General features: G+C 35.6%; 197 protein-coding genes and 5 tRNA genes (1 of these 202 cut by a window edge). 76 read left to right on the top strand and 126 right to left on the bottom strand.

Annotation, left to right across the window (positions count from 1 at the left end; all coding sequences use genetic code 11):
* A protein-coding gene (yidC, locus tag BXY58_RS05060; RefSeq protein WP_120212737.1) for a membrane protein insertase YidC crosses the window boundary here: on the bottom strand, positions 1 to 388 show its start. It extends 1,400 nt beyond the left edge of the window; only the first 388 of its 1,788 coding nucleotides appear in the window; it begins with the start codon at positions 386 to 388; the stop codon falls past the left edge of the window.
* Positions 389 to 559: 171 nt separating this feature from the next.
* Positions 560 to 910, bottom strand: coding sequence for a winged helix-turn-helix transcriptional regulator (locus BXY58_RS05055; RefSeq protein WP_120212736.1), 351 nt, complete (start codon positions 908 to 910; stop codon positions 560 to 562).
* Positions 911 to 1,012: 102 nt separating this feature from the next.
* Here BXY58_RS05055 and BXY58_RS05050 point away from each other — a divergent pair, with 102 nt between their 5' ends.
* A complete protein-coding gene (locus BXY58_RS05050; RefSeq protein WP_120212735.1) occupies positions 1,013 to 1,756 on the top strand; it encodes an SDR family oxidoreductase in 744 nt (247 codons plus the stop codon).
* A gap of 78 nt (positions 1,757 to 1,834) precedes the next feature.
* Here the strand turns inward: BXY58_RS05050 and BXY58_RS05045 are convergent, their stop codons facing one another.
* Positions 1,835 to 3,445, bottom strand: a complete 1,611-nt coding sequence (locus tag BXY58_RS05045; protein ID WP_120212734.1) for a CTP synthase — start codon at positions 3,443 to 3,445, stop codon at positions 1,835 to 1,837.
* A 312-nt stretch (positions 3,446 to 3,757) separates the two neighbouring features.
* Positions 3,758 to 5,755 (bottom strand): GEVED domain-containing protein, encoded by a 1,998-nt coding sequence (locus BXY58_RS05040; RefSeq protein WP_120212733.1) that lies wholly within the window; start codon positions 5,753 to 5,755, stop codon positions 3,758 to 3,760.
* Between the two features lie 253 nt (positions 5,756 to 6,008).
* On the opposite strand from BXY58_RS05040, the gene BXY58_RS05035 reads away from it, so the two are divergent.
* The 5 genes from BXY58_RS05035 (at position 6,009) to namA (ending at position 11,044) form a co-directional block, all read left to right on the top strand.
* Entirely contained in the window at positions 6,009 to 7,577 is a 1,569-nt protein-coding gene (locus tag BXY58_RS05035; protein WP_120212732.1) for a helix-turn-helix domain-containing protein, read from the top strand.
* Positions 7,574 to 8,695 carry a tetratricopeptide repeat protein gene (locus BXY58_RS05030; protein WP_120212731.1) on the top strand — a complete coding sequence of 374 codons (1,122 nt, stop codon included), beginning with the start codon at positions 7,574 to 7,576 and terminating at the stop codon, positions 8,693 to 8,695. Before BXY58_RS05035 ends, BXY58_RS05030 begins: the two co-directional genes overlap by 4 nt.
* A gap of 3 nt (positions 8,696 to 8,698) precedes the next feature.
* Positions 8,699 to 9,154: a DUF1569 domain-containing protein gene (locus tag BXY58_RS05025; protein ID WP_120212730.1), complete on the top strand. Its 456-nt coding sequence runs from the start codon at positions 8,699 to 8,701 to the stop codon at positions 9,152 to 9,154.
* Positions 9,155 to 9,433: 279 nt separating this feature from the next.
* Positions 9,434 to 9,880 (top strand): hypothetical protein, encoded by a 447-nt coding sequence (locus BXY58_RS05020; protein WP_147366809.1) that lies wholly within the window; start codon positions 9,434 to 9,436, stop codon positions 9,878 to 9,880.
* A 102-nt stretch (positions 9,881 to 9,982) separates the two neighbouring features.
* Positions 9,983 to 11,044, top strand: coding sequence for an NADPH dehydrogenase NamA (gene namA, locus BXY58_RS05015; RefSeq protein ID WP_120212728.1), 1,062 nt, complete (start codon positions 9,983 to 9,985; stop codon positions 11,042 to 11,044).
* 48 nt (positions 11,045 to 11,092) lie between these two features.
* On the opposite strand, the gene BXY58_RS05010 is transcribed toward namA, so the two are convergent.
* Positions 11,093 to 11,464, bottom strand: coding sequence for a winged helix-turn-helix transcriptional regulator (locus BXY58_RS05010; RefSeq protein WP_120212727.1), 372 nt, complete (start codon positions 11,462 to 11,464; stop codon positions 11,093 to 11,095).
* Positions 11,465 to 11,590: 126 nt separating this feature from the next.
* Between BXY58_RS05010 and BXY58_RS05005 the strand changes: the two genes are divergently transcribed.
* The 9 genes from BXY58_RS05005 (at position 11,591) to BXY58_RS04965 (ending at position 24,541) form a co-directional block, all read left to right on the top strand.
* Positions 11,591 to 12,388, top strand: coding sequence for an SDR family oxidoreductase (locus tag BXY58_RS05005; protein WP_120212726.1), 798 nt, complete (start codon positions 11,591 to 11,593; stop codon positions 12,386 to 12,388).
* Between the two features lie 19 nt (positions 12,389 to 12,407).
* Positions 12,408 to 12,722: a nuclear transport factor 2 family protein gene (locus BXY58_RS05000; RefSeq protein ID WP_120212725.1), complete on the top strand. Its 315-nt coding sequence runs from the start codon at positions 12,408 to 12,410 to the stop codon at positions 12,720 to 12,722.
* Positions 12,723 to 12,903: 181 nt separating this feature from the next.
* Positions 12,904 to 14,388 (top strand): T9SS type A sorting domain-containing protein, encoded by a 1,485-nt coding sequence (locus BXY58_RS04995; RefSeq protein ID WP_120212724.1) that lies wholly within the window; start codon positions 12,904 to 12,906, stop codon positions 14,386 to 14,388.
* Positions 14,389 to 14,559: 171 nt separating this feature from the next.
* Positions 14,560 to 16,188: a tetratricopeptide repeat protein gene (locus BXY58_RS04990; protein ID WP_120212723.1), complete on the top strand. Its 1,629-nt coding sequence runs from the start codon at positions 14,560 to 14,562 to the stop codon at positions 16,186 to 16,188.
* A gap of 108 nt (positions 16,189 to 16,296) precedes the next feature.
* Complete coding sequence (locus tag BXY58_RS04985) at positions 16,297 to 18,627, top strand: VPS10 domain-containing protein (RefSeq protein WP_120212722.1); 2,331 nt, start codon at positions 16,297 to 16,299, stop codon at positions 18,625 to 18,627.
* A 138-nt stretch (positions 18,628 to 18,765) separates the two neighbouring features.
* Entirely contained in the window at positions 18,766 to 21,327 is a 2,562-nt protein-coding gene (locus BXY58_RS04980; protein ID WP_120212721.1) for a DUF2339 domain-containing protein, read from the top strand.
* Positions 21,311 to 22,528, top strand: coding sequence for a hypothetical protein (locus tag BXY58_RS04975; protein WP_170144195.1), 1,218 nt, complete (start codon positions 21,311 to 21,313; stop codon positions 22,526 to 22,528). The genes BXY58_RS04980 and BXY58_RS04975 overlap by 17 nt, the downstream gene beginning before the upstream one ends.
* Before the next feature lie 65 nt (positions 22,529 to 22,593).
* On the top strand, positions 22,594 to 23,496 hold the full coding sequence (locus BXY58_RS04970; protein ID WP_120212719.1) for an Abi-alpha family protein: 903 nt from the start codon (positions 22,594 to 22,596) through the stop codon (positions 23,494 to 23,496).
* 256 nt (positions 23,497 to 23,752) lie between these two features.
* Positions 23,753 to 24,541: a GLPGLI family protein gene (locus tag BXY58_RS04965; RefSeq protein WP_120212718.1), complete on the top strand. Its 789-nt coding sequence runs from the start codon at positions 23,753 to 23,755 to the stop codon at positions 24,539 to 24,541.
* A 34-nt stretch (positions 24,542 to 24,575) separates the two neighbouring features.
* Here the strand turns inward: BXY58_RS04965 and hemL are convergent, their stop codons facing one another.
* The 8 genes from hemL to BXY58_RS04925 all read right to left on the bottom strand — a co-directional run bounded on the left by hemL (position 24,576) and on the right by BXY58_RS04925 (position 32,766).
* Positions 24,576 to 25,856, bottom strand: coding sequence for a glutamate-1-semialdehyde 2,1-aminomutase (hemL, locus tag BXY58_RS04960; RefSeq protein WP_120212717.1), 1,281 nt, complete (start codon positions 25,854 to 25,856; stop codon positions 24,576 to 24,578).
* 95 nt (positions 25,857 to 25,951) lie between these two features.
* Positions 25,952 to 27,016 carry a glucosaminidase domain-containing protein gene (locus BXY58_RS04955; RefSeq protein ID WP_120212716.1) on the bottom strand — a complete coding sequence of 355 codons (1,065 nt, stop codon included), beginning with the start codon at positions 27,014 to 27,016 and terminating at the stop codon, positions 25,952 to 25,954.
* A 237-nt stretch (positions 27,017 to 27,253) separates the two neighbouring features.
* On the bottom strand, positions 27,254 to 28,162 hold the full coding sequence (locus tag BXY58_RS04950; protein ID WP_120212715.1) for a 1-aminocyclopropane-1-carboxylate deaminase/D-cysteine desulfhydrase: 909 nt from the start codon (positions 28,160 to 28,162) through the stop codon (positions 27,254 to 27,256).
* A gap of 275 nt (positions 28,163 to 28,437) precedes the next feature.
* Positions 28,438 to 29,391 (bottom strand): transketolase family protein, encoded by a 954-nt coding sequence (locus BXY58_RS04945; RefSeq protein WP_120212714.1) that lies wholly within the window; start codon positions 29,389 to 29,391, stop codon positions 28,438 to 28,440.
* A gap of 119 nt (positions 29,392 to 29,510) precedes the next feature.
* Positions 29,511 to 30,362 (bottom strand): transketolase, encoded by an 852-nt coding sequence (locus tag BXY58_RS04940; RefSeq protein WP_120212713.1) that lies wholly within the window; start codon positions 30,360 to 30,362, stop codon positions 29,511 to 29,513.
* Between the two features lie 125 nt (positions 30,363 to 30,487).
* The gene (locus BXY58_RS04935; RefSeq protein WP_120212712.1) at positions 30,488 to 31,045 is read right to left on the bottom strand and encodes a porin family protein; all 558 of its coding nucleotides are present in this window, start codon (positions 31,043 to 31,045) and stop codon (positions 30,488 to 30,490) included.
* Positions 31,046 to 31,237: 192 nt separating this feature from the next.
* Positions 31,238 to 31,759, bottom strand: coding sequence for a hypothetical protein (locus BXY58_RS04930; protein ID WP_120212711.1), 522 nt, complete (start codon positions 31,757 to 31,759; stop codon positions 31,238 to 31,240).
* A gap of 59 nt (positions 31,760 to 31,818) precedes the next feature.
* Entirely contained in the window at positions 31,819 to 32,766 is a 948-nt protein-coding gene (locus BXY58_RS04925; RefSeq protein WP_120212710.1) for a PhoH family protein, read from the bottom strand.
* A 101-nt stretch (positions 32,767 to 32,867) separates the two neighbouring features.
* On the opposite strand from BXY58_RS04925, the gene BXY58_RS04920 reads away from it, so the two are divergent.
* Positions 32,868 to 33,695: an SAM hydrolase/SAM-dependent halogenase family protein gene (locus BXY58_RS04920; RefSeq protein WP_120212709.1), complete on the top strand. Its 828-nt coding sequence runs from the start codon at positions 32,868 to 32,870 to the stop codon at positions 33,693 to 33,695.
* Positions 33,696 to 33,740: 45 nt separating this feature from the next.
* Here BXY58_RS04920 and BXY58_RS04915 read toward each other — a convergent pair whose 3' ends face one another.
* Together BXY58_RS04915 and BXY58_RS04910 are read right to left on the bottom strand one after the other, a co-directional pair.
* A complete protein-coding gene (locus BXY58_RS04915) occupies positions 33,741 to 35,894 on the bottom strand; it encodes a M12 family metallo-peptidase (RefSeq protein WP_229728403.1) in 2,154 nt (717 codons plus the stop codon).
* A 227-nt stretch (positions 35,895 to 36,121) separates the two neighbouring features.
* Positions 36,122 to 38,284 (bottom strand): M12 family metallo-peptidase, encoded by a 2,163-nt coding sequence (locus BXY58_RS04910; RefSeq protein ID WP_120212708.1) that lies wholly within the window; start codon positions 38,282 to 38,284, stop codon positions 36,122 to 36,124.
* Positions 38,285 to 38,430: 146 nt separating this feature from the next.
* On the opposite strand from BXY58_RS04910, the gene BXY58_RS04905 reads away from it, so the two are divergent.
* The 5 genes from BXY58_RS04905 to lnt all read left to right on the top strand — a co-directional run bounded on the left by BXY58_RS04905 (position 38,431) and on the right by lnt (position 43,532).
* Complete coding sequence (locus tag BXY58_RS04905; protein ID WP_120212707.1) at positions 38,431 to 38,997, top strand: CopD family protein; 567 nt, start codon at positions 38,431 to 38,433, stop codon at positions 38,995 to 38,997.
* Positions 38,998 to 39,065: 68 nt separating this feature from the next.
* A complete protein-coding gene (locus BXY58_RS04900; RefSeq protein ID WP_120212706.1) occupies positions 39,066 to 39,794 on the top strand; it encodes an ABC transporter permease in 729 nt (242 codons plus the stop codon).
* Positions 39,795 to 39,836: 42 nt separating this feature from the next.
* Positions 39,837 to 40,037 carry a hypothetical protein gene (locus tag BXY58_RS04895; RefSeq protein ID WP_120212705.1) on the top strand — a complete coding sequence of 67 codons (201 nt, stop codon included), beginning with the start codon at positions 39,837 to 39,839 and terminating at the stop codon, positions 40,035 to 40,037.
* A gap of 13 nt (positions 40,038 to 40,050) precedes the next feature.
* A complete protein-coding gene (gene gldG, locus BXY58_RS04890) occupies positions 40,051 to 41,709 on the top strand; it encodes a gliding motility-associated ABC transporter substrate-binding protein GldG (RefSeq protein ID WP_170144194.1) in 1,659 nt (552 codons plus the stop codon).
* A 173-nt stretch (positions 41,710 to 41,882) separates the two neighbouring features.
* A complete protein-coding gene (gene lnt, locus BXY58_RS04885) occupies positions 41,883 to 43,532 on the top strand; it encodes an apolipoprotein N-acyltransferase (protein WP_120212703.1) in 1,650 nt (549 codons plus the stop codon).
* 4 nt (positions 43,533 to 43,536) lie between these two features.
* Here lnt and BXY58_RS04880 read toward each other — a convergent pair whose 3' ends face one another.
* The 6 genes from BXY58_RS04880 to BXY58_RS04855 form a co-directional block, all read right to left on the bottom strand.
* Complete coding sequence (locus tag BXY58_RS04880; protein WP_120212702.1) at positions 43,537 to 43,863, bottom strand: hypothetical protein; 327 nt, start codon at positions 43,861 to 43,863, stop codon at positions 43,537 to 43,539.
* Positions 43,863 to 44,366: a DinB family protein gene (locus tag BXY58_RS04875; RefSeq protein WP_120212701.1), complete on the bottom strand. Its 504-nt coding sequence runs from the start codon at positions 44,364 to 44,366 to the stop codon at positions 43,863 to 43,865. The genes BXY58_RS04880 and BXY58_RS04875 overlap by 1 nt, the downstream gene beginning before the upstream one ends.
* 26 nt (positions 44,367 to 44,392) lie before the next feature.
* Positions 44,393 to 45,427, bottom strand: a complete 1,035-nt coding sequence (locus BXY58_RS04870) for a T9SS type A sorting domain-containing protein (protein WP_120212700.1) — start codon at positions 45,425 to 45,427, stop codon at positions 44,393 to 44,395.
* 132 nt (positions 45,428 to 45,559) lie between these two features.
* Positions 45,560 to 46,012, bottom strand: a complete 453-nt coding sequence (locus tag BXY58_RS04865; RefSeq protein ID WP_120212699.1) for a GNAT family N-acetyltransferase — start codon at positions 46,010 to 46,012, stop codon at positions 45,560 to 45,562.
* A complete protein-coding gene (locus BXY58_RS04860) occupies positions 46,002 to 46,289 on the bottom strand; it encodes a barstar family protein (RefSeq protein WP_120212698.1) in 288 nt (95 codons plus the stop codon). Before BXY58_RS04860 ends, BXY58_RS04865 begins: the two co-directional genes overlap by 11 nt.
* Before the next feature lie 130 nt (positions 46,290 to 46,419).
* Positions 46,420 to 46,947, bottom strand: a complete 528-nt coding sequence (locus BXY58_RS04855) for a ribonuclease domain-containing protein (protein ID WP_120212697.1) — start codon at positions 46,945 to 46,947, stop codon at positions 46,420 to 46,422.
* A 119-nt stretch (positions 46,948 to 47,066) separates the two neighbouring features.
* On the opposite strand from BXY58_RS04855, the gene BXY58_RS04850 reads away from it, so the two are divergent.
* From BXY58_RS04850 to BXY58_RS04790, 13 genes are all read left to right on the top strand, one after another.
* A complete protein-coding gene (locus tag BXY58_RS04850) occupies positions 47,067 to 48,206 on the top strand; it encodes an acyl-CoA dehydrogenase family protein (RefSeq protein WP_229728404.1) in 1,140 nt (379 codons plus the stop codon).
* A gap of 137 nt (positions 48,207 to 48,343) precedes the next feature.
* Positions 48,344 to 48,811, top strand: coding sequence for a pyrophosphohydrolase domain-containing protein (locus BXY58_RS04845; protein ID WP_120212696.1), 468 nt, complete (start codon positions 48,344 to 48,346; stop codon positions 48,809 to 48,811).
* A gap of 21 nt (positions 48,812 to 48,832) precedes the next feature.
* Positions 48,833 to 49,378 (top strand): TlpA family protein disulfide reductase, encoded by a 546-nt coding sequence (locus BXY58_RS04840; protein WP_120212695.1) that lies wholly within the window; start codon positions 48,833 to 48,835, stop codon positions 49,376 to 49,378.
* Between the two features lie 113 nt (positions 49,379 to 49,491).
* A complete protein-coding gene (locus BXY58_RS04835; RefSeq protein ID WP_120212694.1) occupies positions 49,492 to 50,103 on the top strand; it encodes a DUF4230 domain-containing protein in 612 nt (203 codons plus the stop codon).
* Between the two features lie 11 nt (positions 50,104 to 50,114).
* Positions 50,115 to 50,294, top strand: coding sequence for a hypothetical protein (locus tag BXY58_RS04830; RefSeq protein WP_120212693.1), 180 nt, complete (start codon positions 50,115 to 50,117; stop codon positions 50,292 to 50,294).
* A 153-nt stretch (positions 50,295 to 50,447) separates the two neighbouring features.
* Entirely contained in the window at positions 50,448 to 50,951 is a 504-nt protein-coding gene (locus BXY58_RS04825) for a hypothetical protein (protein WP_147366808.1), read from the top strand.
* Between the two features lie 323 nt (positions 50,952 to 51,274).
* A complete protein-coding gene (locus BXY58_RS04820; protein WP_120212691.1) occupies positions 51,275 to 51,772 on the top strand; it encodes a hypothetical protein in 498 nt (165 codons plus the stop codon).
* Between the two features lie 153 nt (positions 51,773 to 51,925).
* Positions 51,926 to 53,869 carry a threonine--tRNA ligase gene (gene thrS, locus BXY58_RS04815; RefSeq protein ID WP_120212690.1) on the top strand — a complete coding sequence of 648 codons (1,944 nt, stop codon included), beginning with the start codon at positions 51,926 to 51,928 and terminating at the stop codon, positions 53,867 to 53,869.
* Positions 53,870 to 53,940: 71 nt separating this feature from the next.
* Entirely contained in the window at positions 53,941 to 54,471 is a 531-nt protein-coding gene (infC, locus tag BXY58_RS04810; protein WP_120212689.1) for a translation initiation factor IF-3, read from the top strand.
* Between the two features lie 160 nt (positions 54,472 to 54,631).
* Positions 54,632 to 54,829, top strand: coding sequence for a 50S ribosomal protein L35 (gene rpmI / locus BXY58_RS04805; RefSeq protein ID WP_027384637.1), 198 nt, complete (start codon positions 54,632 to 54,634; stop codon positions 54,827 to 54,829).
* 121 nt (positions 54,830 to 54,950) lie between these two features.
* A complete protein-coding gene (rplT, locus tag BXY58_RS04800; RefSeq protein ID WP_074233035.1) occupies positions 54,951 to 55,295 on the top strand; it encodes a 50S ribosomal protein L20 in 345 nt (114 codons plus the stop codon).
* Between the two features lie 77 nt (positions 55,296 to 55,372).
* The gene (locus tag BXY58_RS04795; RefSeq protein WP_120212688.1) at positions 55,373 to 56,554 is read left to right on the top strand and encodes a M28 family peptidase; all 1,182 of its coding nucleotides are present in this window, start codon (positions 55,373 to 55,375) and stop codon (positions 56,552 to 56,554) included.
* Between the two features lie 116 nt (positions 56,555 to 56,670).
* The gene (locus tag BXY58_RS04790; protein ID WP_120212687.1) at positions 56,671 to 57,933 is read left to right on the top strand and encodes a M20/M25/M40 family metallo-hydrolase; all 1,263 of its coding nucleotides are present in this window, start codon (positions 56,671 to 56,673) and stop codon (positions 57,931 to 57,933) included.
* Between the two features lie 51 nt (positions 57,934 to 57,984).
* Here the strand turns inward: BXY58_RS04790 and BXY58_RS04785 are convergent, their stop codons facing one another.
* The 3 genes from BXY58_RS04785 to BXY58_RS04775 form a co-directional block, all read right to left on the bottom strand.
* Entirely contained in the window at positions 57,985 to 59,829 is a 1,845-nt protein-coding gene (locus BXY58_RS04785) for a T9SS type A sorting domain-containing protein (RefSeq protein ID WP_120212686.1), read from the bottom strand.
* A 114-nt stretch (positions 59,830 to 59,943) separates the two neighbouring features.
* Complete coding sequence (locus BXY58_RS04780) at positions 59,944 to 60,552, bottom strand: alpha-ketoglutarate-dependent dioxygenase AlkB family protein (RefSeq protein ID WP_120212685.1); 609 nt, start codon at positions 60,550 to 60,552, stop codon at positions 59,944 to 59,946.
* A gap of 23 nt (positions 60,553 to 60,575) precedes the next feature.
* On the bottom strand, positions 60,576 to 61,352 hold the full coding sequence (locus BXY58_RS04775; RefSeq protein ID WP_120212684.1) for an XRE family transcriptional regulator: 777 nt from the start codon (positions 61,350 to 61,352) through the stop codon (positions 60,576 to 60,578).
* Positions 61,353 to 61,439: 87 nt separating this feature from the next.
* Between BXY58_RS04775 and BXY58_RS04770 the strand changes: the two genes are divergently transcribed.
* A complete protein-coding gene (locus tag BXY58_RS04770) occupies positions 61,440 to 62,720 on the top strand; it encodes a Y-family DNA polymerase (RefSeq protein WP_120212683.1) in 1,281 nt (426 codons plus the stop codon).
* Positions 62,721 to 62,759: 39 nt separating this feature from the next.
* Here the strand turns inward: BXY58_RS04770 and BXY58_RS04765 are convergent, their stop codons facing one another.
* From BXY58_RS04765 to BXY58_RS04720, 10 genes are all read right to left on the bottom strand, one after another.
* Positions 62,760 to 63,062 (bottom strand): ATP-dependent Clp protease adaptor ClpS, encoded by a 303-nt coding sequence (locus tag BXY58_RS04765; RefSeq protein ID WP_120212682.1) that lies wholly within the window; start codon positions 63,060 to 63,062, stop codon positions 62,760 to 62,762.
* A 2-nt stretch (positions 63,063 to 63,064) separates the two neighbouring features.
* Complete coding sequence (locus BXY58_RS04760) at positions 63,065 to 64,423, bottom strand: hemolysin family protein (protein WP_120212681.1); 1,359 nt, start codon at positions 64,421 to 64,423, stop codon at positions 63,065 to 63,067.
* Between the two features lie 291 nt (positions 64,424 to 64,714).
* Positions 64,715 to 65,581: an ATP synthase F1 subunit gamma gene (atpG, locus tag BXY58_RS04755; RefSeq protein WP_120212680.1), complete on the bottom strand. Its 867-nt coding sequence runs from the start codon at positions 65,579 to 65,581 to the stop codon at positions 64,715 to 64,717.
* 78 nt (positions 65,582 to 65,659) lie between these two features.
* Complete coding sequence (gene atpA / locus BXY58_RS04750; protein WP_120212679.1) at positions 65,660 to 67,237, bottom strand: F0F1 ATP synthase subunit alpha; 1,578 nt, start codon at positions 67,235 to 67,237, stop codon at positions 65,660 to 65,662.
* 17 nt (positions 67,238 to 67,254) lie between these two features.
* Positions 67,255 to 67,791: an ATP synthase F1 subunit delta gene (atpH, locus tag BXY58_RS04745; RefSeq protein WP_120212678.1), complete on the bottom strand. Its 537-nt coding sequence runs from the start codon at positions 67,789 to 67,791 to the stop codon at positions 67,255 to 67,257.
* 5 nt (positions 67,792 to 67,796) lie between these two features.
* Entirely contained in the window at positions 67,797 to 68,294 is a 498-nt protein-coding gene (locus tag BXY58_RS04740) for a F0F1 ATP synthase subunit B (RefSeq protein ID WP_120212677.1), read from the bottom strand.
* Positions 68,295 to 68,380: 86 nt separating this feature from the next.
* Positions 68,381 to 68,572 (bottom strand): ATP synthase F0 subunit C, encoded by a 192-nt coding sequence (atpE, locus tag BXY58_RS04735; RefSeq protein ID WP_027384648.1) that lies wholly within the window; start codon positions 68,570 to 68,572, stop codon positions 68,381 to 68,383.
* 38 nt (positions 68,573 to 68,610) lie between these two features.
* Positions 68,611 to 69,729: a F0F1 ATP synthase subunit A gene (gene atpB, locus BXY58_RS04730; protein WP_120212676.1), complete on the bottom strand. Its 1,119-nt coding sequence runs from the start codon at positions 69,727 to 69,729 to the stop codon at positions 68,611 to 68,613.
* Positions 69,730 to 69,789: 60 nt separating this feature from the next.
* Positions 69,790 to 70,161, bottom strand: a complete 372-nt coding sequence (locus BXY58_RS04725; protein ID WP_120212675.1) for a hypothetical protein — start codon at positions 70,159 to 70,161, stop codon at positions 69,790 to 69,792.
* On the bottom strand, positions 70,145 to 70,399 hold the full coding sequence (locus BXY58_RS04720; protein ID WP_147366807.1) for an AtpZ/AtpI family protein: 255 nt from the start codon (positions 70,397 to 70,399) through the stop codon (positions 70,145 to 70,147). The genes BXY58_RS04725 and BXY58_RS04720 overlap by 17 nt, the downstream gene beginning before the upstream one ends.
* Before the next feature lie 447 nt (positions 70,400 to 70,846).
* Here BXY58_RS04720 and ffh point away from each other — a divergent pair, with 447 nt between their 5' ends.
* Complete coding sequence (gene ffh / locus BXY58_RS04715) at positions 70,847 to 72,211, top strand: signal recognition particle protein (protein ID WP_120212673.1); 1,365 nt, start codon at positions 70,847 to 70,849, stop codon at positions 72,209 to 72,211.
* Between the two features lie 119 nt (positions 72,212 to 72,330).
* On the opposite strand, the gene BXY58_RS04710 is transcribed toward ffh, so the two are convergent.
* From BXY58_RS04710 to BXY58_RS04690, 5 genes are all read right to left on the bottom strand, one after another.
* The gene (locus BXY58_RS04710) at positions 72,331 to 73,758 is read right to left on the bottom strand and encodes a SusD/RagB family nutrient-binding outer membrane lipoprotein (protein ID WP_120212877.1); all 1,428 of its coding nucleotides are present in this window, start codon (positions 73,756 to 73,758) and stop codon (positions 72,331 to 72,333) included.
* 19 nt (positions 73,759 to 73,777) lie between these two features.
* Positions 73,778 to 76,810 carry a SusC/RagA family TonB-linked outer membrane protein gene (locus BXY58_RS04705; protein WP_120212672.1) on the bottom strand — a complete coding sequence of 1,011 codons (3,033 nt, stop codon included), beginning with the start codon at positions 76,808 to 76,810 and terminating at the stop codon, positions 73,778 to 73,780.
* Between the two features lie 226 nt (positions 76,811 to 77,036).
* The gene (locus tag BXY58_RS04700) at positions 77,037 to 78,659 is read right to left on the bottom strand and encodes a RagB/SusD family nutrient uptake outer membrane protein (RefSeq protein WP_120212671.1); all 1,623 of its coding nucleotides are present in this window, start codon (positions 78,657 to 78,659) and stop codon (positions 77,037 to 77,039) included.
* Positions 78,660 to 78,669: 10 nt separating this feature from the next.
* On the bottom strand, positions 78,670 to 81,558 hold the full coding sequence (locus BXY58_RS04695; RefSeq protein ID WP_120212670.1) for a SusC/RagA family TonB-linked outer membrane protein: 2,889 nt from the start codon (positions 81,556 to 81,558) through the stop codon (positions 78,670 to 78,672).
* 92 nt (positions 81,559 to 81,650) lie between these two features.
* Complete coding sequence (locus BXY58_RS04690; RefSeq protein WP_120212669.1) at positions 81,651 to 82,316, bottom strand: hypothetical protein; 666 nt, start codon at positions 82,314 to 82,316, stop codon at positions 81,651 to 81,653.
* Between the two features lie 90 nt (positions 82,317 to 82,406).
* Between BXY58_RS04690 and BXY58_RS04685 the strand changes: the two genes are divergently transcribed.
* The gene (locus tag BXY58_RS04685) at positions 82,407 to 83,000 is read left to right on the top strand and encodes a ribonuclease HII (protein WP_120212668.1); all 594 of its coding nucleotides are present in this window, start codon (positions 82,407 to 82,409) and stop codon (positions 82,998 to 83,000) included.
* A gap of 240 nt (positions 83,001 to 83,240) precedes the next feature.
* Entirely contained in the window at positions 83,241 to 86,390 is a 3,150-nt protein-coding gene (locus BXY58_RS04680; RefSeq protein ID WP_120212667.1) for a UvrD-helicase domain-containing protein, read from the top strand.
* Positions 86,391 to 86,756: 366 nt separating this feature from the next.
* On the opposite strand, the gene BXY58_RS04675 is transcribed toward BXY58_RS04680, so the two are convergent.
* The 11 genes from BXY58_RS04675 to folE form a co-directional block, all read right to left on the bottom strand.
* A complete protein-coding gene (locus BXY58_RS04675) occupies positions 86,757 to 88,718 on the bottom strand; it encodes a DUF3857 domain-containing protein (RefSeq protein ID WP_120212666.1) in 1,962 nt (653 codons plus the stop codon).
* Positions 88,715 to 90,595, bottom strand: a complete 1,881-nt coding sequence (locus BXY58_RS04670) for a DUF3857 domain-containing protein (protein ID WP_120212665.1) — start codon at positions 90,593 to 90,595, stop codon at positions 88,715 to 88,717. The genes BXY58_RS04675 and BXY58_RS04670 overlap by 4 nt, the downstream gene beginning before the upstream one ends.
* A 16-nt stretch (positions 90,596 to 90,611) precedes the next feature.
* Positions 90,612 to 91,121: a ferritin gene (locus tag BXY58_RS04665; RefSeq protein ID WP_120212664.1), complete on the bottom strand. Its 510-nt coding sequence runs from the start codon at positions 91,119 to 91,121 to the stop codon at positions 90,612 to 90,614.
* A gap of 81 nt (positions 91,122 to 91,202) precedes the next feature.
* Positions 91,203 to 91,577 carry a hypothetical protein gene (locus BXY58_RS04660; RefSeq protein WP_120212663.1) on the bottom strand — a complete coding sequence of 125 codons (375 nt, stop codon included), beginning with the start codon at positions 91,575 to 91,577 and terminating at the stop codon, positions 91,203 to 91,205.
* 101 nt (positions 91,578 to 91,678) lie between these two features.
* Positions 91,679 to 92,662 carry a hypothetical protein gene (locus tag BXY58_RS04655; protein WP_185140460.1) on the bottom strand — a complete coding sequence of 328 codons (984 nt, stop codon included), beginning with the start codon at positions 92,660 to 92,662 and terminating at the stop codon, positions 91,679 to 91,681.
* A 265-nt stretch (positions 92,663 to 92,927) separates the two neighbouring features.
* Complete coding sequence (locus tag BXY58_RS04650) at positions 92,928 to 95,579, bottom strand: 4-alpha-glucanotransferase (protein ID WP_120212662.1); 2,652 nt, start codon at positions 95,577 to 95,579, stop codon at positions 92,928 to 92,930.
* Between the two features lie 57 nt (positions 95,580 to 95,636).
* The gene (locus BXY58_RS04645) at positions 95,637 to 96,371 is read right to left on the bottom strand and encodes a hypothetical protein (protein WP_147366806.1); all 735 of its coding nucleotides are present in this window, start codon (positions 96,369 to 96,371) and stop codon (positions 95,637 to 95,639) included.
* Between the two features lie 99 nt (positions 96,372 to 96,470).
* Complete coding sequence (locus tag BXY58_RS04640; protein ID WP_120212660.1) at positions 96,471 to 97,622, bottom strand: T9SS type A sorting domain-containing protein; 1,152 nt, start codon at positions 97,620 to 97,622, stop codon at positions 96,471 to 96,473.
* Between the two features lie 117 nt (positions 97,623 to 97,739).
* The gene (gene cysS, locus BXY58_RS04635; protein WP_120212659.1) at positions 97,740 to 99,209 is read right to left on the bottom strand and encodes a cysteine--tRNA ligase; all 1,470 of its coding nucleotides are present in this window, start codon (positions 99,207 to 99,209) and stop codon (positions 97,740 to 97,742) included.
* Between the two features lie 106 nt (positions 99,210 to 99,315).
* Entirely contained in the window at positions 99,316 to 99,762 is a 447-nt protein-coding gene (locus BXY58_RS04630) for a DinB family protein (RefSeq protein ID WP_120212658.1), read from the bottom strand.
* A 1-nt stretch (position 99,763) separates the two neighbouring features.
* The gene (gene folE, locus BXY58_RS04625; protein WP_120212657.1) at positions 99,764 to 100,429 is read right to left on the bottom strand and encodes a GTP cyclohydrolase I FolE; all 666 of its coding nucleotides are present in this window, start codon (positions 100,427 to 100,429) and stop codon (positions 99,764 to 99,766) included.
* Positions 100,430 to 100,608: 179 nt separating this feature from the next.
* Between folE and BXY58_RS04620 the strand changes: the two genes are divergently transcribed.
* Genes BXY58_RS04620 through pyk form a run of 5 tightly spaced genes read left to right on the top strand, consistent with a single transcriptional unit; the run spans position 100,609 to position 104,787 of the window.
* Entirely contained in the window at positions 100,609 to 100,848 is a 240-nt protein-coding gene (locus BXY58_RS04620; RefSeq protein WP_002976354.1) for an acyl carrier protein, read from the top strand.
* Between the two features lie 22 nt (positions 100,849 to 100,870).
* Positions 100,871 to 102,118, top strand: coding sequence for a beta-ketoacyl-ACP synthase II (gene fabF, locus BXY58_RS04615; RefSeq protein ID WP_120212656.1), 1,248 nt, complete (start codon positions 100,871 to 100,873; stop codon positions 102,116 to 102,118).
* 12 nt (positions 102,119 to 102,130) lie between these two features.
* On the top strand, positions 102,131 to 102,901 hold the full coding sequence (gene rnc / locus BXY58_RS04610; protein WP_120212655.1) for a ribonuclease III: 771 nt from the start codon (positions 102,131 to 102,133) through the stop codon (positions 102,899 to 102,901).
* Positions 102,876 to 103,349: an IPExxxVDY family protein gene (locus BXY58_RS04605; RefSeq protein ID WP_120212654.1), complete on the top strand. Its 474-nt coding sequence runs from the start codon at positions 102,876 to 102,878 to the stop codon at positions 103,347 to 103,349. The genes rnc and BXY58_RS04605 overlap by 26 nt, the downstream gene beginning before the upstream one ends.
* Positions 103,342 to 104,787: a pyruvate kinase gene (pyk, locus tag BXY58_RS04600; RefSeq protein WP_120212653.1), complete on the top strand. Its 1,446-nt coding sequence runs from the start codon at positions 103,342 to 103,344 to the stop codon at positions 104,785 to 104,787. Before BXY58_RS04605 ends, pyk begins: the two co-directional genes overlap by 8 nt.
* A 70-nt stretch (positions 104,788 to 104,857) precedes the next feature.
* Here pyk and BXY58_RS04595 read toward each other — a convergent pair whose 3' ends face one another.
* Positions 104,858 to 106,933: a S8 family serine peptidase gene (locus BXY58_RS04595; RefSeq protein ID WP_120212652.1), complete on the bottom strand. Its 2,076-nt coding sequence runs from the start codon at positions 106,931 to 106,933 to the stop codon at positions 104,858 to 104,860.
* Between the two features lie 64 nt (positions 106,934 to 106,997).
* Positions 106,998 to 107,708 (bottom strand): hypothetical protein, encoded by a 711-nt coding sequence (locus BXY58_RS04590; protein ID WP_120212651.1) that lies wholly within the window; start codon positions 107,706 to 107,708, stop codon positions 106,998 to 107,000.
* Between the two features lie 153 nt (positions 107,709 to 107,861).
* On the opposite strand from BXY58_RS04590, the gene dnaE reads away from it, so the two are divergent.
* The 4 genes from dnaE to BXY58_RS04570 all read left to right on the top strand — a co-directional run bounded on the left by dnaE (position 107,862) and on the right by BXY58_RS04570 (position 118,165).
* Positions 107,862 to 112,520, top strand: a complete 4,659-nt coding sequence (gene dnaE, locus BXY58_RS04585; RefSeq protein ID WP_120212650.1) for a DNA polymerase III subunit alpha — start codon at positions 107,862 to 107,864, stop codon at positions 112,518 to 112,520.
* A gap of 201 nt (positions 112,521 to 112,721) precedes the next feature.
* Positions 112,722 to 114,632 (top strand): T9SS-dependent choice-of-anchor J family protein, encoded by a 1,911-nt coding sequence (locus BXY58_RS04580; RefSeq protein WP_120212649.1) that lies wholly within the window; start codon positions 112,722 to 112,724, stop codon positions 114,630 to 114,632.
* Positions 114,633 to 114,789: 157 nt separating this feature from the next.
* Positions 114,790 to 116,418: a T9SS type A sorting domain-containing protein gene (locus BXY58_RS04575; RefSeq protein WP_120212648.1), complete on the top strand. Its 1,629-nt coding sequence runs from the start codon at positions 114,790 to 114,792 to the stop codon at positions 116,416 to 116,418.
* A gap of 142 nt (positions 116,419 to 116,560) precedes the next feature.
* On the top strand, positions 116,561 to 118,165 hold the full coding sequence (locus BXY58_RS04570; RefSeq protein WP_120212647.1) for a T9SS type A sorting domain-containing protein: 1,605 nt from the start codon (positions 116,561 to 116,563) through the stop codon (positions 118,163 to 118,165).
* A 201-nt stretch (positions 118,166 to 118,366) separates the two neighbouring features.
* Here the strand turns inward: BXY58_RS04570 and BXY58_RS04565 are convergent, their stop codons facing one another.
* On the bottom strand, positions 118,367 to 120,391 hold the full coding sequence (locus BXY58_RS04565) for a M13 family metallopeptidase (protein ID WP_120212876.1): 2,025 nt from the start codon (positions 120,389 to 120,391) through the stop codon (positions 118,367 to 118,369).
* 238 nt (positions 120,392 to 120,629) lie between these two features.
* Between BXY58_RS04565 and BXY58_RS04560 the strand changes: the two genes are divergently transcribed.
* On the top strand, positions 120,630 to 122,237 hold the full coding sequence (locus tag BXY58_RS04560; RefSeq protein ID WP_120212646.1) for a Na+/H+ antiporter: 1,608 nt from the start codon (positions 120,630 to 120,632) through the stop codon (positions 122,235 to 122,237).
* A 50-nt stretch (positions 122,238 to 122,287) separates the two neighbouring features.
* On the opposite strand, the gene BXY58_RS04555 is transcribed toward BXY58_RS04560, so the two are convergent.
* The 26 genes from BXY58_RS04555 to BXY58_RS04430 all read right to left on the bottom strand — a co-directional run bounded on the left by BXY58_RS04555 (position 122,288) and on the right by BXY58_RS04430 (position 144,969).
* Positions 122,288 to 123,295 carry a bestrophin family protein gene (locus BXY58_RS04555; protein ID WP_120212644.1) on the bottom strand — a complete coding sequence of 336 codons (1,008 nt, stop codon included), beginning with the start codon at positions 123,293 to 123,295 and terminating at the stop codon, positions 122,288 to 122,290.
* Positions 123,296 to 123,547: 252 nt separating this feature from the next.
* Positions 123,548 to 123,790 carry a YcxB family protein gene (locus tag BXY58_RS17195; RefSeq protein ID WP_425321070.1) on the bottom strand — a complete coding sequence of 81 codons (243 nt, stop codon included), beginning with the start codon at positions 123,788 to 123,790 and terminating at the stop codon, positions 123,548 to 123,550.
* 440 nt (positions 123,791 to 124,230) lie between these two features.
* Positions 124,231 to 125,274 carry an SMI1/KNR4 family protein gene (locus BXY58_RS04545; RefSeq protein WP_170144193.1) on the bottom strand — a complete coding sequence of 348 codons (1,044 nt, stop codon included), beginning with the start codon at positions 125,272 to 125,274 and terminating at the stop codon, positions 124,231 to 124,233.
* 228 nt (positions 125,275 to 125,502) lie between these two features.
* Positions 125,503 to 125,961, bottom strand: coding sequence for a DUF6896 domain-containing protein (locus BXY58_RS04540; protein ID WP_120212640.1), 459 nt, complete (start codon positions 125,959 to 125,961; stop codon positions 125,503 to 125,505).
* Positions 125,962 to 126,449: 488 nt separating this feature from the next.
* Positions 126,450 to 126,704: an immunity 17 family protein gene (locus tag BXY58_RS04535; protein ID WP_120212638.1), complete on the bottom strand. Its 255-nt coding sequence runs from the start codon at positions 126,702 to 126,704 to the stop codon at positions 126,450 to 126,452.
* A 79-nt stretch (positions 126,705 to 126,783) separates the two neighbouring features.
* Positions 126,784 to 127,638 carry a WG repeat-containing protein gene (locus tag BXY58_RS04530; RefSeq protein ID WP_120212636.1) on the bottom strand — a complete coding sequence of 285 codons (855 nt, stop codon included), beginning with the start codon at positions 127,636 to 127,638 and terminating at the stop codon, positions 126,784 to 126,786.
* A gap of 415 nt (positions 127,639 to 128,053) precedes the next feature.
* Entirely contained in the window at positions 128,054 to 128,578 is a 525-nt protein-coding gene (locus BXY58_RS04525) for a hypothetical protein (RefSeq protein WP_120212635.1), read from the bottom strand.
* Positions 128,579 to 128,595: 17 nt separating this feature from the next.
* Positions 128,596 to 129,393, bottom strand: a complete 798-nt coding sequence (locus BXY58_RS04520) for a hypothetical protein (RefSeq protein ID WP_120212634.1) — start codon at positions 129,391 to 129,393, stop codon at positions 128,596 to 128,598.
* Positions 129,394 to 129,500: 107 nt separating this feature from the next.
* Positions 129,501 to 129,574: transfer RNA gene (locus BXY58_RS04515), tRNA-Asp, on the bottom strand.
* 31 nt (positions 129,575 to 129,605) lie between these two features.
* Positions 129,606 to 129,679: transfer RNA gene (locus tag BXY58_RS04510), tRNA-Asp, on the bottom strand.
* A gap of 136 nt (positions 129,680 to 129,815) precedes the next feature.
* On the bottom strand, positions 129,816 to 130,133 hold the full coding sequence (gene trxA, locus BXY58_RS04505; RefSeq protein WP_120212633.1) for a thioredoxin: 318 nt from the start codon (positions 130,131 to 130,133) through the stop codon (positions 129,816 to 129,818).
* Positions 130,134 to 130,199: 66 nt separating this feature from the next.
* On the bottom strand, positions 130,200 to 131,372 hold the full coding sequence (locus BXY58_RS04500) for a cysteine desulfurase family protein (protein WP_120212631.1): 1,173 nt from the start codon (positions 131,370 to 131,372) through the stop codon (positions 130,200 to 130,202).
* Between the two features lie 49 nt (positions 131,373 to 131,421).
* Complete coding sequence (locus BXY58_RS04495; RefSeq protein WP_120212630.1) at positions 131,422 to 132,009, bottom strand: HAD family hydrolase; 588 nt, start codon at positions 132,007 to 132,009, stop codon at positions 131,422 to 131,424.
* 84 nt (positions 132,010 to 132,093) lie between these two features.
* Positions 132,094 to 132,819 carry an SDR family NAD(P)-dependent oxidoreductase gene (locus BXY58_RS04490; protein ID WP_120212629.1) on the bottom strand — a complete coding sequence of 242 codons (726 nt, stop codon included), beginning with the start codon at positions 132,817 to 132,819 and terminating at the stop codon, positions 132,094 to 132,096.
* 29 nt (positions 132,820 to 132,848) lie between these two features.
* A complete protein-coding gene (locus BXY58_RS04485; RefSeq protein ID WP_120212627.1) occupies positions 132,849 to 134,165 on the bottom strand; it encodes an FAD-binding oxidoreductase in 1,317 nt (438 codons plus the stop codon).
* A gap of 56 nt (positions 134,166 to 134,221) precedes the next feature.
* Positions 134,222 to 135,109, bottom strand: a complete 888-nt coding sequence (locus BXY58_RS04480) for a decaprenyl-phosphate phosphoribosyltransferase (RefSeq protein WP_120212626.1) — start codon at positions 135,107 to 135,109, stop codon at positions 134,222 to 134,224.
* A gap of 89 nt (positions 135,110 to 135,198) precedes the next feature.
* On the bottom strand, positions 135,199 to 135,888 hold the full coding sequence (locus BXY58_RS04475; protein ID WP_120212625.1) for a YiaD family glycine zipper/OmpA-like lipoprotein: 690 nt from the start codon (positions 135,886 to 135,888) through the stop codon (positions 135,199 to 135,201).
* 17 nt (positions 135,889 to 135,905) lie between these two features.
* Positions 135,906 to 136,400, bottom strand: coding sequence for a lipocalin family protein (locus BXY58_RS04470; RefSeq protein ID WP_120212623.1), 495 nt, complete (start codon positions 136,398 to 136,400; stop codon positions 135,906 to 135,908).
* A gap of 106 nt (positions 136,401 to 136,506) precedes the next feature.
* Positions 136,507 to 138,195: a S8 family serine peptidase gene (locus tag BXY58_RS04465; RefSeq protein WP_120212622.1), complete on the bottom strand. Its 1,689-nt coding sequence runs from the start codon at positions 138,193 to 138,195 to the stop codon at positions 136,507 to 136,509.
* 32 nt (positions 138,196 to 138,227) lie between these two features.
* The gene (locus BXY58_RS04460; protein WP_120212620.1) at positions 138,228 to 138,842 is read right to left on the bottom strand and encodes a WbqC family protein; all 615 of its coding nucleotides are present in this window, start codon (positions 138,840 to 138,842) and stop codon (positions 138,228 to 138,230) included.
* Positions 138,843 to 139,144: 302 nt separating this feature from the next.
* On the bottom strand, positions 139,145 to 140,809 hold the full coding sequence (gene lepB, locus BXY58_RS04455) for a signal peptidase I (RefSeq protein ID WP_120212619.1): 1,665 nt from the start codon (positions 140,807 to 140,809) through the stop codon (positions 139,145 to 139,147).
* A gap of 80 nt (positions 140,810 to 140,889) precedes the next feature.
* Entirely contained in the window at positions 140,890 to 141,588 is a 699-nt protein-coding gene (gene dapB / locus BXY58_RS04450) for a 4-hydroxy-tetrahydrodipicolinate reductase (protein ID WP_120212618.1), read from the bottom strand.
* Positions 141,589 to 141,615: 27 nt separating this feature from the next.
* Entirely contained in the window at positions 141,616 to 142,245 is a 630-nt protein-coding gene (locus BXY58_RS04445) for a DUF5683 domain-containing protein (protein WP_120212616.1), read from the bottom strand.
* Entirely contained in the window at positions 142,246 to 143,130 is an 885-nt protein-coding gene (locus BXY58_RS04440; RefSeq protein WP_120212615.1) for a ParB/RepB/Spo0J family partition protein, read from the bottom strand.
* 49 nt (positions 143,131 to 143,179) lie between these two features.
* A complete protein-coding gene (locus tag BXY58_RS04435; protein ID WP_120212613.1) occupies positions 143,180 to 143,953 on the bottom strand; it encodes a ParA family protein in 774 nt (257 codons plus the stop codon).
* A gap of 188 nt (positions 143,954 to 144,141) precedes the next feature.
* On the bottom strand, positions 144,142 to 144,969 hold the full coding sequence (locus BXY58_RS04430) for an energy transducer TonB (protein WP_170144192.1): 828 nt from the start codon (positions 144,967 to 144,969) through the stop codon (positions 144,142 to 144,144).
* Positions 144,970 to 145,151: 182 nt separating this feature from the next.
* Here BXY58_RS04430 and BXY58_RS04425 point away from each other — a divergent pair, with 182 nt between their 5' ends.
* Both BXY58_RS04425 and BXY58_RS04420 read left to right on the top strand, forming a co-directional pair.
* Complete coding sequence (locus BXY58_RS04425) at positions 145,152 to 146,483, top strand: PDZ domain-containing protein (protein WP_120212609.1); 1,332 nt, start codon at positions 145,152 to 145,154, stop codon at positions 146,481 to 146,483.
* A gap of 29 nt (positions 146,484 to 146,512) precedes the next feature.
* Positions 146,513 to 147,028 carry a hypothetical protein gene (locus BXY58_RS04420; protein ID WP_120212607.1) on the top strand — a complete coding sequence of 172 codons (516 nt, stop codon included), beginning with the start codon at positions 146,513 to 146,515 and terminating at the stop codon, positions 147,026 to 147,028.
* On the opposite strand, the gene BXY58_RS04415 is transcribed toward BXY58_RS04420, so the two are convergent.
* Genes BXY58_RS04415 through BXY58_RS04405 form a run of 3 tightly spaced genes read right to left on the bottom strand, consistent with a single transcriptional unit; the run spans position 147,025 to position 149,007 of the window.
* Entirely contained in the window at positions 147,025 to 147,858 is an 834-nt protein-coding gene (locus BXY58_RS04415) for a glycosyltransferase family 2 protein (RefSeq protein WP_120212605.1), read from the bottom strand. The two genes, BXY58_RS04420 and BXY58_RS04415, sit on opposite strands and share 4 nt — an antisense overlap.
* Positions 147,858 to 148,469: a recombination mediator RecR gene (gene recR, locus BXY58_RS04410; protein WP_120212603.1), complete on the bottom strand. Its 612-nt coding sequence runs from the start codon at positions 148,467 to 148,469 to the stop codon at positions 147,858 to 147,860. Before recR ends, BXY58_RS04415 begins: the two co-directional genes overlap by 1 nt.
* A gap of 43 nt (positions 148,470 to 148,512) precedes the next feature.
* Positions 148,513 to 149,007 carry a dihydrofolate reductase gene (locus tag BXY58_RS04405; protein WP_120212601.1) on the bottom strand — a complete coding sequence of 165 codons (495 nt, stop codon included), beginning with the start codon at positions 149,005 to 149,007 and terminating at the stop codon, positions 148,513 to 148,515.
* Positions 149,008 to 149,325: 318 nt separating this feature from the next.
* Between BXY58_RS04405 and BXY58_RS04400 the strand changes: the two genes are divergently transcribed.
* Positions 149,326 to 150,348 carry a glutaminyl-peptide cyclotransferase gene (locus BXY58_RS04400; protein WP_120212599.1) on the top strand — a complete coding sequence of 341 codons (1,023 nt, stop codon included), beginning with the start codon at positions 149,326 to 149,328 and terminating at the stop codon, positions 150,346 to 150,348.
* A 51-nt stretch (positions 150,349 to 150,399) separates the two neighbouring features.
* On the opposite strand, the gene BXY58_RS04395 is transcribed toward BXY58_RS04400, so the two are convergent.
* The 6 genes from BXY58_RS04395 to tsf all read right to left on the bottom strand — a co-directional run bounded on the left by BXY58_RS04395 (position 150,400) and on the right by tsf (position 158,652).
* Complete coding sequence (locus BXY58_RS04395; RefSeq protein WP_120212598.1) at positions 150,400 to 150,867, bottom strand: DUF6759 domain-containing protein; 468 nt, start codon at positions 150,865 to 150,867, stop codon at positions 150,400 to 150,402.
* Complete coding sequence (gene trmB / locus BXY58_RS04390) at positions 150,860 to 151,540, bottom strand: tRNA (guanosine(46)-N7)-methyltransferase TrmB (protein ID WP_120212597.1); 681 nt, start codon at positions 151,538 to 151,540, stop codon at positions 150,860 to 150,862. The genes BXY58_RS04395 and trmB overlap by 8 nt, the downstream gene beginning before the upstream one ends.
* 102 nt (positions 151,541 to 151,642) lie before the next feature.
* Positions 151,643 to 152,446 (bottom strand): hypothetical protein, encoded by an 804-nt coding sequence (locus tag BXY58_RS04385; protein ID WP_120212596.1) that lies wholly within the window; start codon positions 152,444 to 152,446, stop codon positions 151,643 to 151,645.
* Positions 152,447 to 152,596: 150 nt separating this feature from the next.
* A complete protein-coding gene (locus BXY58_RS04380) occupies positions 152,597 to 155,278 on the bottom strand; it encodes a T9SS type B sorting domain-containing protein (RefSeq protein WP_170144191.1) in 2,682 nt (893 codons plus the stop codon).
* Between the two features lie 113 nt (positions 155,279 to 155,391).
* Positions 155,392 to 157,698, bottom strand: a complete 2,307-nt coding sequence (locus tag BXY58_RS04375) for a choice-of-anchor L domain-containing protein (protein ID WP_170144190.1) — start codon at positions 157,696 to 157,698, stop codon at positions 155,392 to 155,394.
* A 126-nt stretch (positions 157,699 to 157,824) separates the two neighbouring features.
* Positions 157,825 to 158,652 (bottom strand): translation elongation factor Ts, encoded by an 828-nt coding sequence (tsf, locus tag BXY58_RS04370; protein ID WP_120212593.1) that lies wholly within the window; start codon positions 158,650 to 158,652, stop codon positions 157,825 to 157,827.
* A 239-nt stretch (positions 158,653 to 158,891) separates the two neighbouring features.
* On the opposite strand from tsf, the gene BXY58_RS04365 reads away from it, so the two are divergent.
* The 10 genes from BXY58_RS04365 (at position 158,892) to BXY58_RS04320 (ending at position 166,471) form a co-directional block, all read left to right on the top strand.
* Entirely contained in the window at positions 158,892 to 159,452 is a 561-nt protein-coding gene (locus BXY58_RS04365; RefSeq protein WP_120212592.1) for a DUF6759 domain-containing protein, read from the top strand.
* Between the two features lie 16 nt (positions 159,453 to 159,468).
* Entirely contained in the window at positions 159,469 to 160,239 is a 771-nt protein-coding gene (locus BXY58_RS04360) for a hypothetical protein (RefSeq protein WP_120212591.1), read from the top strand.
* 77 nt (positions 160,240 to 160,316) lie between these two features.
* A complete protein-coding gene (locus BXY58_RS04355; RefSeq protein WP_120212590.1) occupies positions 160,317 to 160,931 on the top strand; it encodes a deoxynucleoside kinase in 615 nt (204 codons plus the stop codon).
* Between the two features lie 71 nt (positions 160,932 to 161,002).
* The gene (locus BXY58_RS04350; protein WP_120212589.1) at positions 161,003 to 161,353 is read left to right on the top strand and encodes an arsenate reductase family protein; all 351 of its coding nucleotides are present in this window, start codon (positions 161,003 to 161,005) and stop codon (positions 161,351 to 161,353) included.
* 155 nt (positions 161,354 to 161,508) lie between these two features.
* Entirely contained in the window at positions 161,509 to 161,757 is a 249-nt protein-coding gene (gene rpmB, locus BXY58_RS04345) for a 50S ribosomal protein L28 (protein ID WP_120212588.1), read from the top strand.
* Positions 161,757 to 161,939: a 50S ribosomal protein L33 gene (rpmG, locus tag BXY58_RS04340; protein WP_027384735.1), complete on the top strand. Its 183-nt coding sequence runs from the start codon at positions 161,757 to 161,759 to the stop codon at positions 161,937 to 161,939. The genes rpmB and rpmG overlap by 1 nt, the downstream gene beginning before the upstream one ends.
* 19 nt (positions 161,940 to 161,958) lie before the next feature.
* Positions 161,959 to 162,114 carry a DUF4295 domain-containing protein gene (locus BXY58_RS04335; protein WP_120212587.1) on the top strand — a complete coding sequence of 52 codons (156 nt, stop codon included), beginning with the start codon at positions 161,959 to 161,961 and terminating at the stop codon, positions 162,112 to 162,114.
* Positions 162,115 to 162,223: 109 nt separating this feature from the next.
* Complete coding sequence (ftsY, locus tag BXY58_RS04330) at positions 162,224 to 163,177, top strand: signal recognition particle-docking protein FtsY (RefSeq protein ID WP_120212586.1); 954 nt, start codon at positions 162,224 to 162,226, stop codon at positions 163,175 to 163,177.
* 37 nt (positions 163,178 to 163,214) lie between these two features.
* On the top strand, positions 163,215 to 163,466 hold the full coding sequence (locus BXY58_RS04325) for a GlsB/YeaQ/YmgE family stress response membrane protein (protein WP_120212585.1): 252 nt from the start codon (positions 163,215 to 163,217) through the stop codon (positions 163,464 to 163,466).
* A gap of 107 nt (positions 163,467 to 163,573) precedes the next feature.
* A complete protein-coding gene (locus tag BXY58_RS04320; RefSeq protein ID WP_120212584.1) occupies positions 163,574 to 166,471 on the top strand; it encodes a zinc-dependent metalloprotease in 2,898 nt (965 codons plus the stop codon).
* 75 nt (positions 166,472 to 166,546) lie between these two features.
* On the opposite strand, the gene coaE is transcribed toward BXY58_RS04320, so the two are convergent.
* The 7 genes from coaE to BXY58_RS04290 form a co-directional block, all read right to left on the bottom strand.
* The gene (gene coaE, locus BXY58_RS04315) at positions 166,547 to 167,128 is read right to left on the bottom strand and encodes a dephospho-CoA kinase (protein ID WP_120212875.1); all 582 of its coding nucleotides are present in this window, start codon (positions 167,126 to 167,128) and stop codon (positions 166,547 to 166,549) included.
* A 52-nt stretch (positions 167,129 to 167,180) separates the two neighbouring features.
* Entirely contained in the window at positions 167,181 to 168,047 is an 867-nt protein-coding gene (locus tag BXY58_RS04310) for an MBL fold metallo-hydrolase (protein WP_120212583.1), read from the bottom strand.
* A 69-nt stretch (positions 168,048 to 168,116) separates the two neighbouring features.
* Positions 168,117 to 168,260 (bottom strand): hypothetical protein, encoded by a 144-nt coding sequence (locus BXY58_RS16900; RefSeq protein ID WP_170144189.1) that lies wholly within the window; start codon positions 168,258 to 168,260, stop codon positions 168,117 to 168,119.
* Positions 168,260 to 168,550, bottom strand: coding sequence for a hypothetical protein (locus BXY58_RS04305; RefSeq protein ID WP_120212582.1), 291 nt, complete (start codon positions 168,548 to 168,550; stop codon positions 168,260 to 168,262). Before BXY58_RS04305 ends, BXY58_RS16900 begins: the two co-directional genes overlap by 1 nt.
* Before the next feature lie 9 nt (positions 168,551 to 168,559).
* On the bottom strand, positions 168,560 to 169,582 hold the full coding sequence (gene ruvB, locus BXY58_RS04300) for a Holliday junction branch migration DNA helicase RuvB (protein ID WP_120212581.1): 1,023 nt from the start codon (positions 169,580 to 169,582) through the stop codon (positions 168,560 to 168,562).
* A 69-nt stretch (positions 169,583 to 169,651) separates the two neighbouring features.
* Positions 169,652 to 171,274, bottom strand: coding sequence for an LIC_10190 family membrane protein (locus BXY58_RS04295; RefSeq protein ID WP_120212580.1), 1,623 nt, complete (start codon positions 171,272 to 171,274; stop codon positions 169,652 to 169,654).
* A gap of 61 nt (positions 171,275 to 171,335) precedes the next feature.
* On the bottom strand, positions 171,336 to 171,872 hold the full coding sequence (locus tag BXY58_RS04290; protein WP_120212579.1) for a YMGG-like glycine zipper-containing protein: 537 nt from the start codon (positions 171,870 to 171,872) through the stop codon (positions 171,336 to 171,338).
* A 226-nt stretch (positions 171,873 to 172,098) separates the two neighbouring features.
* On the opposite strand from BXY58_RS04290, the gene BXY58_RS04285 reads away from it, so the two are divergent.
* On the top strand, positions 172,099 to 173,028 hold the full coding sequence (locus BXY58_RS04285) for a helix-turn-helix transcriptional regulator (protein ID WP_120212578.1): 930 nt from the start codon (positions 172,099 to 172,101) through the stop codon (positions 173,026 to 173,028).
* 323 nt (positions 173,029 to 173,351) lie between these two features.
* On the opposite strand, the gene BXY58_RS04280 is transcribed toward BXY58_RS04285, so the two are convergent.
* A complete protein-coding gene (locus tag BXY58_RS04280) occupies positions 173,352 to 174,638 on the bottom strand; it encodes an adenylosuccinate synthase (RefSeq protein WP_120212577.1) in 1,287 nt (428 codons plus the stop codon).
* A gap of 505 nt (positions 174,639 to 175,143) precedes the next feature.
* Between BXY58_RS04280 and asnB the strand changes: the two genes are divergently transcribed.
* On the top strand, positions 175,144 to 176,805 hold the full coding sequence (asnB, locus tag BXY58_RS04275; RefSeq protein WP_120212576.1) for an asparagine synthase B: 1,662 nt from the start codon (positions 175,144 to 175,146) through the stop codon (positions 176,803 to 176,805).
* 155 nt (positions 176,806 to 176,960) lie between these two features.
* On the opposite strand, the gene BXY58_RS04270 is transcribed toward asnB, so the two are convergent.
* Positions 176,961 to 177,353 carry a hypothetical protein gene (locus BXY58_RS04270; protein ID WP_120212575.1) on the bottom strand — a complete coding sequence of 131 codons (393 nt, stop codon included), beginning with the start codon at positions 177,351 to 177,353 and terminating at the stop codon, positions 176,961 to 176,963.
* Between the two features lie 362 nt (positions 177,354 to 177,715).
* Between BXY58_RS04270 and BXY58_RS04265 the strand changes: the two genes are divergently transcribed.
* Positions 177,716 to 178,198, top strand: a complete 483-nt coding sequence (locus tag BXY58_RS04265; protein ID WP_120212574.1) for a hypothetical protein — start codon at positions 177,716 to 177,718, stop codon at positions 178,196 to 178,198.
* Between the two features lie 768 nt (positions 178,199 to 178,966).
* On the opposite strand, the gene BXY58_RS04260 is transcribed toward BXY58_RS04265, so the two are convergent.
* From BXY58_RS04260 to BXY58_RS04250, 3 genes are all read right to left on the bottom strand, one after another.
* Entirely contained in the window at positions 178,967 to 179,431 is a 465-nt protein-coding gene (locus tag BXY58_RS04260; RefSeq protein WP_120212573.1) for a hypothetical protein, read from the bottom strand.
* Entirely contained in the window at positions 179,432 to 179,812 is a 381-nt protein-coding gene (locus BXY58_RS04255) for a RidA family protein (protein WP_120212572.1), read from the bottom strand.
* Between the two features lie 117 nt (positions 179,813 to 179,929).
* Positions 179,930 to 182,551, bottom strand: coding sequence for a putative LPS assembly protein LptD (locus tag BXY58_RS04250; protein WP_120212571.1), 2,622 nt, complete (start codon positions 182,549 to 182,551; stop codon positions 179,930 to 179,932).
* A gap of 42 nt (positions 182,552 to 182,593) precedes the next feature.
* Between BXY58_RS04250 and BXY58_RS04245 the strand changes: the two genes are divergently transcribed.
* The 6 genes from BXY58_RS04245 to aroQ all read left to right on the top strand — a co-directional run bounded on the left by BXY58_RS04245 (position 182,594) and on the right by aroQ (position 185,254).
* A complete protein-coding gene (locus tag BXY58_RS04245) occupies positions 182,594 to 183,877 on the top strand; it encodes an N-acetylmuramoyl-L-alanine amidase family protein (RefSeq protein ID WP_120212570.1) in 1,284 nt (427 codons plus the stop codon).
* A gap of 58 nt (positions 183,878 to 183,935) precedes the next feature.
* A tRNA-Glu gene (locus BXY58_RS04240) sits at positions 183,936 to 184,007 on the top strand.
* Positions 184,008 to 184,268: 261 nt separating this feature from the next.
* Entirely contained in the window at positions 184,269 to 184,523 is a 255-nt protein-coding gene (rpsT, locus tag BXY58_RS04235) for a 30S ribosomal protein S20 (protein WP_120212569.1), read from the top strand.
* Between the two features lie 11 nt (positions 184,524 to 184,534).
* Positions 184,535 to 184,606, top strand: a tRNA-Glu gene (locus BXY58_RS04230).
* Between the two features lie 102 nt (positions 184,607 to 184,708).
* Positions 184,709 to 184,780: transfer RNA gene (locus BXY58_RS04225), tRNA-Glu, on the top strand.
* A 66-nt stretch (positions 184,781 to 184,846) separates the two neighbouring features.
* Positions 184,847 to 185,254, top strand: coding sequence for a type II 3-dehydroquinate dehydratase (gene aroQ, locus BXY58_RS04220; RefSeq protein WP_120212568.1), 408 nt, complete (start codon positions 184,847 to 184,849; stop codon positions 185,252 to 185,254).
* A gap of 31 nt (positions 185,255 to 185,285) precedes the next feature.
* Here the strand turns inward: aroQ and BXY58_RS04215 are convergent, their stop codons facing one another.
* The 12 genes from BXY58_RS04215 to BXY58_RS04160 form a co-directional block, all read right to left on the bottom strand.
* Positions 185,286 to 185,783 (bottom strand): hypothetical protein, encoded by a 498-nt coding sequence (locus tag BXY58_RS04215; RefSeq protein WP_120212567.1) that lies wholly within the window; start codon positions 185,781 to 185,783, stop codon positions 185,286 to 185,288.
* Positions 185,746 to 187,137 carry a DUF4153 domain-containing protein gene (locus tag BXY58_RS04210; protein ID WP_120212566.1) on the bottom strand — a complete coding sequence of 464 codons (1,392 nt, stop codon included), beginning with the start codon at positions 187,135 to 187,137 and terminating at the stop codon, positions 185,746 to 185,748. Before BXY58_RS04210 ends, BXY58_RS04215 begins: the two co-directional genes overlap by 38 nt.
* A gap of 146 nt (positions 187,138 to 187,283) precedes the next feature.
* On the bottom strand, positions 187,284 to 188,120 hold the full coding sequence (locus BXY58_RS04205; RefSeq protein ID WP_120212565.1) for a metallophosphoesterase: 837 nt from the start codon (positions 188,118 to 188,120) through the stop codon (positions 187,284 to 187,286).
* 187 nt (positions 188,121 to 188,307) lie between these two features.
* The gene (locus tag BXY58_RS04200; protein WP_120212564.1) at positions 188,308 to 188,598 is read right to left on the bottom strand and encodes a winged helix-turn-helix domain-containing protein; all 291 of its coding nucleotides are present in this window, start codon (positions 188,596 to 188,598) and stop codon (positions 188,308 to 188,310) included.
* Positions 188,599 to 188,603: 5 nt separating this feature from the next.
* Positions 188,604 to 189,197: a hypothetical protein gene (locus tag BXY58_RS04195; RefSeq protein WP_120212563.1), complete on the bottom strand. Its 594-nt coding sequence runs from the start codon at positions 189,195 to 189,197 to the stop codon at positions 188,604 to 188,606.
* 11 nt (positions 189,198 to 189,208) lie between these two features.
* Positions 189,209 to 189,826: a hypothetical protein gene (locus tag BXY58_RS04190; protein ID WP_120212562.1), complete on the bottom strand. Its 618-nt coding sequence runs from the start codon at positions 189,824 to 189,826 to the stop codon at positions 189,209 to 189,211.
* 107 nt (positions 189,827 to 189,933) lie between these two features.
* Entirely contained in the window at positions 189,934 to 196,080 is a 6,147-nt protein-coding gene (locus tag BXY58_RS04185; protein WP_120212561.1) for a fibronectin type III domain-containing protein, read from the bottom strand.
* Positions 196,081 to 196,213: 133 nt separating this feature from the next.
* The gene (locus BXY58_RS04180; RefSeq protein ID WP_120212560.1) at positions 196,214 to 196,627 is read right to left on the bottom strand and encodes a hotdog fold thioesterase; all 414 of its coding nucleotides are present in this window, start codon (positions 196,625 to 196,627) and stop codon (positions 196,214 to 196,216) included.
* 75 nt (positions 196,628 to 196,702) lie between these two features.
* Positions 196,703 to 197,494, bottom strand: coding sequence for an enoyl-CoA hydratase/isomerase family protein (locus BXY58_RS04175; RefSeq protein WP_120212559.1), 792 nt, complete (start codon positions 197,492 to 197,494; stop codon positions 196,703 to 196,705).
* 125 nt (positions 197,495 to 197,619) lie between these two features.
* Positions 197,620 to 200,292, bottom strand: coding sequence for a reprolysin-like metallopeptidase (locus BXY58_RS04170; RefSeq protein WP_120212558.1), 2,673 nt, complete (start codon positions 200,290 to 200,292; stop codon positions 197,620 to 197,622).
* A 209-nt stretch (positions 200,293 to 200,501) separates the two neighbouring features.
* Positions 200,502 to 201,449 (bottom strand): T9SS type A sorting domain-containing protein, encoded by a 948-nt coding sequence (locus BXY58_RS04165; RefSeq protein ID WP_120212557.1) that lies wholly within the window; start codon positions 201,447 to 201,449, stop codon positions 200,502 to 200,504.
* Between the two features lie 179 nt (positions 201,450 to 201,628).
* Positions 201,629 to 203,200: a helix-turn-helix domain-containing protein gene (locus BXY58_RS04160; protein WP_147366805.1), complete on the bottom strand. Its 1,572-nt coding sequence runs from the start codon at positions 203,198 to 203,200 to the stop codon at positions 201,629 to 201,631.
* Positions 203,201 to 203,579: 379 nt separating this feature from the next.
* Between BXY58_RS04160 and clpB the strand changes: the two genes are divergently transcribed.
* Both clpB and BXY58_RS04150 read left to right on the top strand, forming a co-directional pair.
* On the top strand, positions 203,580 to 206,171 hold the full coding sequence (gene clpB, locus BXY58_RS04155; RefSeq protein ID WP_120212874.1) for an ATP-dependent chaperone ClpB: 2,592 nt from the start codon (positions 203,580 to 203,582) through the stop codon (positions 206,169 to 206,171).
* Between the two features lie 139 nt (positions 206,172 to 206,310).
* Positions 206,311 to 208,389, top strand: coding sequence for an outer membrane beta-barrel protein (locus tag BXY58_RS04150; protein ID WP_120212873.1), 2,079 nt, complete (start codon positions 206,311 to 206,313; stop codon positions 208,387 to 208,389).
* A 161-nt stretch (positions 208,390 to 208,550) separates the two neighbouring features.
* On the opposite strand, the gene bamJ is transcribed toward BXY58_RS04150, so the two are convergent.
* The 3 genes from bamJ to BXY58_RS04135 all read right to left on the bottom strand — a co-directional run bounded on the left by bamJ (position 208,551) and on the right by BXY58_RS04135 (position 212,196).
* Positions 208,551 to 209,261, bottom strand: coding sequence for a BamJ family beta-barrel-assembly machinery protein (gene bamJ, locus BXY58_RS04145; RefSeq protein ID WP_120212555.1), 711 nt, complete (start codon positions 209,259 to 209,261; stop codon positions 208,551 to 208,553).
* A gap of 94 nt (positions 209,262 to 209,355) precedes the next feature.
* Complete coding sequence (locus BXY58_RS04140) at positions 209,356 to 210,309, bottom strand: hypothetical protein (protein WP_120212554.1); 954 nt, start codon at positions 210,307 to 210,309, stop codon at positions 209,356 to 209,358.
* Positions 210,310 to 210,336: 27 nt separating this feature from the next.
* Positions 210,337 to 212,196: a M1 family metallopeptidase gene (locus tag BXY58_RS04135; RefSeq protein WP_120212553.1), complete on the bottom strand. Its 1,860-nt coding sequence runs from the start codon at positions 212,194 to 212,196 to the stop codon at positions 210,337 to 210,339.
* 229 nt (positions 212,197 to 212,425) lie between these two features.
* Here BXY58_RS04135 and BXY58_RS04130 point away from each other — a divergent pair, with 229 nt between their 5' ends.
* The 3 genes from BXY58_RS04130 to BXY58_RS04120 all read left to right on the top strand — a co-directional run bounded on the left by BXY58_RS04130 (position 212,426) and on the right by BXY58_RS04120 (position 216,245).
* Positions 212,426 to 213,400 (top strand): zinc metalloprotease, encoded by a 975-nt coding sequence (locus BXY58_RS04130; protein WP_120212552.1) that lies wholly within the window; start codon positions 212,426 to 212,428, stop codon positions 213,398 to 213,400.
* 135 nt (positions 213,401 to 213,535) lie between these two features.
* The gene (gene bglX / locus BXY58_RS04125) at positions 213,536 to 215,758 is read left to right on the top strand and encodes a beta-glucosidase BglX (RefSeq protein WP_120212551.1); all 2,223 of its coding nucleotides are present in this window, start codon (positions 213,536 to 213,538) and stop codon (positions 215,756 to 215,758) included.
* A gap of 22 nt (positions 215,759 to 215,780) precedes the next feature.
* Positions 215,781 to 216,245, top strand: a complete 465-nt coding sequence (locus tag BXY58_RS04120) for a DUF4265 domain-containing protein (RefSeq protein WP_221408287.1) — start codon at positions 215,781 to 215,783, stop codon at positions 216,243 to 216,245.
* Between the two features lie 33 nt (positions 216,246 to 216,278).
* On the opposite strand, the gene BXY58_RS04115 is transcribed toward BXY58_RS04120, so the two are convergent.
* The 7 genes from BXY58_RS04115 to folK all read right to left on the bottom strand — a co-directional run bounded on the left by BXY58_RS04115 (position 216,279) and on the right by folK (position 224,131).
* Positions 216,279 to 217,109, bottom strand: a complete 831-nt coding sequence (locus BXY58_RS04115) for an endonuclease/exonuclease/phosphatase family protein (protein WP_120212549.1) — start codon at positions 217,107 to 217,109, stop codon at positions 216,279 to 216,281.
* Positions 217,110 to 217,143: 34 nt separating this feature from the next.
* Positions 217,144 to 217,725 (bottom strand): GDP-mannose pyrophosphatase NudK, encoded by a 582-nt coding sequence (nudK, locus tag BXY58_RS04110; protein WP_120212548.1) that lies wholly within the window; start codon positions 217,723 to 217,725, stop codon positions 217,144 to 217,146.
* Positions 217,726 to 217,731: 6 nt separating this feature from the next.
* Positions 217,732 to 218,682 carry a methionyl-tRNA formyltransferase gene (gene fmt / locus BXY58_RS04105; RefSeq protein WP_120212547.1) on the bottom strand — a complete coding sequence of 317 codons (951 nt, stop codon included), beginning with the start codon at positions 218,680 to 218,682 and terminating at the stop codon, positions 217,732 to 217,734.
* Between the two features lie 176 nt (positions 218,683 to 218,858).
* Positions 218,859 to 220,760 carry a RecQ family ATP-dependent DNA helicase gene (locus BXY58_RS04100; protein ID WP_120212546.1) on the bottom strand — a complete coding sequence of 634 codons (1,902 nt, stop codon included), beginning with the start codon at positions 220,758 to 220,760 and terminating at the stop codon, positions 218,859 to 218,861.
* A gap of 70 nt (positions 220,761 to 220,830) precedes the next feature.
* A complete protein-coding gene (locus BXY58_RS04095; protein ID WP_120212545.1) occupies positions 220,831 to 222,264 on the bottom strand; it encodes an OmpA family protein in 1,434 nt (477 codons plus the stop codon).
* A 28-nt stretch (positions 222,265 to 222,292) separates the two neighbouring features.
* Positions 222,293 to 223,714 (bottom strand): OmpA family protein, encoded by a 1,422-nt coding sequence (locus BXY58_RS04090; RefSeq protein WP_120212544.1) that lies wholly within the window; start codon positions 223,712 to 223,714, stop codon positions 222,293 to 222,295.
* Between the two features lie 21 nt (positions 223,715 to 223,735).
* Complete coding sequence (gene folK, locus BXY58_RS04085) at positions 223,736 to 224,131, bottom strand: 2-amino-4-hydroxy-6-hydroxymethyldihydropteridine diphosphokinase (RefSeq protein WP_308659103.1); 396 nt, start codon at positions 224,129 to 224,131, stop codon at positions 223,736 to 223,738.
* A gap of 42 nt (positions 224,132 to 224,173) precedes the next feature.
* Between folK and sppA the strand changes: the two genes are divergently transcribed.
* Positions 224,174 to 225,919, top strand: coding sequence for a signal peptide peptidase SppA (gene sppA, locus BXY58_RS04080; RefSeq protein ID WP_120212542.1), 1,746 nt, complete (start codon positions 224,174 to 224,176; stop codon positions 225,917 to 225,919).
* 192 nt (positions 225,920 to 226,111) lie between these two features.
* Here sppA and BXY58_RS04075 read toward each other — a convergent pair whose 3' ends face one another.
* The 4 genes from BXY58_RS04075 to BXY58_RS04060 are packed head-to-tail and all read right to left on the bottom strand — an operon-like array spanning position 226,112 to position 230,175.
* Positions 226,112 to 226,780, bottom strand: coding sequence for a DUF6048 family protein (locus BXY58_RS04075; RefSeq protein ID WP_120212541.1), 669 nt, complete (start codon positions 226,778 to 226,780; stop codon positions 226,112 to 226,114).
* Positions 226,746 to 227,231, bottom strand: coding sequence for a DUF6452 family protein (locus BXY58_RS04070; RefSeq protein WP_120212540.1), 486 nt, complete (start codon positions 227,229 to 227,231; stop codon positions 226,746 to 226,748). The genes BXY58_RS04075 and BXY58_RS04070 overlap by 35 nt, the downstream gene beginning before the upstream one ends.
* Before the next feature lie 34 nt (positions 227,232 to 227,265).
* Positions 227,266 to 228,675 carry a 23S rRNA (uracil(1939)-C(5))-methyltransferase RlmD gene (rlmD, locus tag BXY58_RS04065; RefSeq protein ID WP_120212539.1) on the bottom strand — a complete coding sequence of 470 codons (1,410 nt, stop codon included), beginning with the start codon at positions 228,673 to 228,675 and terminating at the stop codon, positions 227,266 to 227,268.
* Between the two features lie 3 nt (positions 228,676 to 228,678).
* Positions 228,679 to 230,175 (bottom strand): TlpA family protein disulfide reductase, encoded by a 1,497-nt coding sequence (locus BXY58_RS04060; protein WP_120212538.1) that lies wholly within the window; start codon positions 230,173 to 230,175, stop codon positions 228,679 to 228,681.
* Positions 230,176 to 230,686 lie beyond the last annotated feature (511 nt).

Raw genomic sequence — 230,686 nt, 5'->3', positions numbered from 1 at the left:
AAACTTTACCGGACTTATCCGTAAACTGGAAGCCATAGGTGGAATTGTTATTATTGAAAAGATACAATGGTTTTCCACCAAAAGCCTGAAATTTATTCAGTTTAACAGAGCTTAATTGTCCTCCAACACTGGAAAATTCCAAAGCCAATTCATCATTCTGAAGATTAACTTTCTGAACTGAAGTCGGTGTTACTGTATTCGCATTAAGATTAGTAACCTGAGCTTTTGCTTTTGTAGTCTGCTCAGTTTTTTTGGCTTGCGCAGCGAGTTGTTCCTGTTCAGCTTTTGCATTTCTGTTCTGGAAATAGAACATAAAACCGATAAGAATCATAGAAAAAACCGCGAAGCTAATCAGCTGATTTTTGTCTAATCCGTTATTCTGTTGCATTATAGAATTAAGTTTAAGGTTTAAGGCTTTTAATTTGAAGTCTTCAATAATCTCAGACAGACAGTTTAGAAACCTACATCATTTTGGTCTGCAAAAATAGGTTTTATTTTTCAGATTTTGTAATAAAGACGGTTAAGGATAGGAATTACTTTTTATTAATATAGCAATCGATTATTTGCCAATAATAACTTTTCTATGTTCTGCCCCCCATTCCGACAGGTTATTGATGATGTTTTTCAGTTTCAATCCATAATCTGTAAGTTGATACTGAACAGAAATTGGCTTTGTATGCAGAACGGTTCTTTCCAAAAGCTTATTCATTTCCAAGTCTTTTAATTCTTTGCTCAACATCCTGTTGGATATGCCTTCTACATCATTCAGAATATCAGAAAACCGTCTTTTGTTATAATAACAGATAGAGGAAATAATTGAAATCTTCCATTTGCCGCTCAGAACGTCCATTGCATCGTGAACCGCCATAATCTCTTTTTTGTGCTCGTCTTTAAAATCTTTACAATCCATAGTTACTTTGTTACTCAAATGTTACTGTTACTTTTAGTTACAAAGTTACTAAAATATATTCTTATGATATACCTTTGTATCTCAATATTAAAATTTATCAAAATGAATTTCACAAACAAAAACGTGATTATCACCGGCGGAAGTACCGGCATAGGTTTCGCAACCGCACAAGCATTCATCAACGCAGGAGCTAATGTCTGGATTACCGGAAGAAGCGCAGAAAATCTGGAAAAGGCTGCAGCAACAATTAACAGTTCCAACTTAAAAACATTAGTTTCTGACACATCAAATCTGGAAGGCATTACTTTATTAGAAAAAGCAGTTGCGGAAAGCGGAAATAAAATAGACGTTCTCTTTCTGAATGCAGGAATCGCTGTATTTGCACCCATTGGAGAATCAACGGAAGCTGATTTTGATGCACAGTTCAATACCAATGTGAAAGGGCCATATTTCACATTACAAAAACTATTGCCTTATCTACAAGACGGCGCTTCAGTCATTTTCACCTCATCTACCGTGGCTACGGCAGCCAATCTGGGTTCCAGCGTCTATTCTGCAACGAAAGGCGCATTAAACAAGATTGCTCAAATCGCAGCCAACGAATTGGCCGAGAGAAAAATCAGAGTCAATATTGTAAGTCCCGGAGCAACTAAAACTGAAGGCCTGGAAAAAGTAACAACAAGTGAAATCCGAGACCATTTTTCTGAAATAATTGCTTTGAAAAGATTGGGTGATCCAAGCGAAATTGCAAAAACTGTATTATTTTTAGCGTCAGACGATGCCAGTTACATTAGTGGAACCGAGCTATTGGTGGACGGCGGCTACACCACATTTTCAAGAAAGTAGATTTTTTGAAACCAATAGTTAAAAATAAAACAGCTGCGAACAAAATCGCAGCTGTTTTATTTTATTAATAAGTAAATCTTACTTTCCTTTTATTGCAGCATTAATGAACGCTTTAAAAAGTGGATGCGGCGTAGCAACCGTACTCTTGTATTCCGGGTGATACTGAACACCAATGTAGAACGGGTGATCTTTCAGTTCCAAAGTTTCTACCAAACCGGTTTCCGGATTTAGTCCCGTCGGAACGAGTCCTTTGTCTTCGAAGTCTTTTTTGTACTCACTGTTGAACTCATATCTGTGGCGGTGACGTTCCGAAATAGTTTTTGCGCCATAGATTTCTGACAATCTTGAGCCTGATTTCAAAGCACACTTCCAAGCACCAAGACGCATTGTTCCGCCTTTTTCCACCACATTTTTCTGCTCCTCCATTAGAGATATTACCGGATCTGGCGTAGAAGTATCGAATTCCATACTGTTGGCTTTAGCTAATCCTAATACATTTCTGGCAAATTCTATCGTCATAATCTGCATCCCCAAACAGATTCCCAGTAGTGGAACCTTGTTCTCTCTTGCATATTTCGCCGCTTGGATCTTTCCTTCTATACCTCTGTCGCCAAAACCTGGAGCGACAAGGATTCCGTCAACGCCTTTCAAAAGTTTTTCTGCACCTTCAGTTTCGATGTCACCACTGTAAACCCAACGCACCTTAACTTCCGTCTCCATATCCGCACCGGCGTGGATGAATGCCTCGGCAATGGATTTATAAGAATCTTGAAGCGACACATACTTTCCTACCAAAGCAATTTCTACGCTTCGTTTTGGGTTTTTATATTTTTTAAGAAATGATTTCCAGTCTTTCAGATTGATATCTTTGCCTGCAGGAAGATTAAGTTCCTTAAGAACAACTTCATCAAAATTCTGTTTCTGCAGATATAAAGGTACTTCGTAAATCGTGTCCATATCAATACATTCGATGACGTTTTCCAGTCCTACATTACAGAACTGCGCCAGCTTGGAACGCAAATCTTTCGGAATGGTGTGTTCCGTTCTGCAAACCAAAACATCCGCCTGAATCCCGCTTTCCATCAATTGACGAACAGAATGCTGGGAAGGTTTTGTCTTCAGTTCTCCACTTGACGATAAATAAGGCAACAATGTCAAATGGATGACCATAGAATTGTTCTTACCCAATTCCCATTGCAACTGGCGAACACTTTCTATATAAGGAAGCGACTCGATATCACCTACAGTTCCGCCGATTTCCGTAATGATGATGTCATAATCCTTTTTGGAAAGCATCTTGATTCTGCGTTTGATTTCGTTGGTAATATGTGGAATCACCTGCACAGTTTTCCCCAGGAAATCACCTTTACGCTCTTTCTCGATAACGGTCTGGTAGATTCTTCCGGTTGTGACATTGTTATTCTGTGATGTTGGAGAATCCAGGAATCGCTCATAATGTCCAAGGTCAAGGTCTGTTTCTGCGCCGTCTTCGGTCACATAACATTCGCCGTGTTCATAGGGATTAAGCGTTCCGGGGTCGATGTTGATATAAGGGTCAAGCTTTTGGATGGTAACTTTGAAACCGCGGGATTTAAGAAGAAGCCCCAAAGAAGCGGAAACAATACCTTTACCAAGTGACGATGTTACACCTCCTGTTACAAAGATGTATTTCGTTTCTTTTTTACTCATTAGATTAGGTTTGTGCAAAGTTAAAGTATCTGAACCTAAAAAACAATTTTAAGAAAAGAATTAGGTTTTTGTTAACGAATAAATAAATATGGCAAAGTCGCAAAAATTTAAAGTAAATCATTGTTGAAAAGTCACAAAGTCTGCATCATACAGAAAAGTTGAATCACTCGCAGCCAGGCTTGAGCGGGAATCCTTTTTACGCAACGAAGTGGAGTGAAAAGATTGGGAGCGGAAGACGGATTAAGCTGCCCCAATAAAAAGAAAACCCACATCAATATTGATGCGGGTTTTTCTCCTAATTATGATGAAGATTTATTTTTTGATCACCTTAAATGTTTTGGTTTTTCCATCTTTAGTTGTTGCTTTCACAACGTAAGTTCCTGTGATTAATGTTGACAGATCCAACTGAACTTTTGACTCATCCAGACTTGCGAAGTTTCTTACCAACTTACCTTCGATATTGTAAACTGAAACGTTGGTTACATTTTTATCGCTTACAAGAGTCAGGATGTCTTTTACCGGGTTTGGATAGTAGCTGATCGATTTTGAATTGATGTCATTCACGCCAAGAGATTCTTTCACATCTAATGTGTAATCTTCTGCCTGACCATAACCGTAGATTGAGTTATCGCAAGGCGTCGTGATAGATGCATCCCAGTTCAACATCACTCTCATTCTTGCTTTTCCTACTGTTGCATTAGCCGGAACTGCGATGTTACCTGTAATCTGTGCGCCATCCATTCCGTCAGAAGTCATTGCTCCAACTTCATAGATTTCTCCTGCGTCTGTGAAGATTCCGTTTTGGTTCCAGTCTACGAAAACTGTTGCATAATCATAACCAGTATTAGTGTTAGCTTCTATAGCAATTGGATATTCGCTGCCTTGGTAAACTTCGCCCACTTTGTCCAGATAATATTCGTTAGCCTGGCTAGAATATGGATCTGATGCATTATCGATTCCCGCAAACTGAACCTTAGTAATAGAATCTACTCCATATTGTGGCGTTGTAGAACAATAAACATCATTCACTGTAACCTGGAACGAACATACGTAAACGATTTTCCCGTCTGCATCTACCAAATTGTGAACGACATTGGTCACACCAATCGGGAACTGAGAACCAGATTCATAACCAGAAACTAAAACGGTCTGCAATCCTGACGAAGAAGATGAACCGCAAGTAACCGACAATGTATAAGTTACAACTGCTGATGTTTCTGAAGCACTTGCAAGAGTTGTTTCGATATTCTCAGGACAAGTGATTGAGCAATCGTTGTCGTTTAATAAAAGATTATTGAGATTAATGGCCCAACCTGCTGCGAAAAACGGCGGAATAGAATTATCAAATCCAGCAATGTAGTTTCCATTAGCAGAAATTCCCATTGCAGTTCCCAATTTTCCATCGAAAGTTGTAACCGCTACGTTTTGGCTCGTCAAAATATCTTTCAGGAAAACAGGATTCGAACTTAATGAAGGATGATAGATGATCACTTCTCTGCTGCCTGCATAACCTGCATATCCTACAGCAATACCGTTTTCTGAGATGGATGTAAATGTTGCAGTATCAAAACCTGCAGGAATATTGAACTCTTTATAAACATTGGTATTGATGTCATAGATGAAAGGCTTGTTATCTTTCACACCTACAACTTGCCCGGCGTCATTGATATCAGCAGCTTCTCCATATCCCAAGTCTCCGATATAATGCACCACGCCATCCGGTGTGTAATAAACCGGAATCCAATACGTACTTCCATTGATAGAATATTTGTTAACAAAACCAGCTACAATTCCCGAGCTGTTGATGCCTTCGCCTCTTCCATATTCAAAAGAACCATCGCCGTCCAGTTTTTTAATCGTTCCCGCTTCTGTATCGTAGATGTAGGCATAACTATTTTCAACACTTGTGGAGATTTGCCCTGTTACATATTTGCTGTTTCCGGAGATCGCATTAGCGCTGCTGAACCAGCTATTACTCGGAACATCGCCAGGGAAATAGCCAATTGCCGTCCAGGTTCCGTTTTTCTTATATGCTGCTTGTCCCAGTTCTTCGCCTTCAGAACTTGTATAAGCCATCAATCCCGCAACATCGCCGGCGTTGTTGATTCTGTTTGTAGCTTGTCCGCCTTCTGTGGGTGTTGTATCTCCGGTAGCAAAATCAAAATAGGCTCCGGAATGGATTCCTTTTCCATTGTCATTGATGTCATACAGACGTGACCCCATTCCGTCCAGAACTTTCAGTTCTATTTGCTGGGCATTAATTCCAGACATTGTCATTGCGCCTAGTAAAAGCAAGTAAACTTTTTTCATAATAATAAAAATATTAATAGTAATTTTTCTTCAGCAGTTATTGACTTCTTGTTTCAAAAACTTGTTTACAATGTTATGTCTTAAAACTAACAATTCCTAAAGTTTGCCTTTTTGAATTCGTGAATTTTTAAAATATTAATTCTAAAAACACCTGATTTTCAAATATTTAACAAAACAACAATAACCATGAATTTTTCACTAAAGAATTATTAAAAATCATACAATTCACAAATAAAAAAACTATTTTTGTAGTATGTTCAGGGTATTTTTTTTGTGGTTGATGGTTGTTTCCGGTGTCATTTTGACTTCGGCGCAAAGCAATCCAGAAACATTGAAGCTCCTTGACAAAGCTTATCAAAGTCTTTACGAAAACCCTGACAATGCTTTCCAGATTCTTCAGAATATTGATGTCAACAAAGAGCCGGAACTCATCAAACAGCGTGTTCAAATCATCCTGTCAAGAGCCTACAACTTCAAAGGTGATTATGCAAAATCCATTGATCAATCCATCGACAATCTGAATAAAAACAGGAATGAAAACAATTCCTTCTATTCGGATTTTGCTTTGGCTCAGCAATATCAGTCGCTCAGACTTTACAAGCAATCCATCAGAATTTCGCAGAACCTTGTTGACAAAGCTTCTAAAATCAAGTCTCAGCATTATCCGGAAAATCTCTCCGCTTACATTTATCAGCTGAATGCATCTAACCTAATGGTTCAGAAAAAATGGAAAGAAGCAGAAGAAAATCTGAATCAGAGTAATTCTCAGCTAAAAAATACGGATGAAGATTTTATCATTTCGATAGAAAATCAGATTTATCAGACATTCATTTATATTTCTCAAAATCAAATTGATAAAGCTGAAAAATTGGTTAATGAAATTCAGAAAAAGCTGGAGAAAACGCCTCAATATGTATTTCTAAGAGCTTTCAATCTTGATAATTTTGGTAGAATTAATTTCCTGAAAAAAGATTACGTCAAATCAACCGAAAACCTGAATCAGGCTTTGGAATTAATTCAAAATAAAGCTTATGATGCATTGAGATACAGAATTTATGAGGATTTGTCCAAAAATTATCTGGCGCTGAAAAACGAAGATTTGTATCAAAAATATTACTCTATATATAAGGAGCAAACCGATAAATTAGACAAAAATAAAAAAGACGCCATTCGAAACCTGGTAAAGCTGAATGAACAATACGAAGCCAAAAGAATAGAAAATGCTGACCGCAATTTTATAAACAATATTCTGATTATTGCGATCGTGTGTTTCGTTGGCATTTTAGCGATTGTTCTTATGAATCTTTTCGAAAAAAGAAAAGCAAAATCTATCCAGAAGCAAATCGATTTTTATTCAAAACAACAGGATTTCATTAAGAAAATTGATGAAAGTAAAACTGTTATCGAACCAAAATCCGAAAAAATAGAACCTGACATTTCCAAAAAAACACCGCTGATTTCCAAGGAAAAAGAAATGGATATTCTGGCGCGTTTGGAAGAATTTGAAAAATCGGAAATGTTCCTGAACCGCGATATGTCACTGGCAATGCTCGCCGGACAATTGGACACGAACACGAAATATCTGTCCGACGTCATCAACCGATACAAAGAAAAGAATTATAACAATTACATCAACGAACTAAGAATCAATTATATCGCTTATCTTTTGAAAACCGATTCTGCTTATCTTAATTATAAAGTAAGCTATCTGGCGGAGAAAGCAGGTTTCTCTTCCCACAGCGCATTTACTACAGTTTTCAAATCCGTAACCGGGATTTCGCCAAACACTTACATCCAGCAATTGACTCAGAATAAACAATGAAACGCTCCATTTTCATATTAATTATTTTCTCGTTTACCGGAATTTTCAAATCCCAGTACAATGAGCAATTGTATAAAAAAGCGTTGTCGGACATTTACCAAAATCCTGATAACTCTCAGAAAATCACGCAACAAATGCTGAAAAATGAGAAAAATCCGGACAATCTCATCAAGCTCTATAAACTGATGTCGCATTCCTACATTTCCAAAAGGGAATTCGACAAATCTCTGGATTGGGTTCTGAAGATGAAGGAACTGAGTAAAAATGTGACCAACCCGGAACAAAAAGTAAAAATCCTGAATGCAACGTCCATACAATATCAGCAGATGGGACTCAACAGCAAGACGTTGGAAATCCTGGACGAATCTTATCAGATTTGCAACCAGCTTCCGGACGGGAAATTCAAAACGTATTATCTCGGTCTCAACTCTGCTTTGCGAGGTTTGGTTTATAAATCTCAGGACAACAACGAGCTGGCATTGGAAAAGCTGCTCATCGGCTTGGAGTATGTAAAAAAAGTTGGAAATTATGATAATGCCATCGCCAACTCCAGTGTTTTCCTGTACAACATTGGCTATTGTTATTTTTATTTGAAGCGATACAATGAGGCAGAAAAATATTTCAAACAATCTGCTGAAGTTGCCAAATCTGTTCACGCAGAGAGTTTGGAGGCTTTTGCCTACAAAGGTTTGTCTGAGAATTTCACGGCTTTGGGAAAACATCAGGAAGCGATAGAGCTTTTGAAAAAATCGGTCAATCTGTCCAAAAAAGTCGGCGATTTGGTGTTGAGTGAAGGGATTTACAAAGGTTTTTCTGACAATTATCTCGCACTTCAAGATTGGAACAATTATGAAGTGTACAACAAACTGTACATCGAAACCAAATTTGCCAGAGAACAAAGTGAACTCGCTTCTCTCAACAAAAGCATCGATGTCCTGAATCAGGAAAACAACAAAAAAATCGAGGAACAAAAGAACAGGTTGAGAATCATAAGTACCCTAATTATCGTAATTTCTTCAATCTTATTTATTTGGTTTCTTCTTAAATTCATCAAGCACAAAAAGCGCAACCAATTATTATTAGAAAAGCTCAATCAAATTAATAAAATCACGACCTAAACTATGAAGAATATATTCGACCAGGCGGACACAAGCCATTTCATCAAGAGAATTAACGCACTCACGGAAGATTCTTTCCCGAAATGGGGCGTGATGTCCGTGGACAAAATGCTGGCACATTGCAATGTAACCTACGAATTGATTTACGAACAGGAGAAACACAAGAAACCCAATCGTTTGATAAAATGGGTTCTGACAAAATTTGTAAAGCCAAAAGTTGTAAACGAGACGCCGTATAAACACAACTCTCCCACCGCTGCAATGTTTGTCATTACAGATAATAAAAGCTTCGAGGAAGAGAAAAAAAGAATTATAGGTTTCATCCAGAAAACCCAGCAATTAGGTGCAGACGCTTTCGAGGGGAAAGAAAGTTTCAACTTCGGAAAACTCACTGCAACCGAATGGAACAATATGATGTCCAAACACCTTGATCATCACTTGACACAATTTGGAGTTTAATTAATTTTTCACGCTGATTGACTAAATTTTGCTGATTCATTTCCATCTGCTTGATCAAAACAATTTGCGAGACAGTAAATATTTTTTATTTGGGCAATTTAATCCGTCTGAAGTTTATCCTGAGCGAAGTCGAAGGGCTCCCAAACCTAACGAAGTGGTTCGACGTAGTCAATCTTTTTTGCAGACGATTTCATATTAAGATAGAATTTGGAGGTTGGCAAAAAAGGATTTCCGCTCAAGTCAGGTTGCGAGTGATTCAATAATTTAAAATTTATGGTTATGAAAAAAGTAATTTTTCTTTTAGTCTTTATTTTCGGATTTACAATTTTCAACGCACAAGAAGTTGAGAAATTAATCAAAAACAACAACGAATATTTCATCGGTAAAATCGATAATTCAGCCAATTTGAAAGTTCTTTTCGAAACTATTTCTAAAGAAAATCAGGAAAAAGACACTTACAAAGTTTTTGGCTTCTCGGATGTAGAAGGAACAAAAGCCTACTTCGAAGGAACTATAACTTTTGACACAGAAAAAACTCAAAATTCAAAAGACCAATCCAAAATCTACGATTTGAAACTGTCGGAAAAAGGAAACGGAAAACACAACGGAATTTTCTCCGGAGAATTATCTATCAAAGAATCATCAGACAAAAACCAATTGAAATTCGAAGGAACGTGGACGAATTACGGAAACACACTGAAATTCCCGTTCTATTTCAATAATTAAAATTATAAATAAAACACTTCGACAAACTCAATGTGACATCTAATTAATAAAAGTTGTCAGACTGAGGCTCTCGAAGCCATTCAAAATAATAAAATTCTAAAAATGAAACTTTTCACACCTATAACGTTTAGAAATGTAGAACTGAAAAACCGAATCGTAATGTCGCCAATGTGTATGTATTCTGCAGAAGAAGGCGTTGCGAATGATTTTCACTTTGTTCATTACGGGAGCCGTGCTCAAGGTGGCGCTGGTCTTATCGTCGTAGAAGCAACAGGTGTTGAACCACGCGGAAGAATCTCGGACAAATGTCTCGGAATCTGGAATGACGAACAAGCTTTGGCTTTGAAAAAAATCGTTGACTTTGTTCATCAGAATTCGGAAAGTAAAATCGGGATTCAGTTGGCTCACGCTGGGCGAAAAGGTTCTGTTTCCGCTGAAACCAACCGACAAATGAGTTTGGAAGAAGGTTGGGAAACCATTGCGCCAAGCCCGATTCCGTTTCATCATTCTGAAAGAATTCCCCACGAATTATCTGTTGACGAAATCAAAACATTGGTAGAAGATTTCAGAAAAGCAGCTAAAAGAGCGGTTGAAGCTGGATTTGATGTTTTGGAAATTCACGGTGCGCACGGTTATTTGATTCATCAATTTCTATCGCCACTTTCCAATACAAGAACCGATGAATATGGTGGAAGTTTTGAAAACAGAGCAAGATTCTTAATGGAAATTGTAGATGCAGTTAATTCCGAAATCACAGAAAACCAAGCGCTTTTCGTAAGAATCTCCGGAACCGAATATGCAGAAAATGGTTGGGAAATCTCCGACAGTGTAGAATTATCAAAAGCTTTGAAAGCTAAGAATGTAGATTTGGTAGATGTTTCCAGTGGTGGCAATATTAATGGTGTAACCATTCCTTTGAGACCAGGTTACCAGGTTCCTTTAGCAGAAGATGTGAAAAAGAATTCGGATGTCAAAACCGGAGCTGTTGGTCTTATCACGTCAGCAGAACAAGCGGAAGAAATTCTTCAAAACGGACAAGGTGATTTAATTTTCCTGGCTAGGGAAATCTTGAGAAATCCGTATTTCGCAGTTCAATCATCCTGGGAAAGCGGTGATGATTGTTTTTACCCGCATCAATATCTGAGAGCAAAGCCTGCTAAATAAACTAAATCCGTTTTTCTAACAATTGAATTACTTCAGAGAAAAACGAATTTAATTTTCATTCTCAACATTCAATCTTTTCAAAATCACTTCTCTCAGGTGCTTTTCATTCGCATCGCCCCATTCTCCAATCGCTGAAATTACAGGAATCAGCGTTTTCCCAAATTCCGTGAGGTTGTACTCTACTTTTGGAGGAACCACAGGATAGATGATTTTGCTCACGAGGTCGTGGTCTTCCAACTCCTTTAGCTGGATATTCAGAACCCGGCGGGACGCATCCGGTATTTTCCGCTGCAACTCACTAGGCCGTTGATGTCCCTGATGGATAAACCATAGCAGACGTATTTTCCATTTGCCATAAAGAACTTCACCTATCAAATCAAGGCCACAGTTCAGATTAGGAATAATTTTTCTTTCATACATATTACAAAACTAAACCTATGTTCCGATTTGTACAATAGGGGAAAAATTTATCCCTATATGAATCGTATTTCCGTACTTGCACCAACTGTTTTTATGCCCCAATTTTGTCCTATAAAATTTAAACAAATGGAACAACAATTTAATTTCAACAATGAGTTATCCGGCAAAATTGCTTTGGTAACAGGTGGTACAAAAGGCGCCGGAAGAGCCATTGCAGAGAGACTTTTACAAGCAGGCGCAACCGTTATCATTACAGCAAGAAATGCTCCGGAAGAAGGAAACAACAACCTGTATTTTATCGCCTCAGATTTGAGCAAAGCAGAAGACTCACAAAAAGTCATCAGCGAAGTGCTTTCGACTTATGGAAGACTGGATATTTTGGTTAACAATCTAGGTTCATCCGTAACGCCAGCCGGAGGTTTTGTGGCTTTAAGTGATGAAGATTGGGAATCAACTTTACAAGCAAACTTACTCGCTCCTGTGAGATTGGACAGAGGATTTTTACCCCAAATGATTGAGAGAAAATCCGGCGTCATCATCCACATCGCCTCTATCCAGGGTAAATTGCCTTTGTATGATTCGACTTTGCCTTATGCGGCGTCGAAAGCGGCCTTAATCAATTACAGTAAAAGCTTATCCAACGAAGTGACACCGAAAGGCGTTCGTGTATTGACTGTTTCTCCGGGTTGGATTAACACGACTGCATCAAAAGCGTGGTTAGGCGAAATTGCAAGAAATGCCAACAGCACCGTAGAAGAAGCGCAGCAAGGTGTGATGAACGCACTGGGCGGAATTCCTTTTGGCCGACCAGCAGAATCCGAAGAAGTTGCAGAATTAGTAGGCTTTTTGGTTTCACCAAGAGCTAATTACTTAACAGGAACCAATTTCGTCATTGATGGTGGCACAGTGCCAACCGTTTCATAACCTTTAAAAATTTAAAATTATGAACTTACCTAAAGTAGTACAAGAATTAATAAAAACACAAAACGCGTTTGACAGCAATGCTTATGCTCAATGTTTTACGGAAACAGCCGTAGTTTTTGATGAGGGCAAAACGCATACAGGCAGAAAAGAAATCGAACAATGGATAGACAAAGCCAACACGGATTACCGTGCGACAATGAAACCTTTGGAATATTCGGAAACCGAACAGACTTTGACCACTGAAGTTTCGGGAAATTTTCCGGGAAGTCCGATTATGATGAAATACCATTATGAGTTTGAAGACGGATTGATCCAATCTTTGAAAATTGTTTAAGATTGACTTCTAAATTAATTGAATTACTCTTGACGTGTTATCCTACTCTATTTTCAAACTTTCCATTTCGGAAAGTTTTTCGTTTTCACAGAAATGGACAATTGTTGTCACACAATGTCACGCCTTAAATTAAAGCTTTCGGGTTTATACTATATAACTTCACTCAACAAAAAAATTATATATGGAAAAGTATCTATTCTCGGGAATTTTAAACAGAGGAATTTTATCAATGCCTGTTTTCAGTTTGACATTGGCCTTTGGACAATATCAATCCAAAAAAATCACAGCTTCTACAAGGGAAAGCCGGGCAGAATTCGGGACGTCGGTTGCGATTAACAATCAATTTTTGGCGGTTGGCGCTTCCAGAGAAGACATTGCAAAAGGTGCTGTTTATATTCATCAAAAAAGCGGAAACAACTGGAATTTCAATCAAAAAATCACGGCTCCGGATAGTTTCGAAATGGCGGAATTTGGAGGAAGTATAAAGTTTGGAAATGATTTTCTTGTGATTTCTGCAGGAAGAGCGGATATCGAAAATATAATCCGAGCAGGTGCTTTGTATGTTTACAATTTAGATGCTAACAATCAATGGAATTTCACAAACAAACTGACAGCATCTGATTATGATAATGATGCGTTGTTGGGCGTTAATCCTACTTCTATTGCTGTTGACGGGAATACGATTGTTGCTGGCGCTCCAGGATTCAGCAGTTGGAATGGTGCTGTTTATATTTACGAAAAAAGTGGTAATGACTGGATAGAAGCACAGAAAATCACTTCGCCGGAAAGTGTAGATTTTGGAAATTTTGGGATTGGCGTCAGTCTTTACGGCGATTATCTTGTGATTGGCGCAAGTGGCGTTAATAACAATGCAGGGAAAATTTACATCTATAAAAAGAACAATTCCGGAGATTGGATTTTCCATCAAAGTTTAACTTCATCAGACAATTTCGAAAATTCTTATTTTGGAAATTCGGTGAGTGTTTCTGGTAATGAGTTAGTTGTTGGTGCTTACACCGAAGTTAACACAGGAAATCCGTCGATGGCTTATATTTTCAAATTAAATGATGATGGAAACTGGGAAGAAACTCAAAAAATCCCAAGTTATGAATCTTCTGAACACACTTATTTTGCCTGGATGTGCGAATTGAAAAACGATCAACTTCTCATCAGCAGTCCACATCTTTACGGCGCAGAAGCAGGAAGAACTTTGCTTTATAAAAAGAACAGCCAGAACCAATGGGAATTTGACCAGGAACTAAAGCCCGAAAACGATGTTGCAGAAGATTTCTACGGTTGGAGTTTGGCAATGAGTGATAATGAAATCCTAATTGGTGCAGCAAGAGACAATTGGGATAATAATGAAGAAAATGAACTCAATGATGCGGGTTCTGCTTATATTTTCACTTCGACAAATCTTGCAACTAATGAAAATAATCTTTCTAAAAACAATATAAAAATCTATCCCAATCCAGCTAAAGATTTCATCAATATTACAAGTCAGAAAGAAATTAATTCAGTTGAAATTCTGGACCAATCCGGAAAACGAATTTCGGAATCGAGAGAATTAAAAATCAATATTTCAAATCTTCCAAAAGGAATTTATATTCTGAAAATAAAATTCTCAGACAGAAATTCATCGATTCAGAAATTGATTAAACAATAACTATAAAGACACTTCGACTCCGCTCAGTGTGACAACTCTAATACTTAACATTATTTCAAACAAATGTCAGTGTGAGCGAAGTCGAAGACTTTAGCTTATATCATTCCTAATCTCATCTTTTTGTTTTTACGGTTAATTATATCTATATTTCGTTATCGATTTGACGAGAAGATGAAACTATTTCTGAAAATAATCCCAATAATTATATTTTTTATTCTGCCTACAACAATATCCGGGCAGTCCGAAAAAGAATGTGAAGTCATCATCGATTCAGCCATTCAGAAGATGTTTCGAAAGGAACATACCAAATCTCTGGAAATGTTGATTCGGGTAAAATCTGTCTCAGAACAAAAGAAATGGGACAAATCCAACTTTCGCGCAACCAACAACATTGGTCTCAATTATTATCTGATGACCGACTTTGGCGAAGCTTTGAAATATTATCTCGAAGCTTATGATATCGCAACCAATATGCCGGACAAGAAGCACGTGATGACGGTTGTCAACAATATTGCGATTCTTTACTTTCAGGAAAAGAATAATAAAAAAGCTTACGAATATTTCCTAAAAGCCTATCAAACTGCTAAAGAAAACAACCGAAATGAAAAAGCCGGCGCTTATGCAGTGAATCTCGGGTTGGTTTTGAATAAATTGAATAAAATCAATGAAGCCTATAAGTACATTCAGGAAGCGGAAATACTGACAAAAGATGATCCGAAAGTCAATGTAATGAACAAAATGGCTTTGGCAGAAAATCTTTATCTCAAGAAAAAATTTGAAGAATCTGAAGCTATCATCGATAATCTGATTCCTAAACTGGAAGCTGATAACCAAACCGAAAATCTGGTTTTTATTCTGCTGATAAAAGCGCAAATTAATGAGAAAAAAGGAGACTTTACTCAGGCAAAATCTTTGGCTTTACAGGCAAGAAAACTCTCTCCGAACATCAATAACAGAGAGGAAGTTTACAATTATCTTTCAAAAATCAATGCGGAAACCAAAAATTATGATGAGTCTCTCAAATACAAAGATTCTGTGATTATTGCGAATGATTCGATTTCAAGAATTAATAATTCTGCGCTGTTCAATAATGGAAAAATCAAGTTCGAAATGCAGAATTATCAGTTTGAGCTCAAAGAAAGCCATCAGCGTTTGAAAGATGAAAGAAAAATTTTCTACATTATTATCGCTTCTGCCGTTATCATTATTTTGTTGGTTCTGCTTTTCCTTTACAATAACTCGATAAAATACAGACAGCAGAAAAAAATCACGCAACTGGAATTTGAAAAAAAGCAAAGCGACAATCTGATTCTGACTCAACAACTGAAAGAACAGGAAACTTTATCTTTATTAGAAAAAGAACGTCTTAAAAACGAAATCGAACAACAAAACCGCCAGCTCACTTCACAAGCTTTAACCATCTCCAGCAGAAATGACGTGGTGGAAGAAATTATTGAAGCGATTGTCAATCAACCTGAGATTTCTAATAATACGAAACTGGTCAATTCTATCAAGGATTTAAAAATTCAGCTTAAGAATAATAATCAGTGGGACAGTTTTTTCAAACATTTTGAGGGCGTCAATCAGAATTTCATCACCACACTCAAAGAAAGACATCCGGATTTGAGTTCTTCCGAAATCAGATTCATCTGTTATGTTTATATGAATCTCAGTCATAAAGAAATTGCATCCATTCTCAACATCAGTCCGGAATCCTGCAGAAAAAGAAAGGAAAGAATCAGTAAAAAACTCAATCTTCCTGACAAAATTAACCTATACGACTACATTTCAGCGATATAGACAAACCTACGTCACGCAGAAATTAGATTGATGTCACGCAATGTCACGCCATTATTGATCCATTTTTTTTGATTTATCATCAATTTTACATCAATAAATTTTTGAAATATGAAGAAAATATTGACTTTATTTTTATTGGCAATTTGCTCCGGTCTTTCTACAATGTTGACGGCTCAGTTGTCATTTTTAACTTCGCCAAATTATGGGCAGGTCTTTGATGTGACTTATGACCCAATCAAGCCTGATGTTTTGTATGCTAATACGGTAACCAATCACATTGTGAAAAGTTCTGATAATGGAAAAAATTGGGAAGTGCTTTACTCTTTTCCAATTAATCTAAGTTTTGGAACAATAAAGGAATTAAGATGGACCGCTGACCAGAAATACCTGAGTTTTATTTTAACCTCGGAAGGGACAGCTTACAATCAGGTGATTATCATCGACCCGGAGAATGGCAATGTCATCAAAAAAGTCGATTCACCAAATGGAAATCAGTCTGGAAATCTGATAATGTCCTACTCGATTACCGGAAATAACTACGAAAATATTCTTTTACACACAACGTATATGTACAATTTTGGTCTTGTGACGGATGTTTTTTACAGCAAAAATGGCGGAGATGACTGGCAAAAAGTTTATACAAGTTCTACCAATGATGGCGTTCACGTGAATAATGTCGCAATCCACCCAAGAAATCCTGACAAATTGTTTTTAGCAAGAGGGTTTTCTCCTGGAGAAAAAAACGGTGGATTATTTGTATCAGACAATTCCGGAAATACCTGGACAGAAAAAATTGCAGGACAGAATTATTCTGCCATAACATTTGACCCGACAAACCCTCAAAAAATGTTTTTGGGAACGTTTTATCTTACAGAAACTCAGACCGAGAATCTTTACCGATCCACAGACGGCGGCGATAACTGGAGTATTGTGCCAATCACTTGGACTGGACTTTCTACGAACAGCATTCAGAAAATTGTTATCAATCCTAAAAATAATGATGAAATAATGATTCTTGAAGAAAATGAACTCGTGATTTCAAAAGATGGTGGAAACTCTTGGGCCAATTATGTTTATCCTAATAATGACCTAGAAAATAAATATTATTACGGACTGAATGCGACTTACAATCCTTCTAATAGCAATGAAGTAATCATCAGTTCCAATTTCTATCCTTTTCATTCTTTGGATGGCGGAATTACCTTATCAAGATTCAAAAATCCTTTTGGAAATAATACGGAGAAAGTCAGCTTTCATAAAAACACAGAAAAACATTTGTATTACGGTCTGAGAAGAGGATTTATTCATCAGGATTTCCAAACTGGTGAAGAAACAGGAATTAATCTTCAGGCTATCAACTTCTTTCCAAATTTCTCTAACAATGGCCTTTTTGCTGACCCATTGGTTGCTGGAAGAGTATATATCAGCAGCAGTGGTTTTATGGGTTCAACGTTTGCTGTAAGTAATAATCACGGTGCAGATTATTCTACAGGTTACAGCGATTATGGACTGAATATTATGAAAATTGCGACATCAAAATCGAATACCAATCATTCCTGGGTGGCTTTCAATGAGACGGTTAGGAAATTCGATTTTACCGATATGAGCGGAATTACCAGCGAGGAAGTGATGCTTCCTGCTTTCGGGACTGTTTTCGCAATCAGCATTGATGAAGTTAACGAAAATAATGTGATTCTATCCCAGAATAATGAGGTTTACAGAACCACAGACAGCGGACAAAACTGGACACCTTCGGAAAGCGGACTGAACGTTTTGGAAAAAGATGTAGACTTCATTTATGACATTAGCAAAAATCCTTTTAATAAAGACCAATTGCTATTGTCCACAACTCAGGGGATTTTCATCTCCAATGATGCCGGTGCAAAATGGACTCAAATCTACAGTGGCAATGTCATCAACAAAGCAGAATTTTCGCCGTACAAAGATGGGGTTATCGTAGCATCTTCCAATTTTATGAACGGAAGCGGCGAAGGTTATGCGTATCCGCCGTCACAGGTTAGAATTGTTTATTCAACTAATTTAGGACAAACTTGGAGCGAAATTTCGCCTGAAAGTCTGGGGCATCTTTTTTCAGAATCTTCAGCCATAGATTTTCTGGAAGACGAAAAAGCGGACATCTATTTCAGCACATCGGATTTAGGATTGGTGAAATATCAAATCAGTCTGGAAACTTTGGGAACTGGCAATAATTCTTTATCAAAAGCTGAATTTATCATCTATCCAAACCCAACCTCTGATTACATTACGATTTCTAATGACAACGTGAAAGAAGCTATGATTGTAGATTTTACAGGAAAAACTGTGTTGAAATCGACATTAAAAACACTTGATTTAACCAATCTTCCGAAAGGTGTTTACATCCTGAATGCAACATTGGAAAACGGAAAATCTATTTCGAAAAAAATCATCAAGAAGTAAAAATTTCTTCATATCAAAAAAGAGACTTAGCAAAAATTTGTTAAGTCTCTTTTTATTTTAATCAAAGATTGCTCTCATATTTCCTTATAATTCCAAAATCAAGCGTATTTTTTTATATTTGTTAACAGAAGCACATTTATGGAAATATTTTTATTACTAGTTGTTATAGTTTTTGTTATCATCATTCACAACAAAGTCAACTCTAATCATCAAGCCACTCAGGATTCAATCAGAAAACTTCAGGAGAAAATCGATTCTTTGAAATCAGGAATCCAACTTCCACCTGTAAAACAAGAAGGACCAGAGATTCCAATTATCAAGGAAGAAATAAAACCAGAAGAAATAACTCCAATTCCTATTGTTGAAACTCCTCCGATAATCGAAGAAGAAATCATCGAAGAAAAACAGCCGGAAACTATTGAAAATACAATTCCGCCGGTTGAAGACGAACTTCCAAAAGTGGAACAAAAAGTGGCTTTCTCATCAGAAAATACGATAAGAGAAGTTGTACCACCTAAAAAATCTTGGCTGGAAAACTTCAGAGAAAACAATCCTGACATCGAGAAATTCATCGGAGAAAACCTCATCAATAAAATTGGAATTCTGATTTTGGTTCTCGGCATCAGTTTCTTTGTCAAATATGCGATTGATAAAGATTGGATCAATGAACCGGCACGTGTCGGAATTGGGATTTTGGCTGGTGCGCTTGTGATGGGCGTTGCTCATCGATTGAGGAAAAATTACACCGCTTTCAGTTCTGTTTTTGTGGCTGGAGCAATTAGTATTTTTTACCTCACAATTGGAATTGCGTTCCACGATTATCATCTCTTCAGCCAGACTGTGGCGTTCATTATTATGGTCGTTATTACCATTTTCAGTGTGTTCGTTTCAGTTTCTTATAACCGGAAAGAATTGGCAGTTTTGTCTTTGATTGGCGGTTTTGCCGTTCCTTTTATGGTCAGCACGGGCGAAGGCAACTACAAAGTTCTGTTCACATATATTGCGATTCTGAATGTCGGAATGCTCTTAATCGCTTATTTTAAAAAATGGAATCTCGTTACTTTGCTGGCTTTCATTTTCAGTTGTCTGCTGTATTCTGCTTGGTTTGGCAAAGGCTTCTACGACGATAAATTACCGTATCGTGGTGCCTCGTTTTTTGCTACCATATTTTACATTATTTTCAGTGTGGCAACGGTTATCAACAACCTTAGAAACAAAGGTTCTTTTACGAAACTGGAATATTTCATAATGGTCGCTAATACGTTCTTCTATTTCGGAATGGGAATCAGTATTATCGAAAACTGGAAACCGGAATTCAAAGGTTTGTTTACCGTTGTTTTGGCTTTGTACAATTTGGTTTATGCGATATTTTTATATAGAAAATTTGGGTTGGACAAAAATGCGATTTATCTGTTGTTAGGACTGACTTTAACCTTCATGACATTAGCCATTCCGATTCAGTTTCAAGGCAATTACATCACTTTATTCTGGGCTGGAGAAGCCGTTTTATTGTTCTGGCTTTCTCAAAAATCAAAAATTGTAACCTTCAAATTAGGCGCAATCATCGTTCAGATTTTGATGTTCGGAAGTTTAATTATGGATTGGGAAAAATATTATTCCGGAAACCTGATGGAACTGAAACCTTTCCTCAACCGAATGTTCATCACAGGAATTGTATCACTCGCTTCATTGATTTTCACTTATATTTTATTGAGGAAAGAGAAAGAAAAAACTAATATTTTCGGTTTTGAATTCCATCCTTCTTCTTACAGGAATATTATTTTAGGCGTCAGTATTTTGGTCGGCTATTTTACCGGAATGCTGGAAATCAGTTATCAAGCTAACGAATACATCAGCAATTATTATTCGGCGTTGTCTTATTCGGTTTTGTATCATTTTCTGTTCAGCGTCGGATTGAGTTATTTTGTTTTGAAGCTAAAAGACAAAGGCTGGAACAGTTTCACGATTGTTTTGGCTACCGTTAACATCATCATTTACATTGCCTATTTCTACAAGCTGACTTACAATGAAATGACGGAAAATTTTGTTCTCAATCTATCTTCCAAATCAGCCTATTTCATTCATTATATTTTATTGATTTGCCTGGCTTATTTCGGACTTGTTTTAGTTAAATTCAGAAACGAAAGTCTTTTCTCCAAACTTTTGAATCATAAATCGGCATTATGGATTTTCGCATTTTGCATCGTCTATGTTTTGAGTAATGAAGTGATGATTCATGGATTGATGTTTACCAAAGACATTATTTCACCTACAGAATTAGCGAAATATCCTTTCAATAAAACGGGTTACAGCTATGAAAAAGAAATGTTCATCGATGACAAATTCGAAGCGATAAAACTTCAAATCATCAAAATCGGTTATCCGATTCTTTGGGGCGTTTTATCTTTTGTTTTTCTGATTATCGGTATCAAAAAACAAAACCAGCCATTGCGTATTATTGCGTTAGCTTTGCTCGGAATCACGATTATCAAGTTATTTGTTTACGATATCAAAAACGTTTCGGAAACAGGAAAAATCATCGCCTTTATTTTGTTAGGTGTATTGATTTTGATTATTTCGTTCGTTTATCAAAAGATTAAAAGACTGGTCGTAGATGAAACCAAAATCCCTTCGGATAAAATTGAAAACTTGGAAGACCAAACAGAAACTAAAAACCCAACCGATGAAGAAATTAATTAGTCTAATATCAATTCTGATAGCGAGTTTTTCCTTAGCTCAAAGCTATCAGGGAAAAATAAATAAAGTCTCTGAAAGCGGACTTCATCAGATTTTGCTAACTCCGGAAGTTCGATCTGCGTCTCAGAATAATATTGATTTTTTAAGAATTTTTGATTCTAAAAATAATGAAGTTCCTTATGTTTTTTATGAAGGTAAATCCAGCAATTCCAGTTCAAAGGATTTTACCATCATTTCAAAAACTGCTATTCCGAATGTAGCGACTTCCATCATCATCTCCAATGAAAATGCATTGAATATCGATCATCTTACCTTGAAAATCGCTAATACGGATGTCGAAAAAAAGTACAATATCAGCGGCAGCAACGACCAGAAAGAATGGTTTGGTTTGGTCGGTAATCAAAAAGTAATCGGACTGAATGACGCCGGGGAAAACTTTGTGGAACGTGATTTTGCTTTTCCTTTGAACAATTACAAGTTTCTGAGATTTGATTTCATCGATAAAAACTCTTTGCCTATCAATATTCTGGGTGCGAGTTTGGAAGAAAATCATTCTGTCCATCAATCGAAAATTGAATTACAAAATTTCACTCAAAAAATTGAAACTGATAAAAAATTAAAACAAACCAGAATCACGATTACTTTTCCAAATCCGCAAGTGATTGACGGAATCGGTTTCGAGATTTCTGCGCCAAGTTATTATCTGCGTGATGCAAGGATTTTGATTAATAAAAACAGAGTTTATAAAAAATCGACAGAGAATTATGTCGAAAACATTTCTGCGTTTCAACTCAACTCAAAAAGTAAAAACCAATTTGATGTACAAAGTTTTTTTGCCAAAGAATTCATCATAGAAATTGATAATCAAGACAATCCGGCTTTAGACATTACGAAAATAAACCTTTTCCAGAAGCCTGTCAGCATTCTGACGGATTTAAAAGCGAATGAAAACTATACCTTGAAAATTGATTCTACTTGGTCTGCGCCACAATACGATTTAATCAATTCCGGAATTGATGTTAATCAAAATTATCCTGTCACAGCCATTTCAAACTTAGAAAAACTAGAACAATCAAAATCTAAAGAAGAAGCAAAAACCTTTTGGCAGACACCTTTGTTTATGTGGATTTGTATTGTTCTGGCTGTTGCGATTATTGGTTATTTTGCTGTTGGGTTGGTTAAGGATATGAATAAGGAGAATTAATAATTCAAATCAAATTGTTTGAACGCAAACCGGACTAAGAATTAAAATCACAAAAAAGCTAAAAAATGAGCGATAACAAAATAAATATTACTTCAAGTTTATTAGAGAAAGGCGTTGACATTGCTAAAGATTTTGTTGATAAACTAATTATTCCTTCCGTTGAAGAAACAGGGCTTTTATTGAAAGACCAAATCTCACTTTGGAGATTTAAAAATCAAATAAAAACTTTAGTTAAAGCAAAAGAAATATGTGCTAAAAACAATATTTCTCCAAAACAAATATCACTAAAATTACTTTGCCCAATATTAGAGTATTCTAGTCTTGAAGAAGATGATTTCTTAACAGATAAATGGGCAATACTTCTCTCAAATCTTGTTGATTCAGAACAAAATATTCAAAACCACGTTTTCCCTTATATTTTAAGTCAAATTTCAACAAAAGAGTTTCAAATATTAGAAAATGTTTTTGACGAAAAAGATAATAGATTATCAAAAATAACAGAAGAATTAAATCATTATTATAAAAATAGAGAAAAAATCGAGCAAGAGCTTAAAAAAGAATTAAATGATATTGATAGAAAAATCATTATGTTCGACGATAATGATGGTTATATAAATTATGAATTAACAAAGCTATATCGAGAAAAATCTGCAATTAATAGTAGACTCAATGTATATAAGCACAAAGAAACACTTTTAAAATTTTCGCTAGACAAATTGGAAACTATTCCTACAGGAAGCGTTGAAAAATTTGAATTATCAAATTTATTAAGATTAGGTTTAATTAAAGAGGAGAAAGAGTTTTATGCTAATTCTCAAACTTTAAAAATTCCAAATGAAAGAGATGAGTATGAAACTCATACAACTGTTGATTTAGAAATTGACGTTCATTCTGACATTGATTATTATTTAACCGAATTTGGAGAGTTGTTCATAAAGTTATGCAAAGAGAAACTACAGGTGATATAATATTAGCAAAATATAGTTGAAAATAATCCACAAATAAAACCTTCCCAAAATCGGAAAGGTTTTTCTTTATCTAATACTGAAACTTCCTAAGCATCCAGCATTTTATTAATCTTTTCTCTGGCGTGCCCTATTTTTTAGAAATGATTACGAGCAAGATGCTCTTACCAAAAGGTTTTGTTTCACTTTTAAAAAATATAAATATTAAAACTTCGTTTATCATTTTATTAGCAGAAAATTTAAACATCCCCTTTCACAAATGAAATTTATAATTTTTTTTCTTGGAATTTCTACCTTTTGCTTCTCACAAAAATTGAGTTTTATTTACGAAACAAAATACAAACTGAATTCAGAAAATCCAGATGAAGTTAATTCCGATAAAATGATCTTGGATTTAAAAGATAATATTTCAATTTTTAGAGATTCAGTAGAAAAACAAGCAGATTCATCAAAGTTGAATAATGGAAAGGAAATATTTAAAATGGGCGTTGAAAACCAATTCTATGTCAAAAAGAATCTAAGTCAAAAAAGAGTTGAAAAAGTAATTACTTATTTGCGAACAGATTATCTTCTTCCCATTGAGGAAATTTTAGATTGGAAAATAACTTCCGAACAAAAAATGATTGGAAAATATCAATCTCAAAAAGCGGAAACCAATTATGGAGGAAGAAACTGGATTGCCTGGTTTACTACGGAATTACCTTTCAGTGATGGTCCATATATTTTCAACGGTTTACCAGGATTGATTGTTTCTATTCAAGATTCAAACAATGACTATTCATTTAATTTGATAGAAGTCAAAAAAGGCGGGAATCTATTTGATGCACGCACAAAAACAATAAAAATTGATTGGACAAAATATGAAGCACTTGCAAAATCATATTTTAATGACCCATTTAATTTAAATTCAAGAGGGTGGAAAACAGTTACATTCACCGACCCGACTGGTAAAACAGTGGATATTTCTGTGAAAAATAAAGAATTTCAAAATAATATTTTACAAGACAATAATCCAATTGAGTTAAATCATAAAGTAATTTATAAATAAAAAACCTCTCCAAATCGGAAAGGTTTTCATTTATCTAATACTGAAACTTCCTGAAGGCTTCCAGCGTTTTATCAATCTCTGTATCGCCAATCGCAGACGAAATAAACCAAGTTTCATAGCCACTTGGCGGAAGATAAATCCCCTGTTCCAAAACCTGATGAAACAGATTGTTGAACAAACCAATATTGGAATTATTCACTTCATTAAAATTACTTGCAGAAGTCACATCAAAGAAAATCGACATCATACTTCCTTTTCTATTGATTCTGTGTCGGATTCCTTTTTCATTCAGGATTTTTCCGATTTCGAAATCTAAGGTTTCGGTTGTTTTATCTAATTTTTTATAGAAATCAGCATCTTCTTTTATCAATTGTAAAGTTTTGAGTCCTGCTCTCATTGCGAGAGGATTTCCACTCAAAGTTCCGGCCTGGTAAACGCGCCCTCTTGGCGAAAGCCAGTTCATAATTTCGTTTGGTCCCGCAAAAGCTCCAACCGGCAAACCGCCACCAATCACTTTTCCGTAAGTTACCAAATCTGCCTTCACGCCCAAAGCTTCCTGTGCACCGCCAAAAGCCAAACGAAAACCTGTCATTACCTCATCAAAAATCAATAATGCACCATTCTCATCACAGATTCTTCTAAGGTTTTGAAGGAACTGATTTTCTGGTAGAATACAACCCATATTTCCGGCAATCGGTTCTACGATAATCGCCGCAATCTGTTCAGGGTTATTTCTGAAAAGTTCTTCTACCTGTTCGATATTATTGTATTCCGCAAGCAAAGTATCTTTTGCTGTGCCTTGTGTAACGCCTGGAGAATTCGGACTTCCAAAAGTCGCCATTCCACTTCCTGCCTGAATCAAAAACGAATCCGAATGTCCGTGATAACAACCTTCGAACTTGATGATTTTTTCTCTTTCTGTGTAACCTCTCGCCAGACGAATTGCGCTCATACAAGCTTCGGTTCCTGAAGAAACCATTCTGATTTGGTCAACGTTGGGAACATTTTCTATGATAAATTTTGCAATCTCCGTTTCCAATTTCGTCGGTGCACCGAAAGAAAAACCTTTCTCAGCCTGTAGCTTCAGAGCTTCCAAAACTTCGGGATGCGTGTGTCCTAAGATTGCCGGTCCCCACGAATTGATATAATCGATGTAAGTTCTATTATCTTCGTCTGTAAGGTATGCGCCTTTTGCAGATTTCATAAAAATAGGAACACCTCCCACAGATTTGAAGGCACGAACCGGCGAATTAACACCGCCCGGAATATATTGGTACGCTTCTTCAAAAAGCGCTGAACTTCTTTGGTATAACATTATTGTTGTTTATTTTGTCCGAAGTCCGATGACGGAAGCCGGATGTTTTAAATATTATGTTTTTTGTCTTCGGACCTCAGACTTCTATCTTCCAACTAAGACCTAGGTTTTTTACTTTGCAAATAAATTATTTGTCCTGCTCTTGGCTCTTCGCCAGCCTCCATTCTGTTTTTGGAGTACAGTTTCTTCAGTTTGATTCCGAATTTCTGAGCAATATCGTGCATTGTTTCGCCAATTCCAGCTTTGTAAGTAGCAATATTTCCGGATGAACTTTTACTTTCAAGGAAAATAATATCGTTCTTCTGAAGCTTAGAGCTTTGCAATTCGTTGTATTTCAACAGGCGCTTTTCACTAATCCAGAATTTTTTAGCAATATCTTCTGCATCAGCATCCACTGGCATTACAAAGAATTTCAGATTGTTGTTCGGATGATTTTTCACCAAGATATTCTTGAGAAGATTAGCCTTGGTTTTTGCATCTACAATTTCAGAAACTTCCGCTTGCTTTTTCGCATAAGAACCTTGTGTGTAATCTACTTTCACTGTTGGCGGAGCAACTTTTTCATTTTGTTTTTCCTGACTCAATTGCGCCATAAAAACCGCATCACTATTCAAGTTGGGATACAATTTCAAAATCGCATAATAAACCTCATCCTTTGTAGTATTATCAAATTCATACAATTTGTATCGCTCGATTTTATCAATCAGGATGTATGCATATCGAGGATTGGTTGCATATCCCGCTTTTTTTAGACCGTGAGCCCAAGCTCTGTAATCTTTTGGGTCTAGGTCAAACAACTTGGTGTAATATTTTCGAGTTGCCAGAAAAATCGAATGATCTTCATAAGACTGTTTCGGGTCTTCATAAACACGGAAACATTCATTCGGGGCATCGTCTGTGTGTTTCATTGTTTTCCCTGTCCATTCTTCTTTACACTTGATCCCAAAATGATTTTTCCCTTCCAGCGCCAATCGGCTTTGTCCGCCGCCGGTTTCCAAAAGTCCCTGAGCCAGTGTGATACTCGCTGGGATTTTGTATTTCTCCATTTCTTCCACCGCATAAGGTGCGAATTTCTGGATATATTGGTCTTCCGTTTTCCAGGTTTGTGTTTTTGCAAATCCTAAAACACAAACAAAACCAATCGCCAATAATTTTTTCATTTTCAATATTTTAAAATATTTATTCTTTATTTTTAAGGAGCTAATCCCGCTATCCGCTATATCTTTTTTGTCATTGCGAACGAAAGTGAAGGCAATCCTTAGAATTTTTCACCGCAATGCCAAAAAAGGATGCCGCTACTATCAGGGCTATGGGTTTCTAATTCTTTTCAACTTTTGTCATCAAAACAAAATTTGAAAACTTAATCAACCCCTTCAGTTTGAAACTCTGAAGAGGTTTTATTCCGCAATTAGTTCCCTTCCTTTACTTTTCAAAAACTGATTTGCTCCTTTGATTCCCTGTAATCCACCAGTATGAAACGCCAGAATCTTTGAACCTTTCGGAAAGAAACTTTTCTCTGCCAAATCAAAAATCTTCTGCATAATCTTTCCTGTATAGATTGGGTCAAGCGGAATATGGTATTCGTTATAAAACCAATTTATAAAACGAATATTCTCATCAGTTATTTTTCCGTATCGCTTTTCATCCGCATCAATCAATTCAAAATTGTTTCTTCTACTCCATTCTTGGATCATTTTCCCCAGCGAATCATCCTTTACAACCTTGATTCCAATTACTTTCTGATGTTCTTCTGCAAACCTGGAAATCCCAGCAATTGTTCCGCCAGTTCCAACAGCCGTGCAAAGATAATCAAAATCTTTGGTGTCATTTCCCAACATATATTGGACGCCTTCAACTGCCATTTCATTACTTCCACCTTCTGGAATAATCAATGAATTGGGATATTTCTCTGAAAATTTTTGAGTTAATTTTTCTTTATTTTGATAATCTTCTCTTGGTACAAAGAAGAACTGCATTCCGTTTTTGGAAGCTTCGGAAAGTGTTGGATTGTCTTGCCAGTTATTCTCCAATTCATTTCCTCGGATAATGCCAATTGTGGGAATATTAAATTGTTTTCCAAAAGCAGCAACCGACGCAATATGATTTGAAAATGCACCTCCGAAAGTAATCAATAAAGGATTCTCTGGTTTATTTTCTAAGTATTGATTGACATTGAAAAAGAGTTTCCAAAATTTGTTTCCGGAAATTTTCGGATGAATCAAGTCTTCTCTCTTGATAAAAATCTGAACATCAAAATCAGTTTTGATTTCAACAATGGGGATGTTATGTTCCGGAATCTGAAGCATTGTCAAAAATAAATATTTCCAGTGAAAGCTTCTATGACAAAACTTATTTTATAATAATATTAACCAACGAATCTCTTGCGCCCCGACCTGAGTGGAGCTCTTTTTCTGTTATTGCGACTTTACAAAATTTCTACAGATTGTTTCATGTTGTTCGCAATGACAGAAAAAAGCGGGAACGGAGAGCGGATAAAGGCGCCCAAACCTAACGAAGTCGACTTAGTCAAACAAAAAATCCACCAAAAATGGTGGATTTGCTATTTATAAATTGTGAAAATCTATTTTGTTCTTTCGATGATTCTTTTCACTGCTTTTACAACAGCTTCTGCATCGATTTGATATTTTTTCATCAATTCTGCAGGCGTTCCGGATTCCCCGAAAGTATCGTGTACCGCTACAAACTCCTGAGGCGTTGGTCTTCTTCTAGACAACATTCCAGCAACAGATTCTCCAAGTCCGCCAAGATAATTATGTTCTTCTGCAGAAACAATTCTACCTGTTTTCTCTACAGATTTCAAGATGATTTCTTCATCCAAAGGTTTGATGGTGTGGATGTTGATGATTTCAACTGAAATACCTTCTTTTTCCAACTCATCTGCCGCTAACAAAGACTCCCAAACTAAATGTCCGGTTGCAACAATCGTAACGTCTGTTCCTTCTTGCAAAAGAATTCCTTTTCCAATCTCGAAAGGCATATCTTCCGGAATGAAAACCGGTACCACAGGACGTCCGAATCTCAAATAAACGGGACCTTCGTGTGCAGCAGCAGCTAAAGTCGCCGCTTTTGTCTGGTTATAATCACAAGGATTGATTACCGTCATCCCAGGAAGCATTTTCATCATCCCGATATCTTCCAAAACCTGATGCGTTGCGCCATCTTCGCCCAAAGTAACTCCAGCGTGAGAAGCAGCAATTTTCACATTCTTTCCAGAATATGCAATCGACTGACGAATCTGATCGTAAACTCGAGAAGTTGCAAAGTTGGCGAAAGTCCCAGCAAAAGGAATTTTCCCATTGATTGTCAAACCTGCAGCCAAGCCCATCATATTAGCCTCAGCAATACCTGTCTGGAAAAATCTTTCCGGTGCTTTCTCTATGAATTTCTCCATTTTAAGCGATCCGATTAGGTCTGCGCAAAGTGCTACAACATTTGGATTAGTATCAGCTAACTCTGCCAATCCTGCTCCAAAACCGGAACGTGTATCTTTTTTTTCTGTATATGTATATTTCATTTTATTATAATTGATGGATGAATATTATAATTGATAAATAATAGTTGATAAATGATTTTTACTGTATTTTACTTTACGTGAAAAAGAATCATTAATCATTAATAATTTATCATTGATAATTAATAATCTGCTGGTGCTTCTAAATATAGTTGTTTGAAAGCTGTTGCCAACTGCTCATCATTAGGCGCTTTTCCGTGCCAAGCGTGACTTCCCACCATAAAATCTACTCCACTTCCCATCTCTGTATGAAGAAGAATCGCAACAGGTTTTCCGTTTCCGGTTTCTGCTTTTGCTTTGTTGAGAATAGCAATAACCGCCTCCAAATCGTTTCCGTTTTTCTCTTCAAGAACCAACCATCCGAAAGCTTCTAATTTTCTTCTCAAATCTCCCAAAGACAATACATCATCTGTATCTCCATCAATCTGTCTTCCGTTATAATCTATTGTTGCGATGATGTTATCCACTTTCTTGGCAGATGCATACATCAGTGCTTCCCAGTTTTGACCTTCCTGCAACTCACCATCACCATGAAGTGTGTAAACCAAAGAATTATCTCCGTCTAATTTTTTACCCTGAGCGGCTCCTAAAGCAACTGACAAACCTTGACCTAACGAACCTGAAGCCACTCTGATTCCCGGTAAACCTTCGTGTGTCGTTGGGTGGCCTTGTAATCTTGAGTTTAATTTTCTAAACGTTGCTAATTCTGCAACTGGAAAAAATCCAAATCTCGCCAGTGTGCTATAAAACACCGGAGAAATATGTCCGTTTGAAAGGAAAAATAAATCTTCGTTCTTACCTTCCATAGAAAAAGGTAATTTGTAGTTCATAACTTCCCCGTAAAGTGCTACAAAATATTCTGTACAACCAAGAGATCCTCCCGGGTGACCACTGTTTACAGCGTGAACCATTCTCAGAATATCTCTTCTGATCTGCGTTGAAAGGCTTTTCAGCTCTTCTATTGATTTGCTCATTATATTGGATTTGCTTTCTTGCGAAATTACGTTTTTTTGATGACCTCAAAAAATCTGCGGTTATAAAAATTCCATAAAAAAACCACTCAGATTTGAGTGGTTTGAATTATTTATTTTAAATAAAATTATTTTCCAAACTTGTAAGTTAAACCAAATTGGAAAACTCCGTTTCTAAGGGCGTCGTCTTCATTTTCTTTTGCAATATCTGTAACACCAGCAACATATCTGATATTAGCTCCAAAGTTTGGTGTAAAATCATATCCAGCTCCCAAACCAATCCCTAAATCAAATCCGTTTATAAAGTCTTTTGCATCTTCTGAACCACCATCCCACTTATCTTTTGCACTAATTAAAAAACTAAATTCCGGACCAGCTTCTAAATAAAACTGAGGCGTTGCTTTATACTGGAACATAACAGGTACTGAAATATAATCTAAATTAGTAGATCCATCACCAGGCCCATCATACTTCACACCTTTTCCATTGTAAAGTACCTCTGGCTGAAGACTAAAACTTTCCGCTAATGGAACATTAACAAAAGCACCAGCATAAAAGCCAAATTTAGCTTTACTATCATCAGAATTTGAAACACTTGAAACATTGGCACCAGCCTTTAAACCAAAAGTTTGTGCATTGGACAATCCAAAGATTGCAATTGCGGCTGTAAAAATTAATTTTTTCATAGTTGTAATTTTAAAAATGTTATTAATTGTTAATTTAACTTAAAACATTGCTAAATTAATATTTTTTTCCAAACTTCAAAATAAAATGTAAAAATTCTACAATTAACATAATTCAGCACTTTTTAAGATTCAGACAAATCAAAAACTCCAGCCTAAAAAGACTGGAGTTTTTAAATCTATTTTGTGAAATACTTATTTCAAATAAAAATTATATCCTACGATTACTGCACCGACAGATTCCTTCCCTACAACCGGGCGGTCATCATAATATCTTCTATTGTCTCCTGCAATACTTTGATAACCAATGTATAGTTCACCCGTCGGCATATTATACATAAATTTTGGAAGTGCATAGAAGCCGCCGTTCACATGCTCTGCAGTAGAGATTGCATATCCTAAATCAAGACCAACTCCAATAGGCGCTCCAGAAAATGAATATTTACCAGAAACTGCCACCGGAATAAAACCAAAATCATCTGCTTTTATCGATCCACCTGGATAATCATAACTTTTACCTATAAAGTGAGAATATCCTGTTGCAACGCCAAGATCAAAACCTTTTGCGATATTCCATCTGTAAGCCGCGTCAAGTCCTAAAGTGAAAGGAGAATTACCTGTAGTTGGAGCTCCAATGTGAGCACCTAATTTGAATCCTTCCTGGGCCTGTGTAAAACCAAATACAGCAATGGCTGCTGCTAAAAATAACTTTTTCATAGTTTCAAAAATTTAATTTCAGAAAAAACTTACCAAGTTTTGTACCAAATATTAAATCTTTACTTTTTTTCGCTGTTGTTATAAGCCACGATAATTTTTTTAACAACAGGATGTCTTACAACATCTTCTTCTGTAAGATACACAAAACCGATCTCATTGATATCCTTCAGGATGCTCATCGATTCTTTGAGGCCAGATTGTTGTTTAGGCGGGAGATCGATTTGGCTCGGGTCGCCTGTGATGATAAACTTAGCATTCATTCCCATTCTTGTCAGGAACATTTTCATTTGAGAATGTGTGGTGTTCTGCGCTTCATCCAGAATCACAAAAGCTTCGTCCAGGGTTCTACCTCTCATAAAAGCCAAAGGTGCAACCTCGATCACTTTCTTTTCCATATAACCTTCCAACTTCTCGTGTGGGATCATATCGCGAAGTGCATCATAGAGCGGCTGCAAATACGGATCAAGCTTCTCTTTCAGATCTCCGGGAAGGAATCCCAAACTTTCACCTGCTTCAACTGCAGGTCTGGTTAAAATGATTCTTTTAACTTCTTTATCACGGAGCGCTCTTACAGCCAAGGCAACACTCGTATAAGTCTTTCCTGTTCCAGCAGGACCAATCGCAAAAACCATATCCTTCTTCTCAGAAACTTTGACCAACTTCTTAAGATTTGTGGTTTTAGCTTTGATCGCTTTACCATTAACGCCTTTTACAATGATATCCTGATCGAATACCAATTGTTTTTCGGAATCGTCTTTTAATTTTAAAACCGATTCGAGCTGTTTGATTTCTATAGAATTATGCTTAGAGATGTAAGCTGTTATATCGTCCAGTTTTTGCTTGAAGAGATCCAGCGTTTCCCTGTTTCCCATTGCAAAGATGAAGTTGTCTCTGCCAGTGATCTTAAGGGTTGGAAAACTGGATTTTATCAGATTGAAATTCTGATTCTGAACACCGTAAAATGTCTTGGTGTTGATATCTTCTAGTTCATAATTGATTTCGAACATAAATAATATTAGTGGTTAGTCTAACAAATATATGAATAGATTTGACATCTTATGCGCCTTTAAAAATTGAATTATATTAAATTTGCAACAAATCTTATCAAATGTCAGTCATCACGCTTACTTCAGATTACGGACTTGTGGATCATCGGGTCGCAAGCATCAAAGGTAAAATACTCAGCTGGAGCGAGGATGTAAAAGTAGTTGATATCACTCATAACATAATGGCTTATAACCTTTTGCAAACTGCTTATATTGTAAGAAATGCCTATAAATTTTTTCCGGAAGAAAGCATCCATATCATTTCTGTGGACAGCTTTCATCATAAATCTAGGAAGAATATTATTACCAAAATAGATGGTCATTATTTCATTTGTGCGGATAATGGAATCATTAACCTGATGTTTTTTGACATTAAACCAGAAGCTATCTATGAAATAACTTTGAATAACAGATTTGATGACAAGGTTTCTTTTCCATCGACAGATATTTTTGTTCCTGCAGCAATGCATCTTTACAAAGGCGGATTACCGGAAGTGATTGGCAGAAAAATTAAAACAATAAAAGATATCTCTTTCCCAAAAGCGATCTATAACGAAGCTGAAAAAATGATTGTTGGTGAAGTGATGTATATTGATAACTTCGGGAATGTGGTTTCCAATATCAGCCGAAAATTTTTCGAAAAGCATGCAGCAATTAATGGGGAGTTCACGGTAAGATTCCGAAATATTGTATTGTCAAAAATTATGGAGCAATATACAGATGTCGTGACGGATTGGAACAGGGAACCGGAATTCCACGGGAAATCATCTGTTATTTTCAATGATGCTGACCTCTTGGAAATCACCATTTATAAAGGCAGTGTGCTGAATGGTGCTTCTACCCTATTCGGGATGAGTACCGGAGAGAAAATCTATGTAGAATTTGTATAAAAAAACCGGCAATATTTGCCGGTTTTATTTTTATTTGAAGATATATTATTCTTTGATTAATTTCTTAGTAAAGCTGTCGTTCTCAGTTTTAACCTTCACAACGTAATTACCAGTTTTCAATCTGGAAACGTCAAAGGTATTTTTTGACAAACTTTCTGTATCGAATTGTTTAAGTAATTTTCCAGAGATATCATACAATTCTACAGAAACCATTTTATTGATTCCTTTGAATGTGAATTGATTTTTAACCGGGTTAGGAGATAATACAATATCTTTAGAGTTTACCACATCATCTACAGCTAATGCCGTACAGTTAAAATTAGCTTTGAAACCTGCTCTGGTTCCAGCATCATCCGAAGTGAAGATAAGGGTGATAGCTCCCGAAGCATGAGTAGATTCAAAAGAGTCCGGAATTGTGGTTCCTGTTAATCTTGCTGCGCCTGAAAAGACTGGAGAATTGGCTAATCCATTTCTAATCATTAAGTAATCAGTCGTACTTTCAAGATCAAACTCTGTAAATGTTATTTTTAGCTTTTGCCCTTCTACATCCGGATAGAAAGTCTTTGTCCATTTTTCATTATTAGAATAATTTCCATTTTCGCCCCCTGTATCTGTAATTATTTTACCACACCATGAACCATCTGTAATGAAAATCTGACTTTGTTGGTAAGTTGAAGCGCAATCTGTTCCTACTTCAATTTTGTAAAAAGAGTTAGCTTCAAGATTTGTGAAGTTCAACACTTTGTTGGTTGTAGACCCAGATGCTATTACGCTTCCATCCGTCGTTTTAGTCAATCGATACTTCCAATTTGTTCCTGTAGCATCTACAATTGTTGCAGTAGCAGTGTTAGCTGCAAGATTACTAACTGTAACTCCAGTAACGGTAACATCACAAGAAGCAATACAGTCTGAACCAAGGCAAGGTTTCCCTGCAATAGTTTCTCTAATCAAGTCTCCTGGCTGCTGTCCAAAACCGTTAGCAAAGCTGATTCCTACTGAACCTACAAGATGACAGTAACTCATAATAGTACCTTTGGTTGTTGTAGGAAGTGGCCCATCACAACCTTCATCATTTCCTGACGCTGGTCCACAACCATCGATAGCTGTATTATTACCATTCCAAGCACAGGCGTGAGTATGAGGAGAACCAAGGTTATGTCCTAGCTCGTGTGTCATAGCTTCGATATTCCAAGAATATGTAGGAACAGCAATGTTTTGATTATTTACACCACAATAAGAATATTTATAAATACTACAAAGTGAATTAACATAAGCAACACTCGTCGTTGCAGGATTCCTAATCAACTGAGCAAGATCTCCATTAAAAGAAGTTCTCGTCGTTCTGAATTGATTAAGTATCACTCCTGGTTGGCCAGCATATGGATCTGTAGTTGTCCAAACATAAGTTTCACTCATTGCTACTTTTACGTTCTCATTATCATAGAGTGTTTTGATATTATTGAACAAAGCCGTGACCCAATTCACCGTAGAAGCTACATTAGAACCATTCTGTGTATATGGTCCATAACCAACTTCAAAATAAATTCTTACACAACTGTTAGCATCTTTGGACGCTTTTTTCTTGTTGGGATCAAATGATATTTTCTTAGTTTGATTTTCCGGAAGTTCATCCGCGCTACAAGAGAACGGATTTTGAGATTTCAACTTGTAATCACTGTAAGACACAAAATCTTGAGAACTTTTAGTTTTCCCCACAACGATATTTCCAAATTGATTTGTAGAAGCTACACCAACAACATCATTATCAAAAAAACTGAAGGCAACAACAGACGTATTATCCCCTTTGATGATACCTTGATAATAAACCCCAGGTGTATAATTAGCATCTCCTTTATCAGTTCCTACTTTAAAACCTCCGGCGAAAATTTCATTTTTAACCAATTCTACTGTAACCTCTCCATCTTCAAACGGAAAATCCATTTCCATAGTTTCTGGTTTTTCGTTTACAATTCTCTGTAATTCTGTCGGTTTCAACTGCATTACCGTCACACCTTCCGCTTCATTTTTGTAAGTTGCAGCATTTTTTGATGCAACATCTTTTGTAAAAGGACTAAATTTTGCGAAAGTTTTTTTCGCTGATTTTTGTGCTGCCACTTTCTGCGCAATCGGTTTGAGACTTTGAGAAAACCCAAAAACCGTAATACATACAGAAAATAGCAGTTGTAAAATTCTCTTCATAATTAGAATAATTAAATTTATCCTACAAAAAAAAGGTTTTTTTTTCAGAATCAACTCCTCAAATTACATTTTAACAGTTTTATATTAATTTAAAATTTATAATCAAATTTGATTTATTTTCATATAACAATAAAAATAGCTTAGAGTAACAAATCATAAATTGATTAAAAATCAAAAAAAATAGCCAAAAACTTATTTTCGGCTATTTAATTACTAATGCAAAACAATTATTCTTTTACTATTTTCTTACTGATAGTCTCTTTATCGGTTTTTATTTTCACTATATAATAGCCTGATTTTAATTTGGAAACATCAAATGATTTTTTTGCCAAACTTTTCTGATCAAATTTTTTCAATAATTTTCCAGATAAATCATAAACTTCAACATTGACAATATTTGGTATTCCTTTCAAAATAAATTGATTTTTAACAGGATTTGGAGAAAGCATTGGTTCCTTAGAATCTGTAAGTTCATCAATACCCAATGTTGAGCAACCCAATAAAGCTTTGAATCCTTTTGCCGTAACTTCGGAATCTGAACGAAACGTAATAGTGATAGCCCCTGTTGAATGCGTGGATTGATATGAAGCTGGAAGTGATGTTCCGCTTAAATTAGCCGCTCCAGAAAAAGTTGGAGAAGTTGCAGTTCCATTTCTGATCATTAGAAAATCATAACCTTGTTCCAAATCAAATTCCTGAAAAGTAATTTTAAGTTTTTGATTAGAATTATCTGGATAAAAAGTCTTGGTCCAAATTTCACCATTGGTATAATTTCCATCTACACCACCAGAATCCGTAATGGTTTTGCCACACCAGTCATCATCCGTTAAGATAATTTGACTTAGTTGATAAGCTCCTGAACAATCTGTTCCAACCTCCAATTTATAAAAAGTTGCGGGTAAAAGATCAGTGATAGTGATTGTTTTCACATTGGTATTTTCAGATTTCAAAACTGTACCATCCATTTTTGACACCTTGTATTTCCATTGCGTTGAGGTTATATCGGAGATAGTAGCAGTAAAGGTTGTTTTTGTTGTATTACTAATTCCTAAACCGGTAATCGTAACACCGCAAACATTGATACAATCTGTCCCTAAACAAGCTTTGGAATCAACTGTCTGTCTTATCAAAGCGCCTGGCTGCTCCCCAAAACCTAGAGAAAAATTAACGCCTACAGGCATCAGATGGCAGTAGCTCATTATTGTTCCACCATTTTCAGGTATTACATCGGATGAGCAATTTAACCCCTCACTATCAATAATTGCAGGTCTGGCAGTTGGACCGCACCAATCAATAGGTGTATTATTACCGTTCCAGAAACAGGCATGCGTATGTGGAGACCCTAGCGAGTGTCCCATCTCGTGTGTCATTGCCATTATAGTCCAGGAATAAGTTGGAACATTACTATAAGTCATATTGATCCCAGAATAAGCATATTTATTGGAACTGCATAACGAATTAAGATAAGCAACACTGGTTGTCGCGGGGTAGTTGACAAGATGTGCCAAGTCTCCGTCAAAAGTTGGTGTATTAGCTCTGAATGCAGTAAGATTCTGATTATATGTTCCTGTGTAAGGATCTGCGGTTTCCCAAACCTTAACAGTTTTAAGAGACATTTTTACACCATCATTGACATACAGCGTATTGATATTATTATGCACAGCTGAGATCCAGTTAACCGTATTGACTACACTGGAACCATTTTGCTGAAAAGGCTGGTTGCATATTTCATAGTAAACTCTTACACAATTATTAGTCACTTGTGGTGCTTTTGAAGTTTTTGGATCAAAACTAGCTTTCTGCTTTTCATTTTCCATCAACTCATCTACTGCACAAATAAAAGGATTGCTTCCCGTTAATTTTTGATCATTATAAACCACAAAATCGTCAGAATTTTTAGCCTTTCCTAATATCACATTTCCTATTTGAGGCGCAGATGCAATCCCAACAATATCATTATCAAAAAAACTAAAAGCAACTACCGATTTGTTATCTCCTTTAATAATTCCTCTGTAGAAAACGCCCTTTTTATAATTATTAATTTTCCTTTTATTAGTTTCAACTTGAAATTCTGGGGAATAAATATCTACTTTTACCATTTCAAGTACCAATTCTTTATTCTCAAAAGGAAAAGTGAATTCTATAGCTTCTGGTCGTTCTAGCAGAATATTTGACAGTTTATTTCCATCCAGATTCAAAACCTTCAGATCTCTGGCTGCTTGCTGATAAGCTGTTTGTTTTCCTGAATTATCAAGATCAAAAAGTTTAACTGATTGAAAATTGATTCTTTTCGAATGATAATCATTGACTTCTTTAGCAATTGGTCTTAATTGAGCGAAACCCAAAATACCGAAAACTAAAAAGACAAACAATTGTAATTTTGTTTTCATAGAATTATTATTTTGGCACAATATAAAGATTTTAAATCAAAATATGATTATAAAAATCTAAACTTAATATCAATAACCTAATACAGATGATTTAATTCAAATTTTATCTTCAAGCAAATAAAAGTATCTTTGCAAAAAATCCGTAGATGCTTTACACGATTATCAAGGCAATTCATATTATTTTTATGGTAAGTTATTTTGCCGGGATTTTCTATCTCGTGAGATTATTTGTCTATTATAAGGATACTGATGAGTTTGATGAAGTGAAACAGCAGATTCTCAGAAATCAATACAGCTTTATGGCAGTCAGACTTTGGAATATAATCACTGTTCCCGCCGGAATTCTGATGTTGTTAAGTGGACTCACTATGATTTTTCTTAATTCCGGATTACTTAAAACACCTTGGTTTCATTTGAAACTGACATTTCTTATTGGACTTGGAGTTTACCATTTCTGGTGCTGGAAACGAGTGAAAGAACTGAAAAACCTCAACGGAAACACACTCTCGATTCCGAATATCAAGCTTCGACAATTCAATGAGATTGCAACATTTATTTTATTCGCAGTTGTTTTTACAGTAATTCTCAAATATTCCGTTATACAATATTGGTGGCAGTTATTACTCGGGTTTTTTGGAATCATTATTCTGATAACTTCGATTGTAAAACTGGTGAATAAAAATAAAGATAAAAGAACAAAGAGTAAAGACTGAAGAATTCAAAAGCATCGGTCTAACAATAAAACCTAAAACTCTAATACACTCAAACTCTACAACCATTTATGATAGCTATATTCAAAAAGGAACTTTGGAATTTTTTCGGAAACTGGAATGCGTGGCTTATCATCGCTGCTTTCAGTATTATTTCCGCATTATTCCTGTTCTTCTTCGAGAACAATTTTAATCTTTTCGAGATTGGAAGTGCGACACTGCAAAGTTTCTTTGTGCTCTCTCCTTGGCTTTTTATGTTCATCATTCCCGCAATCAGTATGAGAACTTTGGCTGAGGAAGAACAATCCGGAACCTTATTTTGGCTGTTTTCTCAACCGGTGAAAATTACCGAAATCGTTGGCGGGAAATTTCTTTCCGTTTGGCTGGTTGGCATTTTATGTTTGTTGCCATCGTTGGTTTATTATTATACTGTTTACGTTTTGGGCGTTCCGGAAGGCAATATAGACGGAAGTATGACTTTCGGAAGTTATATCGGTTTGATTATTCTGATTGCCGCTTTTTCCGCAGTCGGGATTTTAGCTTCGTCGCTGTCATCGAACCAAATTATGGCTTATCTGTTGGGCGTTTTCCTTTGTTTCATTCTTTATTTTGGGATTGAGCAATTGGCAAGTTATAAATTAATGGGAGGAGCAGATTATATTTTGCAGAATATAGGGTTTTACCAGCATTTTTTGGTATTTACAAGAGGCCAAATTGACACAAGAGACGTCTGCTATTTTCTTTTCGTCATATTCTTAGGATTAGGATTGGCAAGCTGGTTTGTTTGGAAAAAGAAATAAGGAAAGAATCAAGAAAAAAGTATTAAGAACCAGCCAAAAAGGGTGGAAATCCAGCCAAAAGGGCTCGATAAAGACACAAAAAGGGTGGAAAACCAGCCTATTTGGTTCAAAAACCACTCTAAAAGGATAGAAAACGAGCCTTATAGGCTCAACTTAAAGCCTAAAAGCTTCGACGAAGAGGCAAAAAGGATGGAAGTTGATGCAAAAAGGGTGGAAGATCAAAATAAAAAATCCTTCAACTGACAACTAAATAAAGATGAATAAAAAAAATAAAATCACTTTGATTATCATAGCTGTTCTCCTGATTATCGGGATGAGCGGACTTGTCTATAAACGTTTTGATTTGACGGCTGAAAAACGCTACACACTTTCGGAATCAACAATCAAAGTTTTGGAAAATGTAAAAAAACCGATGACGATTGAGGTCTATCTGGAAGGCGATTTTCCGGCTTCTTTCAAACAGCTTTCGAACGAAACTAAATTTATGCTGGACGAGTTCCGAAAAATCAATCCGAAAATCGATTATAAATTCCGTGATCCGATTGCTGAGAAAATCCCGCAGGATACATTGAAAGGAATGGGAATGCAGCCTTCGATTCTTCCTGATATGAAAGACGGGAAGATCTCCGAAATCGTGATGTTTCCTTATGCTGCTATTAAATACAATGGTTATGGAACTTCTGTTCCATTGATTGTTCAGCAATCCGGAATTGACGCAGCGACACAACTGAACAAATCCATTGAGAACTTAGAATATAACTTCGCTTCCACTATCAAAGGAATGACGGAAGAAACGGCGAAGAATATTGGTTTCTTGGTGAACCAGCAAGAATTGAGTCCGGATGAATTCCGTGGATTTTTGGATTTGGCAATGGAGAATTACAATATTGGTCCCATCATTCCGGAAAACAAAACTGAATTGTCTTTGGCAGATGTTTCTAAACTAAAACAAATGGACGCTCTGGTTATTGCAAAACCAAGAAAGGCTTTTACTGATAATGAAAAGGTGATTCTTGACCAATACATTATGAATGGCGGAAAAACACTTTGGATGATTGATGCAGTCAATGCTGAAATGGACACCCTTTTCCAGGCCAAGAAAATAATGGCTTATCCGATTGACCTTAATCTGACTGATTTTATGTTTAATTATGGATTGAGAATTAATCCGGCGTTGGTAAAGGATATGAAAAAATCGGCGTTGGTAAGAATTGTTTCGGGTGAAGTTGCCGGTAATCCACAGTATAGCAGTTTCCTTTGGCCTTATTTCCCGTTAGGAATCGCTGAAACCAAAAATCCGATTACCAAAAACATCAATCCTGTAAAATTCGAATTTCCGACTTCGATTGATACACTGGGAAGACCAAATATCAAAACCAAAGTTCTTTTCGAATCCAGCGAAAGAACCACTAGCAAAACTGTTCCGAATTACATTGCACTTTCTGAAATCGTAAGAACAGACAGCATCGGAGAAATGGAACGCCCAACTCCACCGAAGATTTTTGCGGTGGCTTTGGAAGGGAAATTCAAATCTGCTTATGCGACAAGAAGCGAGAAGAATTCTTATCCTGGATTCAAAGCTCAAAGTCCTGAGAATAAAATGCTCGTGATTGCCGATGGTGATATTGCCAGAAATCAAATCTGGAAAGGACAACCACTTCCTTTGGGAGAAGATTTGCTGACCAAAGAACATTACGGCAACGCACAATTTTTGAGAAATGCTTTGGATTACCTGTTAGACGACAGCAATATAATGGAACTAAGAGACAGAACAATTGAAGTGAGATTGCTCGACAGACAAAGAATTGATTCAGAAAAATCCGATTGGCAATGGTTTAATCTGCTTTTACCGTTAGGAATTCTAGGGGCTTTAGGAGCCGGATTTTATTTCTTGAGAAAGAAAATGTTTTCTTAATATATGTTTAAAATTAATAATTGAACCACAAAAGTCACAAAAGAAAATCAAGTACAGAAAATTTGTAAAAGAGCAAAAAAGATAATTTAAATAATATGTTCTTTTTTGAACATTTGAAAAATTTAAAAAGATGATAGCTTTTGTGACTTTTGTGGTTTGAAAATATTAAAACAATGAAAAACCTTTTACTTGCTTTAATTTCGGGCGTTTTGTTAGCCATTTCGTGGCCGACATACGGGATTCCGTTTTTTATATTTTTTGCTTGGGTTCCGCTTTTGATGATGGAACACAACATTGCAAAATTCAGCGATATCAAAAAGAAAAGATTGGCAGTTTTTTGTTTTTCATACCTCACATTTTTGATTTGGAATTGGGTTACGACGGGCTGGCTTTACAATTCGCAATTGCCTGACGGAAGCAAATCTCTTTTGGCAGTTTTGTTTCCAGTTTTGACCAATTCATTTTTTATGGCGTTGGTTTTTGTGTTTTATCATATTTATAAAAAAAGTCAGGGAACTTATTTCGGATTGGTCTTTTTTGTAGCGATTTGGATGTGTTTTGAAAAGCTTCATCTCATTTGGGAATTTACCTGGCCTTGGCTGAATCTCGGAAATGTCTTTGCAGAATATCATCAGTTTGTTCAGTGGTATGACACTTTAGGTGCCACCGGCGGCAGTTTCTGGATTTTGATTTGTAATGTTCTGGTATTTTATACGATAAGAATTTGGGAAGCTGGAAGAATCAGAAAATCTTTGATTAAAAATGTTTTGATGACAGCAGGTTTTATCATTCTTCCAATGGTCATTTCTTTAGTTAAATATTATAATTATTCTGTAAAACCAATCGGAACAATTAATGTGACGATGCTTCAACCAGCTTTGGATCCATATACCGAAAAATATCAGAAAGACAGTTTGACAATTGAAAGTGATTTGCTAAAATTGGCTACAGAAAATTCGGTTTTACAAAGCGATAAAAAATCAAAAATCGATTTATATCTTGCACCGGAAACTTCACTCCCGGGAATTGGAGGTTTCAGCGAAAGAGGTTTTAATAATAGTTTGTTGATTAATAATATCAAAGGATTCCTTTCCCAACATCCGAAATCTGTTTTCTCTGGCGGAATTTCCAGCTATTATGTTTATAGAGAAGACGAAGAAAAACCATCAACAGCGAGTTTTCTTGACAGACAAGGCATTTGGCTGGACGAGTATAATTCTGCAATCCAAATTATCCCGAATCAACAACCCGAAGTTTACCATAAAGCAATGCTCGTTCCCGGCGTTGAGATTTTTCCTTACATCAAAGTTTTTAAGCCAATTTTAGGCGATGCAATGTTGGATTTAGGCGGAACAACGCGCTCTCTTGGAATTTCCAACGAACGAAAAGTTTTTGCCAATCCTTACAACAAATCTGTAATTGCGCCAATCATTTGCTACGAAAGTATTTATGGAGAATTCGTGACTGGTTATGTCAAGAAAGGAGCCAATCTTTTAACCATTATAACCAACGATTCTTGGTGGGGCTATTCGCAAGGTCATAAGCAATTGCTGGTTTATGCAAAGCTTCGTGCGATAGAAACCAGACGAGAAATTGCAAGAGCAGCGAATAGTGGAACAAGTGCGCACATCAATTCCCGAGGCGATATTGTAGACGAATTACCTTACGGTGCAAAAGGCGCATTAACCGCAAAAGTCAATCTGATTGACAAAGAAACGTTTTATACCAAAAGCGGCGATTTTCTTTCCAGAATTTGTCTTTTCGTAATTGGTGCGTTGCTACTTTTTATTCCCGGGAGAAAGTATTTGAGTAGGAAAAAATAGGAAATCATTTTCTTGCGTAATAACAACTTTGACTGTATAAATAGCTCAAGTTATTTTCTGATATCCAACTGTATTTTAACAAAATATCTTTTTTGAATTGATTAAAATTTACAAATTCGATTTCTCCATTGATAACCGAACCGCCTTTGTAAATATAATTATTGGCAAATTGATTAACCTTTTTGCAAATAGAATTTAATTTATCCAAATCCTCAGAAGAAATATCAGGATACTTTTTATGAATTCTTTCGTGAATAGGCCTCAACCAATTCTCACCGAATTCCATTGACATCTCCAATGCAGTATTTAATATTTCTTCTGAGAAATTCATTATAAATTTGGCAAATACCTTTCCTTAATAATATTCAAATGATGAATGTTGTGACCAACTGTTAATTTCCCGATGGTTTCCACTTTGATGTCATTTCCATTCACAATTCCAATCAATTGCAGGGCTTCTTCCGGAAGATTTTTAAAGAACTTGATTGATAATTTTCTGGTTAATTTGAATTCTTTTATCAAACTTTTTAAAGTTCTTCTATCTGCATAAGAATGATCTGCCCAAGCTTCTTCATCAAATCCCGAAACCAAAGATTGGTCTTTTCTGGAAAATCTGAGTGCACGATAAGCAAATACTTTTTCTGTATCGATAAGATGTTGCAACAATGTTTTCAAACTCCACTTTCCTTCCGCATAAGCGTAATCACCTTGTTCCTCGGAAAGCGACTCATAGATTTGTAAAGTTTCATCAGAAGCCATTTTCATTTCTTCAATCCAATGTTCCGAAGGAACTAAATCAAGGTAACGTTGTATATATTTTTCGAATTCTGTCATAGTTAGCGACTTCGTTAAGTCGAATTTTAATTTTTGATAAATTTTAAATTTGCAACCCCTTGTTTGGTTTCAACTTTAATGATGTAAACACCTTTATTAAAATAAGAAATATCAATATTTTTATTATCTGTTTTTTCACTTTTCAAAACTCTTCCAGACATATCAAGGATTGCATAGCTGTCAATTTTTAAAGAACTCATAATAGTAAGGATACCATTAGACTTATTTTGAGATATTTTAATTTTATCATTCAAGTTAACTATCTCTTCCGTACTTTGAACCTCACAATTATCTACAGCAAAAGGCGGATATCCGAATTCGTTGCAATTTATTTTTAAATCTGTGAGATTAGGATTGTTTTCAATTTTGGGTGGATAACAACAAGTGCTAAACATATTTCCAGCCTCACTAGAAAACGGACAAGACATCCAGTCAGCTAGGATACACCAACTCGTATTTTTACCATTTTGAAGATTTAGACTTTTAAAGTTATTATTATTAAATCTGAACAAAACGTACGCTCTGTCGGGCATACTCAAAGAAGATTGAGACAGGTCTAATGTTTCCAATATATTATAAGAGCAATCCAAAGCAATCAGTGATTTTACAAATTGGAAATTCGTAAAAGATGTAATCTGATTTTTTTTACAGATCAACTGTTCTAATTTGCTGAGATTCGTAAAATCTACTGTAGTTATTTTGGCATAAGCGCAGTCCAAAACTTTCAAATTCTTAAAATTACTGAGCCCTTCTAATGAAGAAATATTTTTTATTGTTAAAGGATTATCATAATGCCCCCAAAAATAAAAAACAGTATAACTAAAATCACTAAATCTCCCATTGAAACTTATAAGAGATACATTCTCTGCTTCAGAAATCTGGATTTCGCCATCATTATTTTGATCTAACTTTATAGAATTATTATTGAGATCACGTACAAATCCATTAGTTGAATTAGATTCTAATAAGAAGCTTTTAAAATTAGCATCCGTAAAATTTATATTTTGTGAGAATGCAAAATGCACAAATGCTAAAAACAGTAGGTTAAATAGTTTTTTCATAGTTTTTCTTCTAAAGATATAAAAAAATAAATTATGAAAATATATTATACTAAATCTAAATCAATTGTTGATTTGATTGCAGATACATTCATTAGATTCAAGAATAAAAATAATGCAAATTAACATTTAAATTTATAATTCTATCGTCCACTCATAAAAATTCACTCCATCATATTTTTTGAAACCCACACTTGGATATAATTGATTTCCAATCCTATTTTCTTTTCCGGTTTCTAAGTACATTCCGCAAGAATTGGAAGTTTTGCAAAGCTCTTTCGCACTTTCTATTAAAGCCTTGGAAAACCCTTTTCCACGGGAATTCGAATTAACGTAAAGGTCATTCAAAAGCCAATAACGTTTCATTCTTGTTGATGAAAAAAGCGGATACAATTGCGTGAACCCAACCAATTTCTCTTCATCCTCTGCTACAAAAATCTCAGAATCGTTTTTCTCCAATCTTTCGGCCAAAAATTGCTGAGCCCCGGCTAAATCAGTTGTTTTATGATAGAACATTCTATACTCATCAAACAATTGAGAAAGCTGAACCAAATCGTCCTGAGTCGCTTTTCTGATATTATTCTTCATCTTCGTATTGTTCAAGATAATAACTGAATGTAAAGCCTTCCACCTCATCTTCAGAATCTTCCAAAGTTGTCAGAAGATCTTCAAATAATTCCAATTGGTCAACGCTCATATTCACAAATTCCAGATGAAGTGGCATTTCTAATCCTCCGGAAATTACATCAAACAATGCATCCAGATTATCGCCAAAACGTTCCGGCAGTTCTAATTTTGATTTCAGTTGTTCGTAAAAGTCTTCGTAATCGCCAATGTCGACGAAATCTATATATATTTCTTTCATTTTTCTATAATTTTGTCGGAAGTCGGAAGACCGATGTCCGAAGTTTTTTAATATTGAATTTTAATTTCATTCTGAACAAACTGAAAGAACCGAATCAGAAATCTTCTGACTTCTGACCTCAAGCTTCTGACTATTGTTTCTCAAACGATTTATAATGATTTTTCGTGAGCCAAACATCGCCATTTTTTGTAAAGACAATTCGATCGGCGCCTCGGTTTCCGCAATTATAATTCACATCAGCTTCGTAATATTGTTCGCCTTTTGGCAATTTTTTTTCACGATTACTGAATTTATCTCCGCCAATGGCTTTTCCCTGCAAAACATCGCAAAGATTACCTTTGGAAGGATTCCAGCCTTGACTTTTCGCTTCTGATTTTGTGATATAATAATCCGGCAATTGATGATTTGACTTCAAGAAAGAAATAACTTTTGTTTCATTCGTCAACTCTTCTATTGAACTTCCTTCAAAAGGTTTTTCAGCATCAAATTTAGTTTCGGATTTATTCTCAGATTGAACAACATCAGGCTTTTGATTTCCAGCTTCCGTCGGGATTTTATTTCTCTTCTCGATTTTATAATTCGAAATCAGATACATTGTCAATATTCCGGCAAATGCTCCGATGAGAAAGAAAAACAGGGTTTTCAGTTTTGGATTCATTGATGAAAATTTCTATGCTAAAATAATGAAAACCTTGATTCTTACAGAAGAAAAAACAAATTTTAAAAAAAATTTGTCCTTAACCTAATTTTTCTATATTTGGCAGCAAAGATAAAAATATGGATACCGCTACGATGGATAATTTAAAAATGATTGCCGAAACGGCCAAAGATTTCGCTGAAAAAAATATTCGCCCAAACATTATGGATTGGGACGAGAGCCAGACTTTTCCTGTAGAATTGTTTCATCAATTGGGAGAATTAGGTTTTATGGGAATTGTAATTCCTGAAGAATATGGCGGTTCTGGGCTTAGTTATCAGGAATATGTGACCATTTTGGACGAGATTTCTCAGGTTGATCCTTCCATCGGATTATCTGTTGCGGCTCATAATTCACTTTGTACGAATCATATTTATGAATTCGGGAATGAGGAGCAGAGAAAAAAATGGTTACCACAATTAGCATCCGGAAAAGTTATCGGCGCTTGGGGATTAACAGAACATAACACAGGTTCTGACTCAGGCGGAATGTCCACAACAGCTGTAAAAGACGGCGACGAATGGATTATCAACGGTGCAAAAAACTTTATCACACACGCAATTTCCGGAGACATTGCAGTGGTAATGACAAGAACTGGAGAAAAAGGCGCAAAAAATAATTCCACAGCTTTTGTTCTGGAAAAAGGAATGGCAGGATTCACTTCCGGTAAAAAAGAAAATAAATTAGGAATGCGTGCTTCCGAAACTGCAGAATTGATTTTCGATAATGTTCGTGTTCCGGATTCTCACAGATTAGGAGAAGTTGGAAGCGGTTTCAAACAGGCAATGAAAATCCTAGATGGCGGTCGTATTTCTATCGCTGCTTTGAGTTTGGGAATTGCGAGAGGTGCTTACAAAGCGGCTCTTAAATATGCTCAGGAAAGACATCAATTTGGAAAATCGATTTCAAGTTTCCAAGCTGTAAACTTTATGTTGGCGGATATGGCAACAGAAATTGATGCCTCAGAATTATTAATCAGAAGAGCATCTGACTTGAAAAATGCCAAACAAAAAATGACACGTGAAGGTGCAATGGCCAAATTGTATGCTTCCGAAGCCTGTGTAAGAATTTCCAATAATGCGGTTCAAATCTTCGGAGGTTATGGCTATACGAAAGATTTCCCGGTTGAGAAATTCTACAGAGATTCTAAATTATGTACCATTGGCGAAGGAACTTCTGAAATCCAGAGATTGGTGATTGGAAGAGATATTTGCGATTAGAATTTTTGATACTAATAAAACCGTAACAGTCACAAAAGATTCAAACATAAAAACTTTTGTGACTTTTGCGGTTAATAAAAATAAATGCTGTCTCCTTGGACGGCATTTTTTATATTTGTTAAAATTTTAGAAAAATAATGGAAAAATTAGATAGCCTGAATCAGGTAGCCGAATTTCACAAAACCTTCAATGCCCCAATTCTTGACACACCACAGATTCCTTCAAAAGAACGTGCTGCTTTAAGAGTCAGTCTTTTACAAGAGGAATTAGATGAGCTAAAAAAAGCCATCGAAGACAATGATTTGGTAGAAGTGGCAGATGCACTTTGCGATTTGCAGTATGTTTTGAGCGGTGCTGTTTTGGAATTTGGTTTGGGAGAGAAATTTGTTAAATTGTTTAATGAAGTCCAGCGTTCTAATATGTCAAAAGCTTGTGATAACGAAGTGCAAGCTCAGGAAACGGTAGAATTCTACAAAGCCAAAGGAACTGATGCTTATTACGAAAAGTCCGGCGACAAATACAATGTTCACCGAGTGGCGGATAACAAGGTTCTTAAGAACAAATATTATTCTGCAGCTGATTTAGCAGACATTATTAATAAGTAACCACAAAGTCACAAAATTATAATGAGAAAAACCTCAATAATATTAGGAATTATCGCATTGACGGCTATTAATTCTTGTGCAGAAAGAGTGATTGTCAACCGAGAAGTAGAATCCAAAAACGACGGTAAAATGCTCTTAGGAACTCAGACGTTCGACCAATTCAAAAAAGAGCCGTACAAAACCTGGTTTGATGAGGAGTACAACCGTTATCAGATTGACCAAACCAGTTTGACAGAATTAAAAAAAGAAAAACTCAATTCTTACAGCCTGGTTGTTTTTGTGGGAAGCTGGTGCGAGGATAGCCACAGAGAATTCCCGAGATTGATTAAAATTTTGGATGCGTTGAAATACAACACAGAGAAAATGCAAATCATCGCAGTGAACCGTAAAAAAGAATCGCCAGCCGGCGAGGAAGGTCTTTACAACGTGACCAGAGTTCCTACGATTATTGTGAAAAAATACGGCAAAGAAATCGGAAGGATCACAGAAATGCCGGAAACAGGCTATTTGGAAAGAGATTTGCTTAACATTCTGAAAAAAGATAATAATTCAGGTTTGTTTAAATAGTTTTAAGTCTTCGAGAGCCTCAGACTGACAATCGTTTAGTATTAGAGTTGTCACACTGAACTTGTCAAAGTGTCTTTTAATAAGTTTAAATAATGCTGATAAATTCTAAATCAATGAATAAATATACAGGTTTACTTTCTTTTATTTTCGGGATTATTCTCACGGTTTTTGTTTTCTTGTCGTGGCGCAGCTGCAACAAAAAAGATGAAGCAGCTTTGGTGAATCAGGATTATTATCTGATCACGAATCAAATCCAGAAAATGAACAAAATGGTTGTTTTGGAGCAGGATTTTTCCAGTTTTCAAACCCATAAAAGTTCTGCAGCAAGCATTGCCGGATTCGATATTCTTCCAAGAGAAATGGTTCTTTACACGACTGCAAAAGCCCAGGTTTCTTACGATTTGAAGAGAATGAAAATCGATGTAGATACGGTTAACAAAAAAGTGATCATTAATGAATTACCTCAGCCAGAAATCAAGATTTTTCCGGATGTAAAAATTCATTTTATGGATGATTATGCGGTGAATAGATTCAAGCAAAGCGATATCAACAGCATTATGGAATCTGCCAAGAAAAATATGGCAAAAAGCGTGAATCAGGAACAACTGAAACAGGAAAGCAAAAAACAACTGAAAGAAAATCTTAACGAAATTTTTGTTTTGGCAAAAGCCTTGCATTATTCGATAGAAGACAAAACGAATACGTTTCCTTCCACCGAATTATAAAAATTAACGTTATGAATCCTGATAAAAAAAACGAAAACAACAATTCTGCTGAGAATAAAAAGCAGAATGAAGATTTTAAAAATATCCCTGCTGCATCTGATAAAAAGAATCCGCCTGATATCGATAAACAAGATATTGACAAAGGTTCGAAAATCAATAAGGATGGAAAAACAGACAATACAGAAAAGTAATTTTTTACTAAAAAATACAATAAGCCTTTCAATTTATTCTGAAAGGCTTATTTATTTAAGAAAATTAATGTATATTTAATATCGAAATCAAAAGATAAAATTTTGATTTTTCCGTGTTCTTTAAATTTCGTTTCACCAAAAAAATTTACAGCTATGTCATATATTGTTGTAGGGCTTTTCCCCACTCAGATGGATGTTGACAGAGTCCTTTTAAAATTGGAAAACGCAGGTTACAATGACTACAATCTTTCTCATTCTGACGAGGAAATTTCACAAAATGTAGACATTGAGAAGAAAAATGGGTTTTGGAATTGGTTATTTGATGACAATCATCTTGACAGAGCCCGTTTCGAATACGCAAGTATCGACCACAACACGATAACCGTTCATCTGAAAACAGAACAGGACGCACACATCGTGAGAGATATCCTAGACAATAATGGCGCTGTGAATGTTGAAGAAAAAACTCAGGATTATATGACTGAAAACTATTCTGTTTCTCATCCAAACCAATTAATTTCTGAGGCTGTTAACGCAAGAATCATTGCCAAAGCAAGAAACAATCTCTTTTTCACCAATGATAGAAAACCACACCATTTGCACGCCAAAAGAATTGCCGACGAAATCGACGGATTAGGCATTACTAAATTTCAGTAGATGGTAAAAGTTGTATTGTCGGACCACAGAAGTGTATGTAAATTAAGACTTAATAATTAAAAATAAAACCTTCCTATTTGCAGAAGGTTTTTTATTTGACAAAATGTTTCATTCTGCAAAGTGTGCCCCGGCGTATGGAGCTGCTTTTTGCGAGAGGCTATGACGAGCAAAAGAGCGGAGCTGGAGACGGATGTAGTCACCCAATTATTATCACTGACTTGGATTTAACTATTAAAATATGTTAAAGTTTGCTGTGTTTTCTCTTCTGCCACAATTTTTGTTCAGTACCTGGCAAATATGTTTAACACCAAAAAAATATTATTATGTCTTACACTGTTTTTGGACTATTCCCCAATGAAAAGGAATGTAATGAGGTCCTTACCAAATTAGAAAATGCGGGATTTTATGATTATACCATCTCACACTCAGAAAAACAAGCATTAGAAAGCGTGGATAACAACAAGAAAAAAGGATTTTGGCATTGGTTATTTGATAACAGCACTTTGGAACAGGATCGTTATGAATATGCCAGTGTGGACAGCGATACTGTAACTGTTTATGTCGATAACGAAGATGATGCAAATGCTGTGAAAAACATTTTGGATGAAAACGGTGCCATCGACATCGAAGAAAAAACCAGAGATTATATCTCGGGAAAGTACGCAGACACCCACCACGAATATCCGATCTCCGAAAGCAAAAGAGCAAGAATTATCGCTAAGGCTAAAAATGATCTATACTTCACGGACGAGAGACAAGCGGCTTATACTCCGGAAAAAGGGATGTCTGACGAGATGGATTCGCAAGGTAAAAAAGATTAAAAACCATACATCCTGATATATAACTTTACATAGTGATAAGGACTGAGATTTTTCAGTCCTTATTTTTTGTAATTAATTAACTTAAATGCAAAATTATCTCGTGGCTAATTTCCTGAAATTTCGTAAATTTGCAAACATTATTTTTAAACCATTATGCTAAAAATTACACTTCCTGATGGCAGCATCAGAGAATATGAAGGAGCAGTTACTCCACTACAAGTTGCGCAAAGTATAAGTGACGGTTTGGCAAGAAACACGATTTCTGCTATCGTAAACGGACAACAGACAGAAGTAGACACCACGATTACGGAGGATTCTACAGTGCAGCTTTTGACGTGGAATGACGATATGGGAAAAAAAGCATTCTGGCATTCGTCTGCTCACTTGTTGGCTCAGGCGATTATGGAATTTTATCCTAATGCCAAGCTGACAATAGGACCTGCAATTGCAAACGGGTTCTACTATGATGTGGATTTCGGTGGAGAGCCATTGTCTGAAAAGGACTTTGAAAAATTAGAAAAGAAAATCTTAGAAAACGCCAAGAAAAATTCAACTTTTAACTTACGTGAGGTTTCTAAAGCTGAAGCGTTGAAAGAATATGCGGACAATCCTTTCAAAACTGAATTGATTGAAAATCTTCCTGATGGTGAGATTACTTTCGTTACACACGATAACTTCACAGATCTTTGTAGAGGTGGTCACATCCCTTCAACAGGAATTGTAAAAGCTGTGAAGATTCTTAATGCAGCCGGAGCTTACTGGAGAGGCGATGAGAAAAATCCCCAGCTGACAAGAGTTTACGGAATCTCTTTCCCTAAACAAAAAGAATTAGCTGAATATCTTGAAAAACTTGAGGAAGCTAAAAGACGTGACCACAGAAAATTAGGAAAAGAATTAGGCATTTTTGCTTTCTCAGAAAAAGTTGGCGCTGGTCTTCCACTTTGGTTACCAAAAGGAGCGGCGCTGAGAAAAAAACTAGAAAATTTCTTATCAGAAGCCCAAAAAAAACAAGGTTACGAATTCGTAATTTCCCCACATATCGGAGCAAAAGAATTATATGTAACTTCCGGACACTGGGACAAATATGGAGCAGACAGCTTCCAGCCAATCAAAACACCTAACGAAGGGGAAGAGTTTTTGTTGAAGCCAATGAACTGTCCTCACCACTGCGAGATTTACAAAGCACAACAATGGTCTTACAAAGACTTACCAAAACGTTATGCAGAATTTGGAACAGTTTACAGGTATGAGCAGTCAGGGGAATTACACGGCTTGACAAGAGTTCGTGGATTTACTCAGGATGACGCGCACCTTTTCTGTACACCGGACCAATTGTTACAGGAATTTGAAAAAGTTATTGACTTAGTTTTATATGTTTTTGGTTCGCTTGGATTTGCTGATTTTACAGCACAAATTTCATTAAGAGATCCTGACAACAGAGAAAAATATATCGGTTCCGATGAAAATTGGGAAAAAGCAGAAAATGCCATTGTTACAGCAGCAAAATCCAAAGGGCTTAAGACTGTTACTGAATATGGCGAAGCGGCTTTCTACGGTCCTAAGCTAGACTTTATGGTGAAAGATGCCCTAGGAAGAAGCTGGCAGCTGGGAACAATCCAGGTTGATTACAATTTGCCAGAGAGATTTGACCTGTGGTACAATGGTAACGATAACGAAAAACATAGACCCGTGATGATCCACAGAGCGCCATTCGGATCTATGGAACGTTTCATTGCGATTCTAATTGAAAACACTGCAGGAGACTTTCCTCTTTGGCTGAGCCCTGAGCAATTCACCATCTTGCCTATTAGTGAAAAATATGCAGATTATGCAAAAAAAGTTTCACAATTATTGGAAAATCACGATATTTGCGGCTTAATAGACGACAGAAACGAGAAAACAGGCAAGAAAATTCGTGATGCCGAATTGAAAAAGCTACCATTTATGCTAATTGTAGGTGAGAACGAGGAAAATAATGGTACAATTTCTGTTAGAAGAAGAGGCGAAGGTGACCTAGGAGAAATGAGCGTTGATGCGTTTATAACATACTTCAAACAACAGGCAAAACCAGATTTTGAATTAGGTGGAAACCAATAGAACCTTAGAACAAATATTAATTTTAAAATTTTAAAACCATAGCACTAAAAAGAAACAACAGCCGAGGTCCGATGAGACGCCCAGTCCAGGAAGACCTTCATCAAATCAATGATAAAATCCGAGCAAAAGAAGTACGTTTGGTTGGAGAAAACGTTGAACCCGGAGTTTATCCGCTGGCAAAAGCTTTAGAAATAGCAAGAGATCAGGAACTGGACCTTGTGGTTATTTCCGATAAGGCAGAACCTTACATCTCCCGTATTCTGGATTATAAAAAATTCTTATACGAGCAAAAGAAAAAGCAGAAGGAATTAAAAGCTAAGCAAGTAAAAGTAGTTGTAAAAGAAATCAGATTTGGGCCTCAGACTGATGATCATGATTATGAATTCAAGAAAAAGCATGCTGAAAAATTCCTGGAAGAAGGTTCTAAGCTGAAGACTTATGTATTCTTCAAAGGACGTTCTATCATCTTCAAAGATCAGGGAGAAATTCTTCTTCTGAAGTTAGCTCAGGATCTGGAACACGTTGGAAAAGTTGACCAGCTTCCTAAGCTTGAAGGTAAAAGAATGATTATGATGATGAGTCCGAAAAAGCCAGCAAAATAAGATTACTGAATATCTTTATTCAATATATTAACCTCGAATTTAAATTTGAGGTTTTTGTTTTTTTACTTTGAACATTTTTTAGTAATTTTGCAAACTATTATTCCTAATTATGTTTGGGAATCAAAGTAAATATTGATAACAAATTATAAAAAGCAGAACAATGCCAAAATTAAAAACGAAATCAGGTGCTAAAAAGCGTTTTGCTCTTACCGGAACTGGTAAGATCAAAAGAAAGAATGCTTTCAAAAGCCACATCTTGACTAAGAAAGAAACTAAGCAAAAGAGAAATCTAACGCAAACTTCTTACGTTGCTGCTGTGGACACGAAAAGTGTTTTAAGACAATTAGCAATTAAGTAGTTTTTATAAATCTATATCCGGTTTATAAGAATTCAAAACAAATTCAACAATTTAACCCTGAAATGGAGCCTCTAAGAGTAATGAAATAATTACCGCACATTTCAAAAAAACAATTAACATTATGCCAAGATCAGTAAACGCTGTAGCGTCTAGAGCGCGCAGAAAAAAAGTACTTAAGCAAGCTAAAGGTTTTTTCGGTAGAAGAAAGAACGTTTGGACTGTAGCTAAAAACGCGGTAGAAAAAGCAATGCAATATGCTTACCGTGGTAGAAAAGAGAAGAAAAGAAACTTCAGAAGCCTTTGGGTAACTCGTATCAATGCGGGTGCTAGAGAGCACGGATTATCTTACTCTCAGTTTATGGGAGCTCTTAAGAAAAACAACATCGAGCTAAACAGAAAAGTTCTTGCAGACCTTGCAATGAACCACCCTGAAGCTTTCAAAGCTGTTGTAGATCAAGTAAAATAATTACAAATCTTTGTTATCAATATAAAATCCTGAGAATTATCTCAGGATTTTTTTATTTTTGTCAAAATTTTTAAAATATGATCAAAAGATCTACAATTCTTTTTACTCTTTTAGCATTTGTCTCTATATTGAAGGCCCAAACTTTTATCCAGGCTTATCAAGACAGAGTTAATCAAATTTCTCAAGTGAACATCAATTCTTATTTACAGGAATTTGAAGCTCTAGGTGTCAAAAGAACTGGAACCACACAGAATATCAATACTTTTAACTGGATAAAAAACAAATATATTTCTTTAGGTTACACAACCGCAGATTTTTTTGAACATTCCTGGACTGCGAGCGGCTACTCTTCAAAAAATCTTATAGTAACAAAAACAGGAACACTTTATCCTAATAAATTTGTAATTGTTTGTGGGCATTTTGATTCCATTAATGGTCCTGGAACTAATGATAACGGAAGCGGAACATCAATAATCCTTGAAATGGCTAGAATCTTAAAAGATGTTCCTACAGAATATTCGATCAAATTCATTCATTTTTCTGGTGAAGAACAAGGTCTTCTGGGAAGCTCCAGATATGTTTCTCAAATCGTAAATGGAACAAGCCCGAAAATGGACATCAAAGTCGTTGTAAATCTAGATCAGGTTGGCGGATTAGCCACAAAAGCCAATACCAAACTTTATCACGACAAAGATCAAAGTTCTCCATCAAGCAATAATGCTGCTGCTGCCATTGCTGTTCAGGAATTAGCCAATTGCACTTTGTTATATTCGCCGTTAACGGTGGATTTTGATCCGGCAGAAAGCACCGATTATGTTCCTTTCCAGCAAAATGGCGAGATCATCACTGGATATTGGGAATACGAAGGTGGCTATAACAATCCTTACGTTCACACGGCAAATGATCTTTTGGTGAATATGGATCCGGTTTATGTTTTGAATGTTGGAAAATCTGCAATTGGATCAATTCAACATTTCGCAACAGCTTCCACTACAACTTTAGCTACGGAAGACATTGTTTCAAAAAATTTGGAATCCACACAGTTTTATCCAAATCCAGCTAAGAATACATTGAATTTGAAAATTGTTAATTCAATAAAGAATTTCACATTCGAAATTACGGATATGAATGGAAGTCAGATTTTAGTTAGCAAGGATAACATTCAGCAAATTGATATTTCACATTTGAAGCCTGGCGTTTATCTTGGAACGATAACTGTTGACAATAAGAAAGTCACCAAAAAAATCATTATTGAATAATTAAGTAATCCATTAAATATTAATCCTGAGAATATCTCGGGATTTTTTATGATAAATATTGGGATAAGAAATCGATTAAAAAACATTAGATTTGTTCTTAATAAAAATTAGACAAAATGTTTTTATCGATAACCAAATTAAAACAAGTATCAACACTTTCATTATTAGGGATTTCCACATTATATTATTCTCAGCAAAAATCAAATCCTGAGCAGGTTAATGAAGATAATCTCAAAAAACATATTTACTTTTTAGCTTCAGATGAATTACAGGGAAGATTGACGGGTTCTGAAGGTGAAGCCAAAGCTGCTAAATATCTTTCATCTGAATTTAAAAAATTAGGATTGAAGCCTTATGAAGGCAAAGAATTCATCCAAAACTTTGAATACAGTGTTAAGCTAAATCCTCACGATGACAAAACATCCACAGCTGTAAAAGGGAAAAATGTAATCGCCGTTCTTGACAACAAAGCAGAGAAAACAATTGTCATTGGAGCACATTATGATCACCTTGGACTCAACGAACACCACAATTCTACTCTAGCTAATTCTGATGGACAAATCCATAACGGCGCTGATGACAATGCTTCTGGAACTGCTGCTGTTTTGGAATTAGCAAGAATGTTCTCACAGAATAAAACAAAAGAAAATGTGAATTATGTTTTCGCATTGTTCTCGGGCGAGGAAGATGGATTGATGGGCTCTAAAAAATTAGCAGAAACTATCAAAACCAATTATCCTAACACGATTTTAATGATTAATATGGATATGATTGGACGACTGAATAAAGACAACAACCTGACTGTTGGTGGCGTTGGAACCTCTCCTATTCTATCAGATTTGGTTAAAAAATATAAACCTGAAAGTATTAATCTGTCTTTGGATGAATCTGGTGTTGGACCAAGCGATCATACGTCTTTTTATTTGAAAGATATTCCGGTTTTATTCTTATTTACTGGGACTCACAATGATTACCACAAACCGACTGATGATGCTGACAAAATCAATTATGCAGGGCAGAAAATCATTACCAGTTATGTTTTCAATTTGGCTAATGCTTTAGGAAATGAAAAGGAAATTCCGTTCACAAAAACGGCGGTTACTGCAACGAAAGCAGTTCCAAAATATAAAGTGAGTCTGGGAATTATGCCAAATTATGCTGATACAAAAGACGGAATGGGCATCGATGGTGTCATCGACAACAGACCTGCAGCGAATGTGGGAATCTTACAAGGCGACGTTCTTACGAAAATCGGAAAATGTGAAGTGAAAGAGGTTTATTCTTATATGGACTGCCTTTCAAAGATCAACGCTGGAGAAGAATATCCTGTGACCGTAAAACGTAACGGCGAAGAAAAAGTTTTCAATGTGAAATTCTAATAAAAAACCGATTGAATGACAATCGGTTTTTTATTTTAAAATCTATCTCAATTAATTCTTGATAAACTTCTGAGCAATATCAGTTCCTTTTATCTTCAATAGATAAACACCTTTGCTCAGAGTAGAAACATTGATGACATTATTATTAGAATTAATATTAGTCTCAGAAATTTTTCTTCCCTCTAAGCTATAAATCTCTGCTGTCTCTGCTTTTTTGAAGTTCATTGAGACAGTTAATTTCTCAGTTACAGGATTTGGATAAACAGATACTGAATTTTTGGCAAGATCAGAAACTGCCAAACTTGTACATTGATATGCAGGAAGTGTATATCCAGATGTCGTCAATTCTTCTGTAATAATGTTGACATCATCACAAGTGAAGCCATAAGTTCCCAACATATCAATTGAAGCCTGTCTCACCGCAACAGCTGCGGTCTGCTGGTTGCCGGAAGAGTTGGTCATCGCTAATCCTTCCAAGAAGATGCGGTCTGTTTTCTCTTTGCCGATTCTGTCATAGATTCTCATTAGAGATGTTGCCCAGATCTGTCCATTGATGTGGATATAGGATGAATTGTTAATTGTGCTTGTAGGATATTTTGGAGCATAATTGGTTACACGTCCGGCCCAGCATTCGTTGTGACCATCCCAGCTAAACATCCAGTTATACTGAGGTTCCGCTTTTGCCCATTGATTCAGACTTCTGCTGTAGGACATTGCCCAATAATCTCCGGAACCTTCTCCTAAACCTTGAGCGGAAGAAGATTTAAGTCCGGTAACCCAATGATGAATAGCATGTCCCAATTCATGTAAAACCACGTCAGCATCCTCCGCATCATCTACACAACCTTCACCGAAAGCTAATCTTTGGGAGCTGGGAATAAAATGTGAATTATCATCACCGTTCAATCCATGTGGATCAACCATTATTACACCGCCATTAAGCGTAGATTTACAAACGATTCCTAAAGTTTCATTAATATAAGCGAGACTTCTATCGATATGATAAAATGCATTTACCGCTTCGAAACCTTGTTCATTCCTGTTGAAAAGAAAATCGGGAGAAGACTGTGTAAAAAGTCCTGTTGAAGGCGCTTCAAAGTCTGCTATCTGGACATATTTGCTTTTTAAACTATATACACCATTTGATAAGGTGATATCCGGCAAAGTCACCAAACTTCTTGCTGCGTCCAGACTTGCATTAGTCGCATCATTATTATCAACATAATCTCCCCCATAAGCTACGTGCGCTCTGGACAGTGGATCCGGATCAAAAATATAAGCCGTTCCGGCCGCTTTCATCTCTGCCGGCTTCTGTTTTGATTTTTTCTTTCGGTTATCGTCGTGATGATAGTTGGCAATATCAAGGATTCTGAGTACGTCTCCGGAATGTGCATCTACCATTATTTCCCAATCACCAGAAGTTTCATAAGAATTGATGATTACTCTATGCACCAATCTAGTCTGTCCGCCTTCTGTTAAAAAAACATACAGATCATTTTCCTGATGGGTAATTTCGCCTTTGATTTCAGCTGCAATTTTTGCCGTTTCGAAGGCATCACTTTTATTAAAAGTCGGAGTCGTATCAACTTGTTTCAGCTGTTTGGAAACGGCTATTTCTGTTCCGTAGGTTACTTCTCCTTGCTTATTAAAATGTATCGCAATATCCCCTTCATAAACAGGAATTCCGTTAATAGTCTGCTGGAATCTTAAGGTTTCTCCTGACAAACTTTTTCTGGAAGATTGAAATTCAAAATTATCTTTGGACGTCGTTCCTATTTTGTTTGAGTTTTTAGAAATCCAATCTCTTGCTTTAGATTCGAGTGTGGTAGTCTGTCCGTACATTGTAGAAAAGGTCAATGCAAAACTGGCTACCAGAAAATTGATTTTTAAATTCATAAGTATTGTTTTAATTAATGTTAAAAATAATAATTTTTATTCAAATCAACATTATTAAAATCAACAAATATAACTTTTCATTAGAAAAATAAAAATAACAAGGTGAAATATCATTTATAATTCACGAATCTGACGAAAAGTAAGATTAATACGTGGTCTCATTGGTCTGTTGGATTTAGCAATCCGATGTTCCCAATTGGTTTGCAGGTCGCCTTTCATAATAAGCAGAGAACCGTGCTGCAAGGGTAAACTGTACTTATTCCGATGATTGTCTTTTTTTCTGAAATCAAAATTCCTTATCTCACCGAGACTCACAGAAGCAATTACCGGACGGTTTCCTAATTCGCTTTCTTTATCACGATGCCAAGCTACAGAGTCGTTCCCATCTCTGTAAAAATTCAGCAATACGGAATTAAATTTGTGACCCGTCAGTTTTTCGATTTTATACTTTATGCTCAAAAGCTCCGGCGTCCAGGCATTCACACTGAAGTTATTACCTCCCAAATGATAAGACTTATCATCGTCGCCATACCAAGCAGTCAAACGTGGAGTGAGCACTTCTTTATCATACATCTTCTGCATTCTCTGTTTCCATGGAACACTTTCGATGAGTTTTTTCTCAAGACTGGTTGCTTTATCTTCAGACAAAAAATGCTCGGTATAGTCCAATAACTCCGCAGGAAACTGGTAGTAATCGCCTGAATCGAATAAACTAAGCTGCATAGATTTTTATTAAGAATTTAAAATTATTTGGAATTGGAAACTTTTTCATCTAATAGTTTGATGTCCTTTCTTATTTCCAGAAACATATCTTTAAGGTTATAATTATCAAAATCTTCCGGTTCAAAATCTTCCGGAAAAATACCCGATGCATATTGCCAGATTTCCATAATCTCACCCAGCGGAATCTCATAAGGCTTATAGAAAGAATTGTCCGCAGCTACCTCAATCGACTGTTTATTTTTAGACTTAAATCGTTTGTAGGAAATTCCGTCATTCAGAGTCACAAAAATGTAACTTTTGTTCTTTTTCAAATCTTCAATATCTTCCACATATTTCCCAATGATGTAGGAACCATCTTTGAAGGGCGGCATAGAATCGCCCTGCGCAGGAAAAGCTCTATACTTTCCATTAGTCAAAAATGGCAATGAAATCCGCTGCAGACTTTCGATATATTCTGGATCGCTGTAACCCGACAGATAACCCATCGAAGCTTTTTGTGGAATGATTTCTATGCTGTTATTTCCGGACTCATCTATAATTATGGGTAACAAAATCCTATTGTCGGGGAGATTCATCATTTCTTCCAACGGATATTTCTTGATATCCACCGTCAAAAGCAAATCAATGCTGACATTAAAAAATTTTGACATTTTAATCAACACTTCAATTGGTGGTTCCGAACGTCCATCTTCGTAGGAAACATATCTTGACCTTGTAATGATTAATGTATCTGCCAAATCTTGCTGAGTGATTTCTTTCTTAGCTCTTAAAAACCTGATATTATCTGAAAAAATTGACATTGTTATAATTTATAACAACAAAAATACAAATTTTGTTCAAATATGTAACTAAATTTGTTCTTAAGAAATATTATGTCATAATTTATTATGTACGCACTCCTCGACTGCAACAATTTTTTTGTTTCCTGTGAAAGAACTTTAGATCCTACACTAGAGGATCATCCTGTTGTAGTATTATCTAACAATGACGGATGTGTGGTGTCCAGAAGCAATGAAGCCAAAGAACTTGGAATCCCAATGGGCGCTCCTGCTTTTAAATACAAAGATCTGTTCGCCGCAAACAATGTTAAAGTCTTATCTGCGAAGTTTGAACTTTATAATTTTCGTAGTCAGCAAGTGATGGAAATGGCAAAAAGTTTTTTACCAAACGGTGCATATGAGATCTATAGCATTGATGAGTTATTTTTGGATTTTAACGGTTTCAAATATTTTAATCTGAATGAGTATTGTTGTAAAATCAGACAAAAAATTAATGATGATCTTAAACTTCCCACAAGCATCGGAATAGCTCCAACAAAGACGCTTTGCAAAATTGCCAATCACATTGTAAAAAAAGAAACTGACAGATATGCTAGTGGTGTCTATATAATGGATTCTAAAGAAAAAATAGAAGAAGCATTAAAAAACCTCGATATTGAGAATGTATGGGGAATAGGAAGGCGACTTAGCGCTAAAATGAAAGATAGTGGTGTCTATAAGGCTTGGGATCTGCTTCAAAAACCTGAAATGTGGGTTCGGAAAATTATGGGAATACACGGTGTAAGAATGATTAACGAACTGAAGGGAATTCCGCAGCTGAAACTTGATAAAGCTTCTGATAAAAAATCGATAATGGTAAGCCGAAGCTTTATGAAAATGGTTACTAATAAGGAGGAAATAGCAGAACGTATCGAAACTTTCGCCATCTATTGTGCAGAAAAATTGAGAAAACAAAATTCCTGTTGCAAAGTCATTAGTGTTTTTATTCAAACTAATAGATTCCGGAAAGAATTGGGCGAATATAAGGACGGATTTTCTATCGTTCTTCCGAATCCCAGCAGCTCATCGATTGTTTTGGCAAAGTACGCCCATTCTATATTTGAAGCGATTTACAAAGAAGGCTTTCATTACAAGAAAGCTGGCGTGATGGTTTCGGATTTTGTTCCTGATAACGAAAGACTGATTAATCTTTTTGAAAATGATATCGATTCCAAGCATATTCCTATTATGAAAGCGATTGATAAACTGAATTCAAAATACGGAAAAGATAAAATCAGATTAGGTGGCATGTCCGGAAAGAACACCTACGGAAGAGCAATTCTCTCTCCGGAGTATGAAGAATTTTTGAAGAATAATACCTTACCAGAAGCTAATTACAGATTTCAATAGAAACAAAAAAAGATTACAAATTCCTGTAATCTTTTTAATTTATACTATTTCCGAGCTCAAACCTCTGTCAAGTAATGCCTGATTCATCGGTTTAAGTTTTTCTAATGCTCCGGTTTTCACAGTACATTTTCCTTTGTAATGAACCAGGATTGTACACTGTTCTGCCTGTTCCAAAGTGTGCTCGCAAATCTCGATGAGACACATTATCACAAAATCAAATGTATTGACATCATCATTATGAAGCACCAGCTTGTACACTTCATCTTCTTCTTCCAAAACCAATACTTCTTCCTCATATTGTCGTTTTGGCTGATCATAAGATTTATTGTTATAGATTTTCATAATTAACCCTCAGTGATTTCGTCTGTGATATCTTCTACCAAAGATTTGTTGTAAAACAATTCTACCAATTCCACACTCTTATTTTGCATCTTAAGGATCTTAAAATGGTAAGGTCCGTAATCGAATTCCTGATTCTCTTCCGGGATATCCTGTAATTCATTCAAAATAAAACCGGCCAATGTATTATATTCTCCTTCTTCGGAAGGCGGGATTTTTTTGGGAAGACACTCGTTGATTTCTTCCAAAGGCTGCGTTGCTTTTACCCAATAGGTATTATCTCCAACTTTATCAACAATCTTATCTTCTTCATCTTCCTCATCCTGGATCTCGCCGACTAACTCTTCCAAAATATCTTCCAGCGTAATGATTCCTTCGGTGCCACCAAATTCATCAATAACAATCGCCATATGCTGTTTTTTGAATTGGAATACTTTCAATAAGTCTGATATTTTCTTACTCCCAACAACAAAGAAAGCTTCCCTCATCAATCCTCTCAGATCCTCGTGAGTCAGTTCGCCTTTGCTTTTTATGTATTCTCTGATAATTTCTTTCGTATAGAAAATCCCTACAATATTATCAATAGAACCCTCATAAACCGGAATACGCGAATAGCCGCTGTCCATAATCTGAGAAATGATTTCTTCCTTGTCATCCTCAATATCGATAGAAGAAATATTTTGCCTCGTGATCATAATCTGCTTGGCATTATGATCTGTAAAATCAAATGCATTCTTGATGATCTCATAATTTTCTTCTTCGATTTCTCCACTGTCTGCGGATTGTTTTACCAACAACTGCAATTCTTCTGTAGAGTGAATATCGTGCTCCGAAGCTGGATGAATTTTGATAATTCTCAAAAACCCGTTAGATAATGAATTCATTAACCAAATAAATGGGCGGAAGACATTATAAAATAGATGCAAAGGATATGCAATGAACAAGGTTGTCGATTCCGATTTTCTAATCGCAATCGATTTTGGCACTAATTCTCCAAATACAATGTGCATCACTGTAATCAACAAGAAGCTGCAAACGACTGAAATAGTTGTAACCGTAGTTTGAGCCAACTCAATATTCAATGAATGAAAAATAGATTCTATAATATGATGCAGAGCACTCTCTCCTACCCAACCAAGGGCAAGTGATGCCAACGTAATTCCTAACTGGGTTGCTGACAGATAAGCATCAAGATTTTTGATAATATTTTCGGCTTGTTTTGCCATTGTGTTCCCTTCTGCAGCTTTGAGCTGGATCTGGGAGTATCGTACTTTAACGATTGAGAATTCGGCGGCTACGAAAAAGCCATTCAGAAGAACTAAAAATAATGCAATGAGAAGTTTGACTAAACTATCGGGGTCCATTTAATGTTGTTATATACAATATCTACAAAGATAGATATTTTTTTTAATTTGAATTTGTACTGAGTATTAAGTCTGGAAAATTGACTTGAAACATAGAATTACAGCAGCCCGACTTGAACGGAGCTCATTTTTGTAGCTGGAAAGCGAAGGCAAAAAATAGCGGGAGTGGAAGGCGGAAATAGCTGCCCAAATAAAAATAATTGAATATCAAATTACCCAAAATAATAAAAAGCACTGAAGTTTGACCTCCAATGCTTTTTATAACTAACTACTAACTTTAACTTATCTTTATTAACTGTTCTTAAGCGCTTCTGCTCCGGAAACAATTTCTAATATTTCGTTGGTGATGGCTGCCTGTCTTGCTTTGTTATAGAAAATCTTAAGGTCATTTCTAAGTGCCTCTGCATTATCGGTCGCCTTATGCATCGCTGTCATCCTTGCTCCGTGTTCTGATGCTACGGAATCTAAGACAGCTTTGAAAATCTGAGTTTTAATCGATTTTGGAATCAATGTTTCCAAAATTTCTTGTCTTCCTGGTTCGAAGATGTAATCTACATTAACATCTGAACCCGCTTTCTCTGCGGAAACTGCAATTGGTAAAACTTGCTCAGTTACTACTTCCTGAGTAGCGGCGTTGATGAACTTGTTATAAACAACGTAAACTTTGTCAAACTTTCCAGCTTTGAAATCTGACATCACTTTACTTGTCATATTTGAAACGTGGTCGAAAGAAAGATTGTCAAACAAAGAACTGTGGTTTTCGTAAACAGTTTTGTTTTTTCTAAGTGCATCAAAAGCTTTCTTACCGATAGTCAAAACTTCTACTTCTACATTTTCGTTAGCAGAGAACTGAGTGTTCAATTCTTTGATAACAGAAGAGTTGAAAGCTCCAGCCAAACCTCTGTTGGAAGTCACCGTAATGAAAAGCACTTTTTTAACTTCTCTTTCTATAGCGAATTCTGAGATGTTCTCAGCATCAGAAGCAGCACTTACGTTCTCTATAATCTCCTGAAGTTTTTCTGAGTAAGGTCTCAGCATTACGATTGCGTCTTGTGCTTTCTTCAGTTTCGCCGCGGAAACCATTTTCATAGCACTTGTAATCTGCATCGTAGAAGATATAGATGAAATCCTGCCTCGTATTTCTTTTAAGTTTGCCATTCTTTAGTTCAAAGATTATTGTTTAAAAGTTCAAGGTTTCAAAACCAATCGTTCTGAATCCTTGAACATTGAACTTTTTTAGTTGTATTTCGCAGAAAGTTCTGTTGCAACCTGCTTCAAAACACCAGTTAATTGGTCATCAATTTTACCGGCTTTAAGAGCTGCCATCACTTCCGGATGTTTGTTTCTTAGGAAATCCACATATTCTACCTGGAATTCTTTTACCTTTCTGATTGGGATATTTCTCAATAGGTTCTCAGTTCCTGCATAGATCATCGCCACTTGGCTTTCTACCGGAAGTGGAGAGTTAACCGGCTGCTTCAAAAGTTCCACGTTTCTTTCTCCTTTTGAGATAACTGCCAATGTAGCAGCATCCAGGTCAGAACCGAACTTCGCAAACGCTTCCAATTCTTTATATTGAGCCTGGTCTAATTTCAATGTACCAGACACTTTTTTCATTGATTTGATCTGAGCGTTACCTCCAACTCTCGATACAGAGATACCAACGTTGATCGCAGGACGAACCCCTGAGTTGAACAAGTCAGACTCCAAGAAAATCTGTCCGTCTGTAATAGAGATTACGTTTGTAGGAATATATGCAGAAACGTCACCAGCCTGAGTTTCGATGATTGGAAGTGCTGTTAATGAACCACCACCTTTAACGATTGGCTTAAGAGATTCTGGCAAATCATTCATTTGTCTTGCGATAGAATCATCAGCAATAACTTTTGCTGCTCTTTCCAATAATCTGGAGTGCAAGTAGAAAACGTCTCCTGGATAAGCCTCACGGCCCGGTGGTCTTCTCAATAGAAGAGAAAGCTCACGGTAAGCAACTGCTTGTTTTGATAAATCATCATAAACGATCAAAGCAGCACGACCAGTGTCTCTAAAATATTCTCCGATAGAAGCACCTGCCATTGCAGAATAAACCTGCATTGGAACTGGGTCAGAAGCGTTAGCTGCAACAATTACTGTATAAGCTAAAGCACCTTTATCTTCTAAAGTTTTAACGATTTGAGCTACGGTTGAAGCTTTTTGTCCAATTGCAACATATATACAATATACTGGCTGACCAGCATCATAAAATTCTTTTTGATTGATGATTGTATCGATAGCAACTACTGTTTTACCAGTTTGTCTGTCACCAATGATCAACTCTCTTTGTCCTCTTCCTACAGGAATCATAGAATCGATAGCAACGATACCAGTTTGAAGTGGCTCGGTTACCGGCTGACGGAAGATAACTCCCGGCGCTTTTCTTTCCAAAGGCATCTCGTAAAGGTCACCTTCGATAGGTCCTTTTCCATCGATTGGATTTCCCAGAGTATCAACAACTCTACCAAGCATTCCTTCTCCAACTTTGATAGAAGAGATTCTGTTAGTTCTTTTTACAGTATCGCCTTCTTTTACCATTTTGGATTCACCAAGAAGCGCCACACCTACGTTGTCTTCTTCCAGGTTAAGAACGATACCTTCTACTCCAGCTTCGAATCTTACCAATTCTCCGTACTGCACATTTTCTAAACCGTAAACACGAGCGATACCATCACCGATTGTAAGTACAGTTCCAACTTCTTCTACGTTAGATTGAGTATCGAAATTTGCTAATTGCTGCTTCAGTATCGCTGATACTTCTGCCGGATTTATTTCTGCCATTATATGGTTGTTTTTTCTTAATTAAGTTGAAATTCTTTTTTGATATTGTTCAGTTTTGTTTTAACTGAAGCATCGATTTGCTGGTCACCTACTCTCAGAATGTAACCTCCGAGAATTTCCGGTTTGATAATTGTTTCCAAATCATAGTTAGAAACATTGACCATATTAGAATCAGCAATTATTTTCTGAATATTTTGCTCTGACAATTTGCTAGCCGTAACCAAAGAGATACGTTGCGTTCCTTTGATATCTTCTACTTTATTGATGAATTCCTGAGCAATATTTTTAAGCTGAGCTTCTCTGCCTTGTTTGATAACCAATCTGATGATGTTCTTAGAAACCGAAGAAAAATTCTTAAAAATTTCCAAAGCGACAGCATCTTTTTTTCTGGCATCAATGAAAGGCGTGTTAAGAAATTGATTTAATTCCTTAGATTCAGACATAATTTTAACAACGTCCTTCATCTCAGCAAAAACCGATTCTGTCTTACCGGATTCCTGTGTGAAATCCAATAAACCTTGTGCGTATCTTTTAGCTACTTTAGATGTCAGCATCCTGATTAGTTAAGGTTAGATTTATTAAGAATATTTTCTACCAAAGCGTTGTGTGCGCCATCATTGTTCAATTTCTCTCTCAAGATATTTTCAGCGATGTTTACAGAAAGCGTTCCGATCTGGTTTTTGATATCAGCCATCGCCGCATTCTTTTCCGTTTGGATAGATTGTCTGGCTGCCTCAATCATTTTCTCGCCTTCAACTTTAGCACTGTCTTTAGCTTCGTTAACGATTTTATCCTTCATTTCTCTCGCTTCTTTCAAGATACCGTCTCTCTCGGCTCTTGCTTCGCGTAGGATTCTCTCGTTATCTTCTTTCAACTGAGCCATCTCTTGTTTAGCCAATTTTGCCTGATTAAGCGCATCAATGATAGATGTTTCTCTCTCATCGATAGATTTAAGAATTGGTTTCCACGCAAACTTTCCTAAGATGAAAAGCAATACTAAGAAAATGATGGACTGAATAATAAATAATCCTGATGAAAACTGATGAAGTAATTCCATTATATAGTGAGATTAATTTTTTAAAATTTTAAATTTAAACATTGTTGCAGCCAACCGCTACAACAATGTTTTAAGTTTTGTTTGGCTTATGATGCGAATAACGCAGCGAAAGCAACACCTTCTACTAGTGCAGCAGCAATAAGCATAGCAGTTTGGATTTTTCCAGATTGTTCTGGTTGTCTAGCGATTGCTTCAAGAGCAGCCGCACCAATTTTTCCAAGACCGATACCTACACCTAGTACAATAAGACCTGCACCAATAATTCTAGGGATTTCCATAATATATAATTTAAAAAATTGTTTTTTTTCTAATTTAATTAATGAGCGTGGTCATGCTCGTGCTCTTCCACAGCCATACCGATAAACAAAGCCGAAAGCATTGTAAAGATATAAGCCTGCAAAAACGCTACTAATACTTCCAATAAATAGATAACCAATGTCAAGAACGGAAACGCAACACCTGCAATCCAGTTTTTGAAAATGTAAATTGAACCTATTAAAGTCATTACAACGATGTGACCCGCTGTCATATTTGCGAAAAGACGTATCATCAATGCAAATGGCTTAGTCAATGTTCCTAATAATTCAATCGGCAACATAATAAACTTCATTGGAACAGGAACGCCCGGCATCCAGAAGATGTGTTTCCAATAGTCCTTTGATCCAGAGAACGTTGTAATCAAATAAGTCAAAATCGCCAAGAAGAATGTAATCGCAATGTTACCCGTTACGTTAATCCCGAAAGGCATCAAACCTAAAACATTCAGAAATAAGATGAAGAAGAATACCGTTAACAGATAACCCATAAATCTCTTATACTTGTGTCCGATGTTTGGAATCGCAATATCATCTCTCACGAAAATAATAATTGGCTCCAGAAATTTAGCAGCACCCGAAGGAATCAATGACTTTTTATAAGACCTTGCCATTCCACCGAACAAAACAATCATCAAAACCGCCACTAAGAAAATCACCAAAACACTTTTAGTAATAGACAAGTCCAAGACTCTTTTTTCAGTTGGGTGGTGAGCTTCGTCTAATGTAATTGTTCCTTTAGAATCTGTTCTGTAGATTTTTTCGTGGTGAAGCGTGTAGAATTTACCATTGCTCTCTACCGGAGAACCGTGGATAAACTCGTGACCATCCACACCCTTTGTATTACTCATAAAGAAATGAAATCCTTCATCATAAATAATCACCGGCAATGGAAACCCGATGTGATGACCATCCTTATCTACCATAATCGCTACATCATGAGCATCCAAAATGTGATGATCCACAAACTCTTTGACTTCTTTGGTAGCGCGGTCTTTTTCAGAAAGTTCAGAAGTTTCAGTTACAGGTTTACCGTGTTGATTTTCAACATTTTCATGCTGAGCAAAAGTGGTTGCACACATCAATAAACTGTAAAATAAAATTGCCGTTTTCTTTAGCATCGGTAGATTTTTTTTTCGTTTTGCAAAAATAGACTATTTTTTTTCTTTTGAAGAATATTTTTACTGTTTTTTGTCATAATTAATTAACCGGATAGCATAGTAAGTAAGCAACGCTGTCAGAACAAAATAGGGAATGATAAAATGGAACTTATAGTTTGGAATTTCCTCAAAATGAAGCTTATTTTTTATCATATACATCATCCCGAATTTCACCAGAATCAGCCCTATCACCGCCAACCCGAGAAACTGCGGAACGATTTTGTTAATGAGTACAATCAGCGTTATCATCATCATAAAGATAATGGCGAGGAACAGATAAAACTTGATAATAACCACTTCGTCAAGATGAAATGCAAATTTCCAAATTGCGAAATGTATAATAAATGTGAGAAAAAATATCACAGTGATAATAAGGTTACTTTTGTTTTGCATCGTCCTGTTCTTCTTTATTTAAAATTTCGAGTCTCTTCAAGGTTGTGTATAATGAAAGGCAAAGCCCGCTGAGACCAATCACCAAAACCAAAACATTGGAACCGGTTTCAAAATACAAATCCAACTGATGTCCGCCCCAAAAAGAAATCCCAATAATAAAAAGCATCTGAAAAATGACAGACGAATACTTTCCATATTTTCTAAGGGAATCGGAGGCGTTATTTTTTTTGTCTTCCAATTTTTGATTTTTGCAAAAGTAAGGAAAATCTGCTTTGGAGTTTTGAACGCAAAGAGCGCAAAGTTTTTTTATTTGATTATATGTTTTTAAGTTTAACAAAGGCGCTTCGCTCAACAAAGAAATACATTTAATAATCAATTGTCATTCCTTAGGAATCTAAACTTAGCTGTCGAGATTCCTGCAAAATGACAACATTGTGTTTATTATAAATGTTGTTTTTATGTGGAATCTGCAGCCCGACTTGAGCGGAAATCCTTTTTACGCAGCGCAGCGGAGTGAAAAGATTAAGAGCCCTTCGACTTCGCTCAGGATAAACTACGGGCGGATTAAGCTGCCCAAATAAATAAACGATGACTGATATGTGCTGATTGATAATTCTAGAGTATGATTCTGTAACTTTCGTTTAAATTTTCTTATTTTTGCAACCTTAAATATCTTATTAAAGTTATGTTTAACAGTTTACAAGACAAGCTAGATAAAGCGCTTCATAATATTTCCGGACGTGGAAAAATCACGGAAATCAACGTTGCAGAAACGGTAAAGGAAATCCGAAGAGCATTGGTGGATGCCGATGTAAATTACAAAGTTGCCAAAGACCTTACTAAAAGGGTTCAGGATAAAGCGATCGGAGAAAACGTTTTGACATCGCTTACACCAGGACAATTGATGACGAAAATTGTTCACGATGAATTGGTAGATTTAATGGGTGGTTCTCAAGAAGGAATCAACCTTTCTGGTAAGCCAACGGTGATTTTGATTGCCGGTCTTCAAGGTTCTGGTAAAACGACTTTCTCAGGAAAATTAGCCAACTATCTGAAACAAAAAAGAAGCAAAAAACCACTTTTGGTAGCTTGTGACATTTACAGACCTGCAGCGATTGACCAGTTGAAAGTTCTGGGAACTCAAATCAATATTGAAGTTTATACTGAAATCGACAATAAAAATCCTGTTGCGATTGCTGAGAATGCGATTAATTACGCAAAATCAAATGGATTCGATACGATCATCGTGGATACGGCTGGTCGTTTGGCGATTGATGAGCAAATGATGAACGAAATCAAGTCGGTTTATCAAACGATTAAACCAACCGAAACGCTATTCGTTGTAGATTCGATGACAGGGCAAGATGCTGTAAACACAGCTAAAGCTTTCAATGACACTTTAAATTTTGATGGTGTTGTTCTTACCAAATTGGATGGTGATACCCGTGGTGGAGCTGCGTTGACAATCCGTTCCGTAGTTGAAAAGCCAATCAAATTTATCTCTACTGGAGAAAAAATGGAAGCGCTGGATCTTTTTTATCCGGAAAGGATGGCGGACAGAATCCTTGGGATGGGAGACGTTGTTTCCTTAGTAGAAAGAGCTCAAGAACAATTTGATGAAGAGGAAGCTAAGAAACTTCATAAGAAAATTGCTAAGAATGAATTTGGTTTTGATGACTTCCTGAAGCAGATCAACCAAATCAAGAAAATGGGTAATATGAAGGATTTGATGGGGATGATTCCAGGTGTTGGGAAAGCAATCAAAGATGTGGACATCAATGATGATGCTTTCAAACACATCGAAGCGATCATCCACTCGATGACGCCTGACGAAAGAAGAAGGCCTTCTATCATTAACGTTTCCAGAAAGCAAAGAATTGCGAAAGGTGCTGGTAGAAAATTAGAAGATGTTAATGCCTTGATGAAACAGTTTGACCAGATGGGCAAAATGATGAAAATGATGCAAGGCCCTCAAGGTAAACAAATGATGCAGATGATGAGCAAAATGCCGAATATACCTGGAATGAGTGGCGGATTGTTTGGGAAGTAAAATCCTTATCTATAAATTAAAAACCGAAGTATTGAATACTTCGGTTTTTTGTTTGCTTTCTATTCTAAATTTAATGTATAAAAACCGCATTGCTGCGGTTTTTTATTTAATCTAATTAATTAGAACTTATCCCAGAATAATTTTGTTTGCTGGGTATCACCTCCAATAGCAGCAGAAGCAGCCGCTAAATTAGCTCCATTAAGATTTTGTTCTCTTACTGGATAAGTAAATCTAAATGGTACTGGTGTTTCAGTAGCAGCTGGCAATCTTAAACCAGGAGCATCATACATTCTCCAAACAGACCAAGCTTCGAAACCTCTATTGTACATTGCAATCCAGAATTGCTTTGCCAATCTTTCTTTCCATGTTCCTGGTGCTGTGTCATAATCAACATCTGTTCTGTTTAAATATGTAGTAATATCAGCTGCGGGAATACCCCAATATTCCATACTGGCAGTAATACCTTGCGTATAATAAGCTGCAGCTGTAGAACCAACATTATAATTTCTTTCCTTAGCTTCAGATAGTAAAAAAGAAATTTCAGAATAATCCATTAAATCACCTTTCAAAGTTCGAGTGAAGAAAACCTTACCAATGTTTGTATAATCCGTATAAGTATTAAAATCTCCATATACTCCACCAACATAAGGTGTTTTGTTGTCATCAAAGAATACTGGTCGTCTAGGATCTTCAAGATCATTCAAATAATCTACAAAGGTATCAGCTGGTACAAAATCTTGTCTTCCGCTTAGAACTAAATCAGCATATAATGGATGAGCATTAGCAGTATTATTTTCATACTGTAATGTAAAATTATCATCATTAGAACTTATGAGACCCATATTATAAGCTTCTTCTGCATGCTGTCTAGATAAAGTGGGCTCTGCATCGGCTAAACGCATAGCCAATTTAAATTTTAATGAGGCTGCCAATTTTTTCCATTTAGAGATATCATTGTTATAAACAATATCTCTCTCCATTCCAGGTAAGGAAGCGTCTAATGAATTATAAGCAGTAGTTACTTTAGTAAGCAAATCCTTATAAATTGTAAGGCCATCATCATACTTAGGCGTAGTATTATTCAATCCTTGTAGAGCTTCTGAATAAGGAATATTTCCGAACAAATCAACTAATTGCTGCCAAGCATAAACCTCTACGATAGTAATCATGGCTTCTGGATTTACTTTCTCATTAGGGAAAAGCTCTTCATCTGCAGCAATTGCTTCCTTAGCTTTTTTCAAGTCATGCAAAACATTCGTATACATTAGGTTCATGTGAGTATCAGGAATACCTCTGTTTCTGATATCATAATTTGTTTCCTCTGTATACTGACATTCTGTCCATTGCTGAGCTACTAATCTAAAAATATTTCTATTTACACTAGTGTTACCCATCTGATCAAATAAGCTCTTAACACCATTAGTGAACAAGAAATTACCTGGTACCTCTATAGGGTTTTTGGGATCTACGTTTAGATTAGCATAATTCTCATCGGAACAAGCTGTTAGAGACAATGCCACTAAAGATCCTAATATTATTTTTTTCATTTTTCTAAATTTATTGTTATTAAAACTCAACCTTTAAACTCGCTCCAAATTCTCTGAAGGTTGGATGTGCACCATTTTGGAATCCAATTGCATTTCCAGCACCCAACCCAGCTTCTGGATCAGCGTAAGGAACATTTTTATGAATAATCCATAGGTTTCTTCCGATTAATGATAAAGTCATACTATCTATGAAGGACAGTCCTAAAGTTTCTTTTGGAAATCTATATGATATAGTAACATTTCTCAATTTCACAAAAGATCCATCATAGACATGCATTGCTTCTGGTCCTCCATAATAACCTAACCCATTAGTGTAGTTAGACATTTGAGTTCTTGTAGTGTTTGGAGATCCATCAGCTTTTACTCCAGGTAAAATAATACCGCCGCCATTTGCTACTGTATTTCTTACGGGATTCCCTAATTCATTTAGGCCAGCCGTTTCAGCATAAAGTCCTGTTGCAAGACCGAATGCCATATCTTGAGAGTATACATCCCCCCCTTGCTTAACATCAATTAAGAAACTTAAACTTAAATTTTTGTATCTTAAAGTATTCATAACACTTCCTCTCCAATCAGGAACAGCGTCACCAATAACCTCTTGCGGATCATCACTGATAAGGTATTTACCATTTGCTCCTACAACTCGTTCACCGTTTAGATAAACATAATTAGTTCCTCTGATGGTTCCTGTTGACTCTCCCAAAAGAGCTCCACTTGTAACATTCCACATAGAAGCGAATTCAAGGAAAGGTATATCGCCATTAATTCTTGTAACCTTTGATTTATTTTTAGACCAGTTAGCAGTTAATTCCCAAGAAAAATCCTTAGTTTTAAAAGGCACTACAGTTAATCTTGCTTCAATACCTTTATTTTCTATATCTCCAGAGTTAACCCACATACCTGTAAATCCAGATCCAGAAGAAATATCTGTAGGAGTAATCAGATCTTCAGTTTTTTGTTTGTAAACTGACAAATCGAAACTTATGCGATTTTTTAGAAATGCCATTTCTAAGCCCGCCTCTAATTCGTGCATAAACTCAGCACGCAGATTAGGATTGTTAGTTACTTGAGGTAATGAAGCTCCAAAAGCATTCCCTGCTTCGGTTGAGATGGCTGGTATAAAAGTATAAGTATTATAAAGCTGATAAGCCCCTGTATCATTACCTACCTTAGCATAATTAAATCTTACTTTCCCAAAATTCACTATATCTTTATTAGCAAACAATTCAGAGAAAACGAAACTTGTTGCCCCAGAATAGTACCAATATCTCATATTATCTGTAGGTAAGGCCGAAGATCTATCAGTTCTTACTGATCCATCAAGATATAACATTTTTTTATACCCCAAGCTTGCTTGAGCAAATAACCCATCTACACTTTTTTTAATGTCAAATTGACTTAAATTATTCTCTGTTAATGGCTCAGCCGTATTAGTTATAGAATATAAACCCGGAACTTTTAATCCTCCATTAGTTACTGCACTATTACCAACTCTTCCATTACGTCTGTAATTGAAACCAAAATTACCATTTAAGTTAAAATTATCCCCAAAATCCTTATCAACATTAAAAATAGCATCATAGTTCATTTCATAAACCCTTTGGTCTCTGAAATAATATTCGCCATTACCTCCGTTACTTAACCTTCCTTGATCGGAAGATCCAATGGCGACTCTTTCTTCTTGGAGTTCATCATATACATCGAATGTATATCTTCCCATGAAACTTAACCAATTTGTCAATTTATAATTTAACCCGAAATTACCAAAATAACGATTTCTGTTGTCTGTCTGAAAGTTTTCATATCTGTTAAAATAGAAGTTATCTGTGTAGCCAACAGCTTGGCTTTCATAATCTTTAATATTCCAAGTCAGGTTTTGACCCGTCATTAGATAAGCCTGCTTTTGTTTTTCCAAATCAACAGACATATTCCACCATTGTCTGAATCCTTGCATTGGGTTTCGAGATTCGTATCCAGTGTATATCCTACCCTTACCTCGTGTATTTGTATAGGTTATACTTCCAAATACATTTAACTTATCCGTCAAATTATAATCCGCAGTAAAATCAATTGTGTTTCTCCTAATAGACATATTTGGTAGCCCACCATCCTGATTAAAATTCGTGTAACCTAATCTAAATCTTCCGTTTTCATTACCTCCAGAAAATGCTACTGAATTTTGATAAGTGGCAGAAGGTCCCCATACTGAATTTGGATCTTTACCAGCCACCCAAGGAGTAGGTTTGAGATAACCTGGCAACTGTGGATACTGAGAGTCCCAGTTATAAACCATCATGTTAGGATTAAATGCAGTACCAAAAGAGGCATCATCATAAGTATAGACAATATTATTATCTACAGTTCCATCCCCGTTTATATCTCCACTATAAAATGAACTACCTGTGTATCCACCTCCATATTCATGTTGATATTTTGGTAATGTTGTTTTATCTACAGTTCCTAAAGTCAAGGCACTATTAAATTCTACACCGATTTTTTTTGTTCTTTTTCCTTTTTTAGTGGTAATCATAAGAACTCCGTTCATACCTCTAGAACCATACAGTGCACTAGCCGCAGCACCTTTCAATACGTTTACACTTTCGATATCATTGGGATTAAGATCAGCCATACCATTAGAATAGTCATATGATCCCTGGCCAGATTGCATTCCCGCTTGGTTATAAGTGTCATTATTAATTGGTACACCATCAACAACAACTAATACTTGGTTACTTGATGTTAAAGATTTAATTCCCCTAATAACCATATTAGTGGAACCTCCCATAGTACCTGACTGTTGAATGTTAAGACCAGCTACCTGCCCAGCTAAGGCATCAGAAACGTTAGCCACTGGAACTGAAGAAACCTGATCACCTTTTACTTCCGTAGTCGAATAACCTAAAGCTCTTTTTTCCCTTTTGATACCCAAAGCCGTAACTACTACGCCTTCAATATCTTGCGTTTTCGCTGTGTCTTGAACCGTTTGTGCAGAAACTACTGCAAAAGACGATGAAAGCACTACTGCTAATACGCTTGTTGTTAATTTTTTCATATCAAATCAAATTTTTCAATAAACAAATTTGCAAAACTTTATTAATATATCCAACATAAATTGTTAATAATTGTTAAATTCAATATGTTAAAATTTAAATTAAATTATTTAACACATAGTATCTCATTTATTTAAATCATATTTATTAATAAAATTCACTCTATCATAAGTGTTAAAAAAAGCCCCAAAATTCATTGGGGCTTTTTAAAAATTTTTATTAGTTATGTTAATAACCAGTATTCTGCTGACCTCTAATTCCAGGATTGGCATTAATCTCAGCTAATGGAATAGGTAAAGTATATTTATAACTATCATTTGGGAGATTAGTAACAGCAATATCATCATCAGTCTGATTTCTATCCATTGTAACTCCTGCTTTATTAGCTAATCTTTTTAAGTCGATATATCTATGTCCCTCCAAAGCAAGTTCAACACGTCTTTCCTTAAGGATATCCTGATAAGCAATTTGAGTATTAGTATAAGTGGGGGTTGTAGCAGTTCCTTTATAGTTTCTAGCTACTCTAACCTGCTGAATATATCCAGCAGCCGTCCCAAGTTGATTTTCTTCTACAGCCGCTTCCGCTAGTATAAAATACATTTCAGACAATCTAAAAATTTTCAAATCATTTCTTACTGCCGCACTTGTCTTACCTGGATATTTATCAACTACCAATACGTCTGTAGATCTTGGATTTGAACTTGTAAGATAATTAGGATCAATTTTTGAAGATGGATCTAAATAAGCAAAACGTCTTATATCTCCATCTGTATTATAAAAGATATTAAATAAATTCCTTCCCCAGTTCCACATTGGTGAACCTGTAGCTGTAGAAGTATTTGTATTAAATCTAGCACCAATATTTAATCCTCCACTACCAACTGGTCTTCCCAACGAAAAAATAATTTCCCCTCGACTAGTATCATTCCATAGGTTTCTATATGGATTGAAAGATGCTCCCAAACCATTAGCTCCTCCATAGAATGCATTATTCCATACTGTAGTTTGCGACACTGCAGGATTATTAACAGGCTCTGTTAAAGCTCCAGACGCTGCATTAGCAATAGGATTAGCAACTGTTAGACTTAATCCTGAATTAGCTATAACATCTTGAGCATATTGTTTTGCCAAATCATACTTGCCTCTATAAAGATTCATCCTTGCAGATAAAGCATTCACAAATCCACGATCTACTGTATATAGTGGTGAAGTACTTGTTGTATAATTAAGACGGGTTCTAGCAAAGTCCAAATCAGCATTGATAAAATCAAAAGTCTGGGCATTAGTTGCTCTAGGTAAATTAATCGCTAACGGATCCGCAGGAACAAAATCAAAAATCAAGACACCTAATCCATTATCATTTTTCATATCTTCCGAGAAAAATGTTTGAAGTTGAAGCAAACAGTATGCTCTAATAGCTCTTGCTTGAGCAAGAATTGTATTATACTGTGTTGTTTCTGCAGCTGTAGTAGGAGTTACACTCTCTGCTCCTTTTATTAATCTGTTCACACGATTTATAACCCTGTAGTGAGAATACCAGATACTTTCAACCAAGGTTGTAGAAGGATCCAGAATATATCTGTGAAGTCCAAATTCTTGTCCTCCACTACCTATTCCTGGCTTTACTTCATCTGTAAGTACAGCAGTAACATAAATTTCATAATTTGGTTCTAACAAATTCATTACAGAACCATTGAAATATGTATTCATATTATTCACAGATACAAAAATATCTTCTTCCTGTATAATTTCAGGCTGGACCATATCCAATGCATCTTGACAGCTATTAACAACTAATGTTGAGACTGCTAAACTTCCTAGTAAAAATATACTTTTTATTGTTCTTTTCATATTTAATTAATTAAAATTCAACATTAAACCCAACAGAAACTGTCTTAGCGTTAGGGAAGATATTGAGTGAATATCTGTTCATTGGTTCAGGATCATAACCTTTCCAATCTGACCAAGTGATTAAATTTTCAGCTTGAGCAAAAATTTTGAATCCACTAATTGGAAGATTACCTAACTGGTTTCTGGTAAAACTATAACCTAATGAAATATTTTTTAGCCTGATGAAATCTGATCTATATAAGAATCTGTCCGATTGACCTTCTCTTCCTATATTTGAAGCTGAAAGACTAGGTACATTAGCCGAAGTATTAGTTGGTGTCCAGGCATTTAACAAATCCGCAGAAACATTATAATTCGCTCCAGCATATGCAGGAGTCATTTGCCATTGATAGAAGTTATCATATATCCATCCACCTTGTTGAAAAGAGAACAATGTGTCTAAGAAAAATCCATTATATTCAGCATTAAAACCAAAACCTCCAGTAAATTTAGGTAGGTATGATTTCCCGGTTAATCTTCTGTCTTCTGCGACTGGGGTTTCAGTAATTGCTCCATTAATATCAAGAAATTGCTGATTACCATTAGCCGAATTTACACCAATGTAAGGATAAAGATGCCATTGATAAGCAGGACCACCCACAACATTTACAAAATCTCCTGTTGTATCTTCTCTATCAAGGGATATAATTTCGTTTTTGTTATAAGCTCCATTAACAAAAACTGAAAATTTTACGTTATCGTTATTTATTACATTGAAGCGTAATAAAGCTTCAATTCCTTTGTTCTCCATTTCTCCATTATTACCACGAATAAATTTAGTTGTTGTATTTATTGTAGATGGAGGTCCTGCAGGGGCTGAAACAACTAAATCATTGAACATTCTGCTAGTCACTTTTCTATATACATCAATATTACCCTCTACAAATTTATATGCAAAATCCAAACCAGCATTATATTGAGTTACTTTTTCCCATCTTAGTTGCGTATTACTCAAATTACTCATAAGATATCCCGGTAACCCCATGAATGAGCTAGCAGTTAATGTTGTCCCATAATAATCTAAATAGTTTGAAGCATTAAGAGTAAGTGGGTTAGTATTATCTGCCGGCACTCCTAAATTCTGATTACCGGTTGTACCTGCAGAAAATCGTAATTTTAACATTCTAAAATTAGTATTTTCCATAAAGGATTCCTTGTCAATATTCCATCTTGCTGATGCTGACCAGAATGTCTCCCATCTATTTGCAGGTAAAAATCTATAAGAACCATCTCTCCTAACTACTCCAGCAATACCGTATTTACCATCATAGTCATAATCCAAAGTTCCAAAGTAAGCTAAGGTTCCTCCATTAATTTGTCTACCCGAAACTGCAGGAAGATATAATGTTGGCGTAGCAGTATTAAATGGAACATAACCGGTACCTGCGCCAAACTTCCAGTTAATAGGATCTAATCCGTTTTGAGTTTGTTGTTTGAACTGCCAATGAACTTTTAGATAATCCATATAAGCCGCTGCAGTTAGGGTATGTAATCCAAAAGACTTATTAAAAGTAATATTTGTAACGTTACTAAATGTGAGATCACTTGTATTATTCATTGTCTCTGATCCTCCATAGGGAATTCCTGAAGGGACAGCAACTGCTAAGGATAAAAATCCATTAGGATCTCTCGCTAACACTCTATCAGAGTTTTTGTAATCTACACCTACTTTATTTCCAATACTTAAATAGTCTGTTAATTTATAATTTAGATTAAGATTTGCTAATACACCCATCTCTGTAAAACGGTTTCTTATACCTCCGTTAATAATATCTGAAAGAACAAGGGCATTATTCCCCGCCGTGTTTGTACCTATAGCAGCAAATAAACCTCTACCATTAGCATATCTATAAGGAGAAATTGTAGGACGTCCCATTAATGATCCGAAAAGTGGATTCTGAACAACATTAGCATTAATAGCAGTATTCGTTTCTTCATCAAACTGATGTCTTCTAGAGTAAGAAGCTGCTAATTGTGAGTTATAAGTAAATCTTCCATTAGAAGACTTTCCAGTAATATTATTCCTAAATGTAAATCTTTTGAAATCAGTACTTTTCATAATACCTTCTACATCTTGATATCCTAAAGAAGAATATACTGCGACATTCTCTCCACCAAATCTAAAACCAAGATTATGAGACTGGCTCATACCAGTTTGGAAAAATTCTTTTCCCCAATCTGTATCAGCTCCAGCCCAATTATCAATTTGAGCTTGAGTCAAAAGATTTCCCTCACCTGCACCATAATTCTTCTGAATTTGTAAAAATTCTTTTGCATTTGCCGTATTATAACTAGGCTTAGGAAATGTTGAAAAAGATGAAAGTGCATTATAATTAATCTTTAATCCCGAGTTATATCTGGCATTTTTTGTATTAATTACTACAACCCCATTTGCTCCCCTGTTTCCATATACAGCTGTAGCCTGTGCATCTTTTAAAACACTCACAGATGCAATATCTTCAGCATTAAGGTTTCTAAACTGTGTTCCACTAGAAATCAGCCCATCTATTACGTATAAAGGATCAGTTGATGCGTTTAAAGAACTTAATCCTCTGATCAAAATATTAAACTTTCCTGAACCTGGTGAACCAGACATAGAGTTGACGGTTATACCAGGAGCAGCACCTTGTAAGGAATTTAAAAATGATACGTTAGGGCGATTTTCTAAAGTTTCCGCACCCACTGTAGTAACTGCTTCATTCGACTTTGCCTTAGTCGTGGTTCTACTATAACCTAAAACAACGACTTCTGCAATCGATTTTTCAGTTGGGACAGTGTCATTTTTAACATTTTGAGCCAAAGCTTGTCCTGTAAAAAATAATGCGCCAATACCTGAAAAGATTTTTAATTTCACATTCATTTTAACAAAATTTTATATTTGAGTGACAAATATGTTAATTTTTTTTGAAACAAAAAATTAAAATTCGATTAAAATCACATGAAATAATTTTTTTAATTGAGTAAATTAGTCAATATTACTAAATCTTTCTCATTTTCTAACTTTAGTTTTCGGTCCTTCAATATTTTTTTTATATCTCTTTGTGGAAAAAATGTTACTAAATCATTTTCTTTTTTTATCGGAAGCAATTGAGAATCCTTATAGAAGAAATAAGTTGGTTTTAATTCTATAAATTTCGCAGGCTGGGGGGTAGCATAACTGCTTTGCGCTGGTTGTTCATCAATAAACCTTATTGCATTTTTTCTTAATAGCTTTATATCGCCATCAGACAAAACATAAAAATATCCTTTTTGTGTATTATCTACAACATACATTAGCATTTCATTTGAATCAAGAAATTTAATATGTGAATAAGCTTTTTCCTTTGGAAGAGATTGGACTTTTTCATTTAATTTTATTTCAATTTCATCTGTATATGCGTTATAACGTGCTGGGATAATATCTGCAAATTCGCCAATTTTTATTTTTTTATAATCCTTATACATATAGGGTGTACCTTGGATATCTGAATAATTTAGTACTTTACCGCCGGTTATAGAATTAACTTTATTAAAATCGACAGTTGTTGGAAGCCCACTAGAGTTTATTACATTACTACTTTGTTGAGCAGAAAGTAGAATAGAAAATGTAGTAATAATTGTTGTCAAATATATTTTCATGATATTTTTTTAATATTCAAATATCGTAAAAATAGAATTATATAAGCTAAAAAAAATATATTTTAGTAATTTTACAAGTTGATTTTTCAAATGCCATTAATACAAAATTTTTCACAAACCCTCATAGAAGCCGGTTGCGATGAAGTGGGCAGAGGCTGTTTAGCCGGGCCTGTCGTGGCTGCAGCTGTAATAGTAGATAAAAATTTTAAGCAAAATTTAGTTAATGATTCTAAAACGTTAAATTTCAAAGCCAGACAGAATCTTGACCTATATATCCGTGAAAATGCGGTTGATTTTGCTATTGCGGAACTATCTCCGGCATTTATTGACGAACATAATATTTTAAATGCCAGCCTGCACGCCATGCATCGTGCGCTTGATCAGCTTAATATGAGACCCGAATTAATTTTGGTAGATGGCAACAAGTTTCATCCTTATAATTACATTCCGCATCATTGTATAATCAAAGGGGACAGCAAGTATCTTTCAATTGCTGCAGCTTCGATTTTAGCTAAAAACTACCGTGATAATCTGATGATAAAACTTCACGATGAATTTCCGGATTACGGTTGGAATACCAATTTCGGTTATTGTACCAAAACACATCAAAAGGCTTTGAAAAAATTTGGCCCGAATATCCATCACAGAAAATCATTCCGTTTAGAATACGATGTTGATATTTGATGAAGTAAAAAAAAAACACAAAAGAAAAATTTAATCGATATTTTAAAGCAAAATAATTATTTTTAGTTTAATAAAATCAAAAACCTTTACATCGAACAAAGGACGAACATAGGATATACAAAGGACGAACAAACCCAAGTTAAAAATTTTCACACCGGCTTTTCCGCTCTCCAACTCTCCCAACCTATCATTCCACATACACCTTGCAACCTGTAAGCAATTTTCTTACATTTGTTTACTATGCAAAATACTTATTCTGTTATCAACGCATCTGCTGGCTCCGGTAAAACTTACACGCTCGTTCAGAGATTGTTGATGATCTGTCTCAGATTTCCCAATCAATCGGATGCAATCAGAACTATTATTGCATTAACGTTTACGAACAAAGCCGCCAACGAAATGAAGGAAAGAATCCTTTTCTATCTTGGTGAGTTTGTAAAAGAAAACTATTCCGAAAATCAAGACCTCATAAATATTCAAAAAGCACTTGCAGAACAAGGCTACCGAATCACATTAGATGATTTGAGACACCGTTCCCAGAAAGTTCTCGATTATATTTTACACCACTACTCTACGCTTAACATCGGAACGATTGATAAGTTCAACTCCCGCTTGGTAAAGAGTTTTTCTTATGAATTAGGATTGGCTCAGAACTTCAATCTGGAAATCCAGCCGGAACCTTATTTGATAGAAGCAGTGGACAAGATGCTGGACGAGATTGGTGAAGAACAAACTGTTTCCGAAGCGTTTATGGATTTTGTCAATTACAATCTGGACAATAATGAGCGGGTCAATCTGAATCAAACCCTTTATAATTCGGCGAAGAAATTTGTGAATGATATTCATTACCAGCCTTTGCAGGATAATAAAGATTTTGAATGGCAGGCTTATGAAAACAAGAAAAATGAGTTGCGGAAAAAAATCAGTGATAACAGAATCCAATCCTCGCAACTTGCGACACAAGCTTTAGAATTAATAAAAACCCGAGGAATTGATATTGAAGATTTTGCCCAAGGTAAGAATGGTTTAGGAGGATTTTTCCAAAAAGTTCAGGATTTTTATAATAAAAAAAGAGATGGATTTCCTTTTCCCTCCAACGAAGATTCAACATTGACAACTTATTTCAAAGGAGCCGCCGCAAAATCAAAACATAAACAAAGTGACATCGAGGAAATCCTGCCGCAACTTATTTCCTGGCGAAAAGATATTATCAACCTTTATATCGATTCTCAGAAAAAAGAAAAAATCCTGGAAGCGATTCTGCCTTTGAAAGTCAACGCCGACATCCAGAAAAAGCTATTGGAAATCGAAGAAGAAAATGATTTGGTTTTGCTTTCGAAATTTAACATTATCATTAATGAAAATCTTCGGAATGAACCTTCTGCATTCATTTATGAGAAAGTAGGAACGCAGTTTCAGCATTATTTTTTTGATGAGTTTCAGGATACTTCGGCAATGCAATGGCAGAATTTTTTACCACTTAGGGATAACAGCATTACTTCGGACAATACGAGTTTTACGATTGTCGGCGACCCGAAACAGAGTATCTACCGATTCCGCGGTGGCGAAAGTGAACTGATGCTGAATATTATTAATCAAAAAGAGATCACTCCAAAATTTGCAACCGCTGAACACCTCAGATTCAATTGGCGAAGCGCTAAGAATATTGTCGACTTCAATAATCGGTTGTATGATTTTATGTCTCAGGCTTTGAATAATGAGCATCAAAAAATCTTTGGTGAAAATGCTGTTCAGGAAGCACAATCCAACCTGGAAGGTCGAGTCAAAGTCCATCTTTTGGAAAACTCGGTGAAATCTGTTTTTTATGAAGAATCTGCTGAGAAAATGCGCAATGACATCCAGGAATGTCTGGATAATGGATTCTCATTTTCAGACATCACAATTCTTTGCCGAGGAAATAATGATATTTTCAATTATTCCCAACTATTAGGAAATCTGAAAGTCCAATACAATGGAAAAGAAACCCATATCAAAACCATTTCTGAGAAAGGATTGACATTGGATTTATCTTTTACAATCAAAGCTTTGATTGAATATTTGAAGTGGGAAATCACACCGAAGAATCGTCAGTTTCTGGTTAAAATGATGTACTTTCTGAATGTTTCCGGCAGAATCACAATGACAGATTTCACCTCTGAAATCAAAACCATTTTAAACCTGGAATCGAAGTCAGAAATCGAAAATTATATCGATTCTCATTATCATATTAAATTGATCCAAAATGATGTTCCGCAACTGAATCTTTATAATTTCATCGAATACTACATTCAGGAATTTTCGGTTGAAAATAAGGAAACAGATTTCCTTCTTAACTTTCTGGAAATGCTTTTCAATTACACGCAAAATGCTGGTGCTACATTGAAAGAATTCCTGAAATTCTGGGATGACGAAGCTTCGAAAATCAGCATCCAGGCGAGTGAGAATATCGATGCCGTTCAGATTATGACCATTCACAAAGCTAAAGGTCTTGAGTTTCCTGTTGTTTTTATCCCGATGCGAAACGAAAACAGCGACAAAAAATTCTCCGAATGGTACAACCTCAACAGTGAAGATGAATTGAAAACCGTGATTTTGACTCAGTTTTCTTCCGAGCTGGAAACGTATGACGAAGGTTTGGCTCAATTCAATTTTGAAAATTCTTACCGGAATAAGATTGATCGCTTCTGCATCCAATATGTAGCAACTACAAGACCTGTGGAGCAGCTTTTCTTGTACCTGGAAAAGCCGAGCAAATCTTCTAATCATCTTGAATTATTTGATTTTGTGACAGAGTTTCAGTCGACAGAGAACGGAGAAAAATTAGATTCGTTTGATATCTTTCCTGTTAGTGACCTGGCAAAACAAAAAAGAAAGGCGAAGAAAGAATATATCTCGGAAAACATCAATTCAATTTCTCAGAAAACTGAAAAAGCATCGAATATCGAAATTGCTACGACTTCTAAAAATTATCAAAATCGCGTAGAACACGTACGTATGGGAATTTTCACGCATGAGATTTTGTCTAAAATAAAGACCAGAAAAGATGTTCCCAAAGTTCTAAACGCATATCTTCTGGAAGGTATCATTACCAATGAAGAACAAAAATCAATTTTGGAAAGGATTGAAAATGTACTTAATGATGTGAATTATTCTGTTTACTTTGAAGAGAATCTGAAAATCATCAATGAAAGAGAAATGTTTGCAACAGAAAATGAGCAATCCAAAACTTACCGTCCAGACCGCTTGATTGAAACTGAAAATGGTGTTATCATTGTAGATTTCAAAACTGGCGAAGAAAAGGCGAAAGACCAGAAACAAGTGGAAACTTATAAAAATAAGCTGGAACAATTTGGAAAGAAAGTTGTGAAGATGGATGTAATTTACATCTAACCTGTCAGAAAATGCCACGCAAGGTTGCGAAGCCCATCTAGTTTTTCCCAAAAGCTTGTCGCAGGGGTGCGGGAAGCTTCCGAGAAGTTATGAAACCTTGTTGCAGGGGTGCAGCAAGCTTTTGTGGAAACTACGAAAGCTTGTCGCTAGGGTGCAGGAAGCTTTTGTGGAAACTACGAAAGCTTGTCGCTAGGGTGCAGGAAGCGTTCGGGAAAATTTTTATAGGTCACCCAAAAGAGCTTTATTATTTTGTTGACTTATTGCTATTACCAATTTATCATTCTGGCTTTTACATGCAGATATTGAATAAGAATTATTAATATAAAAAGAAAGAATCCCGAGAAATAATTCCTGGGATTTGTTTTACTATTTCTTAACAGCTGTTACAACCTGACCTTCCAGCTTCGTAATATTATCAAAAATTTGCTTGAACGCCGGATAATATTCTTTCGGGTAAACCGGATCTTCAACCGTTGTTGTGGTTTCGACAGTCAGTTTATTGCCTTCCTGCGTTACTTTGTAAACATATTGGATGGCATTATCCTCTGTTCTGAATTTTTTGGACTTTGGTACATTTTCAAAAACATAGCCGTCCGGCAAAGTGATGGTCACTTTTTTGATTTTATCGTAGCCTGTATAGAGTTCTATTGGCGAGCGTCTCTCTTCAGTCTGGTCAAATTCGTGGGATTTATTGTATAAAAATAGTAACGGATTAAATACTAACTTACCGCCAATGCCGTCCACAAAAGAATCGGAATCGAAGTCGAAGCTGGTTTGGAAATCTCCTTTTTCTGTCGTACCGGATTTGATATTGGTGTAGGGAAATTTGTAACGTTCTTTGTAGCTTTCCTTCTGGTAAGTTTCTTTATCCTTGTCGTAAGACTCACTATTCATCATGGCGTACAGCATTGTATCCCTGTCGGAAAAATTCCCTTCAAAAGTACCATCTGCATTCAGCTTTGCGTCTACAGTAAGGTATGTTACACTTTTTTCCGGGCAAAGGATATTGATTTGCTTTGCATCGGTTTTTGTCATAACAAATCCAAAATAATTAAGCGCAGCAGGACGGATCAGATTAGGTGTCGTCATCTTGGACGTTGCATCGTATAATACAGGCTTACCGTCAAAATCTATAAAAGCGATCACATAATTCAGCATCGCAATACTCGGAGAATACGATGTTAATAAACCTCTCCCAATGGTAGAGAGCAATACCGGCTCAGCATCCAGTCCGGCGCTTCTCATTAGTAAAATCAACATAAGATTGATCTCTGCAGAGTTGCCGCTATTTGTAGCAATGAGCTGCTTGATACCTTTATCCGTAAAAGCGCCGTATTCTCCATTCCATTTGTATTTGTTTTGAGCAAACTTCAAGACAGCTGCGGCTCTTTCTTTTTTATCTTTTATTGATTTGATATCCTCGGGAAGGATTTCTTTTACAAGATTGGTCCTTTTCAACTCATCACCAAAATTTTCGTCTTCATATAATTGTTTTCTAATATCTGACCAAGAAATCCCATAAGATTTGAATCCGCCAGAGATACCCGTATTATATGCGCCATTGCTTGTAATTGGAAAGTCTGTCGAATTAAGTTCCGCTCTGATAGAAGTTCTGTAATTATCGATATTATTAACATATTTTTCATCCTTATAGGCTGCAATATCTTTGTAGGCAAAACGATAGGTTCTGGCTTCTGTTCCGTATAATACCTTTTCACTTACGTCTCTCTTCTGCGGATTGAGCGTTCCTTTGTAGTTGATGTTATAGCCAAAGTGTTTTGGCGCATCAAAAACATATTCGAAATAGCGGATAGGCGCTACATCTTCTACCATTACTCTAGGGATGACATACAAAAATGGCGACAGAACCGAATATTTATATTCTACGATAGAGCCATCTTTCACATTCTCAAACGCAAACTTGGTTACAGAATAATTTTTATTCTCTTTTGACTGATATTTAGAATTTTTATCAACTGTAGTAGTTGCTATTTTACCGTTTTCGAGATTATATGTATTAACTTTCAGAGAAGTGACTTTCTCTATATTGTTATTCTTACCCATGTAAGTATATATCTCTTCTTCCAGGAATTTTTTAGCATCATCTTTTTTATAAATTTTCACCCTGCTGATCACATCCAGATGTAAGTCACCCTCGGTGATGTAGTAGTGATAGGATTTATAAAGAACTTCTGCAGGCTCAGATGTGTTTTTAGCATATGAAGTTAATTTAAGATCCTCAATATCCAATTTTGGCGGATCAAGAAACTTTTGTGAAGAAACGATGCTTGAGAAAAGCAATGTAATGATTAATAAATAAGTTCTCATAGTTTGGTTATCAATATTTTTGTGTTATCAATTTTATTAGTTTGTTTTCTGAATTGAATGTATTCTGAAATTTTGTCTGAAGAAAAGAGGCCTTTCTTCAGCATAAATTTTCTTTTAACCAGGAGCTTTTTATCCTGAATAATAAATTCCAAAGAATAATTCCCAAACTCCGAATCGATTCTGACAGGAGCCGCCAATTCTGAGAATTTATAGTTTTGTGGAATTGTATATTCTATTTCATAGTCATCTGTAAAGCCAAAAGGAATCTCAACCGGAAATCTTCTGTCCGAACTTTCCAGATAAAAGTCGGATTCTAAAAACGGAACCGCCCTGAAGTATATATCAGATCCTAAGGATTTGGAATAATTCTCTGCTTTGAAATTAAAATCAAAATCGATATTGGCTTTATCCCTATCATTATTAAGATTTTCTAGATTGATAGTCTTAAACTGGAGATTATCATACCGATGTTTCATGGCGTCATTGGCTTCTATTGGTGTCATATAGAGCAACGGCATCATTACGTCATAAGCATTACCGTGATAAGAGAATTTTGACAGAACATCCAGCGTATTATTTTCAGAAAGAGTCGCTTTTACACGGATGATTTCTTTGCTTTTTTCAGAGGCTGTTTTTGGCGTTTCAACAATTTCCACAGTATTGTCTTTTACCATCATTACATTTCTGTCCAGAGTTCTGTACCCCAAATGATCGAACGCAATTTTCTGAGAAGTGTTCTCCAGCCAGATATTCCCCTTATCCGTCGGGACACAAAGTACAACATGATTACCATCCATCTTAGGAAAATCTTTGTCAAAAATTTTCGAAGTCTCATCCATATAGATAATCGAGTAATAAGAAGGGATTCCTGCAGCTTTTAGCAAAACGCGCATATAATTGGTAAGCGCTTTACAGTCTCCATAGCCTTTCTTTCTTACATTGTCAGCAGACATTGGCTGCCAGCCTCCAATGCCGATAGCAACATTCACATACCTAGTTTTACTTTGCATATACTGGTAAATCTTTTTTACCTTTTCTTCGGTAGAACCTTGCAGATTGAGCGCATTAACTTCTTGCTGAATCTCAGGTGTGATTTGCGAAACCGGCTCCAAAAGTGTATTATACCACTTACCAAATTCTTCCCAGGATGTAAAATTTCCTTTTTTACCTTCAAGATTGAATTGGTCCAATGCAAACTCGCATCTTGGCATAACCACAGACATACTAGGCGCATATTTTTCTTCTTTGATAGCAGGAATGTTTTTGTAAGAGACTTTCAGATTGTTATCATCACCACTAAACTCTGCTTTGGCAAATGAATTCTCAATATTCTTTTTTCTAAGCTTAATTCCAGACTTATTCAGGATTTCAATTTCTCTGTTTTGTACAGAAACATTGTAATCATAAAAAGGAGTCAGCGTTGGTAAAAAAATAGTATTGCTTGTATTGGTAGTGAATTGTACATCTAATGTATAAGGATAAAGCGTATTGGAAATTTTCAGATATAAAGCTCTGTCATCTGTATAGAGGGCAGAATCATCTGATTGACCAATATCATTCAGATCGCTTTTCGAATAGGTTTTGATTTGTTTTCCAAACTCGTTATAAACCTTGATCTTAATATCAGAAACTTTTCTCGATCTATCATAAGGGATATAAACGTAAGAATACTTTTCCCCGGGACTATTTAATATAGAAATCACCTTTTTCTCATTGATTTCCATATCATTCTGAGAATTGATAATGTAATGCGAGCTGATATTTCTGATTACAGCATTGGCATCTTTCTTAAGGTCTTCCGGGATCTCGGAGACAGCGTAGTTTTGTGAAAACGTCTTGATCGACATTAACACCATAATGGTTATTAGTTTTTTCATCAATGTTATTTATATATCAATTCTCCGTAGCTGGATTAAAAACCCTTTGAGCCAATTCCTGGTCAAAGAGATACAACGCAGACGGATTGTCTTTTACCATTTTGATTTTGGTTACCAAAAGTGATGCGCTTGACTCTTCTTCCACCTGCTCATTGATAAACCATTGCAAAAAGCTTGTGGTTGCAAAATCGCCTTCGTCATTCGCTGCCTTTACGATATTGAAGATACTTTTTGTTACCAATCTCTCGTGCTCAAGTGCTTTTTCAAAAATCTCCTGAGCGTTACTAAATTCATGTGGCGGTTTTGGAACCTCATTCAAAATGATTTGTCCACCAATGTCATTCACATAGTCAAACATCTTATCGGCGTGCATCAACTCTTCTTTGGACTGCACTCGGAAATAATTGGCAATACCTTCCAGATCCTGGGCGTAAAACCAGGCGCTCATCGACAAATAAAGCTGTGCAGCATATTGTTCTTTTGTTATTTGTTCATTAATTAATGTAATGATATTATCGCTAACCATAATAGTTAAATTTTTCCCAAATATAAAAAAAGAGTGGCTAAAAAAACCACTCTTACACAAAATTAACCACTAAATAATAACTTACTTCACTATAGCCGTTTCTGCTTTTTTTCTACTTTGAAAATGCTCCTTTCTTTCCGCCATTTTTTTAGCCTTCAGTTCTTGGAACTTTTTATATTGCTCCGGAGTCAGGATTTTTTGCATCTCCGCTTCATTTTGCTGCATCTTCTGCATTCTGTCTTCTTTTTTCGCTGCCATTTCCTGTTTTCTTTCTGCCGCTTTAGATTCGTGCAAAGCCTTGATTTGAGCAACTTGGGCATCAGTCAAATTTAATTCTTGTTTCATTTGCTGCAAACGTTCTGCTTTTTTCTGAGTGAAATCTGCTTTTGTAGTTGTTTGTGCAAATCCGAAAACACCTAGTCCAAGAAATGCCGCGCTTAAAATTAATTTTTTCATTTTGATTGATTTTAATATTGATAAATTTTTATTTGTTAGTTTGATCTGTTAATAATTATAAAGTTAACACCTGTTTTAGTTAAAAAATTATAAAAAAACAATTATCTCGAAACTAACCTATTTCCTGAATTTCTATTACCATTGTCGGATCTTGGAGAAGCACTTCTTTGGTTTCCGTTACCTCTGTTTTCAATTTTTCTTTCAAAATTTTGATTCTGTCTGATTCCGCCCTGGTTTCTGATTCCTGCATTTTCATTGGTTCTTACGCTTTCACTTCTAGGATTTCTGATTCCGCCAAGGTTATTTCCATTAGACAAATTTCTTGGGTTCTGATTTCTTATTCCATTAGTTCTAATGTTATCATTTTGAGTTCTGATAGTTCCATTATCATTTGATCTCACACCTTCATTTCTTGGGCTTTTGATTCCGCCAAGATTACCGTTTGAACCACTTCTCGGATTATCATTTCTAACACCGTTGTTTCTATTGGGCTGGATCATATTTTGATTTCTACCAACATTTCTGAATCCTTCTTTGAAATTCCCTCGATCCACTTTATAGATATTGATATTAACGTTTCTATAAACAGGTCTTACAGGATAACGTCTCGCATAGAAGTTGACACAACGATTTCTATAATATACAAAAGGGCTTCTTCCTCGGAAATAATTATTTTGATAAACAACGAAGATTCTTGGTCCTAATATATTTTGCAAAGCAAAAAATCTGTCATAGTACCATCTGTTTGGGTTCCATCTGTAATAAGCGTTCCAGGCAGCATAAGACACAAAACGATTATTAAGTGCTATAATCTGATCAATCTGGAACGGTGTCAACCGATACTGGATGAAAAACTGATCCCAGTTAATGGAAAAGACAGCTTGTCTGTAATCGTTGTAATAACCTTGATAATATTGATCCGGGTAGTAATCCGCAGGATAATTGTAATAATAATCATCCGGATAATCGTAGGATTGATCATAATATTCGTATCCGTTATAGTCCTGAGGATATGTGTCATAATAATCCTGGGCAGAAACAAGTCCTCCGAAAATTATGGCCAGTGTAAAAAATATTGTTTTCATAACTTTTTATATTAAATTAAATCGAAAATCCATTTTTTCCTTGAAATGAGCTTTCTGTCTTTTGGATATTGACGGATAATAAAAGTTAAACGAAAATTTAGATTTCAAATCAAAATTCAATTCGAAAATCAAATTTAATACTGATAATCAGAGTGATAATTTTCATTAATTATAATAAAAAATAACCCTTTCAGGGTTTGAAACTCTGAAAGGGTTTTATGAAAAGTTATTCAAAATAAAATTTGAATAGGCAAAAACTTAAAAATTAAAATCGGTCGCTATGTTCAACCCAACTTGCAATTTTTTGATTGAATCTTTCTTTGGTTTTCAAATCTTCCAAATCAATATGCATTCTGTATCGCCAATAGTGTGGGAAAACCGCAGGATTATTGATTCTTTCCTCGTCCATATTTGGATTCATCAGCTCCTCATCGGTTGCCAAAAATTCCTGAATCGGGAAAATTGCCAACATAGCATCTGTATAAAGATGTTGTTTCATAATCATTTCTGATAATTCCGGAGCCAAATCCCAAGGCGCTGTTCCATATTGCCCTAATTGATTGTTGAAATATTTTTGAGTCAAATTTCTATCCTCGTGCCACCATTGTCTCAGCGTAGAACTATCGTGAGAAGATGCTGTAACAACATTCAGGTAACTTGCATTTTTCGGGTCGTACCAAGCGATATTTTCGGAAGGCATTCTCTGAACTTTCAAAGCGGTAATCGCCAATTTATCCATTACAACCGGAACAGAATCCGGAACCAAACCTAAATCCTCACCACAAATCAACATCGTTGTAGAATTCAGTAAAGCAGGTAATTTTTCCATTGCTTTCTGATACCAAAGTCCGTCCTGGCGTTTGAAGAAATAATCGTTGTAAACATCATTCAGTTTAGCTTTTTCCCAGTCCGGAAGATATTTGTAAGAAGTAGTTTTTGCAATGTTAAATCTCGGATGATAAACAATTCCGTTCTCAGTTTCTTCGGTTAAGAAAAGAACATTTCCAGCCAGAGAGATCAATTTTTCTTCTGCCCAGTCCCAAGATTCTTTTTTGAAATAATCGGTTAATTTTCTCTGAGTATCAAATTCCGGCTTGAAAGTAATTATTCCATTATGAGTATCAAAAAATTGATTCTGAACTTTATCTTTCACATCTCCGAAGTTTTCCCAAAGAATTGGGTCATTCACAAATGGCTTAACATAACGGTCAAAGCTAAATGGAATTTGTCTGTCCGCAAACTCTTTTTCTGTAACAGGAAGCGCTGGATAGAAATAACCCAACAAACCTTGAGTTGCAGAAATCGGCATTCTCCAGATTCTGAAAAATCCAAGAATGTGGTCGATTCTCATTGCATCAAAATACTGCTCCAGAACTTTGAAACGTTTTTTCCACCATTGATAACCGTCAGCTTTCATCACTTCCCAATTATAAGTCGGAAATTCCCAGTTTTGTCCCAAATCCGAAAATTGATCTGGCGGTGCACCAGCCTGGAAATCCATCCCGAATAATTCCGGTTCTGTCCAGGCTTCTACAGAATGTCTGTAAATCCCAATCGGTAAATCTCCTTTTACAGAAATCCCCAAATGATGAAGATATTCTACAGCATCTTGTAACTGCAAATGTAATTGATACTGAACCCAAGCATGAAGCATCAACTGAGAATATTCTTTATGTTTTGGTGAATAAAGTGTCGCTACTTTTCCCGCCACATATTTTTTATGTGTCTTCCATTCATTAAAATTCGGGGTTTTGTATTTGTCTCTCAAAACACAAAATGCAGAGTAAGGCATCAGCCATTCTTCATTATCTTTAATGAATTTTTTGAAGTTTTTATCTTTTAGAATCGTGTCTTTATTCTCTTCGAAAACAACTGTTGCATACTTCCATTTTCCGGAAATCATCTGCTCGTAATCAATCAAAGACAAGGCATTCAGTTCTGCTTTTTTTGCTTGATAATCTTTAACCAAATCTTTTGGCAAAGCATATTCTAACTTCTCAATCGAAAGATATTGCGGATGAAGTGCATAAACCGAAATCGCCGCGTAAGGATAAGAATCAGTCCAAGTGTAATTCGCAGTCGTATCGTTAATAGGTAAAATTTGAATCACAGAAAGCTTGGTTTCATTAGCCCAGTCTCCCAGTTTCTTGATATCAGGAAATTCTCCAACTCCGAAACCGTCTTCCGTTCTCAAAGAGAAAACCGGAACCGCAACTCCTGCAGAATGCCAAAGCGTATGGTTATCGAATTTGAAATAGTGATCCGCTTTTACATAAAGAATATCCTTATTCGGGTTTCCGAAAACCCAACGATTGTCGCCTGGTTCAACATAAAAAACCTTACCCGTATTTTTATCTTTAATCGCGTATTTGTAAAGAATCGTTTGATGAGAATTGATTTCTACGCCGGTTTCCCAAACGCCGTAATCAGTTTCATTCAGCTCAATTGCTTTTTCATAATCCCAATTTCCCAAAGCGTCTACATTTCCAATCAAAACCAATTGCCAGTTTGGATGATAGAGCGGTGCTTCTATTCGGAAAAGATGCGTGTGTTTTTTAACAACCGGTTGTTTTGCAGGCTGAAAACCTTGTAAACGATTGTGAAGAATTTTGTTGGTCAGATAATTTTCGGGAAAATTTTTAAGATTCCATTGGTCAAAAATTACAAATTCTTTGAAGCTATTAGGAAGATTAAGTTTGTGAAAAGGAATTTCTTCATCCAAAACTTCATCATTTTCGGTTACCAGAAGATATTTGTAAAGAATTGATTTGGAAAAATAGTCGATCTCAGTAGTCCAGTTGTTATTTTCGGAATAGTCCAATCTGTAGTCGCGATGCTCATTTTTATCGTCAAATAGCCGCAAAACAAGCCGCTGGCCAACTTTTGTTCCGAAGTTAACACTAAAGTATAGTTTCATTTATTAAGGTCTATTAATATTGACGCAATTTAATGATTTCTTACAATGGTGTAAAATTTATTTTTTCTTCGAAATAACTTCCAGATAAGCCGCAATATGATTATCCAAGGAAACAGTAATTCCGCCTATATTTTTGGCTTTCATATACATCAGGACTTTTTCATCTTTTAAAGAATACATCAGAAAATCATTGAATTTATCTGGCGAAATTCCGGCTTCTGCAAAATATTCTAAGTCTACATTATTCTGAATCCAAGCCAAACCTTCCTGCAAATCTTCGTATCTATAAAGTCTTCTTAGACGTTTCGATTTTCCGCTAACAACATCATAGATTGCCTGCACATTAACCATTGGAGGAATTCTTATTAGTGGCTTTACAATATCATCAACCGCATCAGCTGGTTTTTCGCGAGGTTTTTCCGGACCTTTCGGTAATCCTATATCTTTTCTGAGCTTTTCTTCCTGAGATTCTGCAAGATTTTTATTGATGATTTTCACTTCCTCTATCTCTTGCGGGATTTTCTCCAATTTAACGACCTGAAAATTATTACTGGTAATCACTATTTTTCCTAATCTGTAACTTTCCTTAGCAAACCGAATTTCGTCTCCTATATTAGCATCGATTGAAAATTTCCCATAAGAATCACTATAAGTTTTTTGATTAGTAGTCATATTCACAATCAAAACTTTGGGAATGAGAACTTCGTCCTCTGACATTATGTTTCCCGAAATGCTCTGAGAAAAAGTAAAACCGTATAAAATAAGAAAAAGAATCTGTAAAAATCGTTTCAAACGCTGATAGTTTTTTCAAAAATAAACTTCTTTGCTAAAATAAAAATACGGTTTAACTTTCGTTAACCGTATTTGTTATTATTTATGATTAAAAGTAGATTATCTAACAACAATTTTCTTAGAAACAATTGTTTTCCCATTTTCAGATTCCACATTGACCACATAAACACCTGAAACTAATTTTCCTAATTCAATTCGGTTTTCAGAATTGGAAATATTGGTAATGGTTTGATTAGAAACCAGATTTCCGGAAGCGTTGTAAACTTTCACATTAGCATTTCCTTTTTGATTATTGGCAATTCTTACATTCACAAAACCTTCGGAAACTTTTGTCGGGTAAATATCATTTTTATTAATGTCAACCGCCAATTTATTTGATTTCAAAACATAAGGACTTCCAAGGTCATAAATCGGCATATTAAGATTGTTATTCATTTTTTCCGCCCGCAAAGTTTCGAGATTCAAAGTATGGAAAACACCGCCTTTTGCGCTTGCCAAAACAATTTTTCCTTCAGAATTAACAGCAGCTCCATTGATAGAAAAATTCTCAGGCAAAGATTTTATTTTCCCAACGAATTTAGCTTTCATATCATTCAAAGACACTTTGAAGACACTTCCAAAAGCTGAAAAAACATAAAAATTATTATTATCATCAGCAATCATATCGCCTCCAAAGCCAGTTTGCGTCTTGCTTAACTGATTTTCTCCATTTCCAGAATCATCTTTCACAACGCCTAAATCTGTAACCGCATATTTTCCATCTTTGCTAGAAATTTTCAGAAGCTGAGAACCTGAATTGGAAAGCGCATAGACGTTGCCATCATTCCCTGTTGCCATTCTGGAAAACTGCGAACCAGTGTCGCAAGATGTCGGATTGGAAAGATTATTTTCCAGCAACGTGATGTCTTTTGTTTTGGAATCCAAAATATAAATATTGGGAGAAAACATCGGCATATAAACCAATTTCCCTCTTCCATCAATAGCTAAAGCTGCAATTTGACTGGATAAAGCATTGGCTGAAGATTTAACATCTTCAGAAATATCTTTGTTTAATTTGCTGGAATAAACTCTAGGCTGGTCTTTACCTGACAAAAGAATATTTTCAGTAATTCCTTTTTTGGAATCCAAAGCACGAAAATCCTGAAAAATAATATTTGCAGCATCTTTTCCAGTGAGTGCAAAAATATCCTGCTGAGCAAAAGAACTTGCGCCAATAAACAATAAAAGTAAAGTTGATAGAGATTTTTTCATAGTAAAAGTGTTTAATTAATTGACACTAAGTTAAGTATTTCTACAATATAATACTTACATCAACAAAAAAACCTTCCGTTTTTTACGAAAGGTTTAAATATTTATTGTTTTAATGAATTAATTCAGAACATAACTTGTTCCATCTCGTCCATCTTTCAATTCGATTCCTTTTTCCAGAAGCTGGTCACGGATCTGGTCAGATAATTCCCAATTTTTAGCTTTTCTGGCTTGATTTCTCAAATCAATCAAAACCTGCAAAGTCTGGTCAAGCTTATCATTATTAGATTCTTCTATGGTTTGTAATCCTAAGACATCAAAAACAATGGCGTTTAGGAATTGTTTTAAATCTTCATAATCTTCTGTTGAAATACTTTCTTTCCCAAGTTTAGAAGCCGAAATAAACTTCACCGCCTCAAACAAATGAGAAATCAAAATCGGACTGTTGAAATCGTCTGTCAAAGCTTCCAACACTTTTTCTTTCCAATTTTTATAATCAAAAGAAGAAGTTTCCACGCCTTCAACCTGAGTTTGAGTATTCAAGATTTTCACAGCTTCCATCAATCTATTGAAGCCTTTTTCGCTCGCCAACATTGCATCATTAGAAATATCCAAAACACTTCTGTAATGAGCCTGTAAAAAGCAGAATCTCAAAACGCTTGGATGAAAAGCTTTTTCAAAGAAATCATTATTTCCGGTAATCAGCTCCATTGGAAGAATGTAATTTCCGGTCGATTTACTCATTCTTTGACCATTCATTGTCAACATATTCGCGTGCATCCAATATTTCACCGGTTCTACACCATTGCAGGCTTTTCCTTGAGCAATTTCACATTCGTGGTGCGGAAATTTCAAATCCATTCCACCACCGTGAATATCGAATTGGTCACCCAGATATTTGGTGCTCATCGCAGTACATTCTAAGTGCCAGCCTGGGAAACCTTCTCCCCAAGGCGAAGGCCATTTCATAATATGTTCCGGCGAGGCTTTTTTCCAAAGTGCAAAATCCTGTGGGTTTTTCTTTTCGCCTTGTCCATCTAAGTCTCTTGTATTAGCAAATAATTCTTCTATATTTCTTCTGGACAATTCTCCGTAATTAAGACCTCTTGCATTGTATTCCAAAACATCGAAATAAACAGAACCATTACTTTCATATGCAAAACCTTTTTCTACCAAAAGTTTCGTGAGTTCCAATTGTTCGATAATGTGACCAGTCGCAGTCGGCTCAATCGTTGGCGGAAGCAGATTAAATTTCTTCAAAACATCGTGAAAATCGACGGTATATTTCTGTACAATTTCCATTGGTTCCAGTTTTTCTAATCTGGATTGCTTGATGAATCGGTCATTATTGATATCGCCATCGTCCGTGAGATGGCCTGCATCAGTAATATTTCTGACATATCTGACTTTGTAGCCGAGAAATTGGAGACTTCTGTAAATGAAATCGAAAGACAAGAAAGTTCTCACGTTACCCAAATGTACATTGCTGTAAACCGTTGGCCCACAAACGTACATCCCGATATTACCTTCTAATATGGGTTTGAAAACTTCTTTTTCGCCTGACAGCGAATTATATATTTTTAGTTGCATTGATTTTAATTAATGATAAATTATAATTGATAAAATGATTTAAAACATTGATACAAAAGATCAACAACAAATAATTGTTGCTATAAAAATTTTGTCCGACTGTTTTTTAAATTTTATCATTATGAATAGCTTTTAAATGATGATTCATATGACTAATATAATCATCAATAATAAATCTTAAAGTAAAAGATTGTTTTTCAGATTTAGTTGTATCGCAAATATTCTCCAACAGCTCATCGGAAATATTTTCAACTACGTTTACAATCTGAAGGTTCAAATATTTCCACAAATTTATGATGTCTAAAATCGGTGTATTCTGATAGTTTTGAGCTTTTACCCAAAAATTCTGGTCATACACAATATTTTCATTTTCTTTATATTGAGTCACAACAAATCTTCTGATATTCGTAAGAGCACTGTCACAAAGATGACCTAATATTTCTTTTTTAGACCATTTTTCGTCGGACAATTTTTCATCCCATTGACTCTCTGAAATCGAATCAAATTTTACAATCTGATTTTCTACAATATCTTTAAGTATCTGATAATTCATTTTAGTCAAATTTTGCGTGACTTCCTACATAATGCAAGAACTCCTGTCTGGTAATTGGATTGGTTCTGAAAATTCCGCTCAATTCAGCTGTAATCGTAGAGCTAGCTGTATCTTTGATTCCCCTGCAATTCACACAAAGATGTTTTGCATCTATGATACAAGCAACATTATTGGTACCAAGAGCTTCTTTCAAAGCGTCTACAATCTGCATTGTCAAACGTTCCTGAACCTGCGGACGTTTTGCATAATAGTCCACAATCCTATTAATCTTTGATAGCCCAATCACTTCACCATTAGAAATATAAGCTACGTGCGCTTTTCCAATAATTGGCAAGAAGTGATGTTCGCAGAAAGAATAAACCGTGATATCTTTCTCCACCAACATTTGACGGTACTTATATTGATTCTTAAAAGTAGAAACGCCCGGTTTATTTTCCGGGAGAAGACCACCGAAAATCTCGTTCACGTACATTTTTGCCACACGCTTTGGAGAATCTTTTAAAGAATCATCAGTCATATCCAAACCCAGAGTTTGCATAATCTCCCCAAATAGCTGTTCGATTTTTTTTACTTTTTCATCAGGAGAAAGATCAAAAGCATCTTTTCTAAGAGGCGTATGATCCTTGCCTGTAAACAGATCATCATCATTATCAGGAAATTGTTCCATAATATCATTATAATATACGGCAAAAATAAACAAATTTGCGGACTATAATTAGAGTAAATTTAAAGTTGTGATTATAAAAAGAATAGATTTAGAAAGAGTTTAAAAAAGTAAAAAAAAATTGAAATGATTTGAAATTTTATATATTTGCACCTAAATTAACATAATTAAAAATAAATACTATGTCAGACATTGCATCAAGAGTAAAAGCTATCATCGCTGATAAGCTTGACGTTGAAGAAACAGAAGTAACTCCAGAAGCTAGCTTCACTAATGATTTAGGAGCTGATTCTTTGGATACTGTAGAATTAATCATGGAGTTCGAAAAAGAATTCAACATTCAAATCCCTGATGATCAAGCAGAAAAAATTACAACTGTAGGTCACGCTATTGCTTACATCGAAGAAGTTGTAAATAAATAATATTATCTAGACAAAAAAATTTATGGAATTAAAAAGAGTAGTTGTAACCGGCTTCGGCGCTATTACACCGATCGGAAATAATGCTAAAGAATACTGGGAAAACCTTATAAAGGGCGAGAGCGGTGCTGCTCCTATTACTCTTTTTGATTCCACTAATTTCAAAACTAAGTTTGCCAGCGAGGTAAAAAACTACGATCCTCTTAATTATTTTGATAAAAAAGAGGCTAAGAAAATGGATAGAAATTCTCAGTTCGGTCAGATTGCCGCCAGAGAAGCTATCGCACACAGCAGACTTATCGAAGATAATGTGAATAAAGATCGTGTAGGTGTTATCTGGGGATCAGGAATTGGTGGACTGGAAACTTTCGAAACAGAAGTTTTAGGTTTTGCTGAGTCTAATGGTATTCCTAGATTCAATCCATTCTTTATTCCAAAAATGATCGCAGACATTACGCCAGGAAACATCTCTATAGAGTACGGTTTCCACGGACCTAATTACACAACTGTTTCAGCTTGTGCATCATCTGCCAATGCCTTGATCGATGCTAAAATGCTGATCAACCTTGGAAAAGCAGACGTTATTGTTTGTGGAGGCTCTGAAGCGGCTGTTACAGCGAGCGGAATGGGAGGTTTCAATGCGATGCACGCACTTTCTACAAGAAACGACGATCCAAAAACAGCTTCTCGACCTTTTGATAAAGACAGAGACGGATTTGTTTTGGGTGAAGGAGCGGGTTGTATTATTCTGGAAGAATATGAACACGCCAAACAAAGAGGAGCAACAATATATGCAGAATTAGCTGGTGGTGGTATGAGTGCAGATGCGCACCATATGACAGCACCACATCCTGAAGGTCTGGGCGCTTACCTGGTAATGAAGAATTGTTTAGAAGACGCTGGTGTAACTGCTGATGAAGTAGATCATATCAATATGCACGGTACATCTACTCCACTAGGAGACATCGCAGAATCTAATGCTATTGCAAAATTATTCGGAGAGCACGCTTACGATATTCAGATCAATTCTACAAAGTCAATGACTGGTCACCTTTTAGGTGCTGCCGGTGTTATTGAAGCCATTGCTGCATTACATACCATTATCCACGGTATTGTTCCGCCAACCATCAATCATTTTACTGATGATGAAAATATTGATAGCAGACTGAACTTCACTTTCAATCAGGCGGTTGAAAAAGATGTGAACATTGCTATGAGTAATACATTTGGTTTTGGAGGTCACAATGCTTGTGTTCTTTTCAAAAAAATATAATATGATGTTTTTATGGAGTTGAAAAATTATTTTTTCAAATTACTTCCAAAAAACAGAACACAAAAACTTTCGGAAAAAGATATTCTTTTTCGCAAAAAAATTTCTGAAATCGTTGGATACAACATCCATAATTTGGAAATCTTTAAAGAGGCATTTTCTTTAAAATCCTCTTCAAAAAGTACGAATAAAAAAAATTACGAACGTCTAGAGTTTTTAGGGGATTCTGTTTTAGGAACCATTATTTCTTGTCATCTTTTTCAGACTTACCCAAATGAAAACGAAGGATTTCTCACGCAGATGAAATCCAAAATCGTAAATAGGAAAAACCTTAACAAGCTTGGAGAAGATCTGAAGTTAAGCTCCTTACTTCAAGCGGATACAAGCCAGACCGTACTGAGCGAAAATATCTCCGGAAATCTTTTGGAAGCTTTGATTGGCGCTATTTACCTTGATATTGATTACGAGTTTTGTAAGAAAATTGTTTTGGACAGGATTCTTACGCCTTCTACCATCAATAAGCTGGAAAACAAGATTATCAGCTACAAAGGTCTTTTGCTGGAATGGAGCCAAAAGAAAAAAATCCCGATCAAGTACGAGACTTGTGAGGAATTCCAACCGAATAAAGTAACGGTTTTCCGCTGCTATGTATGGCTTCATAATGAGAGAATCTCCAATGCGGTAGAAGCATCTAAAAAGAAAGCTGAAGAAAAAGCCGCCCAACGCGCTTTTTATGTATTGAGCAAAAAAGAAAATATTATTGAAAATCAAAAAACAATTTCTTAAGCTAGAAGAAGATCACACAGAGATCACCATAGGATTGATTCGTCTTATCAAAGCAATCCCGGAGCACGAATTGTTTTTTATACTCAACAGAACCAACGATTTTAACTTCAAAAGAATTGAAGATATAGCCATCAAAGGGGAATTTTTTGACTATGCATTTTCGCGTTATCAGGCATATGACAGATTTTCCAAAAACTGTTATCATTTTATTTCTAACAAATCTATTCTATCCACTGAAAAAAAAGTCCAAAACCAACTTTTTTCAGATGAATCAAATATTAAATTTTTACTAAATCTGCACCAAGATGTAGATTACATTTTAACAAATTCCGATATATTTGCGGATTTTTCGTTAATTTTGCTCCCGGAAAATTTTGTATTTCAAATTCAAGAATATTCTTTAAGTTCTGAAGAAGAACTTTATCAATTAATTCAATATTATGAATAAAAACCTAAAAAAAACAAAAATCATTGCAACACTAGGCCCTGCTACTTCTAGCAAGGAGACGATGATACAGATGATACAAGCTGGTGTTGATGTATTTAGAATTAATTTTTCTCATGCCGATTACGAATTGGTAAAGAGAAATGTTGATATAATCCGTGAAATCAATAAAGAATATGGTTACTCAGTCTCTATTTTAGGAGATTTGCAAGGTCCAAAATTAAGAGTTGGTGTTGTAAAAGAAGGTTCTTTCCTTAATCCTGGAGACGTTCTTACTTTTACAAACGAAAAAATGGAAGGAGATTCTACAAAAGTTTATATGACTTATGAGAAGTTTCCTCAGGATGTAAAAGTTGGAGAAAGAATCTTGATTGATGACGGGAAGCTTGTTCTTGAAGTTATTGAAACAAATAATGTTGATACTGTAAGAGCTAAAACAATCCAAGGTGGACCTTTGAGTTCTAAAAAAGGGGTTAACCTGCCAAACACAAACGTTTCTCTTCCTGCTTTGACAGAAAAAGATATCGAGGATGCTAACTTTATGCTAGACAACGAGTTTGACTGGATCGCTCTTTCATTTGTTCGTCACGCACAGGATATCATCGATCTAAAGGATTTGATGGCTAAGCATCCAACCAACAAAACAAAAACGCCAATCATTGCTAAAATCGAGAAACCGGAAGGTGTAAAAAATATCGACCAAATCCTGATGGAGTGTGACTGTCTAATGGTTGCAAGAGGAGATCTTGGTGTTGAAGTTCCAATGGAGCAGGTTCCGGTTATTCAGAAAAATTTGGTTAATAAGGCCAGACTTTACGCAAAACCTGTTATTATTGCTACCCAGATGATGGAAACGATGATTACCAGCTTGACACCTACAAGAGCAGAAGTTAACGACGTTGCTAACTCTGTATTGGACGGTGCTGACGCTGTGATGCTTTCCGGAGAGACTTCTGTTGGAAAATATCCGGTGGATGTAGTTAGAAATATGGCTAAAATCGTTAAGAATATTGAAAAAACTGCTTTATATTCAAAACTAAACCACGTTATCGAAGAAAAAATCAACTGTGTAGATGAGCGTTTTATCACGGATAAAGTTTGCCGTTCTGCTGTTGATATTGCAAAATCGACTGGTGCAGAAGCGATTGTAACTTTGACAAGTTCCGGTTATACTGCTTTCCAAATTTCTGCACACAGACCCTCTTCTCACATCATCGTTTTCAGTAACAACAAACGTGTGATTACCATGTTGAACCTTCTTTGGGGTGTAAGAGCATTCTATTACGATATGCAGAAATCAACTGACGAAACGGTCATCCAAGTGAATATGTTAACGCACAACTATGGCTTTGTAGAACAAGGTGATTTTGTTGTTAACCTGAATGCAATGCCGGTTCACAATGGTGGAAAAACCAACACATTAAGATTATCTACAATCTAATTGTAGTAATTATAAAAATAAAAAAACCATCGGTATTTCGATGGTTTTTTTATTTTGATTGGTTGAGAATTTACTCTTTTATAATTTTCTTGGAGATTGTTCCCGATTTTGTTTTTACAGTGATGATGTAAACTCCTGTTGAGAATTTATTTAAATTAATTGTTTGTGACTTTGAATTTTTTGTATTCTCAAGAATCATTTTCCCATTCATATCAAAAAGAGCAACTCTCTCAATATTATCGGGCGCATTGACATTGATTAGATCTTTTGTTTTTGTCGGATAGATCTTTACCTCTTCTTTATCAAAATCGTTTGATGCTAAAGTAATTTTTTTGGTTCCGGTAGCCACCAAGGCAAAATCCTGTGTCGTTGCCTCGCCTTCTTGATTCACCAGTGTATTTTTATTAGTTACTTCGATGATGTATATTCCGTTTGCGGTTGGGTTATCAATCACAATCTGTTCTACATTATCAACGGTGTTATCACCTTTTGTTGCATTGGCGTTAGGATTATTAATATCAAGTTTCCAAGGGAAGTAAGTAGTTCCGGATCCCACTTCCACTACTCTAAGGTCAAGGTCATTCACAATTCTGGAAGTATGATTGTTCTGAAGATCTGTATCATTCGTAAATGGCACAATAGCCGGATCCACCCAAGAGATACTAACTTTTAAAGGTTCATCACCTGTCGCTTTTATTTGTTTTGAGAAGGCAATACCAGATTGCAAGGTATTCTTTTCGAGATAAGCATTCTCCTCTAATCTGTTCACTAAAACCTGAGCTGCTTTTTTAGCATCTACTAATCCCCAGCCATACCAAACATCAGGTCCAGGTCTTCCCGCCTCATTTGCGGTATGAGTTAGCAGAGCTTTCATTTCGTCCGCTTTGAAAATAAAATTGCTGTTACCGGTAATATTTCTTTCAATTTGAGTTAATGCTCCGGCAATTCCGGAAACCATCGGTGCAGCAAATGAAGTTCCGAAAGTAACAGTGTAATTGGATGTCCCAGAGTTAGCCATAAACATATCAACCCCCACTGCCGTCAAATCGGGTTTCACTGCGCCATCTTTTCTTGGTCCTGCACTACTGAAGCTGCCTTTTATAACATCTGTCGCAGTGGTATATTTATTTCCTGAGGTCGTTAATTGATTGACTGCTCCCACTGTAATAATGTTCTTTGCCAGAGATCCATATCCTATACAATTATAACCTTGGCTGCAATTAGCGGGAGGAATCACATCATTGGCAGCAAAAGGAATCCAACTTTGTGTAGCATCATCAAACTTATACTTTGTAGAGTTTGCAGCCGGTCCAACACCGTAATAATTACCTGTTGATTTAACAATAATCTGGCTCGGCTGGGCGTAGACTATTTTATCAAAATTATAATCTCTATCAGCATAAGCTCCTGAGTAGGTATCCTGCGCATTCAGGCCATAAGCTCCAACCCAATAGTAAGCACCACCCGAAAGCTGCCATCCCACATTGACACCATAGGAATGATTGGAAATGTTAAGATTTGGCAAAGTGGTCAGCTTTTCATACTGGTTGCCTAATGGTTTGGTGTATGCAAACATATAATTATCGGTCGTCCCTAATGGAAGAACACCTTTTGCATAAGATTTTGGAAATCCTGCTGCATTACCTGCGCCCGAACCATTGGCAATTAAAACACTATTAACATTATTGGTATGGCTACTAACTGCTACAGTTGTTCCTCCGCTTGATGGTGGATCTTGCAGAGCTGGATTTTCATTATTAACTGCACGCCCCGTGGTGAACTGCTCATGATTAGCCGTAACAAGTCCCGCATCAAAAACTGTAATTTTGATTCCACTACCTGTAACAGGTGATGTGATTCCGGAAACTGTTCCTGCCTGGAGCTCATCCATATTTGCAGTGGCATTTGCCCTGGTTTCTTCTGTTGTATAAAACAATGGAATCTTCCCTGCAAAACCTGCTAAATTCTGTTTAAGACTATCTCTCTGCTTTTGAGAATATCTGGATGTTGATTTTGAGAAATAAGAGTCTAATCTACTTTCATCGTTTAACCTTTGCTGAGTGAACTCATTTTTTAGTTTAAGGTCCTGTGCATTAGAAAAATAAAATGAAAATATAAAACTTATGCTGAATAAAATTCTTTTCATTAGAGTTGTTTTTGCAAAGATAAAAAAACCTGGACCAAATAATCTGTTTAACAAAAAGTTACTCTTATTTTTTAAAATCCTTGAGTTTATTTTCAAAATGAATTTTCATGTTTCCAATATCTTCATCACTACAATAACCATATTTCAGAATCGTTCTTGTACCAAACGTTCCGAGAGCGTAATATAAAAATGAATTAATCTCGGAAGCTTCTATTCCCATCGATAAAAAATATTCATCTTTCAAATTCTCTCTAAGCCATTCTACAAGATCGGCCAAAACCCATTGATCATCAATCTTCCCAAAACTCATTCCTCCACCAACTGGCTGAACGAATTCTCCAGGCTTTGCATTCAGAACTTCTGCACTGGAAGGCGCCTTGAAATAAACTCTCAAATCATTATTAAGTGTAACTTTCTTTTTATTTTCATCTAATAATTTGGAATCTTTGCTAAGGTTTCCACTCAAATGTTTCCGGACTTCAACCTCTTCTATCTCGATGGCTAATTTTACGATATTGATGTGCAATTCATCATAATTTCTGATATTAATCACTTTACGTTCGTAACCCGGTTTTACAAACCTAAGCTCATCATTAATATTGGCATTAATTAAAAATTGACCTCTGGCATCAGAATAAGTTTTTTCTTGAGAATTGATATTGACAACCAAAACCTGATTCACAGCAACAGAATCAGACACAATTCTTCCGGTAACCTGTTGAGAAAAAATAAAGTGTGAAATGAATAAAAGAGTAACTAATAAAAGTTTTTTCAAAGGCTATTTTTTATCAAAATTAATTTTAATTGTCACTCCGAAAAGACTTTTAACCAGGATTAACTTTTTTATGAAGATTTAACAGCTTGGTGTTGAAAAGTGGGATTTTTTTTCTGTTATTAAAATCATAACTTTACACAAATTTCTATGTAGATGTATTTAGTTTTCGATACCGAAACAACAGGTTTACCCAAAAATTTCAATGCTCCGCTTTCCGATTCCGACAACTGGCCTAGGATGGTTCAGATTGCATGGCAGATCCACGACGACAGCGGAAATTTAATTGAAAATCAAGACTATATCATCAAGCCGGAAGGTTATGATATTCCGTTCAACGCCGCCAGGATCCACGGTATTACGACCAAAATTGCAAATGAGGAAGGGCGTGATCTGCAGGAGGTTTTGGAGGAATTTTCAAAAGCTTTGGAGAGTGTAAGAGTTGTTTCCGGACACAATGTAGAATTTGATTACAATATCGTAGGCGCAGAATTTTACCGGAAAAATATCGCCGATAATCTGCAGGAAAAGCCAAAAGCCGATACAATGATTCTGGGAACAGATTATTGTAAACTGGAAGGTGGACGAAACGGGCGATACAAATCTCCAAAACTGGAAGAGCTCTACGAAAAATTATACGGTCACAAATTTGATGAAGCGCACAATGCAGCGGCCGACGTTAATGCAACAGCACAGGTTTTCTTCGAGATGATGAGAATCGGTGTTGTTCCTACGGATGTTCTGAAAATTTCGGAAATCCAGTTAAAGGAATTTCAAGTGGCCAATCCGAATCCTATCAAACCTTTCGGAATTGTCATCAGAAGGCAAGTCGCCAGCTTCAACAACAAGAAAAAACAAGCCGACTTTGGAAGTGTTGACGAGATTGACATCGGAAAATATTTCCATTTCAACAATCACAGTGTTTTCTCAACACTCACGGCAACAACTAATATCAATGACCTCATCAGCAAAGCGAAACAAGATAATTTTGCCGCTGTCGGGATGGTTGACATCGGGAATATGATGGGCGCTTTCAAATTCGTTTCAGCAGTAGAAAGCGCTAATTCTGACATTGCTAAAAAATATAAAGAATATCTTGCTAAAAAGCAGGAAGCTGAAGAGAAGGGCGAAGCCTTCAATGAAGAAGAGCCCAGCCAGGATCAACTGATTCCCATTGTAGGCTGCGAGTTTTACATCTCAGACAGGTATGAGCAAAAGCAGTTTACCAAAGACGATCCGGACAGAAGAACGCAGGTTGTTCTGCTGGCAAAAGATTTTAAGGGCTACAAAAATTTGGTCAAACTATCCAGTATAGGTTTCCAAAAAGGATTTTATTTCGGTGTTCCGAGAATCAGCCGAGAATTGATTGCGCAATATAAAGAAGGTGTTATCGCCCTGACTTCCGGAATCTATGGTGACATCCCAAGCACGATTCTTAATATCGGAGAACAAAAAGGTGAAGAATTATTCCAATGGTGGAAAAACGAATTTGGTGAAGATTTTTATGTTCAGATCCAAAATCATAAACTGCCGGAGGAAGAGCATTTGAATGAAGTTTTGCTTCAATTCGCAGATAAATATGATGTGAAAATCCTGGCTCAGAATGAAACCTTCTATACCAATAAAGATGATGCAAACATCCAGGATATTTTGAGCTGTATCAAAGACGGCGAAAAACTATCAACACCTATCGGTAAAGGATTTGGTAAAAGGAAAGGTCTAACCACGGACGAGTATTATATCAAAAATTCTGATGAGTTGAAAGAAACTTTCTTGGCTTACCCTGACGCTTTCGAAGCTTATGAAGAATTTTTTGCAAAATTCAAACCTTACACTTTGAAACGTGATGTTTTGCTGCCGAAATTTGATATTCCCGCAGAATTCATTGATCCTGAAGACGATAAAGACGGCGGAAAACGTGGTGAAATGGCTTACCTGACTTATCTGACTTACGAAGGCGCCAAAAAAAGATACGTTGATACAGGAATTACGGACGAAATAAAAGAACGCTTAGATTTCGAATTAGAAGTTATCGCCAATACAGGTTATCCAGGCTACTTTCTGATTGTTCAGGATTTTTGTAACGAGGCCAGAAATATGGGCGTTTGGGTTGGCCCCGGACGTGGATCGGCAGCTGGATCGGCAGTCGCTTACTGCATCGGGATCACAAATGTTGACCCTATCAAATACGATCTCCTTTTTGAGAGATTTTTGAATCCGGAAAGGGTTTCGATGCCGGATATCGATATCGATTTTGATGATGAAGGCCGAGATAAAATCATCAAATGGGTGGTTGACAAATATGGTCAGGAGCAGGTGGCGCAAATTATCACATATTCGGTTCTTGGCGGAAAATCAGCGATCAAAGATGCAGGCCGGGTTCTGGATGTATCAATTCCGGAGACCAATATGATTGCTAAACTCGTTCCGTCAACCCCCGGGATGAACATCGCCAAAGCACTTTCAAAATATGACAAACTAAAACCCGAAGAACAGCAGCTCGTTGATGAAATGAAAGCCGTTCTTGCCGATCCAAATGATTCAAGATTTTCCGTTCTGGAAAGTGCCAAGAAAATGGAAGGCTGCATCCGAAACACGGGAATCCATGCCTGCGGTGTGATTATTACGCCGGAACCTGTTAGCAATCTGGTTCCGATTACCATTGCTGCGAAAGATGCGGAAATCCTGGTTTCTCAGTTTGATAACTCGGTGGCAGAAAACGCCGGTCTTCTGAAAATGGATTTCCTCGGACTGAGGACTTTAACGATTATCAAAGATGCTGTTAAACTGGTCAAGGAACGCCACGGTATTGACATCGATCCGGATAAAATTCCGTTAGATGATGCTAAAACTTATCAATTATTCAAGGAAGGAAGAACGATCGGGATTTTCCAGTACGAAAGTCCCGGGATGCAAAAATATATGCGCGAACTGAAGCCAACAGTTTTCGCCGATCTTATTGCGATGAACGCTTTGTATCGTCCAGGTCCAATCAAATACATCCCGAATTTTATCAACAGAAAACACGGCACGGAAGAGATTATCTATGACCTTCCTGAAACGCAGGAATACCTGGAGGAAACCTATGGAATTACCGTCTATCAGGAGCAGGTAATGCTATTGTCTCAAAAATTAGCCAACTTTACCAAAGGTGAAGCCGATACGTTGAGAAAAGCGATGGGTAAAAAGCAGATTGATGTCCTGAATAAAATGTACCCAAAATTTATCGAAGGTGGTAGAAAAAATAACCTTGATGAAGAACGGCTGGAAAAAATCTGGAACGACTGGAAAGCCTTTGCCGAATATGCATTCAACAAATCCCACTCGACTTGTTATGCCTGGATTGCTTATCAGACCGCTTATCTGAAAGCCAATTATCCCGCAGAATATATGGCGAGTGTCATGAGCAATAACATCAACAACACAGCTTCCATCACGATGTTTATGGAGGACTGCAAGGCAATTGGCGTTGACGTTCTGGGGCCGGATGTGAATGAATCTCAATATAAATTTTCTGTTAATGAAAAAGGGCAAATCAGATTCGGATTAGGCGCCATCAAAGGTATCGGTGAAGGCCCTAGTGAGGCGATTACGAAGATCCGTGAAAATGGAAGATTCAAAAACATCTATGACTTTTTTGAAAGAGTTCCTTCTTCTCAGGTCAATAAAAGAGTTGCGGAAAGTTTGGTGATTGCCGGTGCATTTGATGAATTGGACAGTTATCACCGCGGACAATATTTTGATCTGGATTCTGCCGGTAGAACTAACATCGAAAGATTAACCCGATACGGACAGAGCTTCCAGGACAGCAAAAATGAAATGGATAATTCTTTGTTTGCTGATTTTGCCGAAGAAGTCCAGATCGAACAGCCAAAAATCGCACCGTGCGCCGAATGGCCAAATATGCACAAGCTCAACAAAGAAAAAGAAATTATCGGCTTTTATCTATCGGCACATCCATTGGATGAGTTCAAATATCAATTCCAATTTATGCAGGGTGTTCTTTCCAAAAAAGCAGTATTGGAAGAGAAGAAAGATGATTTGGCAGTGCTGGAGGAAGTTGTTCCGGTTATAGAAAAAGATGACACTCTTGCAGAGGACGAGGTTCCTGATATTATCGTTTCGGATGACGGAGGATTGGAAGACGAAATTATTGAAGAAGTCTCTGTAAAAGCTGAGCCAAAAGGAAGTTTTAACTTCCTGAACCTTGATGAAGTTGAAGCTTTCAAAGATTTGGCTTTCCCTCCAAAAACAGCAGAATTATTTGAGGAGAAAAAAAGCTGGAAAGACAAAATGAATGAAAAAGACAATACTAAAGAATATACCGTTGCCGGACTAATCACAGAATATCGTGTGGCAGATGGTTTCCGAAGTGGAGAAAAAGTGGCATTCGTAATGTTAGAAGATTATACCGGCTCCTACTCTTTCCGATTGGGAGATAGAGATTATATGAAACTGAAAGACAAATTAGAAGTTCAACGGTTTGTCATCATGAAAATCAAATATTCTCAAGGTAAAGACGGTCGTGTTTTTGTCAATGTAAACGATGTTTTGGAGTTGAAAGAAGCTTTTGAAAAGTTTGCAAAAAGTTTGTCTGTGGTTGTACCATTAGACTCTCTAAGAAAAACAGACATCGAGTTCTTCCGTGAAAATATCATTCAAAATCAAGGCGAGCAAAAACTTAATTTCTTTATCAAAAACCCGGAAGACGAATCTGTTTTAGAAGTTGTTTCTATGCAGCATAAGATTAATATTAATGAAAATCTCTTGGAAGTGATTCATCAAATTAATAATTACGAGATTTTTTTGAATTAAATCACTCCATAAGACATAAAAAAGTATAAATTGAAAATATTTATACCAATATATTTTTTAATAATACCAATAACATTTTTGCTTTATTTAAAACAATCTTTATTATTTTATATATTTTAATACAACAAAAACACTTAATAGCATCGTTTTATAAAAAATAATTATTAGATTTGTTTTACAATTAAAATAATTTAATAATTTATGAAAAAATTTTTACTTCCTTGTTTTCTTGCACTTGGTATGTGTGTAAGTGCTCAAACTTATTTTTCGGATAATTTTGATGATGAAGATGTTTCCGACTGGACGCGTATTGACGCTGATGGTGACGGTAGAAACTGGGCAGACATCTTTGTTGTACCAGACGAAAATGGTAACCCTACAACTCCTGTTTCATTGATCTCAAGATCTTGGCAGGTGTCTGCGTTAACACCAGACAACTGGATCATTTCACCTGCTATCAATCTTACCAGTGCAACTGGTACTGTTTCTTTGAACTGGAAAGTGAAATGTGCCCCATTTGAATGGGACAAAGAAAATTATTCTGTGTACGTTAGTACTTCTAATACTACTGCAGCGCTATTAGCTTCTCCTGTTAAATTTACCGAAACATATGATGATCCGGAAAACTTAGGAAGACAGTATAGCAGAACTCTTGATGTAAGTAGTTTTGCAGGCCAAACAATCTATGTAGCCTTCAGACATCATAATGTAACAGATATGGATTACATCTCAATTGATGATGTAGTTGTTAAATCACCTGAAACGGTTGCGCCAAGTTGTACAACATTAACATCTCCTGCAAATGCTGCTACTGGAGTAGCAGTTTCTGGAGCGGTTCTTAATTGGGCAGCAGCTACAGGTGCTGACTCTTATGATATCTATTTAGGAACTACAGCAACACCTACGACATTATTAGCTAATGCAACTGGAACTTCTTATACATTGACAACTACATTAGCATCAAACACAACCTATTATTGGTCAGTTGTTCCTAAAAATAATGTGGGTTCTGCCACCGGATGTTCTGTATTTTCATTTACTACTAAGACAGCAAACCCTCCAGGCTGTGTAGGAAACCTTACTCCTGCCAATGGATCTAATGTTAGCACTGGTACAGTTCCTTTATCTTGGACAGCTCCAACAACTGGTGGTACCGCAACTTCTTATGATGTTTATTGGGGGACTTCTGCAACTACACTTACTAAGTTAGGCAATACTGTCAATACTGCTGTAAACATCACCAACGTTACGGCTGGATCATATTACTTCCAAGTTGTTGCAATCAATGCAGACGGGGCAGCTACAGGATGTGCTATTAATAATATTACAGCAGTCAATCCGTTTGCACCATATTGTGGACCATTGACATATTCCACAATAGAGCCTATTAGTTATGTTAACATGAAACATAACACTGCCAATACATCATCTGCATCCGCAACAGGAGCAAGTGCTCATGAAGCTTTCATTACTAAGGAATTTAAAGTTGAGCAGGGTACAACTACAGAGATTAGTGTTAATTCTAATACAGGAGGAGCATTTACACACTACTACTCAGTATTTGTTGACTGGAATAAAGATGGAGATTTTGCTGATGCCGGCGAGAGCTATTTCACAACTAGCGGTAACTTCTTTACAAACAATGCCAGCACAGGCTCTGGAACAACTGGTATTAAAACTAAAGCATTAACTGTTCCTGCAACTGCAACTCTTGGCAAGACACGTATGAGAGTTAAAGCTTTCTATGCAGCAGCTACACCTTCAGCTACTGCAATTGCCAACATAGCAAATCCTTGTACTAACCCTGCGACTGCTGCTTACGGTCAAGCTGAAGATTACACAATAGAAGTTGTTGCTCCTGGTACATTAGCTGTATCCGATGTTAACAAAACTGACGTCTCTGTTTACCCTAACCCATTCACAGATGTACTTAACATCTCTGATGTAAAAGGTGTTAAATCAGTTTCCATAAATGACATCTCTGGTAGAGAAGTTAAAACTCTTGCTCCTGCAACAGAACTTAACCTTTCTAACTTGAATGCTGGTCTTTACATCGTAAATCTTAAAATGGAAGACGGAAGCGTTAAAACTTTCAAAGCTATCAAAAAATAGTAGTAATCTATTTAATCTAAACCGTCTCAATAGAGGCGGTTTTTTTTATATACTCACATAAATGCTTAATTCCATAAATTATTTTAAAATAAATTGGATATTTATTAAATAATTGAAAATTATTATTAGATTTGCTGTCGTTAAATAATTAATAATTATGAATAAATTTTTACTATCGTGCTTTATAGCATTTGGAATTGGGGCAAACGCTCAAATTACAGTCAATGAGAACTTTGAAGGAACCCTTCCTTCTACTTGGGTAGGGTCCGGAGGTTATACACCAGCAAGCTATAGTGGCATTTATACTAATGCTGGCTGTACTGGAACAGACAATGCTTATGGTGTATTACTTTTTACTACAACAGCAGCCTCCAAAACAGCAACGTTAACTTACACTAAGCCTGCCGCTATAACAGCAAATGGGAAACAAATAGACATCAAATTTGACTACCAGATAGATGACGCTCTCACAAATGGTAGTACTGGAGCCTTAACTGGAAATATTATTATCGCTTATTCCACTGCGGCAACAGGAACTACCTTTACAACTCTTTCCACTATTCCATATAATGGAGCTACATCATCTTGCCAAAATATTACAGCAACTATACCGGAGGGATTGATAACAGGAGATTTTAGATTGAGAATTACTGCTACTAGTACAAGTGCAAATAATAATAATGGCAACTACGTATTTTTAGACAATATATCTATAATACAACAGGTTACAGCTGTCCCTTCATGCACAATACTGTCAAGTCCAGCCAATGCAACCACTAATGTTCCTGTAAGATCAACATTAAGCTGGCCAAATGTAGCTAATGCACAAGCTTATATACTTAAAATAGGAACTGCAGCCGGAGCTTCTGATGTTTTATCAACAACATTAACAACTAATTCATATACTCCTACAGCAGCAACAGCTTTTCCTCAAAATACACTTCTTTACGTTAGTGTGACTCCAACAAATAGTTTAGGAAGCGCTACTGGCTGTACAGAAACAACTTTCACAACAGGAGCAAACGCTTTCTCACCTTATTGTGGACCATTGGTATCTACAGCTCCTACTCAAACAGCTCCAATCAAGTCTGTAACTTTCAATGGGATTACCAACACATCTGATAATGCAGCTACAACTATTGGTACTTTTAATCCACACGAAAGCTTTGTAAATACAGTTTTTGCTGTTAATAACAACCTTACTACAATACCTTTTACCATAGAGGGAATCGCTCTTGCTAATAACGGATGGGCTTCAACCATATACATTGATTGGAATAATGATGGCGATTTTGACGACGCAGGAGAATCATATTTTAATACAACTGCGACTATGAACAGAACAACAACTGTCAGCGCTTCAAATATTGCGACATTTACAGGCAACATTACTGTTCCATCTGGTGTTTCTGTTGGTCAAAAAAGGATGAGAATAAAGTATAATTTTTGTGGAACAGTTATTCATAATGCCCTGTCTACCCCTTGCTCGGACGTAGGTAACGGCCAAGCCGAAGACTACACCATTGATTACAAACAATATCTGGCTGTGAATGATATCAATAAGGATGGTATCTCTGTTTACCCTAACCCATTCACAGATGTACTTAACATCTCTGATGTAAAAGGTGTTAAATCAGTTTCCGTAAGTGACATCACTGGTAGAGAAGTTAAAACTCTTGCTCCTGCAACAGAACTTAATTTTTCTAACTTGAATGCTGGTCTTTACATCGTAAATCTTAAAATGGAAGACGGAAGCGTTAAAACTTTCAAAGCTATCAAAAAATAATTCTTAAGAATTTTATTAATTTAAGCCTACTTGCATAAGTAGGCTTTTTGTTTTAACAACTAAAACTCAATTTTAATGTTAATATCTTTTTACAAAAAGAAAAAAAGCTTTATATTCGTATCAGTTTAAAAAATTTATTATTATGAAAAAAATTCTATTCTCTTGCCTTTTGGCATTAGGTATTGGGGTCAATGCTCAGTATGACTTCACAGAAAATTTTGAGGGTGATTTGATCGGAATGGGACAGTTTGGAGGAGGTTCTCTGAATTCTGTAAATTACTGTAGCGCTTCTACATCCGGAGCTATTACTTATAGTACATCAGTAACAAGATCTGGATGGTTTGCACAGCTTGCAGAAGTTTCAGATTATTATGGACAGACTGGCAATGGTCAGAAAATCAATGTAAGCTTTAGTTATAAAAAAGCTGCTGGATTAACTGGTACCTTGTATGTAATGTATGCTGAATACGATGAAGAAGAAGGAAGCTGGTCTATTTTTCCTGTAGGTAATGGAGTTGCCTTAACGTCTGCAGCTTCTTTAACTTCTTGTAACACTGTTACTGCAACAATTCCTGCTGGAACTTTTGATCCAAACAAGTCTTATGGTATAGGTACTTGGTTACAGGCCACAACTGGAACTAGTGGAGCTCTTTATATTGATGACCTTATTGTAAAGCAAGATATAGCTACTAGCGTACCTGCTTGTACAGCATTTACTTACCCAACAAACGGAAGTACGATCCCTGGAGGTACTGTAGGTCTTACATGGCCAACTGTAGAAAATGCTGCTAGCTACAAAATTACAATTGGAACTACTTCTGGTGCTTCGGATGTATTAAACACTACGGTTATAGGTAGTTCAACTTTACTTAACGTAGCTTTACCTACTAATTCAACATATTATGCAAAAATTGTTTCATCTAACGATGTTGGTGATGCAGTAGGTTGTCAAGAGATTTCTTTTAGCACAAATAGCTTAGTAAGCCACTGTGGTCCACTTACATCTAGTGCTCCAAATGCAATCGCACCGATTAAATCTGTAACGTTTGCGGGTGTAACAAACCCTTCTGATGCAACAGCAACAGGAATCGGTTCATATCCGGTTCACCAAGATTTCAAATCTATCGAATTCCCTGTATTTAATAATGTTACAAGCGTTCCATTAACTGTATTAGGAGGAACAAACGGTAGCGCAGCAAATGGATGGGCAGCTTCTGTATTTGTTGACTGGAACAATGATGGAGATTTTGACGATGCGGGTGAGCAATATTTCAACACTTTCGCAACTAAGCTTTATGTTGGATCTGTCACATCAAATCCAGTAACTTTAAACGGAAACATTACTATTCCTGCAGGAACGGCAATTGGAAAGAAAACAATGAGAATCAAATACAACTTCCAATCTCCGAATGCGACTACTTTGAATACGCCACTTGAAAGTGCTTGTTCTAATATGATCAATGGTCAGGTAGAAGATTACACTATTGATTATAAGGAATTTATGGCCGTTTCTGATGTAAATAAAAAAGGAGTTTCTGTTTACCCTAACCCATTCACAGATGTTCTTAATATCTCTGATGTAAAAGGTGTTAGATCAGTTTCTGTAAATGATATCTCTGGTAGAGAAGTTAAAACTCTTGCTCCTGCAACAGAACTTAACCTTTCTAACTTGAAAGCTGGTCTTTACATCGTAAACCTTAAAATGGAAGACGGAAGCGTTAAAACTTTCAAAGCTATCAAAAAATAATTCTTAGAATTATAAATCAATTTTAATCCCATCTCGTTGTTACGAGATGGGATTTTCTTTGCTGCAACTTCTTCAAAAAAAATTCTTTTATCTATTAAAATAAAACTAACTCATTGAAAAATTTATATAAATAATATTTAAAGAATTGAGCAAAAAAAATACCCTGCAAAAATCACAGGGTACTTTTATAAATATTTTGTATTACCAAATTTTAATTCTCTCTTCTGGCTTTTTATATAGTTTATCACCTTCTCTTACATCAAATGCTTTATAGAAAGCTTCTGTATTAACCAAAGGTCCAAAACTTCTGTAGAATCCTGGAGAGTGCGGATCTGTCTTAACCTGGTTAGTTAAATATTTATCCGTTGATAACGTTCTCCAAACCGTTGCCCAGCTTAAGAAAAATCTCTGATCCGGTGTGTAACCATCAATTTTGCCTGGATTACCCTTATCCTTAAGGTACATTTGTAATGCATCATAAGCGATATTGACACCACCTAAGTCAGCGATATTTTCTCCATTGGTAAAGGTTCCATTCACGTGAACATCTTTTGCCGGTTCATATTTATCGTACTGAGCCGCTAAGCTTTTTGTCGCTTTTTCGAAATTAGTTTTATCTTCGGCAGTCCACCAGTCTGTTAAGTTTCCATCACCATCAAACTGAGCACCACTATCATCAAAACCGTGGGTCATTTCGTGACCGATAACCGCTCCTATTCCTCCAAAGTTCACTGCTGCGTCTGCATCTGGATTGAAGAAAGGCGGTTGAAGAATTGCAGCAGGGAAAACGATTTCGTTATTTACAGGATTGTAGTAAGCATTCACCGTTTGTGGAGACATCCCCCATTCCGTTTTATCAACTGGCTTTCCTACTTTTTCTATTTCTTTGTCATAATGCCAGCTTTCAACATTCTTTAAATTTGAATATAAAGAACCACCATCTTTATCAGACTTCAGAACCAATTTAGAATAATCTTTCCATTTGTCCGGATAAGCAATCTTCACTGTAAATTTGTTCAATTTTTCAAGTGCTTTTTGCTTAGTTGTAGAAGACATCCAAGTCAGACCATTGATGTGAACACCGAAACTTTTCTTAAGATAGTCTATATAAGTCAACATCTGAGCTTTAGCTTCTGGTGTGAAATATTTTTCAACATAAACCTTTCCGAAAGCTTCCCCAAGTACACCATTAATCAGAGACAACGCTCTTTTGTTAAGTGCTCTTTGCTCCTGTTGACCTTGAAGATATTTGTTGTAGAAATCAAATTTCAAATCATCCATTTTCTGATTAAGATAACCAGCACTTCCGGAAGTCAAATGGAATTTAAGATAATCCTTAATCAAAGGAATATTTTTCTCAGTTAAGAACGTATCAAGATTTTTATAATAATTAATTTCGCCAATGATGACTTTATCAGTTTTTACACCAACTTCAGCAAGATATTTTGGAAGATCAATATTCTTCACCAAAGTTTTAAGTTCTGGTAAAGTCTTAGGATTGTATTGTAGATTAGCGTCACGGATTTGCTCATTCGTCAATAATGTCTTTGCCATTTTCTTTTCGAAATCAACAATTTGTCCCGCCACAACATCAGCATTTTTGTAACCAATTTCGGTTAAAACTTTAGCTACATATTTTTTATATTCAGCAATAGTTTCGGTATTCTTTGGAGATTCTTTTTGGTAATAATCTCTACCAAGACCAAATGATGCATCACCAAGGTAAACCGCATTCATTTTAGAATTCTTAAGATCACCATCTACACCCCAACCATAAAATGCGTTATCACTTCTCTTAGTCGCTTCAGCAAGATATTTTTGTAAATCATTCAGATTCTTAATCGCATCAATTCTCGCTAAATCAGCTTTAATTGGATTAAGTCCATCCGCATTACGCTTGTTCATATCCATATAGGTTTCGTAAAGCGCCTGAATCTTCTGACCTTCCGATCCAGCAGCAAATTTTTCTTTCAGAATGTTATCCAACAATCCCAAAGAATTATTGTCAGTCGTTTCTCTAAGTTGAGTAAAAGAACCCCAGCTTGGTTTGTCTGCAGGAATTTTTGCAGTTTTCATCCAGGTTCCGTTGACGTAGTTATAGAAATCATCTTGCGGACGCACCGATGTGTCCATATAATTAAGCTCCAAAGCAGCTTGTTTTGTTTGTGCAAAAGCAACATTAAATAATGAAGTTAACATCAATGCACTGAAAGAGATCTTTTTCATTTTTGAAATATGATATTTGGGCTGATAAGTCGTGAATAAAACCAATTTGTTACACATAAACATTAAATTATTTACTCCAAAAACAAATATCATCACATCACAATCAACTAATTATTAAACAATTAAATATAACTTATGTCTATATTGTTTATTTTTCAATTAATTCATTCAATGTATAGGATTTTTGTTGTCAGAATTATATTTTTACAGTAAAAACATAATTTAATTCTTCACAAAAATGCATCATAATTTATTATTGATCCTTGCATTACTTTTTTCAGTTTTTATGATGGTAATGGTCGCAAAAAAACTGAAAATCGCATATCCAATTTTTTTGGTTTTAGCTGGTTTAATCATTAGCCTTTTACCGGGAATTCCCGAGATCGAATTGGATCCAGAACTGGTTTTCCTGATTTTTTTACCGCCATTATTATACGAAGCTGCATGGTACACGTCGTGGAACGACTTCTGGAAATGGAAAAGACCAATTGCATTATTAGCTTTTGGATTAGTATTTGCGACGTCGTTAATTATCGCTTATCTTTCCCAGGCATTGATTCCGGGATTCACTTTGGCATTAGGGTTTTTATTAGGCGGAATCGTTTCTCCGCCGGATGCCGTTGCAGCAACAACCGTTTTAAAAGGATTACCAGTTCCGAAAAGAATCATCAGCATTTTGGAAGGTGAAAGCCTTGTGAATGATGCTTCATCTTTGATCGTTTTTCGATTTGCATTAGCAGCTATCCTGACAGGAAGCTTTTCTATGAACGAGGCTACCGGACAATTCTTTTTGGTTGCAGGAATGGGAATCGTGGTTGGATTGATTGGAGCCGGAATCATGTATCTCATCCATCGTTACTTGCCAACAACCTCAGCAATTGATGCCGCTTTAACGATTATGACGCCCTACATTTTGTACCTCGGAGCAGAACAATTTCATTTTTCCGGAGTTATGGCCGTTGTAACTGGCGGGCTTTTCATCTCCTACAGATCACACGAAATTTTCAAAAACGGAAATACACGCCTCAATATGTTAGGTGTTTGGACAACTGTGATTTTCGTTATGAACGCTATGGTTTTCATCTTAATCGGATTATCGCTTCCTTCAATCATCAGAGGACTAGAAGAAGCATCTTTAATCCAAGGAATCAAATACGGTGTTATCATAAGCGCCGTGGTCATCGCTATCAGATTTTTATGGATTTATCCCGCTGCATTTGTTCCAAGATGGCTTTTCAAATCTGTGAGAAAAGAACAATCTCCTGGTTGGAAAGGTCCATTGGTGATTGGCTGGGCTGGAATGCGTGGTGTAGTTTCACTAGCAACCGCTCTTTCCATTCCTTTTGTGATGGATGACGGAAGTCCTTTTCCTCACAGGAATTTAATTTTATTAATTACATTCATTGTTATCTTTATAACCTTAGTCGTACAAGGATTGACATTGCCTTTCATTGTGAGAAAACTGAATATGCCATCAATGGATGTCGTCCTTCCACAAGAACAACAGGAAGCCCAAATCCAAATCAGATTAAATAGATTAGCGCTTAATCACATCAATTCAAATTATGGTGATGTCGTGAACAAAAGCAATCTTTTGAAAAATTATCATTCTCAGATTTCTATCGAAACAGAAAACACAGAGAATCAATTAGACCTTTTGGAATGTAACAATTGCACTACTCAGGAGATTGATAAATTTGCTGAAATTTTAAAAGAAATCTATGCAAAACAAAGAATTGATATTTTCCAAATGAGACGCGAGAAGTATTATGATGACGAGGAAATCCGGAAAGCGGAATTACAACTCGACCTCAATGATTTGAAATTAAATCCAAACTTTCATTAATAAAAAAAAACTCTTCCTAATTGGAAGAGTTTTTTGCTGTTCAAATTGTTTTAGAGAACAATATTATTCTGAGGGAGAATAGGCGCCGGTAAATCTTTTTCGTCCAACATATCTCTCATATCAATTTCAATCGTTCGGCTGATTTGTGTAATGGGAATGTCATTAGCACTTCCTTCAAAAGGATTCACGGAGCTTTCACCTACTGTATCTAAGGTGTGAAAAGCCCATGTGATCATCGCTGCAAAAGGAATATTAAACCAAATTGTAAAGCCTTCCAAAAAAGTTCCGTCGCCTAATTTATCCATTTCTTTCAAAAGACCAAAAGGTGCGAGAACCACAAAAATAAAAAGTAAATATGTAGTAATTGAGGCAAAATTCCTTGGGTAAGGGAAATTCTTAATCCGCTCTGCCTTACCTTGATTATCCGTAAATTTTATAATCGATTGTTGCAGAAGTGTCCATTGGAAATCATTGATTTTTCCTTCCGTTTTCAGTTTAGCAAAATCTTCAGATTGCAAAGCTGTCAGTTGTGTTGCTCTGTTTTTTTTGGAAAGAATATATTGATGTTCTTCAGTAGACAAGAAAGCTTTCAATTCATCGGAAAGATTAGAGTTAAGTTCAGGAATTTCGTACCTGCCCTTTCTGAAATTAGAATTACCATCATTATCGACATTTTCCCACGATCTCGGTTCTCTTAATTGAAACCTCACAGCCGTCAACCACGCAAAATGGCGGTAAAAAATCCTCTTAACTACATCAGATTCTTTCCCTCCCAATGCATCCCGAACAGAATAAGCAAAACTTCGACTATCATTGATAATCGCACCATAGATTTGCCTTGCTTCCCAAATACGATTATAACTCGCATTATTTTTAAATCCTACAATAAAAGCCACCGCAGTTGCAATAATTGCGATAGGCTGCCAAGGCAAAGCTAAAAACTTCCATCCGAAGTAATACAGAACCGTAGCAATAGAAGAGATAATGAACAGACAAAAAGTAGCTTGCTTGGTCCATTTGAAGAACTCTAAAGGGGAATATCGTTTTCCTGTATGCATTTGTTTTTTTTGATAAAAATATTATTTTTTTCTGGAATAAAAACATTCAAATATTGAAGTAAAAAAGCTTCACATAGATGAACTTTCTGTAGAAAAGCTATTGAAAAATCAATTAACCCAAACAAAATTGAAATGCAGAAGATCAATATTATAACTGCATAGACTTGCACATATTTTTCAATCTCCATTTTAATATATATATTTGAATATACCATCTCGATAGTATAAAATTTAAGTATAAATCAATTTTTTTCATTTCCAAGTCCAATTTTTATCATCAATATATTCTATTTTGATTTGTGCACACAACTTTTGAAAATAGTCTCTCAGCTCGTTGCTGTTTTCAATTTGATTTTTTGGAAATGTGAGCATCGATATTGTTTTAAGTTTGATAAAAAAGTTATCGTGCGTTTCAGAAATATAATCAAAATTTTGGTGCAAATATTTGGTTTCAGCTTTTGAGTTGATAACCTCTATATTGTCTTCGTTGAAGATAATTGAGTTTTCAAGTCCTACAAGACTTCTATATTCATCGGTTTGTATTGTTTTTGAAAAATGTTTTTTATAATACCATTTTAAATATTGAGGAAAAAAGATAAAGCCAATTCCTCCGACGACTATAAAAACAATTGAAATTGATTTATCGAATGCTAAAAAAAAAAGATACTCAGTAAAATAATAACCCCAATAAAAATCAGTCTGCTATTCCGCCTTCCTTTTTTAATTTGTTCTGATTTGGAGGCATAATACAATATACTGTCCAACGTGTCTTTTTCATTTACTGTGAGTTTAAGGGTTTCCATTTTATTTATTTTATTTTGAAGATTGATGGTTTGATACATTCAACTTATCCTCGAACTTCTATCTGTCATAATCATTTTGTAAGGTTTATAATTCACGTCAAAATCGTAAAGCTTATTTGTTCAAATCACTTACTATCTTCCAGCAATTTCCTTTAAAAAAGTTAAAAAGCTGTCTGCATATAACTCAAATTTCCATTCGCCATTTCCGTGTATGCTTGTATAAATTGGTGCATCATTTTCTTTTATTTGATTGATGTCTATGCAATACGGATCAGCTCCCGCATCAGCAATCACAACAAAATTCTCTGGCCATTCGTCAATCGTTTTGTTAGTTACCGGATTAAATGAATATCCTTCCTGTCTCTTTATCAAGTCAGAAGCGCCATATAAATGCAAACCCTGAAAATATTTTCTGCTGTTAATAAATACTTTCAAAGGCGAGTAGTTTTTCAGAAACGTTAAATAATTCTCCGGCAATTTCCATCTTTTCTCTATGTTCAAAATGTCGGTTTCGTCTGCAATAGTCAGCAAGTTGGCCGGGTTTGATAAATCTTGATTTTTAGTTCTTTGTGCTTCGAGTTTTTTATTAAGTTTTGAAGCAATTTTTTCCAGTTCTGTTTTTGGATTTTCTAACGAAATATGAGTTTTCGGTTGGGTATAACCTTCACCATCTTGGAAACCATTTTTCTGCCAGGTTTCTATTTCCTCTATTCTTAAATCTTCTACTTTCCAATGTCCCGGGTCTTTAGGTAATTCCCGGTCAAACGGCTGTTTGCTAAATACCGAAATACTTTTGATTGCTTTTGCACGGATTGAAGTTTTAAGACTTTCGTTTTTTAGAATTTCAATGAGTGCCGAAAATGATTTTCTTCCGTTTGTTTTTAATAGCCCATCAATTCCCCAATAGGTTAATTCAGGTTGCGTGACGCACCACTCGAAAAATTCAACGTAGTTAGCTTCACCTTCGTTTACAAGTTCTATAATATCATTCAGCAGAAAATTTCGCCAATGCAAAATTTGTCCATTCTTTGCGTAATCTGTCAGGATTTCCAAAACATATTCTCTGTCAGTGGATGCATATTTCTTCAATAGCTTCTCTATCAGTTTGGAAAATTTACCTCCATCTGTTTCGTCAATTATTTGTAGTCTTAATTTTTGTAAGTTCTTGTCTGTCATAAACATTTTGTTCAATTAAAAAATGGGTATTCAAATTTTGCACGTTGGCCAACCTTACGTAAAAATTTGTTAGGCATTCGGTTTTATCTGGCGCACAGGTCTAAAATACTCATTCGCCATTTTGCAATTCCTTCTACGTTTTTCCACATTTCAGGTATCAGTTCTAAATTTTTAGTGTTGTTGTTTTGGGAAAAGCATTGCGCCAGCATCTCGGAGCTTAGCTATTCTCTATAGTTTTCTAAAATTCACACCATAAATATTTACCATTTTTTGTTTCTTTTCCAATTTCTTAAACAAGTTCAAAGTGTCGTTAAATGGATTTTTGAAATATTTTGTCAGATGTCTGAAGTTTTCCGTTGTTTCCAAAAAATTATAGAAGAAATAAGGATCGAGATTGGCTATACTTTCTTTATTTCCAAGTGAAACCTCAAGAGTTTGTCCTGTTATCAAATTTCTAAACAGACAATGTTCGCCGTGAACATCAAACCACCAATTGTCTGAAAGATTTTCTTGTCCATTGAACAGATCTGCATTTTGAATTTCAAAATAACGTCCTACCTGAATTTCTGCTTTTTCAGGTTGGTCAGTTTCTGTAATCAGCTTATCAATAAGCAATTGAGCAATGGTTTTGTAATCGTCCATAGCTTTCAACAATTCTTTTTCAATATGGTTAGTGAGTTCTGTCATAACGGTCAATATTCTGATAGATTTATGAATTCTGGATTTTGATTGATTAGGGTCTTAATTTTTGTAAGTTCTTGTCTGTCATAAGCGTTTTGTTAAAAAAACGGTCAATCAAAATTCAAATATTTTGCAATCCTCTGATGTCCTTTTTTTCCCACTCTTCTACATTGGGGTCTTCCAACCTTTTTAGCAGAAATTGTTTCTTTAATTCTTCTTTATTCATTTGATGGGCGTTTTGTTAATATATTACGTCTCGGAGCTTCGAAAGGCAAACTTTGGCAGGCGGTAGTCTTATTTTCTGTTTCTGTTCTGCTTTATAAATTCACTTACTTGCTCCGCTTCGCATTGCCAATTAGGTGTAGAAAAGTCAATTGGCGTACTACCGTTGTAGACATAGTTCAGAAAAGCCGTAGTTTTTCGTCTTATCAAGTGCGTATAATTTTCTAATTTTCTCTTGATATGTCATTTCGTGAGCTTCTTAACTATCACTATTATTTACTCCCCATAAAAAGCCAAACCGAACCGGCTATTAAAACAACACCGAAAATAAAAATGGTTACCCTAAATGCTTTTCGACCAAACCAAAAGCCAATAGGGTTTTTTACTGAGCTGTAGGGTGGGTCGTAAAACCAGTTCCAGTTACCAATTGCCGACCACGCAAATAAAATTCCCAACACCAGTGCAAAATACTCGAAGCCGTGTTTTTGATCAGAGATGTACTGTTGTGCCTGTTCTAAATAATCCATTGTGATACTATCAATTATTTAAATCAAAAACATTTACAATTCGCAGAGATTGGTTTATGATACGAAATGTTCAATATTTTTAATTAACCATTTTCACACCTTCTGAAATATTTTCTTTTTTTATCAATTCGCCTTTTAAACTATAAATATATCGATATTCATCTTTGTACGCCTTGATTTCATTTTCTTCCACATAAATACTTTCGAACTCAAAAGGAAGAATTGGATTGAGTTTGTAATCAAGCACACCAAATTTTTCATTATTCGAAGCAACTATAACCGTTTTATACAAATCCATCAAAGAATATTTTGTCAGAGGGACAATTAACTGATTGTCCTGATTGATAACGCTTGTCTTGTTTTCAGTTCGAACAATTGCTAGAAATCCTTTTCCATCAGGCATAGTTGAACCGATAAAATCGTATTGGAACGGAATGATAATTTTGTTTAAATGGTTGATGACTCCATATTTGTTCTTTTTTTGAGCTCGAATTCTGTTTTTGTCATCGATTTCTAAAGTGCTGTATTCAATGGGAATTACAATTTCATTTTTATCATTTACAGTTCCGTACAAATTGTTTTTTATTACGTAAATCACACTGTCTCCTACACCAATTCCCTCATAATCATTGTTGAGATCAATGATGAAATTGCCTTTACCATCCAGCAATCCGAACTTTTCTGTACCCGGAATGTGATTTTGATCTCTTCTTCCATATTCGTCAAATTTATGTTCCGCTTTTGAAACCAAATAATAACCGTCTGTGTTGTAAGAAGCCGAGCAAAATTGAGGTTTTACGACATTCGTGCCATCTTCCAGATAATATCCGAGATGACCTGTTTTTTTGTCATTTGCGGGATATAATTCGGGAATGGCTTGCGCACTGATAGATAAATGAATTAATAGATGAACGAAAAACAAATAAATTTTCATAGATGTTTCAAATATTTAATTGTTCGGTGTGAGTAGCTTCAACTTTTTTAAGTCGCTGAAAAATAGCGTATACTGAGTTTTTTCTTCAGAATTTACCTTGAAAGAAATATTTTTTGTGCAACGGATTGGAATAACTCTTAAGTGACAGAGGTATAAAAAGTAAAATTGTAGTAAATAAATTTCATCTGTTATGTTTTTAATTTTTTTCTATTTAAATATAAGAATTTTATAGTAATAGAAACTGTAATTAATCAAAATTAAAGTACAGAACAAATTTGTCCTCGTTTTTGTGAGTATCAATGTTTTTTATTATTTCAAAAGTCAGAAGTTTGAAACATTTGCATTTTCTGTAGCCTTTCCATCATTTCTGATTTTTTTTTCAGGAATGAAAACCTACATTTTTTTCCACTAAAAATTATTCTGCCGGCAATTCAATTGGATCCAAAAACGGTTTTCTTTCAAAACTTGCCCAAATGATTTTTTGCAAACCTTTCTTGTAAAAGATATTTTTATTCAAATAATTTTCGGTTTCAACTCCCTTACCAAATTGTGAGTCTTTTTTCATTTTTGCGTTCAGGGCATTTACAAATAATCGAATGTTGTCATTATGCAGCTTACTTATAATACGTAAGTCAAGCTGTTCTATTTCGGTTTCAGTTTCACGTCCGCCTTCTGCTACAATAGTATCATCACACCATTCATCGTCGTAAAAACTGGTTACAGAAGTATCTTCCGGTTCTTTTGCACAAAGAAAAAAGCAATCGTATTTCTCAGAAAAAACTTTGGAAAAACTTTGGGATAAATCCACTTTTTTGTAAGATGCTTTCTTTTTTTTATCCCGATATTCTACATAACAGTGGATATTGTATTGCTTCAGCAAATCTTTAGAATAGCTTAAAAAATCTTCTGCAGAAATGATTATTCTTGTATATACTGGCATTGTTTTATCCGTTTTAGTTATTCCTTATTCTCTTTCACATATTTGGCACTCGTAAAATCAAATTTAACAATAATATTATCCAAATTGCTTTTACTGTTGCTTCCAACCAAAAAATCGGGACGATTTCCTGCTCTGAACCACCCCAACAAATCGAGTTCCTCATTGTAAAAAACTGTATGCTCATAAAATTCAAAATCTGATAATCTTTTCAAAGTACGTTCAAATTTCTTTTCTGCTTTGTTGTCTCGTTTTATACCTGCTACACCTTTTACTTTGGTTTTAATAATATTTTTTTTGTTAGCAATAATGATGTTTGCATAAAGCGTTATCAATTTCTGAAACAAAGGCATATCATCTTTTTGCCAAAACCATTCTTTTTCAAATAATAAATTCCAACCGTTTTTGAGGTCAACACCATAGAGTGGCTTCTTTATATTGCTAGCTGTAGCATAAATCAGAATATCCGTTTTGAACCATTTCTCTTCTGTGTAATAATCTTTAACTATTACATCCTTTTCTATCCAGAATTTTTCGAAATTCAATAACTGAAATTTTTGGAGCCTTACTGTTTCTTTGGATAATTCGTCGATATTTCCACCAATACTATTGTATAACATTTTTAATTCAGCGGGTAAAACGCAATTCAATCTTTCCTCCAGCTTATCAAATTCTTCAATTTCAAAACCTTTTGACTGATGAAAACCAGAGAGCGAAGTGATCCAATTTGACATTTTCTCCAAATCATTGTCATCTGCTCTTTTATTCTTCAGCGTGTTTGGCGTATTAGCTATTAAATCGTCTATTATTTTACTCATAATGATCTAAAAAAATTAACAACCCCATATCTGAACTGTTACCCATAAAACGAAAAAGCTTTAAAACATATGTTTTAAAGCTTTTATACTACTTGATTTAATAGCTGCGATCCGGACGGGACTCGAACCCGCGACCTCCGCCGTGACAGGGCGGCATTCTAACCAGCTGAACTACCGGATCAATTTTTGAAAAGTAATTGATAAACTTTTTGCGATCCGGACGGGACTCGAACCCGCGACCTCCGCCGTGACAGGGCGGCATTCTAACCAGCTGAACTACCGGATCTTTTGCCATAACTTAAGGTTATTACCCTTTGTTATTGTGGTTGCAAAAATACAACAATAATTTACATCTCCAAATTTTTTCCATAAAAAAACGCCTTCCAAATAGAAAAGCGTTCATTTTCAATTATATTATTTTCTTATAAATAAGAATTCAATTTATCGGCGATAACTTCTTTCGGCGCTACACCAACAATTTTATCTACTACCTCTCCGTTTTTGAAGATTAAAACTGTAGGGATATTTCTGATGCCGTAGTCTACGGAAACCTGTTGATTATTATCAACATCCACTTTTCCTACCAGTGCCTTACCTTCAAAGTCAGCTGCAACCTCTTCGATAATTGGTCCCAACATTCTACAAGGTCCACACCAAGTTGCCCAGAAGTCAACTAATACTGGTTTATCTGAATTTAATACTGTTTCTTGAAACGATTGATCTGTGATTTCTACTGCCATGATTTCTTTTTCTTTATTGTTTTATGAAACAAAATTACAAAATTTATAATTGATTTTTTCTGTTGATTATCTATGTAAACTATCAGCTTTTTCTATAATGAATTGTTTTCCAATTTCTTCTAACGCATTTACAAAAGCATCAATATCAGACTTTTTTGTAAAATGACTGAATGAAACTCTCACCGGTGTCGAATTCTCCAAATCATCTTCTGACAAAACAGACATCAAAACCATCGACGGTTTTGCCGCGCCCGAACTACAAGCACTTCCTTGCGAGATAGCAATGCCTTTCATATCCAATTGTAACCCAATCAAAGGATTTTTATACGGAAGCAAAAGATTCAGAACTGTATATAAACTGCTTTCATCTGCACTTCTTCCATTGAATTTCACGCCCACAATTCTTTCTTTTAATTGCTGAATCGTATAATTCTTAATATCCAAGATATAATTCTTGTAATCTTCCATTTTTTCCTGGGAAATCTCCCAAGCTTTCCCCAAACCTGCAATTCCGGTTACGTTCTCAGTTCCTGCTCTAAGGCTTCTTTCCTGAGGTCCGCCAGTGATAATTCCCTTTAAGCCTGAAGATTTTCTTACGAAAGCAAATCCAGAACCTTTTGGTCCGTGAAATTTGTGCGCACTGCAAGATGCAAAATCAACCGGAATTTTAGAAAAATCCAAATCCAGATGTGCCATAGTCTGCACCGTGTCAGAATGGAAAAGTGTATTATTTTCTTTACAAAGATGAGCAACCTTTTCGATATCAAGAATATTCCCGATTTCGTTGTTGGCGTGCATCAATGTTACTAAAGTTTTTTTGTCGGAGTTTTTCAGTAATTCCTCTAATTTATTCAAATCGAAATCGCCGTTGGAGTCTGGTCTTAGGTAAACCAATTCTACACCTTTCAATTTCTTCATTTCAAGGCAGGTTTCAGCCACACATTTGTGTTCCAGAGCTGAAGTAATGATTCTTTCTACGCCGAGATAGTTAACCGCAGATTTGATAATCATATTGTTGGATTCGGTTCCACAAGATGTAAAAACGATTTCGCCCGGAGTTACTCTTAAAGAATCAGCGATCTTTCGCCTTACTTCTTCCAAAATGGTCTTGGCTTCCTGTCCCAAACTGTGCGTGGACGACGGATTGCCATAATTGAATTTTAAAACGTTCACCATACAGTATATCACCTCATCATCAAGAGGCGTAGTTGCTGCATTATCAAGATAAATTCTTTCCATTTTTAATTAGATTTGAAGCCGAAAATTGTTCGAAAATTAAGGTACTAAATTAGTGAAAAAATCGGTAATGTGATTCATTGGCGAACTTGAACATCGCTTTATCTCCGGAAGTATCTCCAAAAGCTATGATTTTATCAAATTTCTTGTCTCCAATTTCGATTTTAACTCTGTTAGCTTTTTCCTCTTTATTACAGTTTTTTCCAACAAATTTCCCGGTAAAAATATCGTCTTTAAACTCTGCTTGTGTAGAGAGCAATTTCATATTGAGTTTTTCAGCAAATGGTTTTACCCAAACATCTAACGATGCAGAAACGATATAAGACTCTGTATGCTCTCTATCGATATTATTGATGAAATCCAAAGCGTTTTCTCTGAATAAACTTGGATAGTTTTCTTCAAAGAATTGCTGGGCTTTTTTTTCTATTTGATATCTGGATTGACCTTTCAGAATGGATGCAATGAAACTTTTCTTCACAGCTTCCGCATCTGCCAATTTCATTTTTAGTAAAATAAAAAGTGGAATGTGTTTCAGAAACTGGACAGAAAATTTTGCAGGGTCATAAAATTTCAAAAACAAAAACATGGTGTCTTTGTAAGTTAAGGTTCCGTCGAAATCAAATAGATATAATTTCTTCATAAGTGATAAATTATGAATGATAAATGATTATTTGCTTTGTTTCATTAATAGAAATCAAATCGATTATCATCTATCAATCATCAACTATAGCTTCAGTTTTTTAAAGATAAACTCAGGAATATTTCTGATGATCATCATAATGATGACCCAAACTGGTAAAACGTAAGCAACATCTTTTTTATTTTTATAGGCTTTATAAATTCCTGTTGCTGCTTTTTTAGGTGTTGCTGTCAAAGCCGGGTTCAATGGTAAACCTTCTGTCATTTTGGTTTCCATAAAACCTGGTTTAACGGTTAAAACATGAACTTTTTTATCAAATAAATAATTTCTCAATCCACTCAAATAAGCTGTTAATCCGGCTTTTGCACTTCCGTAGATGAAATTACTTTGTCTTCCTCTTTCACCAGCAACCGAAGATAAAACGATCATAGTCCCACTTCTTTTGGATTCCATTTTTTTGGCAAAGAAGTTGAGGACAGGAACTAATTTCGCGTAATTAACATCAACAATTTGCGCCGTATTTTCATCGTCATAAAGACCTTCTTCTGTTCCTAAACCAAGATAGCCGGAAGCACAAAACAACAAATCTGAATTGATATTTTCTAAGGCCTTATAATCAATCTCATTCATTAAATCCAATGGAATAATTTCAGAATTTTGCAGAAACTTAACCTGAAGATGACCTGCGAATTTCTCTGTCGTTTCCGGATTGGAACTTAATAAATAAACGATCGGAAATTTTTCTCCTTTCGCTAAACATTCTTCTACGAATGCCTGTGCAACTTCGGAATTAGAACCAAGAACAATCATATGAATTATAAATTATTAGTTATGAATTATTAATGGTTATTGATAATTCTTTTATGTTGTAATGAAACAAATTTGGACGAATCAACGTTTTGAAGATAATTGGTCAAAGAAGATTTGCTCATACTGTCTTTTGTTAAATAAATTCTGCCTCCGAATTTTTCCACAATCGTATCCAGTTGGTCAACCAGTTTTTTCAGTCCTTTGTTGACTTTAAAATCTAAAGCCAACGTATAACCTTCTTTCGGGAATGAATTGTACGCCAACGGATTATCTTTGCCAAATAATTTCAAAACTGCTAAGAAAGAACCATTCCCACTTTTGGCAATGGCGTCAAGAATTTGTCTCATTCCTTCTTTTCCATTTTCTTTTGGAATTACCATTTGGTATTGAATAAAACCACTTTTACCGTAGATTTTGTTCCAATCATTAATAACATCCAAAGGGTAGAAAAAAGTTTCGTAATCAATAAAATTATTAAGCTGTTTTTTTGTTTGCTTATTGTAATAAAGAAAATTGAAAATCTTAATCGTCAAAGTATTTAAAACAAATCCGGGAAAATAAAAAGGAACTGTCGGTTTGAATTTTTCTTTTAGTTTCAAAGATTTCTTCTGAAGATTAGATGGTAATTCTGCTTTCAAAGCGTGTTCACCTCTCATCAAAATAGAACGACCCAGATTTCTGCCTTTTTGGAAACAATCGATCCATGCAACGTTGTAAGTCCAATCTTCGCTTTCATCAAACAATTTGAAAACTTCATCAAGATTTTCAGCTTTGATACTTTCTTGTCTGATATAAGCCGACTCTATATTTTTCAGTTTAAATTTGGCTGACAAAATAATTCCTGTCAAACCCATTCCGCCAATTGTTGCCCAAAATTTATCTGAGTTTTCTTCTCTGGAACAAGTAATCACTTCTGAGTTTTCATTCAATAACTTAAACTCAATGACATATTCTGAAAAACAACCTTCTGCGTGATGATTTTTCCCGTGAACGTCTGAAGCAATGGCGCCTCCAACAGAAACGAATTTCGTTCCAGGTGTCACATAAAGAAAATAACCTTGTGGAACTGAAACTTCTAAAACTTCTGACAAAAGAACGCCGGATTCGCATTCTATGATTCCGTTAAGTCTGTCAAAAGAAATGAATTTATTCAATCTTTTTGTAGAGAAAATATGTTCTCCAAGAGAAGCATCACCATAACAACGACCGTTTCCACGAGCAATAACTTCGTTATTTTCTCTTACAAATTGTTTGATTTTAGAAACAGAATCATCCGATTTCATTTCCTTCTCTACGATTGGAAAATTTCCCCAGTTGGTTACTTTCTGTACAAAATTCGGCTTCATCTTTAGGTTTATTTATTTAAAATTGAATATATCCATTCAACTTTTAATACTTTGATTTATTTCTTAAAATAGATTTGTAAAAGGAAAACGATAACCCAAAGGATAATGGTCACTTGTATATATCGATCTTTATAAACAATCTTGGTTGGCGATTCTGTTTTATTATAAACCAACGTCTGCTGCAAATATCTTAGAAATGCAAACACCACAAAAATCACTGTATAAAACACTCGCGGATGAAATCTCGCCTGAACCTCCGGAGACAAGGTAAACATCAGATAACAAATAATTGCCAAAGTACAACTGATTGACAAAGCAATATCCGCAAACTGAACATTATAACCATCTAAAGCTTTTCTGGTTTTTCCTGAAATCTGAGCATTGATTAATTCTCCTCTTCTTTTGCCAATTGCCAGTACAAGTGCCAGTACAAAGGTTAATAAGATAGCCCAGTTGGTTACGATAACTCCTGTCACATAACCGCCAGCTAAAACTCTGAGAACAAATCCAATGGCGATGATGCAGATGTCAACAATCGCCACTTGTTTTAGTTTGAATGTATAGAAAAGATTCATCACAAAATAAAATGCGATGATGACTCCAAACTTCCAAAAGTTAGTTTGAAAAATATAGTTCCCAAGGAAAATGGAACCGACTGACAACAGAATCAATAATACAAATAAAATCCTTGCACTGGTCTTAGAAACAGCACCACTTGCCAACGGGCGATGTTTCTTTTCCGGATGCTTTTTATCTGACTCAATATCAAAATAATCATTGATGATATAAATAGAACTTGCTGTAAAAGAGAAAACTAAGAATGCGAAAATACTCTCGTAAAAAAGATGTGTATTGGTAATCTTACCTGAAAAAAATAACGGAGCAAAAACAAATAAGTTCTTAACCCATTGTTCTACTCTTATTAATTTTAAATAATTCTTCATCCAATGTCTATAATTCTACAAAAGTAGCATTAAAATAAAAAAACCGCAAATTGCGGTTTATTATTTAATGAAAATGTAAGAAATTTTATTTATTTCCCACTTTGAGCATCGTTGATCATTTTTTCGTTTGCAGTAATTGCAAATTCTACACGTCTGTTTTGAGCTCTTCCTGCATCCGTATCGTTAGAAGCAATCGGGCTAGATTTTCCTAAACCTTCTGTAAATAATCTTGAAGCAGAAATACCGTTCGCCACAAAATAATTTTTAACTGCTGCTGCTCTCTGGGCTGATATCCTCAGGTTCACAGCATCCGTTCCAATACTGTCTGTATGACCGTAGATGTTGATATTGGTATCAGGATTATTTTTAAGAACCGTAACCAATTTGTCCAGGTTTGTTTTCGCCAGCGATGTCAAATTAGATGAGTTAAAATCAAAGTTAACCGTATTCTCGTGAAGTGTTACTTTGATACCTTCCCCAACTCTCTCTACTTCTGCGCCTGGTAAAGTTTCTTTGATTTCTTTAGCTTGCTTATCCATCTTGTTACCGATAACACCACCAGCAACACCACCAACAACGCCACCTAGAACTGCTCCAAGAGGTGCATTACCTCCCTTTCCGATATTATTACCTAAGATACCCCCTAATACGGCTCCTGCAGCCGTACCAATCGCAGCACCTTTTTGTGTATTATTAGCATTTTGAACAGCTTCACAACTTGTTAATAAAAGTGAACCCGTGATGAAAAATGCAGCTATGTTTAATTTAGTTAATTTCATTATATGTATTTATTTAATTATTTAGCAGTTCTGATAAAGTTGTAACGGATTTGCATTGCCTTACCATCAGCAGTTACTGATTGTACTAAAGTGAAACTGTTTTCCGTAGGATTTTCAAGGATCAATTTGTATCCTGCAAGAACTCTTTTGGCTTTTTCGCCTTCGCCAACTTTTTTGAGAGATACCACACTATTCTTATCTACACTGAAGGTAATTGCCTGGATCTTTGCCGGACAGCCGTTTTCACCGTGTAATGTATAAGTTCCTGTATAATTATTCGGAATCAAAGTCCAAGAGCTGCCAACGAAACAGTTGATGCTAGCTCCCTCATCAAAAGGCTTGATGCTGTAATTTTTATCATAGTCGATATTAGAAATATCCCATTGACCTTTAAGTTTCATCACTTCTGAGCGTAATGTCTGTGCTTCCCCCGCACTTACACCACTTTTACTTGAACAAGAGGTAGCTAATAAGGTTCCACCAATCATTCCTAAAAAAATTAATTTTCTCATAGTTTTATATTTAATGCTAAGTTATGATAAAAAATTATGCCAAATCATAAAAAATAAAAAATCTGAGAAGTTCCCAGATTTTTATTTATTTATAACAGTCTAATTATTAAAGTTTTGTCTTATCAATTGTCTTATGTACTTTTTGTTTCTTTACCGGTTTTTTGACAGACTTGGTTGGTGCATCTGCTTTATAAAAGTTTTTATAAGCATATTCTGCTGCTTTGGCAACATCAATCACACCATTAGACCTTGACAGTTTATCAAATCCGTTAGTTGTCGTTTTATTAGTTGTATTAACTAAAGATTCTATGATCTGAGCCGGCGTTAGATTTGGCATATAAGCCAGCAAAACTGCTGCTGAACCAGCCACAACTGGTGAAGCCATCGATGTTCCCTGCAGATATTCGTATTTTCCATCCGGAACGGTTGAATAGATCTCAGATCCTGGGGCAAAAACGTCTACCATTTTCTCATTATAGTTAGAGAAACTAGATTTAAGTGCATCCGCATCCTTGGTATTGGATCCGACAACAATCATATTGTTGATGAATGGTTTTTCATCTGATTGAGATTTGAAATTAGTCGGAAAATATTGATGTTCTGCGATATCTTCATTTTCATTTCCAGCTGCTTTTACCAAAAGAACACCTTTGCTTTCCGCATATTTGAAGGCATCCCAAACTACATTTTTGCCTGGAGAAACTGGTTTTCCAAAACTCATATTAAGGATTTTAGCACCATTATCTACGGCATAACGAACTGCATTGGCTACGTCTTTATCTCTTTCGTCACCATCAGGTACAGCTCTTACAGTCATAATTTTAGCTACTCTGGAAGCTACACCATATTGGTTTTCTGAGCCGTTGGCCAAACCAGCAATGATTCCCGCCACGTGCGTGCCATGTTTTGCGTCCGGACCTTCGTAATGGTTGTTACCATATTTCTTTTCAGAATAATCGTCATAGTTGTCCGCTACGATTTCTTTTCTCGGATCAAAGTCTAGGTTATAACCTTTTTCAGCTTGTGGCGTAAAATAATCCAAAGCCTCCTTCATCTGTCCTTTCAGATAAGTTTCAACTTCCGCAGCAGGCTTTCCAGCAATCTGCGGATCATTGGACATCTGAGATAAAATCTGCATCGCCATCGCTTCCTGCTGCGTTGTAGGTTTGATTGTAGCCAGAGTTTCCTTAGTCAGATTTTTACCGTTCAACAATTTTACCATATCCGGGATAGCATTGTTGATCATTGTATAGAGCTGAACATTTTGCTTAGCTTCCTGACTTTTTTTTGCAAAAAGATCTTTGGCCTTCATATACATTGCAAACTCTTCCGGCATTTTGGATTGGTTTTCTTTATTTTTGGCAGAATCATCACCTTCAAAAACAGACTGGTATTTTTTTACCACTCTCGTCACTTCCATATTATCTACGTCGATGTCGCCATTTTTCCCTCCAATGAAGTTCCATCCATAAACATCATCAACATAGCCGTTTCCATCATCATCGATGCCGTTGTTTGGAATTTCGTTCGGATTCTTCCACATATTTTTTACCAATCCCGGATGATCTACCTCTACTCCGCTGTCCAAAACACCTACAACAACTGTTTTAGGCTTAAGGCCTTTTGATTCTAAGAATTTATAAGCATTCTCCGTATTAACTCCGTAGACTTTGGTTGTAGCGTAATCTTTATGATACCAAGTTTTAAGATCCTTATCATTTTCAGGAGCAGCTGTTTGTGCTGTTACTGTTGCAAAACCGGCATAAAAAGCAGCCGCTATCAATAAATGTTTCATATAGATAATTATTTAATTAAAAAAATTGGTAATTAGTTTTTATTGATATTTTTGATATAAGTCAAACTTTCTGGTCCAATGTTACAAATGAGATCAAGAATAGATAAATCTTTTATAAATCCGTTTTTGTCTGAAAAGCTTTGGTAATACTCCGGCATTTCATATTCTGATTCCGATTTGGCTGAGAATTTTTCTCTAAAATCTTCTGCTTCCGGATTTTTGAAATATTCCGTTGTTAACTCATAATTTTTTTCGGTTTTCAGAATAGCAAGAATGATACCCAAAGCTTTGAGATTGAACCCCATCAAAGAATTTACTTTTTCCTCATAAATAGTTTTGAGTTTATCTTCATAAAACTCGAAATAAGGCGTACTCTGATAAGCTGTCTTTATGGATTTCCAATGGAGTTTTTGCCAGTCTTCTGCAAAAGAAATTTCGATGTCCTTGATTTCTCTTTTTCCTGTATGCTTGATCGGAATAATCAAAGGTAATTTTCCGTTGGCTCCGTAAATAGCTGCACGGTTTCTGTAAGTCTGCTTCGGAAAGTTTTCGAATTGTTCTAATGAGATTTCGTTTTCATTATCTAAGAAAACTGAGAACCATGAAACAGGTGGCAAATAAAATATTGGTAAAAGAACTTTTTTCATATCTAATTATAAACTTTCCTTTTGCTTAAAGCATAAATTTTGAACGCAAAGTACGCAAAGCTTTTTTTATTATTAATGTTTTTAAGAGTCGCAAAGACGTAAACTCATCAAAGAATAAACTCTCTGTACTTATTAAAAAAAACTTTGTCAAAGATAGTAACCTTTGACAAAGTGGTAAATATTGTTTTGTAGACTAATGCCCTAGCCCCGATTGTAGTGGAAATCCTTTTGCTTTTTTTCCACATATGAAAAAGCAAAAGATTGCAACGAAAAGCGGGATTAAGCTCCTAATTGATTTTAAATTAATCTTCTTCTTTTTTCTTTCCGAAAAGTTTGGCGAAATAATCCCAACCGAAGAACAATACCAAAATAATCACGGCTACCCACCAATAAGATGTTTTGTTGGCTTCACCGGTGTTGGTCGCTTTGAACATTCTGTCCCAACGGAATCTCCAACCGTCTGCCTGATAAGTTGACCCAGCATCTTTGAACAATCCTTCAATACTCATCCAAGTGAACATTGGTCTTCCCACGATATTTTCCTCCGGAACTACACCAAAAAATCTCGCATCCAAAGACGCATCGCGGTTGTCTCCAATCATCATATAATAGTTCTGCTTAATCGTATATTGATTGGTTTCTTGACCGTTAACATAGATTTTTCCGTTTTTGTTTTCAAGCTTGTTGTGCTCGTACTCGGAGATAATCCATTGGTAAGTTGGCAATGTTTCCTGATCCAGTTTTACAACATCGCCTTTTTTTGGAATTCTAAGAGGTCCGTATTGATCCTGATTCCAAGCTTTATTGATTGGATAAATACAATTTGAGGTGTCAATTTTTTTAGAAAAAATCGCATTACCAGATTCATCTCTTACAACTTCATCTCTCACCTTCACTGGATAATACGCAATATCATTAAACCCTTTTTCTAAAACATCTTCCTTAATCTCCTCAACTTCTGGAAGTTTTTTTATGTCATTTGCAACTTCAGTTGTAAGACCTTGAAAAGCATATAAAAAACCCGTATTAGTTTGATATTCTTGAACAGGAAGAAAACCATAAGCTTTGTATAGTTGAGGAATATTCAATTGACTTGACGTTTTAACAATAAATTTATGCTGCTGCTGCTCATCACCAAGAATTTTCTCCGGCGCATTGTTCACAAATAATCTTCCATCTCTGAACTCGATAACATCGCCTGGGATACCAACGCATCTTTTAACATAAGGGTCTTTTCTGTCAATCGCCGTATGCACAGAATCCTGTGGATAATTGAAAACTACGATATCGTATCTCTTGATCTCATCATAACCTGGAAGTCTTAAATATGGTAACTTCACTGCATCAATGTAAGATTTTGGATCATCTTTAGGATTACCTTTCTGACCCGTATCGAAAATCGTTCCCTGCAAGAATGGTAAAGCGACCGGCCTCATTGGCATTCTGTATCCATAAGCCCACTTATTTACAAACAAGAAATCTCCTACCAACAAAGTTCTTTCCATAGATCCCGTCGGAATCCCGAAAGGCTGCGTGATGAATGCGTGAATAATGGTTGCAAAAACCACAGCAAAAGTTACTGATCCCAAAAAAGTTTCTTTCTTTTTACCTTCTTCTTCCTCTTCTTCGGTTTCTACCTGAGGATCTTTGCTATAGTTAACCGTCGCCATAAAAATGAACGGTAATATTACTGTCAACAATCCATTTACAAAACCTCTTTTTCCAAATTTCTTCATCAGGAAAATATGGAAAACCGACATCATAATGGGTCCAACAATCGGAAGATAGGACAGGATTGCCCACCACTTCGGATGTTTGGTCTCTTTGAGAATGATTAAATAATTATAAAAAGGAATAAAAGAAAATAATGGATTGTAACCCATTTTCTTAAATAACTTCCAAGTTGTAAGCCCCATCAACACACTGATGATAAGGACATAAACTGTATAAGTAATAATGTAATTCATATATGATATTTAAGCTTTCGGCAGTTGCTTGCCTGCAAGTTTTATAATTAGTTTTTTATCTGTCGTTTTTGTTACAGTTTTTACAGACCTAAAACATCCTTCATAGAAAAAATTCCTTTTTTATCTACAATCCATTCCGCGGCAATTACTGCTCCTAATGCAAATCCGTTTCTGTTATAAGCTGTATGTTTGATTTCAATTTCATCCACTTCTGATCTGTAGAAAACACTGTGCGTGCCAGGAACTTCATTTTCACGAATGGCAAAAATCCCTAATTCTTTATCTTTGGTTTCATCTAATTTCCAGGCTTCATACTTAGAATTTTCAATAATTCCTTCCGCAATGGAAATCGCTGTTCCACTGGGTGCGTCTTTTTTATGGATATGATGAATCTCTTCTAGTTGAACAGAATATTCATTGGTTTTGGACATCAGTTTTGCCAAATTTTCATTTAATGCAAAAAATAAGTTAACGCCTAAACTGAAATTAGATCCGTATAAAAATGATATATTATTTTCTAAAGCTAATTTTTCGATCTCCGGTTTTTTATCCAACCAACCTGTTGTTCCACAAATAACAGGTATATGGTTTTCCAGACAGATTTTTATGTTTTCAAAAGCAGCTTCGGGATTGGAGAATTCTATGGCAACATCAGCAACATTAAGATTTTCTGAAGTTGGTGTTTCGCGTAATCTCGCTACTACATTGTGTCCACGGTTTTGGGAAATCTCGTCAATTATTTTCCCCATTTTACCGTAACCTACTAATGCTATTTTCATTTTATACTTGATATAGATTTTTAATTTCTAGAATCTGAAACTTAAACTTAAGCCAGCTTTGGATTGATAATTACTGAACTGGTCACTGATTACGGTTGGCGTCAGTGCCAAATCCGGATCGTGACGACCTTCGTATAGATGCGCATCCACTACCGCATCTACGATATTGAGAATATAAATCAAACCCGAGATCCCGATAGCATAATCACGTTGTCTTTTGGACCTGTCTTGGGCATTTCCAAGAACCGTTTTATCAATTCCATTAATCCCGGAAAACTCGTGAGGAAGCCCATTAAGCTCAGCAACAAAAGCATTCCTGTAACGTTTATACTGCTTATCATTCCAAAGCGCAATTCCAACTCCGGTTCCTACGGCGCCCCAAACCAACGGGATTTTCCAATATTTTTTATTGTAATATTGCCCAAGGCCAGGCAAAACTGCAGAATACAAACCTGCTTTTGCAGGACTTAGCTTTGTGATTTTTGCAGGGGCATTTTTTTGTTCTATATCGCCTAGAACCTGCGCTTCTGACATTGGTTTCGCAGCTGGGATACTATCTTTGGGATGGTTCTCTACACGGATCGTGTCATTAGGATTAACCTGCGAAAAAGCCAAACAGAAAGAAAAGAACAAAAAAATTGAAATTATTTTCTTCATTTATCTAATGTGAGCCAGAATACTTTCCAACTCCTCTTCATTTTTAAAATCAAGGACAATTTTTCCTTTTTTCCCATTTGCTGAAGTTTTGATTTCAACATTGACGTTAAGGATGTCCGAGAGGTTTTTCTGAGCTTTTTTAACGTGGTTGGGAATCAGAGATTGCTTGATGACTTTCTCTTGTGGATTTTTCATTTGACCAGCCAGTTGCTCAGCTTGTCTCACATTCAATTGGAGTTCGATAATTTTATCAAATAACAATTGGCGTTTTTCATCAGAATCCAATCCCATAATCGCACGACCGTGACCAGCGGAGATCTGCCCGCTTCTGATGCCGTTTTGGATTCCTGGTGACAATTTTAACAGACGAACACTATTTGTAATAGTACTTCTCTCTTTTCCAACACGTTGGCTCAGATTCTCCTGAGTCATTCCAACCTCATCCAAAAGTCTCTGGTAAGTCAATGCCACCTCAATTGGATCAAGATCTTCTCTCTGGATATTTTCTACCAAAGCCATTTCCAGCAATTCCTGATCGTTAACCAAACGGATATAAGCAGGAATAGATTTGAGTCCGGCAATCTTAGAAGCTCTGTAACGTCTTTCCCCGGAGATAATTTCGAATTTTGCTCCGTCTTTTCGCAATGTAACCGGCTGGATAATTCCAAGACTTTTAATAGATTCCGCAAGATCGCTTAATGCTTTCTCATCAAAATAAGTTCTTGGCTGATTTGGGTTGGGATAGATATCCTCAATAGCCACCTCAACGATGTTCCCTACCAGTGTTTTTGCACCTTCATCGGAAGCCGAATTGATGTTGGTTTTACTTTCAGCATTTAGAATCGCGCCTAGACCACGACCCATTGCTCTTGTTTTGTCTCTCATTTTATAAATGATAATTAATGATAATAGATAAACTTATCTCAAGATCATTTTAATTTTTAACTAATTTCTCGTTCTTCAAAAGCACTTCCTCTGCTAACTGAATATATTGAATCGCACCTTTGCTTTCTGCATCATATTTCAGGATACTTTCTCCGAAACTTGGCGCTTCGCTCAAACGGACATTTCTGCTGATGATGGTTTCAAAAACCATTTCCGGGAAATGGGAATTGACTTCTTCCACTACCTGATTGGACAATCTCAAACGGCTGTCATACATCGTCAATAATAAGCCTTCTATATCCAGGTCCTGATTGTGGATTTTCTGAACGTTCTTAATCGTGTTCAGCAATTTCCCTAATCCTTCCAAAGCAAAATACTCGCACTGGATCGGAATTATCACAGAATCTGCGGCTGTTAAAGCATTAATGGTAATCAAACCTAAACTAGGCGCACAATCGATAATGATATAATCGTATTGATCTTTAATCGATTTTAATGCTTCGCGCATCATATACTCCCGATTTTCACGATCAACCAATTCTATCTCTGCCGCTACCAAATCTATGTGTGAAGGGATAATATCAACGTTTGGAGAACTGGTTGGCAAAATACATTTTGTAGCCTCTGCACTGTGCTCCAATAAATTATAGGTAGAAAAATTAACCTCTTCCACGCCCAAGCCAGAAGTTGCATTGGCCTGTGGATCGGCATCTATCAAAAGAACTCTTTTTTCCAAAACACCCAAAGCTGATGCCAGATTGACCGCAGTTGTTGTTTTACCAACGCCTCCTTTCTGATTCGCAACGCCTATAATTTTTCCCATAAACAATAATTTAATCATCAAAAATACAATTTTTTAGCACGTAGAATGTTTTGAAAAACGCAAGCAGCCGTTAAAGTATTGTTAATTAATAACTTGACAAATAAAAAAATTATCCACATTTCGTTTAAAAATGTGGATAATTATAAAACTCTAATTAATTTGATATCAATATCACATTGACAATCAATTTATTCGATTCTCATGGAAATGGGCATTCTGAAGGATGATCTTACGGTTTTACCATTCAGCTGAGCTGGAGTCCATTTTGTTTTTATAGATTTTACAGTTCTTTCAGCTTCTTTGTTAAAATCTGCATTTTGCCCTGTTACTTTGATATTTGTAATACTTCCGTCTCTTTCCACTACAAAAGTGATAATCCCTGAAACCATCCCTGAATGATCCACTGATTCTGTATCAAAATTCTGAGACACTTTTTGGCGGAAAGCGTTGATTCCACCTTTAAAATCCGCTGCTACATCTACTTCAGATCCGGTTCTTATTTTGTCAGGATCTTCAACGGGTGCAACTGGCGGCGCGGCTGGCGTATAGTGTGTTGCCGGAGGCCCTGTCTGGATTGGCGGTGCTACAGGAAGCGTAGTTTCTACTCCTGGGGATGTAACAGAGCTAACAGCAGCATTTTTTTTGTCTTCTTCTGTAGGTACAGGTTTATCATTTTTCACTACTCTCACTGGCGTATAGTTTGTAGACTCGACAGTTTTAACTTTTTGAGGAACAGTAGAAGTTGGCGTTGGCTTCGGAGTATCAATAGGCTCATTAATTGGAACGAATTCATGTTCCGTATATTCTTTTGTAACAGGTAGCCTGGTTTCAAATGATGATACAATCAATGGAACAATTGACAACGACGCAAAAAAAGTGACTCCTACGAACAAGGCCTTCGTTAACTGGCTGGAATATTCGTTTCTAAGAGCATAAGCGCCATAAGCTTTATTTCTATTTGCAAATACAACTTCGTCTAAGTGATCTTTCCCGAATGCATGTAATAGATTTTTCATAACAATAAAATAAATTTGAATTAAACGATTGATAACAATTTTTAAAATTGAATAAAAACATATCAAATAACATTCCATTTTATAGATTAAAAAATTAAATAAATTAAGTAATACATAAATTATATTTAAAACTAACAATAGAATTATTATACTTGTATAAAAATTATAAGTAATTTGATGTTATGAAATTCAAATTGTTTTTTTGTCTGTTATGGAGCTTCTGGATCTTCGCCCAGGAAGGCTTTGTGCTGGAAAATTCTGAAAAAACGGTTATCAAATTCAAGTTAATCAATAATCTCATTTTTGTTCCGATGAACGTTAATGGTGTTGAATTGAACTTTATGCTGGACTCCGGAATCTCGGAAACATTATTATTCAGCTTGGAAAATAAAGAAGTTGATTTTAAAAATATTGAGAAAATTACTTTCAGAGGCTTGGGTGAAACGGTAAGTGTCGAAGCTTTGAAGTCTATTAAAAATAATATCAGGATTGGAGAACATTTTGTGGACAGATCGCATACAGTTTTCATTGTTCTGGATGAGGATTTTAACATTTCCCAAGACATCGGAATTCCCGTGAATGGCATTATTGGTTATTATTTTTTCAAAAATCATCCGATTGAAATTAATTACAAAAATAAAACGATCACGGTTTATAAAGACAATTCCAAGTTTCCAAAACGTATTAAAAAGTATGCCGACTTCCCGATGAGCGTGGAACTCAACAAGCCTTATATGTATGCTGATGTGGAAATGAAGCACGAAAAGCAAAGCTCAAAACTATTGCTTGACCTTGGCAATACAGATTCGGTATGGCTGTTTCCGATTCTTATCAAGGATTTTGTTTATAACCGTCCGAATATTGATGATTTTTTGGGTAGAGGTTTCAGTGGTGATATTTTTGGGAAAAGAAGCAGAATTAATTCTTTATCAATCGGTAATTTCCAGCTAAACAAACCAATTGCAGCAATGCCGGATGAGTTTTCTATCCAGCATCTGAATCTGGTAAAAGATAGAAAAGGCTCTATTGGCTCAGAAATCCTGAGACGTTTTTATGTTGTTTTTGACTATCCTGGAAATAAGATCTATTTCAAACCCAACCAACACCTGAACGATCCTTTCCTGATTGACGGAAGCGGATTAGAAATAAAACAGGACGGACTGATCTGGGAACAAGAACAGGTAAAAGTGGAAACAGCGAAAAAAAATTCTGCCGGAAATGAAATCAATGTACTGGATAATAGTGATAAATTTCAATATAAATTCTCTTTGAAACCTGTTTTCATCGTTTCCGGAACAAGAAAAGACTCGCCGGCACAGAAAGCAGGAATTCTGAAAAATGATCAATTGGTCACGATTGACAATAAACCGACAAAGGAAATGACAATGAGTAAAATCCATTCGATCCTGAAAACGGATACCAGCAGAAAAATAAAACTCGAAATCAAAAGAAACAATCTGCCAATTAAAGTCGAATTCACCCTGGAAGATCCGATTCCTTATATAGAGGAATAATTATTGGAACAGAATTTCAAAAAAAGACTATGAACGAAACACTGAACAGCATAAGAAACAGACCACGATTTAAGCTTTGCACCAACCTCTCTCCAGAGGAATACGAAGTTAACCTTAGAAAATACCTCGATGAAAATCGAGATAAGTTCTATGGGAATATCAATCGTGAAGTAGCAACCATTTTTGTAAAAACTGAAGACGAAAACTACTGGAAGCCTAATCTTGCGCTTAGAATCGAAAAAGAAGACGACATCACTGTTATCCGGGGAATCTTCGGTCCAAGCTCGGCTGTTTGGACATTTTTCATGTTCCTCTACTTCCTTTTCACAGTCGCCTGGATGACATTTTTCACGCTTTACTATGTAGAAAAACAAATTAATTCCAACAATTATCCCTGGGCACTGCCTTGTTCGTTTGTAGTTTTGGTTTTCATCGGAATAACGTATGCTGCTGCAAGATTTGGGCAACTTAAAGGTAAAGAAGAAATGAATCTGTTGAGGAAATTTGCGGAGGAATCCACCCTTCCGATTGAGAAGGAGGATTAATTTTTAATTTTCATTTTTTCAATAAAGTATTTCAACTTTAATCCCAACTTCATCAAAATGTACTGAAACGGTTTTTGCTTCCTATAATATTTTTTGATAAAAATATCCATTGCTCCGAAAAACCGATCAAGATAAACCCGATCTCTAACCGTGCTTTCACCTTTATAATGCAGAATTGAATATTTACCGTAATAGAAATTTTTGTAGCCTCTTCTCAGTATCGTATAACAAAGATCAATATCTTCTCCGTACATAAAATACTGCTCATCGAATCCGCCGACTTCTTCATAAACAGACTTTTTCATCAGAAGATTGGCACCAGTCATGATTTCCACTTCAGCAATATCAAACTCACCAACGTCATTCCTATAATAAGTTTTGGTACTGTTACTGAACGAAGTAAATAATTTTTCAAACGAATTAACCAAAGCGGGAACAGATCTTTTACTTTCTGGTAAAAATGCACCCTCAAGATTGTGCATTCTAAGACCTAGAGCTCCAAATTTTTCTTTAGAATCAGCAAAATCCAGGACTTCTTTAAAATAATCACCTTCGATTTCCGTATCTGGATTCAGAATGTAAACATACTTTCCTTTTGCCGAATTGACACCAATATTGTTGGCTTTTGAGAAACCATAATTTTTGTCGAGGCTGATAAAATTAGCTTCAGGAAATTCAGACATCAGTGATTTCCACGCAGAATCGGGAGAATTATTATCTACAACAATAATCTCGTATTCAAAACCCTGAAAATATTTTTTAATCGAAAGGATACAATTCCGCAAGAGATCCTTCACTTGATAATGAACAATGATGACACTTACTTTCATTAGCCGGCTTCGTTATAAGCAGTCCTGTTGGTAATAGATCTTCCCAGAGAGATTTCATCCGCATACTCCAACTCATCACCTACAGCAATCCCTCGGGCGATGCTTGAGAACATTACCTGCAAACTCTTAAATTTTTTATAAATGTAATAAGCTGTTGTATCACCTTCCATGGTTGCGCTAAGCGCAAAAATCAATTCTTTTACAACACCTTCGTTTAGTTTTTTTTCTATACTTCCGATTCTCAGCTGGCTTGGCCCAATACCTTCCATCGGAGAGATCTTACCACCCAAAACCAAATATTTTCCTTTGTACTTGCCCGTATTCTCAATCGCCATCACATCTCTCACATCTTCTACGATGCAGAGCAGTTCATCATTTCTTTTTTCATCGCTGCAGATATCACAAACATCCGAATCTGAAAAGTTGTGACATTCTTTACAATACTTGATATCTGTAACTAAGTTTTGTATAGACGTTCCCAAAGAAATACCTTGAGAAGCTGGCTGACGAAGCAGATGCAACGCCAAACGAAGCGCCGATTTTTTACCAATACCCGGCAAGCCTGCAATCTCTTCAACCGCTTTCGATAAAACTTTGCTTGGATAGTCCATTATTTAAGAAGCAGATTCGGTGGTTTAGAATCTGGTAGGAAATTTAATTTTTATTAATTTTTTCAAATGTCTGGAAACAGAAGTCGTAATCATTCTTATCATCTTTGGAATGACATTCTTCGTCTGTTTTCTGCCAGATTTTGGGATCGATTTTCGGAAAAAAAGTATCGGCTTCAAAATCTGCTTTGACATGCGTGATTTCCAATTTATCCGCAACATCCATTGTCTGCTTGTAGATCTCGCCGCCGCCAATCACAAAAAAATTTTCATTGATTTTCTTGGCAAACTTGAGCGCTTCTTTGAGTGTGGAAACAATCAGAATATCTTCCGAAAACCAATCGGGTTTTCTGCTGACAACAATATTGGTACGATTGGGCAATGCTTTTCCAATACTCTCATAGGTTTTGCGTCCCATGACGACGGGATGATTCTCTGTCAGTGTTTTGAAATGTTTCAGATCTTTTGGTAGACGCCAAAGTAACTGGTTGTCTTTTCCCAAAGCATTGTTATTTCCAATAGCAGCAATTATCGTAATCATATCTACAAATCTACATTATTATGTTTAATTAAGAAAAATTTATGAGATTTTAGTTTTTATTATTTCGTATTTTTGGCAAAATGTTAATAATAGGACTTTATTACTAAGTTCCATTAGCGTTGAGTACTGCGTGAGGGCGCAGGGCATTGTTGGAGCTCCTCGCCGCAGCAAGAGCGACTGCCCGTAGACCGGCCCGCTTGCAATTGGGAACAGTGGCGCGAGCGAAGCGAGCGCGCTGTTCCCAATTGCAAAGGGACACGCCCAATTAATTTAAAAAATGAAATCTGTGATCAAAACAGAAAATCAATAATAATTCTAATGAAAAAAATTTTTATAGCATCTGCTTTTGCACTTCTGATCCTGGCAAGCTGCAACAAAGACAAAGAGATCCTGAATACGCTGAACGACTACAATATCAGCCAGCAAAACAAAGGTTACCATTTTGGAGATAAGCTGCAACTGCCGCAGGACGTTTTGGATTACGCAGAAGCTATTACCATCTCTTACAATGATAAGGAAAGCAGCAACCTGACTATTGATCCCAACTTTTTCTCTCTTGGCGAAAATGATGTGACCTTCAATATCAAAACAAAAGGTGGCGAAGTTCTGACACAGGATGCAACAATTAATGTTTTTGCGAAAGCTAAAGCCAGAAAAATCTCGTACGAAGTTGTGAATCAATATCCACACGACGCGAAAAACTTTGTTCAAGGTTTTCAGATTGATGGCGATATTGTTTACGAATCTGATGGGCAAAACGGGCAATCTAGACTTTTGACTTATAAACTGGGATCTACAGAACCTATTATCAGCGTTTCTCAACCACAGGAGATTTTCTCTGAAGGAAGCACAATTGTAGGAGACAAAGTATATCAGCTAACTTGGCAAAATAAAAAAGGGTTTATCTACGACAAGAATACTTTGAAGCTGTTAAATGAATTTGCTTATCCGGAAGCCATCGGTGAAGGCTGGGGTTTGACTTATGATGGGAAAAACTTAATTTTATCCGACGGAACAAAAACAATCTATTTCCTTGATCCGGCAAATCCTTCGAAGATATTAAGAACAATTGCTGTCGCAAGTGACACTGAAGGTTATGACCAAATCAACGAACTTGAATACCATAATGGCTCTATCTACGCCAACGTTTGGCATAAACCGATTATCTTGCAAATAAATCCCGCTAATGGGGAAGTTATCGGAATTCTTGACTTAACTAATATTGTAAAACAAAGTTCAACTGGAGGTGAAGATGTTTTGAATGGAATAGCTTTCAAAGGAGACAATATGGTGATCACCGGAAAAAACTGGAGCAGAATCTACGAGTTGGTTATAAAATAATATCAACAATATAAACTTATAAAAAAAGCTTCAAAATATTTTGAAGCTTTTTTATTTGATTCCGGCTATTGTATTGTCAGGAGTAACATTTTTAACAACAGAATATTTTATACTTAATTGCGTGTTCTCCGAGAATGTTTTGTTAACTCTGTAATAGCTGTTGCAAACCTGAGACCTCATCTCGTAAGCGCCTTGTTCTACCACAATGCTTTCTGTTTTTTTTGCCCCTACAGGCAACGTGTAATGATTATTACCAGAGATATCCATCGTGAAATCACAATCGGACTCATTACTAATGACTAAAACCATGTTCTTATTAGAAGAATCTGTATTGAACAACTGGTTGAGCAGATTGACCGCTTTGTCCTCAATCGTCAATTTTGCCGGAGCAGATTTTAACTGATCTGTATCTAGAATGATATTAGAATTTCTCCCTACAAAAATGGGTGAAATATTACTTGTCGAAGCGCAGCTGACCGCAAAACAACTACCTAGTAAGAGTAAAAATAATTTATTCATCTTTTAATCTGAATTTGATATAAGTAATTGTTTTGCCTTTGGATGAAAACAAATCTTCATAATAAGTTCTAATATCTTTTAATAATGGGGTATCTGGTTGATATTCTGCTGCGCCGTAGATATCGTGGTGTGCTGTCAGAATCTTGTGACCAAGTCCTTGCAAAAGACCTAATGTATAACCGTGTAAAAACTCGGAATCTGTTTTGAGATGAATGAGCCCGTCTTTTTTAAGAATATGCTTGTATCTGTCTAGGAATTCCGGATTTGTAAGTCTGTGCTTGGTTCTTCTGTATTTGATTTGCGGGTCTGGAAAAGTGATCCAAATTTCGGACACTTCATCTTCTGCAAAGAGATTTTCTATCAATTCTATCTGAGTTCTGACAAAAGCAACGTTCTTCATCCCGCGCTGAACCGCTTCCTTGGCGCCAAACCAAAATCTTGCGCCTTTGATATCAATCCCTATAAAATTCTTCTCTGGAAATGCTTTTGCTAAACCTACAGAATATTCTCCCTTTCCACAGCCCAATTCTAAAACGATTGGATTATCGTTACCGAAAAACTCAGCCCATTTTCCTTTGTGACTGAAATTGTTGATTGCCTCCTCTCGGGTTGGTTGAATGACATTTGGTAAAATTTTATTTTCTTCGAACCTGGCAATTTTGTTTTTCCCCATTTTAAAATTTCTCTAAGCTTATAAAAACGTGATAAAAATAAACATTTTTAGCTAATTTCAAAAAAATATTTAATAATATTTAGATTTTTTACAAAAATAAAGTCATTCTTTTTTAAAGCTATCTGTAACCTGCATCAGATGGGAGTTTTGAAGTCTTTTAAGATAAATCGGAAGATATTTCTCTATATAAACTTTGGTCGCTTCATAATTATTCGATTCCAGGAATATGGAAATATTGTCTGAACTGTAAATAAATTGGAGGAAATTCGGGATCAATTCTTTAGGAATTTTCAACTTGACAAAATAATCGTCACCAAAATAATCCTGAAGATTCTTGATACCCTGGCTCATCTTCTCGTATTTGTAATAACGTTCCTTCTTCTTTTTCTCGCCAGAAATCAGATCAAAAATACTGTCGATACTGAAACTAAGTCCTTGATTAAACGATAATACCGGAAGCTCCGGGGACATGCCATCACCTTTCGGCTCTGGCAGACCAATCATCTTTTTAAGCTCAAATGCTTTCTCCGAGCCTTTCAGCATCGATACATCTTTGCGAAGATTTCCTGTTGGCTTGAAAGAACTTAGAATCACCTCCTGAATTTCATAATAAGCAATCTGCAACTCAATAAAGTTTTTGCCAAGCTCAAGCATTTGATCTGTTATCGTCACATCTTTTCTTTCCGTCGCGATAGATGTAAATCTTATGACATCTCCCTTTTTAGCAGTAATCCGGAATTCTCCATTGTAGTTTGCCAAAACGCTTTTGTGCTCATTAAGATTGGTAACATACATCTGATTGAGATACAAGCTGGATTTGTCCCTGATATAGATCTCACCGGTAAAGTATTGCCCGTAAACAGATGCAATAACACACAAAAAAACGATTGTAAAAATCTTCCTCATAATAATTCGGCAAATTTATAGAGAATTACAAATAATAGCATTACAAAAAAAAGCCGATAAGGTTAAAATTTTATTAAACTTTATCGGCTTTTTGTTAAGTAATTAGAATTATAATCTTTTTTGGAAAAGAATTGTTAAAACACAGGAATTTTAATCCGAGCTTCTGTTTTTCAGGAGGATCCAGCCGGTCATCACATCTGGCTCAGCTCCATCAAAATCCTGCCATTGCAATAGATACCAATAGGTTCCAGAAGGAAGAGGTTTTTCATTTTGTTTTCCATTCCAAATGTAATTATTATCAGAGTTACCTTCAAATATTTTTTCTGAGTTTCTATTAATTATCTGAAATTTAGAATTAATTTTATTAGAAAGCATAGACATATCAATCGTATCATTTACACCATCGCCATTTGGAGTAATAACATTAGAAATTCCTATCACATAAAATAATTGGGTTACCGGATAACATTGATCTGCAGATCTTACATAAACTCTGTAAACACCTTTCCCTTCTGTTATCGGGAGATTATTTGATGAGGAATATTCTAAATCGCCAGGCAAATATCTTATATCTCCATCTTTTTTGATATAATATTCATATGGCGTAGTACCATTTGTAGCATTGATTGATACGGAACCGGAATTCCTTACATCAATTGTATTAATTACAGGTAATTCGAAAGTCTTTAACGATATTTCGGCAGGATTAGTTCTATTATCACAACCATAACTATTGGTTACGAGAACATAAATTTTTGCATCCGGCTTGGATTGATAAAAAGGAAAAGCAAGTGCTGTATCTGGGATTTTTATAGAAAGTTTTTCGTCTTCATAATACTCGTACTGATAACCGGGATTTGAAGTTTCAAAATTAGTTTTCAAATCATAACGAGCATTTCCGTCAAAATCAACACATTCTATGATCTCAGTATTTTTCAGCTTAATTTGTTCGATATTAATTATTAATGTTATTTCTTCAGAATAAGGAAAGGCGCCTTCTGCTTCAAAATAGTATTTGATTGTTTCTTGAGGTAATTTGGTATTATTTGCATCAAATTTTATGTAAATCTTGCCTGTTACAGGATCTATATATGGAGGAGAAACAATTCCTTCCACTGGTTGTTGTGTAACGACAACACTATTGAAATTTACTTTTTTTAATGGATCAGAAGAAAACTCAACCAAAATATCCTTTTGTTCACAATTACCAATAGTTATCGTTTTTGTCGTAAAAACGGGACATTTGTTATACGGAACAACACTCGTTACAAATTCCCCACAAGCTGTCTTGCTAATCTTGCAGTAATAATTACCCGAACCATACACCTCGGGATCTATAGAAAACAAATCATCTCCAGAAGCAACCAGCTTATTATCAAGATACCATTCATAAAAATTATAGCCATCATCAACCTGTAGTTTGATTCCAAGTGTACAGGATCCTGTTTTTGTAATTTGTGGAATAGAACTGAAGCCTCCAAAAAAACCACCATAGCCTACAGCCTTGTTTCCGCCAGCCAAACCTGCCGTAACAGCAGCTGTAGAATATATGGAAAGATTACCTTTTACATTCTTTTTAGAAAACAGAACCCATTCCGAAGTTCCAGAAACAGCATAAGGCCCATATGAACCATTCAGCAATTCTCCGTTCATAGTGACTTGCGCTCCACTTTTTGTAATAATGTTAACATTTGTATCAAAATCATCCTTGGTTCCTATTTGATTTACATCCGGCAGCTCAACAATTTGGTTGGGTAATAAACAGTTTAATGCAGGAATCATATTCATCCCTCCTGAAGCAGAATCAAATGATGCATTACCTGCAAGCAGCTGATAGACATAGATATTTTCTGTACTTTTGATATACATATTATAAACATCCGGCGCTTGCATCTTATAAGACTCTGAACCGTAGATAATTTTATACTTTCCTTTGTCTAACGTATAAACAACAGGACTATCATTGATTGTGAACTTCGTCCCATCTTTTGTAGAAATCACGACCACACGCTCTGAATCTATTCCTCCTTCATGTAAACCACGAATAGGACCATTACCCTTTCCAATTACAAATTCTTTACCTAATCGATTAATTGGTGTGGCCTGATCCATAAGTATATCATTCCCATAAGAAGAATTGACATAAGTTCCATTAAAATTTCCATTGGTCACACTTATAGGTTTATCCGAATTGATGCTCGCTCCAATCAATCCTTTATAGTTTTCGTCGGGATCACCTAAACCGGTAGAATCTACAACATAAGGAGGTCTGTTGGGTACAGAAACTATGTAAGATTCTCCTTTGTTTAATTTCATATTCAATTCCGGTGCTTGTGTCCCATTTTGGAACAGTACGTTCGGATTATACCCATTAATTTTTACAGAAGTATTATTTTCTGTTGCTATAATGTTAACTTGTGAACTCAGATTTTCTCGCTGAACCGATAATGGCGTTGTCATTGCAATAAAATCTGTACCAAGACCAGCAAATCCTTTGGAATTAATTATCTCCGCATGAGGACCTCGCAATATCCTGATATTAGCGAAAAATTTGCGACTGCCCACCAGATGTAATCCTCTTTTTGCTACTAAAAACGTATCCGCGACATCCAGTGTTGTAATAATCTTTGGAGCAAGTGTGATGTATTTTGGATTTCCCTTTCGGATAGTTACTCTATTTATTTCTACTTCTCCCGAATAGACGATAACATCAAAATCGTCAACTGAATCTGTTGACAGATATAAAAAATCACCATTTAAGCTATTATCATAGTCAGTATTTGGTACAGTATAAGTGTCAAACATTGGGGCAAACCAATGTTCTGTATCCATTTGGGCAAATGATTTTATCGATATAACAAAAAATAATAAGAATTGTAAAGCTTTCTTCATTTAATTAATATGGTTATTAATACAAATGTAATGAAAGCATTTTATATCAATTGCTAATTATTTCTGTTTTTCAGAAGAATCCAGCCAGATAATTGTGTTCTTTTGGGGGTTCCGATTTCATTCCATTCCAAGATATACCAGTATGAAGATGTTGGTAAAGTTCTGCCATTGGAAGTACCGTTCCAAATAAACTGATTGCTGACATCACCGTTGAAAACCTGAACGCCAAACCGATCATAGATCTCAAACTTAGGATCTATTTTCTGTAAAAGTGAAGAATAATTGATAACATCATTTACACCATCACTGTTTGGAGTAATGACGTTTTGAGAATTGATTAATGTAAAATCTTGTGCAATCACAGCACAGCCATCATCTCCTTTAACATAGACTATATGCATTCCCAACTCCACATTGGTAAAGATATTTGAGTTTTGATAATTACCACCATCCAATGCGTATTGATAAGGTTTGGTTCCGCCAGACACCAACACCGTAACCGTAGTTCCTTCTATTAATACATTATCGATAACCGGCAGCTCAGCTTCTGTTACTTTTATAGATTGTTCATAAACGCAGTCATTGAAAGTCAATTTTACCGAATAGTCGCCAGCTGGAACATTTTTTATTTCGTTTGCGAATTGACCTTTTACACCATTGCTCCATTCATAATATTGGAAACCTGTACCAGCGTCTAGATCTATCTTTGTTCCTTTACAAATCACTTCATTTTTTAAAGATGTTGATTTTTTCGGCTGTTTGAATTTGAATGTGATCTTTTTATAATTAGGACAAGACTTAGGTTTTTCAATTCGAACATAGAATATCTTATCCGAACTGATAGTTTGAGAAAATGCTAATGCTTCTAAAAAGTCGCCTATTTTTGCTTTAGCTTCTGTATCAAAATACAAGGCTGCAACACCAATTTCATTGGTTATTAATGAAGTATAATCTCTCAAATCAAATGTTTGATCTCCGCTGATGTCATTATCACAAATATCTATTTCTTGAGTTGCAGTAAAATCAAGCTTGGCTCCAAAATAAAATTGAATTGGATAAGGTTTAGGCGAACAAGAAAACGCTCCAACCCGAACATATAAAGTTTGGGGATTACTGTTAAATATAAAATCTGAGTTTGGATCAATAGCTGCACCGGTTGGAGTCAAAGAATAAGAACGATTAAAATTTGCAGGATCGTAATCTCTAATGATTTCAGAATCAAAACTAGACAACTTTGCAGAATAACTTCCATTAAAATCATCATCACAAACCATCAATGGAGTTGTGCTAACTTGCACTAACGGCGCTTTTTCAATTGTAACACTACCTTCTAGTTTACAACCACTTCCTAAAACAACATTTACGCTAAAAACACCTTCCTCATTGAGGACATCATAATAAGTTTGATTTTTAGGAACAGGCAAAGTAATTCCATCTTTGAACCAGGAATATTGAGCTGATGTGTCAGTTATTGGCGGATTAGGCTGGATTCTGTAAGGTACATTTTCACAAAGCGGATTTGAGTTATTAATTGTCCGATCATTTCCTATATCAATATTAGGTACAAAACTTCCAGTTTTTAAAAACACTGCAGAGTCGTGACCTGTAGTTCCTTCATCAGCTATTACTAATTTTATATGATATGGCACCCCGATTTGGACATTAGCTATTGCGGTTAAAATTTTGGTCTGACCGTTAAAATTTGTAGGCGATGTAGATAGGTTAGATTGTTCATTATAAGCTCCAAAATAATCTTCGTTTTTTGGGGGACAAGTCGAAGTAGGACTATACCCTCTAATATTAATAACGGAAACCGGATCCATTGTTCCTGGAACCAACGCTATATTAGTATATGGCAGAGTTCCGGCTAATGGCTTTATGAGAAAAGCAAAAGCATCAGAATAGTTACAACCAGATTTTTTATTAACATCATACTCTTCAGAAAGAAACATATATTGGAAACTGACAGAAGTACTTTCGGTTGAAACAAAGTCAAACTCCAAATAGGTAGCATTTATATAATTACCTGTTCCAAGAGCATCAAATAAATCGGGATCTCCACCCCATCCAGAGTTTCCGTTATCTTGTCTGTAGGTATTAGGTCCTTCGGCTGCCTTAGCAATCCCTGTTGAAAGAATAATCCCTTCATCCATCTCAAATGCACTCCCATTTTTAGTAAAATAACCATAGCTTGGGGCACTTCCACCATTAGTTGATCCACTTATTTTAACATTTGAAACCGCCACGCAACTTTGAGTTCCCACAAATTTATTGACCAAATCCAAATCACTCAAACTTGTATCAACACTAATATATTGAGCTTCAACCTGGCTAAAAGTAATCAAGCAAAATAAAGACAATGCAAACTGGAAAATTTTAAAGAAAGTCATTTAACATAATAATGGATTGCAAATTTACTTCTAAATTTCATAACAAAAAATCCCGCCATAAAATATAGCGGGATTTAATTTTTTTAAGGTTTAAGATTAAGCAAGAGCAACTCTTACAAATCCTGTTACCTTAAGATCAGCATTGATAGATTTTACGTAGTCAGCAACTGAAATGCTAGAATCTTTGATAAAATCCTGGTGTACCAATGTATTATCTTTGTAGAATCTCTGCATTTTACCTTTCAAGATGTTATCGATAATGTTTGCAGGCTTACCTTCTTCGATTAGTTTATGTCTTTCGATTTCCAATTCTTTATCGATAGTTTCCTGAGAAACAGCATTCTCATCAAGAGCGATTGGGTTCATCGCAGCAACTTGCATAGAAACAGATTTTGCAACCTCATCAGCACCATCTACTTTTGCAGAAAGAGACGTGATAGAAGCAATTTTGTTTCCAGCGTGGATATAAGCTCCTAAGAAAGGGCCTTCGATTCTTTCGAATGCACCGATCTCGATTTTCTCACCGATAACACCTGTCTGCTCGATTAATTTATCCGCAACAGTCATTCCGTGGAAATCTGTAGCCAACAATTCTTCTTTAGTAGCAGCAAAGATTGCCATCTCAGCTAATTCGTAAGCCAACTCGATGAACGCTTCGTTTTTAGCAACGAAATCAGTTTCACAGTTCAAAGAGATCACAACACCTAACGTGTTATCCTCGTTTACTCTTGCGATAACTGCACCTTCAGAAGAATCTCTGTCCGCTCTGTTAGCAGCAACTTTTTGTCCTTTTTTTCTAAGGATGTCGATTGCTTTTTCGAAATCTCCTTCAGCTTCTACTAGAGCTTTTTTGCAGTCCATCATTCCTGCACCTGTTGTGTTTCTTAGTTTTGCTACATCTGCAGCTACTGGTGTATAAGACATAATATTGATTATTTTTTATTTCTATTTTTAATTGCCCTCTTCATGTTTTTCAGCGTGCAAATATAGTGATTTTTATAAAAATATTCAGCACCAAAAAACAATCTTAATAAAAATAGAACATTGCTATTAATTTTTCAGAACTGATGAAAAATCTAATCATTTTTTAAATTAAAATTCGCAGTGTTTTACAAGATTTAATTTATTTTTACGTTTCAATTAAATACAGAAATCCATTTATAATGAAGAAGATATTTTTACTTTCGTTTTTATTAATTTCTCTTTCTCTTTTTTCACAAAGCGTTTTCGAAGCTAAATCAACGTCAGACCGAGCCGTCGTGGAACAATTTATCCGTAATAATCCCAAGCACCCGGCCGTTCCAGAATTGAAGCAAAGAGCACTATCTCTGAAATACGGCGGAAGCCCTCAAGTTGCCAAGCCTACCGTAACTGCGATGACGGAAAATAAAATCGAGAAAACATCCAAAGTGGGTACAACCGCTGCAAAAGGACAACCTTCTGAACAAGCCAAAAATACAGCAGCAGTTCTTACAAGTCTTTTCAATAACGATCCTAATAAAAAAGAAGCTATTATACAGTTCGTCAACAAGTCCAAATGTGTTCTTGTTATCAAAATCAGCGGAAAAAAATTCTACAACCTAACTGTTCCGGCCAACGGACAAAATTATATTTTGGTCGACAAAGGAAGCTACAATGTTTCCACTTCTATTTGTGATGCTACTTATAATCAGAACAAGGCTTTTACAAAAGATGTTATCATAACTCTGAATGGTGCAAAATAATTTATAGTATATCTGATTGAAAGTCTTATCCTTCATATTAATATTATCTTCTGTTTTTATCTTTTCTCAGAAAAAAATCGGTCTGGATTCTTTGCAGTTGAAAGATGTGCAGGAAGTTTTGGGTGACGATTACGGTAATATCTATATATATAAGAAGAAAGATTTCAGTCTGACAAAATATGATTCGCTGGGAGCGCAACTCGGGAAAGTGATGATGACTTTTCCTTACAAAATCCAAAGCGTCACCAATCCTCTTAATATTGTTATGTTTTCTGAAAATGCTCAGGAAATTAAATTCTTTGATCAAAACCTGAATGAAATACAAAAAATCAATCTAAGTTCAAACTTCGGTTTCATCAGAGCAGTTTATGCGGAAGACTTACAATTTGCTTGGTTACTAGACGACAGTAACAAAACGCTTGTCCAATACAACTTCAGAAGTAATTCTGTCATTAATTCTTTTCCATTCAACATCAATCTTCAGTCACTAAAGGATTTTCTTGTCTATAATAACAGGATATATATCCTTCGCGACAATATTTTTGAAGTTTATAATACCAAAGCCTCGCTTTTATTCTCTGCTAATATTAGTAATGCCAGAAAATTAAGCCGAAACAATGATGATATTCTAATATTCGGAGACCAGAGCATCACCAGATTTGACGGGAAAAACCTCATCGAAATTTTCCAAAATCAAAATGCAAAAATTGTGGATAAAAATAATGCCGGATTTTTGGCACTCATAAAGGACAAACTTTATCTTTACAGACAAATAAATGATAACTGATAAAATCATAATTGATTTCGAAGTTTTGGCTTTCAACACTATCATTTATCAACTATAACTCATCAATTATAACAAAAATGCATATCGCTGTTACAGGAAATATTGGCGCCGGAAAAACAACCCTAACTACAATGTTGTCAAAACATTACAATTGGGAAGCGCAATTTGAAGATGTAGATCATAATCCTTATTTGGATGATTTCTATGGCGATATGTCGAAGTGGAGTTTTGCACTTCAGATCTATTTTTTGGGAAGCAGATTCCGCCAGGTAAAAGAAATCCGTGAGAGCGGAAAAAACGTTATCCAGGACAGGACAATCTACGAAGATGCCCATATTTTTGCAGAAAATCTTGCAGAGATGAACTTGCTTTCTGAGCGTGATTTTAAAAATTATTTATCCGTATTCCAACTGATGAAAGACTTCGTTTCGGCACCGGATTTGCTAATCTACCTAAGAGCTGACGTTCCCACTTTGGTGAGACAAATTTCCAAAAGAGGACGGGAATACGAAGCCGGAATCAGTATTGACTACCTGTCAAAACTGAATAACAAATATCAAAACTGGATAGAAAGTTACAAGGAAGGGAAACTCCTTGTAATAGATGTTGATAATCTGGATTTTGTAGAAAAGCAAGAAGACTTCGGTTATATCTTGGAAAGGATTGATGCAGAGTTGAACGGTTTGTTTTAAATTATTTGGCCGATAATTTTCTACAGCCAAAGAAGATTATAACCGCCAAACTTTTTAACACCCATCAACTTATGATCAAAGTAATTCATAATAATCAATGTCCAAAGTCCAAAGCTATTTTGGAATATCTGGATGAGAATGATATCAAATTTCAGATCATTGATATCAATAAAGATCCTTTGAGTTTGTTTGAGTTGAGAACCTTATTTAAAAAACTCAACAAGAGACCAAGCAAGATTCTTAAAAAATCGACAGACCTTTTTAAAAAATATTTTTCTGAAAACGAAGTTGTAAATGAGGAAAAAGCACTGGAAGTCATTGCTCATAATCCGGAATTGATACAATGTCCTATTCTAATAAAAGGTAAAATCGCAATGCCAGGGAATCCCGTAGAAAATGTAAAATTCTTCATTGAGAATTAACAGCCTCAATAACTTAGATAATCTTAGCGTGAAATATTAACAATCAATATTTCACGCTTTCTTTTTAATAATTATTTTAAAATAATTTGCCTGTATGAAAAATAATCCGTTATTTTGCACTCTCAAATATTCATTAGTCAAAAGAACATCGAGATATGTCAAGAATTTGCCAAATAACAGGTAAGCGTGCAATGGTAGGAAACAATGTTTCCCACGCTAATAACAAAACGAAAAGACGTTTTGAAATTAATTTACTAGAGAAGAAGTTTTATCTTCCTGAGCAAGAAAAACACGTTACTCTAAGAGTATCTGCTCACGGATTAAGAGTAATCAATAAGATTGGTATAGAGGAAGCACTTGAAAGAGCTGCTAGAAACGGATTCATTAAAAACACTACTAAGTAATGGCTAAAAAAGGTAACAGAGTTCAGGTAATTCTAGAATGTACTGAGCACAAAGAGAGCGGAGTAGCAGGAATGTCAAGATACATTACTACAAAAAATAAAAAGAACACTACAGAAAGATTGGAGCTTAAAAAATTCAATCCGGTTCTTAAGAAATATACAGTTCACAAAGAAATTAAGTAATTTATAAAAATATTTTACAATGGCAAAGAAGGTAGTAGCAACACTTCAAGGTGGAGCTGGTTCAAAAAAAATGACAAAAGTAATCAAAATGGTTAAGTCTGATAAATCAGGTGCTTACGTTTTTGAAGAAAAAGTAATGAACGCTGACGAAGTTGACGGATATTTGAAAAAATAATTCCGCAATCGATACAATATAAAAACTACTCTTTCAGGGTAGTTTTTTTGTTTATCTTTGTTTCTGATAAAATCATTTAACGATTTATTCTTAATCATTTATACATCCAATGAGTTGGTTTAAAAAAATATTCAAAAAAGAAGATAAAGAAACGCTTGACAAAGGTTTGGAAAAATCCAGTCAAGGTTTCTTTGATAAAATATCCAGAGCGGTTGTCGGCAAAAACACTGTAGATGATGAAGTTCTTGATGATCTGGAAGAAGTACTAATTGCTTCTGATGTTGGCGCAGAAACAACGATCAAAATCATCAAAAGAATAGAAGATCGTGTTGCAAGAGATAAGTATGTCAATGTTGCAGAATTGGACAATATTCTTCGTGAAGAGATTTCCGGACTTCTTTTAGAAAATCCTCGTATTGATACAGATAATATTGATACCAGCAAAAAGCCTTATGTAATTATGGTAGTTGGCGTGAATGGTGTTGGAAAAACAACAACCATCGGAAAACTGGCTCATCAGTTCAAATCTCAGGGACTGAAAGTTGTTTTGGGAGCAGCGGATACTTTCCGTGCGGCAGCTGTGGATCAATTAGTCATCTGGAGCGAGAGAGTTGGCGTTCCAATCGTAAAACAAGGTATGGGTTCTGATCCAGCCTCGGTTGCATTTGACACAGTTCAATCTGCGGTTGCGCAGGATGCTGACGTTGTCATCATTGATACAGCTGGAAGATTGCATAACAAAGTGAATCTGATGAATGAGCTTTCTAAAATTAAACGAGTGATGCAAAAGGTTATTCCAGATGCGCCCCACGAGGTTTTATTAGTTCTTGACGGTTCTACCGGACAGAATGCATTTGAACAGGCCAAACAATTTACAGCAGCAACCGAAGTTACAGCATTAGCCGTTACAAAATTGGATGGAACAGCAAAAGGAGGCGTCGTAATAGGCATTTCGGATCAGTTTCAAATTCCTGTTAAATATATAGGTGTAGGTGAAAGAATCGAAGATCTTCAGATTTTTAATGGTATGGAATTTGTAAATTCTTTCTTCAGAAAGAGATAACATTAAACCAAAATATTAACATTAAAAAATTTAAACTATGGGTATTTTAACTTGGATTATTTTCGGACTTATTGCCGGAGCCATCGCAAAAGCTATCCATCCCGGAAAAGATCCCGGAGGCTGGGTTGTAACAATCATCATCGGAATTTTAGGAGCTATGCTTGGAGGCTGGTTAGGATCAATGCTATTTGGCGTTGATGTAACTGGATTCAACTTCTCCAGCTTCTTGGTTGCGATCGGAGGATCTATCCTTTTACTATTTTTATACAGGATGGTCGCTAATAAATAAAAATATTACTTTTTAGTTAAAAATAAAGGTGCGTTGACAAAATCAACGCACTTTTGTTATCTAAAATTCAAAAATAGTCATATATTTGAATAGAAAATTAAAAAAGTATGAAGAAAATCTTTACTACTCTACTTTCATGTGGAATGGTAACCGCTGCTTTTGCCCAGTGGTCACCCACAGCAATGAAAGGAGAAAAACTTCGTAACACAAAAGTTACAAACTACTATTCCTTAGATCTTAAGGACATCAGATCTCAATTAAGCAATGCACAAGAAACAGGTAAGAACAGCAAGGCTGTCATTATTAACCTGCCAACTTTGGATGGGAAGATTGAAAAATTTGCAGTCTACAGTTTGCCAGTTGTTGAAAAATCATTCGCAGACCGTTATCAACTTGGTTCTTATGCAGGAGTTAAAATTGATGATCCAACGGTTTATGTAAGATTCAGTGTGTCTCCTTACGATTTACAGGCCATGATGTTCAGAAATGGACAATACGAATTCATCGAGCCACAAAACAAAGAGAAAACAGTTTATGGCGTTTTTCCAAAATCAGAAAAAAGATCTGAAGGCAAAGCGTTTGAATGTGCTACAACGGAATCATTTCTTAGTAAAAAACAGATGGATGCTTTATCCAAGTCAACAGATTTTACGCACAATGTTACCGAGTTCAATAAAGCTAGTGATAAAAAGTACAGAACTTACAGACTGGCAATCTCTGTAACAGGAGAATATACCCAGTATTTTGGAGGTGTAAGTCAGGCAGCAGCAGCAATTAATGCGACTATGACCAGGGTTAATGGCGTTTTTGAAAAAGATTTTGCTATTCACTTAAACGTTCAAGATTTCCCTCAATTAATCTATACAGATCCTAATACGGATCCATATTCCCCGGCTTCCTCAGGAGCATCTGGCGCCTGGAATCTTGAGATTCAACAGACTTTAACCTCTGTTATTGGTAATGCGGCTTACGATATTGGTCACTTATTCGGAAGATCTGGTGGCGGTGGTAGCGCAGGAGATGTTGGAAATGTTTGTAGAAATCCTTCTAGCAATTCTGATGAGGAAGCTAAAGGTTCAGCATTCACCTCTCCAGGAAGCGGCGGACCAGAAGGTGATAATTTTGATATCGATTATGTAGCACACGAGATGGGTCACCAGTTTGGAGCTGACCACACTTTTTCACACGGGATTCACTCTGCGCCAAATAATACTGCGCATATGGAGCCAGGCTCAGGATCCACAATTATGGGTTATGCGGGAATCACATCTTACGATGTACAAGCCCATTCAGATGCTTATTTCCACGTAAGAAGTATAGAACAAGTTCAAACTTATGTGAATGGTCAAAACTGTGATGTGAGTACAGCGATCACCAATAATCCGCCAGTTGTTGCGGTACTTCCAAACAAAACAATTCCAAAAGGGACTGCTTTTGTTTTAACGGCTTCTGCTACAGATGCAGAAAATGATCCCATTACATATACTTGGGAAGAATATGACAGATCTACATCTGCAGTAACATCGGTTACAGGAAACAACACTGCTGGTCCCAAGTTCAGATCATTGACAGGTTCCACATTGCCATACAGATACTTCCCTAAATTAAGCAATGTATTAAATGGTACTTTATCCAGCGCATCAGACTGGGAAGCTGTTTCTAATGTAGCAAGAACTATGAATTTTAGAGTTGTTGTAAGAGACAATAATGCTGATGTAAAACAACAACAGACTCAGATCGGTTCACAAACAATTACTGTAGGTAATGATGGCCCTTTCAAAGTTACTGCGACAAAAGTTTACAACAACGCTCCAGGCGCATTTACTTGGGACGTAGCTAACACAGCTGCTGCACCTTACAATGTTTCAAATGTTAAAATCGATTATACAACAGATAACGGTGCCAACTGGACTGTTTTATCGGCTTCTACAGCCAATGACGGATCAGAAGATCTAAGCTTTGCCGGGATTCCTACCAACTCTGTTGTTACAGTAAGAGTTTCTGCAATCGACAATGTTTTCTATGCTGTTGGTAAAGTAACTGTTTCTGCAATGGTAAACTGTGACGGAACTGCCCCTGCAGGACTTGCAGTTAGCAGCATTACACAAACCGGAGCTAAGATTGACTGGGATGCAGTTGCTAATGCAACCTATATCTTAAGATACAAAAAAGCAACAGACACCAATTGGACAGAGGTTAATAACCTTAACACAAATACTTACACTATATCTGGATTAACACTTAATACAGCTTATAACGTAGGTGTTGCTACAATCTGCAGCGGAACGGTTGGAACGTATGCAACAACAGATTTCAGTACCAAAGGGATAGAATATTGTACAGCTGGTGCAACTTCTACAAGTTTTGAGAAGATATCTAATGTAACTTTTGCAGGCATCAACAATAGTTCTACTTCTACGGCAGGATATGAAGATTATAGTGCTGTAACAGGTAACGTTAGCACAGGCCAGGTTTACACTTTCACTGCAAGTTTTACAGGAACATCTTATGATAGTGACCAGGTTCTGGTATGGATTGATTTTAATCAGGATGGTGATTTCAATGATGCAGGTGAACAAGTATTGGTAACCGCTAAGAAAAAATCACCTTGGACTGGTAATATTACGATTCCTGCAACTGCAGCAGTTGGAAAAACAAGAATGAGAGTTCGTTTACAAGATTCTTCAATTTCACCAAATTCTACTCCTTGTGGTACATCTACTTACGGACAAGTTGAAGATTATAGTTTGAATATTGGGCAATTAGCTGTAACGGATGTTAAGAAAAACAACATCAGCGTTTATCCAAACCCAGCAACAGACGTCATTAACATCTCGAATGTTTCTTCTAAAACCAAATTCGAAATCTATAATGTAGGTGGACAATTGGTAAATCAAGGAACAACTGATGGAAAAGTGAATGTTTCTAAGTTGACAAAAGGTGTTTACATCTTAACTGTAGAATCTAACGGAGAGAAATCTCAAACTAAATTCATTAAGAATTAATAGATTTAAATCACAATAAAAATCCCCGAATTCAAGATTCGGGGATTTTGTTTTTATAAAGTAAATAAATTAAATTTATTCAAGTTCTTCAATAAAAGCTTCTGTTGCTATTCGTAAACTTTCAAAATCAGAATTATTATAAATGATGTAATTCGCTAATTTACATTTCTCTTTTTCCGGCATTTGTTTTTGAATGATAGCTTCTACCTCACGATAGGTTTTGCCATCTCTGTCCATCGTTCTTTTGATTCTAAGATTATCATCTGCTGTAATCAGAAGGGATTTGTAACATTGTTGATTTAGTTTAAGTTCAAAAAGAAGCGCTGTTTCTTTGAAAACATATTCAGAATTCTGGGCTTTGACCCAGTTTTCAAAATCGATTCTAACTGCGGGATGAATTAAATGATTCAATTGTTCCAAAAGTTCAGAATTATTAAAGACTTTTTCAGCAACATACTTTCTGTTATAAAAACCATCAATATAAGCCTCAATACCTAGAAGCTCGATGATTTTCTCTTTTAAAGCCGAATCTTTGTTAACTATATTTTTCGCCTCATCGTCCGAATAATAAACAGGAAAACCTTTTTCCTCCAATAATTTTGCGACTGATGTTTTTCCGGAACCAATTCCTCCTGTTAATCCAATGATCTTGGGTATGGGAACATCTTCTTCCTGATTTTGATTAATTTCTTGTATTTCCATAATTTATTTAATATCCAAAAACTTCATTAAAACTAAAAGTCTGATCTAATTTCACACCTCTTTCCGTCATTTTCAAACTTGCCAATTCGTTATGGGCATCGTGTTCAAAAAACAATAGGTAATCGTTATCAACGCACTGTTTCAGGAATTTTCCTTTCTCTTCTAATGTTAACAATGGTCTGGTATCATAACCCATTACGTAAACCTGCGGGATATGTCCAGCCGTCGGAATTAAATCTGCCGCAAAAACAATTGTTTTTTCCTGATATTGAAGAACCGGAAGCATTTGTTTTTCCGTATGTCCATCAACAAAAATCACATCCATTTTCAAATCGGGAGCAAACCCATAATTTCCTGTTGTTGGCAATGGTAAAAAATTCAGTTGTCCGCTTTCTTCCAACGGAAAAATATTTTCTTTCAGGAAGCTTGCTTTTTCTCTTGGATTCGGTTCTGTTGCCCATTTCCAATGATTTTCGTTGGTCCAGAAATTCGCATTTTTGAATGCCGGTCTGTAACCGGATCTATCATCATTCCATTCTACAGCGCCACCACAGTGATCAAAATGAAGATGCGTCAAAAAAACATCTGTAATATCCTCTCTTACAAATCCGAATTTTTTTAAATTTTTATCCAATGTATCATCACCCCAAAGTGAGTAATGCCCGAAGAATTTTTCGTCCTGTTTGTCTCCAAGTCCGCAATCGATAAGGATTAATTTTTTGCCATCTTCTACCAAAAGAGAACGTGTTCCTAGTTCGATTAGATTTTTTTCGTCAGCCGGATTTGTTTTTTCCCAAAGCGTTTTTGGAACAACACCAAACATTGCACCACCATCTAATTTGAATTTTCCACATTGGATTGGATAGAGTTTCATAAGAATTTTTGTTTTTTACTAATATAAGAAATTAGTATCAAATTGAATATTTTAATTTCTGAAATAATTCTATTTATCGGTATTTCTCCAAGAATCAACTCTGGTAATATTTTTAATTTCACCACTCCACATTCCCATATACACCGAATTTTCTGCATCGAAAACACCTTCAATTAAAACGTACTTATTATTGAGTTTCATTGCTTTTGCCATCAAATCTTTATTTTTAAAAGAAACCCAAAATCCATTTTATCAAGAGAGTGTTTATAATCTAATTCGTTAATATAAATAGCTTTGCCTTCAAATTCCAAATGCAGATAACCAATCACTTGGATTGGTTTATTATGGTATTTTTCAGGATTGCTAATCAATTTAATCAAAGAAACATTATAATTCTTGCTGAGAATATCAATATAGTTGTCTTCATCATTTTTTGAATTGTCCTTTTGCGCACAAGACAAAGTAGATATTAAAATTGAAAAAATTAAAACAAAAATTTCCATAATATTAAATCAAAACAATTCTCCCGGATTTTTAGGTCTAGAAATTTTCAAATGTTTGTAAGCTTTATCAGTCACTTCTCGTCCTCGCGGCGTTCGAATAATAAAACCCTCCTGAATCAGAAATGGTTCGTAAACTTCTTCCAAAGTTTCCGGATTTTCACCGATAGAAGTTGCCAATGCAGAAATCCCGACCGGTTTTCCACGGAAATTTTCTATCATCACACGCATTATTTTGTTATCCATATCATCCAGACCAAACTCATCAACATTCAAAGAATTCAATGCGAATTTTGTGATTTCGATTTCGATTTCTCCGTTGCCTTTGATTTCTGCAAAATCTCGGACTCTTCTCAAAAGTGCATTCGCAATTCTAGGTGTTCCTCGGCTTCTTCTTGCAATTTCCAGCGCTGCATCTTCATAAATTTTAACACCTAAAACACGTGCACTTCTTTCGATAATCATCCCGAGAAGTTCAATCGTATAATATTCTAACCGGCTTTGGATTCCGAATCTTGCGAGCATTGGTTTGGTTAGCATTCCACTTCTGGTTGTTGCTCCAATTAATGTAAAAGGGTTAAGTCCGATTTGCACAGAACGGGCATTAGGACCGGTTTCCAGCATAATATCGATCTTGTAATCTTCCATTGCAGAATACAGATATTCTTCTACAATGGGTGATAAACGATGAATCTCATCTATAAAAAGAACATCATTTTCTTCAAGATTGGTAAGTAGCCCAGCCAAACTTCCTGGCTTGTCGAGAACCGGACCTGAAGTGATTTTACAGTTAACACCCAATTCGTTAGCAATAATATGTGACAGTGTTGTTTTTCCCAATCCCGGTGGGCCGTGCAGAAGAACGTGATCCAAAGCGTGACCACGATTTTTAGCTGCTGCCACGAAAACTTCCAAATTGTCCAAAGTTTTTCTTTGCCCCGCAAAATCTCTGAAACTCTGCGGACGGATTTTCTCTTCCTGAATCAAATCGTCATCGGAATAATTGTCTTTATCGGGATGTAAAAAATCAGGCATTGATATTAATTAATAATTAAAAATGAAGAATTAAATTCAATTTAAAAGATAGTCAAAGATAGAGAAATTTTAAGGGACTTTTGGGTTGTATTTCTCGGTTTCAGAGATAATATCTTTTAACTGAATTTTTTCTTCTTTTGTTAGCTTTCTTTGAAAGAAACCACTTTTCAAATCTTTATCAAGATATTGTGGAAAAATCCCATAATAATCATAAAGCTTCAAATCATAAATATTAAGCCAAGGAAAAAATTCTTTTTGAAAAGGATATTTCGGAACATGAAAGTTTAAATTCCCAATCTTATAATCTGAATTGAAATTAATCAAATTATTCTCTTTTGGTTTATACAGCTGATACCAATTAAAACCCGACATCTTTTTTCCAACATTCAACTTTTGAACAAATCCCGGGAATATAAAAATCACTGACATAAAAACAGATAAAAAGACAGAAACAAAGACCGTTTTTTCTTCGGAAATATTTTTAAAAATCAGAAATAACACAATTAAATAGACATCAATAAAAAATCGATATTGTGCTGAAAAGACAATAATCAGAATAAACTTCAAGAAAACACAAATGAAAAGTAATGTGAAAAATTTTTCTTTCTTTTTAAAAGTTAAAAATCCTAAAATCAAGACGCTTAATATAATTCCAAAATTAAAAACTGATTTCAATCCAATTGTAAACCAATGATAGATTCTTTCCAAAAGGTTGAAATTCATAATCTGCTGGTAAGAATAATGCATATCGTAAGATTTCATCAGTCCAATCTGTGAAGAATAAGTTAGTATCTCCTGACTTGGTTTCCAAGGTAAATTAAAGTCAAGAACTGAAACAGGAAACACAGGAAAGCCGAAAAGCCAAATATTTTTAAAGATAAATAAAATTCCAAAGGCCAAAATTGGAATTAACATTTGAAATTTAAAATTTCTTTGGTAGATACGTTCTAATACAATCAATAATGGTAACCAAAACATTGTCGGTTTAATACAAAATACAAATATGGAAATGTATAAAAGCGATTTTCCGTGAGTGTTATTTAATAATTCGTTCAGAACAATTAGAGCAATTATAAATGTTGGTAAATCCGGACTTGGCTGTTTAAGAAATATCAGAAAAAATGGAGTAAAAAGAAGCAAAAACCATAGCTTTCTTTCGTAAATATAAATCAAAAATAATATTACTAAATAAACATTAATTCTTAAAAATTCATCTGTGAAATGTGAAAATCCTGCTTGGTAAATATGCCAAAATGATGATTGACCTAGTAATAAATCAAGATTTGAAATGCCTTTTACAAATCCTGTCTGCTTGAGCAACGTAATCGTTGGAACATAATAACTGTAATGATCATACAAGTAAGGCGAAAAAGACCCAACAAAAACAATTAATACAACAAAAAAATAAAACCAAAAGTTGATATTTTTCCTGAATTCAAAATGGACATTATCTTTTTGTTTCCAAAATAATACGATTCCTAAAATACCAGAAATTAAAAATGTAATTTCTATATAAAAATTCAAAGGAAAAAAGAATGCCAGGATCGTCAATAAAAAAGTAACGCTTGTGATTCCTAAAAATGAAGTCAATGTAAAGCTTGAGCTCTTGATTTTCAAAAGTTTGCCCGCAAGAATTCCATTACCAAAATTGGTAAATAGGAATATGAGAATCGTTTTGAGAATTATAAGCATAAAAAAGATTGCTTACCAAAAATAAGCAATCTTTCCGTGTTAAAATATATATGAAGAAAATTTACTTCTGTACTCTACCCGATTTTCTATCTTCGGCTCTACCAATTGTATAACCCGTTGCACCACCTGCAACACCACCAATTACCGCACCTAAACCAGGGTTTTTCTTAGAGATAATTGCGCCGGCTGCTGCTCCACCAACTGTACCAATAACTGTTCCTTTTGCTGCACTACTCCAGCCTTTTTTCTGGGTTGTTGTAGTTCCCGCTGAATTAGAAGCCGTTGATGATGAAGAGTTGGAAGCTACACTTCCGGAAGATGATGATCCGCTGGATGTAGATCTTTTTCTTGTCACACGATTAGCTTGCGCCTTTCTTTCCCGTTCTTTTTCTTCTTCAACTTTATTGAGACTATCTTTTTGTCTTTCGAAATTGATTTTCTCTTTTTCGATTGCCAATTTTTGTTTTTCTATATCAATCTGTCTTGCTTGATAATCCAATTTTTGTTGCTCTAGAGAAGCGGCTTGTATCTTTTCATCTTTATTACAAGATGATAATAATAAAACGATACTCGCTCCTGTTAAAAATAAATTTTTCATAACATTTTTATTTTTTCACAAAATGTGAATTATAAACCAACTAATTTCAATTATGATTCCAAAATCAATTATAAATCGTTAAAAATTGTTAAATTGCTTTATAGTGAGAAATTAGATATTAGTAATTTTCTGCATAAATTTGATTGGCATATCATTACAACACTGAATTTTGAAGAAAAGTAATTTTTGATGTTATGTATTCAATTATAAAAGTATAAACTAAATCATGAATTATATAACCTCTATATTAGCTAAAAAGAGAGATCTTGCAAAAAACGAAATGGAATACGAGAAAAGTATTCTGTTTGATGTCTATACATTGGCTTTGGTTTTTCTTTTATTATGTAATGTGATCCTTAATGTAATTCTATATTATCCTGTCAATTGTATCATTTTTGGTGTCATTACTCTTTTTATGTTACAAACATTACTTTGGCCGGATAGAATAAGGTTCAATACGAAGTTGCTAATGCTACTTTTTTTCTTTTTGGGAATCATGATCTTTTATTTTGATACGATTTCAGGGGAAGGCTGTATGAATTACTTATCTTATGTTTCTCTAACCATTGCAGTAGCTTTTTTCTTCGACTATATCAGAGACCGATGGATTATCTTTTTTTTGATTGTGTCCTACCTTCTTTGGTTTTTAATTAACGTAACAACAGATTATTACCTCAGCAGGTTTTATAGTCAGAATCTTTCTCCGTTAGAACAATGGTATGTAAGGATCTACAAAATCATAGAAATTTCATTCTGTACTTTTATCGGGATGTATTTTATTTACAGAAAAGAGCGTGTCCTTGTTAAATACTATATAGAAAAAGAAAAACTGAACGCTATTATTCAGAAAACGGATAAAATTAATTTTTCCGGAGAATTGTATGATCTTGCAATGAGCAAGAATTCGCTGTTTATAACTTACTTCAAATCTCAGTTTCCTGATTTTTTTGATAAGATATTGGCTGTTTCTCCCAATCTCATTTCTTCCGAACTGGAAATCTGTGCCTTACTAAAACTAAATCTCAGTACAAAAGAGATTGCAACTGCAACCAATTCCACAGTCAGAGCCATAGAAAATAAGAAATATCGCATCCGTAGAAAGTTAAATATTGCCTCTGAAACTGATATAAATCTCTATATCATCAACAATTTCTAAATTGGATTTTACAAATAAAGCATATTGATTTTCAATATTTTAACCAAAAACACACTATCTTGAAACCATTTGAGTATATGTAAGTAAACAAATAAGTTGCTAAATACTTTTGATTATTTTTTAGAATCTATATTATTGCATTATCAAAATGACACAACAAAAAACACAAATACTTTTTTAACACAAATGCTCTGAAAATTTTGCTGCAATTTTCAATCTAAAAAGAATACATTTTCCATGTTTTCTTTTAAAAACACACAAAAACACAAATGAAAAATCCGGAACTTAAGTTCCGGATTTTGTTTATAAATAATAGTATTCTATTAGAATAGTTCTTTTCTAATGATATTCTGAGAACGTTCCGGACCAACAGAAACCAAATAAACATTAATTCCCAAATGCTCTTCTATAAACTCAATATACTTCTTCGCATTAGCAGGAAGCTCATCGTAAGTTCTCGCATTCGTGATATCCTCGTCCCAACCATCCAATTCTTCATAAATGGGTTCATAATCATATAATTTGGTAGTTGAAGATGTAAAGTAATCGATGATTTTTCCGTCTTCCGTTTTGTATTTTGTAGCGATCTTCAAAGGATGGATTCCTGTAAGAACGTCTAATTTAGTAATCACAAGATTATTGATTCCGTTGATCATACAAGCATGCTTAAGCGAAACCAAATCTAGCCAGCCAGTTCTTCTGGGTCTTCCTGTTGTTGCTCCAAACTCAAAACCGATCTGTCTGATTTTTTCCCCTAACTCGTTATCCAACTCAGACGGGAAAGGACCATTCCCTACCCTTGTAGTGTAAGCTTTTGCAACACCTATCAGATTTTGTAAAGCAGTTGGCGGAACTCCAGCACCAGTACAAACACCGCCAGTAGACGGAGACGAAGACGTCACATAAGGATAAGTTCCGAAATCTATATCAAGCATCAAGGCTTGCGCTCCTTCAAATAAAATATTTTTACCGTCATTGATTGCTTCATTAATTTCTAATTCTGTATCAACGATTCTGTCTTTCAGTCTTTCTCCTAAAGCCAAAAATTCCTGATAAATCTCCTCAACATCCAAGCCTGGCTTTTCGAAATATTTTTCAAATAGAGAATTCTTTACTTTTAAATTTTTCTCGATTTTTTCTCTTAGAACTTCAGGATTCAGAAGATCAATCATTCTGATTCCCACTCTTGCGATTTTGTCTTCGTAACAAGGTCCAATTCCTTTCTTCGTGGTTCCAATTTGGGTTCCGCCTTGTTCCTCTTCTCTATAAGTATCTAGCAAAATATGGTAGGGCATTATCACATGGGATCTTCTGCTAATGAAAACGTGATCTGTTTTAAGGCCTTTGCTCTCGATCTGTTCAATCTCTTTGATAAATGCTTTTGGATTTACAACTACACCATTGGCTATGATGCATTTGCCTTTACATTGCAGAACGCCAGACGGCAAAAGATGCAATACGAATTTCTCATCTCCAACATAGACCGTGTGACCGGCATTATCTCCACCTTGGAAACGGACAACATAGTCTGATTTTGCCGACAGAACATCCGTAATTTTTCCCTTTCCTTCATCTCCATACTGGAGACCTACAACCACGTAAGTTGACATATATTTTACTTTTTTTAGATTATTTACAAAGTTATACTATAAATATGGCTTAGCAAAATCCTAGAAAATAAAAAACCCTCTTACTATGAATAAGAGGGCAAAAACACAAATGATGAAAAAAATTATAAATGCATTACTGCACCTACAATACAATTTTCGGTACAAAAATCGTACAAATTTTACAATTAACACAAAAAAAAAGAAACTTTCTTCCAAAAAGTTAATTATATATTATTATTAGATTCAAATAAATAATAATATAAACCTATTAATCAATAAAATGCAATATTTGTAAACCTAAAATTAATAAATCAATAACGTAATCTGAATCAATTATAAAAAATCAAGGAGAAATCATATTTTCCATAACCATTAAGAAAATAATACTTTAAATTTAATTTTAAAATAAATTATTTTAACCAAAATAAAAAAATAATTTTAATTTTGAATTAACAAATATATTTTTGCGATATAATTTTAATTAAATATAAAAACAATATAAACGATGTGCGGAATTGTATGTGTGTTTGACACAAAACAAAAAAATGAAGTTATAAGACCTCAGATATTAGAAATGTCTAAAAAGATTAGACACCGTGGTCCGGATTGGTCAGGAATCTACCAACACGACAATGTGATTTTCTCGCACGAGAGATTGGCGATTGTAGATCCCACTTCTGGTAAACAACCATTATTTACAAAAGATAAAAAAGTTGCTTTAGCGGTTAACGGCGAGATATACAATCATCAGGAGCTGAGATCAGAATTTCCTGATTACGAATTTTTGACTCAGTCTGACTGTGAAGTTATCTTAGCTCTATACAGAAGAGATGGAAAAAATTTCCTGGAAAAACTGAACGGCATTTTTGCCTTCGCATTATATGATGAAGAAAATGATGCCTATCTGATTGGAAGAGATCATATGGGAATCGTTCCATTATATATGGGCTGGGACAAAGACGGAAGCTTCTATGTTGCTTCTGAATTGAAATCCCTGGAAGGCGTTTGTAACAAAATTGAAGAATTTCTGCCAGGTCATTTTCTTTATAGCAAAGATGGACAGGAATTGCAGCAATGGTACAAAAGAGACTGGACAGACTTTGAAAATGTAAAAGATAACGCCACAGATATTGCTGCCATCCGAAAAGGATTGGAAGAAGCTGTTCACAGACAACTGATGAGCGATGTTCCTTATGGTGTTTTACTGTCCGGTGGTTTGGACTCTTCCATCATTGCAGCCGTTACTGCAAAATTTGCAAGACAAAGAATCGAAAGTGGGGACACGCAGGAAGCTTGGTATCCAAGACTGCACAGTTTCGCTGTTGGCTTGGAAGGTTCTCCGGATTTAGCCGCAGCAAGAAAAGCGGCAGACCATATTGGTTCTGTTCACCACGAAATTAAATACACTGTTCAGGAAGGTTTGGATGCCATCAAAGATGTGATCTATCACTTGGAAACTTATGATGTAACGACTATCAGAGCTTCTACCCCTATGTATCTTTTGGCGAGAGTTATTAAATCCATGGGAATCAAAATGGTGCTTTCCGGAGAAGGTTCGGACGAATTATTCGGAGGTTATTTATATTTCCACAAAGCTCCTTCTGCCCAAGCTTTTCACGAAGAAACGGTAAGAAAATTAGGAAAACTTCACCTTTATGATTGTTTGAGGGCCAACAAATCTCTAATGGCTTGGGGAATCGAAGGTAGAGTTCCTTTCTTGGATAAAGAATTTATGGATGTGGCGATGACCATCAATCCAAAAGATAAAATGGTTACGCCGGAAAGAATGGAAAAATGGGTTCTTAGAAAAGCTTTTGAAGATATTTTACCAGAAAGTATTGCTTGGAGACAGAAAGAGCAATTCAGTGACGGTGTTGGTTATTCCTGGATTGATACTTTGAAGCAAGTGGCAGAAGATGAAGTGACGGACGAAATGATGTCCAATGCGAAATTCAGATTCCCAATCAATACGCCGATGAGCAAAGAGGAATACCGTTACAGAACCATCTTCGAAAGTCATTTCCCAAGCGATTTTGCGGCAAGTTGTGTTCCTTCTGTTCCATCTGTGGCTTGTTCTACGCCGGTTGCTTTGGAATGGGATGAAGCTTTTAAGAAAATGAATGACCCGAGCGGAAGAGCGGTGAAAGTTCACGAGACGGCGTACTAATAACTAAACATAAACTAACTATTATTGCAAAAAAACCACAAGTCTCGGCTTGTGGTTTTTTCATCTTTGAGATTTAATTGATACTTAGGAGCACGGATTGCAAATCCGCGCTATCGGGTTAATCTGCGACTTCAGGTTTTTATCGTTTTTTGATATCAATAGTCTATTAGCTCTTCCATTCTTAATCTCGCAGCATCTATTATCAACTTTGTAGCATACCAAAAATCTTTTTGGTTTTCACTTTTTTGAGAATTTCGTGTTAAGTTTTCTGTGTAATACACTTTTTTATCATGCTTATCATTATAAATCGTTATGCTACTGGATGATGGATCCAAATATGTATATTGAGCACCAAGACTATCTCGCTTTATTTGATCTACAGCATTAATTATTTCTAAAAATCTATCATTGGTAATCCTAGAAACAAAGATTTCTCCATCCTTTCGTACAATAAGTCTAACTTTCCCCTTTCGATTATTTTTGATTGGTTTTAAAGTGACACCTATATCACTGCCAATTATTATTGAATTGGAATGTTCGAATTCCATTCTTTCAATTTTTTGAGACCAACAAAACTGAATACCAATTAAGCCTGATATAAATAATAAATTTAATAATCCGTTTCTCATAATCATATAACACTCTCGACTGAGGCTTTTATAATTGCTTAGTTAGTATTATATCTTTTGGTAATGGCTCTGGAAATGAATTTTCTCATAAGTTATTTTGTTTTTTTATTACATCACTAATGTAAAAAATTCTCACAATAAGAAAGTACGGAAAATCACATTTTGACAAAAATTTAATGAATTTTTAATTTTTATCAGACATTATCTGCGGATATACCAATATTTATTTTAATTTTATCTCATTAACGAAATTCAATTTTTAATTAAAAACAACACAAAAGATGAGAAAATTCATTCTTAGTATCCCGGCAAAAGCCGTTACGGATACCTATACCGCAACCATTACTGGTGCTCTTACACCAATCAATCCTTACAAAATCAATTTAACGGATGACGAGAAACCCGGCATGCGAACGATGGCGGAAGGCAGAGAAGGCTACGCACGATTAATCTCTCGCATTGCCACACAGTTTCCGGATGCTCTGGGCAGGAGCGACAGTCCAGAAGAACTCGTGGCACTATTGGATTATTACAGCAATCTGGAAGGCAGCAGAATAGCCATTCTGCAGAATCTTGAAACTTTTGAGAAGATTCAGCTAGGGGCTTCTGCAGATATTATGGCACTTACCGACCGTTACAAAAATAACCTGCAACTCTCCCGAGAGAATGATGCAGCACTGGATCTTGCGATGCGCGATGTGGATAGCTGGAATAGCCGATTTACCAATAAAAGCAAAACAGACGACGCACCACTATCCGAATAGTCTTATTATTAATCCACACAAATCCGCTTTGAGTTTTCAAGGCGGATTTTTTTATGGCATTTGCTTTACATTAATATCTTAGAATATTTATTGAAGAAACTTTAAGGCTAGGAATCAACTTAAAGTTGTTCGCCTATGAATATTATAGGCAAGCCTATCAATTCAGTAAGCTAGCCTATGGATTTAGTAGGCGAGCGTACCAATTTGAAAGACTTACTTATAACTTTTGTAGGCTCGGCTAAGTATTTGGAAGGCGAACCTACTATTTTTACAGGATCGCTTTCACTATTTATAGGATTGGCTATCTTTTACTAACCTCTCCTATCTTTGATAAAGGCTTACCAATGGATTCTTTTGGTTCTCCTACTTTTTTAACATGTCGCTCCTACGGAGCTTTAACCAATTGCAAGAAACTGTTCTATTAACAGTTGGTGGCTCTGCCATATTATTTTATTGATGTTATTAAAGATTATGGCTCTGTCGCTTTAACTTTAACGATAGTCTAAATAACCTGAGTTCAGGTTAAGAAATTATTCAATAGGAATGGGCTAAAGCCCATTTTAGTGTGGAAAAAGAGTGTTATGCTTTAGCCAAAACTTAAAATATGTTTTGGCTAAAGCCTTTTTAAATTACATTTTAATACATCGGGCTGAAGACCGACGCTATTGATAATATACTCTGTTTGATATTCAGAAATTTAAAGTAAATCGTTACCCGGCCTCAGGTTAAATAATAAGCTTCAATTCACTCCAACAAAAAACCACAAGATCAGTCTTGTGGTTTTTTATTTTTTAATTGTAGTTGCTTAGCTCGTTTTTTCCGTCTTTCGTAGATGACTTCGGTGATTTTTCCGCCGATCCAGGAGAATGGGAAGAAAATTAAGAATATCGATATCTTATAAAAAACAGGATGATAGGGATAGATGATGATATCCAGCATCGCAATGAAAAGCATAATGAAGCCTATCAGAATAGCATAAGCCACTTTGGCATATTTCACAATCATTGCGGTTACCACCCCTCCAAATGTTACGCCCAATCCTCCGAAAAAAAGTAAGGCGACAAAGAAAGAATCTTTTTTCTGAACCGACTGGAGAAGTGCTTCCCAATGATCAAAAGGTGCAAACTGCTTGTAAGTAACCCAGTCAGAATCGATCTTTATCCCGAATGTGATAATGAGAGCGGCCACTGTTAAACCAGCCAAAACACCTAATGTATTCCTAAGAAAGTTCATCTAGTCTTTGTATGCAATCATTGATATTTCTACATCAACATTTTTTGGAAGACAAGACACCTGCACAGTTTCTCTCGCCGGAAACTGATCGTTGTTAAAGTAAGACGCATAGATCTCATTCACAACAGCAAAATCATCCATATTTTTTAGAAAAATCGATGCTTTTACAGCATTATCAAAACTCATTCCAGCTTCGGTTAGAATCGCTTTCAGGTTTTTCATCACCTGGTGTGTTTCCTTTTCGATCCCTTCAATCAGTTTTCCGGACTCCGGATCTACAGGGATCTGTCCCGAGATGTATAATGTTCCGTTAACTAAACAAGCTTGTGAATAAGGTCCGATAGCTGCCGGCGCTTCTGACGTATGAATGATTTTTTTCATTAGAAAAATTAAATTTTTACAAAACTATATAAATTAGACGGAAGTTGGAAACCAGAGGTCAAAGATTTCTATTTATATTCTATAATAACTAAAAATGGCTACCTGGCAATTCCGATCCTAAAAAGTACTGTTCGGCTGGGTAAAGCTTCTCTCTTTATACTTCACAGCATCTTTAAGTATATTGGCTTTGATACCGATGAAAAAATCATAAACTTTATATTGTCCAAACGGAACCCAGTTAAAAGTAATGGTGAAACTACGCTGATCTCTTGCAAAACCTAATCTTGTATAGCCCAATTCCTTTTTCTCGATGTCATAATTGGTACTTCCGTTGATGTTCCAATAAGGTGTCAGCTTGATACTACCGTCCAGACCAATAGTTGCAACTTTGGTAGCCGTCCTCGTAAGACCTCTTGTATAGGCATAATTGGCATTCACGTTCAGAGTCCAGGTTGGACGGTAATGGGAGTAATTATCATCATCGAAAAAATAATTCTCGTTCCGGATCTCGCCTTTCTTTTTATAGATCTTGGACAATTCTTCTTTCTTTCCAAAAATAGCCTCGCTCATTGGATAAGACATCTGAACATTGAATCCCTGTAAACTAAAGTGACCAAAATTCTCTGTTCTCACACCAGTATCCAAACCGTCTGTAAAAACAATTTCGTAAGGTTCTATGGTAAGGCTCGAGTTGACATTCAGTTTATTATTAAAGAATGACGATTGCGCATTAACGCTGAAAACAGACCATTTGTACTTCTCAGCAGCAAAATTGTATCCTCCCGAGATATTAAGGTTTTCAAAGATCTTCACTTTTTTTACACCGGTAGAATCTGTTTTGGACCTTACCTTCATCTCAACATTATTCGCAATATTGAAACCCATTGTCTGCTGAAGTCCTGATGGTGGTGCTCCATAAATCCCGTTATCAAATATCGAATAAGGTGTCATCTCTCCTCTGGCATTAGAATAATTCTTATAATAACCCCAGCTTCTTTCTGAGAAGTCTGGCGAATATGAGAAGCTGACGCTCGGCGTTATCATGTGACGGATGGCGACAATCGGAGAATTTTTTCTAAAGTTTTTTTGCCCATACAAGATGGTTTGTAAACTTGCACTTGTCGAGAAATTGGAGTAAGCCGCAATACCTCTGTTGTACTTATCTTCTACCTTATTGGTTATCGGATTATAGTTTTTCTCAAGCGTTTTCGTCGTCATTACATTATCCGCATTGGCACTCAGTGAGAATGTGAAAAACTTGGCTAATGTTGTATTCGTAGAGATCGAAATATTGTTTTTAGCGCCAGTTTTCAGCTCGTCCCACATCTCTTTTTTGAATAGCTTGTCGGAAGTTGTCGTAACATAGTTACTCAACGCAAAACCCGTATTGACATTAATATTTTCCAATAATCCTGTTCTGACACCGGTTTTTGGTTTAAATAAATAAAACTGATTAACAGCTATTGTCATATCCGGCAGACGCAGATCTGTAAGATCTGTCGCAAAATTCTGGTTATAAGCCATACTTGCGCTGATCGTTATAGGAAGATTCAGAAATCTTTTGGTCACGTTAACTCTTGACGTTTGAGTCGTGTTAAGAACATTCTGATTAAAAATATAATTGTTGTTAACCGTATTATTGTAGAACTTACTGCTCACAATATCCACACTCGCATTGAAGGTAAAATAAGGATTAGCTTTGGAATCCTGAGAATGTCGCCAGGCAATCCTGAATGTTTTGGTTTTGGAATAATCATCAAGACCTTTTATACCTCGAACCGTATATCCGTAATCCGCCGCAAAGTTCCCGGAATATCTGTATTTTTTAAGGTAATTAAGTTCCGGTTTCAGGTTCCAGCTTCCTTTGGTATAGATGTCTGACAGGATTTTCAAATCAAAATGATCACCAATAGGCTGATAATAACCTAATCCGTTCAAAAAGAAACCAACATCCTGACGCTCTCCAAAACTCGGGATCAAAATCCCCGCAGATCTTTTATCAGAAAAAGGAAGAATGGCGAAAGGCATAATCAGAGGCGTCGGAACCTGTTCTATATACATCTGGATAGGTCCGGTTACCAGCTGAGCATTGTCTTTTCCTTTGATCAATTTGATGTTAGGTGCCGACATATGATAATCCGGAAGCGAATCTTTTTTCTTCAGAAAGTATTCATCCGTTGTGTAAATCGCCTTTCTCATAAAAAAAACCGAATCATTGTATTTCTTGGTTTTCTCTGCGACAATTACACCTTCACTCTCCTCAGTCCTTGCATTGAAGGCAATAGCCTGCTTGGTTTTATAATTATAAATAACCTCGTTATACTCATATTTCTTTCCGCCTTGTGTCGCCACAGCTGGAACAGTGATTCTACCCTTCTCATCCTGCTCACCTCTCGCATAGATTTTTCCCGTTTCCCAGTCTATCCTGATATAATCGGCATCAATCTGCATATCCTGATAGATAATCTGCGCTTTTTTGTTTAAGAAAGTTTGTTTGTTGGAGATCGAGGAGCTGCTTTTATATTCTGCTTTTGTTTTAACAACATCATCCAGTTGTTCCTTTGGCAATATGGTATCTTTTTTTACAGATACAGTATCTCTGGATACGCTGACAGTATCCTGAACACCACTTTTTTCATCAATATTTTTAGGCACAGTTTGTGATAAAATATTGTTAAAAATTAGGATATTTAAAATTAGTAATATACTTTTGAAAATACTTCGAGCCAATGCAGTCATTCTGAAATTGGGTTCAAAATTAATTAAATTTTAAAGATTAAAATGACCAGCCTTAAATTTTATAATAAAATTTTCTTCCTGTTAACATTTTTTATTGGTTTTAGCAGCTTTTATTCTCAGAAAAAATTCACAATAGTTTTGGATGCGGGACACGGCGGCAGCGACATTGGTGCTAATAGATATTACAGTGACATCGGATCGGTACAGGAAAAAAATGTAACGCTAGGTATTGTTCTGAAATTGGGGAGGATGTTGGAAAAACACAAAGATTACAAAGTTATCTATACAAGGAAGGTGGACGAATATCCTTCTTTGACAGCTAGAACAGATCTTGCCAACAGAAGCAAAGCAGATCTATTCATCTCGATTCACGTTAACTCATCACCTAGCAAAAGCGCAACAGCACAGGGAACGGAAACTTTTGTACAAGGTCCCAATCAAAACAAAGCCAACCTGGATGTCGCAAAAGCAGAAAACGATGTAATTTTCCTGGACGAAAAGGATAAGGAGAATTTCGCATCTTATAATCCCAGTTCTCCTGAATCATTAATAGCTCTTAAAATACAGCAAAGTAAATACCTCCAGGCGAGTCTTACGATTGGCGGTCTGGTTGAGGAAAATTTCGTTAAAAAAGATAAAAGATTGTCGCGCGGTGTGAAACAGGAAAACCTGCACGTACTAAGAATGAATGCGATGCCTTCCATCCTTATAGAAACCGGTTTTGTCAATAATTATGATGACGCGCGCTATATCTCAACAGAAGAAGGTCAGCAGGCCATTGCCGAGAGCATCTTCAATGCAATTGTGAGTTACAAGAAATTAGTTGACCGAAATATCAAAGAGCCTGAACCTGAAAAACCGGTAGAACAGCCATTGAAAAATGATTTCAGGATCTTATTAATGAGTACGCCAACCAAATATAACGAGGATGATCCAGCCCTTAAAGGTCTTAAATACATTTTACCGATCAAAGAAAATGGCGCATACAAGTATTACTACGGAACCACTAATTATGCCTCTGTAAGAGATACCAATCTGAAAACAGCAAAAGATGCAGGCTTCCGAAATTCTATGGCGATCAGTTTTGTTCCGAATCAAGCATTAGGAATGGGCTATTATACTTTAGAAATCTATGCGGGGAAGGATAAACTGGATTCAAAGTCAGTTGTTATGAAAACACTTCCGGACATGATCAGAACCAAAGAAAACGGCATTTTCTATTATACCTTTGGAAGATACAGAACATTTGAAGATGCTGTCAAAGCACAAAAAGATCTTGAAAGCAAAGGGATCAACAATACAGTTATCGAGAAAAAACTGAAATAGATAAAAACTGTTGCGGAAAAAATATAAAGTATCTATTTTTGCAGACCGTAAAACGGATGGCCTATTCGTCTAGTGGTTAGGACTCAAGATTTTCTTTCTTGCAACAGCGGTTCGATTCCCCTATAGGCTACAATAAAAAAACAAAGTGAAAGTTATTGATGGTAGCTTTCATTTTTTTTATCCGGAATTTAAAGTCTGAAAAATATCAAAAAAACATTTTGAATTTTAAAAAATATCTATACTTTTGCAACGCCTTAAAAGAGGAATGAAGAACATTAAATCTTCGTAATCAAAAATGATTCGATCAAGGCAAAATAAATTTTAATTTTTTTTTTTAAAAAGTTTGCAAATTAAAAAATAGTTTTTATCTTTGCACCCACATTTGAACGATATGGCAAATCATAAATCAGCACTTAAGAGAATCAGACAAAACGAAGTAAGAAGACTTCGTAACAGATACTACCACAAAACTGCTAGAACAGCTTTGAAAGTATTAAGAAATGAAGCGGATAAAACTGTTGCTGCTGAGCAACTTCCAAAAGTAATCTCTTTGTTGGATAAATTAGCTAAGAAAAATATTATCCACAAAAACAAAGCGGCTAATCTAAAAAGCAAATTAACTAAGCACGTTAACAGCTTAGCTTAAGATAAGAGTCTGGCCCGTTCGTCTATCGGTTAGGACCTCAGATTTTCATTCTGGTAAGAGGGGTTCGATTCCCCTACGGGCTACTTAAAATACCTTCACTAATTTTCTGGAGGTATTTTTTTTAAAACTTTTAGAATCTGTTTTTTTTAAATTAGATTACTAAATTAAACATAGAAAATTAACCTGGCCCGTTCGTCTATCGGTTAGGACCTCAGATTTTCATTCTGGTAAGAGGGGTTCGATTCCCCTACGGGCTACTTAAAAACCTTCAGTTCTTCTGAAGGTTTTTTATTTTTATTATATTTGATTATTATTTAAATGCTATGAAAATCCTCATCATCAACGGTCCGAATCTCAACCTTCTTGGAACACGCGAACCGGAAATCTACGGTTCTGTTTCTATGGAAGATTATCTGAATGAATTAAACAATGAATTCTCTTCTGACGAAATTGTATATTACCAATCCAATATCGAAGGTGAATTGATTAACCGTTTGCAGGAAGATGATTTCGAAGCTGTAATTATTAATCCAGGTGCTTTTACCCATTATTCTTATGCTATTTCGGATTGTCTTAAGAATATTGGCAAACCTAAAGTTGAAGTTCACATCAGCAATATCTACAAACGTGAAGAATTCCGAAAAAAATCTGTAACCGCGGAAAGTTGCAATGCTGTGATTTCCGGATTTGGGATGAAAGGCTATAAATTAGCAATCTTAAGTTTAAAATAAAAAAAGAATCTCGATTGAGATTCTTTTTCGTTTATTCTATTTTGACGAAGAACTTACCAACTGGTGTTCCGTCTGCCATATTGCTTTTCGCTAATATCAGCCAATATTCTCCTTTTTGTTTCGTATCATATTCGATTGTTGGTCCAAAAGGTCCGTCAAAAGTATTGTCCGGCATTCTGATTTGATTGAATCTCAAATTCATTGGTTTTTGTGTTTTGATGTAACCATTGATTTTGGCTTGGTTGAGGTTTTCTAATTTCAGAATCAGTTGGTCGTCTGGATTTTTAATTTCTAGGTTGAGGCGGATTGGCATTTTAGATGCGTCGACGGTTACGATATTTTGATTGGATTCTTTTTCTGTTTTCAAAATGGTTGATAGTGAATCCATCGGTTTTTCAATTGTGGTAACAGTATCTACTTTCTGTTCTTTGATTTCTGGTTCTTTTTTACAGGCGACCAAAAACAGTGGAATTAATGCCAAATATTTTAAACTATTTACTTTTAGGTTTTTCGATATTAATGAATTCATAATATAAAATTTTTGAGAGAAAAGTTTCTTTTTGATAAGATACAATTCTTTCCTGGAGTTTATTTTTCATTTCGGGATTTCCGGTTTTCTCAGCATAGTCCAGCAAAGTTTTCTCGTTGTAATTGATGGAAACCAAGTGGTAATTGTCGGCAAAATCCTTTCTCTTGATATTGTTTGCAGTGATAATTCCGCCCCAATTGACATAACTGCAAACCAAAATCAAGCCATAACAAGCCCAAAACATCTTGTTGAAAAGGAAAGCGTTGGTCTTCTTTTTCTGGATTTTGATGAATGTGAAAATCAGACCAATCAAAGCCATTGCCAGGAAAGCATAAACACCGAGACGTTTGTAAGTCAAACCATAATTGATGATGTATTCTGAATTTTTAAGGGAAGCTGAGATGACCAAAACAGCATTCAGAACAATCCAGATTTTAGCTGAAATCTTAAGTGATTTTGCTTTTTCATCAAAATTAAATCCTTTTTTGAAATAAAATAGTATGACAAGAATCGCCATCACAATGGACATTATCACAGCGTTGACACGTTCGTGCGTTTCAGCACTCAAGCTATCGGCCGATTTTGTGATTTCGAAAAACTGTTCGTAATTGTAAGTGGCAATGAAAATCAACAGCAAAATATTAAGCGCAGAAAAAGAAATCAATCCGCTGGTCCTTTCGGAATCGATATCCAGGAAAGAAAATGTTGGTTTTTGAATTTTGACTAAGCCAGAAAAATCATCATTCAAATATCTGTTTTGTTTGAAAATAAATCTTTCCACTCCGAAATTCCAGAAAATAAAACCGATATAAAATCCGGCAATTGCCAAAACAATAAAAGTTAAAGGCTGAAACTCAAGCTCAGAATCTTTAAATATATTAGCAAAATGGTCACTCCCAAAAGCGTAAATGAAAAAGAAAATTGTGATAAAAAACGCAGGGATGAGAACAATGGCGATGAGTTTTTTTGCAAAACTTCTCTCTCTGGATTTCTCGTACCATTGCTCTATGTTGAAAACTCTTCCCAAGAAAGTGAAGAGATTCAACAATAGAACTTCAATATATAGAAATGGTTTTAGTTTCGGATAAGTTCCTTTGAACCTCAGCAAAAATAATGATACAAAAACGGCTGCGAAAGAAATAGCGTCGCCAAACCAAGCAAAAGCTAATGATGAAAGAATAGAGGTTACAAAAAGAGTTAGAAATGTTCTGGTCTTGAATTCTGTTTTAGTTTGAGTGTAAGTCAGAATACTTAAGAAAATCCCGAAGATTCCCAGATTGAGCGCAATATATTCTTTGTAAAAGAGAATGATAACTGCCAAAACTGTGAGGAAAATTAAATGATGTTTTTTCATAATTGATAAATGTTTTTATTTGTTTTTAAACACAAGGTTCATAAGATTTTTGCACAAAGAGCACTATTTTAATTAGACGCTTTTTGACTTTGGTAAATTCTATTGTGTCCATTGTGAAAAACCTTTGTGTTCTTTGTGGTTAAAATTTATATAGATTTAAGAGTAAACAACGTAATCTCTGGTCTGCAATTAAATCTGACCTGGTAAGAATGTCCGAGGGCGCGATTGATATAAAGCATTCGTCCATCTTTCAAATCGAAGATTCCGTAAGTATATTTTCTGTTTTTTACAGGCAAAATGAGAGGTGGAAGAAAAGGTGGCTTGCATTGTCCACCGTGTGTATGTCCGGATAAAATCCAACCTTGATAATTGTTCCAGACATCCAAATCGCAGACATCGGGATTGTGGCAAAGGACGAGATTAGCTTCTTCCGGATTAATGGTTTTTGTTAATTTTTCGGGGTGAAAATTAGTTCCCCATAATTCTTCGAAACCATAAATATTGAGTCCAGATAAATTCACTTTTTCATCCCGCAGAACTTGAATCTTGGAAGCTGTCAATATTTTGGAAACCTCATCTGCAACATATTCTTCTCTCCATTCTGCTCCATAATCGTGATTGCCAAGAATTGCAGTTGTTCCAAGTTTTCCGTGAACTGCTTCTTTCATTACGGTTTTCAATTGTTCAAATTGTTCAGGATTATCTTCCCAGCAAACAAAATCGCCTGTATAAACCACAAAATCAGGTTTGTAAGCTTTTGCTTGTTTAAAAGAATCAATTAAATAATTCCAATCGAAACGGTTGCCAACGTGCAAATCAGAAATCTGCATCAAGATTTTGTTATGAAGATTGGATGGGAGATTTTTGATTGGTAAATCTTGTTTGACAAACTCCAACATAAACGGTTCAATTTGCCAACTGTAGAATAATGATAATCCTGCTGTTGCTAATAATGATTTTTTGATGAATGATTTTCTGGTCATAATTGTTTTGATTTAAACACAAGGTTCACAAGGTTTTTGCATAAAGAGCACTAATTTTAATTTTATAGTTTTAAGATTTTTTTCGAATAAAACATTCGTGTCTATTGTGCAAATATTTGTGTTCTTTGTGGTTAATAATTATAAAGTTCTTTGAATTACAAAGTTAATTTTCAAAAAAAATCGGGAGTTATCTTCCCAACAATTTTTCTAAGTTATTGATATGTTCTGTGAAAGCATCTCTACCCTTTTGTGTCACTCGGTAAGATGTCTTTGGTTTTTTGCCTACAAATTCTTTTTTGATTTCTATATATTCTGCTTTTTCAAGAGCGGAACTATGGCTTGCCAAATTTCCGTCGGTGGCATTCAGCAGGTTTTTCATTTCGGTAAAATCAACCCAGTCGTTGACCATAAGAACGGACATAATGCCCAATCTTACACGGCTTTCGAATTCTTTGTTGAGTTGATTTATATTGACCATTTAAATTACCTTTTATCTTTAACTACTCGAAATTTTGTAGCTCTATCTATCAATTTAAAATTTTTATCTACTTGTACAATCTTGGCATCTGTTCCATTTAATTCCCTTTTTAGCATTAACGTTTTAGATTCAATAACGTTATCAATATTATCTTTATCTAATGTTATAATAGTATCTTTAATAGAATATTTACCCCGTTGAATGGATTCTCCTAAGCCACTTCCGTTACCAAATTTATAAGTTCCATCTTTTCTAAATTCCAACGAACTTCCATTATAATCTCCATCATAAAAAACTTTCAATACAATTTCAGAATTATCTCTTGATGATAAGTAGAGTTGACATCCAATATTTAAAATTATAATTAAGATTCCAATAGCTGTAAACAAAAAGCTCTTATACTTTTTTGAAATTTTAAAATTGTTAAAATCATTTCTAACTGTTATTGTAAAAAAAACAATAAACAAAATAATTAATAAAAAATAGATTACGCCATCAAAAATAAATGTATTATCAGCTGTTTTAATTGAAAAATATAAATAATAAATTCCAGTAATTACTGATAGAAACAAAATTAAAATAGATGATAATTTCTTCATTTACTTAAATTTCAATCATACTTTCTATACATCAAAATCCCATAAAAAATATGCAAAAATCCAAATCCTACAGCCCAAAATATCAATCCCCAACCCAGCCAGAATAATGCAATAATTCCAAGAATAACTTCGCAAATCCCAAGATATTTGACATCACTTAAAGTGTATCTTTCAGCATTAATCAAGGCTAATCCATAAAAAATAAGCATTGACGGCGCAATTAAAGGAAAATAATGATGATACCAAAGTGCGATGCAAAAAAATCCGCCTGCAACTAATGGAATTGCAAAGTTGATTAAGAGTCTTTTGGTAATAGAATCCCAAACTTTCAGGTTCTTCTTTTTACTCTTTCTGGCAGTAAAAATATAACCACTAGAAATTGCCAAAACTAAAATCACTAAAGCAACAAAAAATAATTCCTGAACTAAAGCCGGCGTATAGATGTTTCTTTCTCCATCAAAATAATCTATTCCTTCTCTTTGGAAAATAAAATAAACATAAACAGAGCCGAGCAATGCAACAATTCCTGCAATTACCCCGGACAAACCGCTCAATGAAATAAATCTCGAACTGCGTTCCATCATCTGACGGATATGCGCTAATTCATCTTGATAATTTTTCGATTCCATAAAAAGAACTTTGAATTACAAAGTTATAATTTATTTTAAAACTCCAAAATAAATTTTGAAGTTTTTTTGAAATAAAAAAGGGAACAATTAAGTTCCCCTTTATAAAGTTATTTTTTGATGATTTTGAAAGTATGAATCTCTGAATTTTTATCCGTTAGTTTAATGACATAGCTTCCTGAAACTATGTGACCGATATCAATTTTTAAATTTTTATCAGAAACTGTCTTCTGAATAATCATTTTTGAGCTAACATCAAAAAGTTCAAAATTTTTAATTTCAACTGGTGAATCGATATTCAGAATTCCCGTCGTTACTGGGTTAGGGAAAATTTTGATATTTTCTTTCTCATTATATTCTACAGAAAGATTTTCATCACAATTAATCAAAGCATCCCAACCAGGATAAGTTGAACTAGAGTCTGAAGTAAACCGGAATGTCAAAGCTCCAGAATAATGTGAGGACTTATATGTCTGTGGAAGATTCTGCATTGATCCAGAAGAAAACAAAATCGGAGATAATATATCTGGTCCATTATAAATCGTCAATCTATCGCAGCAACTTTCCAGATTGAAAAGCGTGAACTGTGCGCTCACTAATTTTCCAGCAGACATAGGATAAATTGTCTTAACCCAATTCTCATTATCCTTATAGCTTCCATTCACGCCTCCAGAATCGTAGAAGTGGTCGCCACAATACTTTGGATTTGTACAGAAATTAGTTGCAGATTTTGTCCACTCAGAATTTCCATTTGTACATCTTGATCTAACGTAAACATCATAACAAGTATTTTCTAATAAATTAGAAATTAAATATGATTTTGTATTAACTACAGTTCCTTGACCAATTGGAGTTTGCCCGGACTTAACAATTTCTATCTCCCATTGTGTAGCATTAGAATTTTCTGTCCAATTCACATTCAAAGAATTAGATGTTGAACGCTCTAATGTAATCAAAGTTGGCTTTCTTGCACAAGGTGGCATTGGCTCACAAATTATTTGAGCATCCCAGCCAGCCTTAGTACTATTTGATGAGTAAGTATAAAAAACAAATGTTAATGCTCCTGTAGAAGAATCCGTGGAGGATAAAGTTCCCGGAGGTGTTGTATTTCCGTAACTGTTATATAACAAATTATTACTGTTTGCATATGCTCCATCAAAAACTCTAAATTCATCATACAAATTAATATCTAACAGGTCAAAAATAGCTTTTACTCTATTACCTGAACCTGATGGATAAATTGTTTTTGTAAAATATTCTCCTGCAATATAATTACTCAACACACCACCTGAATCATAAAAATGATCTCCCGCACAATAATCTGCTTGTGTGCAGACTAACTTGGACACACCCCATTCTGATTTTCCACCAGCACACACAGACCTGATATAAACTTTGTAGCAAGTATTTCTAAGAAGTCCTGGGATTGTATAAATACGAGAAGAGACAATTGTTCCAATTCCTGTTGGACTATCTCCATCTTTTACAGCTTCTACTTCCCATTGACTTGCATTGGAATTATCAGTCCAGTTAAATGTCAAAGTATTAAGTCCGGAATTCTGAAGATTAATATAAGTTGGCGGATTAGGGCAAGCAGGCATTGGCTCACAAATAATTTTAGCATCCCAACCTGCCTTATTGCTATTATTTCCAGAAGTTGAAAAATAGAATGTTAACGCTCCTGTGTTGATATCTGTTGATGAAATAGTAGTTGGAGGTGCTGAATTACCATAATTATAACTATATAGAACATTATCACTATATGTATTAGTTCCATTATATACAGTAAATGAATCGTATTGATTGATATCAAACATTTCAAAAACAGCCTTCACTCTATTACCATTTCCTGTTGGATAAATCGTCTTGGTAAAATATTCGTAGGTTGTAGGATAGCCACTTAATGCACCTCCTGAATCATAGAAATGATCACCACCACAATAATCACCTTGAGTACAGAATAACTTAGATACAGTCCAGTTAGAATTACCTCCAGAACAAATAGATCGAATGTAAACTTTATAACAAATATTACTTTGAAGTCCTGTAATAGTATATGGACGACTAGAAATAATAGTCCCAGCACCAATCGGGGAACTACCATCTTTTACGACTTCTATTTCCCATTGTGTAGCATTGGAATTTTCCGGCCAGTTAATGGTCATTGTATTCAATGTAGAAGATTGTAATGTAATTTCTCCTGGAGCATTAGGACACGATGGCATTGGTTCACAAATAATTCTCGCATCCCAACCAGCTCTATTATTTGTATTACCAGATGTATAAAAATAAAATGTTAAGGCTCCTGTTAAAATATCTGTAGAAACCAAAGTTCCTGGTTGAGTAGATCCTCCATAACTGTTATATAATATTGGAGTATTATATGTATTAGATCCATTATAAACTGTAAATTGATCATACTGATTAATATCAAACAAATCAAAAATAGCTTTTACCCTATCGCCATTTTGCGATGGATAGATAGTTTTGGTATAACTCTCATAATTATTTGAATAAACACCTGAAGCTCCTCCAGAATCATAAAAATGATCGCCACCGCAATAATCTGCTAAGGTTGCAAACTTGGGAGAACTACTCCATTCCGAAGTTCCGGCAGAACATAGAGACCTGATATAAATTCTATAAACACTATTGGAATCTAATCCGTTAACAGTATAAGGTTTTGTTGAAACAATCACTCCCTGGCCTGTAGGATTATTCCCGTCTTTTACAGCTTCTATTTCCCACTGTGTTGCATTGGAATTGTCTGTCCAATTAACCCTAAGACTATTCAATGCAGCAGTTTGCAATGTTATAGATTTTGGATATTCTGCACACGCAGGGATTGGTTCACAGAAGATCTCTGCGTCCCAGCCCGATTTAACAGAACTTCCATCAGAGGTAAAAGTAAATGTTAATGCACCTGAAGTATGAGTAGATCTAAATGCAGCAGGCAAGTCCGACATGCTTCCGCTGTTAAATAATACAGGGAAGTTTTTATCAGGCCCATTGTAAATAATCAGTCTGTCACAGCACGATTCTAAAGCAAACTCATTAAAGACCGCTCTAACCCTATTTCCTGCAATTGCTGGATAGATGGTTTTTGTCCAATTCTCATTATCTTTATAATTTCCATTTGGACCACCTGAGTCATAAAAATGATCTCCCGCACAATAATCTGGAGACGTGCATAGTCTTGCAGGATTAGACCAGTCTGAGAATCCAGTGGCGCAAATTGATCTTACATAAACATCGTAACAAGTATTAGTAGATAAGCCTGATTTTGTAAATGATTTTTGTGAAATATTCTCGCCAACACCTGTAGGGATCGAACCAGCTGGAACCACTTCAACCTGCCATTGTGTTGCATTAGAAGTATCTTCCCAGCTAAACGTAATTAAACTAGGTTGTGAATTAGTCAACAGAATATTTTTAGGTACAGTAGGACAAGCAGGTTTTGGCTCACAGCTTATAGTCGCATCCCACCCTTCTGCTCCATTTCCGTAAGCATAAAAACTAAAAGATAAAGCTCCCGTAGGATGAGAAGACCTAAACGTATAAGGCAGCTGCATATTTGTTCCGGAAAACAGGATAGAGCCACCAGCATTCGGGCCATCGTATATTGTAAAATATGAACAGCAGCTTTCTACATTGAATTTATTAAAAGTTGCTACAACCCTGTCCCCAGCATTCTCAGGATAAATTGCTTTAATAAGGTTCTCTCCAGGTGGATAATTGCCGTCGGCACCTCCTGAATCGTAGAAATGATCGCCGCCACAATAATCTGCAGTAGTGCAGAAATTACTTCCTTTTATCCAAGGTGAGTAACTTCCTTCATCTCCACAAACGATTCTGACATATACATCGTAACAAGTATTCTTAATCAAATCAGTTATTGTATATGGAGAAGAGGTAACAACATTGCCAGTTCCAGTTGGTGTTGTCCCTGCTGGCACAGTTTCTATTTCCCATTTTCCAGATGAGGAGTTGCTGCTCCAACTCACAGTAAGAGATGAAGTTCCTGCACTTACCAATTGCAAATATTGAGGTGGATCGCAGTAAGTATTAAATGTGTTTACTGGAGAAAAAGAACTTTCACCACATTCATTAATTCCTTTTACTCTCCAATAATATTTTGTTCCTATGCTTAAATTCTTGGAGTATCTATTAGTGGATACTGTATAGCTTTCTTTAACAGAAAAATTAGAGTCTTTCGAAATTTCTAAAAGATAAGATTCAGAATTAGAATCGGATGACCAAGTGAATTCCGTATTATTATAATTGACTGAAAGATTATTATTAGTCGGTGTGAGGAGATTAGGAACAGAAACATTACTATCATAGATTGTAAAGCTTATCGGATACTCAAAAGTATCTGTTCCACTTTGTCCTTTTACAATAATGTTATATTTACCTTTTTGCAAACTTGAAATCCCTAATATATTAAGAGTAAAGCTTCCTTCTGCAGATAAAGTAACCGGACTAAAATCAGCTGACAAGCCATTAGGTAAATTCAATACAGAGAAAAGCACATTATTTGAAAATCCATTTTTTGTATGGAAGTCAAAATCAATTGTAATGTTATCGGTAGTAGTTTTACATAATTTGATATTATTCTGAGTTGTATTGAACCAGAAATCCGTAGTTACAATGCCTGAAGCGATGAGTGAGTAATTCTGGGACTGATTAACCAAACTTCCTTTATGTTTAATTGTCAACAAATAAGTTCCTGCTACTGGTGTATCAATCTCAATTTTCTCAACATTATCAAGATTGTTAACACCTCTTGTAGCTGCTGAATTGACAGCCGAAGGATCTAATTTCCATGGAAAATATTCTGTACCATCTCTTGAAAGAACAATATCCAAATCGTTGACCAAATTTGGCGTCGGATCATCTATGGTATTAGATGGCAAATCGCCTACAGGATCTGTCCAGGCTAATGTAACCACTAACGGATTAATACCATCACTATTTAAAATGATCTCTTTTGTTTCACCATTAGCCAAGGAACTCTCTTCTATTTTGGAAAAAAGATTTTTATTCTTTATAATAGTTGCAGCTTTTTCAGCATTGATTAATCCCCAACCAAACTTGTAATCCGGCCCCGGTGCAACGCCTGCCTCATCAGCAGAGTGAATCATCAAGCCTTTAAGACTCGATGCTTTCATATAATTATTATTCAGTTGATTATAATACTGCTGCAACAAAAGTAATGTTCCAGCGACACTAGGAGAAGCCATAGAAGTCCCATCATAATACTCATAAGAATTGTTAGCATAATTAACTGCAGAAAATGTGTGAACACCTTTAGCTGAAATATCCGGCTTAATACGTCCATCATCCGAAGGTCCCCAACTACTAAAATCTGACATTATCACAGAGGAAGTATCAGTATAATTTAAAACCTCTTCCACAGCTGCAACAGTAATAACGTTTTTACTAAGCGCATGTCCTGTTATCAGATCAAAGCCATTCTTCCCAGTATTAACGCCATAAATCCTGGAATTCCCGGCGGCACAAACCATTTGGTAGTAGGGTGCATTAAAATGAATTTCGTCAAAAGCTTTTGAATCATCATCATATTTCCCAAACTTTTCTACGCCATAATAATATGGATTATAGCCATAAGAGTGATTGGAAATCAAAAGTCCATTTGCAGCAGCATTGGCAACCTCTGCTACGTCATTATCCCAATCGTAAGCATTTGCGCTACCTTTAAAAGCCATTCCTCTTGCATTACCATTTTGCACAGCATCTGTCCCGATTATGGTTCCGGCAACGTGTGATGCGTGAGGATGCAGATAAGGAGAATTATCACTTAAAGAAATTCTGTTAGAAAAAAGCTCGTGTGTTAATAATGGACTTCCAGCATCCCAAACACCAGCAAGCATCCCTTCGCCTTGTATAGAAATTCCTAAACTACCACCGCTATAGAGTCTATCGGCCCGTGAAGTTATTCCGGCATTCCGGTTTTCTGTCATGTAATAGATGGGTTCCAAATCTTTGGTAACACCTACTAATCGGGAATACGTAGAATCTGTAATTATAATTTTACGCCAATTGTTTTGATCTGCCAGGGAATTAGCTAAATTAAAACTGAGGTCAAATTTCTTTCTTTGATTGTCGGAGAAAGATTTTAAATAATCAACTTTTGTAGATTGCTGAATCCGCCTGATGCTTTGTTGATCTTGGGAAAATATACTTATACCAAATAATAAGCATATTAAGAGAAATTGGTTATTTAGTTTTTTCATTTTAAAAAATTTCCCAAAAATAAATAAATTCTTAAATATTTCTTAAAAAATGTTAATAAAATTCAAAACAAAAATGATATTAATCATTTAGATCAATATCATTTTTAATTTTCGAAATAAATCAGAATATATTTTAAAGGTCTATAACCTTCTTTCCAATCTTATAAACCGTTCCTCGGAAACCTGCTATAACCTCATCATTCTGATTTTTGATTGTGATATCATAAACCGCAGTTTTTCTGGTATCGTTCAAAAGAATACTTTCTGCAGTTAAAACATCGCCGTTTTTTGCAGCTTTTGTGAAATTAATATAACAATTGAGCGCCACCGCAGCTTCACCACTATTGTTGGAAGAAAATGCCAACGCCGAATCTGCAAAAGCAAATGTTACACCGCCGTGAACAGTTCCCAAACCATTTATCATTTCTGATTTGATGGGCATTTTGATAAGACAATAATTTTCCTTGATGTTAATTAACTCTATTCCGAGCCATTGAGAAAATAAATCTTTCTCAAACATATATCCTGCCGTTTCTCGAGCATTCATAAATAATAATTGATGATTGATAAATGATTAAATTTCTTTAATCTCTAAAACTCTCCGATTCTCAAACTCTCCAACTTATTTCCCTTTATAATTTGGCAAACGTTTTTCGATGAAAGCAGCTACTCCTTCCTTGAAATCTTCAGTTTCTGCTGCGTCTTGCTGAATAATAGATTCGTAATCCAACTGCTCAGAAAGCGTGAAAGAATATGATTTATTAAAGGCTTTTTTAGTCAGATAAAGTGCAGTTGTCGCAGCGTGAGAAAGCTGAGTTAAAACTTCCATAGATTTTTCTACAAATTCGGAATCTGAAAAAACATCAGCAACCAAACCTATTTTCTTAGCTTCTGTCGCAGGAACTTTCTTACCCGTAAAAGATAAATAGCTAGCCAACTGTCTTCCTACTAACTTGGGCAGATAATAAGTTCCCGCAGTATCCGGAATCAAACCAATATTCGCAAAGGCAAAAGAAAAATAAGAATTTTCTGTTGCTAGAGTAAAATCACAAATTGAAGCCAGCATTGCGCCGGCACCAACTGCCGGACCATTAACTAAAGCGATGACTGGTTTTTTACATTTAACAATTTCGAGAACCAAAGGATTATAGTATTCGATAACAAATCTCTGGATGGTTCTGTCATCTTCATCAAAACCTAAAGCTTCTTTTAAATTTTGTCCGGCACAAAAAGCCTTTCCTTTTCCAGCAATGGCAATACATCTTACGTTATCATCATTACTGAATTTGTGAACCGAATTTCGCAATTCTCTAAGCATAACTTCGGTAAGGCTGTTATAACTGTCGGGTTGATTCAGATAAATCAATTGCAGTTTTCCATCGAATTGGGAATCTATCTCTATTTGTGAATACATAGTTTTACTTTTTTGATATCAGCAATTTAATATATTTTATTGAAAGCATCGAAGAAATTTCTATTCTGGAAATAACAAAAGCCGACCATTGCTGATCGGCTTTAAAATTTATAAATAAATTGGAATTATTTAACAATTAATTTCTGAGTATAATTCGCTTTAGAAGAAGTTACTTTTAATAGGTAAACTCCTTTTGTCAAATTAACATTGAACTCATTAGTAGATTCACCTGTCGCTACATTGAATCCTGAAGTATGTACTACTCTACCATTCATATCATAGATCGCCACTTTTGCATTAGTTCCTAAATCTTTGGACTTGATAAAGAAGTTTCCATTTGAAGGATTTGGATATACTTTGATATTATTAGCATTGAAAGCACTTTCGTTAACAGCAAGAACCTGAGCATCTCTTGTACAAACTTCTAAAGTCCAAGAATTGATTTTTCCTGTAAGATTTCTAACATTATCAGATGCAAACAAGTTCCAAACACCTTTGGAGTCATTCCCTTTGAAGATAGCCAAAGATTCATCCGGCTTAACATTTCCGGTAATTGGAGACGCACAAACATAATTAGAACCTTCATCACTGAATGTTGCATTGATGCCTGAACTAGTACATTTTCTATTCCATAACCAAGCGGTTTGTCCTAAAGGTCCTTCTATACCAACAACAATCTGACTTGTTCTTGGATGTTCCACCACTGGGGTTACTTTTATTTTTGTAATCGTGCCACTTTCTTCAACATTGATAGGTACCAATACTTGAGGTGAAGAAATCGGACCACTTGTTGATCCTGTACCGTCATTAATGTCAACTGCTGGTCCTGTGTAAGAATATGTATTACAAACTTCTCCAGCAACCGAATAATCAATCACAAAACTTGGGCTCATTGCAAAATAAACATTATCAACAGCCTCAATCATAATATAAGCATTTGCTGCCTGAGACCCAGAAGGGATAGTTACAGACTCTTCGCCATCATTAGCTGTATTAGCAACTAAGGTTGTAAATGTCTTCCCACCATCGGTTGAAAATTTAATATTAACTAAACTGGTATTAACCGGAGCAACATTGGTGTTGGCAACATTCCATTTCACATTATAGGTATTGTTCGAAGTCAAACTTTCTCCAAATGTAGGCGCTGTCACAACAAATGGACCAGCAGTTGCACTTACCGTAACAACGACCTCATCTGTATTAGTTTGATTGCCTCCAACGCCATTGTCTCTGGCTGTTAAGGTGAAATTCAAAGTTCTTCCAACACTGGAAAGAGCTTCCCAACGCGTTGCATTGACTCCGGCCAAAACTTTTCCAAATTCAGGGAAATATCTTACAGGCTCAGATTTAGGTGGGAACATTTTAAAATTCGGTCCTCCTGTTTTAGTCGGAGACGCATAAGACCCAGATGTGAATTGGGCTGAAGTTGTTGCCGGATTATTTTGTTCCCAAACGTATGTCATTGCATCACCATCAGCATCGGTCACAGTTCCTTTCAAAACAAATGGTGTGCTGATTGGAATCGTAACATTAGGTCCAGCATCTACTACTGGTGGCGTATTAGTTAATGTTGTATTGACCGCACAAGCTTTATTAGCCAAGTTATTTTGAATCTGAAGAATATTTCTGTAAGTAAAGAAATCATTAGAATTAAATTGAGTATCATAAGAACCTGTAATCCCCGTATAGCCCATAATTGTATTTCCACTTCCTAACTCCACTTGCACACCTGTTCCTTCCGAACCACTGTAAGTGTGCGTATGATTAGCGCCTACCTGATGTCCCATTTCGTGCGCAACATAATCAATATCAAAAATATCACTTACAGGAATATAATGTGATGTGAAAGCTGATCCTTTAGAAGAATTGGTACAAATACAACCGATACATCCAGCATTTCCGTTGGGACTTGCATAAGCTAACAAATGTCCTATATCATAGTTTGCAGCACCGATAACGGATGTTAACGTTGACTGAACCTGAGAGTTAAAAGAACTTGTGTAAGGATCTGTGGCTGCATCAAGATAAATAATTGGCAAAATATCAATCAAATTAAAATGAACAGCCAAATCTTTCTCATACAAAGCATTAACTCTGGTAACCGTGTTTACAATAGCAGCTAAAACAATTGCCTTCTTCTCATCATCTGTTGCTCCTGTTGCACCAGCTCTCTGAATATGATATTGTGAATATTCTGCTTGTGCAGACATTGCTAATCTAAAAGTCTTATAAACTTTGTTATTGGATTTGTTAGATGTTGGCTCTTGTGAATCAGGATGGATAATCGCATCCATAGTAGAACAAACGAAAGCATCTTTTTCTTCCAATAATCTGGAAGAAGATTCATAAGAAGCATAAATATCATTTCCTACAGAGTAAGGCTCTATAAAACTTGAACCTCCACTTTTTAATATTGTTGATGATAATCCAAGATCAGAAACTGTGAACCTCAAATATGCAGTTGGATCAGTAATCCCAATACCTACATAGGACTTGATACTTGAATATTTTGCCTGAACTTCTGGTGTGAAGTTAGAATACTCCCAAACCTGAAACTTTTGTAATTCTCCTTTGTCATTTGGCATCAAAACCTCAACACCTTTTTCTCCGGAAAATCTTTGTGGTGCATTTTGCAACTTAGATTTCATCAAATCTTTATTCAAAGAAAAAAGCTGTTTTTCCTTAAGATTTGAAAACTCTTCTTTTACTTTTTTTCCAGTCGTATTAGTGACTTTGGACCACTGAGCAAAGCTTAGCATGGGTAAAATCACCGCAGACATTAATAGATATTTCTTCATATTAAATTATTTTGCGCAATTTATTAATTTTGAATGAAAATAAATAGCATTTAAATAAAAATAATCATAAAACATCACATTTATTATCAAAAATTTTAAATAAAAAAAAAGACATTTTAAATAGTAACTTCAAAAGAATAAATATTCTACAATTAAAAAAGTCAAGACATAAATCTTGACCTCTTGTTTTAATAATTTAAAATATGAATTTACTTTTTAATCAATTTATTCGTAAAGGTATTTCCGTTAGCCGTTTTCGTTTGAACGATATAGATACCGCTTTTTAGGTTACTTACATTAATTTTAGATTCATTGGAATGGATTGTGTTTACAAGACTTCCATTGCTCGAGTAGATATTCGTCGACACGATCTTAGTTCCGCTTAAGCCTTTAAATTCAAAATAATCCTGAGCAGGATTAGGATAAATGCCTACTTTAGAATTGAAATCAGCATCAGAAACATTCAGAATATCACATTCAGCTTGGAGTTCATATAAACATTCCTGATTCAAAAGCTGAAACCAAGGGAAACTATTGCCACCCATTGCAAGGCTCTCTCCCACTACGCCTTCGCCAGTATCGTAATGAGCGGTTGTTGCCCAGGCATTAGCATCAGATTTTGTACTCATCCAAACCCTTCCGTCAGACATTGTTCCGTTTAACAAAATTGGATTCGCTAACTTCACTTTTACTTTTCTTACAACAAACTCGTGCAAAGGTTCGTAACCAACATCTTCGTAAGATTCAATTGTACAATCCTTCACCTCGAACAATTGTTGATTCGGGATATTTCGCCTTGGATCTTCCGGGTCTTCTGGCGTAGAAAGAATATTATCATAAAAGATAAAATTAACAAAAGTTGGTGGTAGCTTACTCGCCAGAGTTACAACGATACTATTAATTTTAATGGTCTGATTAGCTTCGACTGGAATATCAACCGCCGCCTTCTGTCCGCTGTTTCCGATGATAAAAACACCGTTTTGCTCTTCGGTGTCATTAATAACAACCGTATTACAAGCTTCTGCTTTTGCCGCTAATTTAGTTTGAGTTTTAACTTCTCCGGATAATGATTTGGAAACAGAATTTCCGTAACCTAAGTTTTGCGAATAGGAAAAAATAGAACCTAGCGCAGATAAAAAAAGTACAATTTTCTTCATAATTAATTTTTTAAGATTTTTTTAAAATACATTGAGATAATCCCATCAATCAGAAATATATTTTATCTCATTGATGAAGTAAATGTATATACTTTAAGAATTAAAAAACAGCATTACACTTTTGAAATATCATATTTCAAAAACCAAAAATCATTTTTAAAACCCTGATAAATAAAAGATTAAATATTTTTATATTTCCTTTCCGCTTCTCTCAAAAAAGCCGACGGTGAAATCCCGGTTACGTTTTTGAAAATCGTAGTAAAAGAACTGTGGGATGAAAAACCGGCTTCTTCCGCCAGATAACTTATTTTATAATTGAGAAATTCCGGGCGCTCGTTGATTTGTTTGCAGATATAATTAATGCGAAGTTCGTTGAGATATTGATTGAAGTTTTTTTCTTTATGTTTTTTAATCGTCTCCGAAAGATAGGTCGGATTGGTTTTGAACATCACCGCCAGACTTGCAACTGTCAATTTTGAATTGGTAAATTTCGCCGACTCTTCAAACTTTTCTAATTTCTCAAGAATCATCGTCTCAGCAGAATTTGGGACAGAAAACAAAGGTTTTTCTTTTTCCTCAATTTCAGGTTGTACAATTTTAATAGGTTCAGCAATTTTGTTTATTTCCTGTTTTTCAAGATTGTTAATAAAATTTTGATAAAGAATTTTCTCCTTTTTTCTTTTTTGATTGATATAAAACACACTGATTCCTCCAATCAAAACCAATAAAACACAACCAATAATTAAAAGATTGTTGTGACTTTCCTTATCTGAAATTTTCTCAAGAAGATTTTTTTGTTCCTCAGAAACCGCTGTGTTAATCGCTTTCAGATTATTTTCTTTGACACCCGGCTCCAAGTCCAAAAGCTTCTCAGAATACTTAATATATTTATCGTGATTATTTAATACTTTGTAAGAGGCTATCAGCTTTTTATACATATCAGCTTTTAACCTGTTGTCTTTGAAGTCATTTTCTTTCAGAACAGTTTCCAAAGAATCTATCGCTCTTTGATGTTCATTCTTCGCTGCATAGACTTTAGCTAAATTATTGTAAATAAAATACTTAAACTCTTTATTTTCATTATCCCGAATCGCTAAAGCTTTATTAAGAAAATATTCCGCCGAATCATTTTGTTTAAGGTAAGCATAAGAAACACCCATATTATAGAACGCTCTACGAAATTGGAAAATGTTCTTTTTATTGGGGTTTCCAATATTTCCTAAAAACTTCAACGCTTTTTGATAATCTTTCTTTGCGACCAAAAAGTTTTCCTTATCCGCTTCCAGATTTCCATATTCGATATACAATCTTGCTGTCAGATAATTCTTTTCATAACCATTCGGAAGTTTATCGACTTCTTGTTTCGACAAATCGAGATAAGGTTTTATTTTCTCAGGAAAGTTGAGAAACGAATATTGGTTGGCGATTGAACCGTAGATTTTGGCTTTCAGTTTTGTATTATCCAATTTTTCAGCAATTTCTTTTGCCTTAAAAAGCATTTCAGTGGACTTAGCAAAATCCGGTTTTTTAATTTTAAGATAAGCATCCGCCATTTTCATTCGGACTTCGTACTTTTCTTCGTCAGAAATTGTTTGCCCTAATTTTTGAAGACTTTGTTCGATGATTTGCTCAGGTGAAATTTTACTTTTATCCAAAGTCTCAGCACCAGACAGGTCTTCCTGATTTTGCTTTTGTCCAAAACAAAATAAAATTGTAAAAACAGCAAAGAAAATTAAGACGAGACGATTCAAGGTCAGATTTTTATTCACTCAAATTTATAAATAAAAATCCCGAATTAAAATAATGATGAATTGTTTCCAAAAACATGTTACAAATTGACAATTATTTTTAATCTAAATTCTAAACTTTCGGAAATTTTGTCTCTTCAAATTAATACAAAATTAAATAATTCGGAAATTTTGTCCTTAATTTTTAAAAAATCATCAATAGAATAGTTTTTGTGATTTAGGTTTCAGAATTAAATGATTGATGAAGCATTAAGATTAGAATTAGCAACTTTGATCTTAATGTTTTTTGAAAAAACAAAAATCATTTTTTTCAAATTGATAATTGTATAAATTTTGTACTAATCAATTAACTAGAAACCAACAACAATCAACTAAAAATATTATGAATTTAAATCAATATACTGTAAAATCACAAGAAGCCATCCAGGCTGCGCAACAAGTGGCGATGGAATTTGGCAATCAGCAGATTGAACCTCAACATCTCCTTGAAGGAATTTTTCAGGTAGATGAAAATATATCGCCTTTCTTACTGAAAAAATCTGAAGCAGATGCTACTTTAGTAAGAGAACGCAACCGTGAAAATTTAGAAAAACTTCCCAAAGTACAGGGAGGAAACATTTATCTTTCACAATCAGCGAACAAAGTTTTGCTTGATGCACCCAATATCGCTAAAAAAATGGGCGATGAATATGTAACGATTGAGCATTTATGGCTTTCTTTATTGGAAACCAATTCAGAAGTTTCGAAAATGCTTAAAGATATGGGCGTTACGAAAAACCTTTTGGAAGGTGGAATTAAAGAATTAAGAAAAGGTTCGAAAGCAACTTCTGCAAGTTCGGAAGAAACTTATCAGTCTTTAAATAAATATGCTAAAAACTTCAATGAATTAGCAGCGGAAGGAAAACTGGATCCGGTAATCGGACGTGATGAAGAAATCAGAAGGGTTTTACAAATTCTTTCAAGAAGAACAAAAAATAATCCGATTCTGATTGGTGAACCCGGTGTTGGTAAAACCGCAATCGCTGAAGGGATTGCCCACAGAATTATCAGTGGCGACGTTCCTGAAAATCTGATGGATAAGACTTTATATTCATTGGATATGGGAGCTTTAATTGCTGGAGCAAAATATAAAGGTGAATTTGAAGAGCGTTTGAAATCCGTAGTAAATGAAGTCATCAAATCAGATGGACAAATCATTCTCTTCATCGACGAGATCCACACTTTGGTGGGAGCCGGAGGCGGTGAAGGGGCGATGGATGCAGCGAATATTTTGAAACCAGCTTTAGCAAGAGGTGAATTAAGAGCTATCGGTGCAACGACTTTAAATGAATATCAAAAATATTTTGAAAAAGATAAAGCGTTGGAAAGACGTTTCCAGAAAGTAATGGTGGAAGAACCGGATACAGAATCAGCCATTTCCATCCTTCGAGGAATTAAAGATAAATATGAAGCTCACCACAAAGTAAGAATCAAAGATGAGGCGATTATTGCAGCCGTTGAGATGTCTCAACGATATATTTCAGACCGATTTTTACCGGATAAAGCGATTGATTTGATTGATGAAGCTTCTGCAAAATTAAGAATGGAAATCAATTCAAAACCTGAAGAGTTGGATGTTTTAGACAGAAAACTGATGCAGATGGAAATTGAATTGGCTGCGATTTCAAGAGAGGGAAATCAGACGAAAATAGATCATTTAAAAGAAGACATTGCAAAAATTTCTGAGCAGAGAAATGAAATCAATGCGAAATGGCTTAAAGAAAAACAAAAATCCGAAGATTTAACCCAGATTAAAAAAGATATAGAATCTCTGAAACTGGAAGCAGAAAGAGCTTCTAGAGCAGGAGATTACGCAAAAGTTGCGGAAATCCAATACGGAAAACTTCGTGAAAAAGAAGAAGAGCTTTCCAAATTGGAACTCGAGATGCAAAATCATCAGAATGAATTGATTAAAGAAGAAGTAACTTCTGAAAATATCTCTGAAGTGATCGCAAAATGGACAGGGATTCCTGTAACCAAACTTCTTCAATCTGAAAGAGAAAAATTATTGAGTCTTGAAACTGAACTTCATCACAGAGTTGTAGGACAGGATGAAGCGATTACAGCTGTTGCCGATGCGATCAGAAGAAACAGAGCGGGATTAAGTGACGATAAAAAACCAATTGGCTCATTCCTATTCTTAGGAACAACCGGAGTCGGAAAGACCGAGCTGGCAAAAGCCTTAGCAGAGTTTTTATTCGATGATGAAAACAATATGACGAGAATTGATATGAGTGAATATCAGGAGCGTCATAGCGTTTCGAGATTAGTGGGTGCGCCTCCTGGATATGTCGGTTATGACGAAGGTGGTCAGTTGACCGAAGCGGTACGAAGAAGACCTTATTCTGTAGTTCTTTTAGATGAGATTGAAAAAGCGCATCCCGATGTTTTCAATACTTTATTGCAGGTTTTGGATGACGGAAGATTGACTGATAATAAAGGTCGTGTGGTGAATTTCAAAAACTCGATCATCATTATGACTTCGAATTTGGGTTCACATTTAATTCAGGAGAATTTTGAAAATATTACTGATGAGAATCAGGATGAAATTGTTGACAAAACAAAAGATGAGGTCTTTGATTTATTGAAACAGACGTTGCGTCCGGAATTCCTGAACAGGATTGACGAGGTGGTATTGTTCCAGCCTTTAAGAAAAAAAGAAATCGGAAAAATTGTTACGTATCAGTTGAGAGGATTCAATGATATGTTGGCAAAACGAAATATCATTATGACCGCAACTCAAGACGCCGTAGATTATCTGATGAATAAAGGGTACGATCCTGTTTTCGGAGCCAGACCATTGAAAAGAGTGATCCAGCAGGAAGTTCTGAATAAATTATCCAGAGAGATCCTCGCAGGAACTGTGAATGACGGTGACAGAATTACTTTAGATTATTTCGAGGAAACAGGTTTGGTTTTCAGACCGGTGGAATAAGAGTTAAATTTTTCTTCATATTAAATACTATTTTAAACAAGAAAACCTCAGCTGATTTGCTGAGGTTTTTGTTTTTCATAATCCCAATGTAACAAAATTATCGTTTATGTGTCTTTTTAATAAGAAGAAAAATTATTTTATGAAAAGAGTGATATGTTCCATTGTTGTTTTATGTAGTATTTCAATATTTTCTCAGGAAATAAAATCTGATAGTATCAAAGAAACTAAGGAAATTCAGGAAGTTATTTTAAAATCCCAGCGAAAAAAACAATACTCGGACAAAGCTGTTTATACTTTTGACAAAGAAGCTTTGGAAAAAGCCAGATATGCAAAAGATTTGATAAAAACCTTGCCCGAATTACAACTAGACCCTATTTCCAATACACTGAAAAGTACAAAAGGCGGAACAACTCTTTTCCTTATCAACGGAATTGAAGCCAGCGATATGCAAATCCGGAGTGTACAACCTTCCGAAGTGGTAAAAGTAGAATATTATGACATTCCTCCGGCAAGATGGGCAACAAGAGCCGACCAGGTTGTGAACCTCATCACAAGAAATCCAGAAACGGGCTATGTATTTGGAGCTGATACAACGACAGCCTTCAACACAGGTTTTGTAAATGGCTCCGCTTATGGAAATTACACAAAAGGTAAAAACGATTTCGGATTGGAGTATTCCATCAACCTGAGAAATTATAATAACCGAACTGTCAAAAGTATTTACGACTACGATCTTAATGATTCTCACTATCGTTCAGAAGAAGGCAAAAGAGACCATTTCGGTTACACTTATCAGAATCTTGTATTGAGATACACACTTTCTGTTCCGGAAAAATATGTATTTCAGACAAAAGTGAATTTAGACTTGTTTACCAGCTTCATAAAAGGAAAGGGACAAAGTATTTTTTACAAAGACGATATTACGGAACAACACGGAATGTTCAAAAATGGAAACTCCAGTTATAAAAAACCAACCTTGGATTTATATTTTTCTAAAAATATAGGTAAGAAAGACGAACTCAGCATTAATTTGGTGGGTTCGTCTTTCACGACCAATAATTCAGAATTGGCAAAAGAGTGGGATTTGAGTTCGGGTAACTCTGTGTATGACAATGATATGAACCTGAAAGCAAAGCAGAGCGGGATTGTTGGAGAGATTGCACACGTCCACACATTTGAAAAAGGGAAATTATCATCCGGATATAGAATCTCTAATACTTCTATTTCTAATGAGCTTCAGAATCTGGAAGGTTTTTCAGAATATCGTGTTAATTATCTGGAGCAATATCTTTATACAGAATATTCCGGCAAAATCAACAAATTCTCTTACAGATTGGGAGCAGGGCTGACCAACATCCATAACAAAAGTGCAGAAAACGTAGATGATGAATGGACAATTACTCCAAAAATTATTTTGAGCTATTCTATCAACAACAATCAAAGCCTACGTTTTACCAGCAGTTACAAACCACAAAGCCCGGGAAGTTCCGCACTCAGCAGTAACGTTGTTCAGATGGCGCCGAATATTGTTCAACGAGGGAATCCTTTTCTGAAAACAGCCCAACGATGGGGAAATAACTTGATTTATTCTTATAATAACAAGTATTTCGATTTCAATACCAATCTGTTTTATTGGTATAACAACAGAGCTATCAATCAATATTATGTCCTTGACGAGGGACTCGGCGGATATGCTTTAACATACGAGAATGCGAAAAATTCTCAGCAATATGGAGTTCAGCTTACCGGTTCATACAAACCTTTCGGAAATAGCTTACTTGTCATAAAAGCACAAATTTCACCAGCATCCGAAACCGTAAAAACAAGCGACGGAAAATTGATTAAAAACAATTATATCGGAAATAACTTCATTCTATCGTCAGAATACAAATCGTTTAACATTCAGTATGAATTCAATATTCCTGTGTATAATTTGAATGGTGCTTTTTTGACTACGAATGAAAATGCCAGCCATCTTTTTGCAAGTTATAAGCTAAAGGAATGGACTTTCACGACAGGAATGTATTGGCTCGGAATGCCTTCGGATTACAAAACCAAAAGTCTACCGGAAAGCTTGGTCAACTATTCCCGACACAATCAAATCTGGAATAACAAGTCTATGCTCATCCTTGGCTTAAGCTACGATTTCTCTAAAGGTAAAAAGAATCAAATCGACAAAAAGCTGAATAACAGCACTGCTCCTGCAGCAACTTTTTAAAAATGTCAAAAGAGATAAAAAACTTTAGAGACACAGAGGAAACAGGCTTGATTTTCAGATTTGTAGAATGAAATTTAAATTATTTTTCCTATTAAACACTATTTAAAAAAGAAAACCTCAGCCAAATAAACTGAGGTTTTCTTTTTCATTGAAGTCATTCTTTACTTGATATTCACCAATTCCACATCAAAGATTATAGTAGAACCTCCCGGAATTGCACCTCCAGCACCTTGATCTCCATAAGCTAAATCAGAAGGAATGTAAAATCTGTATTTAGCCCCTTTACTCATCAGCTGGATTCCTTCTGTCCAACCTGGGATTACAGCACCCAGATTGATATCCGCTGGCGCACCACCATTTTTGTCGGTAGAATCGAAAACAGTTCCATCGAGCAATTTTCCGGTATATTTTACCTGTACAACATCAGATGCTTTTGGTTTTGTTTTACCATCACCTTCCTGAAGTACTTCATATTGTAAACCAGAAGCAGTAGTTTTCACTTTTGGGTTAGTCTTATTTTTCGCAAGAAACTCCAGACCTTTTTTCTTATTTTCAGAGCCTTGCGCATTTGCTTCTGATTGTTTCTTTTGATGTTGCTTCATCATAAAATCTTGCATAAAGCTGTTCATCTCTTCAGCTGGCAACATCTTTTTCTTCGTGCTGTCCATTTCCTCTTTGATACCTTGAGCCAAAAGTTCTGCATCTACTTTGAAGCCTTCTTGTTTCATATTTTGAGCGATGCTCATTCCTATGTAATAAGACGCTTTTTGCTCGTCGGTGTATTTGCTGTCATTTTTTTTATCTCCTTCCTTAGCACAAGAAATAATACTAAGTGTAGCTACGCAAAACAATGCGATAGTCTGTCTTTTCATTGGATAATTTTATTAATTATAATTAACCTGCAAATCTATCATTTATTAAAGAATTATCTCTGCCACAAAGAAGTTTTCTATAATAAAATTTGATTTATGAATCCGAAATCACTTTATCCAAATCCAGTAGAAGATAATTGATATTTTGATTAATGGTTCTTGTAGCAGACTGCATTTGATTCAGCATTGAAGCACGATTATGTAAGTCAGACGAACGATAAAGTCCCCCGTTTCCAAAATTCACAGACTGATTGGCGGTATTCTCATCGCTGTCAAACTGGTACTGAATCCACCTTTGTTTCATATTCTCGATGATAGAATGTTCTCGGTTTCCCGTAAATTTCTTCTCCGTATACATATACCAAATGAAGGGCGGAAAATTTTTGGACAGTAATTTTTGTTCCCAAATATCACGTAAGAGATTTCGCCCGTGGATGAATTCCACTTTCTTACCTTTCGGGTTAAATGTTGCCAAACCCAATCCTGCTCCCAGCAAACCACCGCCAATATTCACAGCATTTTCTACACCATTATTTTTGATAACACCACCTGCAACAGAGGTTACTGCACCTGTAATAATCGAAAAAAGAATCAGCCTGTTGTTTCGGTTGCTGTTCATATTATCCACATAATTGGCCATTTGCGCAACTCTTTCACCTTCGCAGTCAAACTCCGCAGCAACAGCATCCAATTCTGTCAACGCAATACTGATTTTACTGTTGATTTTAGTTTTGAGCTGAACCACTCTCAATTGAGATTTTAACGTCGAATCTTTTTTCAAATCGATGATTTTCTCTGCTTCATCAATACTTTCCAAAGCATTCAGAATCAAAATACTTTGGTCAGAAAAATATCGCTTAAGCTTCTGATTGGCCGCAATGATAGAATCAGAATTATAAGATGGAATCTTCTGAGAATAGTTGTACTGCAAAGGCGCTTTACAATAGCTGTCCTTCAAAGTCAGGATATTCTGCTGAATAGTTTTATTCTTCTGTGAAACGCAGGACGAAAAGAATAGCAATATCAATAAAAGACCAATATTTTTCATACAAAATCTCTTTTGTAAAAACTAAAATTAAAGACTCTTCAAATTATCATCCGGTGTATAATCCATAAAAATCCCACCATCCAGATTCACAGATTTGATTTTCTTCTTTACGGGAATATTCAGACTGGTAGATTTCTGGTCTTTCTCCCAAACAACTGGCGTGAAATGTCCTTTTTCCGTCGTTCCATCTTCATAAGTCAAAACCACATCAAACGGAATTGCAAATCCACCCACATTATCAACTGTCAAAACCATCTGATTCTTGTCCTGAGAAACAGAACTGATTTTCAAATCAATATAATGATTTGTGTAAAACCAATTATTGAAAAACCAATTCAGATTCTTCCCGGAACCTGCATTCATAGAATTGAAATAATCCCAAGGAATCGGATGTTTCCCGTTCCAGTTATCCATATAAGTATGAAGCGCTTTTTTGAACAGTTCATCACCCAAATAATCCTTCAAAGCCAGATAACTCAACGCCGGCTTCACATACGCATTATTACCGTAACCTGCTCCTGAAAGCTGTGAACTAAGTGTAATAATTGGTTGGTCCTGTTCAGTAGAAGCATCATTAATCCAACGCTTCACACGGAAGTTTTTCATAAATTGATCTGCAGCTTCTTTTCCGTTTTCATCTATGCCGATCAGATATTCCAGCATAGTCGCCCAGCCCTCATCCATATAAGCATATCGCGTTTCGTTGATTCCCATATAAAAAGGAAAATAAGTGTGCGCAATCTCGTGGTCAGCGGTCAATCTCGCATCCCGAAGATCATCAGGAATACTCGTGTCGTTTATCATCATCGGATATTCCATATCAGCGTAGCCTTGGATAGCTGTCATGACAGGAAAAGGATATTCCACGCCTGGCCAGTTATCGGTAAACCATTTCAGGTTATAGCGCATCCAACCTGTATATTGTTCAAAATCTTTGGCACCAGCTTTATACGCAGATTGCACGCTCGCTCTTTTTGTTTTTAATTGAACGCTAGACGCATCCCAAACATAGTGATTACTTAATGCAAAACAAAAATCAACAATATGATTCGCTTTGAATTTCCAGATATTCCATTCATTTTGCTTTGTCACTTTCCCCGATTTCATTTCTTCGGCATTCGCAACGTGGATGATTTTATCTGATTTCAAAGATTCCTTAAAACGTTTCAGATATTCTGGCTGAAGAACTTCATCCGGGTTCAGAAAATCCCCTGTAGACCAAACCACAAAATTCTTAGGCGCAGAAATCGAAAAAGAATAATCATTGAAATCATTATAAAACTCCTGTCTGCCGTTATGCTGCAACATATCCCAACCGTTGTAGTCATCATAAACCGACACTCTCGGGAAAGAATAGGCTACATAAAACGTCTCTGGGTCGATTTGCCCTTCTCTTCCACTTTCCTTTGCCAATGGATATTCCCAATCGATTTTGATTTCAGTTTTAGATTTTGACGCCAATGGTTTTGTTAATTTCACGGCCTCAACAGTTGACCAGTTATCACTATTGATATTATATTTTTCTCCGTTGATGTAGAAAGATTTAATTTTCAAACCATCTGTCAAAGCATCTTTCGAAGCATAGCCAGCTCTTGCAGATTGTGGTTTGGTCATATTATTTACAAATCTAATCGCTAAGATTTTCAATTCATCAGGACTATTATTAGAATACTGAATCACCTCGGAACCAGAAACAATCTTGGTTTCTGCATCCACTTTAACATTCACATCATAAACCCCTTTGTTTTGCCAATAGTTTTTTCCTGGCTTTCCAGACATATCACGTGTTCCGCTGGCATAAGCTTTTTTAATATTTCTCGGCATATACAATTCCTGCGCAGACATTGTAGCCCCTATCAGCATCAATCCCAATAATAGTTTGTTCATTTTATAACAATTAGAAATCAAAAATAAAAATTTAAAATGAAAAGATAATTTTCGGAATTCCAGAAAAAATTAAAAGCATCTCATTTTCAGCAAATAAAATCAATCCAAACAAACGATTAATTAAATATTATCCAATACATTTAATTAATTTTTAAATATTATTTAAAACAAATAAAGAATTAATGAAAAAAATATATACATTTGATTAAAATTTTAAAAATATAACCCTATGAAGAAAACTTTTTTTTACCTAGCTACAGCCATTGCATTGACTGCCTGTACTCAAAACTCTGAAACCGAAACTTTGGCAGAGGAAAATTCTACAACCACCGTAGCCGCAAGAAGGTCTTGTCCTTCTGAAGAAATCAGACAACAATTACTAAGTACAGATGCCAGTGCGAGAGCAAGATACGCTAACATAGAAGCAGGACTTCAATCTTTTATTACTTCGGGAAAGGTTTTAGCAGATGGTTCCGTAGATATTCCGGTTGTAGTTAATGTATTGTACAAGTCATCTGCAGAAAATATTTCTGATGCGAGAATTGCTGAACAAATTGCTATTCTTAATGCTGATTTTGCAGGAACTAATACGGATGCTACCAAAATCCCGACAGAATTTTCAGGTGTTAAAGCAGGCGATACTCAGGTGAGATTTCATCTTGTAAAAACCGTAAGAAAAGCTACCACTAAAACAAAATGGGGCACTAATGATGCTATGAAAAAATCATCTTCGGGTGGAATTGATGCAACTAGCCCATCTAATTATTTCAATCTTTGGGTTGTTGGAAATATGGGTGGAATTCTTGGATATGCAACATTTCCAGAATCTGCAGGACTTTGGAACGATGGTGTTGTAATCGCAGCGCCCTATTTTGGAAAAACTGGTGCTACAGCGCCTTATAATCTTGGAAGAACTGCAACACACGAAGTTGGACATTATCTTAACTTAAGACATATCTGGGGCGATGCATCTTGTGGAAATGATCTCGTTGCTGATACACCAACACAAACTGGTGCCAATTATGGAAAACCAACCTATCCATTATATAACACTTGCAGCGGAACTTCTAGATCTGTAATGTTTATGAATTATATGGATTATGTGGATGATGCTGCGATGTTTATGTTCTCTGCTGGTCAGAAAGCAAGATCTCAATCTGTATTGACTTCCAGTGGAGCTAGATCTGGTTTAAGAGTATACTAACTAACTATTTAATTATTTTCAAGCTGTTTTCACCTTTTGGTAAAAACAGCTTTTTTGTTTTAAATATCGTTATTAATGAATTAAATATTAATTTTACAAATATTAATTTCTCAAAAAGAGACAAAAAGTTTTCTCATGAAAAAATATTTCCTTTCCTTCCTGTTTATAATTTTAGCGACTAGCATTTCTGCCCAGAAAAACATAGAGCAAAAAGTCAATGAACTGATTTCCAAAATGACTCTGGAAGAAAAAGCCGGACAACTCGTGCAATACAGCGGCTTCGAATATGCGACAGGGCCACAAAACTCTAACTCAAAAAAAGTTTTGGAAGAAATCAAACAAGGAAAAGTCGGTTCTATGCTGAATGTCACAGGCGCAGAAGAAACCAGAGCGTTCCAAAAATTAGCTTTAGAATCCAGATTGAAAATCCCATTGATATTCGGGCAAGATGTGATTCACGGCTTCAGAACGACTTTTCCTGTCAATCTTGGTCAGGCAGCAAGCTGGGATTTGGAAATGATAGAAAAATCTGAAAGAATCGCAGCGATAGAAGCATCCGCATACGGCATCCAATGGACATTTGCACCAATGGTAGACATCGCAAGAGACCCAAGATGGGGACGTGTAATGGAAGGCTCAGGTGAAGATACTTATCTCGGAACTAAAATCGGATTAGCGAGAATCAGGGGTTTCCAGGGAAAAGGTTTGGGAAATATTGACGCGATAATGGCGTGCGCAAAACACTTCGCAGCTTACGGCGCTGCAGTTGGTGGTAGAGATTACAATTCTGTTGATATGAGTTTGAGACAACTCAATGAAACATATCTACCTCCTTTCAAAGCCGCGGCTGATGCTGGTGTCGCCACTTTTATGAATTCCTTCAACGATATTAATGGAATTCCTGCAACGGCTAACAAATATATCCTAAGAGATTTATTAAAAGGGAAATGGAACTTCAATGGTTTTGTGGTTTCCGATTGGGGAAGTATCGGCGAAATGATAAAGCACGGCTATGTCAAAGACAATGCTGAAGCCGGAGAAAAAGCCATTCTTGCAGGAAGTGATATGGATATGGAAAGCAGAATCTATATGGAACAACTCCCAAAACTGGTAAAAGAAGGAAAAGTGGATATCAAGTTCGTGGATGATGCCGTAAGAAGAATTTTGATTAAAAAATTTGAATTAGGATTATTTGATGATCCGTACAGGTTTTCTAATAACGATAGACAAAAACAGCAAACCAACAATCTTGAGAACAGAAAATTCGGGAGAGAATTTGGAGCGAAAAGTGTGGTACTATTGAAAAATGAAAAGAAAATCCTTCCGCTTTCAAAATCTACAAAAACAGTCGCTTTAATTGGGCCTTTCGGAAAAGAAGCGGTTGCGATGCACGGATTCTGGTCGGTTCCTTTCAAAGATGATGCGCAAAGAATCGTAACTCAATTTGATGGAATTAAGAATCAATTAGATAACAATTCAACTTTACTTTACGCCAAAGGTTGTAATGAAAATGACCAGGACAAATCGATGTTTGCAGAAGCCATCGAAACAGCTAAAAAAGCAGATGTCGTGATAATGACGCTTGGCGAAGGACACGCAATGAGTGGCGAAGCGAAAAGCCGAAGCAATATCCATTTCTCGGGCGTTCAGGAAGATTTATTAAAAGAAATTGCTAAAACCGGAAAACCAATTGTATTAATGATTAATGCAGGAAGACCTTTGGTTTTTGATTGGGCGGCGGATAATATTTCGACAATTATTTACAGCTGGTGGTTAGGAACTGAAGCTGGAAATTCTATCGCAGACATTTTATTTGGAAATGTAAATCCAAGTGGAAAACTGCCAATGACATTCCCTAGAACAGAAGGTCAAATCCCTGTTTATTACAACCATTACAATACAGGAAGACCAGCTGAAAAATCAACAGATAGAAACTATGTTTCCGCTTATATCGATTTGGATAACGACCCGAAATTTCCTTTTGGATTCGGATTGAGTTATACGGATTTCAAATATTCGAACTTTAATCTGAGTTCTGAAAATCTTAAAGGTGACCAAACTTTAACCATCAATGTGAATGTTGCCAATACAGGAAATTTTAACGGTGAAGAAGTGGTTCAGTTGTATATCAGAGATTTGTTTGGGAAAGTAGTGAGACCTGTCAAAGAACTTAAAGGTTTCCAAAAAATAGCTTTGAAGAGAGGTGAAAACAAAACGGTTACTTTCAAATTAACACCAGAAGATTTGAAATTCTATGATGACGAACTGAAATATGATTGGGAAGCCGGCGAATTTGAAATAATGGTCGGGACTAATTCCAGCGATGTGATGACAAAGAAGATTGTTTGGAATAAGTAACTTTGTTTTCAAATAAATTAAAGTGAGCGATAATTCAGAAAAAATTTTAGTTAGATATTACAGTGATGTTCTAGAAGAAATCACTTTTGAAACTTTATGGGCAGAAATCATTGACATTCAAAAAGGATTTTATAAAATTGATAATATTCCTTTTTATGGTCCAGGGTTTTCTTTTGGAGATATCGTTTTTGCAGAATATGATGAAGACGAAGAATATATTACTTATAGAAATGTTGTAGAATATTCTGGAAACTCAACAGTTCAAATCATTGTTCTTGATGAAAATATTGATGTAATGCAATTAAGAAGTGAGTTTGAAAATCTTGGCTGTGAAAGCGAAGGAATGGGCAATAAATATTTTGTAATGGAAATTCCACATCATATCAATTATTCTGAAATTTTCAAACAATTATCAAAGTTAAGCTCCGAAGATAAAATTGGTTTTGCTGAACCAAATATTTCACAAAAGCATTCATCTGAAAAATAAAAAAATCCTCTTTCTCAAGAGGATTTTTTATGCTTATTTCTTAAACTTAATCTCAGCCAAAATCGGAAAATGGTCAGACGGATAAAGCAAATTTTCGCGTCGGTCATTAATTGTTCTATTGGACAACACATCAAAACCTTTTACGAAAATATAATCAATTCTTTCTTTCGGAACTGTGTTGACATCAAATGCAGTGAACGTTCCAATTGGTCCATAATGTGGCTTTTTGGAATGGTAAAAAGCATTATCCAAAGACTTTGAAATAATTTTAATCGGTTCAGAATCATCTGTTAAATTAAAATCTCCAGTTAAAGTTAATGGTAGATTTTTCGGATTGAGTTCTTTGACTTTTTCAAGAATCAGTTTTGCAGAATTCACTCTTGCCACATCGCCAACGTGGTCAAAATGCAGGTTCATCGCCAGGAATTGTTTCCCAGTTTTTTTGATTTTGAAAAACGCATAAGTACAAACTCTATTGTACGCCGCGTCCCAGCCTTTGGAAGGTTTTTCCGGCGTTTCGCTCAACCAGAATGTTCCGGATTTAGTGACTTCCAGTTTAGTTTTATCATAGAAAATTGCAGAATATTCACCTTGATTTTTACCATCATCTCTTCCAACGCCCACGTAATCATAATCTTTCAGGCTGGTTTTGATGTCCGTCATTTGCTGAGGAACCGCTTCCTGAACACCGAAATAATCCGGATGGTAATATGACATCAATGCCAAAGCATCGTTTTTTCTATTGTCCCAAGAATTTTCCTTGTCACTTTCCAAAGACAGCCGGATGTTGTAAGTCATCACTTTCAAATCCTGGGAAAAGAAAAGGTTAGACGACAATAATAATCCGAAAAATAATTTTTTCATTTTAAATTTTTTTATAATTGAATTGATTTTAAATCTATAAAATACCTTTTAGTCTCAAGTGCTGGAGAAGTATAATCGTTTTTGCATCTTTGATTTCGCCCGAGTCAATCATTTCAAGCGCTTTCTCGATGTCAAGTTCCAAAACTTCTATTTCTTCCTGCTCTTCTTCCAGCCCGCCTCCGTCATTGATTTTCATCGATTTGGAATATTCTGCAATGAAAAAGTAAAGAATTTCCGTCACAGAACCTGGTGACATATAAACTTCGAACACTTTTTTGATGTCCGAAATTTCATAGCCCAATTCCTCCTCCGTTTCTCTTTTGATGCAATCTTCCGGATTATCTTTGTCTAAAAGTCCAGCACAAGCTTCTATCATCATTCCGTCTTCATTGCCATTGATATAAGTTGGTAAACGAAATTGTTTTGTTAAGATTACAGTTTTCGATTCTTTGTTATAAAGTAATATTGTCGCACCATTTCCTCTGTCATAAGCTTCTCTGCTTTGGGTTTCCAGCGTTCCGTCTTTCTTCTGATATTCAAAAGTGACTTTGTTGAGCGTGTACCAATTATCGGATAAGATTTCTGTTTTTAAAATCTTGACTTTGTTATTTTGCATTGAATTTTATTTTTTATAATCCTCAAAATTCTGAATTCCATTAAGGAAATCTTTGACAGGCATTCTTTTCTTCCCCTGGATTTGAACATCTTCCGGATAATAGATTCCGTCTTTTGTATAGAATTTGAATTCGGTTTTAGAAATATCAAAATCGCCAGCTTCTCTCGAATGTGATCTTAATTCGAAATGGCCTTTGAAGATTTTCAGTGATTTTTCCTCATCTCCGATTTTCAAAATAGTAAAAGCCGTTGGATAAGGCGACATTCCTCTCACGAAATTATGAATCGTTTCAGAACCTTGATTCCAATCGATTTTTAGATTTTCTTTAAAGATTTTGTAAGCTGTTTTTGGATTTTGTTTTTCAGGCTGAGGTTTCTCCGTGATGGAATTTTCAGCTAATCCGTCCAAAGTTTTAATCACCAAATCTGCACCGATTATCATCAATTTATCGTGCAAAGTTCCCGCATTATCTTCCGGTAAAACTTCGGTTTCTGCTTGGAGAAGAATATTTCCTTCATCTATTTTTTCATTGATGAAAAATGTCGTTACACCTGACTTGGTTTCGCCATTAATCACCGCATAATTGATTGGCGCTGCACCACGATAATCCGGCAACAAAGAACCGTGAAGATTAAATGTCCCCAATTTCGGAATCGAGAACAAAACCTGAGGCATCATTCTGAAAGCGACTACCACAAAAACATCGGCATTTAAGTTTCTGATAGATTCTAAAAATTCGGGATTTCGAAGTTTTTCCGGCTGGAAAAGGTTGAGGTTATTCTCTTCTGCAAAAACTTTCACAGGTGAAGGCGTGAGCTTCATTCCTCTTCCACTTGCTTTGTCAGCCGCCGTTACAACGCCAACCACTTTGTGATGAGATTTGAATATCGCCTCCAAAGAAGCTTTTGCAAAATCGGGAGTTCCGAAAAAAACGACATTAAGAGATTTCGTCTGCATTGATTTTTATAATTGATAAATGATAGTTAATAATTGAATTTTTTTAGTTGAATCGCTCGCAGCCCGACTTGAGCGGAAATCCTTTTTTGCTTGTACTCAATTTCTATTTGATGTGAAATCGTCTTGCAAAAAGATTGGGAGCGGAAGGCGGATTAAGCTGCCCAAAATTAAAATTTTTATTGATTGAGCATATAAGTTTTGTAGTTCAACATTTTGACTTTACCAATGTCCAAAAGGAAAATCAGGGTTTCTGAAATGGATTCTTTCGAGTAAAAATTGAGATTAGCAGCCATCTCGTCCAAAGACATTGGTCGATTAGACAATTGTTGCGAAATATCGGAAGACAAAGTTCTTTTGGAATTATTTCGCTTCCTGCAAACCGAGCATTTGCCGCAATTTTCAGCATCTCGCTCGCCGAAATAGCTGAGAATCAATTTCATTTTACAGAAATCAGAATCCTGGATATAGAATTTATTTTCTTTCCATTTTCTGAGTTTATTTTTCTGAATATTATGGAAAAGTGACCAATACTCTCCGAACAAATGCCGGTCATTCCGAGGCTTCAAAAACTTGATGGAATGAAGACTTCCGTCGAGATATTCCAGATGTCCCGCTTTCTGCAACTGCAATAGTTTTTGTTTGAAATTCTGAAGATCCATTCCATTTTTTTTGCAAAAAGCCACGTCACTGAAATGCACTTTCTGAATCGATAATCCTGGCAAATTTCTAAACAACAATTCCATAAAATAAGCATCGCTTGGTGGTAATTGTTCCAATTCATCAGATTGTACAAAACTTTGAATTGTAGAAGCAGAGATATTATTTTTATAATAAATCAATTCCTGATTGTTCAAAAAGGTCAAAATGTTTTTGATTTTCGCAGTGGATAATTTCGTCAGATTCTTGATTTTATTGAGATCCAGCTGAAAGGTTTTTTCTGGCCAATCGCTATCTCCAATTTGAAAAATAGAATAGAGATAAGTCAATATTTTCTCGTATTCAGTTTTGTTGGGAATTTGATTTTTGAATGTATTATCGATGTTCGTTAATTCCTGTTCGTTCCAAAGCAGTAGTGCTAACGCTTCTTCTCCGTTTCTTCCAGCCCGGCCAATCTCCTGGTAATAATTTTCAATCGTGGAAGAAGGCGACAAATGGATCACAAATCGCACATTGTCTTTATCAATTCCCATCCCAAACGCATTGGTGGAAACCAAAACGTGAAACTGGCTGCTAATCCATTTTTTCTGAAGTTTTTCTTTTTCACTCGAAGATAATCCGGCGTGAAAAAAATCTGCGTTTTGGAACTTATTATTTTTAAGAAAATAAGTTAATTCCTCCGCTTCTTTCCTGGTTCTAGTATAGATGATTCCGGAAGACGGATTTTGTCTCAGGAATTCTAAAATCCTGTTATACTTATTGGAAGTATTTTCAACAATGATGTTGAGATTATCTCTTTTGAAACTTTGCTTATAAACCTGAGGCTGATGAAGTCCTAACTTATTTACAATCTCATCAACCACTTGATTAGTCGCTGTAGCTGTCAAAGCCAGACAAGGCACATTTTTGAATTCCTGTCGGAATTTTTTGATATTCTGATAACTCGGTCGGAAATCCGAGCCCCATTCCGAAATACAATGTGCTTCATCCACCGCAATGAATGAAACTTCGATCTCCTGGATATTTCTTAAGAATAGTTGATTTTGTAATCTTTCTGGCGAGATATAAAGAATTTTTATTAGTCCTTCTTTGCATCGATTATAAACAGATTCTTCTTCGAATTCGTCTAATTCTGAACTCAATAATTCGGCTTCGATTCCAATAGATAGCAAAGCATCGATTTGGTCTCTCATCAATGCTAAAAGTGGAGAAATAACCAGACAAATCCCTTCTAAAACAATAGCCGGTAATTGGTAACAAAGTGATTTCCCGCCACCTGTCGGTAACAATGCTAATGTATCTCTACCATTAACAATAGAAAGAATAATGTTTTTCTGAAAAGAACGAAACTCATCAAACCCCCAAAATTGTTTGAGCGTCTGATGAATTAATCTGTCCTGTGTTTCTGTGGAAGAAAGCATTTGTAAATTTAATCAATTCCTTAAAATAAAAAAACCGCAAAAATGCGGTTTTTAAATATTTGTTTTAATCTTATTTCGATTCAAAGTAAACTCTTCTGTTTGCTCTGTTTTTCCATTCAGGGCATTTTTCAGCAGGTTCACATTCCGGATAAAGAAGATTTTTCTCTCCTCGACCAATAGCTTCTAATTTGGCTTTATCAGCTCCATTTTGAATCAAATAATTTTTAACATTATTTGCTCTTCTTTCGGAAAGGCCCTGATTATATTCTTCAGTTCCTCTAGTATCTGTACCTCCAATTACTTTGAAGTTAGAATTAGAAGCATTGATATAATTAATTGCCTGAGTCAAGATTGGCGTATTAGAAGGTAAAATTCTATCAGAATCCAAATCGAATTCAATTCCTTTCAGTATTCTATCTTCATCTGTGACGATACCTGTTGTAGAATTTGAAGGATATGGACAACCTTGATTTTCTACAGGTCCAGGAACAGTTACACATTTATCATAAAGATCGATAACACCATCCAAATCAACATCCAATGCTACACCAGCACCGTCAACTCTTGCTCCTGCAGGTGTATCCAGTTGTCTATCCCAATCATCACAAACACCATCATTATCAACATCTCCTTTCTTACAAACTTCGATATCCTGAGTTTTATCATTCAGAACATCTAGCTTGTAATAAATCTCCTGCAATGGGTCATGCCACATCAAGTGAGATTGATGCTTCCCAAGCTTAAATGTAACCCCTAAAGTTCCGTTGAAGAAGTTATCAGAAATCTGATCTTCAGTCAAATTATAACCGTTTTGTCCAACTCCAGCTCCATCAAATTCATCATCACCAGTTACAACATACATCAATCTACCTTCGATATCAATTCTATTATTGACTTTAAATTTAAGACCAGCACCAGCCTGTCCAAAAAGTGAACCTAATTTGAATGGTTTTGATTCAAAATTTAGAGTTTGATTATAAGGTCCCGGATCTTGTCTGTAAGATTTGTATGCTAAAGTACCAATACCGGCATATCCATGTAAAGCCCATCTAAAAGGTGACTTGTTATCAACTCTTCTCAAAAGATTAGAAAAGTTAATATCACCTAATATTGATATCGCATTATATTGAGTTCTACCTGCAATTTGTCTATCAGGTAACGTTGCATGATCTTTTGTGTATGCATAACCTTGTCTGGTCTCTCCTCTGTCATACTGCAAATTCAATCCGAATGCGTGCGTAATGGCTTTATCAATACTGATATAGGCAGAATATCCAAAAAGATTTTTACCGTTTCCGTTTTTGATTGAAGTCATATCAGCGGATTGGATCAAAGGTACACCTGCACCTACCGAAATAGACCAATCATTAAATCTTTTTGATGCCTGAGTAAATGGAGAAACATTCTGAGATCCAGAGTTAGCATCTGACGATACCTCCTGACCTGCTAAACTCATAGGCAACAATAATCCTACTGCTACTAATGATAATAAATTTTGTTTCATATTCTATTAATGTTTTTTTCTAGTTTATTTATTTTGCGACGAAATATACTCTTCTGTTAGCTTCATTTTTCCACTCCGGACATTTCGTTGCCGGATCACATTCTGTATATTTCAGATCTTCTTTTCCTCTTCCTTCAGCAGTTAATACACTCGCAGAAACCCCTTTATTGACAAGGTAATTTAAAACTGCGTTTGCTCTAGCTTGGGATAATTTTTTATTGTATGCTGATGAGCCTCTACTGTCAGTTGCTCCTACAACAATAAATTTGCTGTCTCCTCCAAGAGTTTTTATGATCTCAGCCGCATTATCAAGATCAGAGAAAGACTTAGTTCTTATAACATCCTTGTTCAACTCAAACTCTATCCCGTTGAAATACTTGTTGATCTCATCAATAGCAACTTCTTTAACTGGTAAAACCTGAGCCTTTGTTTCTAACGGACAGCCATTATTTTGAATTGGTCCAGGGACAGTCACACATTTGTCATTAAGATCGATAACGCCATCTAGATCTGTATCTAAGGCAACACCTGCACCATCCACTCTTGCACCAGCCGGTGTATCTAATTGTCTATCCCAATCATCACAAACACCGTCATTATCCTGATCACCTTTCTCACAAACTTTGAAATCTTTGAATTGTTCTTCCAAAATTTCTGCCTTTGCATAAGCTCCTTGAAGTGGATCTACCCAACGAAGATGATCCGGATGTTTACCTAACTTGAATGATAAACCTAAGTTAACAAGCCATGCATTATCAGAATAAGTATCATTAATCAAATTATATCCCGGATAAGCATTTCTTGTCCAGCCACCACCATCAAACTCTTCGTCACCACTCATAAGATATAGTGTTCTTAGTTCGATGTCAAGTAGTCTGGAAATATTATACTTCAAACCAACACCACCTATATAGGTAAAACTGCCGAAATCCATTTTTTGATCAATGTATAAAGGCCATTTTCCTAATACATTATTATCCTGCAAAAATGTTTTATAGCTTGTAAGCCCAATTCCTGCATAACCGTGCAATGCCCATCTGAACTTTGATCTGTTGTCAACTCTTCTCATTAGATTAGAAAAATTGACATCACCTAATAAAGCAACCTGGTTAAATTTTGTATAGCCGTGGCCAACACCCGCCGCATCATTAAGATAAGCTTTTTGGTTTGTCTGTCCTCTGGTGTACATCAAGGATAAACCGAAAGTGTGCGTTATCTGTTTATCCAAACTGACATAGCCATTCCAACCCCAATTGATTTTCCCGTCATAGAAAGACGTAAGGTCGGCATGTGTCATAAAAGCTGCTCCGCCACCAACAGAAACTGACCAATCTTTGAAAAGTCGGCTTTTGTTATTGAATGGCTGGGTTTCCGGCTTACTTTCATAGTCGTTAGTCTGAGCCAGACCAAGAACTGGTAATAGGAAGAATAGAAATAGTTTTTTCTTCATAGTCATCTGTGTTACAAAAATTTATTTCACCTCATTAATGAGTTCCCTTGCAAAATCTCTCTCGTAAAGATTCTTTTGATGAGGAATAATTAATCTCTTAGAACTAAACTTTATATTGTTATATAATATTATATCAATGTCTATAACTCTATCCTGATAGACCCCGAGATCAGCAGAATCGCTTGTACGACCCATATTTTTCTCAATAGCCTTCAACTCAGAAAGTAGTTTTATAGGCGAAAATTGTGTTTTTAATTTAATTGCAATATTACAAAAATTATTATAACTTTCAAATTCTACAGGTTTTGTTAATATTAATTTAGATTTTGTTAATATTGAACCCGTTTGATTTTCTATCTTTTCAAGAGCGATTTCAATATTTTTCTCCGGATTATTTATATTACTTCCAAGTAACAAAATGACATCATTGTACGACATATAGAACAAATAATATTATAGATGAAAAGTTTTTTCAAAATAGTCTTAGCAAATTTAACTGCAATCTTCATTGCGATTGCAGGTTTTTTCGTGTTTTTTATTGCATTTCTTATTTTATCTTCGGTTTCGGGAGGAACTGATGTAAAATCTGACTCTATTCTTACCTTAGATCTTAAAACCAGAATAATAGATAGTCCTTCCGAAGATCAGGAAGATCTTCTTGCTTTTAAAAGTGAGTCGAAAGCAGTTTTGCTTTATGATATTTTGCAAGCGATTGAAAATGCAAAAACCGATAATAAAATCAAAGGAATCAGTTTGGAAATGGACAATATCAATGCTGGTATAACCCAGTTAGATGATATTAGAAGTGCTTTGAACGATTTCAAAAAAAGCGGGAAGTTTGTCTACGCCTACGGAAATGCGGTTTCTCAAGGGGCTTACTATTTGGGGTCCGTGGCCGACAAATATTATCTGAATCCCGCAGGATTGATCGAATTGAAAGGACTTTCTACAGAAGTTACATTTTTTAAAAACTTTGCTGAAAAATATGGAATCGGCATCCAGGTTATCCGTCACGGCAAATTCAAAGCGGCAGTTGAGCCTTTCTTGAGAGATGAAATTTCGCCTGAAAACAAAGAACAACTTTCGACATTACTAAATGACATCTGGTCTAATACGTCTCGAAAAATTGCCGAATCGAGAAAAATCCCGTTGACTGAGCTGAACACCATAACAGACAGCCTTTACAGTTATCTTCCTAATCTTAGCTTGCAATATAAATTGGCAGATCAACTCATTCAGAAATCTGAATACGATAATATCATCAAGAAAAAACTGAATATCGATAAAGATAAAAAACTGAATAAAATCTCCTTTGCCAAATATTCCGAATCTCTGGACTCTGACAATGATGGTAAAAAGATCGCCATCTTATATGCATCTGGTGCAATTTACAATGGTAAAGGATATGACGGTATCTATTCTGAAAACTTTCTGAAGGAAATTAAAAAACTTCAAAAAGATGATGATGTAAAAGCGGTTGTTTTCAGAATCAATTCCCCAGGAGGAAGTGCCAATGCTTCTGACGAAATTCTTTTTGAGATGCAACAATTGAAAAGAAAAAAACCAGTGGTTGTTTCTTTTGGAGATTATGCAGCTTCCGGAGGTTATTATATTGCGATGGGTGCTGACAAAATCTTTTCCGGGCCTAATACTTTAACAGGATCTATTGGCGTTTTCGGAGTGGTTCCTTACTTCAAAGATCTGGCGGAGAAAAACGGAATCAGAAGTGATGTGGTCTCTACTAATGCTAATTCTAATATGATCTCGGCTATTAATGGTTTGACTCCCGGAACACTCTCTATTATGACAAGAAGTGTAGAAGCAACCTATCAACGTTTTGTTCATTTTGTAACTCAAAATAGGAAAAAGACTTTTGAGGAGATCGATGCCATTGGTGGTGGCAGAGTATGGTCTGGCGTGAGAGCCAAAGAGATCGGTTTGGTGGATGAACTGGGATCTTTACAGGATGCTATTAAGTTTGCGGCTAAATCTGCAAATCTAAAAACGTACAATGTATCTTCTTATCCTGCAAAGGTTTCAAAATTTGAGCAGATATTTTCTTCGGAAACTGAAGAAGATTTCTCCACCAGATTGATCAAAAGTAAACTTGGCAAAGAGAATTTCAAAATTTTCCAGCACATTACGGATCCTGATACTAAGTCTGCTGTGGTGATGGAAAGTCCTTTCAGTATTAAGATTAATTAGTCATACTTAATTATAAAAAGCCTTGCTGTAGATTACAGCAAGGCTTTTTTTTATTTTAACACATTTATTTTATTTCGAATGATTTATACCTAGCCTCGATTGTAGCGGTTACCCCGCAGCGATGGCGCGGAACGAAGTGGAGCGCCAGAGCGAGGAGTATGAGCGGAAAGCGGGATCAAGCTTCTAAAAAATTTAAAACCGATATGCTAAACTCCAGCTGATTCCCATGGTGAAACTTCCTGAGCTCCTTCCAAAACCAGGAACTATCATAGGGGTTATCTCGTCCTGCTTGGTGGTGTATGCCAAATATCTTGGTTGCACATTGATGTCGATAAAGAAATTACTTTCAAAAACCTGAACTCTTGCGCCCAGAGATGCTTCTATCCAATAACTGCTTTGTGTCGAGGGATCAAAAGCGACTGTCACTCCTTCGGAATATTGTCCTTTTACAGGGATGGCCATATATTCTTGGGAATAGAAGCTTCCTGCCAATTTGGCACCGGCATAGAAGCCGTTGAGATCATTTTCCGGATCCATAGTCAGCATATAGAAACCTCCAACTTTTGCAAACAGTCCATCTGCTTTGGCATCATATCCGTTTTTTTGATAAACATTTTTGTCATATCCCAAATCGATAACCGCGTGGACTCTTTTGTTGATCCTGCTGGAAATGAATCCCTGATATAATTTTCTGTCGCCAAAAAAGCTTATTCCTAAATTGAGCGCATCTATTCCAACCGTAAAATTGGGCGTATATTTCCACTTAAAAGAATCCTGTTTTTTCTCGTCTTGTTTTTGCTGGGCAAATCCAAAAGCAGAAAACAGACTAAAGGCGCAGATAAAAATTGATTCTACTTTCATCGGTTAATGAGGTATGATTGGATTCAACATTTTGTACAGGATTACTTTCCAAAAGCTCAGCATTCAGGTTTTCATAATTAACTTTATAACCACAAGCCGGCGAAACATAGATTGGTTTTGTGGTATAATTGACTCTCATCTTACTTCTCGGGCCATCTTTTCTTATTCTGAAATAGATATCAGTGTACTGAACATCATCTACTCTCATCGGAACAAAAATAGAATCTACATTTGCCTGAGCTGTTATGATATTGGTTAAATTGGCTTTACCGTAATCTACATCTACATACAATGTATCAACTTCAATCAATTGATTACTACTTATATTGGCTGCACTTTTAAATTTAAGTTTCAATCTTGGTGTAGAGTCAGCACTCAGACAAATATCATCGTCTCCTCCGCAACTGGTGAGAAGTAATAGAAATCCGAAAAATAATATTAAATTCTTCATTATCTGATGGTAGAATTTAGACTAAAATTAAATCTTATTTTTTGATTAGCAAAGCGATATTCTCTACGTGATGCGTTTGTGGGAACATATCAACGGGAAGAATCTTCACCAATTCATAATCATCTTTCATCAATGCAATATCTCTCGCTTGTGTCGCAGAGTTGCAACTTACATACACGATTCTTTCCGGAGATAATTTCAGGATTTGTTCCACAACTTTCTGGTGCATCCCGTCACGAGGTGGATCCGTAATCAATACATCGGCTTTCGGATGATTTTCCAGAAACTCATCATTGAAGACGTTTTTCATATCACCAGCATAGAAGGTTGTATTATCAAGACCATTCAGTTCTGCATGCTCTATGGCTGCATCTATCGCCTCTTGCACGGCTTCGATTCCGATAACGTGCCTTGCATTTCTCGCAACATATTGAGCAATCGTTCCCGTTCCTGTATAAAGGTCATAAACCACTTGATCGCCTGTTAGCTCAGCAAACTCAAGGGTTTTTCTGTAAAGCTCTAATGCCTGACGGTAATTAGTCTGAAAAAAAGATTTTGGTCCGATTTTAAATTTCAATCCATCCATCTCTTCATAAAGAAAACCTTCTCCAAAATAAGTTTGGATATCCAAATCGTAGATGCTGTCATTTCCTTTTGGGTTAATAGCAAATACAAGCGTTTTAATCTGTGGGAATTGATTTAAAAGAAAATCGAATAGCTGGATTCTCTCAGCTTCTAACTCCTTGTACAATTGGAAAAGAACCATCCATTCGCCTTTAGAATTTTGACGAAGCATCAATGTTCTTAAAAATCCTTCCTGGGCCTTGACATCATAAAATTCAAGTCCATTATCTACAGCATATTTTTTTACTGCTAAACGGATTTGGTTTGAAGGATCTTCCTGCAGAAAACATTCTTTAAGATCCAAAATCTTGCTCCACATTCCCGGAATATGAAACCCTAAAGCATCTTTGTTTCCGAAATTTTCTTCTGAACTGATCTCATATTGAGTCAACCAACGTGCATTAGAAAAAGAGAACTCCATTTTGTTTCTGTAAAAATATTGCTCTTCTGAACCAAGAATCGGAATTATATCAAATCCGGAAACACCACCAATCCTGGTGATATTGTTGACTACTTCGTTATGTTTGAACTCTAATTGTTTTTCGTAAGCAATATTCTGCCATTTGCATCCACCGCAAGTTCCGAAATGGATACACTTTGGTTCCACTCTGTCCTGGGAATATTCCAGAATCTCAACTGCTTCGCCTTCGAAATAATTACTTTTTGATTTCTTAACTTTGACGTTTACCAGATCACCAGGAACTGCTCCGGAGACCAAAACAGTTTTCCCAAGTTCTGTTTTACCAACAGAAACTCCTTTCGCACCGGCAGAAAGGAGTCTGATATTTTCAAGAATTTGATTCTTTTTTTTATTCCTCATAGATTATTTCGTTTTTGCAGAATCAGTCTTTGGATTCTGTTGCAACAAATCATTTTGAAGTTGAGCTTGTGGATTAACGGACGGCGCCTGCAAACCAGAGATTTTGTTCATCTCTTCTACAAATTTAGCATCTCCCAGATTATAGAAAGTCTGGCTCGCTATTTTACCATCTTTTCCTATCAGGAAAAATCCTGGAATTTTGAATCCGTAGATAAAGAACTTTTTAGCATAGTCAGATGATAATCCGCCTTCTGCATAATAATTAGTTCCAGGGATCCCTTTCAACATTGCATTCGCTGTTTTTGTAAATTGTTCTTTGGTATCGTCAACATTTACAAATGCAAAGTTAACTTTAGACTTGTAGAAATTCACTACCTCTTTAAGAACAGGGATGGTGGATTGTGCAATATAAGGATTCCAAGAAGCATATGTCATCACTAACGTTGGCTTTCCATTAGACTCCAGATTTCCTGATTTACCATCCAACTTTACAAAGTTAACTTTTGGAGCTTCTTCTCCCTTTTTCAATCCGAATACAGCATTAATAGCAGAGTTCAGATCTTTTTTAACTTCAGAATCTTTGATATATTCTTCGCTAATTTTTTTAACTTTTTCTACTTCAGAAGTATAAGGATTAAGATCAAATTTAGCAATTACAAAAGCTAGTAAATAATCCTTTGTTTTTTGAGACATCTCTTTATTTGTAGCTAAAAATCTCGCAAAGATTGTCGACATACTTGCATTATCCTTATCTTTTTGCTTCACTGCAAAGTTTTGGAAATCCTGCCCAAGTTTGTTTAATAGATAGTTTCTGTAGACAGGCAATTCTTCTACCATTCTATCATTGTTTTTTGTCAAAGTTTTTTCATAATCTGTAAATGTTTTTGAAACTTTGAAAGAAGGATCTCCTATCGCTTGACCGTGAGTGGCTTCATACTGAACCAAAAATGTTAAAATATTAGTCGCCAACTCGTCTTTTTTAAGTTTTACAACATCGCTATCCGGACCAATTTTATCAGCAGTCTCGTCTAGATTTTTCTCAAGATCAGAATGAACTTTTTTAATTTCAGTTAAGAAATCAGACTCTTTCTTCTGAAGCAATTGCATATTCAGCTTAGAGCTGTATGTTTGTAAATACTTTTGAGTTTCTGTAATGAAATCGTTATTCTTTTTGGCGTCGCCTTCGATTTTATAAACTTCAGGAAAAGTGGCCGCATCTCCGGAAACTTTAAGCGTTTGGCCTTTTTTAAGATAAATGAAATTCATTTTTCCGGCATAGGTCATTGCATACATTCCATTCTTAGGCGCTTTGAAATCACCTTTGAAATTACCTTTGTCATCAACACCTATATTAACCAATGGCAGTGTTGCAACACCAGAAGCCTCAATAAATTCGATTCTTTCCAAAGGAGAACCACCTTTTACATTTCCTTCAACTTTAACCTTGGAACAAGAAATGACTACCAAAGAAATTAAAAGAAGAAATAAGTATTTTTTCATTTTAAAAATTAATTTTTGCAAAAATAATCTAATTAAGAATTGTAAAAAAATGAAAACAGCATTTTTATTAAAACATTAACAGATTATTAGACAAATAATGGGATTATTTCAAATTCTTTACAAGTCGTTGATTGTCTACATTTGATTGATTTATTATTTGTTATATAGAATAGTCATTAATTTTAATGAGTTGAATCTTTTAATAATTTCAACTTCGTCAATTGATTAAAGTTTATAGTAAATAACAAGTTAGTTTATAAATAAAATGCAAAGAGTAGGTAATGAATAAAAAGATCGTTTTTAGGATTCCAAATATAATCGGATGGAATAATAAATGTTATCAGTTATTAGTATAAAAATGCAGTTTTGACTATAAGGCATAAAAAACCTCAATCAAAAATATGAATGAGGCTGTTAAAACAAAAAACCTTCACTCAATAAAGAATGAAGGTTTAAAAAAACTGGCGGCGACCTACTCTCCCGCTTATCGCAGTACCATCGGCGCTAGAGG

Source organism: Epilithonimonas arachidiradicis (assembly GCF_003610695.1).
In the GTDB taxonomy this organism is placed as follows: domain Bacteria; phylum Bacteroidota; class Bacteroidia; order Flavobacteriales; family Weeksellaceae; genus Epilithonimonas; species Epilithonimonas arachidiradicis.
This window is presented reverse-complemented; position numbering and strand designations above follow the sequence as displayed.

Coding starts and splice junctions, on each gene's coding strand:
- BXY58_RS05055 (WP_120212736.1), bottom strand. CDS start 910: ATGGATTGTAAAGATTTTAAAGACGAGCACAAAAAAGAGATTATGGCG.
- BXY58_RS05050 (WP_120212735.1), top strand. CDS start 1,013: ATGAATTTCACAAACAAAAACGTGATTATCACCGGCGGAAGTACCGGC.
- BXY58_RS05045 (WP_120212734.1), bottom strand. CDS start 3,445: ATGAGTAAAAAAGAAACGAAATACATCTTTGTAACAGGAGGTGTAACA.
- BXY58_RS05040 (WP_120212733.1), bottom strand. CDS start 5,755: ATGAAAAAAGTTTACTTGCTTTTACTAGGCGCAATGACAATGTCTGGA.
- BXY58_RS05035 (WP_120212732.1), top strand. CDS start 6,009: ATGTTCAGGGTATTTTTTTTGTGGTTGATGGTTGTTTCCGGTGTCATT.
- BXY58_RS05030 (WP_120212731.1), top strand. CDS start 7,574: ATGAAACGCTCCATTTTCATATTAATTATTTTCTCGTTTACCGGAATT.
- BXY58_RS05025 (WP_120212730.1), top strand. CDS start 8,699: ATGAAGAATATATTCGACCAGGCGGACACAAGCCATTTCATCAAGAGA.
- BXY58_RS05020 (WP_147366809.1), top strand. CDS start 9,434: ATGAAAAAAGTAATTTTTCTTTTAGTCTTTATTTTCGGATTTACAATT.
- namA (WP_120212728.1), top strand. CDS start 9,983: ATGAAACTTTTCACACCTATAACGTTTAGAAATGTAGAACTGAAAAAC.
- BXY58_RS05010 (WP_120212727.1), bottom strand. CDS start 11,464: ATGTATGAAAGAAAAATTATTCCTAATCTGAACTGTGGCCTTGATTTG.
- BXY58_RS05005 (WP_120212726.1), top strand. CDS start 11,591: ATGGAACAACAATTTAATTTCAACAATGAGTTATCCGGCAAAATTGCT.
- BXY58_RS05000 (WP_120212725.1), top strand. CDS start 12,408: ATGAACTTACCTAAAGTAGTACAAGAATTAATAAAAACACAAAACGCG.
- BXY58_RS04995 (WP_120212724.1), top strand. CDS start 12,904: ATGGAAAAGTATCTATTCTCGGGAATTTTAAACAGAGGAATTTTATCA.
- BXY58_RS04990 (WP_120212723.1), top strand. CDS start 14,560: ATGAAACTATTTCTGAAAATAATCCCAATAATTATATTTTTTATTCTG.
- BXY58_RS04985 (WP_120212722.1), top strand. CDS start 16,297: ATGAAGAAAATATTGACTTTATTTTTATTGGCAATTTGCTCCGGTCTT.
- BXY58_RS04980 (WP_120212721.1), top strand. CDS start 18,766: ATGGAAATATTTTTATTACTAGTTGTTATAGTTTTTGTTATCATCATT.
- BXY58_RS04975 (WP_170144195.1), top strand. CDS start 21,311: ATGAAGAAATTAATTAGTCTAATATCAATTCTGATAGCGAGTTTTTCC.
- BXY58_RS04970 (WP_120212719.1), top strand. CDS start 22,594: ATGAGCGATAACAAAATAAATATTACTTCAAGTTTATTAGAGAAAGGC.
- BXY58_RS04965 (WP_120212718.1), top strand. CDS start 23,753: ATGAAATTTATAATTTTTTTTCTTGGAATTTCTACCTTTTGCTTCTCA.
- hemL (WP_120212717.1), bottom strand. CDS start 25,856: ATGTTATACCAAAGAAGTTCAGCGCTTTTTGAAGAAGCGTACCAATAT.
- BXY58_RS04955 (WP_120212716.1), bottom strand. CDS start 27,016: ATGAAAAAATTATTGGCGATTGGTTTTGTTTGTGTTTTAGGATTTGCA.
- BXY58_RS04950 (WP_120212715.1), bottom strand. CDS start 28,162: ATGCTTCAGATTCCGGAACATAACATCCCCATTGTTGAAATCAAAACT.
- BXY58_RS04945 (WP_120212714.1), bottom strand. CDS start 29,391: ATGAAATATACATATACAGAAAAAAAAGATACACGTTCCGGTTTTGGA.
- BXY58_RS04940 (WP_120212713.1), bottom strand. CDS start 30,362: ATGAGCAAATCAATAGAAGAGCTGAAAAGCCTTTCAACGCAGATCAGA.
- BXY58_RS04935 (WP_120212712.1), bottom strand. CDS start 31,045: ATGAAAAAATTAATTTTTACAGCCGCAATTGCAATCTTTGGATTGTCC.
- BXY58_RS04930 (WP_120212711.1), bottom strand. CDS start 31,759: ATGAAAAAGTTATTTTTAGCAGCAGCCATTGCTGTATTTGGTTTTACA.
- BXY58_RS04925 (WP_120212710.1), bottom strand. CDS start 32,766: ATGTTCGAAATCAATTATGAACTAGAAGATATCAACACCAAGACATTT.
- BXY58_RS04920 (WP_120212709.1), top strand. CDS start 32,868: ATGTCAGTCATCACGCTTACTTCAGATTACGGACTTGTGGATCATCGG.
- BXY58_RS04915 (WP_229728403.1), bottom strand. CDS start 35,894: ATGAAGAGAATTTTACAACTGCTATTTTCTGTATGTATTACGGTTTTT.
- BXY58_RS04910 (WP_120212708.1), bottom strand. CDS start 38,284: ATGAAAACAAAATTACAATTGTTTGTCTTTTTAGTTTTCGGTATTTTG.
- BXY58_RS04905 (WP_120212707.1), top strand. CDS start 38,431: ATGCTTTACACGATTATCAAGGCAATTCATATTATTTTTATGGTAAGT.
- BXY58_RS04900 (WP_120212706.1), top strand. CDS start 39,066: ATGATAGCTATATTCAAAAAGGAACTTTGGAATTTTTTCGGAAACTGG.
- gldG (WP_170144194.1), top strand. CDS start 40,051: ATGAATAAAAAAAATAAAATCACTTTGATTATCATAGCTGTTCTCCTG.
- lnt (WP_120212703.1), top strand. CDS start 41,883: ATGAAAAACCTTTTACTTGCTTTAATTTCGGGCGTTTTGTTAGCCATT.
- BXY58_RS04880 (WP_120212702.1), bottom strand. CDS start 43,863: ATGAATTTCTCAGAAGAAATATTAAATACTGCATTGGAGATGTCAATG.
- BXY58_RS04875 (WP_120212701.1), bottom strand. CDS start 44,366: ATGACAGAATTCGAAAAATATATACAACGTTACCTTGATTTAGTTCCT.
- BXY58_RS04870 (WP_120212700.1), bottom strand. CDS start 45,427: ATGAAAAAACTATTTAACCTACTGTTTTTAGCATTTGTGCATTTTGCA.
- BXY58_RS04865 (WP_120212699.1), bottom strand. CDS start 46,012: ATGAAGAATAATATCAGAAAAGCGACTCAGGACGATTTGGTTCAGCTT.
- BXY58_RS04860 (WP_120212698.1), bottom strand. CDS start 46,289: ATGAAAGAAATATATATAGATTTCGTCGACATTGGCGATTACGAAGAC.
- BXY58_RS04855 (WP_120212697.1), bottom strand. CDS start 46,947: ATGAATCCAAAACTGAAAACCCTGTTTTTCTTTCTCATCGGAGCATTT.
- BXY58_RS04850 (WP_229728404.1), top strand. CDS start 47,067: ATGGATACCGCTACGATGGATAATTTAAAAATGATTGCCGAAACGGCC.
- BXY58_RS04845 (WP_120212696.1), top strand. CDS start 48,344: ATGGAAAAATTAGATAGCCTGAATCAGGTAGCCGAATTTCACAAAACC.
- BXY58_RS04840 (WP_120212695.1), top strand. CDS start 48,833: ATGAGAAAAACCTCAATAATATTAGGAATTATCGCATTGACGGCTATT.
- BXY58_RS04835 (WP_120212694.1), top strand. CDS start 49,492: ATGAATAAATATACAGGTTTACTTTCTTTTATTTTCGGGATTATTCTC.
- BXY58_RS04830 (WP_120212693.1), top strand. CDS start 50,115: ATGAATCCTGATAAAAAAAACGAAAACAACAATTCTGCTGAGAATAAA.
- BXY58_RS04825 (WP_147366808.1), top strand. CDS start 50,448: ATGTCATATATTGTTGTAGGGCTTTTCCCCACTCAGATGGATGTTGAC.
- BXY58_RS04820 (WP_120212691.1), top strand. CDS start 51,275: ATGTCTTACACTGTTTTTGGACTATTCCCCAATGAAAAGGAATGTAAT.
- thrS (WP_120212690.1), top strand. CDS start 51,926: ATGCTAAAAATTACACTTCCTGATGGCAGCATCAGAGAATATGAAGGA.
- infC (WP_120212689.1), top strand. CDS start 53,941: ATGAGACGCCCAGTCCAGGAAGACCTTCATCAAATCAATGATAAAATC.
- rpmI (WP_027384637.1), top strand. CDS start 54,632: ATGCCAAAATTAAAAACGAAATCAGGTGCTAAAAAGCGTTTTGCTCTT.
- rplT (WP_074233035.1), top strand. CDS start 54,951: ATGCCAAGATCAGTAAACGCTGTAGCGTCTAGAGCGCGCAGAAAAAAA.
- BXY58_RS04795 (WP_120212688.1), top strand. CDS start 55,373: ATGATCAAAAGATCTACAATTCTTTTTACTCTTTTAGCATTTGTCTCT.
- BXY58_RS04790 (WP_120212687.1), top strand. CDS start 56,671: ATGTTTTTATCGATAACCAAATTAAAACAAGTATCAACACTTTCATTA.
- BXY58_RS04785 (WP_120212686.1), bottom strand. CDS start 59,829: ATGAATTTAAAAATCAATTTTCTGGTAGCCAGTTTTGCATTGACCTTT.
- BXY58_RS04780 (WP_120212685.1), bottom strand. CDS start 60,552: ATGCAGCTTAGTTTATTCGATTCAGGCGATTACTACCAGTTTCCTGCG.
- BXY58_RS04775 (WP_120212684.1), bottom strand. CDS start 61,352: ATGTCAATTTTTTCAGATAATATCAGGTTTTTAAGAGCTAAGAAAGAA.
- BXY58_RS04770 (WP_120212683.1), top strand. CDS start 61,440: ATGTACGCACTCCTCGACTGCAACAATTTTTTTGTTTCCTGTGAAAGA.
- BXY58_RS04765 (WP_120212682.1), bottom strand. CDS start 63,062: ATGAAAATCTATAACAATAAATCTTATGATCAGCCAAAACGACAATAT.
- BXY58_RS04760 (WP_120212681.1), bottom strand. CDS start 64,423: ATGGACCCCGATAGTTTAGTCAAACTTCTCATTGCATTATTTTTAGTT.
- atpG (WP_120212680.1), bottom strand. CDS start 65,581: ATGGCAAACTTAAAAGAAATACGAGGCAGGATTTCATCTATATCTTCT.
- atpA (WP_120212679.1), bottom strand. CDS start 67,237: ATGGCAGAAATAAATCCGGCAGAAGTATCAGCGATACTGAAGCAGCAA.
- atpH (WP_120212678.1), bottom strand. CDS start 67,791: ATGCTGACATCTAAAGTAGCTAAAAGATACGCACAAGGTTTATTGGAT.
- BXY58_RS04740 (WP_120212677.1), bottom strand. CDS start 68,294: ATGGAATTACTTCATCAGTTTTCATCAGGATTATTTATTATTCAGTCC.
- atpE (WP_027384648.1), bottom strand. CDS start 68,572: ATGGAAATCCCTAGAATTATTGGTGCAGGTCTTATTGTACTAGGTGTA.
- atpB (WP_120212676.1), bottom strand. CDS start 69,729: ATGCTAAAGAAAACGGCAATTTTATTTTACAGTTTATTGATGTGTGCA.
- BXY58_RS04725 (WP_120212675.1), bottom strand. CDS start 70,161: ATGCAAAACAAAAGTAACCTTATTATCACTGTGATATTTTTTCTCACA.
- ffh (WP_120212673.1), top strand. CDS start 70,847: ATGTTTAACAGTTTACAAGACAAGCTAGATAAAGCGCTTCATAATATT.
- BXY58_RS04710 (WP_120212877.1), bottom strand. CDS start 73,758: ATGAAAAAAATAATATTAGGATCTTTAGTGGCATTGTCTCTAACAGCT.
- BXY58_RS04705 (WP_120212672.1), bottom strand. CDS start 76,810: ATGAAAAAATTAACAACAAGCGTATTAGCAGTAGTGCTTTCATCGTCT.
- BXY58_RS04700 (WP_120212671.1), bottom strand. CDS start 78,659: ATGAAAAGAACAATAAAAAGTATATTTTTACTAGGAAGTTTAGCAGTC.
- BXY58_RS04695 (WP_120212670.1), bottom strand. CDS start 81,558: ATGAATGTGAAATTAAAAATCTTTTCAGGTATTGGCGCATTATTTTTT.
- BXY58_RS04690 (WP_120212669.1), bottom strand. CDS start 82,316: ATGAAAATATATTTGACAACAATTATTACTACATTTTCTATTCTACTT.
- BXY58_RS04685 (WP_120212668.1), top strand. CDS start 82,407: ATGCCATTAATACAAAATTTTTCACAAACCCTCATAGAAGCCGGTTGC.
- BXY58_RS04680 (WP_120212667.1), top strand. CDS start 83,241: ATGCAAAATACTTATTCTGTTATCAACGCATCTGCTGGCTCCGGTAAA.
- BXY58_RS04675 (WP_120212666.1), bottom strand. CDS start 88,718: ATGAGAACTTATTTATTAATCATTACATTGCTTTTCTCAAGCATCGTT.
- BXY58_RS04670 (WP_120212665.1), bottom strand. CDS start 90,595: ATGAAAAAACTAATAACCATTATGGTGTTAATGTCGATCAAGACGTTT.
- BXY58_RS04665 (WP_120212664.1), bottom strand. CDS start 91,121: ATGGTTAGCGATAATATCATTACATTAATTAATGAACAAATAACAAAA.
- BXY58_RS04660 (WP_120212663.1), bottom strand. CDS start 91,577: ATGAAAAAATTAATTTTAAGCGCGGCATTTCTTGGACTAGGTGTTTTC.
- BXY58_RS04655 (WP_185140460.1), bottom strand. CDS start 92,662: ATGAAAACAATATTTTTTACACTGGCCATAATTTTCGGAGGACTTGTT.
- BXY58_RS04650 (WP_120212662.1), bottom strand. CDS start 95,579: ATGAAACTATACTTTAGTGTTAACTTCGGAACAAAAGTTGGCCAGCGG.
- BXY58_RS04640 (WP_120212660.1), bottom strand. CDS start 97,622: ATGAAAAAATCTCTATCAACTTTACTTTTATTGTTTATTGGCGCAAGT.
- cysS (WP_120212659.1), bottom strand. CDS start 99,209: ATGCAACTAAAAATATATAATTCGCTGTCAGGCGAAAAAGAAGTTTTC.
- BXY58_RS04630 (WP_120212658.1), bottom strand. CDS start 99,762: ATGAATTATCAGATACTTAAAGATATTGTAGAAAATCAGATTGTAAAA.
- folE (WP_120212657.1), bottom strand. CDS start 100,429: ATGGAACAATTTCCTGATAATGATGATGATCTGTTTACAGGCAAGGAT.
- BXY58_RS04620 (WP_002976354.1), top strand. CDS start 100,609: ATGTCAGACATTGCATCAAGAGTAAAAGCTATCATCGCTGATAAGCTT.
- fabF (WP_120212656.1), top strand. CDS start 100,871: ATGGAATTAAAAAGAGTAGTTGTAACCGGCTTCGGCGCTATTACACCG.
- rnc (WP_120212655.1), top strand. CDS start 102,131: ATGGAGTTGAAAAATTATTTTTTCAAATTACTTCCAAAAAACAGAACA.
- pyk (WP_120212653.1), top strand. CDS start 103,342: ATGAATAAAAACCTAAAAAAAACAAAAATCATTGCAACACTAGGCCCT.
- BXY58_RS04595 (WP_120212652.1), bottom strand. CDS start 106,933: ATGAAAAGAATTTTATTCAGCATAAGTTTTATATTTTCATTTTATTTT.
- dnaE (WP_120212650.1), top strand. CDS start 107,862: ATGTATTTAGTTTTCGATACCGAAACAACAGGTTTACCCAAAAATTTC.
- BXY58_RS04580 (WP_120212649.1), top strand. CDS start 112,722: ATGAAAAAATTTTTACTTCCTTGTTTTCTTGCACTTGGTATGTGTGTA.
- BXY58_RS04575 (WP_120212648.1), top strand. CDS start 114,790: ATGAATAAATTTTTACTATCGTGCTTTATAGCATTTGGAATTGGGGCA.
- BXY58_RS04570 (WP_120212647.1), top strand. CDS start 116,561: ATGAAAAAAATTCTATTCTCTTGCCTTTTGGCATTAGGTATTGGGGTC.
- BXY58_RS04565 (WP_120212876.1), bottom strand. CDS start 120,391: ATGAAAAAGATCTCTTTCAGTGCATTGATGTTAACTTCATTATTTAAT.
- BXY58_RS04560 (WP_120212646.1), top strand. CDS start 120,630: ATGCATCATAATTTATTATTGATCCTTGCATTACTTTTTTCAGTTTTT.
- BXY58_RS04555 (WP_120212644.1), bottom strand. CDS start 123,295: ATGCATACAGGAAAACGATATTCCCCTTTAGAGTTCTTCAAATGGACC.
- BXY58_RS04545 (WP_170144193.1), bottom strand. CDS start 125,274: ATGACAGACAAGAACTTACAAAAATTAAGACTACAAATAATTGACGAA.
- BXY58_RS04540 (WP_120212640.1), bottom strand. CDS start 125,961: ATGACAGAACTCACTAACCATATTGAAAAAGAATTGTTGAAAGCTATG.
- BXY58_RS04535 (WP_120212638.1), bottom strand. CDS start 126,704: ATGGATTATTTAGAACAGGCACAACAGTACATCTCTGATCAAAAACAC.
- BXY58_RS04530 (WP_120212636.1), bottom strand. CDS start 127,638: ATGAAAATTTATTTGTTTTTCGTTCATCTATTAATTCATTTATCTATC.
- BXY58_RS04525 (WP_120212635.1), bottom strand. CDS start 128,578: ATGCCAGTATATACAAGAATAATCATTTCTGCAGAAGATTTTTTAAGC.
- BXY58_RS04520 (WP_120212634.1), bottom strand. CDS start 129,393: ATGAGTAAAATAATAGACGATTTAATAGCTAATACGCCAAACACGCTG.
- trxA (WP_120212633.1), bottom strand. CDS start 130,133: ATGGCAGTAGAAATCACAGATCAATCGTTTCAAGAAACAGTATTAAAT.
- BXY58_RS04500 (WP_120212631.1), bottom strand. CDS start 131,372: ATGGAAAGAATTTATCTTGATAATGCAGCAACTACGCCTCTTGATGAT.
- BXY58_RS04495 (WP_120212630.1), bottom strand. CDS start 132,009: ATGAAGAAATTATATCTATTTGATTTCGACGGAACCTTAACTTACAAA.
- BXY58_RS04490 (WP_120212629.1), bottom strand. CDS start 132,819: ATGATTGTTCTTGGTTCTAATTCCGAAGTTGCACAGGCATTCGTAGAA.
- BXY58_RS04485 (WP_120212627.1), bottom strand. CDS start 134,165: ATGAAGCCGAATTTTGTACAGAAAGTAACCAACTGGGGAAATTTTCCA.
- BXY58_RS04480 (WP_120212626.1), bottom strand. CDS start 135,109: ATGAAGAATTATTTAAAATTAATAAGAGTAGAACAATGGGTTAAGAAC.
- BXY58_RS04475 (WP_120212625.1), bottom strand. CDS start 135,888: ATGAAATTAACTAAATTAAACATAGCTGCATTTTTCATCACGGGTTCA.
- BXY58_RS04470 (WP_120212623.1), bottom strand. CDS start 136,400: ATGAGAAAATTAATTTTTTTAGGAATGATTGGTGGAACCTTATTAGCT.
- BXY58_RS04465 (WP_120212622.1), bottom strand. CDS start 138,195: ATGAAACATTTATTGATAGCGGCTGCTTTTTATGCCGGTTTTGCAACA.
- BXY58_RS04460 (WP_120212620.1), bottom strand. CDS start 138,842: ATGAAAAAAGTTCTTTTACCAATATTTTATTTGCCACCTGTTTCATGG.
- lepB (WP_120212619.1), bottom strand. CDS start 140,809: ATGAATTACATTATTACTTATACAGTTTATGTCCTTATCATCAGTGTG.
- dapB (WP_120212618.1), bottom strand. CDS start 141,588: ATGAAAATAGCATTAGTAGGTTACGGTAAAATGGGGAAAATAATTGAC.
- BXY58_RS04445 (WP_120212616.1), bottom strand. CDS start 142,245: ATGAAGAAAATAATTTCAATTTTTTTGTTCTTTTCTTTCTGTTTGGCT.
- BXY58_RS04440 (WP_120212615.1), bottom strand. CDS start 143,130: ATGAGAGACAAAACAAGAGCAATGGGTCGTGGTCTAGGCGCGATTCTA.
- BXY58_RS04435 (WP_120212613.1), bottom strand. CDS start 143,953: ATGGGAAAAATTATAGGCGTTGCGAATCAGAAAGGAGGCGTTGGTAAA.
- BXY58_RS04430 (WP_170144192.1), bottom strand. CDS start 144,969: ATGAAAAATCTATTACATGCATTCGGGAAAGATCACTTAGACGAAGTT.
- BXY58_RS04425 (WP_120212609.1), top strand. CDS start 145,152: ATGAAATTCAAATTGTTTTTTTGTCTGTTATGGAGCTTCTGGATCTTC.
- BXY58_RS04420 (WP_120212607.1), top strand. CDS start 146,513: ATGAACGAAACACTGAACAGCATAAGAAACAGACCACGATTTAAGCTT.
- BXY58_RS04415 (WP_120212605.1), bottom strand. CDS start 147,858: ATGAAAGTAAGTGTCATCATTGTTCATTATCAAGTGAAGGATCTCTTG.
- recR (WP_120212603.1), bottom strand. CDS start 148,469: ATGGACTATCCAAGCAAAGTTTTATCGAAAGCGGTTGAAGAGATTGCA.
- BXY58_RS04405 (WP_120212601.1), bottom strand. CDS start 149,007: ATGATTACGATAATTGCTGCTATTGGAAATAACAATGCTTTGGGAAAA.
- BXY58_RS04400 (WP_120212599.1), top strand. CDS start 149,326: ATGAAAAAAATTTTTATAGCATCTGCTTTTGCACTTCTGATCCTGGCA.
- BXY58_RS04395 (WP_120212598.1), bottom strand. CDS start 150,867: ATGAATAAATTATTTTTACTCTTACTAGGTAGTTGTTTTGCGGTCAGC.
- trmB (WP_120212597.1), bottom strand. CDS start 151,540: ATGGGGAAAAACAAAATTGCCAGGTTCGAAGAAAATAAAATTTTACCA.
- BXY58_RS04385 (WP_120212596.1), bottom strand. CDS start 152,446: ATGAGGAAGATTTTTACAATCGTTTTTTTGTGTGTTATTGCATCTGTT.
- BXY58_RS04380 (WP_170144191.1), bottom strand. CDS start 155,278: ATGGATACAGAACATTGGTTTGCCCCAATGTTTGACACTTATACTGTA.
- tsf (WP_120212593.1), bottom strand. CDS start 158,652: ATGTCTTATACACCAGTAGCTGCAGATGTAGCAAAACTAAGAAACACA.
- BXY58_RS04365 (WP_120212592.1), top strand. CDS start 158,892: ATGAAGAAGATATTTTTACTTTCGTTTTTATTAATTTCTCTTTCTCTT.
- BXY58_RS04355 (WP_120212590.1), top strand. CDS start 160,317: ATGCATATCGCTGTTACAGGAAATATTGGCGCCGGAAAAACAACCCTA.
- BXY58_RS04350 (WP_120212589.1), top strand. CDS start 161,003: ATGATCAAAGTAATTCATAATAATCAATGTCCAAAGTCCAAAGCTATT.
- rpmB (WP_120212588.1), top strand. CDS start 161,509: ATGTCAAGAATTTGCCAAATAACAGGTAAGCGTGCAATGGTAGGAAAC.
- rpmG (WP_027384735.1), top strand. CDS start 161,757: ATGGCTAAAAAAGGTAACAGAGTTCAGGTAATTCTAGAATGTACTGAG.
- BXY58_RS04335 (WP_120212587.1), top strand. CDS start 161,959: ATGGCAAAGAAGGTAGTAGCAACACTTCAAGGTGGAGCTGGTTCAAAA.
- ftsY (WP_120212586.1), top strand. CDS start 162,224: ATGAGTTGGTTTAAAAAAATATTCAAAAAAGAAGATAAAGAAACGCTT.
- BXY58_RS04325 (WP_120212585.1), top strand. CDS start 163,215: ATGGGTATTTTAACTTGGATTATTTTCGGACTTATTGCCGGAGCCATC.
- BXY58_RS04320 (WP_120212584.1), top strand. CDS start 163,574: ATGAAGAAAATCTTTACTACTCTACTTTCATGTGGAATGGTAACCGCT.
- BXY58_RS04310 (WP_120212583.1), bottom strand. CDS start 168,047: ATGAAACTCTATCCAATCCAATGTGGAAAATTCAAATTAGATGGTGGT.
- BXY58_RS16900 (WP_170144189.1), bottom strand. CDS start 168,260: ATGGCAAAAGCAATGAAACTCAATAATAAGTACGTTTTAATTGAAGGT.
- BXY58_RS04305 (WP_120212582.1), bottom strand. CDS start 168,550: ATGGAAATTTTTGTTTTAATTTTTTCAATTTTAATATCTACTTTGTCT.
- ruvB (WP_120212581.1), bottom strand. CDS start 169,582: ATGCCTGATTTTTTACATCCCGATAAAGACAATTATTCCGATGACGAT.
- BXY58_RS04295 (WP_120212580.1), bottom strand. CDS start 171,274: ATGCTTATAATTCTCAAAACGATTCTCATATTCCTATTTACCAATTTT.
- BXY58_RS04290 (WP_120212579.1), bottom strand. CDS start 171,872: ATGAAAAATTTATTTTTAACAGGAGCGAGTATCGTTTTATTATTATCA.
- BXY58_RS04285 (WP_120212578.1), top strand. CDS start 172,099: ATGAATTATATAACCTCTATATTAGCTAAAAAGAGAGATCTTGCAAAA.
- BXY58_RS04280 (WP_120212577.1), bottom strand. CDS start 174,638: ATGTCAACTTACGTGGTTGTAGGTCTCCAGTATGGAGATGAAGGAAAG.
- asnB (WP_120212576.1), top strand. CDS start 175,144: ATGTGCGGAATTGTATGTGTGTTTGACACAAAACAAAAAAATGAAGTT.
- BXY58_RS04270 (WP_120212575.1), bottom strand. CDS start 177,353: ATGGAATTCGAACATTCCAATTCAATAATAATTGGCAGTGATATAGGT.
- BXY58_RS04265 (WP_120212574.1), top strand. CDS start 177,716: ATGAGAAAATTCATTCTTAGTATCCCGGCAAAAGCCGTTACGGATACC.
- BXY58_RS04260 (WP_120212573.1), bottom strand. CDS start 179,431: ATGAACTTTCTTAGGAATACATTAGGTGTTTTGGCTGGTTTAACAGTG.
- BXY58_RS04255 (WP_120212572.1), bottom strand. CDS start 179,812: ATGAAAAAAATCATTCATACGTCAGAAGCGCCGGCAGCTATCGGACCT.
- BXY58_RS04250 (WP_120212571.1), bottom strand. CDS start 182,551: ATGACTGCATTGGCTCGAAGTATTTTCAAAAGTATATTACTAATTTTA.
- BXY58_RS04245 (WP_120212570.1), top strand. CDS start 182,594: ATGACCAGCCTTAAATTTTATAATAAAATTTTCTTCCTGTTAACATTT.
- rpsT (WP_120212569.1), top strand. CDS start 184,269: ATGGCAAATCATAAATCAGCACTTAAGAGAATCAGACAAAACGAAGTA.
- aroQ (WP_120212568.1), top strand. CDS start 184,847: ATGAAAATCCTCATCATCAACGGTCCGAATCTCAACCTTCTTGGAACA.
- BXY58_RS04215 (WP_120212567.1), bottom strand. CDS start 185,783: ATGAATTCATTAATATCGAAAAACCTAAAAGTAAATAGTTTAAAATAT.
- BXY58_RS04210 (WP_120212566.1), bottom strand. CDS start 187,137: ATGAAAAAACATCATTTAATTTTCCTCACAGTTTTGGCAGTTATCATT.
- BXY58_RS04205 (WP_120212565.1), bottom strand. CDS start 188,120: ATGACCAGAAAATCATTCATCAAAAAATCATTATTAGCAACAGCAGGA.
- BXY58_RS04200 (WP_120212564.1), bottom strand. CDS start 188,598: ATGGTCAATATAAATCAACTCAACAAAGAATTCGAAAGCCGTGTAAGA.
- BXY58_RS04195 (WP_120212563.1), bottom strand. CDS start 189,197: ATGAAGAAATTATCATCTATTTTAATTTTGTTTCTATCAGTAATTACT.
- BXY58_RS04190 (WP_120212562.1), bottom strand. CDS start 189,826: ATGGAATCGAAAAATTATCAAGATGAATTAGCGCATATCCGTCAGATG.
- BXY58_RS04185 (WP_120212561.1), bottom strand. CDS start 196,080: ATGAAAAAACTAAATAACCAATTTCTCTTAATATGCTTATTATTTGGT.
- BXY58_RS04180 (WP_120212560.1), bottom strand. CDS start 196,627: ATGAATGCTCGAGAAACGGCAGGATATATGTTTGAGAAAGATTTATTT.
- BXY58_RS04175 (WP_120212559.1), bottom strand. CDS start 197,494: ATGTATTCACAAATAGAGATAGATTCCCAATTCGATGGAAAACTGCAA.
- BXY58_RS04170 (WP_120212558.1), bottom strand. CDS start 200,292: ATGAAGAAATATCTATTAATGTCTGCGGTGATTTTACCCATGCTAAGC.
- BXY58_RS04165 (WP_120212557.1), bottom strand. CDS start 201,449: ATGAAGAAAATTGTACTTTTTTTATCTGCGCTAGGTTCTATTTTTTCC.
- clpB (WP_120212874.1), top strand. CDS start 203,580: ATGAATTTAAATCAATATACTGTAAAATCACAAGAAGCCATCCAGGCT.
- BXY58_RS04150 (WP_120212873.1), top strand. CDS start 206,311: ATGAAAAGAGTGATATGTTCCATTGTTGTTTTATGTAGTATTTCAATA.
- bamJ (WP_120212555.1), bottom strand. CDS start 209,261: ATGAAAAGACAGACTATCGCATTGTTTTGCGTAGCTACACTTAGTATT.
- BXY58_RS04140 (WP_120212554.1), bottom strand. CDS start 210,309: ATGAAAAATATTGGTCTTTTATTGATATTGCTATTCTTTTCGTCCTGC.
- BXY58_RS04135 (WP_120212553.1), bottom strand. CDS start 212,196: ATGAACAAACTATTATTGGGATTGATGCTGATAGGGGCTACAATGTCT.
- BXY58_RS04130 (WP_120212552.1), top strand. CDS start 212,426: ATGAAGAAAACTTTTTTTTACCTAGCTACAGCCATTGCATTGACTGCC.
- bglX (WP_120212551.1), top strand. CDS start 213,536: ATGAAAAAATATTTCCTTTCCTTCCTGTTTATAATTTTAGCGACTAGC.
- BXY58_RS04115 (WP_120212549.1), bottom strand. CDS start 217,109: ATGAAAAAATTATTTTTCGGATTATTATTGTCGTCTAACCTTTTCTTT.
- nudK (WP_120212548.1), bottom strand. CDS start 217,725: ATGCAAAATAACAAAGTCAAGATTTTAAAAACAGAAATCTTATCCGAT.
- fmt (WP_120212547.1), bottom strand. CDS start 218,682: ATGCAGACGAAATCTCTTAATGTCGTTTTTTTCGGAACTCCCGATTTT.
- BXY58_RS04100 (WP_120212546.1), bottom strand. CDS start 220,760: ATGCTTTCTTCCACAGAAACACAGGACAGATTAATTCATCAGACGCTC.
- BXY58_RS04095 (WP_120212545.1), bottom strand. CDS start 222,264: ATGAAACAAAATTTATTATCATTAGTAGCAGTAGGATTATTGTTGCCT.
- BXY58_RS04090 (WP_120212544.1), bottom strand. CDS start 223,714: ATGAAGAAAAAACTATTTCTATTCTTCCTATTACCAGTTCTTGGTCTG.
- sppA (WP_120212542.1), top strand. CDS start 224,174: ATGAAAAGTTTTTTCAAAATAGTCTTAGCAAATTTAACTGCAATCTTC.
- BXY58_RS04075 (WP_120212541.1), bottom strand. CDS start 226,780: ATGAAAGTAGAATCAATTTTTATCTGCGCCTTTAGTCTGTTTTCTGCT.
- BXY58_RS04070 (WP_120212540.1), bottom strand. CDS start 227,231: ATGAAGAATTTAATATTATTTTTCGGATTTCTATTACTTCTCACCAGT.
- rlmD (WP_120212539.1), bottom strand. CDS start 228,675: ATGAGGAATAAAAAAAAGAATCAAATTCTTGAAAATATCAGACTCCTT.
- BXY58_RS04060 (WP_120212538.1), bottom strand. CDS start 230,175: ATGAAAAAATACTTATTTCTTCTTTTAATTTCTTTGGTAGTCATTTCT.